The sequence below is a fragment of the Mycobacterium sp. 236(2023) genome, from assembly GCF_029623955.1.
Classification (GTDB): domain Bacteria; phylum Actinomycetota; class Actinomycetes; order Mycobacteriales; family Mycobacteriaceae; genus Mycobacterium.
The window spans coordinates 1-225,039 of record NZ_JARSBP010000005.1 but is presented as its reverse complement, the minus strand read 5'-3'; the positions used below and the strand labels follow the sequence as shown (position 1 = coordinate 225,039).

The following is a 225,039-nucleotide window of genomic DNA, read 5'->3' as shown; positions in this document are numbered from 1 at the left end:
TCGTCGTCACCGACATGGGTAGCGATGATCAGCTGACCACCCGGTCGTAGAGCCGCGGCGAAATCGCCGAGAACTCTGGGTAGGACGTTGCGCGGCAGGTTGAACAGGGACCACCAACCCAGGATTCCGCCCATTGATGCTGGGTGGAGGTCGAGGTCGGTCGCCGAACCGACCGAGAAGGTGCAGTGCGGATACAGGCGCCGCGCGTGGTCGATCATGCGCGTCGAGAGGTCAATTCCGGAGACCTCGATGCCGCGTTCGGCGAGGTAGGCCGTGACCGTTCCTGGTCCGCAGCCGACGTCGAGGACCGGGCCTATCGCTGCGACGCTGCTTGCGAATGTGTCCACTACTGCTTTGAGCCAGGGATGGGTGCGGATGTCTCCGATACCCGTGGTGGTCACCATCTCGACGTAGTTGTCAGCCACGCGGTCGTACGAGTCGCGAACCACGTCCAGGTCAGTAGGTCTAGGCCTCGGTGTCAGCCTCACTCCGGTCACGATAGGGGCGGTCGCAGACATCAGGCTGACGCTGTCGCCGCTCATGAGACGGGCAGCGTGAACCGTCCCCAGGCCAGGAATGCGAACACTCCGAGAAAAACGACGTCGCCGGCCATCGACAACCACTCGCTGCGGCGAAATCGCGTCGTGGCTGCGCCCGCCATGAACAGTGCCAGGCCGCAGGCCGCAAGCGGCGTGAGGACGGTGGCGAATCCGGTCGCAGCGGGCAGGATCAGACCAACCGCGCCAATCAGTTTGATCGTGCCGATCGCTTTGAGGTGGCCGTCACCGAAATCGTCGATCCAGTACTGGCTGGGGCCCAGCGACCGGTATGAGTTCCTCGACAGGAGCAGCAGGCTGGCGCCGCCAACGACGTAGACCGTCGAGGCGATCGCGGCGGTGATCCAGAGAGTGGTGTTCATGGCTGCCTCCGTTCGTGGTTACCTCGGCTCGTGCCGATTCGTCACCCTTGTGACGGATCCGCGTAACGAGAGGTAACTCATGGCAGCCGAAGTTGATCTGGCGGAGGCTTTCGAAGAACAGCGTTCGCGGCTGCTCGCGATCGCGCACCGCGTCCTGGGCTCGCAGTCCGATGCTGAAGACGTGGTGCAGGAAGCCTGGTTACGCCTTTCTCGTCAGGACGCAGACTTGGTCGACAACCTCGCCGGGTGGCTGACCACGGTCGTCGGCCGCATCTGTATCGATGTGCTGCGCGCACGCAACAGCCGGCCCGAGGTCTCGCTCGCTGCGCCACTGCCCGAGTTCGTGATCACCGAGGACGTCGGCACTCCGGAGGAGTCCGCACTTCTCGCCGACACGGTAGGGGTGGCGCTGCTCGTGGTGCTTGGCTCGCTACGTCCCGATGAGAGGTTGGCGTTCGTTCTGCACGATGTGTTCGCGGTGCCATTCGCCGACATCGGCCGGATCTTGGAGAGATCGACCGGCGCCGTCAAGATGCTTGCCAGCCGAGCTCGCCGGAAGGTGCAGGAAGGACCACTGCGTAGCGGAGGTCAAGCGAGCCGACAAGATCAGCGCGAGGTCGTCGACGCGTTCCTCGCCGCGTCGCGGGACGGAGACTTCGACGCGTTGCTGCGCGTGCTGGACCCCGATATCAGCTGGCAGCAGTTCACCGCCCGCGGCATCAGCGTCGGTACCGGGATCGACGGGGTAGTGGACGCGGTTCGCCGCGGTCAGGGATCCCGTGTCGTTGCGCGACGCGTTCTGGTCAACGGCGAACCCGGCATCCTCGCCTATGGCCCTTCGGGTAAGCCAATCAGCGTGATGGTTTGCACCGTCGAGAGGGGCCGCCTGATCGGCATCGTCTCCGTTGTCGACCCGGTCCGACTCAGGCAACTGAACATCCCGGAAATGCCCCGAGGGTGAGATGAAAGTCCCTCGCCGCCTTCACTTTACACCGCCACGGGGCCTGCGAATTGCGAAGAGCCCCGAATCGCCACCCGCAGCGGCGACTCGATTCTTGTAACCTTGCCTCATGCCGAGGAAGCTCACCGACGAGGAGATCGAGGCGTTCGTCGACAGCCGCCCCGGCTGGGCGATGTTGAGCAGCATTGACCGCGATGGGTTTCCGCATACCGTGCCTCTGGGATACTTCCGGCTCGGCCGCGACATCGTCATGGGCGTGCGTGATCACACACGCAAGGTCGCGAACGTCGAGGCCGACCCGAGGGTGAGCGTGATGCTCGAAGACGGATCCTCGATGGCGGACATCCGCGGGGTCATGCTCCAAGGTCGTGCCGTTGTAGTCCGCGAACCGGCTGACAGGCTTCAGCTCGCGCGGCAGGGTGCCCAGGCTCGTGGCGTGCCGGAGTCCGAATGGCCCATGGAAGCCAGACCGGGTGTCGTCTACATCCGCGTGACCCCAATCAGAACGGTGTCTTGGGATTACTCGGACTGATCGGCGGCACCATCTCGACGCGATCCACGCCGGGATGTCCGACCAGTGACGTCTGCTCGCGTGGGTCGTTTAGCTCGGCAGGCTGGGGTACCCCCGGCAGATGCATGCAATTCGCTCCGGATCAGGCAAGCCGCTCCTGCTTGTCCACGGCATCTCCAACCTGCACAACTGGGACCTCATAGTCCCGGCTCTGGTTCGCGAACGCACGGTGATCGCCGTCGACCTGCCCGGCTTCGGCGAGAGCCCACCCCTGACCGGTGAGGTCTCCGTTGCCTCCCTCACCGAGGCGGTCGAAACCTTCATCGCGGAGCAGGATCTCGGCAGCGTCGACGTGGTCGGCAGTTCGATGGGCGCTCGCATTGTGCTCGAACTGGCCCGCCGCGGGCATGCCGGTGACGTCGTCGCGCTGGATCCGGGAGGGTTCTGGTCCGACCGGCAGGTCAAGATCTTCGGTGCCACGGTGGGCCCGTCGATCGCCTTGGTCAAGCGCATTCAGCCGCTTCTGCCAGCCCTCACTAGGAGCGCCATCGGGCGCACCGCGCTGCTGCTGCAGTTCTCCGCCAAACCGTGGCGGCTCCCCGCGGATCTGGTGTTGGCGGAACTGCGCAACTTCAACACCTCTCCGAGCCTGAACGACGCAGTGCGAGCGTTGGTGCACGGGCCGAAACAGCAAGGCGCACCGGCAGGTTCGCTGAAGGGGAGGGTCACGATCGGCTGGGGCCGAAACGACCGCGTGACCCCGCCGAGCCAAGCCGGCACCGCAATGCGAGCCTTTCCCGACGCCCACCTGCATTGGTTTTCCGACTGTGGTCACTTCCCCCATTGGGACCGGCCCGACGAGACGGTGCGGCTGATCCTCGCAGCCACCGGGTAGCTCACGGTGGGTATGACGTATGCCGTAGCCATTCTCAACGTATTTGTCAGCCACGCGGTCGTAGGAGCCGTCGATGGCCCGCCCGGTGCCGCGCGCCGGCAGGCCGGGCACCGCGTCGGCCAGAACCAGAGCTCTGCCGGCGCACCCACCAGGCTCTCCCCGGAGAAGTTCTGTCAGGCAGGGGCCGCGTCATCTGACGCCAGGCCTACGGGACAGCTTCTGCGAAACATGCTGTTCGGCCGAGTGATTTCTCTCGATCCGGCGCACGCGCCGCCGTTCCCGCACGATCAGGAACGTGCCGAACAGCGCGATGAGTGCCGCGGCGACGATCGTCAGGGCAGCCCAGCCGCCGCGCATGTATCCGGCTGATGCGAGTCCGAGAGCAATGCCGACGACACTGATTGCAAGAAGTGCGATCCCGGGCAGGAGGAACGCGTCTTTGAAGGTGGCGCCGCTGTGCGGCAGCGTGGTGCGGTGGTGATCAATCGGGTCGAGGTGGGTGTCCCCCATCAGGGTCGTCCTTTCGAATCGGTGATGTACCTATGGTGTGTGGCAGGGAGCCCAGCGTTACGCCTACGATGCCGGGCGGTGGCGATGCGTCCGTCACGTCGGAAGTCACCCAAAGCCGGGGTAGTCCCCCTTCGACAGGGGGAGAATGGGTGCCATGCCGAACGGTATGTCAGATGGGGTGATGAAGCCGATCCCTCCAAAGCTGTTGGAGGACACGGGGTCCGGTTTGGATTACGGCACCAATCCGGAGAACATGCTGTCGGACATCACGCCGAACGACAGCTTCTTCGTTCGCAGTCATGCACCGACGCCGGAGATCGATTCACGGACCTGGGTGCTGCGCGTCGAAGGAGACGGTGTTCGACACTGCGTCGAGTACAGCTACCACGATCTGATGGACGCCTTCACTCTGGTATCGGTGGTGCGGACCCTCGAATGTGCGGGTAATCGGCGGGTGCTGTTCGGCGAGGAGATCGGCCGTACCTTCGACGGCACACAGTGGGGACGATCGGCGATCAGCACTGCGGAATGGACCGGGGTTCGACTGCGTGATCTGTTGGAGCCGGCACAGCTCACCGAGCAGGCCCACGACGTGATGCCGGAATCGTTGGACGCGATCCGGGCGCGTCGGCCGCTGCCGCTGGCGAAGGCGTTGGCGGACGACACCGTGGTCGCGTTTGCCATGAACGGCGAGCCGTTGCCACCGGATCACGGCTATCCAGCCCGCCTGATCGTATCCGGATGGCTTGGGGCAGCGAGTATCAAATGGCTCGGCCGCATCGAGGTTTCCACCGCTGCTCTCTTCGTTCCGTGGAACACCGAGGACTACGTATTGATCGGAGCCGGCTACCCGTCGGTGGCGCCGGCACGGGGACCGGCGATCACCGAGCCGGCGCTGTCGAGTCTGGTCGAGTTGCCGTGGCCGGCCCAGCTGACGTCGGGACCGCACCTGATTCGCGGCCGGGCTTACGCGGGTGAGGGCCGGGTGGTCGCGGTGGAGTACCGGATTGACGATGGACCCTGGCTGGAGGCGGACCTGACCTCACGCGGTGAGGCCGGGGTGTGGGCACGGTGGCAGTTGCGCTGGGACGTCGCACCCGGAGAGCACGTGCTCCGGGTGCGTGCCCGCGATGACCGCGGAAACGTTCAGCCGGATGTCACACCGCCCAACGAGCTGGGCTACAACCATCAATCGGTACTGGCGCACCCCATCCGCTGCAGTTAGGTGATACTTCACTTAATCACTAGCATCCGTCGCGGCCCGAGACCGCAAAGTAGGCAGTCATGACGCCAGGCAATCCCCGCCAGCGGGGCCTGGTGCCGGATAATCGGCGGGTGCCGTCGGAGAAGAAGCGTGACAGCCCGGTCAAGCGCAAGACCCAGGTGTGGTTGACCGCCGAGCAGAAACGCGCCTGGTATGCCTATATGCGGGTGCAGTTGCGGATGAACTACGAGATGAACCGGCAGTTGCAGGCGGACTCAGGGCTGTCGCTGTCAGATTACGACGTTTTGAACGCATTGAGCAGCAGCCGCGAAAACACTATGCGTGTAGGTGATTTGGCGGCCGAGATCGGTTGGGAGCGTAGCCGGCTGTCGCATCAATTGCGTCGGATGGAGGCCCGTGGCCTCACCGGTCGCAAGCCGAACAAAGACGACAGGCGCGCTACCGACGTGATACTCACCGAAGCCGGCTTGGCGGCGATCGTGGCAGCCGCGCCCGCACACGTCGACCTCGTACGCCGGTTGTTCTTCGACGCCCTGCCGGAGAATCTGCTCGGGCCGCTCACCGCCGCGTTCGAACACATTTACGTCAGCCTCAACCTGAACGCCTCGATACCGCCCGCTCGGAGCTGACCGGGGACGAATTGGAATAGGTGATATGTCACGTGCGTTTGGCAGATCAGATCGTCTAAACGACACAAGGAGCACACCATGGGACAACTCGACGGCAAGACGGCTTTGGTCACCGGAGGTACGGCAGGCATCGGACTGGCGACCGCCGCACGATTCGTCCGCGAAGGTGCGTTCGTTTTCATCACCGGCCGTGAGCAAGGCCGACTCGACAAGGCCGCCGCCACCATCGGGAGCCCCGATCGCGTGCAGGGCGTCCTCAGCGACGTCAGCGATCTCGACTCGCTGGACACGTTGGCCGCGCACATCAGCGCCCACGGGAACGGACTCGACGTCGTCTTCGCCAACGCCGGTGGCGGAGACTTCGCACCTCTCGCCGACGTCACGTTCGAGCACTACCGTCAGACTTTCGACCGCAACGTCGCCGGAACAACATTCACGCTGCAGAAGGTACTTCCTTTGCTCAACGACGGTGCATCGATCATCCTGTCCGGATCCACGGCAGCCACCGAAGGCGTGGCCGCCTTCGGCATGTACGCGGCATCCAAGGCTGCCATCCGTTCCCTCGGACGGACGTGGGCAACCGAGTTGCTGGACCGCACGATCAGGGTCAACACCGTCATCCCGGGCCCCATCGACACACCCGGCCTAGCTGGGCTGGCACCCGAGGCCGAACAACAGGGACTGCTGGACAGTCTGGCTGCCGGCGTGCCGATGAAACGCCTCGGCCATGTCGACGAGATCGCAAGCGCAGTATTGTTCCTGGCGTCTGACCACAGCAGCTACATGACCGGCGCGGAGCTGGCTGTTGACGGCGGACAGCTTCAGTTGTGAGTGCCCAGGCCGTGTGTCAGAGGCCCTGAATTCCTTTGAGGAGCACCACGAGTCCAATCAGCACCAGGATGGAGGCCATCACGGCGGAGGTGTATTTCTCCATCCAGTCCTTGATGCGATCGAGCAGCGGGCCCAATCGGTCGTCGAAAGCGCAGTATGCCAGCACGGGTAGGGCGACGGTGGAGGCAGACAGTGCGATGAACACCGTCGCGGCGGCTCCCGCACCCGAGCCCATGGTCAAGGTCGCCAACGTGAGACCTGCTGCCGCGCAGATGAAAAATACTTTCGGGTTGACCCCGGCGAGCAGTATGCCGATCACAAGCGCTCTTGCAGGGCTCGCTCCGATGAGGTGGCGGGTGCCCGGTATCTGATGCGGTTTGGCATGTCGGCTGACCCAGCGATAGACACCGAGGACGATCAGCGCGACGCCGATACCGATCCGCACCCACGTTGTCCAGGCTGGTGGTTCAGGTTTGTTGCCGCCCAGTAGGTTTGACGCAAGCACGAAGAGCGCGGTGAGTGAACCTAGTCCGATCGTCCAACCAGCGAGGAATGCCGGACCGGTCAGTTTCGGGCGGGCCGCGTGTAACACGAGCACGGCGGGGATAATCGTGAGCGGCGACAGAGCGATCACCATGGACAACGGGACGAGTTCTGCCAGTGCCGAGCTCCAATGGGGGCTCATGTCCCAGTCCTTGTCGTTGACAGTTCGAAGCCGATCGTCGCGATGGGCATGCTCTGTGGTTCCTTCTGCGTGTCGTCAGGTTGCCGGGCAGCAGTCGGCCCTGAGTGTCAGGGACGGGTTCGTCGAGATGCAGAGCAATAGGTCTATAGCGCTGCAGCACAGAGGAGTTCGGCTCTTTACGGAGCCGGCGTCTTAGCTACACACGCTTAAACTGGTCGAAATGCACTGAGCGCGTGGATGGCGCGGGGTAAAGCAATCACGTCGTCGTCGAATCGGCGGTGGATGTTGAGGCCCAGCGTCAGTGCTCGCAGCGCCGTTGCTGCGTCGACTGCATCAACGTCGTCTCCCACCAGAGCATGCTTTGTGATGTAGTCCGCGTACAGGTCACGGATCCGACGCTGACCGACGGCAAATGCCTCTGCGATCGGGCCCTTCTCGATGACCGTTTCCAGCGCCAGGGTGCCGAAGATCTGGAAGCGTTCGTCGATCAACATGACCGACTGGGCGTCAACGATGCGATGCCATCCCGGGTCATCGGTCGATTCGAACTTCTCCTCGATGCTGCCGTAGAGGGTGTCGAAGGCGCTATTGACCACTGCGACGATGAGGCCTTCTTTGGAACCGAAATGCCAGCTGATCGACCCCCGGCTGATACCGGAGCGTTGCGCGACCGACGCGACGGTAGTGGCCCGTGATCCGCCCTCGGCCAACAGCTCCCACGCCGCCGCCAACAGTCGTGACCGGCTTTCGGCACTCATCTCAGCTTGGCGACCCATGGCGAACACCTTAGCCCCGCAGCGGGGCGCCCCGGCTTGAGAGCCGGGGCACCCGAAGCTCAGATCAGCGGTCCGGGCAGTCCGGGGTGTCCCGGCGGCACCCCCGGTCCTGGGGCGCCACCCCGGGCCCGGGCAGCAGGCCGGGTCTTGGAGCCCCAGGATCGCCTGGATGTGCTCCGGCCGCGCCCGCACCGAGGGTCAAGGCGACCGCGGTTCCTCCGACAAAAGTTGCCAACCAACGGATTACACGATTTCTATCCATGTTCTATCTCTCTTTCTCGCGCTACCTGTGCAACTCGCTTACATTGCCGAGGCTATTCATTCTTGTGCTGAGCGTCCAGTCTTTCGGGCCCAGGCGAATGTCACAAAACCTAGTGCCGCACAGCAGGTTTGGAGATTTCGGACCCACGTCCACGGCGGCCGCCTCCATGGCTGCCGCTGAACAGCGCCGGATCTGCCGGTGGTCTCCTGATGCGGCCCCATCCGTTCTCGGTTATCGAATGCGCGTGAACGCCGGCAGCTCGTAGGTACCGTCGAGCACTGTCTGGTCGGGCAGGTAGACGCGCAGGATCGGACGGAAGGGTCCGTCGGGCGCCGGTAACCAGTTCGCTTGTGCCGTCGCATCCGTCGGCATCGAAGCTGCGACGGTGATGGTCACCGCGCCAGCGGCATCGGTCACCAGGCCGCGGGTGCGATCCCCCACCGAATAGCGGTCGATCCTGTTGTCCACCAGCGTGAAATCGGGAGTCTGGTACATCGTCAGCGACCAGAATGCGCCGTTGGGAGGCGGCGGATTCAGCGTCAGCTCGTAGGTGTGGTCACCGGTCAAAAGATTGCCGTCACCGTCCTGGTATGCGGTGAAATAGACCGCTTCATAGGCGTGCGCGCCCCAGAGTCCGGCCAGTGCCGCTGCCGTACGCAGGAGCAAGCGTTCATCCTGGTCGGCGATCTTCCACTGCGGGTCGTCGATCGTACCGATCTCGAAATGGTCGATGCTGAAGTCGAATATGTGCTGACTCGAAGTCCAGCCGGCATCTCCACGGCTGTTATGCAGTAACTGTTGTGCGCTCGCAATGCCGTCGCGGTAGCCCTGGATCAGGGCCTCGCGGCGGTCCCTTTCGAGATCTCCGACCGGTGTGGACCCGGTGAGCCCCAACGCCGCGAAGCTGGACTGAACCTCGACGTCCCTGGCCACGGGTGGAAACGCTTGTGAATAGACCCTGTAGCGCTCCCAGAACGCCAGCTCCGCACTCAAACGGGCATCGTCGACAACGGGCAGACCGTCAGCGTCGGCGTAACCTATCGGCGTGAGTCGGGTGCCGTCCTGCAGTCGGGCCACCGCGGCCAAGTCGGCCTTGCCAGTGACAGCCCAGCGACCCATGAGCGTCGCGATCTGGGTCGGACTCTGTACCAGCTTCACATCTGAATGTTCGGAACCCGTGACACTGTCCCAGTCGGGTCCCACGATCAAGTAACGGCCGGCGGCGGTACCGGTGGACCGGAAGCCCAGGTAGGCGAAGTTCTCCGTCCACGCGCTGATGAACTGCATGACGTAGTAGCGACCGTGGGTATCGGGCAGGTCGAGAAGTAACGGCCCTGCTGAAAGATCCAGCTGTGCAATCGAATACACGGTGTCGTTGTTGATGGAGACGAAGGTGTCCTCGGGGCCGGCGAGCGTGCGCGCGTGACCGAACGAGTTGTAGGGCGCGGCGGGTGTGGCGCCGATTCCGGTCGTCGCGAAACGTTGAACTTGCTCGAGACCGAACACGAGGGGAAATCCATAGAGAAAAGCGCGGTTGGCCAGTGTGGACAGGGGGTCTGGGGTCATGGCGTCGAACTCCTTCACGAGTGATTACTGGACGCTCGGCATAGAAACCGCTAGCGTGGGGCTCACTCCGCAACTGAGGATTACGGCGGAACTGACGAATTCATCATAACCTATCGAGAGGGAGTCGCAGATCGTGTCACGGTGGAAGAGGTACGCGGCTGGCACGGCGATCGCACTGGTGGCGGTCGCCGGCATCGGGGGTGTTACCGCCTATGTGAAGCGTGACTGGATCATCGACCGCGCAATTCGCAGCCAGCTGGCCGAGTCCGAACAGTACGCGTTTGGTGCCGATGACCGATCGTTACGAATCCTGCTGTGTGGAACCGGATCTCCCGAAGCCAGCGCCAGTGCACAGGCCTGCACCATGGTGTCGGCCGGCGGTAGGCTCTTTGTTTTTGACGCCGGTGAAGGTGCCACGCGGTCGCTGGTGAACTCCGGCGTGCCGGTGCATGAGATCGAACAGGTTTTCATCACCCACTACCACTCTGATCACTTCAACGGACTCGGCACGTTGGTCAACTACGGGTGGATCTGGGGTCGGTCGGAACCGCTACCGGTGACGGGCCCGGAGGGCACGATCGCGGTGATCGACGCGTTGAACTCCGTCTACGCCCTGGATAACGGCTACCGGGCGGACAACATGTCCGACCTGTCATCAAACAAGTCCGGCGGGCAGGCGGTTCCGGCGGACATTCACTTTCCTGACAATGCGAGATCCGTCCGCGTCTACGACCGGGACGGAGTGACAATCGATGCCCATCTTGTGGTCCACGATCCGGTCAAACCTGCACAGGGATATGTCATTACCTACGGCGGCAAGAAGGTTTTCATCAGCGGGGACACCACGGTGAGCCAATTGAACATGCCTGCTATGCAGGACGCGGACCTTGTTGTTCACGAGGCCTATGCGTCGCACATGGTGCGGCGGGCCATCCCGATCATGCGCGGGATGGGCAACGAGTACGACGCGATGGTCGCCGAGCGCACCATCGACTACCACGCCGATACCATCGCGTTGGCACAGCAAGCCGAAGATGCCGGAGTGGAGCACCTCGCCCTGACGCACCTGACGCCCTACCCGGACGGCTTCGTCGCCCGGCGGCTCTTCACGCAAGGAATGAGCGATCACTACAGTGGTGAGATCACCGTCGGCGAGGACGGTATGGTGCTCACCCCGTGACGAACCTGGGGAACAGACCTGCGGCCGTCGAACCGGGGTTCAGCGTCAAGTCGGCCGCCTGCAGGACGGACTCCTGTGCCAGCGCCTGTGCCAGGGCAGTGACCGCAGGCGCAGGCGTGAAGGGAAAGTCACTGCCGTACAGCAGTTGTCGGGGTGAGACGACTTTCAGCAGCGACTCCAGGGCGACGGGCACCGGGAACCCGGCCAGGTCGAAGTACATTGAGCCCAGCGCCGCCGGCACATCGACAGGTGTTCCCGTGACCACCGTCATGGCGGCAACCCGGTGGGCCACCACCGGCAGTACGGCACCCGCGTGCGGAACCACCCAGCGGATGGCGGGGTACCGGGCCAGCGTTCCGGACAGGATCAGGTCGACGACGCAGCGGGTGGTGTCGAACAGGAACTCCAGCATCGGCCGGGGGTACCCCAACGCCGTTGCCTCCCACGCCGGCGGCGATGTCGGGTGCAGCAGCACCACATCGGCGTGGGCGTCCAGTTCGGCCAGCACAGAGTCGAATTCGGGATCGGTGAGATAGCGCCCGTGGTAGTTGGTCTTCACAGCGACCGCGTCAGCTGCCAGAACTGTTCTGGCCCGGTTCAATTCAGCCAGCGCGCCATCGACGTCGGGCAGCGGCAGTACGGCAGCCAGGCCGAAGGACGCCGGCCGGGCCGCCACCACCTCTGCCCCGAAGTCGTTGACATGTGCGGCCAGATCCCGTGCCGCCCGGTCGTCACCGAAATGCACTCCCGGCGATGAGATGGCGAGCACTGCGGCTGCGACCCCGCTGGCGGCCATCACCTCAAGCGCCTGCTCCACGCTCCAGCCGGGAATCCCCGGCATGCCGTCCGGTTCACCGAAACCTGCAGACTCACAGTCGGCCCGGTACCGCTGCGTCACGTAATGCGCGTGAACGTCCAGCCAGCCGGTCACTGCACCAGATTCGCGAGGTCCGGCAGCGGCCGTGTGCAGATCTCGTGCGCTTCCTCCGCAGACAACCCCAGCATGCGCAGCACGTCTTCGGTGACCTTGTCCGCCGATTGCGCATCGTCTCGGTCCGGATTCTTGCTGATCAGCTTTCCCAGCGCCAACAGGGCACCACCGGCTACGGCCAGCGCGAGCTCTGGGTCGTCGGTGTGGAACCTGCCGGCCGCCACGGCCGCCTTGATGTCGCGTAACGCCCTCGGCGCCAGCCCCCGCTCCGATACGGACAGATCAAGACCGTTGGCCAACAGGATCGCCGTCTCCTGCGGCCGGATCCGGAAGATGCGCCCGGTCAACCGGAAGCTGCATGCGAAGGTCTCCGCGGGATCCTCGATACCCTCGGTGAGCTCGTCGAGCAATGCGCCGTGGCCGTCCATCACCTCGGACACTGCGGCTGCGAACAGGTCTTCTTTGCTGTCGAAATGGTTGTAGAAGGAGCCCATTCCGACGTCGGCCGCCTGGGTGATCTCCAGGACCGGCACATTGAGCTTGCCTGCGGCGATGAAGGATTGGGCAGCTTTGAGCAACGCAGCCCTGGTGCGTTGTTTGCGTCGCTCGAGTCGGCTGACGGTTCCTGCTGGTTCGGTCATCGGCCCTACATGCTAGTCGCGCGCATTCAGGCTGACTGCATCACCGCGCACCCACGGGTCGGGTTCGGTGAGGAACACCGAGTCGCCGTCGCCTCGCCGGTCCACCCACTCCTGCAGCGCTCGGTGGGCCGCGGCGGCGTTGATGGAGATGGCGCTGGTGGCACCTTCATGGCGCAGGCTGTCAGCGGGGCTCAGGGCGTGGTGCTCATTGAAGATCTGCTTCTGTGCTGCGACGGTGGCCCGATTGCGGCGCGAGTACAGCTGCGCAAGCTCCATCGTCTCGTCCATCAATCTGCCGGCGGGCACCACCCGGTTCAGCAGACCCATGTCGAGAGCCTCCCGGGGGGAGTACTGCCGGCCTTGCAACAGCATCTCGAGGGCGCGCGACGGACCGATCAGTTGCGCCAGCCGCTGCCCCCCGACCGTGGTGGTGAGCCCGATCAACAACTCGGGCAGCATGAAGCCGGTGTGGTCGTCGTCGGCGGCCACGCGCACGTCGAAGCAGACCGAGAGCTCAAGGCCCCCGCCGCCGCAGGGACCACCGATGGCCGCGAGGTACACCGCGGGCGAGCGCATGATGCGCAGCACCACATCGTTGAAGCGGGTGATGCTGAGCAGGCCGCTGATGGGGCTGCGTTCGACGATGTCGCGGGCTGCGGGGAGGGCGGACACGCCGGCCAGGAGGCCCGACAACACACCGTGGGGCAGGACGCGACCGGTGGACGTGGCAAGAATGTCCTCGATGTCGAAGTGCGTGATGTAGCGGTGCTCGATTCCACCGGTGAGAATCACCGCGCCGATGGAGTTGTCGGCGTCGACGGCAATCGTCAGCGCATCGAGGTCCTTCTGCATCCGTGCCGTCATGAAATTGTAGGGCGGGTCCGACACCCGGGCCACCAGCACCCGATCGGTTTGTTCGACGGTGACAGTGTCCAACTGGAGGTCAGCGGCGCGCATGGTCTACCACTCCGACTTTTGCGATTGTCCTTGCCAGGAAACACAATTCGTCTGTACTGCGCGGTCCGCTACCTGTGGTCAGCACAGCGCGGTCAGGGCGGATCACCGCCGTTGTCACCTGCCCGCGCTGTAACCAGGCGCCGAGTTCGCTGGCGGCTGTCACTTCGAGCACCGCGACGCCGTCCTCGGCCAGCAGCGCCCGCTGTCGGCCGGGCAGCGCGTCACACGTGACCACCGCGACGCGGCTACCCACCAGTTCGTCGAGCCGCGCGCCGCCGAGATCGACGTTGGGACAGAGAGATCCGGCCAGGTCCCCGCGCACGCGGGTGCGACGCGTCAGCGCCGAGCGGCGCAGGGCAGGTGTGGCTGATGGTGCGTACCTGGCCGCCAGCGGCTGCAGGCGGGGCAGTATCCGGGTGCGCAAGAAGTCACCTCGGCGACCGCCTGCGGTCATGGCCCACCCGATGGCAACGGCGAATCGGATCATGCTGCGGGCGTGCGGTTTCCGTTCGCGCTGATAGGTGTCCAGCATGGACTCCGGCAGTGCCCCGCGGCACACCCCGGCGATCTTCCACGCCAGATTCATCGCGTCGCGCAGACCGGCACCCATTCCCTGACCGATGAACGGTGGAGTCAGGTGTGCCGCATCGCCCAGGAGAAAGATGTTGCCCCGCCGCCACCGGTCAGCAACCTGGGCGCGGAAGGTGTACTCACAGGTGCGGACCAGGTTCAGCCGTTCGAGCGACGGCGCCCACGGCCGGATCAGCGGCGCGATCTCGGCCAGCGTCCGGTAGTCGTCCTCGGTCTCGTGCGGCAATAGCTCAAACTCCCACCTGTAGCGGGTCTCGGTGACCCGCATGAAGGTCCCCGCCCGCACCGAACTGCATACCTGGTGCACGCCGTCCCACTGTCCCAGCGACTCGTCGGTGTCGATGTCGATGACGAGCCAGCGCTGTTCGAATCCCATCCCGGTCATCGTGGAGCCGATGGCCCTTCGGGTCAGGCTGTTCGCACCGTCACACCCCAAGACGTAGTCGGCGTCGATGCTCTCCTGCTCGCCGGTGCGCCGATCGGTGAACTGAACATTCACTGTTCCGCCCGGCAGGGTGTCGATGGCAGTGACCTCGGCATCGGAGCGCAACAGCGCTTCCGGGTACGCGGCCAGGTTGTCACGGAGCAGGCGTTCGAGCACCGGCTGGTCGAACATGTTGGACTCGGGGTAGCCGTTGACGCCGACGACCTCACGACGAAACTCATTGAGAACCTTGAGATCCGGTTCCACGAGGCGTAGCCCCAGACCGGGGCGCGAGGTCTTGGCGAAGTCCTCACCGATGCCGAGCCTAGCCAGGATCCGGAACACTTCGTCGTCGGCGGCCACCGCGCGCGGCTGCGGATAGATGTCGGCCCAGCGCTCGAGCACCACCGAGGCCACTCCGTGCTGCGCCATCAGCGTAGCCGCGGCGATCCCCGTCGGACCGCCGCCGACGATCACCACGCGGTTCACGCGTACCTGACCTTCATTCGCTGCACGCCGAGGTCGATGGCGCCGTCATCGGTGGACACCGAGGCTTCGACCAGATCACCGTCGCGCAGGTACTTGGGGTTCTTGGCCTGGGAGGTGAAGAAGCTCTTCCATTTCAGTGCGGGCGGCAGCAGCGCGCCGATCTTCTCGACGACCTTGGGCGGCGCGCTCAGGGCGGTGCCGATCGGGGTCCCGGTGAGGATCAGATCACCGGCCGCCAGGGTCTGGAAGCGGGTCAGCGACTGCAGCGCTTGCAGCGGGCGGTAGAGCATGTCACCTTCCACCAACGCGTTCTGCCGCTGCTCGTCGTTGACCGACAGGCGCAGGCGCAGATCGCCGAACCGCCTGAGCTCCTTGGCATCCAGCAGCACCAGTTCCGGTCCCGTCGGGGTGAAGGTCGGGTACGACTTGGCTTCGTAGAACTGGGTCTGCGGCAGCTGGATGTCCCGGGCGGAGACGTCGTTGGTGACCACCAGACCGGCCACATAGTCGGAAAGGTTCAGATCGGTCACCGTGGTTCCCACCGGCATGTCGGTGGCGATCACCAGACCGATCTCCACCTCGTAGTCCATGAATTTGACGTGTTGGGGTTTGACGATGTCGTCGGTGGGCCCGCTGATCGATGCCGACGACTTCCGGAAGAACGTCAGCGGGACGGATGCCGGATCCATGTTCGAATCCACCACGTGGGACTCGAAATTGGTCATCTGCGCCACCACGCGACAAGGTGCGGTGATGGGTGAGACCAGATTGAGTTGCTCGATCGCCACAGGTGTCCCGGAGGCAGCAGCGATGATGGCGGTGCGGTCGGCCAAGATCTGGCCGGTGGTCGTGGCTTTGGTGCTGATCTCGGCGGCATGGCCGGCATCGGTCTTGACCCACCAGGAGTCCGCGGTCTTCAGAATGGAGATGGTCATGAGGTCGCTACTTTCATCAGGCCGATGAGGCGGTGGATGTCGAATTCGTTGTCGTCACGAAGTGCGCTGATCATGGAAAGCAATTGCATACGAGCGTTTTTGGGGCCGGATTCCAGGAAGTCGCTGGTGACAGGAGGCCCCCACTGCGCCAGACCTGACGCCGTGAACGGCCCCCAGCCAGGCTCGAGGGAGTTGTCGAACATGTCGCCGTCGGTGAAGTGTTCGACCAGGAATCCATCCGGATCACGCCAGTAATCGAACAACTGACTGCCCTGGATGTGCCGTCCTATTCCCCACGACCGCAGATATCCGCGGTCACGTAGGTACTCACCTCCGGCGGCCAGCGCGTCGAGATCACTGACCTGGTAGGCGGAATGGACATAGCGGTTGGCGGGACCCAGCGCCAGGGCCAGCGTGTGGTGGTCGGCGGGCACCGAACCGAGGTCACATCGGATGAAACTCATCGCCGGGCCCCGCTCACGCTGCCCCGGGAAATACAGGAAGTCGCTGACGATCATCCCGAGGTTGTCCAGGTACCAGTTGAGGGTGGCCAAGTAGCGATTGGACTGCAGGACGACATGCCCCAGCCGCTGGATCCGCGCAGGTATCCGCGGTGGCCGTACGGTGGTGTTCATGCGCTGCACAGCTGCGCCGGAATTCATCGTAACCTGTTGCTGCTCAGGAAGTTCCGGGAGCTGGTGCATGCCCGCGACCACCTGGACCGGGCAGCCGCTGGGATCCGTCAACTGAACCGCAACCCCGCCGAGCGTCTCGGGCAGTCGCCGGGTGGGCGCTCCCACGGCGTCAGCCAGTCGCAGCACATCGATCTCGTCCTGGGCGCGGAACGCCACGCCGGTGAACTTCGTCTGCCCGGCGCGCCGGATGATCACCGCGGGCGAACCGGCGCGAGTGCCGCGCAGGTGGATCTCGTCCGGGGTGCGCAGAGCGGTCTGGAACCCGAAAGCCCTGGCGAATGCCTCGGCGCGCAGGAGGTCGGGCTTCTCGAACTCCAGCCACGCGATGTCCGCGACTTTGATCAGGGGATTGCGCCCCCGTCCGGGGTGCTCGCCGTGCAGGGCGCCGCCCTCGGAATGCAGGTCGTGATGTGCGTCGACAGCAGCTGTCATGGCCACCTCCTTCATAGTTATGATGATTTCGTCAGTTACGACGGTATCATCAGATTGAGTTCGTGCCCACCCCGAACCGAAAGGACCTCTCACCTGTGAACGGCCCCGACGCCCGGAACGCAGTGCGCCGCCGACGAATTGCTGCACGCGCTGCACAACCTGTACACGTTGCGCGGCACCAAGACCCGCGACGCCCTACTGTGGGTGAAATACCTCGATCAGATGCTCGGCACCTGGGGTGATGACGCCGAGGTCCTGTTCATCCAGCACCAGTGGCCGGTGTGGGGCAACGAGCGGGTGCGCCAGTTCATCACCGACTACCGCGACGTGCTCAAGTTCATCCACGACCGTATCCTGCACCTGGCCAACCGCGGCTACACACTCGCCGAGATGGGCGAGGCGGTGACCTTGCCGCCGGTGCTGGCGAAACCGTGGGCGACCAGGGACTACTACGGCACCGTCAGCCACAACGCCCGCGCCGTGTACAACTACTACCTAGGCTTCTTCAGCGGCAACCCCGCGGAGCTGAACCCGTTGACACCCACCGCAGCCGCACCGCGCTACGTCGAGTTGATGGGCGGCGTCGACGCAGTGGTGGGTCATGCCCGCGCGGCGTTCGAAAGCGGCGAATACCGTTGGGCTGCACAGCTTCTACAACATGCGGTGTATGCGAACCCGGACTGCGCGCAGGCCCGCTGCCTACAGGCCGACGCATTCGAGCAACTCGGCTACCAATCCGAGGCCGGCACGTGGCGCAACTTCTACCTTGTCGGCGCCAAGGAGCTCCGCGAGGGCGTGCCCGACCCCTGCATGCGGGGACCCTCGCCCAGCGGGCTGTCCGGCAGCGTGCCGCTCGATGCGGTGTTCGACTACCTCGGCATCGCCATGGACTCGGATCGCGCCGCCGGAATATCACTGACGGTCAACGTCGATGTCACCGACACCGGCGAGAAACGCAGCCTGGTGCTGAATCGGCAGGTGCTCAACGCATCGGGCCGGATGGCAGAGGAGCCGGACGTCACCGTCAGCGGTGACCACGCCGCCGTCACCGGACTGTTGCTCAGTGACGACCCGGCACAGGCACTGGATACGGTGTCCGTCGCCGGCCACGTGGACGTCCTCATGTCACTGCTCGCGCTGCGAACGGCGTTCCCGTTCTTCTTCCCGGTGGTGACCCGGCCCCGCGAAACGTCGCCGCAGCGCTATCGATAGTGGAGATCATCACGGCTGGCGGGACCGCATGTTGCTCAACGGTCAGATGACGCGGTAATAGCGGCCAAACCGGAGGAGTGTGTCCTGCTCAGTCGGCCGATTAGGAAGGGAAATCGGCGCTGCGAGAGAGGGTTTCGTTGGAGCTGATGTCGGCCAGGTTCTGCTGCAGCGAATCGATTACGGCGTCGTAGCCGCCGTTGCCCAGGACCAGCCGAGAGGGAGGCGGGTCCTGGGCCATCGCCGCGATCACCGCGCGGGCGCCGCGGTGCGGATCGCCGGGCTGTACACCGTCCATCCCGACGAAGGTGGCACGGACCTGTTCCAGCATGTCGTGATAGTCGGGAATCGCCTCCGAGACCGGCTCGTCGGCGAAGCCGGCGTAGGCGTTGGTGCGGAACGCCCCCGGCTCGACCGTCAGCACGCGGATGCCCTGGTCAGCGACCTCGTCGCGCAGCGCATCGGTGACGGCCTCGATGGCGAACTTCGTGGCGCTGTAGTAGCCGAAGCCGACCGCCGAGACAAGCCCGGCCACCGACGACACGTTGACGATCCACCCGTTCCCGCGGGTGCGCATCCCGGGGAGCACCGCCCGCGTCACCGACAGCACCGCGAAGAAGTTCAGCTCGAACATTGCCCGCACCGAGGACTCGTCCATCCCTTCGATCGATCCGTACCAACCACGGCCTGCGTTGTTGACCAGAACATCGATACCGCCGAAGTGTTCCTCCGCTGTACGCACCGCCTCCAGCACCTGCGCTGCATCGGTGACATCCAGCGAAACGACCAGGACACGGTCGCCGTATTGCCGCGCCCACGTCGCCAGCTCCTGCGGCCGCCGGGATGTGAGTGTTACGCGGTCACCCACCTCCAGCGCCGCCTCGGCGAACGCCGTCCCGAAGTTGCCGGGTGTGCCGCCCGTGATGAACCAGCGCCGGCTCATGGCTCGATCACCACCCGGCCGATGACGGTGCCGTCCAGGGTGAAGCGATACTGAAGGTCGGCGACCCCGCCGGGGAAGTCGCCCTCCAGATGCTGCCCGACATCGACGCCAGCGTCGGTCGGCCTCGCGCCGGTGAACTCGGCGGTGTACGTGTACTCGCTGGCCGCAGTCGCGATCCAGGACCCGATCTCGTCATGCCCGGTGTAGTCGTGGCCCTCGTCGGTCACCACGGCATCGTTGCTCAGCGTGGCCAGCGCCTGCTCTACCTCACGGGCATCGAGCGCCTTCATGAACGTTCTAACGGTCTCTGGGAGCGCATCCCAGTCTGTGGTGATGGTCATGACCCCACGGTGGAGCTTCCCCCAGGGGGAGGGTCAAGCCGGGGCCGCACTGTTGACCTTGCCCCTGGGGGAGACTCCACTATGGCGCTGCCAATAACGCGGAGCGCAGATCAAGGAGGGTGTCATGGGAGCGCAGGTCTCGATCGGTGACTTCGCCGTGATGACCAGCTTGAGCAGGAAAGCACTACGTCACTATCACGACCTCGGCATTCTCGAACCCGCCCACATCGACCCCCACTCCGGATATCGCTTCTACGACACCAGCCAGGTCGACCATGCTCACATCATCCGCCGATTCCGCTCCCTGGGCATGTCCATTCCCGACATCAAGGCGCTCCTGAGCACCGAAGACGCCGGTGCCCGCACCGACATCATCACCACCCATCTGGAACAGATGGAGGCGCAGCTGCAACAAACGCGCGAGACGGTGGGTGCCCTGCGCGAATTGCTCTCCCCCGCAAGTACTCCCGCCGACGTTACGGTGCGCCACGAACCGGAGCTCGCCGTCTGGTCGGTCTGCGCCACCATCGACGTCTCCGAGATCGATGACTGGTTCGGCGCGTCGCTCACCACGCTGCACGATGCCGTCGCCACGGCCACAGGCACGCCCACCGCGGTGGTGCCGGGCGGCCTCTACGAGCGCGCGCTGTTTCTCGAACAGCACGGCAGCGCAACCATGTTCGTCCAAGCACCAACATCCGCGGATCCCCCGGAGGGTATCCACCCCGAGGTCTTACCCAAGACCGAATTCGCGGTGCTCACCCACTCCGGCGGCCATGATGGGATCGACCGCAGTTACGCAGCCCTGGGGATCTATGTCAACGAGCACCTGATCAGCGATCAGGGGCCCATCCGCGAACACTACATCGGTGGCACGGCAACAGATCCGGGGAGGTTCACGGCCACCGAGATCTGCTGGCCGATCTTCCACACCACTGCGCCCTCGAAATGACAGACATGCACAAGCGCTCGCCGCTTGGACCGGGAATCGTGACGGGTGCCACTCGGTTGGTCTGATCATGTCGAAGATGAGCAGCACGGAACGCGAGACCTACTTGGCCGATCTGCATGTCGGCGTGATCGCCGTCGAACGCCCTGACCGCGCACCGCTGTCGGTACCGATCTGGTATGCCTATGAGCCTGGCGGCGAGGTGCTTGTCTCCAGCTTGGCCGGGTCGCTCAAGGCGCGCCTGATCACTGCGGCCCGGCGCTTCACCATCACCGCTCAGGACGAGACGTACCCGTACCGCTACGTCAGCGCCGAGGGACCGGTGATCGCTATCGAGACGGCCGATGACGCCACGATGCGCGCGATCGCCGTTCGCTATCTCGGTGAGGAGGGGGGCAACGAGTTCACGGAGTCGTTCGCGAAGGACCATCCCGACGCCGAATCGCTCCTCTTCCGGATGCGCCCCGAGCACTGGCTCAGCGTCGACTACTCCAAGGAGTAACGGTTTCGCATCGACGTCGGCCGCGAAGCATCGCGACCACTGTTACTCGGCGGGTGCCATGTTCCAGTCTTCGAGAATGTGGATCAGGGTGCGCGATGTCTGATCGGGAGCATCCCATGTCACGAGGTGACCGGCATGGGGGATGACTTGCTCGCGAACGCGGTCGGCGGCGGCCCAGCGAGGCATCGCATCGGCGATGTTTCCGGTGCGGTCCTCGGCGCCGCGGACAAGCGCGAGCGGTACCGGGAACCGCAGCTGCGGTTGGGGTTCGATGAAGGATATTGTCGCTCGCCACACCTGGATGAACCTGCGTTTGGGCATGTGGGCGAAGATTGTCGCGGCCCGCTCGACGGCGTCCGGAGTCACCGCTGATGCTCGCGCCAGAACATTGGGAAGGCGCCCGGCAGGGATCAGCGAAAGTAAGGGGGCGGCCAACCGAAGCGACAAGCGCTCGAATTTTGTCAGTGGGCCGGTGTTCCACGTCGAATCCATGACGACCACTGCGCTAACGAGTTCAGGATGGTCGTGGGCCAAGGTCTGCGCCATGTTTCCGCCCAGTGAATGCCCCACCAGTACAGGCCGGTTGACATTGCACTCGCCCAACAGCGCGCGCATGTCGGCGAGTGCGTCCGACCCGGTGAAAAGCACGCCCTCGGCGAGCGTCGACTGTCCGTGTCCGCGAAGATCCCACGCGATGACGCGAAAACCCCGCTGTACGAGCGCGGTTGCCTGCGCTTCGAAGATCGAATGGTCGGCGCCGGCGCCGTGGATGAGTACGACGGGCGTGCCGGTGCCACCGCTGTCTGCGAATGCGATCGAGGCGTGGGGACGGGCGAGTCGCGCATTCAGTTCCGGCACATTCTGAACATAAAGGACCCGGCCGGCGTGGCGAGCCTCAGAGAGTGAAGGCCTGCGGCGGCCCCGCCAATGTGGCCTTGGCCTGCAGGCCGATCGCGTCGGCGATCTCGATCTCGCCTGCCTCCAGTCCGTCGAGCGCCAGTTCGACAAGTGCGGCCGGTTCAGTGACCGCGCCTTCGGGGAAGTCGATCCCGACCTTGCGGGCGAAGTCGTACAAGGTCTCAGTTCCAATGAGTCCGGGAACGAGGCCGACGACATGTGTTCCCTGCCTGGCTAATTCGAGGCGCACACCGTTGGTGAGTCCCCACTCGGCTGACTTGGCCGCGGCGTAGGCGGTGTTACCGTCAACCGTGAGCCACGCGGCTGCCGACAGCACGTTGACGATGGATCCGCCGCCGTTGCGCGCGAGAACCGGTGCGAATGCCCGGATGACGTTGAGCGTGCCGAAGTAGTTCGATTCCATGACGTGGCGGATGGCCTCCAGGTCGCCGGTCACCAGATTGCCGCCCGCGGTGTCGGCCGCATTGTTGATCAAAATATCGACGTCCTCGGCGATTTCAGCGGCGGCCCGGACAGACTCCGGATCCATGATGTCCAAGCGGAGCACTTCGGCCCCCGGGATGTTCACGAGCTCGGGCCGTCGCGCCGTGGCGTAGACCTTGGCCCCGCGGCGCAGGAGTTCGGTCGCGAAATGCAAGCCGATGCCGCGATTGGAACCGGTGACCAAGGCCGTGGCGCCTGCCAATTTCATGTGTCCTCCAAAGCATTCGGCATGCAGAAAAAATGACCGGGTGGTCATCTTGACTCACGCACTGTAGGCATAAGATGACCAGCCGGTCAACTTGCTAGTGTGCGAGGGTGACCTCATCCACCCGCGCCTTACGTGCCGATGCCGCGCGCAATCGCGAGGCACTCCTGGCCGCGGCCGAGGAAGTGTTCGCTGAACGCGGCGTCGAGGCCTCAGTCGCGGATATCGCGCGTCGCGCGGGGGTAGCCAAGGGCACGGTGTTCCGGCACTTCGCCTCCAAAGAGGATTTGATCGCGTCCCTTGTCTGCGAGCACCTCGTCACACTCACCGACGCCCTGCACGGGTTGGCGGATGCCCGTGATCCCGGCGCGGCCCTCCTTGAATTCCTCACCATTGCCGCCGACCAACGGCGCCAGCACGATCTGACCTACCTGCAGAAGTACAGCGCAAACGACGCAAGGGTGATCGCGATCCGCGACGCGGTGCATGCCGGAGTGGCGACATTGGTGGCCAACGCCCGTGCAGCCGGTGCGATCCGCGCCGACGTCACCGGAACAGATGTTTTCCTCCTGATGTGCGCACCGGTGCACGTGATGGACGGCCATCCCGAGCCGCCGCCCGACCTGTGGCGGCGCTACCTGGCGATCATCTTCGACGGGTTACGGCCCGAAGGGGCGAGCCCGTTACCGCTGCCCGCCCCCGAATTGCCTTGAGCGGCTAAGATTCCCGCTCGTCAGCGGCCGCCCGGGATGGCGACGGCAACAGTGGGCAGCGGCCCACACCACGAGCCCTTGGGATGATCGCTGAACGGGGGAGGACGTGGCGTGAATCCCGCGATTGTGTTGGGTCGGGGTGCCTGCATCTTTCGAAGGGCGTTGGTCCTGCCGACCGGAGGGGTCTGGCGTGACGGTGTGAGCGGCCATCGGCGGGCGGTGCACTGGCGCAGCGTCACATTCCGATCAGCGAGCGCATTCTCGGACCGTCGAATGCGATAGTGGGCTCGGCGAGCGTCGGTGAGGTCGTCACGCCCGCGCACTGCCGGCTGGTCTCGCTGTCCAGGCCGCCACGGCGAGCCAGGCGGCGATCTACCAACACAACAATGTCGAAACACCCATATTTGTGAAGAGCCTCGAACGAAAAGCACTCTCGGCGGGGCGGTGAAGGCGAACCCCACGAATAGGGCTAACGCCTAGGGCGACGGCAGCAGCTCGGTGAACTCCGCAGGCAGCTGCGACAGAAAGTCGTTGAACTCCCTGCGGTTTACCGCCTCCCGCAAGGTCGACAGCACCGCCTCGACTCCGGTCCTAGTCTCGGTCTTGTTCAGGCCGGTGCGGGCGCTGACGCTCTGAATCAGGTCGTCCAGGTCGAATCGCTTGGGACCTCTACTGTTCCATCGCACTGAGTCGACGAGCTCCTCGGGAAGCGCTCGGATCAGGTGGCGGACCTCGCCGGCGCTGACTCGCATCGCCAAGGCCTCAAGTACCGCACGGGTCAGATCGGCCGCTTCCCCTTTCGACAGCATGGCGCGCTCGGCGACGTCGCGATAAAACTCGTGAGCATCCATCAAGATCATCTCCATGTCATTCCACAGAACGGTGGTGCTCTCGGACAATGCCCGCTTCTGCGTGGCCACGCACCAACCTGTGGTGAGTAAGAGTCGTTGGGCCATCTGTTCTGGCAGATCGAAACCGCGGCAAAGCCCTCAGGACAAGCGGAGCCGGCACTTTTCGCACCGGTGTGTCCAAGACCGCGCGCTGCGTCGGCGGCAACATATCGACGCAGACGGCCAATTCGGCGAGGAGGCGACCCATGGCTCGAATACTGATCGTGCTCTCCGGCAGCGATCACTGGACCTTGTCTGACGGCACCCGCCATCCCACCGGCTTCTGGGCCGAAGAATTCATCGAACCCCACCGCACCTTTCGCGATGCAGAGGTCGACACCGACATCGCCACCCCGGGTGGCGTCCGGCCGACTGTCGATCAGATCAGCCTGGCGCCCGATCGCATCGGCGGCCAACAACGAGCCGCCGAGCTGTGTAACTATCTGGAATCCCTGGAGCACGAGCTCGCCGCCCCGACGTCGCTGGAACACGCCGCCGACAACCTCGGCGTCTACGACGCCGTCTTCATTCCGGGTGGCCACGGGCCGATGGAAGATCTACCGGACTGTCGACCGCTGCGCCGAATTTTGGTCGAACTCTTCGACACGGGGCGAGTCGTTGCTGCGGTCTGCCATGGGCCGGCCGGACTTCTGGCGGGCCGCCGCGAGGATGGCACCTGGCTGTTCGCCGGCCGACGGATGACCGCCTTTACGAATGAGGAAGAGCGCCAAGCGGGTCTGGCCGACCGTGCCAAGTGGCTACTGGAGACCCGACTGCGCGAGGAGGGAGCGGCCTTCGACAAGGGGCCGCCCTGGAAATCGCATGTAGTGGTCGACGGGCGCCTTGTCACCGGCCAGAATCCGGCGTCCTCGAAGCAGACGGCCGAACGCGCGCTTGCCGTCCTCATGGCGACCGTCTCCCCGCCGTCGTGACGTACGAAGGAGCCACAGGTGCATGTCCGTTACACAGTCATCACCGCCGACCCTGAACGGATCGACGACGCCCTCGCATACATCGCCTCTGATGGCCGGTCGCTTCTGGAGTCAGAGCCTGGCGAACGAGGCATGTCCCTGCAGGTGTCTCCTGATCTGGCCGTCGCGGTCCTCGAGTCGTTCTGGGTCTCACATGACGCCCTCCGAGCAAGCGAACGCGTGGAAAGCGTCGTGCGTGAGCAAGCGATTCGTCGTGCCGTCGGCACCGCCTCGGTCGAGCGATTTCGGATGACCAGCGTGATTCGGGTGGGGCGAGAAGAGAGCGGTGCGGGCGTGCGCCACACCGTCTATCAGACGGATCCCGACGCACTAGAAGCGGCGATAGCCGGATACGAAGACACCGTGACGCCTTGGCTGACCGAAACCGACGGATTCGTCAGTGCGGCCCTGCTTGTCGATCACCGGTCGGGACGGCAAGTGAGCCAAACCATCTGGCGCGACATCGATGCACTGGTGAAGAGCCGTAGCCCTGCCGCGGCGATCCGGGTTGATGCCGTCGCGGCGACCCAAAGCGCCGTAGTTGCACTCGACGAGTACGGATTGGTCTTTCGGTCCACTCGGACGGAATGAACCACCTTGCCCGCGCAGCAGATCGATACAACGAGAAGTGTTGTGCGCCGGGCTTCCCTGAAGTGATTCCCTAGGACCAAATCGAGTGCCAGGAATAGACCTGCCGGGCCGTCCACTGTCGACGAATCGCTGAATACCGTTGATCTCATGACTGATACCACGGAAAACCAGAACGCCACTGACACCCAAACCGCCAGCGGAAGCGAGTCCACCAACCTTCCTGCCGCGCCCGGAGGCAACCCGGACAACCGCGAAACCGTTCAGAACTTGGACGCACCCGAACTGCGCACTGCCGTGATAGAGCTGCTGACGATCATCGACGACTCCGATGACCTGGACGTTGTCGTCACCATCTCAGACGACGGCACTGTAGTCGTCGAGGCTGCCTAGCCCGACGAGCAGTGGAGAATCCGATGACACAGGAACTTCGGGGACAGCGCGTCGGCATATTGGCCGCCGACGGCGTCGAGCGGATCGAACTCGAACAGCCCCGCGGAGCGCTACACGGCGCCGGAGCCACGACCGAGATCATCTCGCTGCATCCCGGCGAGATCCAAGCCCGGCAGTTCGACATGCTGGCCGCTGGAAGCTTTCCGGTCGACCGTGTGGTGGCCGACGTGTCCGCCGATGACTACGACGCATTGTTGTTGCCGGGCGGAACCGTCAACCCGGACCAACTGCGGATGAACGCCGACGCGGTCGGCTTCGTCAAGGCGTTCGCTGCCACCGGCAAGCCGATCGCGGTGATCTGCCACGGGCCGTGGACTCTCGCAGAAGCGGATGTCCTTGCGGGAGTGCGGATCACGTCATGGCCGAGCATCCGCACCGACCTCCGGCGAGCGGGAGCCGACGTCGTCGACGAGGAGGTCGTGATCGATCGCCAATTCGTCTCCAGTCGATCACCCAATGACCTACCGGCTTTCTGCGCGGCAATGGTGACCCAGTTCGCGAAGGCACGACAGCACAGCTGATACGAAGGCTCTCAGCTCTCCGGCGGCGCGAACTGGATCAGTGTCGGCCTTCGCACTTGCGGTTCGCGTGCCGGTGCTGCTGGGGACATGATTGCCGTCCGCTGCTATTCACCGGTGATGTTGTTCTCCGACACCACCTTCTCGGGGTGATTCGGACCAGCAGCATCCCTTCGCCCCATTGATCCGGCCGTACTTCTGCGCCCGCGCTGGCCCGGCATAGCGGCGGGCATTGAGAGTGGCGGCGCGCAGCACCTCGCCCACTTGGCTGTCCGGGTCCCCGCGGTGACCAAATCCCGGTACTCGGCATCCGACATTGGTGGCACAACTATCCCCAGGGTGAAATCACGAGTCGACCGGATTGTCACGTCGACGTTTCAGCAAGAGCGTCGTTCTCACCACACGACTTCCTGTGTGCCGGTTCCGATCTGGGGTCTACGCCACAATTCCCATGCCAGTCGCACGACTCCGATCACGGTGAGAGCCAGTAGCGACACAATGGAAGAGGCAGAAGTCGCCAACGGAAACACCAGGATCGCCGCCGCGGCGGCGAGAAGCCGGTCAACTGTTAGCTGGTGATGGTCACGCCACCGGTAGGCCACCTCCCCCGCGTAGAACAGTGCCACCCCACCGGTGAGAGCGAGGGCGGGCAGCGGCGGTAGCGGCTCGTCGATGTTTTCCACCGAAACCCGTGCCCCGAGTGCGAAGAAGACGATTCCTGCGACCAACGGTAGGTGGAGATAGCTGTAGGCGTCGCGCGCCAATTGCGCACGTTCGCCGGCGGGTGTCAGCCGCAAACGCTCCTCAGCGCCTGTGGTGAGGCCGAAGTAGGTCCACCACAGGGTACCGGTGATCAGGACCCCGAGAATTACAGCGGTGAGGACGCCCGGGTGATGCAGATCTTCGATTGCGCCCGCTCCCAGCGCAATGATTGCCTCGCCCAGCGCGATGATGATGACCAATCCGTGGCGGTGGACGAAATACGAAGGTACGACGGATAGTCCGTTGATTCCGGCAATCAAGGGGCTGCCGAAGTCGGCCACCGCCGCGGCGACCCACAGCAACTCACGGTAGGGGGATGCGACAAATGCGCCGGTAACGATCAGGACCGGTCCGACGAGCAGGCCGGGCACCAGTCGGCGGATCGCCGAGGCCAATTCAGCTTCGCCTCGGGACGCAGAGGCAATGAACATCCCTGCGTTGATAAGACGGACGGCGAACAATGAGAGTGCGAAAACGAGGGCCCCGGTGGTGAACGCGATCGGCAGCGCGGTCACCGCGATGAGCATCGCCGCCATCGCGACGATCATCAGACTCGTATGGATCACGCGCGCGATTTCGAACAAGTTGGTCAACCAGGCGTAACACACCCAGGCCCACCAGAGGGCGAATAGCGCGAGCACACCCCGACCGAAGCCCTGCCAGGAGATGTCGTGGAGCATCAGGTGGGTGACCTGCGACATCGCGAAGACGAACGCGAGGTCGAAGAACAACTCCAGGTAGCCCACCGACCGGTCATCCGGCTCCTTGAATTCATCCGAATCGGGCTTGCGACCGGCCGATCCTGCGGCACCATCGCCGACCGTCATCGTCGTCCCGTCATGGTCGGTGACAAAGCAACCTCCGGGTCGAATCGGAACGTGTGCCGGCCACCGTCGTCGTGGGCACCGGGGTGTTGATCAGCCTGAACCGCGACGCGGCCCACGTCATCGTCCTCGGAGGTCCACTCCGTCACGGAAACTTTGAACTGTCGGTACGACGCTGTGGCTCCGACCAGTGGGCACAGTGTTTACCCAGGGCGGACGAGACACCTCACTGCGGCCGCAGGCTCGGGGTCGCGACGTTGTCTGGTGATGTGGCCACCACGATGCACGTAGATCGAAATATGTTGGGGTGCAACGTTATCCCTGGAGTGTCGGCACATGGTGGCCGCTTTGAGGTCAGCGGTGAAACGGAGGCAGTGAGCTGATGCGTACAACATCGACCGTAGGGCCCGCGGTGTGGGTACCGCGGCTGCTCGTCGTCACGGTGATCACCCTCCTCGCCGCATGCAGTGGCGCGACCGACTCCGGCTCGACCGATTCCGGCTCGACCGACTCCGGATCGGCCACTCCCTCCGCGACCCATCCCATGTCGACGGCGCCGGCGGTAGCGGCCGGTGCGGATCTGCCGGCATTGGTCCGGCGGGTCGAACCCTCGGTGGTCACGGTGCTCACCGAAAGCGGCGTGGGCAGCGGCATTGTCTATAGGGCCGACGGCACGATCGTCACCAACGCCCACGTAGTCGACGGCGCGCAAGACGTCACCGTAGCCCTCGCCGACGGTCGGAGGGTCTCGGGCACTGTCCGTGGTGCCGACGAGATTTCCGACGTCGCCGTCATCCAAGTCGACCGCACAGGCCTGCCGGCAGCGGCATTTCAGGAGCCGCTGCCCCACATCGGTGAGCTCGCCGTAGTAATCGGTAGTCCCTTGGGGTTCGCGGCCACCGTCACATCCGGCATCATCTCGGGATTACACCGCCAGATTCCGGGGTCGGCTTCGACGGGCGCACCGTTGGTAGATCTCATTCAGACCGATGCCGCCATCTCGCCGGGTAACTCCGGGGGTGCGGTGCTCGATGCGCAGGGAGAAGTTGTCGGTATGAGTGTGGCCTACATTCCTCCGACGGAGGGTGCGGTATCTCTCGGTTTCGCGATCCCCGCCGCGACGGTCGTCGACGTCGCCGACCAGCTGCTGACCACCGGGACCGTCCGCCACCCGTTTATCGGTATTCAGCCCGCTACCCTGACTCCTGAGATTGCGCGGACACTGGGAATCGACCGCACCGATGGTGTGGTTGCCATGCAGGTTCTGACGCCAAGTCCCGCCGCGGAGGCCGGCATTCAACCCGGCGACATCATCATTGCTTTGAACGGTCAGGAAACCGCGATGGCGGAGGACCTGATAGCGGGGCTTCGTAACACCAAACCGGGTGACCGCGTGCAGTTGTCGGTGCTTCGCGGAGGCGAGACCCAAGACATTGCAGTCACAGTTGCAGAACGCGCCCCTTCCTAGACTCATCCGACAATCTGCTGGTAGCCGAAGGATTCGACATAGAGTCAGTCCGCTGATGTTCGATGGATCAAGTCTCTGATTTCGCGTTCCCAGTCAGCGTCACGGCGACGATCAAGCTGCCGCCGCACCAGCAAGACGAGCGCCGCCGTCGTGCCGAGCACGACAAGACTGAGCGATGCTGCCACGCCGACTGCGTCGATTACGGCCGCGTGGAGAGGAGGTGGTGGCCTGCCGCGCTCGCCTTTGTCGTTTATCCAGATGTCGACCCGGTCACCCACTGCGACTGGACCTCTCACGCTGAAGGACGCGGTGTGCTCGACGCCCTCCGATCGCCAGCGAGCGTCAACGATGGTGGCGTCCAAGTAGGGGCGGGCGACTGGGTCACCACCCCGCGTGGCACCGACAATCGCACTGTGGGTCCGCCCCGTTTGTGCTTCTGCGGCGTAGGTCCGACTGCGGGCGTCATAGACAGCAGTGCCGACCGCTCCGGCGACCGGAGCGGCGAGGACAGAGATCGAAACAGCTGAAACCACCACTGTCGCTTCGATTCGGTCGCTGACGCGAACCAGGGGGTTCGCCCCGAAGGCGCGGATCGTTCGCCAACGCGTGGCGCCGAATGTGAAGTCCTGCATGTTGTCTCCGCGTGGGGCGTGAAATCGAATGAATCAGTGTTCGGACTCGGTACCTAGCAGTGCTCTGGCGACCACCGAAACCGGTTGCCGGCAGTCCTTCGACAGCTGGGCCAATAGCGAGAGCGCGGTGACGGGATCTACGGCGTAGCGCTTCATCAGGATGTGCTTTGCCTGTCCGATCAGTTCGCGATTGGTCTGGTGGCGAGCGCGTTTCGTACGTCGGCCAACCTCCAGGAGGACCTCAGCGTTCCTGGCGAACATCAGACCGATCAATTCGTCCTCGCGACCGAACGCGTAGGGCTGATCTGCATACAGATTCAGTGCCGCCCTGCCCCGGTGACGGGTGACCAGCGGGACGCACAGCACTGAGCGGATCGGTGCGGCGGCTACGGCTTCGTCACTGAAGGCCGGCCACCGCTCGTCATCAGCAAGGTCGTCGACTCGGCGGGTCTGGGTCTCCCACGCGGCATCCAAACTCGGCCCCTCTCGGAACCGTTGCTGCAACTCATCCAGTACCCGTGGTCGGATGTGGGTCGAGGCGATACTACGGATGCAATCACCTTGCCCGACACGCACGATGCTGGCGTACTGCACTGCCGAAAGCTTCATGGCTGCAGTAGTCGTCATCTCCCATGTGGAGCTCGGACTGACTTCGGTGCGAACCGTCTGGATCAGTTGTGCGATGGCGGTACGCACGCCGGCTTCGCCGTGCGACTGCTCAGCCGTGATCTCGATCGATTGCTGCATGTCGACTCCTCGCGCTGCGCTGACCAACGACCAAGAGCCTGACAATCTGAAGCCGTTGCCGGAAGCGCCTCCAGAGGCGAAATGCGGAATCCGTATTTGTCCTAGCGGCACAAACTACTTCGACGCGGTGGACACGTATCCAGTCGGTACAACAAGGCCACAGTCTGGTTCGGGCACAGGTGGATTCACGCGAAATCTCGACCTGCCAGGCCGAACCAACCCGGCGAGATTGCACCTGCCGGTCCGATTCGGTGTCGTCGACGACAGTGCCAGAGTTGAGCAAGGCCTGACCGGCCGATCTGAATCTTTGGAGCGGAGGAATCTGGTGACGCATCCGTCGGGTATTCCGGTGTTCGAACGGTTCTTTCGCTCGGCCGCCGGCATCAAGATCGACAAGAATGACGTCCGTCGCTTCCAGGAATTCATCGATGAGAAGATCGATGACATTGCTATTGCCGGGCGCAACTCCGCAAAGTGGAACGGACGCGATGTGGTTGTGGCGCAGGACCTTCCGATCACCAAGGGCATCCAGGAGCGTATGCGCGAATTCGACAAGCTGGAGGAAGCCCAGGAGATCCGCGAGCTGCTGCGCCGAGTGGTGCGTCAACCACCGGCGGACGTCACATTCGCTGAGGACACCGACCAACTGCTGCCAGAATTGTTCGGCGGGTTGAGTGTCGCGCTGGCGCGCTCATTTCGGGTGGTGGATCCGACGGTGTCGAACCCTTCCACTGAGCACTGGGATCGAGTGTTCACGATTTTCCGACTCGTCTTCTGATGTACAGCGCCCCCGAAATCGTCCCGACAGTGCACAGCATCAGGCGGCACCGTCGAGGCATTCTTGACGACTCCGCTGATGAACGAAGAGGGAGAACAACATGACTCAGTCACTGCAACGTTCCACAGGCCAGACAGATCGGTGGCGGCCGCTGCAAGAATTCGAGAACCTCTACACCGAGATGGACCGGCTGGCGCAATCGGTGCTCGGTGGACTCAAGGGTGACGGTGTTTGGGTACCCGAGGCTGACATCCTCGAGACCGAAAGCGCTTACCTGGTAGAGGTCGAGGTTCCGGGAGTATGGCACAAGGACGTCGATGTCTCGCTGAACGGCAACGAGTTGGTGGTAACCGGCGAGGTGAAAGAGCGCAAACGCGAGGGCTTGTTCCGCCGGCGCACACGGAAGGTCGGTGAGTTCGAGTTCCGCGCCACGTTGCCGGGCCCCCTTCGGGACGACGAGGTCGAGGCGTCGTTGGCGCACGGTGTGCTCAGGGTTTACGTGCCGAAGGCGGAAAGCTCCAAGGCACGCAAGATCCCGGTGAGTGAGTCGCTCGACGCCTCAACCTAGAACGCCGTGCTGATCGTCGAACTCGCCGAGGAATCGCCAAGCCCGGGTTGCGGCATGGAGGTTGAACCGGGTGTCGACCTTGCGAAGGTCGCGGCCGGTGAGCTCAGCGATGCGCGCCAGCCGGTAGCGGAGCGTGCTGCGATGAATGTGCAGCGCGGCTGCGGATTCGTCATAGTTACCCCCACATTCGAGGTAATCGCTGAGTGTCAGGACCAGTTCGGAGTTCCTGTCTTCGTCGTAGTCCAGGAGCGCACCCAGCCATTCGCGCACGAAGGCCTCAACCGCGCCGACGTCGTGGGCGGCGGCGATCAAACGATAGAAGCCCAATTCGTCGAATGCCGCGGCTCCTTCAGGGTTGGTCGAGCGCAACCGGATGTTGAGGGCGCGACGCGCCTCCATGAAGGAGCGCGGCAGGTCGTCTGGCACTTCGCAACGGGTGCCGATGCCGATGACGATGTCCGCCCTGCCGAGAGCTTCGCTGATCAGGTGGTACAACGTGCGCGGATCTGGACGGCCATCGGTGAGCATCACAAGCAGGTCGCCGTGGCGTCCCTGCAGATGGTGCAGATGCAACGCGCTGACAGCGCGACTCGTCGCGATTGCCAGCGCGCTGTCGGCGCCAGCAGCGGATTGCACCACCACCGCAAAGTGCGGGCGCCGCAGGTCATGGCTTAGTGCGTCGGCACGCGCGTAGGCCCCGTCCCGATCGGTGCCCGCCAGCAGATCGTCGACCAGGTCGCGCCGCAGGTTCAGCTCCAGCTCGGCGAGATTGCGCCTATGGGCAAGCTCCGGCGCGAGCACCCTGGCGCCGTGACGCAGCGCGACCAGGGTGTCCTCAGTCGCGGCATTGTCTGGATCCCGCAACGCCAGGACCCCAAGGACCTCGGTCCGGAGCTGGATGAGCGCGAGCACTCGGCTTCCGATGCGTGCCTGACCGTTGTGTGCCGCCAGCTCGTGGAGCAGATGGTTGCGATCGTCCTTAGTTTGTTTGGGGTAAGGCCGTGGCTCGCCAGGCCCAGCCCAGAAGCGCAGGTTGCCAAACTTGTCCTCAAGACCCACCGGCAGTGCCGTCAGTTCATACAGCGCAGTTGTGATCCCCTGCTCGCCCGATTCAGCCCCAGCAGCGGCGCTCAGTACTTCGTGCATGTTGGTTTGCCGTTGCAACCGCTCCACCGAGCTGGTGAGCTCGCGATTCGTCTCCTTCAGTCCGGTGTTCGCCATGATCAGGCGCCTGGTGTCTCCGACGTTGTCGTCCAGCGTTGCTGCGTATGCCAGAGCGGCGCCGGCCTGTTGGGCGAGGATGGTGAGCAACAGGATCTGATTGTCCGGCGGTGCCGTGACCGCGCTGAGCACCAGGCAACCCAGAACGTGGTGCCGGTGATTCAGCGGAAGCGCCCACCCCCACCGGCCGCCCTTTACGGCCACAGGCCCGACGCCGCCGGAATCACGCAGGTGCCGTTCGAATTCGGGATGTTCGAGCTGGGACGGTGGAAAGCCGACGAACCGTTCGCCCACAGACCGGTAGCTGGCTTCGACCTGACAGAAAGCGAGATTGCCGACGGCGGTCGTAACCAGTTGGAAGATCTCGCCCGCGTCGGAACTGCTGAAGTCGACGCGTGAGAGGGCGGCCAGACTTTCTGGCGAAACCTGTTGGGCGTGCCAGCTCTGTGGACTAACTGATACATGCTTCATAACGAAGTGGCTTGCCGCCCTTCGGTCCACGCGGTGGTATGCACCGTTGGCGATCCGAACCCGGTTCCGGTCCGAAAAGTGTGCGCCGCACGTGGTCAAGCCAGCTTACTCCACTTCGACGCTGGCGGGCCTGATGTTCTCTTTCGAGACAAGATATTCGTCAGCCTTTACCGCTTCGGACTCTCTAAACTGAAGGGGTGAGCATCGTGAAATCAAGCACGGCATGCGCCAGTCGTTCGGTGCTTTGAGCTTCGGGGCCGCACCGGTGGTGCAGACCAACGATGTGGACGAGGCCCGCGACCTGCTGTGCCGAGCCTACGTGCCATTGGACATCGACCCGGTCGATCGCTCTCCACTGGACCTGCAAATGAGCGCCACGGACCTTGGAGTGCTGACAGCGGGTCATGTTCACTTTGGTGGCGAGGTGAGGGTCCTCATCCCAGACGTTTACTCCTATCACGTTGACATCCCACTGTCCGGACAGGCGAAAAACGCCTGGGATGACGGCTATCAAGATGTCGCCCTCGCCTCGGTGTCTGCGGGGGTATTCAACCCCGGTGTGCCAGTGGACATCACGTGGTCACCCGGTTGCGGGCAGATCTGCCTCATGGTCTCTGACCAAGTGATACGGCGGCAATTGGAGATGATGCTCGACCAGCCGGTGTTCGCCCCTGTGCAGTTCGAGCGCCGCCTGGATCTGAGGGGTCCGTCGTCGGCCAGTTGGTTTGGGTTGGTGAACATTTTGACGCGCGAGGCCCACCGGCCAAACGGAATGCTCAGTCATCAACTGACAAGAGACAATCTGCAGCAACTCATGATCAACTGTTTGTTGCTGATGCAGCCGCACAATTACACAAAGGCGCTCCACGCGGGCGGGCGCCCTGCATCCGTGGGAGTGGTCAGACGGGCCATCGAGCTGATGCAGACGTTCCCCGAAGTCTCTTGGACCACAGCAAAACTGGCAGAGAAGGTGGGGCTCAGCGCGAGGGCACTGCAGAAGAGCTTTGCACGCGCCGGGGAGGTACCGCCCATGACATACCTGCGTCACGTGCGCCTCCACCGCGCGCACACCGAGCTTTTGAATGCCGATCCGCGGTCCGTCACGGTAACTTCGGTGGCCAGCCGGTGGGGCTTCCTACACTTCGGCCGCTTCTCTCAGCAGTACCACCAACAATTTGGGGAATCACCGTCGGTCACACTTCGCAGCGGCTGCGCGAGGCGATGACGTCGGTCGCTGAGCCCATAAGGGGGTTCTGCGTGCTGAGGAAAGATAGTGTCCCACAACGAGTCCGGGGAGATTCCCGGCGGCTTCTACTCGGCGAAACGCTGGCGCTGCCGGTTGCCGTAAGCAGCTGCTCTGACACCGCCGTCGTCTTCGAGTCCTGATCCCAACGCCCCGCCGACGGTTGCGATGGAGGCAATCAGCCACGCGAGCGAGAGGTAGTCCGCAGCCGATATCGGATGACCGATTGATTGGGCAAATACATTGGGGGTAAGGAGAATGCCGGCGGTGAACAACATCGACAAGAACAACGCAACATGAAGCAGGGCGACGCCGATGATCACCGTGATCAGCGTCGCGATGTTGTAGAGGCTCGATCGGGCGCGCTCAGCGGGTGACTTTGGGCGCTCCCAGAGTTCGTGATCAAGGATCAACCAGGCGACCATCGCGCCGATCGACAGGAGCGTGGCGGCGCTCATTCGCCAGGGTCCCATCGAATCGGCGAATTGCCAGATGGTGTCGGTCGCGAGCGCCAGCGCACCGGAGCCCAGCGCCACCACGAGTACCTTGGAGAGTCCAACGACCAACCGCCAAGGCCGATTTGCGCGCACCATACCTGCCAGCAGCCGAAATCGCCGAAGGCCTCTTGGGGCGAAGTAGCGGACTCCTGTGCACGTCTCGGTTGAGGGAAGTCGTGCCACACTTAGTGGCAGGAGTTCGGGCTGGTTGATTACGAGAGCAACGGCCAGTAAGAGCAGCGCCCGCACGCGCTTGGTGACAAATGCTGCGCCGACCCCGGCGACGGAGATGAGTCCAAAGTGATTCTCCGTGCTGATTTCGGCCACAAGTGGCAAGGTGCCGTCTCGACGGGGCAAATCGGTCATGTAGATGACGACGTCAGCGTTTCTTTTCAAGGGCGCAACGGATTCGATGACCTCGGCGAAAGACACTTGTTCATCACGCAGGTGGGGTTCGGTCAGAACGGAAGTCTCCCACCGCACAAGTGAATTCCGGCGGTCGGTGATTTCGGCCGGCAGCCAATCGGCGGTGCGCTCGGCCAGTCTCGCCGGTGCCCCGGGATCTGCGATGAGCAACACGGTACGGGTGCGGACGAGGTGGAGGGGTTCGCCTCGGGCGTCGGTGCTCGCCTCAACGTTCCTATCGCTGGGTTCTTCTCGGGCTCTGCTCATTCAGGAAAAACCTGCTCTGATCTGTCATCCTGGTGCCGGACCAGCGATGCGCGCCACGGTGTTCGTGCTGACGTGATCGTCTCGCTGTCAACGTAATTCACGATCAAGTCCAATCCTGCAATCACTCTGGCCGTACCGGCAGTGTCGTCGGGGACTTGTCTGCGTCAGGCGAGACGACCGGCACGTCAACCGAAATGCTTCCGGCGTTGGCGAAATCAAAGGTTAACGTGTAACTCATCGCGTAGCTGATCGGCTGGCTCAGTGCCACGGCTGCCGAGGAGGTGTCGACGCGTGCAGCCGTCGACAGAGCGCCCGCGGCAACGGGCGCTGCGATGGCGATGACGGTCCGGGCGCGAAAGTTCCGCAGATTCACATCCTCACCCCAGCACTGACGATACCTGCGTTCGTTTCATCTGCGAGGGGCTCCTCGCAGGTGACGTGCTGTCGACAGGTGCGGGTCCGTGCTCAAGTGCCACACCGGCGAGTAGCGTTCGAAGTTGAGCGCGTGCGCGACTGAGCCGAGACATCACGGTGCCGAGAGGTGTTTGCATGATCTCGGCGATCTCCTTGTAGCGGAAACCTTCCACGCAGGCGTAGTAGACAACCATCCGGAAGCTCTCCGGCAGCGCCATCAGTGCGTTCATGACCTGGTCGTCGGGCATTGTCGCCAGCACTTCGGCCTCTGCCGAACGCCACTCTGACGATGTGTGCCGGTAAACGCCAGCGATCTGCGAATCGGTCAGTCGGTCGCAGAGACACTCCGGCGCTTGCCGCTTCGCCCTGCGGTAGAAACTGATCCAGGTGTTGGTCATGATCCGAAACAGCCACGCCTTGAGGTTGGTTCCTCTTTGGAAGGAGTGAAATGCCCTGTAGCCCTTGAGCATCGTTTCCTGGAGCAGATCTTCGGCGTCCATGCGGTTACGGGTCATACTCAGCGCGCCGGCGTAGAGGGTATCGAGCAGCGGTATCGCGTCACGCTCGAACCGGGCCGACAACTCGGTATCGGTCTCGGGTGACCCAGTTCCCGCACCGCCGAACGATTGACATGAGCCGCGGCGACCTGCCCGTTTCGGTGACACCGGTGCCGATCCGCGTTCCTCGACGCGTCCTGTGGTGCGAAGAGGCAGAAGAGGCGCCGTACAGGCTCTTGCGTTATCCATCGCGGTATTCCCCTGCTCGTAGTGGCGGTCGCGACGCGCGCGCTCAGGGAATGAGATTGCCGGTCTGACCCAGATACTGCGACGTCCCGGTAGGCCCAAAGGACGTTTGCGAAGTGGCCCGCTGGGGTCAAGGACCACGAACTCGACGTCCGGGTAACTCCCACGTGCCCGAGCATCCGCCGCGCGCGATGGGGAAAGCCTGTGGCTGTTCCGAGATGCCCAACTTGGGACGGACCATTCGCGCTGCTGGGCCGACGCCCTGCCGGCCGGCGGAGGGCAGCATGGCGACATGAACCAGACCCTCGAAGTGCCAGTCCCGCGCGGTGCCACCGAAGACAGGACCGGCATCGCCGTCGGTTCCGGTCTCATCGACGTAGACCTTTATATCGACTTTCAGTGTCCCTTTTGCAAGCAGTTCGAGCTCGCCTCCGCCGATGCCGTCGACCGGCTGCTGGAGCGGCAGATGATCCGGTTGGTCCGGCACCCGATGAACTTCCTTGACGCCGCATCGACGACGCGCTATTCGACCCGTGCGGCCGCGGCGGCCGCAGCAGCGTCGGACGCGAGACGCTTCCACGCGTACGTCCAGGCCTTGTTCGAGCACCAGCCGCCCGAGGGCGGTCCGGGCCTGGCAGACGAGCAGCTGATCGCTCTCGGACAGACCGTCGGCATCACGGATGCCGCGTTCGCCCTGACGGTTGTGGAGGGTAGGTACCTCCCGTGGCCCAGCTTCGTGACGGAGCGTGCGATCGCCCGCGGTATCGGTGGCACACCCAGTGTCTTTGTTCAGGGCAAAGCGATTCCGGCCCGGCCGGATCTGATCGTGGCGGCCGTCGAGCTCTTGGCGGGTTGACGTCAGTCGCCCGGCGCTCAGTGTCCTTGGTTCGGATTGAGAATGCCGGGGATGACGAAGTCGCGAAGCAACGCCCGGCGGTCGGGCCTGGTCTCTTCCGGCCGCGTGGTGAGGTGTTCCATCAGCAGCATCTGCGCCACCCGCACCAGCCAGTCGGCGACGGCGTCGGGGTCGAGTCGCCGGCGCAACTCGCCTCCGGCCTTTGCCGCCTCGACATGTGGTCGCAAGACGTCGCGGATCCGGTCGCGGAACGCACCGGAGGCCGCGACGGAAACCGTCATCGTCAGGCTTTCGGGGGAGAACAGCACGCGCAGCCAACGGGATTTTTCAACGGCTCCCACCGCGTCGTCCAGCGCGTCAAGCAGTCGTTCACCAAAAGGCCCGTCCCGCAGCATGGCTCGTTCGGCGCTGTCGATGACCCCGGCCGTCTCGCGCAGTATGACGAAGGCCAGGACATCGTCGCGCGTTCCGAAGTAGCGATAGACCGTGGTGCGGTGCACCGAGGCCTCTTTGGCGATGTCGTCGACAGTGGTGCGACTGACGCCGCGGCGCTCGTAACAGACCTCGGCCGCATCGAGAAGGCGCCGGCGCGCCTCGTCGTCATCGGCCGGTGGCCGGTCACCCCAGGTGGCGGGGCGAGCGGCCTGCCCGGTCACGCGAAGTCGGCGCGGTGTCACGGTCGTCTCCGTCTCGGTGGGGGCACTCCGGGTACAACGTAGCGAACGCGTGGCTAAAGCGGGGCATCCGCCCGGACCCCAGACGACGTGAACGTCACGTGCAGCGCGGTGGGTCCACGCAGCGTGGTACCCACCTGGCTTGTGACAGTGGATGTTTCGGTGTGCAGCGGATCGAGTGCGAGATCAGGCAACCGCTCGATCAGGGCTCGGAGCGCGACGACGAGTTCGGTGTTCGCCAGCCAGTTCCCGATACAACTGTGGCGGCCCTGCCCGAACGACACGGTCGGCATCACATTGCGGGTGATGTCGAAGTCGTCGGGCCGCGGATATACGGCCGGATCTCGATTGGCGGCGTTGATGGCGAAGATCATCGGCGTCAGTGCGGGGATGTCGATCCCCCGCCAGGTCGCGGCCTCTGGGCAAGCGCGAGGCAGCATCCCGACCGCCGGCTCCCATCGCAGACCTTCCCACACCGCGGACTGCAGGTAGCGGTCCGGATCAGATCGCAGCAGGTCCAGTTGGTCGGGGTGGTTGAGCAGGGCTGACAGGGTGTTGCCCAAGGCCAGCGCGGTCGTGTCGGCACCGAGCGGGAACAGCATCCGCAGAAACGTAAGTATCTCCGCATCGGCGAGATGTTCACCGGTCTCGGTGGTTTCCGAGACCAGCATGGAGATCATGTCGTCGCCAGGTTCCCTGCGCCGCGCGGCCAGCAGCGGGGCGACGTAGGCGGTGAACTCGGCGGCACACGTGACCGCGGCCTGCGGGTCGAAGGGATACCGGATCATTGCCTGTGCCCAGCGATGGATCGTGGTTTCGTCGTCAACCGGGAAGCCAAGCAGTCGGCTGATGATCAGTAGTGGATAGCGATTTGTGAACTCGGCGGCCAGATCGGCGGTGCCACGTGCGACGAACTGGTCGATCAACTCGTCGATGACCGGTACGAACACCGGCTCCACGTAGTCCTGAACGCGCATGCGCCGCAGCGGCGCTGACACCACGGCGCGGCTGACGCGATGCTCGCTACCGGACATGCTCAGCACGGTCTTGCCGAACACCGGTTCTGTGGTCATCGCGTACACCGGTGCGGCCGGGAATGTCGTTTCGTCGCGGAAGGCGGCTCGAACCAACTCGTCGGTCAACAACAAAACCGCTCTGAACCCCGCAAACGGAACGATTGCATATGGCTTGCGCTGACGGAGTCGGGCGAGTGCGGCGTGCAGGTCGGGCTGATCGTCGAATGCGAAGTCGGTTCCCTCCACGTCGAGGGATCCCAAGGTCTGCATACCGACTCACCCTAGAGCTTGTGCAACACTCAACGCAATATGTCGTACGTAGCACAATGGTCGCGCGGGCGTGATGCCCTTCCTCCGCGGCTGTCCTGAGGAGGCGAGATGGCTATCAGAAGATCCGCTGCGACGACGGCGCGGCCGTGGTGAAGCGTCCCCCGCACGCCGACGCCTACAGCGTCCGGTTGGCCACCGTGGCGCGGTTCGCCGTCACGCGAAAATGGATCGTTATCGCCACCTGGGTGGGCCTGGCTGTGGTCCTCGCGATCTTGTTCCCGCAATTGGAGACCGTGGTCAAACAGCAATCTTTGGACCCGATTCCACGCGACGTACCGTCGTTTCAGACGCTGGACCGGATGGGCAAGGCGTTCGGCGAGGAGGGGTCGACGACGACGGTGGTCGTCGCGATGGGTAACCCGGAAGGGCTGACCCCACCAGTGCGGGAGCGCTACGACGCAATGGTTTCCGCGTTGCGCGCCGACTCGCAGAACGTGCCGCTGGTCCAGGATCTGCTCGCCAATTCGGTGACTGCGGGCCAGGCGATGAGCGCCGATGGAAAGGCCTGGTATCTGCCGGTCGGCATTGCCGGGACGCTGGGTGGCCCGCGGGCCGCCGAATCCGTCGAATCGATTCGCGGCATCGCCACCGCTGCGTTCGCCGGCACCTCGACCGTCGCTCATGTCACTGGTCCGGCCGCCACAATGAGCGATCAGATCGGCGCGGCGGAAAGGGATCTGCTGTTCATCTCGCTGGCGACGGCCGGTCTGATCGCGGCGATCCTGCTGCTGGTCTACCGCTCGGTGTTCACCGCGCTGCTGCCGTTGCTCGTCATCGGCGTGAGCCTGGCGGTCGGGCGAGGAGTCCTGTCGGCGCTGGGCGAACTGGGCATGCCGGTCTCGCAGTTCACCATCGCGTTCATGACTGTCATCCTGTTGGGTGCCGGCACCGACTATTCGGTGTTCCTGATCAGCCGGTACCACGAGCAACGACGGCAGGGCGTGGCCGTGGATCAGGCAGTGATCAACGCGACGGCGACGATCGGTCGTGTCATCCTGGCCTCGGCGGCGACCGTCGCTCTGGCGTTTCTCGCCATGGCGTTCGCGACGTTGACCATCTTCGCCACCTCGGGGCCCGCATGTGCGGTGGCGGTACTGGTCGGGTGCCTGGCCACGGTGACGCTGCTGCCGCCGGTACTGGTGCTGGCCGCCAAACGAGGCATCGGTGAACCCCGCAAGGACCGGACACGCGCCTACTGGAATCGGATCGCGGTGACGGTGGTCCGTAAGCCGATGCCGCTGCTGGTGACGAGTCTCGTGCTGCTCCTGGCCTTCGGGGGTGTGGCGCTCACGTTGCGGATGAGCTACGACGACCGCGAAGGGCAACCGTCCACCACTGCCAGCAACGAGGGTTATCGCCTGTTGGACAGTCACTTTGCCAAGGACACCATCATCTCTGAGTTCCTCGTCGTCGAGTCACCGATGGACCTGCGTACCGGTAGAGGGCTCGCCGATCTCGAGGAAATGGCATCCCGGGTCTCGCAGATACCTGGGGTCGACCGCATCATCGGTGTCACCAGGCCGACCGGGAAGCGGCTGGATCAGGCGCAGCTGTCGTGGCAGAACGGGCAGATCGGCGACAAGCTTGAGGACGCCGTGTCCGAAGGCGAGGCCCGCAAGGGTGATTTGGCGAGGCTGGCCGACGGCGCCGATCAACTGGCTGACGGTCTTACTCAACTTGACAACAGCGTGCGATCCGCACTGGCACCCCTGAGCGGTCTGCTCGATCAGGCAGGGCAGGCCGGCCAGGCGATCCAGCGCTACCAGCCGGCGCTGCAGCAACTGAATGCCATGGGGCCCAACGTCGATCGTATGGTCGGGGGCGGCCCGCAGATTCGCCCGCTCGCAGAACGCGCGGCGAGCGCGATCGCCGTCATCGACCCGCTGGCGGCCGCACTCGGCGCCTCGCCCCTCTGTGCGACGACGCCGGAGTGCGGCGCGTTGCGCGACCATGTTCAAACCCTCGTGGCGCTGCGCCACGAGGGTTTCTTCGACCAAATCGCCGGTCTGGGCGACGAGGTGACGGCGCAGACCGCGGATTCCTCGGTGTCGGCGACAATCAGTCAATTGCAGGGCGCTGTCGACACCCTCGACCGGAGCATGGCCGTTCTCGGTGGTTCAGGCGACCTGCCCGCGCAGATTGCCCGCCTCCAGGGCGGCATAGAACAGCTCGCCTCCGGCGCGCGCGCGGTTTCTGCCGGTGTGCAGACTCTGGTCGACAGCAACATCGAGATGTTGGGTGGGATGAGCCAAATCGCTGCGCAACTGCAGGATTCCGCGCGCGCCACCGTGGGATCGGACGCGGCGACGGGCTTCTATCTGCCGGCCGGCGCGCTGCATGATCGGCAGTTCGCAGAGGTTGCCCGACAGTTCATCTCACCAGACGGTCGGACCGCGCGGTTCGTCGTCGAGTCCGGCTTCGACCCCTACACGTCCGAGGCGATGACTCTCGGACAGCACATCACCGAGGTCGCCGCGGCGGCGTTACCCAACACGTCGCTGGCCGACGCCAGGGTATCCATGGCGGGGTTCCCGGCGATCAACTCCGACATCCAACGACTGATGGCGCAAGACTTTCTGCAACTGGCTGTCGCCACCCTGATCATCGTGGCCCTGATCTTGGTCGCGCTCCTGCGCGCGGTGCTGGCACCGCTCTATCTCCTGGCCACCGTCGTGCTCAACTACGCGGCCGCACTTGGCTTGGGCGTCTTGGTGTTCCAGTATGGACTGGGCCACGACATCGCGTGGCCCGTCCCACTGATGTCGTTCATCATCCTCGTGGCCGTGGGTGCCGATTACAACATGCTGCTCATCTCGCGCCTTCGCGAGGAATCGGCCAACAACGTCCGCGTAGGCGTGATGCGCACCGTCGCCAGCACTGGCTCGGTCATCACATCGGCCGGATTCATCTTCGCCGCAAGCATGTTCGGGCTGATGGTGGGATCTATCGGAATCATGGTCCAGATGGGCTTCATCATCGGCTGCGGCCTGCTGCTCGACACGCTCGTCGTGCGGACACTGACGGTGCCCGCCATCGCGACGTTGCTGGGCGAGGCGAGTTGGTGGCCGAAACAACGCGTGTAGATCGAGGGTTCCGGCGCCAGCGACCGAGCGAAAAGTTCTTCGCAGCAATGTCATCCGCATTGTCGGCGGTTAGAGCGCGGCCTGGTGGAGTATCTCCACCAGGCCGCGCGGCTCAACAGGGAGGTTGCGACGCTCAGTGGGGTACCTTGGCTGCCAGGACATCGGCCGGGAGGATCTCCGGCGGCTGTTCCAAGAGCAGTTCTGCGTTCTCCAGCAGAGATGAGGCGATCGCCCCGTCCAGATGTGCCTGACGTTCGCCGTTCGACGGAAACGCGTCGACGATCCAGAAGGTGGTTGCGTCGGTGCGTAGCGCGAACCAGACGACGGTGCCCTGCTCCTGGTTGGCCAGTCTGAGGGCGTCGGTCAAGAAGATGCGGACGCCGTCCGCCTTATCCGGTTTGGCCACCAGTCTGACAACGAGAGCCACGGTCAGTGAGGGATCGGCTGTACTCATCATTTTCTCCTGTGGGTGCGGTGGGCAGATTTGGCCTCTGAGCCATCAATAGACTTGCGCTGCAGGGGTTCAACACGATGGGCTACGGCTTGAGCACGACCTTCGTCCAACCCTCGTCGCGGGCGTCGAAGTGCTCGTAGGCGCTCGGAGCTTCAGACAACGGCAGCTCGTGGGAGACTATCCACGATGGCTTGGCTCTGCCTTCGTGGATCAGGTCACGCAGTTCACGGTTGTAACGCTTGACGTTGGCCTGCCCAGTTCCCATCCGTTGGCCTTTGAGCCAGAACGTGCCCATCTCGAAAGTGATCCTGCCCTTCTTTCGGTCTTCGTCCGGGGCGCCAGGATCCTGTGGCAGATACAGACCCACCACGCCGATCCCACCGGTGAACTTCACTGCTCGCACCAGATCGTTGAGCACCATCGCCGGATCCTCATGACCTCGGGGGTCATGCGCCTGATAACCGACGCATTCGCAACCGCAATCGGCGCCGGCGCCGTTGGTCTGCTCCAGGATCTGCTCGACGGCAGGTTCCTTCGAATCGTCGATCGCGATGACCCCGATCTGTTCGGCCAGCTTGAGCCGGTCGGGTTGACGATCGACGATCATCACTTTGGCCGCACCCTTGATCATCGCTGAATGGGCAGCCATCAAACCGACCGGGCCTGCACCGAAGACCACAACCGCATCGCCGGGTTGAAGTCCGGCGAGCTCGGTGCAGTGCCAGCCAGTTGGAAAGATGTCCGACAGCATGACGTAGTCGGTTTCCTTTTCCTGCGCGTCCTCGGGCAGCTTCAAACAGTTCGAATCGCCGAACGGTACCCGCAGGTACTCGGCTTGCCCACCGTTGTAGGGACCCATCCCGGCGAAACCGTAGGCCGCCCCGACCATGCCGGGGTCGGGATTATTGGTCAGGCAGTAGGCCGTCAGGCCTTTCTCGCAATTGCGGCAGAAGCCGCAGCTGATGTTGAAGGGCAGACAGACCCGGTCACCGACCTTTACCGATACCACCGCGCTGCCGACCTCGACGACCTCGCCGAGGTTCTCGTGGCCGAGGACCCTACCGGTGTCCATCGCGGTCCGACCCTCATACATGTGAATATCGGACCCACAGATGTTCGTGGTGGTGATCCGGACGAGTACGTCGGTGGGCTCTTCGATGATCGGCTCCGCGACATCCTCGACGCAAACCTGCATAGGGCCCTCGTAGACAACAGCTTTCATGACCAATCCTCATAGCAAAGTCAGGGCTGCCGCGGGCGGGCCGGCGCCGAATTGTCGGCCAACTGCGCAGGCCGTCGCACAACATCCGATCGCCAGACTCCACCAGCGCGGTGCCGCCGTCTTCGTGGCGCCAGGGCGAATTCGCCACTCCTCTTTAGCCCCTGTGGGGCGGCTAACGCGTGCCTCGCCTGGGAGGCACTGCTCGTCAATAGAAAAAGTGGTTTTGCCGCAGGGATTTCAAGCGTCCTCTTTGGCGCCGTCCCGGGGAGCTTGTAACCGCAATCAGCCGTGTACCGGATGAGGATTGGACCCAGAAGATCCATCTGCTTCGCGCAGTTGTACGCCAGTGGGTCGAGGTGTGCCGGGTACTTCGCATGCAGAATTCAGGCAGTTCGGCGAAGCGGTGGCTTCCCGACATTCGAAAGGCGGCGCAATGATGAACTCGGCTCGGCTTGTACAGCTGCCCTCCGGTGAGAAGATTGCTGCCCTTGGTCAGGGCACCTGGCATTTCGCCGAAGCCCCTGGCCGGCGGGCTGAGGAAATCGCTTCGATCCGGCTCGGCATCGACTTGGGAATGACCGTGATCGACACGGCCGAGATGTACGGCAACGGCGCAGCGGAAGCCTTGGTCGGCGAGGCGATCGCGGGCCGGCGCGGCGAGGTATTCCTTGTCGACAAGGTGCTCCCGGACCACGCAACTCGAGCAGGTACGTTCCGTGCCTGCGAGGCAAGCCTGAGCAGGCTGGGCGTCGACCACATCGATCTCTATCTTCTGCACTGGCGGGGTCCTATCCCGCTGGTCGAGACCATCGCAGGCTTTGCTGATCTGAAGCGGCACGGGATGATTCGCCATTGGGGTGTAAGTAATCTCGATATTGACGACATGATCGAACTGTCGGGTATCGCCGGTGGTGATGAGGTTCAGATAGATCAAATCCTCTACAACCTGACCCGCCGAGGCCCGGAATACGCCCTGCTACCGTGGCTGTCCCAACGTGGGATACCGGCGATGGCCTATTCGCCGATCGAGCAGGGCCGGCTGCTCGAAAACCCAGCGCTGCAGCCGATTGCGCACCGGCACGACGCCACTCCTGCCCAGATCGCGCTGGCGTGGGTGCTTCAACACGACGGCGCCGCTGCTATCCCACGCGCCGGAACGATATCGCACGTCCGGCAGAACGCCGCCGCGCAACACATCGAGCTGACACGCAGCGATCTGGTTGAGCTTGATCGAGCGTTCCCGCCGCCCACCCGTCCGAGCCCGCTCGAAGTCCTGTGAACGAATCCGGCGTCGGCAGAGTGAAAGTCGTCGGCACCGGCAGAGTGTGAGCAGTCTTCGTCGCATCCGACCTGCGAACGCAAATTGGACAACGGAGGGACGCTCTGCGGATATCTCAGGCTCTTGCGGTCGGTTTGACTGACTTTCCGATTATGGCCGGAGGAGGCGACGTGAGCCAGAAAGTTCAAGCTGGGCGAACCCAATCGATCGCCATCGACGTCCAACAATTGACCGCGGGCGACACGGTCGTGCACCTGGCCGGCGATGTGATCGGTGACGCTGCCACTGTGTTGCGGCAGACCCTTGCCGACGAACTGTCGCGGGCGCCAAAACGATTGATAGTGAACCTGTCAGAGGTCAGCCGTATCGACGCCCGGGGCGTCGATGCGCTCGCTTGCGCCGCCGCGATCGCAGGCGAGGCGGACCACGACTTCTGTCTGATTGATGGGCAAGCGGGGCGAGTCCACGCTGCTCTCGCCGCGAGACAACTGACCGATCTGTTCGAGATCTTCTCCTCGGTCGGTGAGGCATTACAGACCGCGGGGTGATCGAACTCTCTCAATCGCGTTGAGTGACAACCCCACTCACAACATCGCCGAAGGCATTCGACCGAGTGCCGTCGCCGCGTCTAGTGCCCCTTCTCTTCAGGCAGCGGAGCCCCGGTGACGCGAACAATCCGGGTCGCCAGATGCAGGTTCAGTCGGTCTTCGACATCCTGCAGGTCGCGCCCCAAGATATCGCGAATGCGGCCAAGTCGATAACGCAAGGTGCTTCGGTGGATGGTGAGTGACTTTGCGGTCGCGTCGTAGTTCCCGCCGCAGTCGAGATACTGCGTGAGCGTGACGACCAAGTCGGCCCTCTTCTCGCGGTCGTAGTTCAGAAGTGGACCCAACCACTCCATCACGAATGCGCGAACCTCTGGGCTGTCGCCTGTGTGATCGAGGATGCGGTACAGGCCCAGATCGCCGAAGCGGCGGCCACCGTACGGTGACATCGATCCCGTCTGTACTTGAAGTGCGCGTTGGGCTTCGGCGAATGACCGCGGCAGATCGGAGGGAGCAGTGACCGTCGAACCGATCCCGATTGCACCCTGCTCGGAACCAACCTGGGCTGCAATCGCACGATAGAGCTCGGCCGGGTCGGGTGTGCCGTCTGTGAGTAAGACCGTCATTGTCGGTTTTCGCGCCGCGAGGGAGTGCATGCCTGCCTTTACTGCAAACCGTTGCGCAGCCGCGACGATCACGTCGCCGGGAATCCCATCCCGCCACTGCAGAACTGCGACCGTGTGCGGCACGCGAAGATTGTGATCGAGTGCCTCCGCGCGCATATATGCACTGGAGTCATCCGTTCCGGCCAGCAAGTCTTCGATGAGGTCACGGCGGAGTCGCAGTTCCGTCTCGGCCAGTACGCGTAGATGGGCGAATTCGAGTGCCAATGCCGTCGCGGCATGTTCTAGGGCGACGATGTCGAGACGATCGGCGTGGTTGGTCGGATCGTGGAGGGATACCGCACCAAGGATGTTCGCGTTCTGCCGGACGATCCAGAAGATCCGATGTCCTTCACGCTGGGGTGTGCCAGACGCGCCTGTGCGCCGGAACAACTCTTCGCGGTAGTTGCCTCCCCTGGGCACGTGCGTGTCTGGTTCCACTGCGCCAGACCATGCCCGCGTGTTGCCGAAGACGTCCTCCACCACGACATCCAACGTCGTCAATTCCTTTAGCGAGTCAGCGATTCCCTGAACGCCCGCGCCCGAACCGGAAACGGCGGTCAGGGTGGCGTGGATCCGGTCTTGTCGTCTGAGTTCGGAAATGGTGTCGGAAAGCTGGATGATGGCGCGCTGGCGTTCCTCGATGAGCGCGCGCTGAGTGCCCAGCAGATCAGCACTCGTCATCGCTGCAGCCGTTTGTTGGGCCAAGGCCCTGAGCAGGAAGAGGTCGTAGTCGGAAGGGGCGACTTCAGCGCGGATCACCAGTGCCCCCTTGCTGCCTTCGACCGCCTGGAGTGCAATCGCACGTCGCCATTGACCGTCGTGCAGGTCAATCGTCGAATCGGCCCCCGACGCGGCAATGACGAGAGCGTCAATGTCGCTCTCCAGTTTCCTGTCCGGGTCACGGCCGTCGACCAATGTCCCGTTCAACATCCGGTACGTCGCGTCGGTGTGAAACGCGCCCAGTGACGGCACCGCGTTGGCCGCCAATTCAAGTATCGACACAGCGTCTCGACCGTCGAACATCAACGCCGACAGGACAAGAACGCCGTAAAGGTTCGACAATTGATCGCGAGCGTCCGCAGATGAATGCAGCGCGGGCGTCACGGATGAGGCGATTTCGGGGGGCACGTCCGCCACTGTCAATTTCCGCCTCCCACGGTTGCATTGAACCAGCGCTAGAGCATCACACAAACCAGACCTGTCATCTTCGTCCTGTCAGGACAGTTCTGGGACGGGGGTTTTACAACGACAGCATGGTTGGCCAAATTGCGAGAACGTTCGTCGAGGCGGAAAAATGACAGCTCGCGGGCACACTTGCCACATCGAAATGCGTTGGCTGGTCGGCTCGCAAACCTACTCGTCACCGAGTCACCCGTTCGCCCAATGTGATCCCGCAGGACGAGGTTGCCTCCTGTGGGATGACCGTGGACGCGCAGCCCTGCCCGCAGCTGTACTGGTGTGCAGCGATTTCTGACCCTGCGGGGCCGCAAAGTCAAGCTTCCGGCTGTCGGCTGTCGACGCGGGCAAAGTTCGTCACGCGGTGACGGTTCATTTCGTCCGAGAAGTATCTAGACTGATCTTGATCGACCAATTTGAGCAGATCCGGGGGGTGGAGCTGTGTCCGATGCCCTCGATCTGGGTGTCCCGGGTATCGCCGCGGCGCTGGGCGATCACATCTGCGGCCTCTACTCCACCCTGCTCCAGCGGGACCAAATCCTTCTTCCCTTCCTGGAGGCAGGTCTTGCCGCCGGCGACAAGTGCATCTGTGTCGTCGACGGGAGCGACCCCAAGGAAGTCCTCGCGGCACTCGACTCCCGCGTCCCCGCCGCGAAAATGGCTGCGGACAAACAACTCGACGTCATCCGCGCCCGGGACATGTATCTGCGGTCCGGCGGCTTTTCCGCCGACGAGGTGATCAGCACGTGGAAGGCCGCGATGTCCGACGTCATGTACGACGGCCGCTTCGACGCGGTACGGGCGGTGGAGGCGTGGTCACGCCGTGATGTCGTGCCCGACATGGACGAACTCATGGTGCTCGAAAACGAGATGAATCGATTCCTGCCGTTGTTCCCTCAGGTCGTCGTATGCCTGTACGACATCGATCGCTTCGGCGGCGGGATCGTCGTCAATCTGCTGAAGACGCATCCACGGATGCTGATCGGCGGGATGCTCGTCGAAAACCCCTACTGCATATCACCCGACGAATTCCTTCACCGAGCGGAGCGCGGAAGTTCTGAGACCGCGGATGCCGAAATCACCGAGGCGGCAAAATGGTACTTCGACGAGACGACTGGCTCGAACTAGCCCGCAAGGTCAACTGGACACCCCGCTATGTCGACGAACGGGACATGTTTCCGGAAGAACTCAGCGGGCGTCCCTGGTTGTCGCATGATGCGTGGCGCGACTGGAACGAGGTGTACCGCACCACCTACCGCGAATACGTCGCAAACCAGCGTGAGAAAGACGCCGTAGTGCTCGGTGTGCGGTCGGCATTGGACAAGCCACACCTGTTCGACGGCCTCGATCCCGGTTGGGTGCAACTGGTCAAGTTCCACAACGGTGCGGTGGCGCTCGTAGAGTATGCCGGCGCGGTCGCGGAGTTGCGGATGGCGCGGTTCGGCCGAGACAGTGCCTGGCGGATGATGTCGAGTCTGGGTGCGCTCGACGAGATCCGGCACACCCAGATTCCGTTGCTGATCGGCCACGACATGCTGGCCTTCGACGGCAACTTCGACTGGACGCACAAGGCCTTCCATACGAACGAGTGGGTGATTCTCGCGGCCCGGCACCTGTTCGACGACATGTTTCTCGCCGCCGACGCCATCGACAGCGCGATCCAACTCAACTTCGTGTTCGAGACGGGCTTCAGCAACCTGCAGTTCATGGCAATGGCGGCGATGGCCGACCGTGCCCACCATCACCTGTTCGAGAAGACGCTGGCGAGCATTCAGACCGATGAGGCCCGCCACGCCCAGATCGGCCACCCGGTGATGCGGACGTTGCTCCAGAACGGTTCCCGGGAGCGGGCACAGTACCTCGTCGACAAGATGTGGTGGCGCTGCTGGCGGCTGTTCCTTGCGCTGACGGGAACAGCGATGGAGTACCTGACCCCGGTAGCTGCGCGGACCCGATCGTTCAAAGAGTTCATGAATGAGTGGGTAACGGAACAGTTCATGAAGAACCTCGCCGAGTTTGACCTCGAAAAGCCTTGGTTCTGGGATCTTTTCGTCGAAGAGCTCGACTACGCACACCATAGCTTCCAACTGGGGCTGTATACCTATCGCACTACCCTGTGGTTCGACGTCGCCATGCCTGACGACGCCGAGCGTGAGTGGTTGACCGCAAAGTACCCGCAATGGGAGGCCACCTACGGACCGCTGTGGGACCGGCTCGCGCACCGCTGGGAGACAGACGGCGAGAGCAACACGCTGTCCTACGGGCTACCAGCTCTGTGCAACCTTTGTCAGCTGCCTGCGCTGTTCATCAGACCCGGGCGGAACACCGCGTGCACCCTGGAGATGGGCGGCAGGCGGTACCTGTTCTGCTCCGAACCGTGCCGCTGGATCTTTCAGCAGGAAAGCTCACGGTTCGCGGACCACAAGAGCGTGGTCGATCGCATCGTCGTGGGGGAGGCGCCGGGCAAGCTCACGGAACTGCACAAGTGGATGGGACTCGAGGCACCCGTCGAGACCGGCAAGGACCTTCGGCGCGGACTCGATCCGTGGCGCCTCGATCCGATCCCGACGGCGTAGGAGGCGGGGATGCGCATCTATCTCTTCGGTTACGCCAGCGACGACTTCTTGGCACGAGTCATCGTGACACCGGACGGGCGCACCATCGCGCAGCTGGCTGATCAATTGGTTGCCTGGGGACTGGAGCCCGAGCGGGGCGGGTCGCTGTGCGTGCGCAACGAGATCGGCGTTCTGCTCGATCCCGATTCGACGATCGCCGCGGCAGGATTGGGCAATGGCGACATCTTCACCGTCGAGCGGCGGTGACGGCGCGATGGGGGACTGGCTGGAAGTCGGCAACCTCGAATCCCTTTGGGAGGGCGAGATGTGTGTGGTGAGCGTGGGTGCCGTCGACGTCTTGCTGTGCAACATTGGCGGCCAGGTGCACGCTTATCAGGACCGGTGCCCTCACCTGGCCAACCCGTTGTCGGACGGTGAACTTCGCGACAACATCCTCACCTGTGCTGCCCACGAGTGGGTGTTCGACGCACGGACAGGGAACGGAGTCAACCCCGAAGTCGCATGCTTACACCGCTTTTCGGTGCGTACGGACGGGGATCGCATCCTGGTACACCTCGGGCAAGCCCGATGAGTGGGACTGAGAGCGTGGGCCCAGTCCTGCAGGCCACGCCCTTCGCACGCGCGGTCGTGTCGGCCATCCGGGACGAGAACGACGAGGTGACCGTCCAAGACGAGGGCGCTTACCTGCGCGTGCTGGCCCCTCGAATCTGCCGACTTTCGCGAGCGGGTCTCGAGGCCGCGACGGGGGTGACCGTCCGCTTCCCCGGCGAGTTGGAGGTGGTGATGTCGTCGTTCACCGGCGTCATGCAGCTGACCGAGGACGACGTGGTGTGGCGGCTAGCTGCTGAGCAGTCGTGACACCACCGGAACGGCCGCCGGGGCGTAAAACCTACACACGACTTGCGACGGGCCGACGCATCCCCAGCGATTACGAGCTGATGAGCACGGATCTTCATTACAACTACCCGCGGCGCTTCGAACTCCCGCCCGGAAATTCCGTTGTCGACTGGTACTACCGCCATCGCGAAGGCTCCGCCCTTCAATCGCACGACTGGGATCAGTTCGCCGACCCGCGCCGCACCACCTACAAGATCTACACCGAAGTGCAGGACGGACGCGAAGACGTGATCGACGGCCTGCTCCGGGAGGTCGACGAGACGGGTTACGACGCGCAGCTCGACGAAGAGTGGGTCGGGTTCCTCGACCGCTGGTATTGCCCGCTGCGCTTCCCCGTGCACGGGCTGCAGATGCTGGCCGCCTACGTCGCACAGATGGCGCCGTCGTCCAGGATCACCAACTGCGCGGCTTTCCAGATGGGCGACGAGATGCGTCGGGTCCAGCGGATCGCCTACCGCACTGTGCAATTGGCTGGCCGACCACTCGACGACGAGGCCAAAGCGCGACAGCGGGCGACGTGGGAGGAAGCCGCGGCGTTCCAACCGCTGCGTGAACTCATCGAACGAGCGATGGTTGCTTATGACTGGGCCGAGTCTTTCATCGTGACCAACGTGCTCATCAAGCCCCGGATCGACCGGCTCGTCAACCAGGTCATCGCGGGCAAGCTCGCGAACGCGAACGGCGACCCGATCCTGGCGAGCATCCACTTCTCGCTCGACGAGGATGCTCGCTGGCACCGTGAGTGGACCGCGACGCTGTTGCGACACATCGTCGACGACAACGTCGCCAATCCCGAAGTGGTGTCAGGCTGGATCGAGAAGTGGAGTCCGCTGGCGTCCAACGCGCTTGAGGCGTTCGCCGGCGTGACCGCGGAGGCGCCGGTGCCCTCCGACCCAAGTGCGATTGCGCGCCGCATTACCGACGAAGCAACGACCGAGCTGAGCGCAGCGCTACAGCGTTGACCAAGGACCGCGATCACTGTAGAGCGGTGAGTATGCCTTTCATGGTGTCGACCTGCTGCTGCTGGGTGCCGGCGATCGCGCGTGCCATCGCGACTGCCGGAGAAAACTGACCCTCCTCGATTTCGGCCTGTGCCAAGCTGATTGCGCCGTCGTGGTGGGCAATCATCTGCGTCAGGAACAGCCTGCTGGCGTCGGCGCCTTGGGCCTCGCTCAACACTCCCAGTTCTCGCTCGGTCAACTGGCCCACCATGCCCCCATCTTCAGGCGGGTGGATGACGTCCCATTGGTAGAGCCAGTTCTGCATCTGCTCGAGCTCCGGAACCCGCGTCGCCTTGATCGCGATGGCCAAGTCGGTCACGCGAGGGTCGACGCCCTGTTTGCCCAGGAGGATGTCACTCATCTCGATCTCCTGCTGGTGATAGGGAATCATGCGGCGTACGAACCAGACATCGGCATTGTTGTGCGCCTCGATGCCTGCCGCCGCGGTGGTGGCGGTGGTCGACGTCGTCTGCTCCGCGGGGTTCTCGCGACCGGTGTCGGCACTGGCGCAGGCCACCAGACCGACCAACATCGCCACGGCGCCGATCAAGGTGAGTCGTTTCCACCGCTCCATCACGGCGTCATCGCTTGCGCAGGGGGACAATCACCCCGGCGCAGGATCAGGAACTGATCTGCCAGCCACACCAAGGCCGGACCGTTCGGATTCACGCCGGGGAGCAGGTCGAGCATGGTGTAGGCATCACCCACGCACTGCGCCAGAAAGTTTCGTTCCTTCTGTTCCAGGCCAGCCTGAGTCGTCATGGCGGGATTCCTTTCGTCGAGTCGGTCGTGAGCGGCGAGACCAACCCCATCGCTCCCATCGCTACCTTGGCGTACGAACCCGGCGCGGTCGTCGGCCCGTCGGCACGAGGACGCAGGGTCGGAATCGTCCTTAGGAGACAGGTGGCGTGCCGTCGCCACCTCGACGCGCGAATGTCCGACCCGTGATGGCCCGCCCTTTGCCGCGCGTGTTCTCACGCACGCGAAGACAACTGCAACACGAAATTCGAAGTGCCCCATGGCGTCACGCAGCTGGCTCCAGCGGGCCTACCGCCGCTGGGGTTTTCTGCTCCACGGGGCCGGTGCGGTGGGTGTCCCTCATTCCGACGATGGATCGATGAGACCCCGCACCTTGAGTGTCGGATTGTTGGCACCTCCCTGGGTGGCCGTGCCGCCGCCGGCCTATGGCGGCACGGAATCGGTGGTGAGCGAACTGGCGCGCGGACTGGTCGCCGAGGGACACGACGTCGTGCTCTACGCCACCGGCGACAGCACCGCACCCGTTCCGGTCCTCTACGCGCTGGAAACAGGCGCGTGGGATCGCGTCGGCGAGGGTGTCGTGGAACTGCCGCACGTCATGCGGGGTTACGAGGCGCTCGCCGGCTGTGACATCGTGCACGACCACACCCTGCTCGGGCCGGCCTGGGCCCTGGCGTGTGGGCACAAACGTGTTGTCACCACGTGTCACGGACCCTTCGACGGCGAACTGAGGGCCATCTACGGCCGCTACGGCAAGCAGATGCCGGTGATTGCGATCTCGCGGAATCAGGCCGCGAGCGCACCTGAAATCGCTGTCGACCGGGTGATCCATCACGGCATCGACCCCGACCGGTACCCGGTGGGCCGCGGTGACGGCGGCTATCTCTTGTTCCTGGGCCGGATGACGCCGGACAAGGGGGTTCGCGAAGCCGTGGCGATAGCGCGAGCGGCCGGTCAGCACCTGGTCATCGCTGCCAAGGCCCGCGAGGTGGCCGAACAGCGCTACTACGCCGAAGAGATCGAGCCGCTGCTCGATGACAGGGTGCACTATGTCGGCGAGGTGGCCGGCGAGATAAAGCTCGCATTACTGGGTGGCGCGTCGGCGCTGCTCAATCCCATTCAGTGGGCCGAGCCTTTCGGGCTCGTCATGATCGAGGCACTGGCCTGTGGAACGCCTGTGGTCGGCTGCCCCAACGGTGCCGCCCCGGAGATAGTCGACGATGGCCGGACCGGTTTCCTGTGCACAGAGTTCGCTGCGCTCGTCGAGGCCATTCACCATATTCCCGAGCTGAACCGCGCGGCCTGTCGGGCTGCGGTGTTCGATCGGTTCTCCACCTCGCGAATGGTGGCCGATCACATCTCTGCTTACCGAGACTTGTTGGCGCAGTGACATTTATCGACAGTGAGGAGTCTGCGGCGGGTGCCTGGGCATCCGGCGTCGGCCCACCCGTGACGACAGAAGCCGGCGTGGCCACTCTGCTTGAGGGGGCGACTTTCTGCATCTCGGCGGCGGGTGGCGATGTGCACCGTGACCGGCCCCACGGCCTGTTCGTCGCAGACACCCGGATCCTCTCGTGTTGGCGGCTGTCCGTGGACGGGCACTCCGTGGAAACGCTGTCCACTGTGGAGGACCCTGGTGAACCCTTCCGTGCAACCTTCATCGGTCGGTCGTCGCCCCGGGACTGCCTTGCCGACAGCACAATGCTGGTGTTACGCACGCGCGTCGTCGGCGATGGCATGCGTGAAGACTTCGTGCTGTGCAATCTCGGTCCGGAGCCGGTCGGGGTCATCGCGACCGTCGCCGTCGATGCGGACTTCGCTGACCTGTTCGCGGTGAAAGAGGGACGAGTGCGTCCTGTGCACGGACTCGCGGTCGAAATCGGTTCGACGTCTTTGACATTCATCCTCGCCGGTCCGGAGGACACTCGCAGCGTTGTCATCTCCGCCACGGGCGACCCGATCGTCACCGCCGGAAGATTCACCTTCCGTACCGTAATTCCCGCGCGGTCGCAGTGGTCGACATGCTTCGCCATCGAAGCGTCCGTCGGCGGCAGACGGTTCCAGCCCCGACACAACTGTGGGGAACCGATCGAGACAAGCGCACCCGCGCGCCGGTTACACGCGTGGCGTGTGTCGAATCCGCGAATCACCACCGCCGACAACGCATTAAAGAGGTCGGTCGAGATCGGCGCACGTGACCTCGGAGCCCTCCAGATCGAAGATCCGCGCCATCCTGACTGCCCGGTGGTAGCCGCTGGAGCACCATGGTTCATGGCGCTGTTCGGACGCGATTCGCTGTTGAGCGGATGGATGACACTCACCCTGGATCCTCGTCTGGCGCTGTGCACATTGCGTACCCTTGCCCGGCTCCAGGGTGTCCGCGTCGATCCGCTGACAGAGGAAGAACCTGGCCGAATATTGCATGAAGTCCGGTTCGGCCGAGAAGTAGCGTTGGCGCTGGGTGGCGGCACCACCTACTACGGCACAGCCGACGCCACCCCATTGTTTGTCATGCTCCTCGGTGAACTCGACCGGTGGGGCGGCCTACCCGACACTGACCGGGCTACTCTTGTCGCCGCCGCGGACCGGGCCTTGAAGTGGATCGGCGAATACGGCGACGCTGACGGGGACGGATTCGTCGAATACCGTCGGCACACCGATCGTGGGTTGTTCAACCAGGGCTGGAAAGACTCCTTCGACGGCATCACCCACGCCGACGGCCGAGTGGCGGTGCCGCCGATCGCGCTCTGCGAGGTACAGGCATACGTCTATGGCGCGTACCAAGCGCGTGCGGGGCTTGCCGAGTCCGACGGCGATGCCGCCACCGTCGAAAAGTGGCGCAGCAAGGCCGCGCGACTCAAGGAGGCGTTCAACCGCGCGTTCTGGATGCCCGAACAGCAAGCGTTCGCCTTGGCGCTCGATGGCGCCAAGCGGCAGGTCGATGCCGTCGCCTCCAATATGGGGCACTGCCTGTGGACGGGAATCGTCGATGCAGACAAGGCGGCGCCCGTGGCGGCGCACCTATGCGGGCCGACGCTGTGCTCAGGATTCGGGGTCCGCACATTGGCCTCCGATATGACCGCCTACAACCCGATGAGCTACCACAACGGCTCGGTGTGGCCCCACGACACGGCGATCGCTGTGGCCGGCCTGGCCCGTTACGGATTCATCACAGAGGCGCAACGGATTTCGATCGCGTTGATCGAGGCATCCGAACATTTCGGAGGACGACTACCCGAGTTGTTCTGCGGGTTTGACCGAGCGGAGTTTCCCATCCCCGTGCCCTATCCCACCTCATGTTCACCGCAGGCCTGGGCCGCCGCGGCGTCGCGACTGGTTCTTCGTAGTTTGCTTCAGCTGCACCCCGACGTTCCGCACAGGCAGGTGCGACTTTCCCCGGTACTGCCCGACCGATGGCTGCCGCTTCGAGTGGATAACCTGCCATTGGCCGCGACGCGGGTCGGGATCACCGTGGACGAGGATGGCGAGGTTGACGTTTCCGGTCTACCCGCCGAACTTCGGTTGGTGGCGAAGGAACTCTAGGCGTCATCTCGTCGAGACGTGCGAAATCAGGTCATTGTCACCCGCCAAACCGACTCGCGACGGGCCACTGTCCGACGCCGATCGGACGCGCAATCGATTCCACAACAGCGCCTTTGAGAATGACGCGCCCTGCGGATGGCCCCGCCGCGAGAACCGCTCGACAGCAGGAAATCGGCCTACCACATCGCGTCTGCGACCGGGTGTCTGCTCGCGGCGGGTACATGCCGATGCCGACGCCGGGAACGGGGATACGCCCACTCGTGCTGACAGGACCAATCGGGATGGACATTTCCGACTTGTCGGGAGCACGCGCTCACCGAATTTGCTTGCCAGTCTTGTTGTTCGGAGGTTCTGGTAGCCAGCACCGACAGCTGTCGGCTGCCTGAGCTTCCGGCCCAACAACCCTCGGCACCAGGAGTAACCATGGCTTTGATGCGATTCGATCCGTTCCGCGAACTGGACAGGTTGGCTGAGCAGGCGCTGGCCGGCGCGCGCACCGCGCACACGCTGCCCATGGAGGCCTTTCGACGCGGCGACCAATTCGTCGTCGCCCTCGATGTGCCGGGCATACACAGCGATGACATCGATGTCACCGTGGAGCGCAACGTCATCGAGATCACCGCGCGGCGCCGCCCGCTGCGCCAGGAGGGCGATGAACTGATCGTCGACGAGCGGCCTCAGGGCGAGTTCCGTCGCCAATTGTTCTTGGGCGACAACCTCGATGCGAACAAGCTCAGTGCGGCATGCGATAGCGGCGTGCTGACGTTGACCGTCCCGGTGTCAGAGGAGAGCAAGCCCCGCAAGGTGGCGATCGGCACGGCCGACGAAGGCCAGCACGCCATACACACGCAATCCGCACCGCAAACCGTGGATGCGTAGGAGTAGTGATGGTTGAACATTCGACAGTCGCGAATTCGGCGGTGCGGCGCAACGAACCCGCTCGCCAGGTGATCGCCACCTTCGACAACTACGCCGACGCCGAGCGAGCGGTCGATTACCTGTCCGACCAACGGTTCGAGGTGAACCGGTTGGCGATCGTGGGCCGCGATCTGGAGTACGTCGAACAGATCCTGGGCCGCCTGAACTACGGCGGTGCCGCGCTGCGCGGTGCCGGATCCGGCGCCGTCGTGGGCGCGCTGTTCGGTTGGATCTTCGGGCTGTTCAGCTGGATTGAGCCGATCATCTCCGCCCTGATGCTGGCCGGCTACGGCCTGCTCTTCGGTGCTGTCTTCGGTGCCTTGATGGGCCTGCTGATCCACGCGCTGCAAGGCGGTCGCCGCGACTTCCGCTCCGTCAGCGCGCAAGTGCCCCGCCACTACGACCTCGTCGCCGACGTCGAAGTGGCAGACCGCGCACTCCAACTGCTCACCAGCAACAACCGAAAGGCATAGACCATGGCGACAGCGGTAGGCATCGACCTGGGCACCACCAACTCGGTAATCGCCGCCTGGCAGGGCGGGGAACCGATCGTGATCCCCAACGCCGAAGGAGCGCGCACGACGCCGTCGGTGGTGGCTTTCACCGAAAGCGGCGAGCGGTTGGTCGGGCAGTTGGCCAGACGCCAGTCGATCATGAATCCCAAAGGGACCATCTATTCGGCGAAGCGCTTCATCGGGCGCCGCTTCGACGAAATCTCCGAAGAAGCGAAGGCGGTCAGCTTCGATGTTGTCGAGGGCGACGGCGGCGCCGCGCGCTTCGACGTGCGCGGCAAGAAGTACTCGCCTGAGGAGATCAGCGCGCTGGTGTTACGCAAACTCGTCGACGATGCCGGCAAGTTCCTCGGTGAGCGGGTCACGGAAGCGGTGATCACGGTCCCGGCGTATTTCAACGACGCTCAGCGCAACGCCACCAAGGACGCGGGCCGAATCGCCGGGTTGGAGGTGCTGCGGATCATCAACGAGCCCACTGCCGCTGCTCTGGCCTACGGACTGGACAAGAAGGGGCACGAGACGGTGCTCGTCTTCGACCTCGGCGGCGGCACGTTCGACGTGAGTCTGCTCGACGTAGGCGACGGGGTGGTCGAAGTGCGTGCCACGTCTGGTGATTCGCACCTGGGTGGTGACGACTTCGATCGCCGGCTCGTCGACTATCTCGCCGACGAGTTCCAGCGCGCAGAGAACATCGATCTGCGCAAGGATGCGCAGGCGCTGCAGCGGCTTTTCGAAGCGGCTGAGAAGGCGAAGGTCGAACTGTCGTCGGTCGCGCAGACGCAGGTCAATCTGCCGTTCATCACCGCTGACGCCGCCGGACCGAAGCATTTGACCACCACGATCATGCGATCGAAGTTCGAGGACCTGACCGCGGACCTGGTGGAGCGGACGATGGGTCCAGTCAAGCAGGCGATGAGCGACGCCAAGATGAGCGCCAACGACATCGATGAGGTCATCCTCGTGGGCGGTTCCACTCGGATCCCCGCAGTCCAAGCCCTGGTGCGTCGACTCACCGGCGGCAAGGACCCCAACATGAGCGTGAATCCCGACGAGGTGGTCGCGCTCGGGGCCGCCATCCAGGCCGGTGTGCTCAAGGGGGAGGTCTCCGACGTCCTGCTGCTCGATGTGACACCTTTGTCGCTCGGTGTGGAGACCGCCGGCGGGCTGATGACCAAGATCGTCGAGCGGAATACCACCATCCCTGTACGGCGAAGTGAGGTGTTCACCACTGCGGCCGACAACCAACCGGCCGTGGACATCGTTGTGCTGCAGGGCGAACGGGAACTTGCACGGGACAACCGGGTGCTCGGTCGATTCAAGCTGGAGAACATCAGACCGGCGCCCAGAGGTGAGCCGCAGATCGAAGTCATCTTCGATATCGACGCCAACGGAATCCTGCACGTCACCGCACGGGACAAGGACACTGGCGCCGAGCAGAGCATCACCATCAGCGAGCAGTCGAACCTCGACAAGAGCGAGGTCGAGCGAATGCTCGCCGACGCCGAGGCGAACCGGCGCGAGGACGAGCAACTGCGCGAGGCGGTCGAGGCGCGTAACACGCTCGACTCGACGGCATACCAGGTGGAGCGGCGGCTCGCGGAATTGGGGGACTCGGCGGCGCCGCATGATCGGGCACGCGCCGAGTTGTTGATCGCCGACGCGCGCCAAGCCGTCGCCGAAGACACACCGTTGGACCGCGTGCAGTCCCTGACATCTGAGCTGCAGCAGGTGCTCTACGGCCTGCAGCCGGTGGCGTCCGGAGGCGGTAACAGCAACGGGACCGGGCAAACCTCCAGCAATGGCCACGGCGCGCCCGTCGGTGACGACGACGTGGTCGACGCCGAGTTCGACCGGGGCTGAGCCGCAATGGGCAGCCCCGCAGAAGAGTCCGAGACCGAGGACCGGATGACCCAGAACACGTCTGAAGCTGTTGCTACCCAAACTGATTCGGATGAAGAGCTGGCGAAGCTCGAGGATCGTTGGCGGCGCTCCGTGGCCGATCTGGACAATTTGCGCAAGCGGTACGCGCGCGAGCTGGCCCACGAACGAGCCACGGAAAGGTCCAGAGTGGCCGGGGCGTGGCTGCCGATCGTGGACAACCTGGAGCGGGCGCTCGGACATGCCGACGAACAGTCGGACGCGGTCGTCGCGGGCGTGCGAAACATCCTCGAGCAAGCGCTGCAGGTCCTCGAGCAGCTCGGCTATCCGCGAGATGCGGAGGCAGGGATGCCCTTCGACCCGGAGCGCCACGAGGTGGTCGGTGTGGTGGAGCAACCGGACAGCGCGCCCGGGACGGTCGTGGAAGTTCTGCGACCGGGCTACGGCGAAGGTTCGAGGCAGCTTCGGCCGGCGGCCGTGGTGGTCTCCCGACGCGGGGAGTGATCTCCAGTGGCCCGCGACTACTACGAGGTGCTCGGCGTGTCGCGGGACGCCTCCGCCGATCAGATCCAGCAGGCGTTTCGCACACTGGCCCGCAAGCACCACCCCGACGTCAACAAGGATCCCGGCGCGGAGGACCGATTCAAGGAGATCAACGAGGCCTACCACGTACTGGCAGACCCCGAGACCCGCAAGCGCTACGACCGATTCGGTGAGGACTTCCGCCAGGTCCCCGAGGATTGGGAGGACGGGGTGGGCGCCGGTGTGGGCGGTTTCCGTGGAGGGCGACCTTCCGGCGCACGGGTGCGCTACGGCCAGGGCGCCGGCGGCGGCATCAACATCGAAGACCTCTTCGGCGACATATTCGGTGGTAGTGGTGGTTTCGGGCCGATTCCGGGCGCTGATCAGGAAGCGGTGTTGGAGCTGACCGTCGAGGAGGCGTACCGGGGCGGTAAACGGCAACTCTCGTTGGATGGTCGCAACTACACGGTGAACATTCCCGCGGGCGTTCTCGACGGCCAACGGATCCGGCTGGCGGGAGAGGGCGGCCGAGGCAGCGGCAATGGACCGGCCGGAGATCTGTACCTGGTGGTGCGCATCAAGCCGCATCCCCGGTTTCGGCTCGACGGACGCGACATCACCGTCGATCTGCCGGTGTCGCCGTGGGAAGCGGTATTGGGCACCACCGTCGCCATCAGCACTCCGGGCGGCGAAGCGAAAGTGAAAGTGCCGCAGGGCTCCTCGACCGGTCGACGATTGCGGCTGCGCGGCGAAGGTATGCCCAACCCGCGCGGTGGCGCAGGCGACCTCTACGCCGAGATCAAGGTGATGGTGCCGGCCAAACCCACTGAACGGGAACGTGAGCTCTTCAAGCAACTGGCCGCCGAATCCACCTTTGACCCCAGGAGGTCACGATGACCGCTCCGCGCTACGTGCTGGCGCGACGACCGGGCATGCAGCTCGACGCCTTCGCGCAACGGTGCGGACTACACCCCGACATGGTGCGCCGTCTGGTGGCGCTGGGTCTGGTCGCGTGCCAACCGGATGCCCGCGGGCAGCTGCGGTTCTCGCCGTCCGCGTTGGCCACCGTCGGGCGCATCCAGCGCCTGCGAACCGGCCTGGGTCTGAACTACGCAGCGATCGGGCTGGTGCTCGATCTGCTCGACCGCATCGACGAACTGGAATCGTCATCTCGCCGAAGGAGGACATCGCTGTGGACATCAACAAGCTGACGCAGAAGTCGCAGGAGGCGTTGGCCGAAGCGCAGGCCATCGCGACCCGGATGGGCCATACCGAGGTCGACGGTGAACACCTGTTGATGGCTCTGATCGACCAGCCGGAGGGCCTCGTACCGCGTCTGCTCGATCACACGGGTGCCGACACCGCGGCACTGCGCGCCGACCTGGAACGCGAGTTGGATCGGCGCCCGAAAGTCGGCGGCCCTGGTGCCACACCAGGCCAGGTCTCCATCACCAGGCGCCTGGCGAACCTGCTCGAGGCCGCCGAGCGGGAGGCCAAGCGGCTCAAGGACGAGTACGTGTCGGTGGAGCACCTTGTCATGGCACTCGCCGAAGAGGGTTCAGCTAGTGGCGCTGGACGAGTACTGTCCTCGCACAACGTAACTCGGGATACCTTCCTGGCTGCGCTGACCAAGGTGCGGGGTAACCAGCGGGTCACCTCCGCGACCCCGGAGGGGTCCTACGAAGCGCTGCAGAAGTATGGTCGCGACCTGGTCGCCGAAGCCCGCGCCGGCAAGCTGGACCCGGTTATCGGACGTGACGCAGAAATCCGCAGGGTGACCCAGATCCTCAGCCGCAAGACCAAGAACAACCCGGTGCTCATCGGCGACCCCGGCGTCGGCAAGACCGCGATAGTCGAGGGGCTTGCCCAGCGCATCGTCCGGGGCGACGTCCCAGAAGGTTTGCGCGACAAGACAATATTCTCTCTCGACATGGGCTCGTTGGTGGCAGGGGCAAAATACCGAGGTGAATTCGAGGAGCGGTTGCAGGCTGTGCTGTCCGAGGTGAAGGCGGCCGAAGGTCATATCCTGCTGTTCGTCGACGAGTTGCACACGGTCGTCGGCGCCGGGGCGACGGAGGGGTCGCTGGATGCGGGCAACATGCTCAAGCCGATGCTCGCCCGCGGGGAGCTGCACATGATCGGTGCCACCACCCTCGACGAATACCGCAAACACATCGAGAAGGACGCCGCGCTGGAGCGCCGTTTCCAGACCGTGCTTGTCGACGAACCCGACGTCGAGGACACCGTGTCGATTCTGCGCGGCCTGCGTGAGCGCCTCGAGGTGTTCCACGGGGTGAAGATCCAGGATGCCGCGCTGGTGGCCGCGGCGAGTTTGTCGCACCGCTACATCACCGACCGCTTTCTGCCCGACAAGGCGATCGACCTGGTTGACGAGGCGTGCGCGCGGCTACGCACCGAAATCGACTCGATGCCGGCAGAGTTGGATGAGATCACCCGTCGCGTCACACGGCTGGAAATCGAGGAGGCGGCACTCGCGAAGGAGACGGACGCGGCCAGCAAGTCCCGTCTGGAGGAACTGCGCAGAGAACTGGCCGATCTGCGAGCGGAGGCTGACGCCAAGCACGCGCAGTGGGATGCGGAGCGGCAGGCAATCAAGCGGGTGCAGGAACTGCGGGGCCAACTCGAGCAGCTGCGGCACGAGGCCGAAGAAGCCGAACGCAACTATGACCTCAACCGGGCGGCCGAGTTGCGCTACGGCCAGATCACCGAACTGGAACGCAAACTGGCTGCGGCCGAGGAACAGCTGAAGTCCAAACAGGGCGAGACACGTTTGTTGCGTGAGGTCGTGACCGAGGACGAGATCGCCGAGATCGTGGCCGCGTGGACCGGCATACCTGTGGCGCGATTGCAGGAGGGTGAGCGGGAGAAGCTACTGCGGCTCGACGAGATACTGCACGAGCGGGTGATCGGTCAGGATGAGGCGGTCCAGCTGGTCGCCGATGCGGTGATCCGGGCCCGCTCCGGAATCCGGGATCCGCGCCGCCCGATCGGCTCGTTCATCTTCCTAGGACCCACCGGGGTCGGTAAGACCGAACTCGCCAAGACGCTGGCTGCCGCGTTGTTCGACAGCGAGGACAACACGGTCCGGCTCGACATGAGCGAGTACCAGGAGCGGCACACGGTGAGCCGATTGGTCGGTGCGCCACCGGGATACGTGGGCTACGAAGAGGGCGGCCAGCTCACCGAAGCCGTGCGTCGTAAGCCCTACTCGGTGGTGCTGCTCGACGAGATCGAAAAGGCCCACACCGACGTGTTCAATACTCTGTTGCAGGTGCTCGACGACGGCCGGCTCACCGATTCACAGGGACGCCAAGTCGACTTCCGCAACACGGTCGTCATCATGACCTCGAACATCGGCTCTCCTCATCTTCTCGACGGTGTCACCGCGGACGGGGAGATCAAACCCGACGCCCGTGACCGGGTGATGGCCGAGCTGCGAGGACACTTCCGGCCCGAGTTCCTCAACCGCGTCGACGACATCGTGCTGTTCACCCCCCTGTCGATGACCCAGCTCGAGAGGATCGTCGAACTACAGCTGGCTGAGCTCCGGGATCGGTTGGCGGAACGGCAAATCGAGCTTGATATCACCCCAGACGCTCGCCGGATGATCGCCGAGCACGGATACGATCCGGTGTATGGGGCGCGGCCGCTGCGCCGCTATATCGCCCACGAGGTCGAGACGAAGATCGGCCGGGCGCTGCTCCGCGGTGACATCGCCGCCGGTGGCACGATTCGCGTCACCGTGGACGGCGGCGAACTCGCCGTGAGTTATTCGGAACCGGCCGTCGCGGCCTGACACAGGAGACGTCATGGAATCAGAAATCGTGACATGTCCGCACTGCGGAAAACGCAATCGGGTACCCGCGGCGGCCGAGGGGTTGCCCCGGTGCGCCAACTGCCACCAATGGCTGCCCTGGATCGCCGCTGCCGGTGACGCGGACTTCGACGATGCTGTCGAAAAGTCCTCTGTTCCAGTACTTGTCGATTTGTGGGCGAGCTGGTGTGGACCGTGCCGCATGGTGAGTCCGGCGCTGGAGCAGCTCGCCGGGGAGCGCGCCGGTCGACTCAAACTGGTCAAGGTCGACGTGGACAAGGCGCCGGCGATTTCGCAACGGTTCACTGTCCAGTCGGTGCCGACACTCCTGCTCTTGGAACACGGGCAAGTGCTTGCCCGTCAGTCGGGCGCGGCCCCCGTTGCGGCCCTGCGTAATTGGCTGGACCAAGTGTTGTCAGCTGATAGCAAGAAGGAGGCACGGCCATGACATCGGTTGGTGTAGATCCAGACGTCGTAGCGATTCGCCCGGTGCGCCCACGCACAAAGGGCTGCGAGGAGTGTCTTCGGCTGGGCACGCCGTGGGTGCATCTGCGGTTGTGCCTGACGTGCGGGCAGGTCGGCTGCTGCGACTCATCACCGATGCGACATGCCAGGGCGCACGCGCACACGCATGCCCACCCGATCGTGCGGTCCATGGAACCGGGGGAGACGTGGAGATGGTGCTATGTCCATGAAAATTTTGTCTGAGGCCGGCACCGACCAGCCCGCATCGACTCCGCTGGCGGAAACTCCCGACCTGCACGGCGCGTATCCGTGCCTGTCCGACGATCAAATTGCCGTCCTCGAGGCGGGAGGTGCCCGGCGCACCGTCGACACCGGGGACACACTGGTCCGCGAGGGTGAGCGCTCCGACTACTTCTTCGTGATTCTGTCAGGCAAGGTAGCGGTCATTGCGACCGACGAGGCCGGCGATCGGCACGTGATCCGAGTGCATGGCCCCGGGCGGTTCCTCGGAGAGTTGGGCGATCTCGAAGGTCAAGCCGCGTTCTACACCGCCGAAGTGGTGGAACCTGGCGAAGTGCTCGCGATACCGAACGAGCGAGTGCGGGCACTGGTCGCTCACGATCCGGTCCTCAGTGACCTCATCCTGCGTGCGTACCTGTTGCGCCGCTCGCTGCTGATCCAGGATGGATCAGGATTTCGGATCATCGGTTCCTCTTATGACCCCGATACCGTGCGACTGTGCGAGTTCGCTGCACGAAACCGGTTACCGCACAGGTGGATCGACCTCGAACGCGACAAGCAGGCCGAGCGACTGATGCAGCGATTCGGCATATCACCGCAGGATGCCCCGGTGGTGATCTGGGGCGGTGATGTGCTGCGTAATCCGAGCACAGCCGAACTGGCCCGCCGCGTCGGGCTGCCGGTTGCCGACACGGCACCCACCGAGTGCGACGTCGTCGTGGTGGGGGCCGGGCCGGCCGGACTGGGTGCGGCCGTGTATGGCTCGTCGGACGGTCTTATCACGGCGGCACTGGAGCGGATCGCCACCGGTGGGCAGGCCGGAACGTCATCGAGAATCGAGAATTATCTCGGATTCCCTGGCGGAATCTCGGGTGCCGACCTGGCCGAACGGGCGATGCTGCAAGCCGGCAAGTTCGGCGCACGGATCACGGTCGCCGCCGAGGTCACCCAGCTGGAATCCGACAGCGGGCACCACATGCTCCACCTCGCGGACCACTCGACGGTGATCGCCCGGGCCGTTGTGCTTGCCACGGGAGCGCGTTATCGCAGGCTCGCTGTGCCGGGAATCGAAGAGTTCGAGGGTAAATGCGTGTACTACGCCGCCACCTATCACGAGGCGTTGATGTGCGGTACAGGGCCGGTCGTGATTGTCGGCGGGGGTAACTCCGCGGGACAGGCGGCGGTCTTCCTCGCCGAGCGGGTTTCTCGGGTGTATCTGGTGATTCGTGGCGACGACTTGAACAAGGACATGTCCCGATATCTCGTCGACCGGGTGAGCCAGCATCCCCGCGTTAAGGTGCGGCTGTGCACCGAGGTTCGGGAGGTGCACGGAGATCACTCACTCACCGAGGTGGTTGTCGAAGACAACCGGACGGGCGAGCGGCAGTCGCTCCCGGCCCGTGCCCTGTTCGTCTTCATCGGTGCCGTTCCCAACACCGCGTGGCTCGCCGGTGCGATCAAGCTCGACGACCACGGCTTCGCGGCGACCGGTGCGGCTGCCCTGTATACGGATATCGATAGCAAGAACGGGCAAAGGTCGCGCCGGCCGATGATGCTGGAGACCAGTCGACCGGGCGTGTTTGCGGCGGGAGATGTGCGCAGCGGCTCGGTCAAGCGAGTGGCTTCGGCGGTCGGAGAAGGGTCTATGGCCATCCGACAGATCCACGAGTACTTCGGGACGTAGGCCGCAGATTCTCACTGGCAACGACAATCGCCAAGCCGGTCAGGAGCGGTCGCATGCGGCACGAACAGGGAGCAATCATGAAAAGCGCCAGGGATATATCGCCCACCGACGACAAGCCCGAGGCCGATGTGGCAGAACAGCAGATCCCCGTCGATCCGAGCGCCGACGAGTCAGAGCTCGATGTGGCGTACATCGCCGGCCGCATCGACGCGGAGGCCAACCCGTCCGACGTGATCGAACAGGCCATCGCCGTCTCGCTCTCCGAGGATGACGACCCACTGCAATGAGTTGGTTGTCTCGCGAGGCTCCGCAACACCACCGTGTCGAAGATTGCGGTCTCGCGTGCGGTCACACCGGTGGACCCTTCTGGACGATGTCATGAGTGTTCTGCGGCATGTGGCCGTCGTGGACGCGATTGCTGACCCATGTCGAACTCGGGCGCGCACGGACATCGCGGGCACTCGAGAGTGAGATGGTAGCCCGTGCGCGGCGTGACCCCGGGCGCGTCAAATCGATTGTGCGCAATTTGACCGCGTGCGATACGATGCCGGCATGGTCGGCCCCCGCCTTGACGAGCAACTGTGCTTCGCTCTCTACTCGGCGTCGCGGGCGGTCACCGCCGCGTATCGGCCGCTGCTGGACGAGGTGGGCCTGACGTACCCGCAATACCTTGTGCTGCTGGTGCTTTGGGAGGACGAACCCTGCACGGTCGGGCATCTCGGAGAGCGGCTGCATCTGGACTCGGGCACGCTGTCTCCCCTGCTCAAACGCCTCGAATCAGCCGGCCTCGTCCAACGGCGGCGAAGCGCGACGGACGAGCGGCGAGTCGACATCACCCTCACCCCCGAGGGCCGGGCACTCGAGGACCGGGCGGCGTGCATTCCCGATCGACTCCTCGGGTCGAACGAGTCGGCCGCAATCGAGCTCGCGGCCTTGCGCGACGCCCTGCATCTGATCACCGCGGAATTGCACGCCCGCAGCGCCACGTAACGCTTCACATCCACTGCGACGAGAGGTCCACCCATGTCCGAATTGCCTCCGCCACCACCGACCACCCGTGCCCGTACTGTGGGCAGATTGGTGTTGGCCGGTGCGATGATCTTCGCCGGCTTCAGCCATTTGTTCTGGGCGCGTGAGGAATTCCAGGCGCAGGTACCTCAGTGGGTGCCGATGGACGCCGACGGGGTCGTCATGGCTTCAGGTGGCGTCGAGATCACTCTCGGTGTGGGTCTGGCACTCCTGAACCGGGATCGCGTCCTCGTGGGCAGGCTGTTGGCGGCATTCTTCATCCTGATCTTTCCGGGCAATATCGCCCAGTACCTGAATCATGCCGACGGATTCGGGCTCGACAGCGACACCAAGCGCCTCGTCAGGCTGTTCTTCCAGCCGGTGCTCATCGCCTTGGCACTGTGGGCGACGGGAATTCCGCGCTCGAAGCGGTGAGTGCGTGAGGTCAGCCGTCCGGGTTGTCGCGCAGAGATTCCGCGACACTCTTCAACGCCGCCGTGGCGTCGGACAGTGACCGCACGGTCGAGACTGCCTGTGGCGCAAGCCGGGTCAGCGGCCACAGTGCGGCGCCGGTGACGAGGGTGAGTACGCCTCTGGCCACCGACGCCGGCACACTCGGCGGGTCCATCAGATCGTTTTCGGCGAAGGGACCGGCGTCGGCTGATGTCTGGGTCGGGGTGAACTTGCGCAGCGACCGACCGATGCCTCGCAACGAGTCGACAGCGGCGAGAAGGGAACCGCAGCTTTCGATTTCGGCTCGCAGGATGTCGACGGAAACGCCGAGGTGCTCGGCCAGCAGATCATCTCTGGCGTAGGCGATCTCCCTGGCCACCATCGCGTGGTCCGTCGCGCCGGGCGCCGCTTCCATCGCGATATCGCATTCGCTGTCGAATCCCAGCGACCGGTTGTTGAGATTCGACGAGCCGATTCGCAGGAGCCGGTCGTCGACGACCATCACCTTCGAGTGGATGTAGACCGGAACGCCGCCGGCGGCCACCGGCCAGTACACACCCAGGCGGCCGTGGACGTCGGCGTCCCACAGCAATCGAAGAAGGCGCTGCCTGGCGCTGTCCATCGACTGCTGCTCCAGCCTGCTCTCCGAACTTCGAGGCAGGACGATGATGACCTCTGGACCGTCCGGTTCCTGGAGTCGCTCGGCGAGCGCCAAGGCCAGGGCGCGGGCAGCCAGATACTGGTTCTCCAGATAGATGATCTTCTCGGCGGCGGCGACAGCGGCCATGTTGAGTGCCTCGATCTCCCGCACCTCCTCGCGTTGCGGGAGTGCAGGCAGCGTCCTTGCTATGCCGATCTCTATGTCACGCAACGGTTCCCGGACACCACGCGGCCATATCCTGCGCCGCTGCGTGATCGGCTCGAGCGCTTCGCCGGTGGCGGCGTGCCAGCGGTAGCGGGCCTGTTCGGCGAGCGCGCGCGCCGCATCACCGTCACAGACGGTCGCTACCTCATGCCGCGGGCCGTAGGGCTGCCCTGCACCCTTCCTGCGCGGGTCGTCGCCGAGGTGCTCCCGGGTATCCCACCGGCCCAGCGTGAGGTCGATGCCGCCGCAGAATGCCACCGCGTCATCGACAACCACGATCTTCTGATGGTGGACTGCGCCGGGTGGATGTGCGCCGTCGACCGCGAAGTGCATACGCGGAGAGGTGATGACATTCAGGAGACCTACCGGCGCAATACCGAACCAGAAGCCGTCAAAAGCCGCCAGCAGCCGCAGATTCGACTTCAGCAGATACACCTGCAGGTCGGGCCGCCGCCATACCAGCCAATGAAGAAACGGCCCGAGGTGATTGGGCCCCGGCAGTGAGTCCCCGTCGGCTTCGAACGCCGTCCGGTAGTCGAAATCCCAGCCGATCAACATGATCCGATGCTTCGCGCGCAGCATCGCCGACTTCACGTCCGCGAGGTAGTCGGCTCCGTCGACGATGCGACTGAAGCGATCCGCCCGCGCAGTTCGCCAGCAGGTGTCGCCGGGCCGCAGAATTCTTTCGTCAGAGGTGGTGCGCATGGTGTGTCCTCACGCCGTCCGTGCATCTGTGAGTTCAGTCGCGCGCCGGCGCCGCAACCGAACGTTGTCTCACCGTGTTGTGCCTCACAGGGCGTCGATCGCGCTGACTGTGAGTTCGAACGGGCCCTGCTGTTTGTCGAGAATGTAGACCGACACCTGGCTGATGCGCGATGGATCCAGGGTCTGTGGTGCTTCGGGCGCCGGATCGAGGCGCATGCCCACCGGTTCGAACTCCGCGACGGGCAGGTCGTAGACGTGGCCGACGGCCGCCTCGGTGCGGAAACGCTGAATGTAGGACCAGGGCTGGCCTTCGTTGCCGACCTTCAACAGGTAGGTCTTACCGTCACCGACGGCGTGGACACGAATCGACGTCGAGCCCGTCGCCCGTAGTCCGATATCAGGGTCCTGGGGACTGCGCGCCGAGGCGAACCCGCCGTTGTTCTGCAACGAGACATCACCGGAGAAGACGAGGCCGCCGTCTCCGACTGCGACGCTCGACGTGGACAAACCGCCCATGACGGGGTCGTTGACGGTGGTCCAACCGGCGACCGCGGTCGGGTTGCCGAGGTCGACGAGCTCATGCGCATCGGGAGACGATGCGGCAGTGCCGCACGATGCGCTCACGAGTGTCACGCATGCGAGCGTGGCGAGGGGTCGAGGCCTGATCCTCAGCGACATCAGCATTGACTCCGACCGGTATCCATCTCGCGGCTGCGCATCGGCATCCCGTCGATCAGCGCATAGATCGCCTGGAGGTCCGGTACGTCGCTGACGCGTCGCTTCTCGCCGCCGTCCTTGCCGATCAACAGCACGGTGAAGGCGTCGTCGTCGATCGCGAACTGGTCCCTCAGCCGTTGCGACTGCGCTGCGTCGATGACCTGACCGTCGAGCGCGCTGCTGCCTTCGGTCACCACGAGACCGACCACCATGTCTCTGCTGGCGAATTCACATCGACTCGCCTCGATTCGACGGACCGTTTCGACGAGCTGCGGATCACGTTCTGTGGGCGCGAACACCAGCAGGGGGCGACGTTCCCACCGATAGTCGCCGAGCTCGGCGGCGGATGCCGCACCTGAGCCGAACCATGCTCCGACCAGCAGTACGACGATGATGAGCGCCAGCCCGCGAACGCTGTGTTGCGCTTCCATGGCTCTCATCCTCACCGACGCACCATCGATTGTCGACATCCGGTCGACGAACTCCATTCCCCTTCGGGCGACCGGTCAATCCCGAAGCCCCAGCAGCTTGTCGGGGTTGTCTCGGACCATCGCGTGGATCTCCTGGGCGGTGAACTCCAGGTCGAGCAGCGAGCTGATCAGGATGCGCATCCCTTCCCGAGGGGTCGGGCCGGACCGGATGCCGTAGTCGGTGCCGAGGATGAAGTGTTCGATGCCGATCTGTCGAATCTGGCGCGCCCACGGCATGATTCCCGTGAACTCTGGCGCGTTGGCGATGCCGGCGATCTCGTCGGCGAGTTCGGGCTCGGCGTAGTAGTTGGTGCGGGGGAGACCTCGATGGAACATCCAGTCCGAGACGGCACCTTCCAGCCAAACACCTTTGACCGCCAGCTCCTTCTGCTGTTCGACCGTCATCCGACCCCGGCAGGGATGGGCGACCACAATGTTGCGGATGCCCGCGGCCTGTGCCAACTCGACGAGCCGGAACGCCTCCTCGACTGACAGATGCCCGGTGTTGAGGTGTACGTCCGGTTGCTCGGCGATCAGGTCGAGGATCTCCAGAAGTTCGGTGGGAGGTGGATCCTCGAGGGGTATGCGAATCGCGCGGGGAAGTTCTTCGGCGGCGAACTTCGGATACTGGTCCTTGAACGGAACGGGCACCCCGTCGACGTAGCTGCCCTCGTGTGAAGCCATGAAATATGTACAGTGCGCGCCGAAGTGGACGAATTTGGCACCGTCGCCGTAGTGCAGCGCGGTCTTCACGGCGCGGGGATTCAGTCCGCCCATGGCAGTGGTCATGATGAGGCCGCCGAAGATCTCGATGCCGGGGACCTGACTCTTGACCAACATCGACGTCCCACTGCTGAGCCCCAACGTGTGGTCGTAGAACACCAGCGAGCGCATGCCCGCGTCGCGCGCCTGCTCGGCGATCGCGAAGGGGTTGAGCCGGCCAGGGCACGACTTGAGCCACGGTCCGCTGTGGACGTGCACATCGCTAGTGCCCTCGACGAGCAGATCGGGCAGATCCATCGACCGATCGAGCCGGCTTTCGCTGTAAGGCTTTTCGTTGTAGGGCATTGTCACAGAGTCACTTTCCGCTTGATGAAAACCACGACGGTGAGGGCGGCGACGAGCTCCACCGCCGCGATGATGTACAGCCCGGTGGTGTAGGTGCCGGTAGCTGTCTTGATGTATCCGAGCAGCTGCGGAGCGAAGAAGCCCGCGAGGTTGGCGATCGAGTTGATCAGTGCGATTCCACCCGCCAGCGCTGTTCCGGTGATGAATCGTGATGGCAGCGACCAGAACACCGGGATGGATCCCATGGTGCCGGCCGCGGACATGGCCAGCGCGACGACGACGCCGACGGAGCTGCCGAGCTGCAATGCGACTGCGGCCAAGGTCAGTCCGGTGGCGCCGATGGTGACGGCGACCGCTATGCAGCGATGAACGTGTCCATCGCGGTCGGCGAGCCAACCGTTGAACAGCATGCCGAACCAGCCGAACGCGAACACCCCCGACATGATCCAGCCGATGGTCGTGACGTCGAGATTCGTGGTCGCTTTGACCAGGCTGGGGCCGAAGAACGAGATGGCGTTGTTGCCCCACAGGATGCAGAACAACGTGAGCGTGAGCAGCCACATGGTCGGATTCCGTAGTGCGGCCGTGAAGCTGTGCTGCCGCGGTCCTGCCTGCTGCTCGTCGGCTTCTAGTTCGTAGCGAATGTGCTCCTTCTCAGTATCACTGAGCCACTTGGCATTACCGGGGCGATCCGTCATGAACACCAGAGTCAGAGCGCCCAGGATGATGGCGGGTACGCCTTCGATGAGGAACAGCCACTGCCATCCGGAGGCATTCATCGCACCGTGTGTCGACGTCATGATGTAGCCTGCCAACGGCCCGCCGATGAGCTGGGCGATGGGGGACGCCGACATCAGGACGGCGATTGCTTTCGCCCTGCGGTGCGTCGGGAGCCAGAACGTCACGTACAGGATCAGGCCCGGATGCAGCCCGGCCTCGAACGCCCCTTGCAAGAATCGCAGCACGTAGAAGTGCCACGGCTCGGTGACGAACGCCATCAGCAGGGTCACCAGCCCCCAACCGAGGCCGATGCGCGTCAGGGTTTTCGGGGCACCGATCCTTTGCAGCAGCAGATTGCTCGGGACCTCGAAGAGGAAGTATCCGAGGAAGAAGATGCCTGCGCCCGCGCCGTAAACAGCTTCACTCCAGGACAACTCGTCCATCATGGTCAGTTTCGCGAAGCTGACGTTGGTGCGATCGAGCCACGCGACGATGTAGATCAGTAGGGCGAAGGGCAGGATCCGGAACATCACCCGCCGAAATGTCTTGTCCCGTTCCTCAGGAGTGGACTGTGTGTCGGTCAAAGTCGAACTGCTATCGGTCATCCGAGTGCCTTCTCATCCTGGTGTTGAAGGTGGCGCGGCCGGGTGACCTGCTCTGCCCACCGTGCGGCTGCGTTGACTGGGTCGACGATGACGCCAGGAAATAACTGCTCCAGGTTGTCGGAGGCGCTGCTGAGCGGACCTCCGCCGATGATCACTTTCTCCGCCCCCCGGGAGCACGCCCGCTGTACCGCATCGGCGAGTTCGAGAAGGGACTCGTCGGGTTGTGCGGCGAGGCGCAGAGGCCCGGTGTCCGTGACCTCGACACCGGTGAACACGTCCGCCAGTGCGTGACTGTCGACCATCTGAACGAGCTGCTGGACGAGATCGCCTGTTGTCGTGGCGATCCCGAAACGCGTGGCACTGCGGCTCGCGTCTCGCACAGCCGCCTCTCCGATACCGATGACGGGAATGTCGAGCCGTCCCCGGAGGTGTTCGACGCCGGGATCGCCGAAAGCGCCGACGACGACGGCGTCGAGACGATGCCGATCGACCGCGTCGCCGACGACCTCGCAGACATGTCGGGCGGCGTCCGTCAGCGCTTGGGGCGTCGTGATCATCTCCGGACCCTGTTTCGCCGTCACCCCCAGCACGGCGGGGATGTCGACGCCCGACGCAAAGACCGTCATCCAGCGACTGAGGCGATCCACCAACACGTCTGTCGTCGAAGGGTTCGAGTTGGGATTGGCGATCAGCACAGATCGCCGGCCAGCCCCAGGTGGTATACCAAGTGTCACGCTGACCGAGGCTAGGCCTGACGGTGCCGGGGTAGGTTTCGCATATGTAAACCCTTTTGAAGCCTCTGAAAAGCTCAAGCGGAGGCGGCATGTACGACAGCAAGTTTTCATCGTTGGTATACCAATTGGCGTCTCTTCGCACTGTGCACGATTCGAGGCAGATGGAACAATCCTTGGCGTGAGCACGAGTCAGGCGCGGTCCCTGTGGGCGTACGACGAGATCAAGAAGATGATCATCGACGGTGATCTGCGGCCGGGCGATGAGCTTCGCGAGCGTGATCTCGCCGAGAAGCTCGGCGTGTCAAGGGTTCCGGTGCGTGAAGCACTGCCGATGCTGGAACGAGCCGGACTGGCGCAGCTTTCGCCGAGGCGAACCGCCCGGGTCACCCAGATCAGTGAGTCCGACGTGACTGACCACTTTCAGGTGCGGACTGCCCTGGAACCACTCGCCGCACGGCTCGCTGCCGAGCGAGTGGTTCGCGGCGCCGATCCCGCGGCATTGGCGCGTGCCTTGGCGGCTGCACACGGCGCCTTGACGTCGGACGACGACAAGGGTTTCCACGAGAGCAGCTCGCTGCTGCATGTCGAGATCGAAAGGCTGGCGGCGAATCCGCTCTTGGATGAGGTCATGGGTGTTCTGCGCGAGCGCAGGGCGCGACTCAACTCCCTCGACCCCGGCGGACATGCGCAGGAACGCCACCAGGAACACATCGTTGTGGTGGACGCGATTGCACACGGCAATGTGCGCCTCGCCGAGGTGTCGTCATTGACCCATGTTGAACTCGGGCACGCGCGAACGTCGCGCGCGTTGCGGGAGCGCGGCAGCCGCCCCGTTTCCGATGCAAACGAAATGAGACGCTGCTAACACTGACGTGCTTCTGACTGGCCGAGCGGGAACTCCTCACCTAACGGTGTTCACAACGGAAGGATTCCAACATGGCAGACAGCGGACCCATCGCAGCGTTCAAGGCACTGGTCGACGGCAGCATCGGCCTCACCAAGCAGGTCATCGGCATTCTGATCGGCAGCGACCGCCTTCAGGAAGAGGGCAAGGCCCAGCAAGACAAGGCCGACGCCGAGAAGGAGGTCGCCAAGAAGGAGGCCGAGGCCGAGGCTGCTCGCGCCGAGGCCAAGACGCAGGAAGCTCGCGAGAAGGCGGCGTCGAAGTCATAAAGCGTTCGACGTGGACGCTCGCTCCACCCTGGGGTGGGGCGAGCGTCTTCCTAAATGGCCTGGCCGAAACGCCGCCGTCGACAACGAGTTCCACACCGTTCACATAGCTCGAATCGTCCGACGCGAGGAATAGCGCGGACGAGGCTTTCTCCGCGGGGCGGCCCATTTTCCGCCGCGGGATCAGGACCTCGAATTGCGCTTTCGCCGCCTCGTCGAACGACTGTTCCTGGATCGGCGTCGCCGCTCGCGAGGCAGGTGCCACCGAACCCGAGAAGCTCGGTGACCTCAACGCAGAAGCTTTCGCCACCGCCGCCGCGATCGCAGAAGTCCTCGCCGACGCGGCAATTCCGCACGAAAGGTGACGGGCGCCCCTTACGATCCAGTTATTGCGAACGCAAGTTTTGGGGGGGAATGTGAAGAACGCGATCGTCGCCGCCATGGCGGCAGCCTGCGTCGGCGGCGCGGTAGGGCTTGCCGCGCCGGCATCGGCTGACGGCCCGATCTTCAAGGGGACATTCCTGTTGACGACCCAAGACGGCTCCACCAATACGTGGGTGGTCACCCCGTGCGGGGCCGGCTGCGCTCGCGTCGTCAGTGACACCCGCTTGGACGCCGACGCGCACCTCGCCGACGGGCAGTGGCACTTCACCTACACGCACCCGACGGGATGGGACTGCGAAGACGGCACCGATGCACCCGCGACGCGGCGGGTCGCGGTCGATGCGGCCACGCTGCAGGGAACGGTGGCTCAAGGTCCGGACAATGTGTGCGGCGAGACCGACGTTGTCGACGACCCCTTCACGTTCACCCTCAACCAGATCGGCTAGACCTTCGCGTCGACGCGGAATCCGATCGCCGTCAATTGCGCTCGCATCAAACTCTTCTGGTACGTCGACGAAAGCCGCTTGGGGAACAACTCCGCGTGCACGCTCATCCCGTCGATGACCGAGATCAGCAACTCGGCGATGTCGGCGTCGGTCAGATCGCTGTCGAGCCCGCCCGCTGCTCGGACGTCGGTGATCAAGCCGCGGAGCATCCCGAGGAGTTCGCTGGCCGCCTCCCGCTGAAACTCTCGCAGCACCGGATTGGAGAGTGCCCGCGGCCAGAAGGTGATCTCCATCAGCGTCTCGACGCGTCGTTCGTCGTCAAGGGGAAGGTTCTGCATCAGCATCGCCCACAGCCGGCCGAACGCATCTTTGCCGCGCATGCTGTCCGAGACCCGATCCATGAACTCGCGGTGCGTCTTGACCAGGATCGACTGCAGGATGTCGTCCTTGTCCTGAAAGTAGTGGCTCAGGACGCCGTTGGAGTAACCCGATTCGTGTGCGATTGCCCGCGTCGTGGTGCTCTCGAGGCCCACGGTGTCGATGACCCGGATCGCGGCGCTCAGGATCTCCTCGCGGCGTTCGTCGTGGTCGACGATCTTCGGCATGGCATCCCCTCGGGTATGTGCGGCTGCACACCGAGTCTATTGAGCCGCGGACAGGCCGAGGCTCAGTGGCCGTACGACAGCCGCTCCGACTGCTGCGCGACGGCCTTGAGATCATCGTCGCTGAGCAGAGCCGGGGTGCCGAGAGTGCATGCCGCGAGATACACATCGCACAACCACTCGATCAAGCACGCGTGTTCGGCCGCCTCCGCAATGGACCCGGCGCTGCTCACCGCGCCGTGGTTGCGCATCAGGACGGTGCCGAAGCCTTCGGCGACGGCGCTGCCAACGGCCTCGGCCAGCTCCTCGGAGCCGAACAACCGGTACGGAACGGTCGGAATGCGACCACCCAACCGCAGAAGGTTGTAGTGCACCAACGGCATCTGATCACAGACCAGACCCACGGCCACCGAACTTCGCCCATGGGTGTGGACGACCGCGCGCGCAGCGGACCGCTCGTAGATGCCGAGGTGCAGTCCTGTTTCGGAAGACGGCCGGAACCCGTCCAGCACGTCACCATCGCGGGTGACGACCGTGATGTCCTCCGGTTCAGCCGACTCGAAACGCAGACCGGACCGGGTGATCAGTACGTGGTCGTCGACTCGTGCACTGATGTTTCCCGCACCTGCCAAAGCCACACCCTGACTGGCCAATTCGCGGCAGCGTGCCGCCATTTCGCCGCGCAGCTCGGAGTGCTCCATCAGACCGTGCCCCGGGGGTAACGGGCACGCAGCGCCGCGAAGGCCCCGTCGAGCCCGGTGAGTGCCATGTCCAGATCATCGGCGCTCATCGCCGACGATACGAACCAGTTGTGCTTCGGGTGGACGTACACGCCGCGGGCCTGAGCCTCGGCGCTGAACGCGACCGCCAGTTCATAGTCGGTGTCGTTGTCGAACAACAGGTTCGGCATCTGGGCCGGGCCGGTGTACCGGATGTCGAAACCCCACTTCGCCGCGCTGTCGACGACACCCGCGCGCAGCTGAAGTCCGAGTGCACGCATCCGCGCGACGGCATCGCGACGGACGAGTTCGTCGAGGGTGGCCAGGCACGCGGCCATCGCCACGGCGCCCATCCAGAACGACCCCGTGACGAAGATGCTTCCTGCCGCGTCGCGGTAGCGGTCGGACCCGGTGACGGCGGCCAGGGGATAGCCATTGGCGATCGCCTTGCTCCACGGCGTCAGGTCGGGGTGTACGCCGAGCGGTTCCCAGCTGTGACCGTGGTGCAGACGGAAACCGGCGCGCACGTCGTCGAGGATCAACGCCGCACCGATCTCGTCGCAATACGCCCGGACACCGCGCGCGAAGCTCGGGTCGACGAGTTCTTGATCGAACCCGGCGTCATGCCGAAACGGGCTGACGATGATCGCGGCAACATCACCGGCATGCTCGCCGACCGCTTCGCGGATCGAGGTGACGTCGTTGTACTGGTACTGAAGAAGATTCGCGCGGTCTGCCGCCGTGACGCCCGCAGGAAACGGCGTGCACCAGGGCGCTGCGCCGTGATATGCGCCCTCGGCGACGAGAATCATCGATCGTCCGGTGGCGGCACGGGCGATCGTGCAGCACATGGTGGTGGCGTCGGTGCCGTTCTTGGCGAACATCACCCAGTCGGCGTTGCTTACGGTCCGAACCATCGCCTCGGCGAGTTCGACCATCACGGGGCCGGGGCCATTCAGGCAATCTCCCTGCCGCTGTTGCCGTTCCGCCGCCTCTTCGACGGCTGGATCGGCGTGACCGAGTATGACGGGACCCCAGCTGCACATCAGGTCCACATACTCGTTGCCGTCAACATCCCAGAGGCGTGCACCGCGGGAGCGTGCAATGTACTGCGGAATCGCCGGCAGCGCGCCCATGTTGAGATGGCCGTACATGCCGTTGGGTACGACGGCGTGGGCCCGCCGCCGCAGTTCGGTGTCGATGAGTCGTTGGCGCCGATCAGTGTTGGCGCCGAGTTCGGTGGTCACGGTGTTCTCCTCTCGAGACGTGGCCGTCGATGGTGCGGCCGATACGGCTGGCTGCAACGGGGTGTGAAACGGCGATCGCCGCCAAGACGTCGGCGAGATCGCCGATTCCGGCGTCGGAACCGAGCCCTGAGGCCACCAATGCCCCACTGGCACAACCGATGAGTGCCGCGTCTTCCGGAGTACAGCCACTCAGCAGCCCGGCGATCATCCCCGCGTTGAACGAGTCGCCACACCCCGTGGTGTCGACGACTGTCGTGGGAAGTGCAGGCACCCGTGCGGGTTCGACGTCGGGGCGAACCAGCAGGGCGCCCTGATCACCGACGGTCACGGCGACAGCTCCGACCCCGCGGGCGAGGAGCGCCTTGGCCGCGTCGACGAGATCGTCAAAGCCCGTCAGTCCGCGAAGCTGTTGGTCATTGGGCATGAACCAGGCGGTGAGCGGCAGCAGTGGGGCGAGCAGTTCGAGAGTCGCCGGCGTAGCCGGATGGAGTAGATCGACGAAGATCGGCTTGCCCGCGGCATGAACAGCCTCCAGAAGTGCGATGCCGTCGGAATCCAGAAGGTGCGGAGTGGTTTCCGGCCCCCCGAACAGAATCGCGTCGGCGGCGAGAAGGGCGTCGACGTCGACGTCATCGGCCATCAGGGTCGGCGTGGCGCCGGGAACGTGCAGTGCGGGCCGTTCGCCGTTGGGGCGGATCGGCAAGATGGTCGACGACGTCACCGCGTCCCGGCGGGTCACCAGCCCAGCGGTGTTGACGCCGCGGGCCGCCAGTTGGGTGTGGAGCAATTGGCCGAGCATGTCGTCGCCGATCGCGGCGAACGACGAGACCGAACAACCGAGTTTGGCAAGGTCGACGGCAGCCCCGCCTCCGGTACCGGCGACGGTGATGCGAATTTCGTCCAGGCGAACGCTGCCCTGGCCGGCCGGAATCGCTGATACCGGCCGGCCGAGGATGTCGACGATGTGCGGTCCGAGGACCGCGACGGCGCCCAGCGTTGTCACACCTTCGCCTGGTCTGTTGGTACCGGATCGAAATCGACGGCGGCGTCGCCGCGCATCCGGTGGACGACGAACCCGACGACGAACGCCAGCGGAATGAGCCACGGCAGCAGGTTCGGGACGGTGTCCTCGGTTCCGGTCAGCACGGAGTAGTTGGCGATGATCAAAGCCGTAGCCGTCAGCAACCCGACAGCGCCAATCGCAGGTGCTACCAACGTCTTCCAGAGACGTTTGTCTTTACGCCTGCGGAAGAACACCACCACGGTCACGGCGACCGCGCCTTGCATCGCGACGATGCCGACAGTGAACAACCCGCCGAGGCTGGTGTAGATGCCCAGGTACGGGTCCGCGCCGACGACGATGAAGACCACCACCAGTACGGCGGTCAAGATGGACAGCGCTTCGCTCGCCCGGGCGGGCCCTTGATAGCGAGAATGAAGGCCGCCGAGGAACTTCGGCATCGTGCCTTGCGAACCCATGGTCTGGAGGTAACGCGTCGTCGCGTTGTGCAGAGCCACCAGCGATGCCAGCACGCTGGTCAGGAAGAAGATCTGCATCAGCGCGGTCAGGACGCTGCCGCCCTGCTCGCCGGAGAGCACGAACAGCAGGTCGCCCTGTGCTTCGTTGGCCCTCGGCACGATCTGGTCGACGCCGACCGACCCGACGATGAGCCAGATCGTGAAGAAGTAGAACACCGAGATGACGCCGACACAGAGATAGATGGCCCTGGGCACGGTCTTGCCCGGGTTGCGTGCCTCATTGGCGTAGATGACCGCCGATTCGATGCCGATGAACGACGTGAACGCGATCATCAGCGCCGGACCGATGCTGCCCGAGAACACGTGCTCGGGGGTGAAAACGTCCAGGGGGAGAGCCGAGAGCCCGCTGTGCGCAAGGATCAGGATGTCGAGGACGATCAGCATCGCGAACTCGGCGACGATCATGACCAGCAGGACAGTGGCGCTCAAATCCGCAGCGTGCCTGCCGAGGGTGCCCACGATGACGAGGGCGACCACGGAGTACAGCCACCAGGGCAGGTCCAGGCCGTACCCTTCCGCGATGACATCGGCGAAATAGCCTGCCGCCGCGGTGATTCCGATGGTGCCAGACCCGTACGCGATCGTGGTGGCGTAGGCCGCGCCCAGGCCCGCGGCGGGACCGAATCCGGCTGCGACGTAGCGGGCAAAACCACCGCCGCCCGGTACTGCCCGATTGATGGCTACGTAGCCGGCCGCGAAACAGCCGAGGACCAGTCCGGCCACCACGAAGATGATGGGAAGCCCCGCACCATTGCCGAGTGTGAAACCGATCGGGGTGTTACCGATCACCGATCCGAGCGGGGCGGCACACGCGATGACAAGGAGTGCGACCCGGCCGGTTCCGAGGTTCGCCTTGAATTGCGTTGAACCCGAGGGGGATTGCGGTGACACAGTCCCGATGGCTGCGTCTGGTGTAGATGAGGACATACGGTCTTCTCCCAGGAGATTTCGCAGGATTCGTGCCGGATCGCGCAAGGTCCGTGCACATCGAATCGGCGATGAACATCGAGGAGCGCGCCCTCTGCACTAAAGTAGGCGGGCGTCCGAAATAAAACAATCCCTGGAGAGATTTTTAACGTGGTGGAAATCCACGCAGGCCGCGCGAAGAAGATCAGCCGCTCGCCCACGCCCACCCGGGGGTGACGCAGCCACGCTGCACGGAGTGGTGACTCAAGGGCCCGGACAGTGTGTGCCCAGAGACCTACTGCTCGATGGACCTTTCACCTTCACCCTGAACCAGCTAACGGGTCTTTCCGCAAGTGTCCAACGCGAACGCCCCGGCGCCCGCAAACACCAGGAACAGGAACGCGAAGCAGTACATGACCGCGAGTTCACCGCCGTTGGTCATCGGGATGACACCGGTCGGCAGGTGTTGTGTGAAGAACGCGAAAGCCATGGTGCCCGAGGCGAAGAACGCGGCGATCCGGGTGAACAACCCGATGGTGATCAGCACCGCGGTCACGAGTTCGATGATGCCGGCGTAGAAGAACGGCCACACGCCCGCAGGCGCCGCGGGTCCGGCGGGCCAGCCGAAGAGGTGCGCGGTGGCGTGGCAGAGGAACAGCAGGCCGAAGATCACCCGGAATACGCCGAGCGCGGCGGGCGAGTAGGGGCGCAAACGGGTGTCGAGTTTCTGCAGGGTGGCCATGGGTCAGTTCTCCTTCGGTGTGGTGGGGTGGGCGATGCCGCCCGACGGGACGAGCTCGCCCGCCGTGCGAACACCGGACCAGGACTCGAGTTCGCTTGCAAGATCGAGACGTTCGACGATCGCTGCGTCGGTGTAGGCGCCCCATTCGGATCGCGGCAGCATCCACATGACTTCGAACTGGTTGCCGTCGGGGTCCACGCCGTAGACACTTTTGGTCGCGCCGTGGCTGGACTCGCCGCTGTAGGCGCCCGCGCCGATCAGCACGTCACGGAACTCCGCGAGTTCGTCAACGGTGTCGAGCTGCCACGCCAGGTGATACAGCCCGACCGAACGCGGCGCGCGTGCCGCGGCGCCGGGGATGCCGAACAACCCCAGGTCGTGGTGGTTGCCCGATCGTGGCAACCGCAGGAACGCCCCGTTCACCGCCGCCTCGTACGACACCAGCTCCAAGCCGAACACGTCGCGATAGAAGCGCACGGACCGGTCGAGGTCGGCGACGAAGAACACAGCGTGGTTCAGGCGGACAGGGGAGGCGGACATCGGAGGCTCTCGGTCGGCAATAGTTGTAGCTACAACCATGAAAGCTAGCAGAGCTTTAGTTGTAGCTACAACTTGTGTGTAACACTGGTGGCATGCCGGACAGGGGGTTGGATTCCACCGAGCGTGCCGCGTGGGTCCGGCTGGCGTCGGTTCTCGAACTGCTACCGGGAGTGCTTGATACGCAATTGCGCCGCGACGCCGACCTCATGCACTTCGAGTACTTCGTCCTGGCGATGTTGTCCGAGGCTCCGAAGCGCACGCTGCGGATGAGCGCACTGGCGGCGCAGACGAGTGCGACGCCGCCGCGGCTGTCACATGTGGTCAAGCGCCTAGAGGACCGGGGCCTGGTCATCCGCTTTCCGTGCCCGGAGGACGCCCGCGCGACGAATGCGCGATTGACGACGGCTGGCTGGCGGAAGGTGCGCGAGGCGGCGCCGGGCCACTCGGCCGCGGTGCGGGACAACGTGATCGATGCGCTCACGCCGAAGCGGGTGGGCCAACTCTGCGAGATCGCGGAGGCCATTCTGGGCCGCCTCGACCCGGACGGCGCGATGGCGGCGACCTACCGCCGCTACGACACCTGACGTGATCAGTCGGTCGGCCGGCCGGTGGCCTGGTCGTTGTTCTTCTGCTCGCCCCAGCCGCTGACACGATCGACGTCGATCAGCGCGCTGACGCGCGCGCGGTCCCGGTTGCCGTACGGCTTCCCGGTGTAATGGCGCGACAGCGCGTCGATGTCGGCGAGACCCTCGTCGTCATACATCTCGGTCACCCGCCCGATGACCGTCACATGGGTGTACCAGTCGTCGTCGAGGACCGTCAGCGACACCCGCGGATCGTTTCTGATGTGCGCCAGCCGAACTCGACCCTCATCCATGTTGACGAGCAGTTGATCGCCCCGAAGTAGGTACCACGTCGCTGCCGACACCGGTTGCCCGTCCGACCGGACGGTGCAGATCACCGCGGGGTTGGCCTTGGCGAGCATCTCCTTGGCTGAATCAGACAGCGGTGACGGTGACATCGGTGAACTCCTCCAGAACCTAGATCTTGCCGCCCGGGAAGATCGTCTTGACGAACTGAGTGATGTTGTCGCGGGCGCCGGCCTCGCTGGTCGGATCCAAGGAGCCGATCGCCATCACGTAGCGGCGGTCGGGGCCGATCACACCGGTCGACACGTGGAGTTGGTTGCCACCGTTCCAGCAGCAGAACCAGCCCTGCTTGACCGCGACCGGCTCGGCGTAGAGCCCGTCGGGGATGCCGAACCGCTGGGGGTATCCGTCCAGGCCGGTCGGGGTGGAGCGAGCGAGGTCACCGAGGATGATGTTGGCCTGCTCAGGCGGCAGCCCACCGGTGCCGTCCAGCAGCATGTCGTAGTAGCGCACGAGATCGCTTGCGGTGCTTGTGGTTACGTCCCAGTGGCCGTTCCATGGAGCCGTCGTGCCGCCCAGGCCGTATCGGGCCTTGATCCGAGCGATGATGTCACTCTGGCCGCTGCGATCCCAAAATGTCTGGGCCGCACCGTCATCCGAGGAGCGCAACATCCTGTCGAGCGCTGCACGATCGTCGGGGGACAGCTCGGTCTTGCCCTCCGACTCCTGCAGCAGCAGGTCGTCGGCGATGAACAACTTCACCACCGACGCGATCGGAAAGGACGAGTTGGCACCGCTGGAGACGGTCTGGCCGGTGGTGCGGTCGAGCACGACGGTGTCGATCTCGGCGCCGGACGCGGCGGCGTCGGCGCTGGCCTGCTGAACGCGGCCTTCGAGCCCGGCGAGAGGTGCGGCGGGTGGCGCCGCCGGGGGCGGGGCCTGCGGGGCCAGCACGGGCGCGGCCGGCATGTCCCCGGCGGCCGGCGGCGTCCCCCAGACCTGCGCCTCACATCCGCCGGTGACCAGCGCGATGGAGACGATCGCGGCCGCCGTCATCGCTGTTTTCGGCACATGCCGACGCATACATTCCTCCACAACGTTCCTGCACCAGAGCCCGCTCAACGAGCGCTCACCGGTTACCCCAGCCTAGACGGACTTACTCCCACGGACCCGGCCCGACGACCTCACCTACGAGTAGACATCGTCGGTGTCAGTTCGTAGCCTTTGCGAGGACATCGACAGTCGGGGCCAGAAGCGGTCCTCAATCGAAGGATCGTGACAATCCGCGTGACCGGGCCGCGCCAGTTCCTTGCGCGGATGGTGTGCGCCCTGGCGACCGTGATTCTGGTGCTTGCCGTGTCGATCGGCGGTGTCTGGGCCGATCCCGCAGAAGACGCGTTGGCCAAGCTCAACGAGCTCTCCCAGCAGGCATTGCAGAGCCGCGAGGCCGTCACCACCGCCCAGCGCGATGCCGACGCCAGGATGGCCGAGCAGGCCGCCGCCGACGACAGGCACCGCGCCGACATGGCGGCCCTGGATGCCGCGAATGCTCAGCTGGGGCCCTACCAAGCCGCCATCAACCGGATCGCGGCGATGAACTACATGACTGGTCGTGACGGCCAGTTCGCGGCGGTGTTGACCGCTCCTTCACCCCAGCATCTGATCGACCAGCTGACGATGCAGCGAACCGTCGGCCGCGGGCTCGCTGATCAGATGGCGGCCTATCTGGCCGCCCGTGACCACGCGGTCGCCGCCGCACGCGCGTCGGAGCAATCGGCTGCCGACGCCAAGGCCGCTGCAGAGTCTGCGGCGGCGATCCGCGCCGAACTGCAAGCCAAGTTGGGCGAGCTGCTGCGTCAGATCGCCGCCGCGGAAGCGCAGTACGCGGCATTGACACCGCAGCAGCAGGCCGTCGTCGACAACGCTGTTCCGCCGCCTCCGCCGGCAGCCGCTCCGCCTGCGCCGCCTGCGGACCCGGCAATCATCGCAATGCCGCCCGTCGTGCCCCCCGGCGACGTGGCGCCTCCACCGCCGCCGCCCATGGCAGCGGCCATCGCGCAGGTGCCGGAGGCGTTGCCCATGGGCGTCGCCGTCGAGACCGGGCTGCAGCCCAACACGATCCTGGCCGCCCGGGCTGTCAGCCAGCAGTTCCCTCAGATCCGCGACATCGACGGGGTTCGGCCCGACTCGAAGCCCTGGCACCCGCGCGGCCTGGCGATCGACATCATGATTCCCAATCCGGACAGCCCGGAGGGCATCGCGCTCGGCGACCAGATCCTGGCCTTTGCCATGGCCAATGCGGGACGTTTCGGGCTACAGGACGTGATCTGGCGCGGCACGTATTACACACCGGCCGGCCCGCAGGCATCCGGCTACGGCCATTACGACCACGTGCACATCACCACCACACCGCGCGGCTGATCACTGCGCCAGCGTGGACGCGTAGTACGTGACCCCGTTCATCGTCTGCCGATCGTCGTCGGTCTCCGGAATCGCTTCCAACCCGTGACCATCGAGCAGGCGGGCCATCGGCGTCGCAACCGACGTCCAGCCCCGGCCGTCCAGATACACGCCGACGTCGGCGCGTTCACCCTCGAACGCGATCACACCGAAGTCGGGTTCGAAGCCGTGCTCCCGCCATTTCACCGTTGCCGCGCGCATGAACTCGCGCGCCGCGTCCGGGTCCATGTCACCGGTGTTCGGGACGGCCTCGGTGGCAAGTCGACTGCCGGGTGCGCTGAGCGTCGTCACGGTGTCGAGAAGCTGATCTTGAGCCGCGGGAGGCAGGTATCCCAACAGACCCTCGGCGATCCACGCCGTCGGACGGTGCTTGTCGAACCCGGCCGCGACCAGTGCCGCCGGCCAGTCCTCACGGAGGTCGATCGCGACAGGACGCACGTCGGCGTGGGGTGCGGCTGAAAGACCGGCGAGCGTCGTGGTCTTGAACTCGAGGACGGCGGGTTGATCGATTTCGAACACCGTCGTTCCCACGGGCCAGTCCAATCGATAGCCGCGAGTGTCGAGGCCCGAGGCGAGGATGACCACCTGCCGGATGCCTGCCGCTGCGGCTTCTGTCAAAAACTCGTCGAAATAACGAGTCCGCGCCGCCATCGACGCCGGCATCTGCGCCAGGCCCCAGGGGCTGCCCTCGACATCGACATCCGATGCGGACAGATCTCCGGTAGCCCAGCGGGTCAGGAAGGAAATGCCGACAGCGCGGACCAACGGCTCGGCATAACGATCGTCGATGTCACCGTTCGCGGTGGCGACGGCGCGCGCCGCGGCCGCCATGGTGGCCGTCGTGCCGACGCTGGTTGCCGGATCCCACGATCCCCCGGTAGACGTCATACCGCCCGCGCACTCCATTCGGCGGTCCGTTCGGGCGATGCCTCGGCGAGCGCTGTGCGCGTGTTCTCGACGTCGAAGTCCTTGCCGTACACCGGCGTTCCGGGCTGCTGTCGCCACGACTCGGAGATCGGACCGGCGTCGACCGGGTCGAATCCGAGCGCGTCGACGACACCGTGTACCAGGTCCCGGCCGGGCCCGTCCTCGCCTGCGACAGGGAGCGCGATGCGGTTCGGCGCACCGCTGGGTGTCCCGCGTTCGAGCAGGTGCTTCCAGAAGATGCCGTTGAAGACCTTGTACACCGGAGCGCCGATCTGCTCGGCGACCCATGCGCTCTCGACCTGGCCGTCCTCGATACCGGCGATCTCGCCGTCGCGTTGCTGCGGATAGTAGTTGTTGGTCTCGATCACCGGAGCGCCTGGCTTGCGCGCCTCGACGATGCCGTCTGCGAGGTCGGGCACGTTCTTCTGCGGGATGCTGACGATGACCAGGTCGGCGTCGGTGGCGGCGTCCTTGGCCCAGACGGCCGTCGCACCGGTCTCACGGGCCAGATCTGCCAGCGTCTCGGGAGATCGCGAGTTCGAGACGTTGACGTCGTGTCCGAGTTCGCGCAGCCGCCGAGCCAACGTGCCGCCGATATTGCCTGCGCCGATGATGCCGATCCTCATACCGTGGGACAACCGTCGTATGCGCGCGACGTATTCCTCGCCCGCCGGAACCGGGGACAATCTGACCATGAGTTCCGATCTGCACTTCTACTTCGATCCGGTCTGCCCCTTCGCATGGATGACGAGCAAGTGGGTGCGCATCGTCTCTGCGCAGCGCGACTACCAGGTCGACTGGCGCTTCATCTCGTTGCGAATCCTCAACGAGCACATCGACTATGCCGCACACTTCCCACCGGAGTACGAAGCGATGCACACCGCCGGTCTGAAGCTGTTGCGCGTGGCGGCGAAGGTTCGCGCCGAACACGGCCGCGACAGGATCGGGCCGCTCTATGAAGCGCTGGGGACCAGCATCTTCGAAAATGCCGCCGACGAGAGCCCGCTCGACGTTGTCGAGCCGATCCTGGCTCGGCTTGGTCTGCCGCCCGAACTGATCGGGGCGCTGGACGACACCGGCCTCGATGATCAGATCCGCGCCGAGACCGAGGAGGCACTCGGGTTGACGGGACGCGACGTCGGCACCCCGATCCTGCATTTCCAGCCGCCGGGAGGGGTGGCCTTCTTCGGTCCCGTGATCAGCAGGCTGCCCAGCGAGGAGGATGCCGGCGTGTTGTGGGACCACGTCGTCGGCCTGGCGTCGTTTCCCGGCTTCGCCGAGATGAAGCGCAGTCTGCGCGAGCGCCCGCAGCTGCCGAGCTTTGGTGTGGAGCCCGAAGTCGTTGGTATACAGGAGGATTGGCACGGCGGTAGTCGCCGAACCACGTGATGAACGTCAGGGATGGAAATTCCACTGGCCGCAGTCCTGGGCCAGTACGTCGTTGACGTCGACGCGGATGCCGCCGACCACCGGTCCCGGATTCGATGCGGTGTCGATGATGCGCTGGTACAGAACGGCGGCGGGGTAGATCTGGCCGTTGGACCAGGACCGGGTCTGCCACGCCCAGACGTGCCCTGCCGAACGTGACTGCCCGATCACTCCGTCTGCCGCCGCCCACATGCAGGGTCGGATGCCTGCGTAGATCCCGGTGCGCTGTACGCCGATCACCGAGTTGATCCCGCGAAACCACGGCAGTGCAAGCCTGTTCCACGCTTCGCGGTCGATGTCGTCGTCGACGCTGAAGAAGACCGGTGCGCTCCGGCCTCCGCCGGCGGCTGTATGCAATTGCCATGCCGTGGTCGCGTCGGCGACGCCACCGGCGTAGCCGCGGGTGAAGTCCGATGGCGCGGTACCGCCGGGCTTGCCGTACTGGAAGTTACTGACGATCACCAGACCCGCCGCGGTCAGCTGCTTCGCGTACGGGAGGGTGATCGGTTTGGCGCCGAAGTTCGAGCCGGGCCGCGACGTCGAGACGTAGTTGATCACTCCGGCGTGACCGGCGGCACGGATGTCCTGCGCCGAGATCTGGCGCATGGCGTAGTCGATCAGCGTGGGGTTGGCGGCCGTGGCCGTCGGCGTGCGGACACCGGTTGCCGCGGTGAGGCCGGCCAGCGCCGAGGCTGCGGCGGCGCAGCGCAATGCGTCACGCCGGGAGATTGGCACGCAGCGATGTTACCCATGTGACGGTAGTGATCACCGTGATTGAGCGCGGGCGTTTCGTGTTTGATGCCGCCCCGTTATGAGCACAATGGTCGAGGTGGACCCCTACATCCGCGTCTACGCATCTCGTGTGCACAACTTGAGATCCGTCGACGTCGCCGCCCCGCGGGACTCGTTCGTGGCGTTCACCGGCGTATCTGGATCCGGCAAGTCGTCACTGGCGTTCGGCACCGTCTACGCCGAGGCTCAGCGACGCTACTTCGAGTCGGTCGCGCCGTACGCCCGCCGGTTGCTGCTGCCCCAGGACGCGCCGAAGGTCGACGACATCACCGGGTTGCCACCGGCAGTCGCTTTGCAGCAGCGCCGCGGCTCTGCGACGTCGCGGTCGACGGTCGGTACCGTCACCACGCTGTCGAATCTGCTGCGCATGTTGTTCTCCCGCGCCGGTACCTATCCGCCCGGTGCCACCGAGCGCCTGGATTCCGATGCGTTCTCGCCGAACACCACGATCGGTGCGTGCCCGGCCTGCCACGGTCTGGGCCGCATCCATGAGGTCACCGAGGAGACGCTGGTGCCCGACCCGTCGCTCACCATCCGCGAAGGTGCGGTGGCGGCCTGGCCCGGGGCCTGGCAGGGGCAGAATCTGCGCGACATCCTCATCACGCTCGGCTACGACATCGATAAGCCGTGGCGCAAACTACCCAAGCGGCAACGGGATTGGATCTTGTTCACCGAGGATCAGCCCACCGTCGAGATCGATCCGAGCCAGCATCCGGTCACCGCGGAGTACTACTACAACGGCACCTTCTCCAGCGCCGAACGCCACGTTCGTCACACGCTGGCCAACTCGCAGAGCGCGGCGATGCGGCGACGGGTACTCCAATTCGTGCACAGCACGGATTGCCCGGTCTGCGGCGGGTCCGGTCTGCGACCCGAAGCGCTGGCCGTCACCTTCGCCGGCCGCACCATCGCCGAGCTGGCGGCGCTGCCAGTGACAGCACTGGCCGACGTCCTGACACCGGCGGCGATCAGGACAGAGTTCGCCGCGGCCTATGAATCGACCGAGTCCGGTGAATTCACCGAAGTGGCGACGATGATCGCCGCCGATCTGGTGGCCCGGATATCGGTGCTGGTCGATCTTGGGCTCGGCTACCTCAGCCTGGACCGCCGCACACCGACGGTGTCGCCCGGCGAACTGCAGCGCCTCCGGCTGGCGACCCAGCTGCGGGCGGGGCTGTTCGGCGTCCTCTACGTGCTCGACGAGCCGTCGGCGGGTCTGCATCCGGCCGATGCGGAGCCGCTACTCGAGGTGTTGGACCGGCTTCGGCGCGCCGGGAATTCGCTGTTCGTGGTCGAGCACGACATGGACGTGGTGCGACGCGCCGACTGGATCGTCGATGTCGGTCCCGGCGCCGGCGAGCTGGGCGGTGACGTGTTGTATAGCGGCCCGGTGGCAGGCCTCGCCGACGTCGAGCCCTCGGTAACCCGGCGATACCTGTTCGCCGACGGGCCACCCGCCGAACGATCCGCTCGTACACCTTCGGGCGTGATGCGCTTGCGCGGCATCACTTTTCACAATTTGCGTGACGTCGACGTCGATGTTCCTCTGGGCGCGTTCGTTGCCGTCACCGGGGTGTCAGGATCGGGCAAGTCGACGCTGGTCTGCAAGGTGCTCGGCGACGTGATGGCCAGACAGCTCGGGAGATCCGCCGAACCCGCCGACGACGGCACTGACGGTGATGCCGAACTCCTCGATATCGACATCGATTCCAGTGTGGGGGTGACCGTCGACGGCGCCGAAACGATCGACCGTCTCGTCACCGTGGACCAGCGACCGATCGGACGCACTCCGCGGTCGAATCTCGCGACCTACACCGGACTTTTCGACGCCGTCCGCAAGGCGTTCGCCGGCACTTCCGAAGCGCGTCGACGGGGCTGGAGCGCGGGTCGCTTCTCGTTCAACGTCGCCGAGGGGCGCTGCGCCACCTGTCAGGGCGAGGGTTTCGTGGCGGTCGAGCTGCTGTTCCTGCCCGGCACGTACGCGAAATGTCCGGCATGCGGCGGAGCCCGCTACTCCGACGAGACCCTCGAGATCACCTACGAGGGGAAGACCATTGCCGACGTGCTGGCCCAGACCGTCGATGAGGCGGCCGAGTTCCTGAGCGATCTGCCCGGTGCGGCAAGAAGTTTGATGACGCTGCGGGAGGTCGGGCTCGGGTATCTGCGGCTGGGGCAACCGGCGACCGAATTGTCCGGCGGTGAGGCGCAGCGCATCAAACTGGCCACCGAGCTGCAGCGGGCCAAACGTGGCCACACCCTCTATGTCCTCGACGAGCCCACCACGGGATTGCACCCGGCCGACGTCGAGCTGCTGGAACGTCAGCTGCACCGCCTCGTCGACGCTGGTAACACCGTTGTCGTGGCTGAACATGACATGTCGGTGGTGGCGCAGGCCGATCACGTCATCGACCTTGGACCCGGTGGCGGGGATGACGGCGGTGCGGTCGTGGTGGCCGGCACGCCGGCGGTGGTCGCCGCCGACACGGCGAGCCGGACGGCGCCGTACCTCGCCGCGCAGTTGAGCGCGACTTAGCTACCGTACAGATGAAGGGCCCGTGCGGATTCGGTCGCGACCTGGCCGCTCAGCGCGACGATCGGTGGCCCGCCGCGCTGGTGGATCACGTTCGCGAGGACGATCACGTACGTGTCCGAGCCCGGATCCATCCACAACGTGGCGCCGGTGAACCCGGTGTGGCCGAAGCTTCCGACCGGGAAGATGGCGCCGCGCGGTCCGGAGTGCGGAGTGTCGATGTCCCAGCCGAAGCCGCGCACATTCTGCCCGGGCACCGGTGGGCCGGGCTGCTGCGGAGTCGTCATCACCTGCGCGCTCGCCTGCGTCAATGGAAAGGTGCTCGGGCGGTTGGCGAGCTGGTCGAGAAGGGCCTGTGCGAAGCGGCCCATGTCGTGGACGGTCGTGAACACCCCGGCGCTGCCGGCCACCCCACCCATGCGGCGCGCCGTCGGGTCGTGCACGGTGCCGCGCAGCGGGTGACCGTAGTCCGGGTTGAGGCCCGGAGTGTCCTCGTCGAGGGCCGTGGGTGCGATGCGCTCGAGCAGACCCGTGCTCCACGTCCCCGGCGGGCAGATGCGCACCGCCGGTCCATCGGGATCCAGAACTATCGCGGTGCCCCGGACCTTATGTGGGCCACATGCTTTGGACGCGGGAAGATAGTAGGTATCCGACATTCCCAGCGGCGCGAACACGTTCTCGCGGACGTAGACGTCTTCGGACTCACCGGTGATCTTCTCCAGCAGCGCGCCGAGGATGATGAAGTTGATGTCGGAGTAGTGGAAGCGTTCTCCGGGACCGAACACCACCCACGCGGCGAGCGCCCGCCGGACGCCGTCAGCTTTGTCGGCCTTGTCCAGCCCCCACGGGCCGTCCAAGCTCAGATCTCCGGCTATGCCCGAGGTGTGGGTGAGCAACATCCGCAGCGTCACCTGCGCACGGCGTGGATCGTCGGCCGGGTTGAAGTCCGGCAGGTACGTCTGCACCGGTGCGTCGATCTGCACCTGGCCCTGCTCGTAGAGCTGCATGATCGCTGTCGCGGTCGCAAGGCTTTTCGTCAATGATGCGACGTCGAAGAGGGTGTCTTCCGTCATCGGCTCCGCGGGGGAGGGAGCGCCGTCGAGCCCCGGTTCGCCGACGAGCTTGCGCACACCGAAGGCCTGGCGGAAAACGATGTCGCCCCCATGCCCGACCTGGACCACCGCTCCCGGCAGGCGGTGCGCAGCGACCGCGTCGTCGATGAGCCGTGACACCGCGGAGAAGTCACCGGCCGGAGTCACCGCGGGAACGGGCGGCGAGACGGTCGTGGATGCGACCGTCGGGACGGTCACTGATGGGGTACCGGTGGCTGGTGGCGGTGGCGCGGCGTTGCCACACGCCGAGGCAAGAGTGCACACGACCATCCCGGCGGCGTAAAGCCGGGCAAGGCGCAGATTCGGCGTCGGCGTGCGGTTCACCGAAACCATGGAAGCATGATCGGATGTCCGAAACGAAGATCACCGTCATCTACGACAATCCCGTGAACCCTGACGACTTCGAATCCAGTTACTCGGAGCAACAACTGGAAGCCGCCAAGGCGATTCCGGGCCACATCAGGGTCGAGGCGTCGAAGGTGTGGCCGAAGGAAGACGGCAGCCCTACGCCCGCCTACCGAATGATCGATCTGTATTACCCCGACTACGCCAGCGCAAGTAGCGCTGTGACGACGCCAGAGGCACAGGCGTTCTTCCAAGCAATGGCGCGGGTGGCCACAGGCGGTGTCCGGGTCTTGTTCTCCGATATCGAGGTGCCGCAGCGGTGATCAGTTCTACCGTTGATCGATGACGAGAATCGGATCACTCAGTGTCGTTGCAGGGGCATTGGCCGTCGTCGCCATCGGTGGCGCCGGGCCCGCTCAGGCCGACGATCCCGACTGGGGATTCGGTGGGCCCCAGGTGAATTACGGCTATGACTTCTACTACCCGCGCAACGGCAACCCGTGGATGGACCAGATGGTCCCGTCGGTGAAGGTGCCGCGGGTCGATACGTCCGTCCGCAACTGATCACCCGGCCGGCGTCACATCCGACCCGGACCCCTTGATCGACGCCTTCGCCCGCTTCTCCGCGCGGACTGCCCGGGTGCCTCGGACGAACCCGGTGGCAGAGACCGCCGCCGCCATCAGTGCACTCTCACCATTGACGAACGGATGGAAGCCGACCCCGGCACCGCCGCGACCCTTGACCGGGATGTCCGCGACCTCGGTGACCTTCCAGCCCTTCTCCGAGATCGACAGGATGGCCTCACCGTTCTGACACGAAATGGGCAGTGCCGCAATCACTTCGTCCCCTTCGCCGGCCAGTTTGACGCCCGCCACGCCATTGCCCGCTGCGCCCTGCGGATTCACCGCGGACGGATCGATGCGCAAGACCCTGCCGCGGCGCGTGACCAGGGCGAGGTGGTAGCCGTCGGGCAGCACGCCGGAGCGCAGTAGTCCGGTGATGTCCGGGGCCACCGGGATGTCGCGGATCTTGAACGGCAGCCCGCCGCCACTGGTGAACTTGATGCGCCCGTCGGCCCATGCCGCCCAGCCCAGCCCCGAGGTGAGCAACTCGCCGTGGCTGTCGGAGAACACCCCGCGGTCGTCTAGCCGCCACGACGCGTTGACCTTCTTCTCGCGCGGCCCGTCCTCGTCGGAACCGGACGTGACCGGTGTCGCCTCGAGATCGAGGACCGTGCGACGATCGAATTCGGGCCCTTTGAACAGCTTTGCCGTCTCGACCAGTTCCTCGTCGATGACCTTGCGGCGCGCGTCGGGATTGGACACCAGCTCGGTGAGCTCCGCGAACTCCGCGTCGAGCTTGTCCGCTTCGGCCTGCAGTTCGATCACGTCGAGCTTGGTCAACCGGCGAAGCTGCAGTGCCAGAACGTAATTGGCCTGCTCTTCGTCGATGCCGAACCGCTCCTGCAGCCCGCGTCGCGCATCGTCGACGGTGTCGGAGTTCCGGATCACCGCGACCGCGGCGTCGATGTCCAGGTGAATCGTCATCAGGCCCGCCACCAGGTGGCGGCGCGCCGTGACCTTGTCCAGCCGGTACTCGCTGCGGTGCAGCACCACCGAGTCGCGCAGATGCAGGAACGCGCCGATCAACTCGCGCACGTTCCACCAGCGCGGCACCCGGTCCTCGTCGAGAGCGACGAGGCTGGCGGCGAACGTCGACTCCAGCGGTGTCAGAGCCAGCAGTTGGTCGCGGATCTGGTCGGCACTGTGCCCCCGCTTGGCGGTGACCACGATGCGCAGCCCGTTGCGGCGGTCGGTCAGATCCGACATGTCCGCCACGCCCGACATCTCGCCGGACTCGACCAGCGCGCGGATCCTGTCCTGCACAGTGTTACTGGCGACACCGGGCGGCAACTCGGTGATGACGCAGTTCTTCCCGTCGACGGAGATCGTGCCGCGCACCGTCAGCTGGCCGCGTCCCGTCGTGATGTACTCGCGCAGCCCGGCGGAACCGACCACGGTGGCCCCGCATCCCCAGTCGGGTCCGGGGATGAGCTTCACCAGCCTGTCGTCGGTCATGTTCGGCGTCTTCAGCAGCGCGCGGCAGGCCGCCATAACCTCGCGCGGATTGTGCGCGGGAACCTTGGTGGCCCAGCCTTCGGCAATACCCACAGCGCCGTTGCACAGCAACACCGGCCACTGTGCGGGCAGCATCGTCGGCTCGGTCCACTCGCCGTCGAACGTCTGCACCATCGGCACGGCATGATCGTTGAGTTCGGCGGTCAGCGCCGCGCCCGGCGCCGACAACCGCATCTCCGTGTACCGGTCGGCGGCGGGGATGTCACCTTGGATACGCGGGAAAGCGCCTTGTCCATCAATGACTTTCACGCGCTGGAACTCGGCGGCCATCAGCGCGGCCGCACCGTACATCGACGCGCCGCCATGCGGATGCAGGTTGCCCGTCACGGCAGAGCAGATCTTGGAGGACTTCTGCGGCTTGTTCCCGGGCTGAAGGCCGGACTCGTGCATCTGGTAGAGCAGGCGCCGCTGGCCCGGCTTGAGCCCGTCGAACGCCGACGGGATGGCACGGTCGCTGACGCTGTAGAGCGCGAACGTCAGCTGGTAGTGGTTCCAGTAGTCGTCGGCGCTCTGGTCGAGCACCAGATCCGGGTTCTGCTCGGGAACGTCCAAGGTCAAGGTCACGAAGAGCTCCTAGGTGAGGTCGAGCGCGGAGGTGTCGACACGGGCGGCGATGTCCGCCATCCACGTGCGCCTGCCCTCTGGCGGCCCGCCGAACAAGATGTGGTGCAACTTGGCTTCGCCGTCGTCGGGGTGGACCCGAATCACGGTGCGCCGCGCAGGATCCAGCACGGTGTTCCAGAAGTCGTCGGCATCCATCTCGCCGAGACCCTTGTTGCGCTGGACCTCGACCTTGCGCTTCGAGGTGGACTTCAACTGGGCCACCGCGGCGTCGCGCTCGGACTCGTCCTGACAGTAGATCCGTTCCGTGCCGTCCTTGACGACGAACAGCGGCGGCAACGTCACGTAGACCATCCCCGCCTGCACCAGCGGTCGGTAGAAGTCCAGGAACATCGAGATCAGGCTGGAGTTGATGTTGCCGCCATCGGGGTCGGCGTCGGAGGCGAACAGGATCCTGTCGTAGCGGCACAGTTCGGGGTCGCAGTTGTCCCGTACCCCGCATCCCAGAATCCGCTCGATCGAGTCGAATTCGTCCTTGACGCGCGCCTTGCTGATGGTGAACCCGTAGACGTTCGGCGGCTTGCCTTTCAGCGGGAACGCCGCCTGGAAGGTGGCATCGCGCGCCGCCTTGATGGTGCCCAGCGCCGAATCACCCTCGCACAGAAACAGTTCCGCGCCTGAGCCGCGGCCGGACTCCCGGCTGGGCAGCAGTTTCGGCGGCAGCGACAGGTTCGTGCCCAGCCCCTTGGCCTTCGATGCCGCCCGGGATCTGGCCTTGGCGCCCTCGGCGCTACGACGTGCCCGGGCAGACTCCAGCGCCAGCTTCGTCCACAGAGACACCGCGTCCCCGTTGGCGGGGTTGGCCGCCCAGATCGTCACGCTGCGCGCGACGTCCGGCGCCATCGCCACGTTCAGCGACCGCGACGACACCGCCGTCTTGGCTTGCGAATCCCAGGAAACGTCCGGAGCGCGGGTATCGACGGCCAGTGCCGTCACCGCGGCGAAGTCCTGCGGCTCCGGGCCGTCCTCACCCTTGGCCAGTCCGAGGTCACGGATGCGGGAGGCGCGGTCGGCCAGCGCCTCGGACATGCCTTTGACGGCCGCCGTCAGATGGGAGCCGCCACCCGGGGTGCGCACGGTGTTGCAGAATGCGGCCACGGTGGCCGGTTCGGCGGGGCCGGCGGTCAGTGACCAGCGGAACGGCGTCGGCCCGCGACCGGTGGTGTACTCGCCGCGGCCCTCGACGACAGCCCGCACGCCGGGCACCGGCGTGTCGGCGGCGGTGCACATCAGATCGAGCAGTGCCTCGGTGCCCCACGGGCCGTCGAACGGCTCGAGCAGGGCAGGAGGGACCTCGTCGCCGGGCCAGCCCTCGTCGACGACGATGAGGTGCACCCCGGGTGACATCCGCGCCGCGGCGTGCGCCCGCAGCAGCACCTCGCCGATGTCCACGCTGTTGTCCGGCACCACCGAGGGATCGAACAGGATCCGTACCGTCGTGCCCTGCAGCTTGGGTTTGCGGTTGCCCGCACCCTTGAGCTTCTGCGCGTCGGCCCGGGTGAACGTAGCCTGCGGGTCGAACTCGTCGCCCTCGAACGATCCCGGGTAGCCGGCGCCGAAACTCTGCAGGTAGGTTTTGCCGGCCCGGTGCACGGTCACGTCGGTGCGGGCGGAGATGAAAACAGCAGCGGCGGCGCCGATTCCGTTGAGTCCCGCTCCGGTGCTGGCGGCGTCGGAGTGCGCGGAGAACTTTCCGCCGGCGCGGGCGGTGCCGAGCGTCTTGACGATGCCGTTCTTCCCGGTGGCGGGATCGGTGTCGACGGGCAGTCCGCGACCGTCGTCGGCGACGCTTACCGACCCGTCCGCGTGGAGGGTGATCGTGACGGTGGATCCGCCGTGGGCCGGCACGGCGACCTCTTCGATCGCGTTGTCGACAATCTCACGAAGCGCGGTGTTGAGGACGTCGAGACCCAGGTTGACCGCCGGCCGCAGGCGCGTGTGCTGGACATCATCGAGCTCGGTGATGTCGGCGGCGGTGTAACTCACTGCTGGTCCTTGTCTTCAGTGTCGGGAGGGGTGCCGGAGGAATCGTAGACGCTTGCGCCGACAACGTCGCGCAACCTGGGAGTGGCAGGGAGAGTGCGCTGTGAAGGAAGATCCTGCTGTTCAGGCCTGCGCAATCAGCTGTGAACGCGCGCCTCGACCGTGATTCAGTGGTGATCGGCACTATACCGCGACCGCCCCTGCCGGAACCGGATCGCCACGTGGCTGATCAGCAATATCACGGCCGCGTTGAGACAATGCCACAGGAAATGGGTGCCGATCGGAAATCGGCCGCACAGCGGACTGTCCAGAGCGCGCAGCGTCACGAGACAACGAAAAGTGCTGCTGCACAGAGCAGTACATATCTGAAGCGACGCATCACGTCAGCGCCGTGAGTGCACGGTTTCTGACGGAAATTGCCTGAAATCTGTCAGAAACCGTGCATTCGCGTTGCTATTGACGCCGGTGCTAATCTGCAATCGTTTGCATCCTGCGGTCACCGTCGAGCGATAGGAGCGTGGCGCATGACGTCACCGAACTGGGCGCCGATCACCGAAGCCGTACCGGGCTCGTCGCGGCCAGTCAGCTATCACCTGGCGCCGACCTGGGACGGGTTATACACGCCTTATGCCCTGCGGCTGCCATCCGGCGACGGATCTGGCTTCCCGTTCGTGTTCCTCGCCTACGGCAACGGCGGCGGAGGTCTCGACTGGCTGCGCGGGCGAGTCAGGACGCACGGCTACATCATGGAACGCCTTCTCGACGCCGGATACGCCTGCGCATGGGGCCGATACCGGACCGAAGTCGAGCTCGGCTTCCATCAGGGCGGCCGCCTCGTCGTCGACCGCAGGCAGGGGATGGACCTGATGAGCCGCGCCCCCCTGGAGTTCGAGGACGAGATCGCGATCCTCGAAGATGTCGCCAAGCATCCGCAGATCGACGCCGAGCGGCTCGGCCACGTCGGAGTCAGCCATGCCGGGGAGATGCTGTTCAAGATCGCGTCGCAGTACGACAGCCCGCTCAAGGCCGGGGTGGCCTGCGAGCCGGCCAACCACGAGTTCCTCGACCTCACCCCGGACGACTCGGCGTTCACCAATCCGGACACGCAGCTGCGCAACATCGAAGAGATGCAGATGCGCGACCCGGCGTTCGTCCGCTCGCGGATCAACGAGCCGCTGGCCCGGGAACGGATCGCGCCGATCGCGCTCCCGATGCTTGTGATGGGCCGCGACGACGACCACCTGCAGGGAATTTTCCGGCTGAGCTATGACCTGCTCGCGAGCAGCGGCAAAAACGCCAGGTGGGTCTCCTGGGACCACCCGCTGCACGGCTACATCTTCCCGGTCGTCGGCGCCGACGGCCGGGTCGAGGTCGACGAGGTGCAGGAGCGCGCCATCGACGGCATCATCGCCTTCCTCGACGAGCACCTCGCCTGACCCCGGATGGTCGAAGCGGTCGCGCTGTTCTTCGCCGGTGTATGGGCCGGCGCGATCAACGTGATCGTCGGTTCGGGCACGCTGGTGACCTTCCCGACCCTGCTGTTGTTCGGCTATCCACCGCTGACGGCCAACGTCTCCAACAACCTCGGGATGGTCGCCGGAGGAATCTCGGGGATCTTCGGCTACCGCCGCGAATTGCGCCCGAACCGGGCGATCCTGCTGCGTCTCGCACCTGCCTCGATCGCGGGCGCAATCGTCGGTGCCGTCCTGCTTCTCGTCCTTCCCGACGAGTCGTTCAAGGCGATCGTCCCCGTGCTCATCGGCATCGGATTGCTGATGGTCGTCATCGGGCCCGCCGTGCAGCGGCGCACCGCCGCCGCACAGCAGGAAGTCGCCGAACACAACGGCCCCAGGGGCTCTCGGGGTCTGCTCACGACCGTCGCCCTCCCCGTCGGGATCTTCGTCCTCGGCATCTACGGCGGGTATTTCGGTGCGGCACAGGGCATCCTGCTCGTCGGTTTGATGGGCATGATTCTCAGCGACGGCATTCAGCGGCTGACGGCGATCAAGAACGTCCTCGCGACGATGGTGAATGCCGTTGCCGCGGTGGTGTTCATGATCGTCGCGACCCAATACATCGACTGGTCGGTCGTGGCGCTGATCTCGGCGGGCACCTTCGTCGGCGGATACCTCGGGGCGCGCTTCGGGCGCAGGCTCTCGCCGCCGGTGCTGCGGGGCTGCATCGTCGTGATCGGCTCGCTCGCACTGCTCAAGATCCTGGTGTTCGACTGACCCTTGACCCCGTGTCCGCGCGGGCACATACTGACGGCAATCGATTGCATAACGGGTGTGACTGTCTCAAGGGAGCGACATGAGCTCAACGAACAACCCTCGCGTCTCCTACGTACCGTTCGAGCAGATGGACGAGCGTATGAAGGAAGAGATGGAGCGTTGCGCCAAACACGGGACGCCGCGGCCGGAGAGTTCCGCCGTACGCGCCCACTCCCCGGCGGCCTTCTGGGCCTTCGCCGACAGCTGGAAGGCGCAATTCCACAGCGGAGTCGTCGAGCACCCGCTGAAAGACCTCTGCCGCGTCTATATCTCGCGCACGGTCAAATGCGAGTTCTGCGGAAACCAGCGCTCGGAGAAAGCCACCTCGGCGGGGCTGCAGGAGCAGCAGTACGACCAGCTCCTGAACTTCGAATCCTCCGACCTCTACGACGACCGCCAGAAGGCCGCCCTCGCCTACGCCGAGGCCATCGCCTGGGGCAGCCAGGATCTCGACGCGCTGTGGGAGCGCCTGTACGCGCACTTCTCGGAGGAAGAGGTCGTCGAGCTGGGCTGCTGCATCGCGCTGACCTTCGGTCAGCAGAGCTGGATCCGGCTACTCGGCATCGACCACCACCAGTACATGGCCGGCACGGCCGCATCGATGGCTCCCGGCTTCACGACGGCCGACGAGCTAACCGCCAGCAAGGCCGATCCCGAGTACTGGGCAGCCAAGAGCCGCGCCTGACATGCAGTACGAGCTGACCGTCAACGGCGAGGACCACCGCGTCGACGTTCCGGTCGGTACCTCTCTCCTCGAAGTGCTGCGCAACGACATCGGCGACAAGTCGCCGAAGTTCGGCTGCGGGCTCGGTCAGTGCGGCGCGTGCTTCGTGCTGATCGACGGACATCCGACGCCCGCGTGCGACACCCCGGTCGAATACGTGCGCGGCGACGTACAGACTCTCGCCGGGCTCGGAAGCCCCGAGGCCCCGCACCCGGTGCAGGCCGCGTTCCTCGAGCTGCAGGCCGGCCAGTGCGCGTACTGCGTCGGCGGGATGATCGTCAGCGCCACCGCACTGCTGCGGGACAACCCCACGCCGACCCGCGACGAGGTGACGGCCGCGCTGGAACGCAATCTGTGCCGCTGCGGCACCCACCTGCGTTTCGTCGACGCCGTCCTGGCGGCCGCAGGAGCGCAGACATGACGGCCCCGGTGCCGCCGTCGCTGGCCGACAATCCGTGGATCTCGACGTGGCTGACCATCAACGACGACGGCACGGTCGCGTTGCGCGTCGGCAAAGTCGAGATCGGACAAGGGATTCTGACCGCCCTGACGCAGATCGCCGCCCACGAACTCGACGTACCGCCGGAGGCGGTCACCGCCCTGGCGACCAACACCGCGATGTCTCCGGACGAGGGACTCACGGCGGGCAGCCTGTCGATCGCGTTCTCCGGCTCCGCGGTCCGCCGGGTGTGCGCCGAGGCCCGCGAGCTGTTTCGCCGTGCGGCGGCGCACAAGTCGGGCCTCGACATCGAGCAGGTCCGGTTGGTCTCCGGAATTTTCACCACGGGCGACGGTGCCCGCATCGGGTCGTACGCGGATCTGGCGGGTGCCGTCGATCTCCATGTCCGCGTGGGTGATTCCGATCTGGTGGTCGAGGTGGCACCGCCGACGTCGAAGGATCTGGCCCGGGTGGATCTCCCCGACAAAGTGCTGGGACACGCACGCTTCATCCACGATCTCGACTTTCCGGGCATGCTGCACGCACGGGTCGTACACCCGCCGCGCATCGGTGCGCATCTCGAACACAGTGAGCTCGAAGCGATTTCGGCGATGGCAGGTGTGCAGAAGGTGGTGCGCGACGGTGATTTCGTGGCCGTGGTCGCACACCGCGAAGGGCAGGCCACCCGCGCAGCCGAGGCGCTGGCCGCAGGAGCCGTCTGGTCGGCCGGCGTCGAACTGCCCGACCCGGACGAATTGCCGGCCTGGCTGCGCACCACGGAGGCGGAGACACGCCAGATCCGCAGCGAAGGAGCGCATCACGACGACGGGGCCGTCGTGGTCAGGGGTTCCTTCTCGAGGCCCTTCCTCGCACACGCGTCGATCGGACCCAGCTGTGCCGTCGCCTATTTCGGCAACGGCCGGCTCGACGTGTGGAGCCACAGCCAAGGCGTGTTCTCGCTGGCCCGTGCGATGGCCGACGCGCTCGAACTGGACCCCGCCGCGGTGGTGATCCAGCACGTGGAAGGCCCCGGGAGCTACGGCCACAACGCCGCCGACGACGTCGCGATGGACGCAGCGCTGCTCGCGATGCGGATACCGGGGCGACACATCCGGGTCCAATGGAGCCGCGGAGACGAATTCGCCTGGGAGCCTTTCGGTCCTGCGATGTCCAGCGACGTCACGGCAAGTGTCGACGGCAGTGGGACCATCACCGACTGGTCCTATGAACTCTGGACCAACGGTCACACGGGCCGGCCCGGCTACGCGCCCCGACGCAGCATGCTGGCCGACGCCCATCGCGCCGGCTTGGCGACGCTGCCCCCCGCGGGCGATCCGCCTGCAGAGCGCGGTCACGGGTCGGCACGCAACGCCGAGCCCTACTACGACATCGCCCGGATGGACGTGACGGTCCACCGCCTGCTGACGATGCCGATCCGGACGTCCTCCCTGAGGTCCCTCGGTAGTCAGCTCAACACGTTCGCGATGGAGTCCGTGATCGACGAGCTGGCGCTGGCGACGGGTCGCGATCCGCTGCACCTGCGGCTGGCGAACCTGTCCGATCCGCGTGCCCGGGACGTGCTGGAGACCGTGGCCAATGCGGCGGGCTGGGGCACTCCGGTACCGGAGGGCCATGGCCGCGGTCTTGCGTTCTGCCGCTACAAGAATCGCGGCTCGTACTGTGCTGTGGTCGCCGACGTGGAGGCCTCGGACCGGTTGCGCGTCAGAAGGCTGACGATCGCGGTCGACGTCGGCAGGGTGGTCAACGCCGACGGGGTACGCAATCAGATCGAGGGCGGCGCGATCCAGGCCACCAGCTGGACGCTGATGGAGCAGGTTCGGTTCGGCGCGCATTCGATCACCAGCACCGACTGGGAGACCTACCCGATCCTCCGGTTCAGCGAGGTGCCCGCGGTCGACGTCCACGTCGTGGATCGCCCCGACGAGCCGCCGCTGGGCGCGGGGGAGGCGACCCAGGGTCCGGTGACCGCGGCGATCGGCAACGCGCTGGCCGACGCGCTCGGTGTCCGCGTCTACGCGCTGCCGTTCACCACAGAGAACATCGTCGCGGCCATCAACGAGACGCCTTGAGCCGCTCGGCCATCCAGTCCGCCGTGCGGTAGCGATGCGCGGCAAGCACATTGGCGCAGCCGTGGTTGCCGTCAGCCAGCAGGAGGAAGTCGCTGCCCTCGACTTCGTGGTGCAGCCGCTCGGCCTGCTGCCATGGGATGAGACGGTCCTTCTTGCCCGCGATGATCAGTGTCGGGCAGCGTAGGCTCGACGTCCGCCCGTCCATCGAGAGCGTGAGCGCCAGCGCGCGGCCCTGCTCCTCGTTCTCCGAGCGGGACCGGACGGTGAACGTCTCGCGGGTCAGGGCCGGCATCATGTCCCAGTTCTCGCCGAAACAGTAAGGCCCGCAGAGGCTTACGCATGCCTTGATGCGGTCGTCACCGCTGGCGAAGCGCGGCGCGTAGTAGCCGCCGAGGCTGACACCCCAGACGCCGATGCGGTCGGCGTCGATGTCGTCGCGGGCCACCAGGATGTCGACGAACGCCCGGCCCGGCACTTCCCAGTCTGCCCGGATGGGCAGGTCGTACTCGGCCTCGCCCTGCCCGGGCCCGTCCACGCTGAAGGTGGCCAGCCCGCGTTCGAGGAACAGGTTCTCGGTGGCGCGCAATTCCTCCTTGGTGGAATCCAGGCCGGGCACCAGGATGACTGCCGGATGGGGGCCCGGTCCTGTCGGCTTGCGCAGGATTCCGTAGATCTTCGCGCCCTCGAACGGCATCTGGATCCGCTCGCCGGGCGGATCGAGGTAGGGCAGTGCGGAATCGAGGCACCGCACCGCCGCTTCGTGTGCCGCGCGCATCTGGTCCAGATCACGGACGTAGACGAACTTCGCGAAGTGATAGACGACGGCGGCGGTGCTCAGGTGTGCGGCGGCCGAGCGGAGTCGGCCCTCGTCGAGCGCCTCGTTTCCGAGGTCCTCGTGCACCTGTGCCGCGTCCGACCACGCGGAGCACCAGTGGTCCCAGGATTCGAGGCTCGCCATGACCCGATCGAAATCCGCGGGGGGAACGCCGTTCGCGGTGAAGCGGGGTCCCCAGTGTGAGCGCGCGGAGGCGACGTATTCGTCCATGTTCCTGATCCTCGATTTCACCATTGCAATCGATTGCGGCCTCTCTTACGGTAGCAAGAAGGAAGTCCCGGCGGAAGGACGAAAGTGGCTCGCTCCACAGGAAATGCCAGTGACGTGGTCGTGGTCGGTGGCGGGCACAACGCCCTCGTGTGCGCGGCCTACCTCGCCGAGGCCGGGTTGTCCGTCACCGTCCTCGAAGGACGGGATATCCTCGGCGGCAACACCGTATCCGAAGAGCTCACCCTTCCCGGCTGGCAGCACGACTCCTGCTCGACGGCGCACGTCGTCCTCCAGTCCAATCCGTTGATCAGAGACGACGAACTCGGCCTCATCGCGAAGTACGGACTCGAATACATCGTCACCGACCCGGCGGTCGTGTTCCCCCTCGCCGACGGTGACCTGCTGACCGTGCACCCGGACCTGCACAGGACCGCCGCCGAGTTCGCCAGGTACTCGCAGGCAGACGCCGACGCGCTCGTCGCGATGATCCACGACTGGAACGCCGGGCAGCGCGTCGCACACGCACATCTGTCGGCCGGGCTCCCGCTCCCCGATACGCCGTCGTCGCGAAGCTACGAAGCGCTGCGGCAACGCAGCGCCTGGGACGTCATCGACTCGACGTTCGAGCATCCGGTTCCGCGACAGGTGATGTCCTGGATGGCGTTCGCCACGATTCAGCCGCCCGAGCGGCCCGGAACGGGTGCGCTGCCTGCCGCGATCATGGCCGGTCGGCTGGCCTTCGGCTGGACCACCCCCGTCGGCGGGTCCGGCGCACTGCCGAATTCCTTAGCCGCGCACATCACCGACCACGGGGGCACCATCGAGACGTCGGCGTGGGTGCGCTCCTATGTCGTGGAGGACGGCCGCTGCGTCGGCGTGCGGACCGACGACGGGCGTGAGTTCCGCGCCGAGCGAGCCGTCGTCGCGGGGAGCCATCTGAGCGAGCTCAGCGCCATGCTGGAGGCGCCGTCACACGTCGCCGACGAGGCAGCGCGCCTCTGGCAGCCCGGAATCCCGTTGTTTGCTGTGCATTTCGCGCTGCGCGCCGATGCCCGGTACCGGTCCGCACAGGGATCTCTCACGGCCGCGGCCGGGGCGCTGGGCTCACCGGAGGGGTTGCTCCGCCAGGTCGCCGGCCTCTCCGAGGGGCGCCTGGAAACCGACGACCCGTGGCTGCTGATCATGTCGTCGACGGTGGTGGATCCGCAACGCGCGCCCGGCGGGACATTCAAGTTCCTCACCGTGGCGCCGCAGCTGCGCGACGGCAAGCCGTGGTCGGACGCCCAGGCAGCGGACTACGCCAAGGTGCTCCTGAACATCGCACGCCGGCACATCGACGGGATCGACGACGCCGACATCCTGGCCATCAGGCCCGAGTCGCCCACCTCCCTTGCCGCCCACAACTTTTCGAACATCGGCGGATCCTGCCACGGAGGGGAGTTCGCACTCGACGACGGGACGGTCATCCCCGGTTGGATGGACTACCGGACCGACATCGCGGGCCTGTACCTGACCGGATCGACGTCTCACCCGGGTGGTTCGGTGTCAGGGCGGCCCGGGCGCAACACCGCGCGGACGGTGCTGGCCGACCTGGGTGTGACCACGACGATGACGAGCCCTTAGCTGTCAGCGCAGCCTGACGATATGCAAGCCGTGGTTCTTGTCGGAGAAGTAGATGTTGCCGCGGGCGTCGACCAGGACGTCCTCGGATTGGGTGACCAACGTCTTCGGCAGCAGCCCGCGGCGTTCGGTGGGATCGTCGGGGAGATACCAGGCGACTTCGCGCGGCAGGTACTCGTCGCTGATGTCATAGATGCGTAGCCCCGCGTTGAACCACGTCATGAACATCAGGTTGTCGTCGGCGAGCAGTTCCGCCCCCTGTGGGTGGTGCTGGTTGTGCGGGCCGAAGCGCCCACCGCGCGTGCTGAAGTTCGGATACGCCGCGTCCGGGGCGGGTTCGGGTATCGGCAGCAGCGAGATGACGCGTGGGTGCAACTCGTCGCTGACGTCGACGATGCCGGCGAAGTTATAGGCCTCCTGCTGGCGTTCGGCAATCGCTTCGGTGTTGACCAGCAACAGGTTTCGTTGCGGGAGTGGGACGACGCTGTGCATGGCGATCATGCTCGAGAACGCGGCGCCGATGTCGAGGCGCGAGACCAACGTCGGATTCGTGATGTCAGAGATGTCGAGGATGACGATGCCGGCGGCCCCGTAGCTCAGGTATGCACGGTCACCGAGGACATACGGCGGGCCGTGCAGCGAGATCCGCCGCGACGGGGTCTCCCCTGCGGCTCCGGTTAGATTGCCGCCTCCGGCGGCGGTGTACTGCTGTGGATGGAACCACATCGCCACCTCCTCGGGATGCTCCCGATCGGAGACGTCGAGGATGACATAGATGTTGCCGTCGAACCCGCGGCGGCTCGCCGTCACATGGACGTAGCGTCCACCCGTGTAGTGGTTGCGATGCACACCGTGTGCCCCGGTTCGCCACTGGCTCAACAGCTTCGGCGAGACAGGGTCACGCACGTCGAAGAAACGGATGCCTTCGTCGGAAGTGTCCGCCGGATCCCCACCCCACGCTACCGGGCGCCGTTCCAATCCCTGGACCATCAACCCCTCGGCGACCTGGACCTGCCAGGTAGCCGCTTCATCGGGACCCTCGATGGCACCGACAAGGCGCGGGTCCGCCGGGTCGGTGACGTCGAAGACGGACAGCCGCGGCTCCCAGAAGTGGGTCGCATAGAGATACCAGCGGTTTTCGACCACCTGCATCGCCAGCTTGAAGACCGGTTTGCCGCCGACATCGTGGTATCCGACGAATTCCACGCCGGCCGAGGTGAATCCGGGTGCGGTCACAAAGCAGCTTCCCGCATCAGGTCGGCCAGCTCAGGCAGCGGTTCGAGACAGAAGACACCGCCGGTGCCGCGGTCGGTCACCCAGATGAGGTTGTGCTCGTCGACGAAGAGATCGTTGGCCTGCGGCACCGGCGAGCCGGCAGGCGCCTCGCTCACCCAGTGCGCGATCTCCCGGGGATCCTCCGGATCCGTCAGGTCGTACACCCGCAGACCCGCACTGAAGTACGTCGCGAACACCACCCGGTTGCTGCGGTAGGACGCCTCCCGGTTCTCGTGGAAGTTGTGCGGCCCGAACCGTTGCGGGAGTTCGTCGAACGACGTCGCGGGTGCGGGCAGCGCGCGCAGGTACTTCGGCGCTGCAGGATCGGCGATGTCGATCAGATGGATCCGCCGTTCCTCGCCGTGGGGGCCGTCGTGCTGCTGCTCGTCGGTGACCACGAGCAGTCCGCGGTCGTGCAGCGGCATACACGTGTGCGTCGCGCCGCCCTTCCACGCCAGCCGCGACACCTCTCGGGGCTTGATCGGGTCGGTGGTGTCGAGCACGACCAGGTTGGCGTCGTCGTAACCCAGGTACGTGTAATCGCCCTCGGTCAGGCCGTGGTGGGCCGCGACCCGGTGCCCGGCCGGCCAGTCGACGGACTCGCCGCCCGCGGTCCACTGGCCCGGCCACCACCAGCGCGCGGCGAGCTCGGGCTTCTCGGGGTCCGCCAGGTCGATGGTCATCCAGATGCGGTCGGTGAAACCATCGGGAACCCCGGACATGTGGGCGTAGCGACCGCCCTCCCAGACGATGCGGTGTACGCCCTTGCCGCCCGATTCCCAGAACGAGATCTGCTCGGGCTCGAAAGGATTGTCCACACGGTAGATCGCGACGCCGGCCGAGTGCGGCCCGAGGGGCTTCTTGGGGCGGTATGGGAACCGCTCGTGGTTGACCAGTAACAGACCGTCGGCGATCTGGACCTTGTGGGTGTGGGTGTTGGCGGGCGCGTCCCACTGCGCGACAAGCTGGGGCTGGTCCGGAGCGGACACGTCGAGGATCGACGTGCCCGCTCCGCTTGTCCCAGCGTGCCCGACATACAGGGCGTTCCCGTGACGCATCACCTGCATGCCGTCGCCGCGTCCGGCCAGATCGTGCTGGCCGATGAGCCGAACCCCCTGCGCAGAAGCGGTTTCTGTCGTCACTGGTCCATTTCCGAGGGGCTGGGCCGCAGGGGGAGACCCAGGTTCTTCTGTGCACGCCACAGCGGAATCAGATCCACGTACTCGCGCCAGTTGGTGCCCGGCGGGACGACGTCGAGCTCGATCTGTTCGTCGATGAACTGATTCATGTCGGTTACATCGAAGCCGCCGTCGGCGGTGTGATAATCGGGCGCCTGCTCGGCGGCGTACGCGTCGCGGTACTCCTGCGGGAGTTCGAATCCCTTGGAGGCCATGAGGTCCAGCACGGCGTCCTTGTTGGCGACGTCGGTGATGAACTGGCGGGCCTTGAGCGTGGCCACCAGGAAGGCTGCCGCTGTCTCGGGGCTCTCGGTCAGGATCTTGTTGGCCGACCAGCCGTTCTGCGGGACCTGTCCCAGCTCCTCGAAGAGGAACTTGCCACCCTCGGCCTCAAGCAGCGCCCGGTGCCGCAACTGAAGGCTCGCGCCGTCGACCGTACCCGCGATGACCGACTGCAGGCGCTCGTTGGACTGACCGCCGGTGCTGACCAAGGTGACGTCGGTATCGGGATTGATTCCGTTGTCGGTGAGCAGCTTTCGGATCAGGAAGTCGTTGCGGCTGCCGAACTGGCCGCCGGTGATGGTCTTGCCCTTCAGATCCTCGGCCGTCTCGATGCCCTCACTCACGCCGAGGATGTTGGCCTCGCCGCCGAGATAGACGGACAGATAGCGCACGCCGGACTTGGACTTCGCGGCGGCCGCGATCGTGGTGTCGGTGTCGTAGAGGGCGAAGTCGACGGATCCGCCGATGAGTGCCGGCAGGGGGTCTTCGACGGTGACGATCTCGACCTCGTCGATCCCGACCTCTTTGAAGTAACCCTTGTCCTGAGCCACGAGCACGTCGTGGTGGAAGAGGTAGTAGGGGTTGTCGACGGCCACGACGATCTTCTTCTTCACCTTCGACGCGTCGATATCGCCGTTGATCTCGGCTTCGCTGGTGGGCAGCGCCGCGGTCGAACTCGCTCCGCCGCTTGAGGAATCGTTGCTTCCGCAGCCGCTGAGCATGGTCGCGAACGCCACGCCGGCCCCGAAAAGTGATAACAATCGTTTGCTTCTTCTCATGCACTTCTCCTTGTCGTTTACATCGTTGTAGTGACGAGCGAGGTTGTGGGACTGGTGACTACGCGACTGCGAAGTTCCGCCAGGGCGCTGCCCGGCGCTCGACCCAGCGGGTCCCCTGGACGAGACCGACCGACATGATCGCCAGGATCAGCAGGGTGCCGTACATCATCGGCGCATCGAACTGGTCGCCCGCGCGGTCGAGCAGGAATCCGAGGCCCTTGCCGCCGCCGCCAAGCAGCTCGCCGATGAGCATGCCGACCAGGCCGCGCGCGATGCCCTGGTTGATGCCGCTGATGACGAACGGCAGGGTGAACGGCAGGATCACCTTGCCGTAGAGCTGAAACTGGTTGGCGCCGAAGATCCGGCCCGCCCGAACGAGTGACGGGTCGACGGTCTTCACGCCTTCCATGCAGTTGACCATCATCGGGAACACCGCCGAGAGCACGATGATGGTGAGCTGCATCGAGTTTCCGAAGCCCAGGATGAGGATCAGCAGTGGGATGAGCGCGACGCGGGGCAGCGCCGTCATGGCCCACACGTACGGGCTCAGGATCAGGTCGACGATCCGGACGCCACCCATCAACAGGCCGAGCGGGATCCCGATCGCGCCGGCGATCAGCAGGCCGGCGGTGAAGTTCCGGACGCTGTGGACCAGCTGCGGCCAGATCACGCCATCGGCGAAGCCGTGGTAGATCGCTGCGAACATGTCGGTGGCCTTGGGGAAGAACAGCGGGTTGATGACTTCCGAAAGCGCGAGCAACTGCCAGGCCGTGAAGAACAGCGTCAGGTTGATCACCGTGATGATCGGGCTGCGGAACCTCGACCACCAACTCCGCGTGATCGTCTCGGTGACGGCCGACGATCTGGCGGTCGTAGGCGATGGCAGTGGGCCCGAGCTCATTGATCTCCTCCGGTCTTCGCACCCAGTGCCTCGGCCTGGAGCTCGCTCCAGATGTATTCGCGCAGTTGGCCGAAACGGTCGCTGCGCTTGACTCCTTCGTCGAAGCGGGACCGCGGAAGGTCGACGTCGATGATCTCCTTGACGCGTCCCGGCCTGTTCGACACCATCACGACGCGGTCGGCGAGGGTGAGTGCCTCGTCGATGGAGTGGGTGATGAACACGACCGTCTGGCCTGTCTCGGCGATGATCTTCTCGAACTCGGCCTGCATGGCCTCGCGGGTCATCGCGTCGACGGCGCCGAACGGCTCGTCCATCAGCAGGATCTCCGGATCGGACACCAAAGCCCTTGCGATTCCCACTCTTTGGCGCATCCCGCCGGAAAGCTCGTAGGGGTAGGACTTTTCGAAGCCGGTGAGGCTGACCAGCTCCAGTGCCCGGCCGATGCGTTCGGCCATGGCGTCCTTGGAGGGGCGCGGGTGCCGGTTCTCCAGCGCGAACTTGACGTTGCTGTACACGGTGCGCCACGGGAGCACCGCGTAGTCCTGGAACACCATCGTCCGGTCTGGCCCGGGCCCGGTGACGATCTTGCCGTCCACGCGGATCGTGCCTTCCAACGGCTTCATGAAGCCGGCGATCATGTTGATCAGCGTGGTCTTGCCGCAGCCGGAGGGGCCGACAATGGCAAGGAACTCGCCGCGGTAAACCTCGAGTTCCACATCCCGCAGGGCAATGAGGCGAGTTTTCTGGCGCTTGTTCTCGTAGCCGGCAGATACGCCCCGGACTTCGATCAAGGGGGACGGGTAGTTGGCAGTTTGCGGACGCGAATCGCGGGTGGCCGAGGGAGTTGCCTGGCTCATGTGCTGTGCCCAACCTTTATCTCAGGACGGCGATGTAATGCAATCGTTTGCTTATCCTGCGATGTGACGTGGGTCATGTCAATGGCGTGTTTGGGCCGGGATCCGTGTCCTGTCGGAATCGGCGGTTTCTTTGCACGTAGCCTCTGAGGACTCCATCATGGGACGACAGCCGCATGGGATTGCGGGAGAAGGGATTGCACCAGTGCAGAGGGCCACGCTCCGCGAGGTTGCGGTGATGGCGGGCGTCCATCCGGCGACCGCATCGCGCGCCTTGAACGAGCAAACCGAAAGCCTGGTCAATGCCGAGACCGCGGCCCGCATCAAGCGCGTTGCCGCCGAGATGGGCTACTCACCCAACCCGATTGCCCGCAGCCTCAAGACTTCTCGGTCCGCGAGCATCGGGCTGGTGATCCCGGACCTGACCAACCCGCTGTTCCCGCCGATTGTGCGGGGGGTCGAGGACGTTCTGCGGTCCGTCGGCTACAGCGCGTGGATCGTGAACACCGACAATCGTCCCGACGTCGAGAAAGCCGCGGTCGATTCGTTCCGCCAGCGCAACGTCGAGGGTTTCGTATTCGCCACCGCCCACCTGAAGCATCCTCTGCTCGACGACCTGGCGGCGATCTCGACGCCGATGGTGCTGGTCAACCGCCGCAATGCCAGCGCCGACATCCCTTCTGTCACGTCCGACGACGCCGCGGGCGTCGCGATGGCCATGCAGCATCTCGTCGAGTTGGGCCACACCAAGATCGTGCATCTGGCGGGTCCCCAGGACCTGTCGACCGGCGTCAACCGGCGGCGGGCCTTCATCTCCAATCTCGAAGACCTGCATCTGCCCGCCGAGAAGGGGCGGACGGTCATCTGCGAGGCGTGGAGCGAGGAGGCCGGGGCGAAAGCGATGCGCACCCTGCTGGATTCCGGTCTCGAGTTCACCGCGGTCCTGGCGGGCAACGACCTGCTCGCCCTGGGTGTGTACGACGCCCTGTCCGAGCGCGGTATGCGCTGCCCAGACGACATGAGCGTTGTGGGGTTCAACGACATGCCGTTCATGGACAAGGTGTCGCCTCCGATGACGAGCGTGCGGATCCCGCAGTACGACATCGGCGCCGAGGCCGCCCGGCTGCTGCTCGAAGTGCTCAACGATCCCGCTCGCCATCCGCGCTCACTGTTGCTGCCTCTGACGCTGTCGGTGAGGTCCTCGACGGGCCCGGTCCCGCAAGCCCGCGGCTGAGCTTTCGGCACCGGCCCCTTACAAACGATTGCACCTTGCGGATACGCGCCTGCGCGGGGCAATATTGCAACCGATTGCAGTACGAGGGAGGGCGAATGAGTGACAACGGGGCGATGAGGGTCGGCTGGATCGGCGCCGGACGTATGGGTTACGCGCTCATCGAACGTCTCCTGGCGGCCGGCGTCGACGTATCCGTCTACAACCGCACCCGGTCGAAAGCCGAGCCCTTGGCCGAGAAGGGTGCGAAGATCGTCGACACCCCCGCCGAACTCGCCGATCGCGACGTCGTGTTCGTCATGGTCTCGGCGTCGAAGGACCTGGAGACCGTGGCGATCGGTGAGGACGGTCTTCTCACCGCGACCACGTCGCCGTCGATCATCATCGACTCCTCGACCGTGTCGGCTGCGGTCTCCGAGAAGATCCGCGGGCTCGCCGCCGAGAAGGGGACCACGCTGCTGGCCGCACCTGTCAGCGGTAACCCCAAGGTCGTCCGCTCCGGCAAGCTGACGCTGGCCGTCTCGGGGCCGCGCGAGGCGTATGACCGCACCGAGCATCTTCTGTGCGCGCTGGGTCAGGGTGTCACCTATGTGGGTGAGGGTGAGGTCGCTCGTCTCGTGAAGATCTGCCACAACGTGTTTCTCGGCGTGGTCGTGCAGTCCCTCGCCGAGATCACCGTGCTCGCCGAACAGGGCGGGACCAGCAGGCAGGCCTTCCTCGAATTCTTGAACAACTCGGTCATGGGATCGGTGTTCACCAAGTACAAGTCACCGGCCTTCGTGAATCTCGACTTCACGCCGACCTTCACGAACATCCTGCTGCGCAAGGACTTTGACCTCGGCCTGGAGGCGGCCCGCGAGTACGGCGTGCCGATGCCCGTCGCGGCGCTGGCCGCCGAACTGGTGTCGTCGGCGATCGGCGCGGGACATACGACCGAGGATTTCGCCACGCTGCTGCTGGAGCAGGCCCGCCGCTCGGGAGTCGAGCTGGTGGCCGAGGACGTCGATGTCGACGACGGGCTGAGCGTCACCGCCGAGAAGTGACCGCCAGGATGCCCGCGCCGGTCAACAGCACGGCATAAAGACAGATGTACAGGTTCACCTGAACGACTTCGAGCGAATGGTCGTGGGGGAACAGGTAAAAGCCGATCCGTGGGTCGCGTAGCCGTGGATACCAGTGCGGCCAGGACCCCAGTAGGACGAACAGCGCCGCGGGTGCCGCCCACCACCCCCACGAGGTCAGCGCCCGGTTGACGAGCCAGACGAGCAGGGGCACCACCCAGACCCAGTGGTGCGTCCACGAGAACGGTGACACCACGGCGGCTGTCAGGCCGACGATCGTCACCGACAGCAGTCGCTCGTCCGCGCGATACAGGCGCAACGCGATCCAAAAGCTGACAGCCGCAACAAGAATCGCCACTGTCAACCACAGCCACGTCGGTGGATAGTGTCCGGCGAAGCGGGCCATGGCACCGCGCAGCGACTGGTTCGACGGGTGCTGCAGGTGCTCCCCGACCCGTTCCGATCGGACGAATGTGCCGCTCCAGTAGGTGCACGAATCCTGCGGCAGCAGAACCCATCCCAACGCGATAGTCGACGCAAGGGCGGCGACGGCGACGACGGCCGTCCGCCACTTCCTCAACACGAGGAAGTAGAGGATGAAGTATGCGGGCGTGAGTTTGATTCCCGCCGCGATCCCGGTGCCGATGCCTGCTAGGCGACAGCGGCCTGCGCCCAGGGTGTCGGACAGGACGAGAAGCAGCAGGACCAAATTGATCTGGCCGAAGAACAATGTCGTCCGCACCGGTTCGACGAACACACAACCCAGCGCCATCAGCAGCGAGACGCCGAGCAGCCGACGGTCCACGCGGTATCCGAGCAGGCGCCAGCTCTGGACGATGATCGCCATCAGGACCGCGACGTTGGCCGCCAGGAAGTAGTGCCGATCGGCCACCGTGGGCAGCAGCTCAAGCGGGACGAACAGCAACGCGGAGAACGGCGTGTAGGTGTAGAACAGCTCCTTGTCGACCGGCAGGTCGTACAGCGGCAGCCCGGACAGCACATGCCAGGCGCCCTTGCGGTACACGTCGAGGTCCACGCCCCCGTCGAACAGGCCCCAGTTATCCGTCGGATCGATCGTGGTCAGCGTCAGCGTCACCGACAGCGCCGCCCACAGGCCGAGAATCACGAAGACGGGCCGGCGCACCGTCAGCCGCGTCATGGCGTCGGTGGTGGTGACTAGCGGAAACGGACGTGCAGTGTGGCCAGGCCGAAGATCTTCTTGCCGGCCGACTTGGCGCCGACCAAGACGATTCCCGACCGGGTCTCCGGGTCGAGGGATTTGATCTTGCCGCTGTACTCGATGTCGGCGCCCTCTTTGGCGGGGACGATCGCCGGCTGCGACAGCCGGATCGCGTACCGGGTGACCGAGCCGGGGTCGCCCGACCAGGTCGACGCGAAGCCTGCGCCGAGGCCCATCGTCAGCATGCCGTGGGCGATCACGTCGGGCAGCCCGGCCAGTTTGGCGATGTCCTCATCCCAGTGGATCGGATTCGCGTCTCCGGCCACTCCGGCGTAGTTCACCAGGTCGCCGCGCGACAGCCGCGTGTGGTGGACGGCCAACTCGTCGCCGACCTTCACGTCGTCGAAAGACGGTGTGCCCGGAGTGCGGGTCAGTCCGCCTGAGGAGATGCGGATCTCACCGTCGGGGCGCACCTTCTTCTCGTACTCGGCGTCGGATCCACCGATGTCGAGGATGTTCATGTCGTGCATCATCGCGTTCTGCACCGCCGTCTTGACGCCGGCATCGATGTCGTCGGCGGTGACGCCGACGACCGTCGTGTGCAGCGTGTGCACCCGTTCGCCGTCGGTGTCGGTGAAGGTGTTCGTCACGGTGATGAAGTCCCGGCCAGCGGTCCGGCGCACCGAGGTCAACTCGACGTCGATGACCAATTCGTCGCCCGCGACGATCGGCCGGTGCTGCTCGAAGACCTCCTCGGTCTGCAGGTACGTGTCGTAGCCGACGACGATCTTCTCGAACATCTCGCGGTTGCACTGCATACCGGGGGTCGAGGTGAACGTCAGCGGCGCGATGACGTCGGAGTAACCCAGTTCAGCGGCCGCGGCGACATCCCAGTGCGCGGGGTGATAGTCCTGCACTGCACGGGCGTACTCGCGGAGCTTCTCGCGGCCCACGACGTAGGTGCCGTCCATCCGGTACCAGTGGCCGACGCGCGCCTCGAGCGGTGACGCTTCTGCAGGTGCAGTCATGAGACAGCACACTAACGCGCCGACGACAGGGCACGACAATCCCGGACGCCGGGGTCAGCGAGTTCGCACGCTCAGTTCGTTGCCGCGGATCGGATCGAACGGCAGAGGGATCGACCGGTAACCGTTGTCCGGGTTGCGGACGTGGGCGAGGTATTCACCCGATGCGTCGACGGCATTCTCTGCGATCACGACGGCGCCGGCGCTCAAGTGCGGTTCGACGAGCCGAAGCACAGGCAGGTACAGGCTGAAAGCCCCGTCGAGCAGGACGAGGTCGACAGTCCCCTCGATGCCGTCCCGCAGTGTGTCGAGAGCGTCGCCGACACGGATGTCGACGATGTCGGCCAATCCTGCCGCGGCCACGTTCCGTTGCGCGCGCTGGGCCTTGGTCCCTTCCAGTTCGGTGCTGATCAGCCGCCCGCCGCCGCCGTCGCGGATCGCGGCGGCCAGGTGAATGGTCGAGACACCGAAGGAGGTGCCGAACTCGACGGCGACCTTCGCCCGGCACGCACGCGTGCATACATAGAGGAAACGGCCGAATTCTGCCGAGATGTTCAGGTAGTTCTCGGCGTACTCGCGGTACACCCGCTTGTAGTCGCGCGCTTCCTCGGCGAGCAGTTTGGCGATCTCGTCGGCGGTTCCGTCGAGAGCTTCGGCCCAGTGCGCTTGCAGCGGCGCGTCGGCGGCCTCCGCCTCGGCGAACAGTCGGTCCAGCACGTCGGAGACGGGGGGTGAGGTCAAGGTGTCCATACAAGTAAGGTTTGCCTAACAAATCCGGCTGTACTACCGATAAAGTGACCGCCGATGCCGGAATCCCGCCAGCTTGCCGTCCCCCCGACCTTTCCTGCCGGCGCCCCGCACGGCGCCGGCCGGCTCACGAGCGGATTCCATGTCGGCGCGCACCGCCACACCGAGGGGCAGCTCGTCTACCCGGCCTCGGGAGCCCTGGCGACGACGACCGCGAGCGGAACCTGGGTCGCGCCGGCGAATCGGATCACATGGACGCCGCCCGGGTTCGCCCACTCGCACCGGTTCTACGGGACGACGGATGTCCGGATCGTGGTGATCCCGGTGCAGCTCTGCGGCGAGCTCGCCGGCCAGCCGGGCGTCTTCGAGGTGAATTTGCTTCTGCGCGAAGCGATTCTCGCTCTTACTGACCGCAAGGAGGCCCGCGCCGGGGCCTATGAGCGGCTGCGTGCGGTCGTGATCGACGAGCTTGTCGAGGCTGCGGAACCCTCACTGCACCTTCCCGACGCGCGCGACGACCGCCTGCGTGCCGTCACCGAGATGCTCCACGCCGACCCGGCGAGCAATGCGACCCTGGTCGAACTCGGGCGGGCCGTCGGTGCCGGCGAGCGAACCTTGAGCCGGCTGTTCGAGGCCGAGTTCGGCATGAACTTCCGCAGCTGGCGCACGATCCTGCGCATTCACCACGCCGTGGTCCACCTGACGAACGGACTGTCGGTCACCGATACGGCGATCGCGTGCGGGTGGTCGAATCCCACGAGCTTCATCGAGGCGTTCACCGCGGTCGTCGGGCAGACGCCCGGCCGCTACAAAGCCGCGCTTCGTAACGCTTTGGACCATCCAGCGGGGTTTGCTGCCGAATAACGGCCAGCCAACTAAGCTGATGTACGCAGTCGGCCTGCAACGCTATTCGAGCAGTTCGAATAAACGGCGAGTGGATTTCGCGTAGGAGACTTGGCGGGTGGAAGTCGGTGTGCTTGCTCCGGAGGGGGCGCAAGAGGGGACGACAATCCTGGTGCCGGCGGACGACGCTGCCCTGAACCAACCCGTCGAAGACGTGAAGCAGATGGTTCTCGTCGTCGATGACGACGCCCGGCTGCGCGAACTGCTGTGCACGGTATTGACGCCCTTGAACTGCGATATTGCCCAGGCCGGTTCCGGCGAAGAAGCGCTGACCGCGTTGCTGCAACGCAAGGTGGCCGTCATCGTCCTCGACATCAACATGCCCGGCATGGACGGTTTCGAGACCGCCCAACTGATCCGCGATGTCGAGGAATTGGCGTCGACACCCATCATTTTCCTGACGGGGCAAGCCGAGGCCGGCGACCTGGACCGCGGCTACGACTTGGGTGCGGTCGATTTTTTGGTCAAGCCGGTTTCGCGGCAGGTCTTCTACGCGAAAGTCAAAGCGCTCCTTGAACTCGATCAGTCATTTGCCCGGCTGCGAAGCGAGGCAGCGAAGCTTCACGAACAGCAGCTACACGCAGCGCGCGCCGCCGAGATCAGGCATAGGGACGAGCTGATCGTCACGCGGCGGCGGGAGAAGCTGGGCAACATCTTCACGGCGGCGAGCATCGATCTGGCCTCCCTGGAGACGACGATCGTCGCTGAGCTCAGCCAGATGTTCGATGCCGTATGTCTGCTGCGGCTGCCGACCCCCGATCACGGGTTCCACGACACGCTGTCCCATGACGACGGGGGACGGGCGAGCGAGATGCTGAAGGCCGCCGTGGCCGACGCGGGCGAAGCACCGGATCTGGCAGCGAACTCGAACATTCTGGTTCAGCGTTTGACAGCCAGGGGCGGATACGTCGGCACCGTCTGCGTGGGGAGGGCCGGCGGGCCCCTATTCACCGAGGCGGACGTCACGCTGTTCCGCGGGGCATCGGTGGGGGCCGCGCTGGCGATCTCGAATGCCAGCCTCTACCGGGTTCAGGCCGAGTACGCCGCCGTCATGCAGGCCACCGGGGACGCGATCCTCGCCGTCGAGGCCGCAGGCACCATCCGCAGCTACAACAAGGCCGCGACCGCGCTGTTCAACGGCGACGACACGTCCCTGCTGGGACGTTCCATCCTGGACCTCGCCGCCGCGGATGACCGGCACCGGCTCGAGGAGCAACTGGACGCCACGCTGGCCATCCGGCAGGAAATCACGATCGAGATGGCGTTCCGCGCGCACGACGGCCGTGATGTCGAAGTCACGATCACGTTGTCGCCGATCGGTGACTCGGCCGATCCGCTGGTGGCTGTCGTGGTCCACGATCTGACCGAGATCAAACTCGCCCAGACCGAGATCCGCCGACTTGCCAGCCACGACCCGCTGACCGATCTGGCGAACCGGCGGCAACTCAACGAGCGGCTCGCCCACCTCGCACACCGCCGCGACGAAGGCTCGAACCTGGTCGCGTTGGTCTACATGGACGTCAACCATTTCAAGACCGTGAACGACACCTACGGTCACGACACCGGAGACGAACTGCTTCTGGAAGTGGCGACGCGGCTGCGATCCGCGGTCGGCGACGACACCCTGGTGTGCCGCATCGGCGGCGACGAGTTCGTGATCGTCTTCGAGGATGTGCCGTCGACCGCAGCGGCGGTGGTCGCCGGCGACAGGATCCTGGAGATGGTCCAGTCCCAGTACGTGTACTGCAAGAACGCGACACTGCGGCCCTCGCTGAGCATGGGCATCGCCTGCCTGGGCGACAGTGCGCACACCCCCGAGGAACTGCTGATCCACGCCGACATCGCCATGTTCGAAGCCAAGAAGACCCGGTCGGGCGTCTGTGTCCTCTACACCGACGCGATCGGGTCGAAACAGGAGAGCAAGGCCTATCTGCGCGGCGAGATCACCGAGGCCATCGTGCGCTCGGACTTCCGCATGGTCTACCAACCGATTGTGAACTCGGCCACCGGAGCATTGTTCGGATTGGAGGCCCTGATTCGCTGGCGGGTCGCGGGCGAGGAGATCCCGGCGAGCCAGATCATCACGCTGGCCGAGGACGCCGGACAGGCCGGTCCACTGGGTCGGTGGACGGTGACCCGATCCTTCCAGGACTACGCCGCTCTCGGACGCGACGACCTGAAACTGCACGTGAACGTGTCCCCGGATCAGGTGGTCGACGCGACCTTCCTCGAGCATCTGATCCACATGCAGCGGAAGAACGGCATCGCCCCGGAAAGGGTCTGCCTCGAACTGACCGAACGCGCGTTCAACTTCGACCCCTCGCCCGCCCACGTGGCGTTGCGCGGTGCCCGCGACTACGGATTCAGTTTGGCCATCGACGATTTCGGGGTCGAGCACGCCAGCATGACCAACCTCATGCACGTCCCCGTGGACTGGTTGAAGATCGACCGCTCGTTCATCGCCGAAGTGCCTGAGAACGAGCGAGTCCAGAGACTGGTTCGCAGCCAGATCGCCGTCGCGGCGTGCATGCAGGTCGACCTTGTCGCCGAAGGGGTCGAGACGCAGGAGCAGGCCGACTGGCTACGCAAGGCGGGATGCGTTCTGCAACAAGGCTTCCTCTACTCCCGCCCGATGGAGACATCGGATCTGGCGGCTTACCTGAATGGACGAGAGAGTTAGGGTGATATGACGCTCCGGACCCGGCTGGTCATTCTCTGCGGTGCAGCGATCCTGGCGATCATCATGGCGAACACGCTGTACACGATCCAGATCAACCGGATCTCAGCACTTTACGAAGAGCGCGCACAGGCGCGGGAAGCTCAGATCGCGGCGATCGACACCGGGCGAGACCTGCAGACACTGCTTGCGACATACAGCCAGTTCCTCTTCGCCGACGGCGGGCAACGGGATCGGCTCGCCGACGAACTGCTCAACCTCGACAGCACCATCGACACCGATCTACGGACCTCGGCAGACCAGGTCGCCAACGGCAACATCCGCCTGCAGTATCAGCAGGCTCTGACGATGTGGTCGACGTTCCGCGAGCAGTACCGTTCCGCGCAGGAAAGCGTCGACACCGACGCAGAAGCCCTCGCCGCCGCAGCGGATCTGGACGGGCAGGTGGCGCAGCTGGAGAACCAGCTCGGACTGATCGAGCAGGAAACCGTCCGCGCGGTGGATGACGCCAATACCCGGGCAGCGCGAGCGATCCAGTTCACCAAGAACACCCTCTGGCTGTTCTCCAGTGCGATCGTCCTCGTTCTCGGGGTACTGCTCTGGTTCACGAGCCGCAACATCGTTCGCACCGTAACCCGGGCGGCCGAAATCAACGAGAAAGCACGCCTGTCCAAAGAGATTCAGGCGAACCTGATGACGGAGGTGCAGAGCGTCGACGACCTGCGCGCCGCGTGCAACATCATCGTGTCCCGCACAGCCGAAGCAGTCGGCGCCAAACACGGTGCGCTGTACCTGCAGCAGGCCGACGACCCCGGCCAGTACGCGCTCACCGCGTCGTACGCGTTCCACCGCCGCAAGGGCCTGCCCACTGCATACGCTGTCGGCGACGGGCTCGTCGGTCAGTGTGCGCTCGAGGGCAATCGAATCGAGGTGACAGGCGCCCCGAGTGACTACGTCGAGATCGTGTCCGGGCTGGGGAAGACCGCGCCCGTGTCGCTGATGCTCGTCCCAATCAAGTTCGAGAGCGACGTGCTCGGTGTGCTCGAATTGGCTGCATTGCAACTGTTCTCGGAGGAGGACATCGAGCTACTCGAAAGCATCGCGCTCGGAGTCGGTGTCGCGATCAGCGCGATCGAGTCGGCGACCCAGACCCGCGAGTTGCTCAAGATCTCGCAGGCCCAGACCGAAGAGTTGCAGGCGCAGGAAGAAGAGCTCCGTGCGGCCAACGAGGCGCTGACTCAGCGCGAAGAGATGCTGTCGTCGCAGAACGCCGAGCTCGAGGAGACGACAGAGGAGCTGCGCACCCAGCAGGAGGAGTTGCGTGCCACCTCGGAGCGGCTGGAGAACCAGTCCCGGGCGCTCGAGGGCAAGAACGAGGAGTTGCAACGCCTCAGCGATTCTCTCGAAGTGAAGGCCGAGGAACTCGCGGTGTCGTCGCGGTACAAGTCGGAGTTCCTCGCGAACATGTCGCACGAGCTGCGCACCCCGCTCAACAGCATCCTGATCCTCGCGGGTCTGTTGACGGACTCGGAGGAGGGACTCAACGACAAGCAACACGAGTTCGCCGAGACCATCCAGCAGTCGGGCAAGGACCTGCTGAACCTGATCGACGAGGTGCTCGACCTCGCGAAGGTCGAATCGGGCTCGCTGTACATCGAGAAGGAGATGATCGACGTCGCCGAACTCGTCACTTTCCTCGGCCGGACGTTCAACCCGATCGCCGGAGACAAGGGCGTCGTATTCCGCGCTGTCGCTGACGATTCCGCGCCACCGCGGCTGGAAAGCGACTTCACCAGGGTCAAGCAGATCGCCAAGAATCTGGTGGCCAACGCCATCAAGTTCACCGACGTCGGTTCGGTCACCGTGAGGTTCTTCGGAGCGTCCGACACCTCGGGCAATCCCGGCAGCACCTTCCTGGCGATGGAAGTGACCGACACCGGAATCGGTATCGACGAGAAGGACCACAACCTGATCTTCGAGTCGTTCCAGCAGGCGGGAAAGGGGTCTGCGCGACAGTACGGCGGCACCGGCCTCGGTCTGGCGATCAGCCGGGAGCTGGCGCGTCATCTCGGCGGCGACATCACGTTGCGCAGCACCCTCGGACAGGGTTCGACCTTCACGTGCTATCTGCCCGTCGGAGCCGACCAGGCAATCGCCAGCCAGCAGCCCGCGGCGCCCGCTGCGCGACCGGAGCCTGCGAAACCTGTTGTGCTGGAACCGGTCACGCCAGCAGCCGTTGATACGGACGGCGAGGCGCGCTTCGAGGCCGTCGACACGTCGAGTGTCGAGTGGCCGACGGGCAACAAGCCTGTCCTGCTGATCGTCGAGGACGATGCCACGTTCGCGAGCATGCTCGCCACGCTGGCCACCGAGGCCGGGTTCGACTCAGTGATCACGGCGAGCGGTCGCATGGCCCTGGCGCTGGCGAAGGAACGCAGGCCGGCGGCCATCACACTGGACATCGGCCTTCCCGACATGGCCGGGTGGGTGGTCCTCGACGTCCTCAAGCACGATCTCGCCACCCGTCACATTCCGGTGAATGTCGTCTCGGGAGCCGACGACGACGGACGCGGCCGGCGGATGGGCGCGATCCAGACGTTGAACAAGCCGGCCGAGATCGGCGAGTTGCGTTCGATGTTCAGCTCCATCGCCGACTTCCTGAAGCCGGGACCGCGCCAGGTCCTGGTCGCCGAGGACGACGCCAACCAGCGCCAGGTCGTCAAGCACATGATCGAAAGCGACGACATCGAGATCACCACGGTGGCCACCGGTGAACAGGTGCTGGCGGAGCTGTCGGGCCCGACGTCCTACGACTGCCTGGTCCTGGACCTCGGACTGCCGGACATCGACGGAATCGATCTGATCGAGCAGATCAAGGACCAGTTGAAGCAGAAGAGTCTGCCCGTGATCGTGCACACCGGCCGCGAGCTGACGGTGTCCGAGACGGAGCGCCTCGAGGTGCTGGCGTCGGCGATCGTGCTGAAGAACGCCAAGTCGCCGGAGCGGCTACTCGACGAGACGGCCTTGTTCCTGCACCGCGTGGCGACGGAGATGCCGGACTCGGCGCGCGAAATCCTCTCCAACCCACGGCGAATGGACGAATCGCTGGAGGGCAACACGGTCCTGCTCGTCGACGACGACGTCCGCAACGTGTTCTCGTTGGGCAGTGCGTTGAAGCGCTACGGCATCACCGTGGTACCGGCTCGCAACGGCCAGCAGGGACTCGACGAACTCGCCGCGCATCCCGAGGTGGGTCTGGTGTTGATGGACATCATGATGCCGGTGATGGACGGATACGAGGCGATGCGCCGGATCCGCGCCGAACCGCAATGGCGCAACCTCCCGATCGTCGCTCTGACCGCGAAGGCGATGAAGGGCGATCGGCAGAAGTGCTTGGACGCAGGCGCTTCCGACTACGTCACCAAACCGGTCGACATGGACCAACTCACCTCGGTGCTCAGAGTGTGGCTCGCGGGCCGGCCCCGCGGACAGCGGACACCGTGACGGCTCGATCGCGGGAGTTGACCCTGATCGAAGCGGATGCGTTCTTCTACACCGTGTTCGAGCATCTGGGCTACGACTTTCGCCATTACAGCGACGCGTCACGCAACAGGAGGCTGATGGCGTTCGTCGACCGCCATTCCTTCGGGTCCATCTCGGAGGCCCAGGGCCAGGTGCTGCGAGATCCGACCCTGCTCGCGGGGTTCCTGTCCACAATGACCGTGAACGTCACCGAAATGTTCAGGGATCCTTCGGTATTCGCGAAGATCCGCACCGAGTTGGTGCCGCGGCTGGCGACTTATCCGCGCATCCGGATCTGGATCGCGGGCTGCGCGACCGGCGAAGAGGCGTACTCCGTTGCGATCCTTCTCGACGAGGCCGGGTTGCTGGACCGCACCACGATCTATGCCACCGACATCGACAGCGATTCGCTGCGAGTCGCGACGTCGGCGATCTACCCGGCCGACAACATGGTCAGCGCCACGCGCAACTACCAGGCCAGCGGCGGGGAGCGGCCGTTCTCGGATTGGTATGTCGCCAAATACGATCGGTGCATCCTGAGCCCGGAACTCCGGTCGCGAATCGAGTTCTTCTCCCACAACCTGGCCACCGACAGCACTTTCGGCGAGTTCAACCTGATCATGTGCCGCAACGTCTTCATCTATTTCGAGGAGACCCTGCAACAGCGCGTCGAGCACATTTTCCAGGAAAGCCTGGCGCCCTTCGGGAACGTCGTCATCGGACCGCGGGAGCGGCTCACACCGGACGGCAAAACGCTCTTCTCCCAGGTGGATCGTCGGCTGGGTATCTACGTCAAAGGCCGTCACTAGCGTGGTCCGCCCCGAAGTCGTCGTGATCGGGGGCAGCGCCGGCGGAATGCGCGCGGTGCGGGGCATCCTGGACGCGCTCGGCGGAATCCGGACCTCGGTGATGTGCGTGGTGCTGCACCGCTCGCCCGAGCGGTCACCTTTGGTGGAAGTGCTCCAGACCTACACCGCGCTGCCCGTTCACGAACCCGACGACAGTCCGTGGGGCTGCCCGCCCGGAACGATCACCGTGGCGCCTGCCGGCTACCACATGCTGATCGGCAGGCAACGGACCTTGACCGCCGAACCGCACTCACCGGTCACCCCGTACGAGGCTGCTCCGGGCGTGCGCGCGCATCTGACCCTCGACCCTCCCGTCGCCTACTCGCGCCCCTCGATCGATGTCGCGTTCACCAGCGCCGCCGATTTCGCCGGCTCAGCCATCGCCGTTCTGCTGTCGTGTGCGAACGAAGACGGCGCCGCCGGCTGCGAGGCGATCAAGTCGGCAGGGGGACGCGTGGTGCTTCAGGATCCGTCGTCGTGCGAGGCGGATATCGCGGTCCGGGCAGCGATGCGCAAAGTGGAGCCGGACTACGTCGCCGATCCCACCGGCATCGGGCGATGGCTTTCGCACGAGCTCCGTTAGGTCGCAGCGACTGGCATTCGATCCGAAGCCGCACTAAGTTCCGGTACGTGTTCTCCTCAGCCGTTGGTGCCGCCGTGCGCTGGATCGCCCCCGTCCTGACGGTCGCAGCCGTCGCAGTCACCGGTGTCGCGGTCGGGCCGACCGACACCCAGTCCGCACCGCAGGTGCGTCTGACGGCTGACGCGAACCCGCTGGTCGGCCTGCCGTTCTATGTGAACCCCCAGTCGAAGGGCATGCGTGCGCTGGCGGGTAACCCTGACCCGCTGCTGGCCGCCGTCGTGAACACCCCGACGGCCTACTGGATGGACCACCTGTCCACCCCCGCCGTGGACACGAAGTACATCCAGACCGCGCAGGCCGCGGGCACCATGCCGATCCTGGCGCTCTACGGCATCCCCAACCGGGACTGCGGGAGCTACGCCGCGGGCGGATTCGGGTCCGGCGACTCCTACCGCGCCTGGATCGACGGCGTCGCGGCCGCGATCGGCGGCGGTCCCGCCGCGGTCATCCTCGAACCCGACGCCCTCGCGATGGCCGACTGCCTGTCGGCGGATCAGCAGCAGGAGCGGTTCGCCCTCATCGGCTACGCCGTCGACACTTTGACCCGCAACCCCCGAACCGCCGTCTATGTGGACGCCGGGCACTCGCGCTGGGTTCCGGCCGACGTGATGGCGGCCCGGCTGAACCAGGTCGGGGTCGCCAAGGCCCGTGGCTTCAGCCTGAACACTGCGAACTTCTTCACCACGGACGAGTCGGTCGGATACGGCTCGGTGATCTCGGGGATGACGGGTGGCAAACCGTTCGTCATCGACACGTCGCGCAACGGCGCCGGACCCGTCGAGGGCGATGACCTGTACTGGTGCAACCCCAGCGGACGCGCACTCGGCGCCCGCCCGACCACGGCCACCGGCAACCCGCAGGTCGACGCGTTCCTGTGGGTGAAGCGTCCCGGCGAATCGGACGGTTCCTGCCGTGGCGCGCCCAGCGCCGGCACGTTCGTCAGCCAGTACGCGATCGATCTGGCCCGCAACGCCGGCTGGTAACCCCGACCATGTTGTTCCTGTTCGGCTACGGCACCAAACAGAAGCATGTCGGGCCGGGCGAGGTGAGGGCGTGCGGACGCTGCCACAACACGTCCCAGTGGGCCCGGATACGGGAGTTCAAACAGTTCACCGTGTTCTTCATCCCTGTCGCGCGCTGGAAGCGGCGGCAACTCGAGGTCTGCGGGATCTGCGGAGCCGCGCTCGCCTACCGGTAGTCCGGTAGCGACTCGGGCGGGCTCGCGATCCTGGACAGCCGGCCGCCGGTGACCGAGGCGACCGTCCGCGCCACCCGGCTCGCGGCCATCGCCGCTGCGGCATGGAATACGCGAATGCCGGTGCGCGTCCTCGGGTTCGCGAGTCGCAGCGCGCCGGCGCGTACCTGGGGTGCCGAGTCGGTGAACGGCTTCATCGCGCGTTCGTACCTGCCGAGCGCCGCGACGACGTCGCCATCGCCGGCGAGCTCGCCCGCCAGAATGTAGGCGCCGATGAGTGCAAGGCTGGTGCCCGCGCCCCCGAAGGTCGCGTTACAGAAGGCGGCATCGCCGAGCAGCGCGATCCGGCCCTTGCTCCACGAGGGGGTGTGTACCTGCCCGGCCACCGAGAAATACATCGGCGCGCCGTCGTCGAGCGCGGCGAGCACGCGGGGCGCCGCGCCGCCGACGTCGGCGAAGGTGCGCCGCAGGATTGTCAGCTGCCCGGCCCGGTCGAGGTCCTCGAAGCCGCGGACATCGGAGATGAACGTCAGGATGGCCCGGGTGGTGCCGAGGTTGTCCGGCCGCAGATGGACGGCGCGGGATTCGGTGGCGTGCTGCCAGTTCCACCATTGGTCATCGTCCTCGCTGCGCGGGATGGTCGCGTAGGCGAAGTGCATGCCGAGATCGTTGACCTCGGCGGGCGTGACGAATCTCCGCGACCGCGAATGCAGGCCTTCGGCGATCACCAGAAGGTCGGCGTCGACGGACGAGCCGTCCTGCAGCGCCACCCGCACGTGGTCTTCGTGGTCGGCGACATCGGCGATCTGCGTGCCGAACCGGTAGTCGGTGTCGGGGGTGTGTTCGATGAGGATGCGGGACAGCTCGCCGCGCAGGATCTCCAGTTCCGCGGTGGGGCCATCTGACTGGCCTTGTGACGCAACGGGAAACGAGGCAGCAGGGGAGCCATCCGCCGTGACGAATCGGGTACCGATCTCGCCGGTGTTCGCCGCGCGGATCTCATCGCCGAGTCCCATCCGAGCGACGACGTCGCGGGCAGCACCGCGGATGTCGACGTTCTGGCCCTCGTCGCGGCGCTGGGGGAATCGTTCGATGACGGTGGTGCTCCACCCGCGTGCGGTGAGCTGATAGGCCAGCGCCGGACCGGCGATACCGGCGCCCGAGATGACAGCGTGACGGGGCATGCGCTCCTGTGCCCCAGGTGGGCCGTCGCGAAACGGAGTCGGTATGACATGTCCATGACATCCTGACCGTCATGCCCACCCTGATCGACATTTCAGTGCCGCTGCGCGGCGGCATCGCCTCTGATCCACCGGGGTATCGCCCCGAGATCGAGTACTTCACCCACCGCGACACCGTCGGGGACGTGCTCGCGTTCTTCCCCGGAGCCACCGAGAGCGACCTGCCCGACGGGGAGGGCTGGGCGATCGAACGGGTGACGATGACCACCCACAGTGGCACTCATCTCGACGCGCCGTACCACTTCGCCTCGACGATGAACCGGGCCAACGAGGAGAACGGCGAACGTGCGATCACCATTGACGAGGTTCCGCTCGAATGGTGTTTCCAGCCCGGCGTGAAACTGGACTTCCGCCACCTCGACGACGGCTATGTCGTCACCCCCGACGACATCGACGCCGAGTTGCAGCGCATCGGTCACACGCTGTCGCCGCTGGAGATCGTCGTCGTCAACACCAGCGCCGGAACCCGGTACGGCCACGACGATTACGTGCAGAGCGGGTGCGGGATCGGGCGGGACGCCACCCTGCACATGCTCGAACAGGGCGTGCGGCTCACCGGGACCGACGCCTGGAGTTGGGACGCGCCGTTCACGTTCACCGCGCAGCGCTACGCCGAGGACCACGACGCGTCGATCATCTGGGAGGGGCACAAGGCCGGGCGCGACATCGGTTACTGCCACATCGAGAAGCTGCACAACCTGGAACAGTTGCCCGCGAAGGGATTTCGGGTGAGCTGTTTTCCTGTCAAGGTTCACGCCGCGTCGGCGGGGTGGACCAGGGCCGTGGCCATCATCGATTGACTCGCTGCCACGGTTTCTTGTCGGACCCCGGCGGCATGATGGGGTTATTCGGCCGTCGAGCATTGCGTCTTTTCAACCGAGTCCCCCTCGGGGGCTGCGGTTGGAAGCCATGTTCGATGAGCTCTCGGAGTTGGCGGGGCAGCGTAACGCGATCGACGGTCGGATCGTGGAGATCGCGGCGGAGATGGATCGGGAAGGATTGTGGGCTACGACCGGGTGCAGGTCGATGGCCGAGTTGATCGCCTGGAAGATCGGGGTGCCGCCCCATAACGCGAAATCGGTGATGACGGTTGCGGGCCGTGCCGAGGAACTGCCGCGATGTGCCGCTGCTCTTTGGGAGGGTCGACTGTCGCTGGATCAGGTGGAGGTGATCGCCGACAGGTCCGGTCCGGGGTCAGACACGCACTATATGCATGTCGCGGAGAACATGACGGTGGCGCAGTTGCGGACCGCGGTGGCCGCAGAACCCAAACCGGTTGCGGAGCCCAAGCCGGACCCTGGGCCTTCGGTGTCCAGGACTATCAGGGGTGAGTACACGACGTTCCGGTTTCGAGTGCACAACCTGGAGGCGGCAAAGGTCGATGCGGCGCTGGCGTCGCATAAGGATGGGTTGATCGCGGACTGGAAACGCGACCGCGACGAAGCCGATCACAACGAAGCCGCTCAAAACGAAGCCGACGCGGGCGGTCAGGTGCCGCCTTTTCCGACCGCCAAGGACGCGTTCATGAGTCTGGTCGAGACAGGTTGGGACGCTGACGTGGCGCGTCGCCCGCATGGTCAGCACACCACCGTGATCGTGCACCTGGATGTCGGAAAGTCCATCGCCAGCCTGCATCTGGGGCCGGCGCTCTCCGAGGGCGACCGTCAGTACGCCCTCTGTGACGCCACCTGTGAGGTGTGGTTCGAACGTGCCGGTCAGCCGATCGGGTCGGGCCGGGTCACCCGCACGATCAGCCGCCGGTTGCGTCGCGCTCTGGAGCGTCGTGATCACGGCGCGTGTGTGGTGCCCGGGTGCGGAGCTACCCGGGGTTTGCACGCCCATCACGTGATCCACTGGGAGAACGGTGGGGAGACCGAACTCGACAACCTGGTTTTGGTCTGCCCGTTTCATCATCGTGCGCATCACCGCGGCGACATCACGATCACCGGTCCGGCTCACCGTCTCAGCGTCACCGACTCCGAGGGCAACATCATGAAAAGTGGCTCGCTGGCGCGACCACCCATCACCGCGCCACCGAACGTCGCGCCGTATCGGGGCCCGACCGGTGAACGCGCCCAATGGAAGTGGTACCACCCCTACGAACCACCACCACCGACACCGAACTAAGTGCGAAGGTAGGCAAGAACCGCGAGCACGCGGCGATGTTGCTCGTCGTCGGGCGGCAGCATCAGTTTGGCGAAGATGTTGCCGATGTGCTTCTCGACGGTGCCGTCGCTGACTGACAGGCTGCGAGCGATGTTCGGGTTAGAGCGGCCCTCGGCCATCAACGCAAGGACCTCAAGCTCACGAGTTGTCATGGCCCGCAAGGGATCGTCGCGGCGGCGGCGCACCAGCAACTGCGCGACCACGTCGCGGTCGAGCACTGTGCCACCCGTCGCGACCCGGTCGATCGCGTCGAGGAATTCGGTGATCGCCGTGACCCGGTCCTTGAGCAGATAACCGATCCCGCCGGTGCCGTCGGCCAGCAGATCGTCGGCGTAGGAGACCTCGACGTATTGCGACAGCACCAGCACCGGCGTGTGCGGTACCCGTCTGCGGGCCTCGACGGCGGCACGCAGCCCTTCGTCGGTGTGCGACGGCGGCATCCGGACGTCGACGACGGAAACATCCGGTCGGTGCGCCTCGACGGCAGCCACCAGCGACGGACCGTCGCCCACTGCGGCGACGACCTCGTGGCCGTTCTCGGTGAGAAGCCGAACGAGGCCTTCCCGCAACAGGATCGAGTCATCGGCCACCACTATCTTCAAGGGCAAGATCTTCAGCACGGCACCGTCACCCCGATCGTCGTCGGCCCCCCGACGGGGCTGGTGACTGTCAGTGTGCCCCCGACGGCGCGCACCCTGTCATCGAGTCCGGACAACCCATGGCCCTTGGCGAGGTGTGCTCCGCCGTTGCCGTCGTCGGTGATCTCGACGCCGACCTTCTCGGGGCCGTGCGCGACGGTGATCCAGCAGTACGCGGCGCCACTGTGTTTGGCCACATTGGTCAGCGCCTCGGCGACGGCGAAGTACACGGCCGTCTCGACGGCGGGATCCAGACGCCCGGCCGGCATACCGAGTTCCGGGTCGACAGCCAACTCGACCGGCACGGTGCATCGAACGGCCAGCGCCGCCAGCGCACTCGGCAGGCCGCGATCGGTGAGCACCGGGGGCGCGATGCCGCGTGACAGCACCCGCAGCTCGTCCAACGTCTCCTGGGTCTGCACGAGCGCTTCGTCCAGCGTTGCGCGCATCGCGTCGGGATCGGTGTCCAGGTGTCTGCGGGCGCGGCTCAGATCCATCGCCAGCCGCACCAACCGCTGCTGGGGGCCGTCGTGGATATCGCGTTCCAGCCGGCGCAACGCCGTCGCCTCGGCTGAGGCGGCCGCCGCCTTCTGTTCGGTGAGCACGGTGATCGTCTGCCGCATCTCGGCGACTCCAGTCAGCAGGAACCGGCTGAAGTAGCTGGAGACCAGCGCGCAACCCCGCACCACGAAGGGCAGGGTGACAAGGCACAGCACGCCGACGGCCGTCTGGAAGCCGATCCGCGCGACCGCGCTGTCACCGAGCCCGATCAGCTGGGCCAGCGACTGGTTGTCGGGGCCGCGCGGGATGCTCCAATCCCAGAAGACGGTGAGGGTGCCCGCGATCCCGGAGGCCCACCACGAGACGACGATGCAGAACGTCGTCACCGCGATCGGGAAGTGCAAGAGTCCGTGGACGAGGTCCAGCCAGAACTGGGCCTCGGTCAGCGGCATGACCATGCGTTTCCACAGTCCGGCATCCGGCGGCGGCACGCGATAGGTAGGCCGGGTTCGGGGCAGACGCAGTACAGCGGGAAATCGCAAGCGTTCGATGTCGGCGAAGGCGCGCCCGATGAACAGCGTCGCGGTGAGGATCGGCAGGCCGATCACGACGACCAGCATCCCGACTCCCGCCGAGAATCCGGTCACCAGGACGCAGAAGCTGACCAGGGCGAGCGGGAACCCCAGCAGGCAGTAACCGGTGTCGATTCGGAGCTGACGGAGACTCACCACGGACTCGACGCTAGGCATGTGTCGGCGTCACTCCCATCCGGTCCGCCAGCGTTCTCAGGGTAGGGCTGTCCCCACCCCCACCGCGCGATCCTGTGAAACATTCCGGAAACACAATCGCCGCGTAGCCGAAACGCGAGACCGACATCCTCGTCCGGGACCGTCGAAGGAGCCGGACAGTGAACGAGATCGACCCCGCCGCGACCGCGTGGCTGTTGACCAGTACCGCCCTCGTGCTCTTGATGACGCCGGGGCTCGCAATCTTCTACGGCGGCATGGTGCGTACCACCGGCGTGCTCAACATGATCATGATGAGCTTCATCGCCATCCCGCTGGTGACCGTGTCCTGGCTGCTGGTCGGCTACAGCGTGGCGTTCAGCGATGGCGGGGCCGGCGGGTTCCTCGGCGGCCTCTCGCACATGGGTATGAGCGGCATTGCTCCTGACACGGTGCACGGGCAGGTCCCGGAACTGTTGTTCGCGACGTTCCAGCTAACCTTCGCGATCATCACCGCGGCACTGATCAGCGGCGCGATCGCCGACAGGGCCAAGTTCGCCGCGTGGGCGGTGTTCGTCCCGGTGTGGGCGGTCCTCGTGTACGCCGTCGTGGCGCACTGGGTGTGGGCGCCGACGGGATGGCTCTTCGAACTCGGCGTGCTGGACTACGCGGGCGGTCTCGTCGTCGAGATCGTCTCGGGCGCGTCGGCTTTGGCGCTGGCTCTGGTACTGGGGCCGCGCATCGGCTTCAAGAAGGAAGCGATGCGCCCGCACAACCTGCCGTTCGTGCTTCTCGGCGTCGGGCTGCTGTGGTTCGGCTGGTTCGGGTTCAACGCCGGATCGGCGTTGGCCGCCAACGGAACCGCCGCGGCGATCTTCCTCAACACGTTGGTGGCCGGCTGCCTGGGCATGCTCGGCTGGCTGACGGTCGAGCAGATCCGCGACGGTAGGCCGACCACGTTCGGTGCCGCCTCCGGCGTCGTCGCCGGCCTCGTCGCGATCACACCGTCCTGCGGGACGGTCGACACCCTCGGGGCCGTCGTCGTCGGTGTGGTGGCAGGCGTGGTCTGCTCGTTCGCGATCGGTCTGAAATTCCGCTTCGGTTATGACGATTCGCTCGACGTGGTCGGCGTGCATTTCGTCGGCGGCGTGGTCGGCATGATCCTGATCGGCTTCCTCGCGACCGACGTGATGACGGGCGGGCCGGAGGGCCTGTTCTACGGCGGCGGCGTGGCGCAGCTCGGCAAGCAGGCGCTGGCGGTCGTCGTGGTGGCCGCCTACGCGTTCGCGGTGTCCTTCATCCTCGGCAAGCTGATCGACCGCCTCATCGGCTTCCGCATCAGCGCCGAGGAGGAGACTTCCGGCGTCGACTTCTCGCAGCACGCCGAAACCGCGTACGCCGAAGGCGTCCACGGCCACGGGGCGGCGCCCCGGCGCCCCGGTTCGCCGCCGCAGTAGACCGACCGTCAGGTGAGTTTGCGGTAGCGGAGCAGGAACAGGGCAGCGACGGCCGCGGCGGCCAGACCGACGACCGTCCACAGAACCAGCGAGAAGAGCACTGTCGCCGAGGACAGGCCGTAGGTGGACAGCACCGAAGCCGAGTAGATCAGCCAGAAGACGCGGTAGGCCGACCACAGCGCGGTGATCCCGGCGGAGATGCCGAAGATGAGGCTGCGGGTGCGGTCGACGCGGTTGGTCTGGTCCTGGATGCGGGTGAGAAACATGTTTGTTGTCATGACCCGAGTACACCGGCGGCCGTCGGCTACCGATCCCAAGTTGAAATCCGGGCAATTCGCTGACAATGCAGGAAGTCAGGTTTGGGGCTGGCCGGCTTTGGACAATCCCGTGCCCGTTGCGGTGTGACGGTTGTCACTCTCTCGCCAGATGGAGGCCCGGTGGAGTCGACTATTCGCAGTTTGAAGCGGTGGAGTGTGGCGCCGGCGAAAGAGGTCGACACCGCGACCACCCCGGCGGTCAACGTGCTGCGAGGATTGGTGGCCCGTGCGACCACGCCGTTGCTGCCAGACGACTATCTGAAGATGTTGAATCCGCTGTGGTCCGCCCGGGAACTGCGTGGGCAGGTCGTCGATGTCACACGCGAGACCGAAGACTCGGCGACCGTGACCATCAAGCCGGGGTGGGGTTTCTCCGGTGATTACCGGCCGGGCCAGTACGTCGGAATCGGCCTGCGGATCGACGGGCACTGGCATTGGCGCTCCTATTCGCTGACATCGATTCCGCTCCGCGACAAGAAGCTGATCTCGATCACCGTGAAGGCGACACCGGAAGGGTTCCTGTCCACCCATCTGGTGAACGGTGTGGAGCCCGGCACCATCGTGCGCCTCGCGTCACCCAAGGGCGACTTCGCGCTTCCCGACCCGCCGCCGGCGAAGTTGCTCCTGATCAGTGCGGGCAGTGGGATCACGCCCATCATGGCGATGCTGCGGGCGCTTCATGCGCGCGATCAGCATCCGGACATCGTGCACATCCACTCGGCGCCGTCGGCCGATTCCGTGATCTTCCATGACGAACTCAGATCGCTCGATACCGAAGTAGACAGCTATCGGCTGCATCTGCAGTTCACCGAGCAGATGGGCCACGTCGACTTCGACGCGTTGCACGAGATCGTCGAGGACTGGACGGACCGACCCACCTGGGCGTGCGGCCCGCCGACGATGCTCGACTCTCTCGACACGACGTTCAGTGCCGCCGGAGTCGAGGACAACCTGCACACGGAAAGGTTTGTCATCGCCCGCACCGACAAGGGCGGCGAAGGTGGCACCGTCACTTTCGCGATCTCAGACAAGAGTGCCGAGGTCGACGGGGCTACCTCGCTGCTTGAGGCCGGTGAAAAAGCCGGTATCCAAATGCCTTTCGGCTGCCGGATGGGTATCTGTCAGTCCTGCGTGCTCCCCTTGGAGTCGGGTCACGTCCGCGACATCCGCTCCGGGGACGAACACGGCGAAGGGGACCGAATACAGACTTGCGTCTCCACGGCGTCCGGCGACTGCACCCTCAAGATCTGACAGGAGCGACATGGCAATCACTGATCTCAAGGAGTACGCGCACCTCAGCGCCGAGGACGTCGAAGCGCTGGGGCGCGAGCTCGACGCGATCCGCGACGACATCGAGGAGTCCCGCGGTGAACGCGACGCCCGCTATATCCGCCGCGCCATCCAGCTGCAGCGCGCACTCGTCGTCGGCAGCCGCGTCGTCCTGATGGCGAGCCGCAACAAGTACGCGTGGCTGGCCGGGACGGCCATGCTGGGCGCGGGCAAGATCATCGAGAACATGGAGTTGGGCCACAACATCATTCACGGCCAGTGGGACTGGATGAACGATCCGGAGATCCACTCCACCGAATGGGAGTGGGACACCACCTCACCGGCAGAGCACTGGAAGAAATCGCACAACTACATCCATCACAAGTTCACCAACATCGTCGGGATGGACGACGACGTCGGCTACGGCATCATGCGGGTGACCAGGGACGAGAAGTGGGCGCCGTGGATGATCGGCAATCCTGTCTACAACCTGCTGCTCGGCACCCTCTTCGAGTGGGGGGTCGCCGCTCACGGGCTCGAGCTGTCCCAGGTGCGCAAACACGAGAAGTCGTGGGCCGAGGTGCGCAAGGACCTGCGCATCATCGGAAAGAAGGTCGGTAAGCAGGTCGGCAAGGACTACATCATCTTTCCGGCCCTGGCAGGCCCGGGCTGGAAACGTACGATGCAGGCCAACGCGGTCGCGAACCTGATCCGCAACTACTGGTCCTACGCGGTGATCTTCTGCGGACATTTCCCCGATGGCGCGGAGAAGTTCACCCGAGAAGAGTTCGAGAATGAAACGCAGGCCGAGTGGTATCTGCGACAGATGCTGGGGTCAGCCAACTTTCGCGCCGGCAAGATGATGGCGTTCATGAGCGGAAACCTCTGCTACCAGATCGAGCACCACATGTTCCCCGACCTGCCCAGCAACCGCTACGCGGAGATCTCGGTGCGGGTGAAAGAATTGTGCGAGAAGTACGACCTGCCGTACACCACCGGTTCGCTGCCTCGGCAGTACTGGCAGTCGTTCTGGACCATCGCGAAACTCGCCTTGCCGGACAAGTATCTGAAGGGAACGCCCGACAACGCCCCGGAAACCAACTCCGAGAAGAAGTTCCGGTCACTGCGTGGCAGTCTCGCGCCGGACCCGGTGACGGGGAAGCGGCGGGGACTCCGGACGGCGATGCGTGAGGTGCATTTCACCGCCGCAGCGGGGTAGCTGCCTCGAAGGCAGCCGCCTTGCCCGCCGACTGCCACTGTAGCCAGTTCTCCCAGCGTCTGAGATTGGTCTGCTGCCAGCTCCGGTCTACTCCAGGCGAAAGTCGGCGCGCGACCTCGAGCACTGCGATCAGCGGAGTTCGTAAGAGCAGCAACAGAATTCCGGGAAGCGCGGACGGTAGCCGGTACCGGCGACGGTTCCACGGCAGCATGTAGAGACCGAGGTAGCCCGCCTGGACGCGATAGTGGTACTCGGCGCGAAGACGCTGGAATCCACTCAAACCGGGGGCCGGTTCGAACGCGGGGGCGAACGACTCGACGAGTTCGGCGCCGCTGTTCGCGCTGTCGTAGCTGCGTGCGCTGTCAGCCATGAGCAGGATGCGCCACGCGTCGGCGACCGTTTCCGGGAAGTAGCCCTCGCACCGGACACCGACCAGGTGGCCGCAATAGCGGTTGAAGTGCAGCACCGCCCGCATCTCCCGGGGTGACGTCAGATGCCCGAGCGGAAACAGCCCGAACGCCGGTGCGACGCTGCCGCCGAGAAGGGTCAGCAGCATCGCCGATTGGCTGATCGGCAGGCCCCAGCGCTGCGCATCCCATTCGGGATGCTGTTGCACACGTGCACGGACGCTCACATGCATGATCCGCACGTGCAGAGAGATGTTGCGCGCCAACGATCCTGGCGCCAGGACCGCGCCGGGCCGGCACACCTCGATCCACCATCGCGATGTTTCCAGGTACCGGTGCAGCGCCCGCTGTCCGGCATAGCCACCGGACAGCGACAGCGGGACGGCCAGCCAACCCTCGGTGTAGGTGTCGTTGGTGCCCGCGTTGCCGAGCGCGCCGAGCGCGTAGGCCCATCGCCGCCACACCGCAGCACCTTCCTCGACGAGTTCTGGGTCGACCCAGTCGGGCAGCTGCTCGAACTCCGCGAACAGCGCGCGCATCGATTCTGGTGCGTCGGGCACGTTGTCGATGCCGACGCGCTGCGCCTGCTCGACGAGGTCGCGGGCCTTTCGTGCGCCGAGTTCACCGTGATAGGTCTGCGCCACGAACCGTTCTGCGACGGGATCACCCTCGTCGAGACCGTCGATGAATGCCCGGGCCACCGCGTCCGAGGGGAACGGGTCGACGCCGGTGAGGCGTCGCGCGACGAACCGCAACCGGGCCCGGCGTGGCGGCATGTCCGGGTAGCGGAATGCGGTCGGTGCCATGGCTCAGTGTCACATTTGGGCGCGCGTCACATTCGGGCGCTCGTCACATCGCGTAGCGGCTGACATTCTCCGGATGGATGACGACGCGAACCCATTCCTGGGTGATCATCTCGGCGAGGTCCTGGGCACGCGCCGGGTCGTCGACGTCCCAGTAGCGTTCGGCGAGCCGTGTCAAGAGGTCGTGTGCCCCGTCCGTTTCGATCGTGGTGCTTCCGGCGACCGACACCCACCGCTCGCGTTCGCCGACGGGCGCGGCGACGACGATGGACGCCCGCGGGTCCCGGCCCAGCCGCCGCATCTTCACGGTGTCGGGGCCGGTGAACAACTGGATGGTGGCGTCGTCGGTCACCTCGAACCACACCGGCCGCGGCTGCGGCGGGGTCGGCCCCGCGGCGGCGGCGAAGAACCCGTACAGCGGGCGTCTCAGAAACTCCAGGTCGTCGGCCGTCAGTTCGGTACTCATCACTCCATTGAACAGACCGTTACGTGTCGGCGTCCCCGTCCTCCTCCGTGGGGAGTGCCTCGGCGCCAGGGGTCGCGGGGGTGGTCAGCACTTCTTCGGTCTCGTCGCCAGGCTGCGGGGTTGTCATGCGTCCCTCTTACCCGGGTTGGGGGCAGGGTAATCCCGCTGCCCGCTGAAGCGCGGCGCACAGTGGATCGAGATCGTCACCGTCGAGAAGTGCCCCGGTGGCAACGACTCTGGACTGGATCCCGGCCGTGACGGTTATATGGCTACCATCGGCACGAACGCCGATCGGTCGTGCACGGGACCGGCTGGGTTCCCGGCCAATCGATACGACCATGTCGACGCCACCGTATTGGGCGACCGCCGAGCGTTCCGAACCCGTCAGCACGATGACGGCACCTAGCTTCGCCAGGCCGTCACCGACCGCAAGGGTGAGCCACGCCTGGTCGTGATGTCCGCCGGGGCCGTCGAGAACGGCCACCATACCGGTAAGAGGTGGAAAGGATTTGGTGGACAGCAGTTTTGCCTGCTCGAGTTCCCAGTACTCGATGTCGAACAACTCGCGTTCAGTCAGGGACCGGAAGCCTCCGAGGCTCTCGCTGTCCATGATGACTGCCATGGTGTGCCGGTAGATGTCGCGGACCCGGCGGACTTCCGCTTGGGTGCGTCCAACGGAGAGTAGACCCCAGCGGGAATCGAGAACGATGCGCGGCGCGAGATCCAAGGGGCGCAACGTGCCGTCCGTCAGCCGGGCGAACCGCTCGCGGTAGCGGTCGGCGTAGGCTCGGACATCGGTGCCGACGAGGGGAAATGGTTTGATATGGATGACGTGTTCCATTGTGGCGGTGCCGTGCTCGGTCGCGCGGCGTAGGTAGTCCTGAGACAGGAACTCCTCCACCAGGTTGTCGCTGTCCCTGCGGACGAGTACTGCGAAACCGGCTGTTTCGCACAGAGCCTGGCGAAAGCCGGAGTATTCGTCGAGGTCGGCGTCCGTCAAGGGTGCGAGCCGGATGCCGGCAGGCTTTCGCGGCTGGCTGAGTCGTGCCTGCCGGATGCGGGAATGTGCGCGCTCGATCAGCGCGAGGTGGTCGGCGTAGGCGCGTTCGGCGTCATCGTCGAAGGTGAACAGGCCGTGGTTGCGCAGTACGAGGCCGCGCAGCTGTGCGGCGGGCGGAGTGCCTTTCAAGGTTTTGGCGACTACCTTGGCCAGATCGAAACCGGGACGGACGTAGGGCAGGATCGCGACGGACTCGCCGAAGACGTCACTCAGTTCTGCGTCGGTGAGCGGCGAATCCGTCAGGGTGACAACGGCATCGGCGTGGCTGTGCAGCACGAACCGGTGGGGCAGTAACGCGTGCGGGATCGCCTCGATCGAGGCCGTCGCGCTGTCGGGGTCGATGCTGGCCGCACGGAACGCGGCGGCCATGTCGCGGTCGTCGAGCGTGTCCCGCGCGACCAACTCCAGTAGCGCGTCACGGCGCACCGGAGCGAAGCCCCGCGGACCTATTGTGGCGAGGTCGTGCCCCGAGCTCTTGACGTGCACGATCTCGGTCGGCGATCCGTCGACGTCGACGACCTGTTTGACCGACGTGTTACCGCCGCCGTGCAAGACGATCGCAGGATCGCTCCCGAGCAGGTTCGAGGCGAGGACACAAAGCCCGATGAGGTCCGTGGGGCTGACTCGGTCGAACCCGGTCATCGAATGATGTCGGTTCCCACGGCTGCGGTGAGATCGCGCCGGGAGATCGGGACGAGATCCCCGAAGTGCGACAGCGCAATTCGAGAGGCTGCCACGCCGAACCCGAGTCGTGTCGCCACATCCTCGTCGGTCAGCATGCCGTACAGGTAGCCGGCAATGAAGGCGTCGCCCGCACCTGGACGGTCGCGCACAGGCATCGCAACGACCGGGGCACCGCGGACGGCGCCGTCGGCGAACGCGAAGCAGCCGTCCGGTCCTGCGGTACTGACGACGGCGGGAACGCCGAGGGCGTTGTGAAGCAGCTCCGCGATACCGGCCGGTTCGCCGTGCAGGCCGAACACCGTGCCCGCATCGCGGTGGGAACAGAACAGCACATCGACGGCGGGCAGGATCGATTCGGCGAACGCGCGGGCTGACTCGGGAGACCACAGCTTGGCGCGGTAGTTCACGTCATAGGCGGTGCGTGCGCCGGCGCTCCTGGCGCCGGTGAGTGCATCGCGTACCAGCGAGGCGGTCTGCGCCGTGAGGGCAGCGGTGATTCCGGTACTGAAGAACAGCCGGGTGTCGATGGCGCGAGTCCAGTCGAAGTCGGTGGGTCGAGCCTCCCGGAACGGGGTGTTCGAGCGGTCGAAGTAGACCTCGGCGGGAACGGGCGCATCCGCGGGTTCGTAGAAGTACAGCGGCACCCGCGCATTCTCTGGCCGCACCACGTTGTCGACATTGACTCCGGCCGTCCGGAACTCGCTGATCGCGCGATCGCCGACGGGACCGGCAGCCGTCATCGAGACGAGTTGGGTGCGCAGGCCGAGCAGGCTCACCGTCCCCGCAACATTGGCTTCCGAGCATGCTGAGGAGACCCGCAGGGAGTCGACGTTCTGCAGGCGCTTGCCCTGCGGCACGGTCAGCCGGAGCTGAAGCTCGCCCATCGTCGTCAGGTCGAAAGCGGGGGAACTCACCGAATTGACTCTGATTCGCGGTTGACCGCAGCGCGGTACTCCGCTGCTGCAGACCGCGGATTCGCGGCGTCGGCAATGCCTCTGCCGACGATGACGATGTCGGCCGCCGTGTGGGTGAGTCGCTCGGCCTCCGCTACGGTGATCCCTCCCGTGACCGTCACCGTGAAACCGAGGCCGGCGAGTTCGTCGACCCGGTCGATCTGCTCGGCGGTCCAAGTGGATTGGGCCGCATCACGACTGCGGTGCACGATGACATGCTGCACCCCCTCGTCCAGCCACATCGGGATCTTGCGCAGATCCGGTTCCTCGCCGAGTTCGATCTGCACTTCACCCCCGTACTCGCGGGCGCACCGGCACACCTCTTTGACGGTGGCGGCCGACGCCGACGCCACCATCGACACCCAGGTCGATCCGGCGTCGAACGCCAGCCTGGCGATCGCGCCGCCCGCTTCGGCGATCCGGACGTCCGCGAGGATCGGGAGGTTCGGTGCCAGAGCCCTGGCCATGCCGACGGTCGACAGTCCCTCGCGCAGGATCAGCAGGGTGCCGACCTCGACGATGTCGACGAGGTCGGCCACCTGGTGCAGCGCGCCCAGTGACGATGTGAGGTCGCCGTCGAGGGCCAGCTGAATTCGCGTCATCGAGCTACGACTTGTCGAACGTGAAGAATTCGCGCCCGTTGTTGATGTAGATGTCCTCGATGATCTGCTCGTCGAAGCCCTGCTTGCGCAGGCGCGGGCCGAACACCGTCATGTCGTAGTCGACGCCGGACACGGCGCCGTAGGCCTTCTGGTAGGACTTCTTCCCGGAGTCGGTGCCCATCAGGATCTGCTTGCCGTACCCCTTGTCGGTGAGCTCGCGGACCAGCATCTCCCGCGACGAGTCGGGCAGGTACTTCAGCCGGTACGTGCCGTCGAACATCAGGTAGCAGCCCTTTTCGGTGATCTCCGAGAGCGCATAGATGTCGGGGTTGCGCTGCACGTGACCGATGGCGATCTTGGCGGGGTTCACGCCGTAGCCGATGAGCAGGTCGGCCTGCTCCACTGCGCAGGTGCCGTGCTGGGTGTGCGTGTTGATCGGGCATCCGGTCTGCACCGAGGCGGCCGCGGCGGCCTCGATGATCTTGTGCTCCAGCTTGCTGATGACGCCGTAGCCGGTGGCGACCTTGATCGAGCCTGCCTTGCCGGACGAGCGCTTGACGATCGGGCCGGAGTAGTCGTGTTCGTCGATGCCCACCTCGATGTCGGCGATCAGCAGCTCGGTGATCTGGTCGACGCTGTAGCGGCTCAGCCAGTGGGTCGCCTCGTCGGCATAGAGGTGACTCTTCTGGAATCCCGTGGTGACGATGATGTGGAGATCGGCTACCCGCGACGAGATTTCGAGCAGATGGGTGATGCTGCGACCACAGTCGATCGGGCACAGGTCGACGATGGTGCCGCCCATGCCCAGGAAGGCCTTGCTGCCGACGACATACGTGGTCGCCTCCTCCACGGCTTTGTCGGTGTCGTCGAGGCGCATGTCCTCGCCGTCGTGCAGGATCTCGCCACCGCCCATCCGGATCAGGTGCTCGTGGGCGTTGACGGTGCCCAGCTGTGAGGGGTTGATGTCTCCGTCGATGGTGCGCGCGAAAGGCACGGTCGTCCTCTTTCTCCTGGGATCACAGCCCGTCGATGGGCATGTTTTCGAGGGTAATGAGGGGATCAGCGACGCGGCAGTGGCGCTGAGAATATGTGCACGCACAGGCCTCTCACGGGACTGACATGCGCGGTAACCGGCGCACCCGCGCCGTGACACGTGCACATTTGTTCACGTGCCATGTCGGATCCGCGACCACCGTGCGGCAGTCAGCACGCTCGCCAGCGCCGCGATTAGCGCGAGTACGGCGGTGATCTGGATGCCGCCCATCGCGAATGCCAGAGGTCCGAGAGCGGCGCCGAGGGTCCCTCCGATGAAGACCACCATCATGAACGCGGCATTGGCCTTGGCCCGTGCCGTGGGCGCCAGCGTCATCGCGCGGTCCTGGTTGACGGCGTGAATCAGCTGATTTGCAAGAGTCACTGCGAACATCGCGGCGACGAGCAGCGGAACCGATGCCGGCCGGCAGACCACCATGCCGACTCCGACGACCATGACGGCGAAGCCGACCCGGCGCGGACGGCCGCCCAGCGCGCGGGCGAACGGGCCGGTGGTGAGGAACGGGGCCGCCACACCGGCGGCGAGTCCGACGACGCCGAACCAGTTGGCCTTGGCGATCGACCACCCGATCGCCGGGTCGGTCAGATGCACGGCGACGACGGTCCACATGGCGGTGAACGCAACGAACGTGAAGAACTGCACCGCGGTGATCCACCGGAGTTCCGCACAACTGCGCAGCAGTGTGAACGTGGCGCGCACTGGTTTTCGGTCGGTGCCGGGCGGGCGGGCCCCCGGCGGAGGGACCCCGCGCAGCAACACGGGGATGGAGATCGCGGTAAGCGCCGCGAACACCGCGAGGACGGCCCGCCAGCCGGCGATCTCGGCCAACGCGCCCGCCATCAGGCGTCCGCCGAATATACCCGCCAACATGGCCCCGGTGACGATCGCAACGTGGTGCGTCGAGCGTGCGGGAGCCGCCTGTCGGTGGCTGACGGCCAGCAGGCTCTGGCCCACGGTCGCGGTGACGCCGATGACCAGGAAAGCCAGCAGAACCGGCACGGCGTGAGGCAGGGTTGCCGCGACGGTGAACGCGCAGGCGAGAATCGCCAACTGGAGCACCGACCGTTGCCGCATGCGCCGATCGTCGGCGCGTGTCACCAGCAGCAGAAGACCAGTGGCGTAACCGAATTGGACCACGGCGACCAAGACGCCTGCAGCGGCGGTACCGAAACCGATGTCCGGTGCGATGACCGGCAACAGCGCCTGGATGACGTAGAGAGAACCGACCGAGATGCCGGCCAGTACGGACACCGCGATCATGGGGCGCCGTTCAGCGTGTCGCGGCGCCGAGCACGGTCGAGGCCGTCTCGAAATCCAGCACCAGGTCGTGGATCAGCCCGGTTTCGAGCGCAGCCAAGATGGCCCGCGTCTTCTCGGTTCCTGCGGTCACGGCGATCACCCGGGGAATCGTCGCGAGCTCACGCAGCTCCAAACCGATGATGCGGCGGTTGATCTCGTTGTTGAGGATCTCTCCGCGAGGTCCGAGAAACTGCCCGAGCACATGGGCGACGGCCCCCGCGGCGGCGAGTTGGCGCCGGGTCTCCTGTTCGGTCCAGCCGTACAGGATGTCGCCGGTGGCGTTGCGTTGATGGAAGCGCCCGATCCCGAGCAGTGCGACGTCGACGTTGCGGGCTCTGTCGAGCGCGGCCGCGATGACATAGTCCTCGCGGAATGACCTGGCGGAGGCGAAGTTCCGGGCGACCAGCGGCGCGGGCAACGTGGCGAAGTCCGCCTCGAACGCGGTGGCGAAGCGACGGCACAGTTCAGGCCCGTCGGTCATCGCGTTGTGGGCGGCGACGGTGCCGACGAGTTGGACGAACGTCAGATCGGAAGCCAGTCCCGCGGCGCGCTGCGGTAGCACGTCGGCGACCGCGGCCACGGTGGAACCGGTCGAGATGCCGACCTGCTGGCCGTCTCTGAGCTCTCGGGCCAACAGTTCGGCGGCGAGGCGGCCGACGTCGGGGACCGCATTGGCGGGTGACATGTTCTCTCCGACGTGAAACCGCACCTTCGGAAAGTGCGCAGCCAGTTCGGTTTCCAGCCTGATGACGTGTTCGAGGGGGTGACCGATCTGGAATCGGACGATGCCGCGCAGCTTGGCCTCGTCGAGGAGTCGCGACACCGTCGCCCGCGAGTAGCCGACTTTGGTGGCGATCTCGTCCTGGCGCAGACCGTCCTGGTAGTACATCTCCGCGACGCCGACCAGTAGCCGGATGCGCTCCCGGTCCAGATCGCCGCGCATGCTCACGCCCGCGCGCCCAGGAACCGCTCGGCGTTTGCCGTGAGCTGCGCGGGGTCGAATCCCGCCGCGGCGGCGGCCTTCACGGCGTCGACGTTGCCCATGTCGAAGGGGTAGTCCGAGCCGATGACGATGCGATCGGGGGAGAAGTGCGCAGTCAGCTCGCGGGCCAGCTGCTCGTCGTGGGTCAGCGTGTCGAAGTAGACCTGGCGTACCGCAACACTGGGCGTGACTGTCGAGTGTGCGCTGACGTCCCGACGCTCCCGCCACCCGTGATCCCATCGACCCAGCAGTGCCCGGGCGCTGCCGCCCCCGTGCAGGAAACAGATGCGCAGGCCCGGCGCTTCCTCGAGCAGTCCGCCGAGCAGCAGCGAGGCCACGCCGATGGCGGTCTCGGTCGGGTTGCCGATCAAGTTGGCCAGGTAATGCCTGCCCAGCTCGGGCCGGTTGATCTGGCTGGGGTGGATCAGCACGCTGAGGTCGCGCTCGGCAGCGGCGAGTGCGTGGTCGCGAAGTGGGCCTTCGTCGAAGGATCCGTCGCCGAGAAGGGGTGGCATGGCGATACCGAAAAGTCCAGGGCGAGAGAGAATTCGATCCATCTCGGCGCGGGCTGCGACGATGTCATTGAGAGGAACGAGCCCGAGGCCGACGAGGCGACCGGCGCTGGCTTCGCAGACCTCGGCGAGCGCGTCGTTGTACGTCGTGGCGTAGTCGGCGGCCGCATCGCCGCGTGCATCGGTGGCGAACGTGAAGGGTGGGCCGGACAGCACCCGCCTCGCGATGCCCGCCCGGTCCATGTCGGCCAGCAGGTCACCCACGTCGGAGATCGACGGTGAGGTCAGCGGCAGGCACAAATCATTGACATGGACGGATCGATCACCGGGGCGCAGTTGCAGTACACCGTCGGCGAGCGGAATCGTGAAGGCCGCCTCCGGTACGAAATGCGCGTGCACATCGATCGGACCTGTCATGACAGGTGACGCTAGCGTGGTGGAAGGCGCGGGTCAATCATCGCTGCGGATCCCGACGTAGAACCGGCTCTGATCACTGCGGTGCAGTGCCTGATACCACTCGAATCGGGTGCCGTCCTGCGCCCACGTGATCGACTCGATCCGCAACAGCGGTGTGCTGCGCTTGGTTTCGAGCAGCGCGGTCTCCTTGGCGCTGGGCATCCGCGCTTCCAGCCAGCGGTCGGCACCTGCAGGAACCAGCCCGTATCGCCTGCGCAGCACCTCGTAGAGCGAGACGTTTTCCAGCTTCGCGGACTCCAGCCCCGGCACCAGATGTGCGGGCAGGGATGTGCGGACAAGTAGCCAGGGGACACCAGACACCACGCGGAGCCGGTTGAGCCGCACGACCGGGGCTCCCGTCTCGATGTTCAGCGCCATCGCCTCGTCCGGCGTCGCGGCGTCCAGCTCCTGCTCGAGGACCTTCGTGGCGACCCTCTGACCGGAAGCGAGCAGGTCGGCAGCCGAACCGGTGATCGTCCCGACGAACTTGAGGTCCAGCCGGTTGGGCGAAACGAACGCCCCTTTGCCCTTGATCTTGTAGATCTGGTTCGAGCGGACGAGCTCGCCGAGCGCCTCGCGCACGACGGTCCGTGAGACGCCGTACATCTCGCTGAGGTCGGATTCCGAAGGCAGTGCCTGGTCGGGTAGGTACCTGCCGTCGGTGATCTGCTGCCGGATGGTCCGGGTCAGCTGCTCCCACAGTGGTTCTGGCGCGCTCCGGTCCAGTGCGGCGATGCCGTGAGATGTCATCGCGCCGTCCTCCTCGTTCCGTCGTCGGACCATAGCACTGACACGGCGGCCAACCCGAGAAGTTCGCCCGGTTCGGGCAGTCGGGTATTGACGTGTGACGTAGGTCATGTTTATCGTCACCTGTCATTACAAGTCAGTACGGACTGCAGAGTTTGATGGGAGCGACTTACCGGTGGCGGATCTAGACGACCTTCGTGACGGCGACAACTACGGAGCGGGCATCCCCGCGGTCGGCGACGGCGCGACTCTCAAGGGAATGTCCGGTCACGACTGGGGAATTCGCTCACGCCTCGGACGCATCTTCCGGCCGGACACGCAACGCACCGTGATGCTGGCCTTCGACCACGGGTACTTCCAGGGCCCCACCTCCGGGCTTGAGCGGCTCGACCTGTCGATCCGCCCACTGGTGCCGCTGGCCGACGCGATCATGCTGACCCGCGGCGCGCTGCGCGCCACCATTCCGGCGGACTGTTCGGCGGGCGTGGTACTGCGGGCCAGCGGCGGGCCGTCGATCCTGAGGCCGCTGTCCGACGAACGCGTCGCGATGGGCATGGACGACGCCGTGCGCCTCGATGCCGCCGCGGTCGCGGTTCAGGTCTTCGTCGGCAGCGAGCACGAGACGCAGTCGATCGCCAACATGACGGCCTTGGTCGACGCCGGGCAGAGCGCGGGTGTTCCCGTCCTGGCCGTCACCGCAGTCGGCCGGGATATGGTGCGCGACGCACGGTACTTCCGGCTCGCGACGAGGATCCCCGCCGAACTGGGCGCGCATTTCGTCAAGACCTATTACGTCGACGAGGACTTCGAAACGGTCACCTCGGCGTGCCCGGTGCCGATCATCGTCGCAGGCGGCAAGAAGGTCCCCGAAGGGGAGGCGCTGACCATGGCGTACCGCGCGGTGAGTGAAGGTGCGGCCGGAGTCGACATGGGGCGCAACATCTTCCAGAGCGCTGCCCCCGCAGCGATGCTCACCGCCGTGCGCGCCGTCGTCCATGGAGGAGCCACCGACGCCGAGGCACTCGCGATGTTCCGAGACATGGCGGCTGACGCCGGCGACATGGCGGCCGACGGCCGGCGCGCTCATGCCTGAATCGCCCACCGCGGCGCTGCTGACAAACCGCGACGACCTCGATCCCGGCGGCTACGACGTCGTCGTGATCGGCGGTGGAGTGAACGGTCTGGCGGTGGCTCGTGAGGCGGCGATGAGCGGACTGTCGGTCCTGCTTCTCGAGCGGGACGACATCGGCGGCCAGACGTCGAGCATCTCGACCCGGCTCATCCACGGCGGGTTGAAGTATCTGGAACGCCTGGACATGTCGCTGGTGTTCGAGTCGATTCGGGAGCAGCGCAGGCTTCTTCGCGATGCACCGCACCTGGTGCACAGCTATCCGATGCTGATCCCGTTCTACCGGAATAACACTCGGCCCGGATGGCTGCTGTCCTGCGGGCTCGCGGTGTACAAGCTTCTGACCGGTGGCAAGCTCCGCACGCGACTCGTCGGACCGCGCCGGCTCGCCCGCGAGTGGCCTTCGATCGACAAGAACGGCCTGCGGCGGGGCGCGATATTCGACGACGCGCAGGTGCCGTGGACGGAACGCCTGTGCGTCGAGTTGGCGGTGTCGGCCCAGGCGCACGGTGGCCACATCCTCACCCGGGCCGACGTCCACGAGGTCATCGTGGAGGGCAGGGTCGCGACCGCCGTGCGCTTCAGCGGTCCCCGTGGGTCCCGCACCGCGCGGGCCCGCGTCGTCGTCAACGCCGCGGGTCCGTGGGTCGACGACGTCCTGGCGACCACCGGAGTGGTGTCGCCGCGGCCGACCGCGGAGCCGCTGGTGGGACCGACGAAGGGCTCACACCTCGTCGTGGATCCGTTCCCGGGAGCACCGGCGACGTGTGTGTTCTTCGAGGCCAGAGCCGACGGCCGCCCGGTGTTCGTGCTGCCGTGGGCGGGGCGATACATGGTGGGCAGCACCGATCTTCCGTACACCGGAAGCCTCGACCTCATCACGGCCGACGACGGCGAGATCGACTATCTGCTGGACGAGACGAACCAACTGATCCCCGAGGCCCGACTGGACCGGGCATCGGTGCTGTGGAGTTATTCGGGTGTGCGCCCACTGCCGTACGTCAGCGGCATGACCGACCCGGCGACGGTGACTCGCGGACACCTGGTGGTACCGCAGAGCAAGGGGATCGCCAACGTCGTCACCGTCATCGGCGGCAAGTTCACGACGCATCGTGCGCTCGGCGAGGACGTCGTCGCGAGTGTCTTCGCTTCCCTCGGGCGGACACCGGTGCCGTCCCCCACCCACGACGCGCCGTTCCCGGGCGCCCCGGTGCGCGCCGGCTACGCAAGCGTCGCGGAGATGACGTCGGCACTGCAGGCCGAGTGGGGAGGCAGGCTCGGCGAGAACGTCGTACAGCGCCTGGCCGCGCTGTACGGCTCGCGGGCCCACCAGGTGGCCGCGCTCGTCGAGACAGATCCTCATCTGGCACAAACTGTCGACCCCGACTCCGGTGCCATCGCCGCCGAAGTCGCGTTCGCCGTGACCTGCGAAGGCGCAGTTTCGTTGGAGGACATCCTGTTACGCCGCATCCTCGTCGGACTCAACGGGGATGTCGGGATCTCCGCGGCCCCGGCCGTCGCCGACGTCACGGCCCTCTATCTCGGGTGGGACGAGGACACCAAGGCCGACGAGATCAACGCCTACCTCGCGGCCACCAAGCGATTTCAGCCGCGAGCGTCCGAATGGCGGGACGACTAATGACGGATTCAGGAAGAACCAGACACCGCAACAGGAAACACCGCAAGCTGGCGCAGGCGCGGCAGCATCTCAAGGAGGAGAACAAGTAATGACGAAAACCATTACCGCCAGGGGGTTGCGCCGCGCCACCGCACTGGCCGTCGTCGGTCTGCTCGCCGCCGCGTGCACTCCTGGCACCCAGGACGCGGAGGGTAAGGACGCCAACGGCGTGGTGCGGATGTCTCTGGCGCCCGACGCCATCTGGGAGTGGCTCGAGGACGAGGGCATCAAGGCCGAGATGGAAGAGGCCTCCGGAATCAAGATCCTCACCTCCGCCACGTGGGATGAGTTCGGGATCTACGCCGGCGGTCACGCGGACGTCGTGTCCACCGGCACCTGGGAGGTGCCGAACCTGGACGAGGCGACGAAGGTGCCCAGCACGGTGTTCGGCAAGTACAACGAGGAGCGGGCGTTCCTCGCCGTCCCCACGGGTAGCCCGGATCAGACGCTCTGTGACCTCAAGGGTAAGAAGTTCGTGTCGTTCAGCACCGCCGCGGTGACGTTGATGTGGAGCATGTACGCCTCGGAGTGGTGCGACGGCGCGACCATCAACGCCGACAGCGACGACTACGACCTCGTGGTCACCGACATCCAGAACGTCGGAAGCCTGGTGGCCCGCAAGGACGCTGCCGGTGGCACCGTGACCGCGGACTTCGCGATGGCCCAATTGCGTGAAGGCTCGATCCAGCCGCTGTACGACAGCAAGTCGGTGGCCGAGATCTTCGCCGACGACTTCGGCGACGGGCACATCGGCCCGTGGTCGAACGTGTTCGTCGCACCGACTGCGTGGCTCGATAAGAACCCTGACGAGGCCGCCTTCCTGCTCGCGGTGTGGGAGCGCGGGCTGCAGGAGTGGAAGGAACACAAGGCGGAGATCATCGCCCGCTACCCCGAGCACTTCGGCGTGACCCAGGAAGGCGATGTCGAGTTCCTGATCGACTACTTCGAGAACGTCAACGACTGGTACGCCGACTCGGTGTACATCGACGACACCTGGATCGAGGGCGAAAAGAAGGTGTTCGACCTGATGAAGAAGCACAACCTCATGGAGCAGGACGCCGAGGTCAACTTCAAGGTGATCAACGCCGCCAACCCGGCGGAGAACCAGTAGGTGAACCTATGACGACAACGATCACCAGTGACGCACGAGCGGGTGGAGCGGCGCTGACGCGTAGCGCTCGGCAGATTGGGTTCGTCGTTGCGGGCTGGCTCGTCATCGCAGCGGTCTGGGAGCTTGCCGCCCGTTTCTTGACGGGCGGCATCTTCCCGGGACCCGTGGCGGTCGCCGAGGAGATGATCGATCTTCTCGCCGCAGGCAACGTCTTCCCGCACTTCGCCTCCACGCTCTGGAAGATCGCGGTGGGATTCGGCATCGGGGTGTCGGTCGGTGCGCCGATCGGATACCTGATGGGGCGCTATGAGTATTGGAAGGCGTTCTTCCGGGACGGCGTCACCATCTCCGGATCCATTCCGACGGTGTCCTACGCGGTGATGAGCCTGATCCTGTTCGGCCTCACTCCGCTGGGTCCGATCCTGGTGGTGGCGATCGTCTCCACGCCCTACATCGCGGTCAACGTCGCGGAGGGCACCGAGAACGTCGACGCCAGTCTGCGCCGGATGAGTCGGGCATACGGCCGTTCCGAAGCCGACATCCGCAGGCACGTCGACTTCCCGTCGATCGCGCCCTACCTGTTCGCAGGCGTCCGGGTGTCTTTCGCCGTCGCGTGGAAGGTGGCTGCCCTGACCGAAGTGTTCGGCGGCAGTGGCGGAGTCGGCTACCAGATCAAACACGAATACCAGAGTTTCTCGATCGCCGGCCTGCTGGCGTGGATGTTTTTCTTCGTCATCTTCATGCTCGCGCTTGAGCGCCTGCTCGCCTACATCGAGGGCCGGGTGCTCCGGTGGCGGCCGCAGGAACGGACAGGAGTACTGGCATGACGATCGACCAACACGCGATGCCCGCGCTGACCACCGCGCCCGCGCGCAACCGCTCTCCGCTCACCACGCCATTGGCAGCACGCATCACGTTCTACCTTGCGTTCCTGACTTTCTGGACGCTGCTCAGCATGATCGCCGACCGGGTGCCCTCACCACTGGCTGTGGTGGAGATGCTGTGGCAGGAGACCGTCGACGGCGAGGTGGTGTCGAACTTCCTGCTCACCAACTCGCGTTTTCTCGTCGGTGTGGCGATCGCCGTCGTGCTCGGCATCCTCATTGGTCTCGTGGTGGGGTCCTCGTCGCTGACGCGCGCCCTGTTCAGTGACATCGTGCTGGTGGGCCTGTCCATTCCGGCGATCATCTGGGCGTTCCTGTCCACCATGTGGTTCGGGTTCAGCTGGGAGGCGCCGGTCACCACATCAGCATTGGCGACAACGCCCTACATCGCCGTGAACGTTGCCAAGGGTCTGCAAGGGGTGTCCCGGGATCTGCGCGACATGTCGGCGGTGTACGGAGTCGGATTGCGTCGCCGCGTGCGCGAGCTGCTGCTCCCCGCGGTCGCGGGCTACGTTGTCGCAGGGCTGCGGATCGGACTGATCATCGGCTGGAACGCCGTGCTCTTGTCCGAATGGTTTGGCGGCGCCGACGGTGTCGGCTTCCGTGCGAGGTACTGGTACGACGGGATGAACTATGCCGGCTTCACCGCGTGGGTGATCTTGTTCGTGCTGTACGTGGTGATCGTTGATCGCCTGATCCTGATGCGCATCTCGCGTCGCCTGTTCGCATGGCGCGACGTCAATGCCACAAACCTGAAACCCGTCAAGAAGCCGGCAGAAAGCTGAGAGCCCCATGACCACACTCGCCATCGACCGACTCGTCAAGGCCTTCCCGTCCAAGGAGGGCGTCAACACCGTCCTCGACCATCTGTCAATGCGTATGTCGGGCAACGAGTTCGTGTCCCTGGTCGGCCCTTCAGGGTGCGGCAAGAGTACGCTGTTGAACATCGTGGCAGGGGTCGAACCGCCCACCGACGGCAGCGTGTCGCTGCTCGCCGACGACGGCAGGCCGGCACGGCTGGGCTACGTGTTCCAGGAGCCACGACTGCTGCCGTGGCGGACCATCATGCAGAACATGCTCTACGTCGTCGACGACCGGTCCAAATCGTCGAAGGACCGGGCGATGCACTATCTGCAGATGGTCGGGCTGGAGAAGACGGCAGACCTTTTCCCCCACCAGCTTTCGGGCGGCATGCAGCAGCGCGCGGGCATCGCGAGAGCCTTCAGCGTCGAACCGGACTTCCTCATCATGGACGAGCCGTTCTCCCACCTCGACGCCATCACCGCACGCGGACTGCGTGAGGAGCTTTCCACGCTGTGGATGGCCGACAAACGGATGATCCTGTTCGTCACCCACGACGTCATGGAGGCCGTGCAGCTGTCGGACCGTATCATCATGCTGGAGCCCGGTGGACGTATCAGGGCCGACATTCCGATCCAGGTGGAACGACCACGGCGGCAATCGGATCCGCACTTCGCGATGGTGCAAGCCGACGTGCTGCAGAAGCTCGAGGAGATGTCGGCGCGCACCTAGGCCCGGAGTCCGGCGATCAGCAGATCGAGGGTATGGCTGAAAGTGGTGTCGGGGTCGGGTGTTTGGCCGATGCCGATCTGCTCGATGGTCACCGCGCCGTGGATGGTGCTCCACACCGCCTGGGCACTCTCTGTGATTGCACCCTCCTCAGCGGAGCCCATCACGTCGGCTACGAGAGCGACGAGGACGTCGAAGACGGCGCGTCCCCGTACCGCCGGCGCGCTGGTCTGGTCGCTCAGCGGGCTACCGGCGGTGAAGATCAGCATGTAGCGGGCGGGGTGCTCCAGCGCGAACTGCCGATAGGCCAGGCACGCGGCGCGGAATCTCGGGACCGCGTCGAGTTCCACAGGGACGTCGATGAGATCGGCCAATTCGTCGAGGCCCCGCATCGCCAAAGCCGCCAGCAGCCCGTCTTTGTTGTCGAATCGGTTGTAGACGCTCATCGGCGCGACGGCGGCTTCGGCGGCGACAGCCCGAACGGTGACGCCGCCTGCTCCTTCCCGATCCAGCACGGTCTCGGCCGCGTTCAGCAACGCGGCCGAGACCTGTTCGCTGGGTGTCCGGCGGCGGACGGGAGCCTTCGTCACGCCAGGGCAGCCACGTCTCGGTGGGCCATCCACGCCAACGTCGTATCGGCGACATCGCGCCAGCCGTGGTCGATGGTCAGCGAGTGGCCGCGGCCCTCGAACTCATGAAAGTCGGTGACAGCAGCGGACTTCCGGTACAGCTTGTGGGCGGCCTTGGCGCTCACGAGGGGCACGGTGTGGTCGGCGGTTCCTCCGGTGATCAGCAGGGGGCCGCGGGTGTCGTTGGCGGTGTCGACCTTGGCCGGTGAGTTCGGGGCGAAATTGGCCGTCGCCGCCTGGAACAGCGGGCGTCCGGGTGAGGGGATGGACCACTTGTCCCACAGCTCTGAGGACTCCTCGGCTGTCAGCGCGTTGCCGAATCCGTACCGCCACTGCTCCTCGGTCAGGCCCTTGGCCTTGGTCCGATTGGCGGGATTGCCGAGCACCGGGAACGCCGACCGCAACTGCGCCAGCGGCAGCGGCCTGACGCCCTTGATCGGCGCTGGGTCGATCGCGACGGCGGCAGCAGCCTTGTTCTCGCTCAACAGCTTCTGGGCGATGAGCCCACCGAACGAGTGGCCGATCACGACCGGAGGCGTGTCGAACTCTTCGAGGATCTTGGCGAAGTATTCGGTCAACTCGGCGATGCCGACGCCGGCCTGAGCCGCGGCGTCGTCACGCGTCTGGAGCGCCGACGAATACTCGCCGGGCCATGCCGGTGCGACGGCGTGGTGCCCCGCAGCGGCGAAATGCTCAAGCCACGGCTGCCATGCGGTGTGTGAAACCCAGAGTCCGTGGATGAATACGACGTTCGTCATTGTCGTGTCCCCTTCTTATAGAACGATGTTACATAAGCTTGTGCGGCGTACAACCGGAATCCAAGGGGTTTCATTCCCGAGGCTGACGCCGTAGCGGAATTTAAGTTGCATCGAACTTCGCAGCACGTGCCCGGGATTGGGGTAACGCCCTCGTTAAGGCCGATTACCAGCAGATAAGAATCATGGGAAAGGCCGCTTCGCGGTTGACAGAGGTTCAGCTCAGCAGTACACATTATTGTGTGTCTGAAGTCACTGCCGGTGATGACGCAGTGCTGGATGTCGGCATCCAGGACCGCGTATCACTGCCCAAGACCGGCCTCTTCGGTCTCCAGCACCTGCTCGCCCTGACCGGGATCTGGATTTTCCCGGTTCTGATCGGCGCCACGCTGGAACTGAGCCAGGAGGACGTCAGCCACATCGTGCAGGCCTGCTTCCTGCTGACCGGCCTCGTCACGATCCTGCAGTCGAGTCGCATCGTGCAGCTGCCCATCGTTCAGGGCCCCACCGCGGCGTTCTTCGTCGCGATCCTTGCAGCGGCCGCCAGCTATGACCTCGGCACCGCCTTCGGCTCCATGATGGTGGCGGGGCTGATCTTCATGGCGCTGACGATTCCGATCGGAAAGCTCGGCGTGTTCGGGCACATCCGGAAGTTCGCGGCGGACCCGATTGTCTTCGGGACGTTGTTCGTCATCATCGGGGCGCAGCTGGCGAGCATCGGTCTGCCCGGCTGGTTCGGGACACCCGGCACGGACTCGTACGGATGGTCCAGCTTCTGGATCGGCCTTGCGGTGGTGGTCGTGATCCTGGCGTGCATGATCTTCGGCGGCAACACCCTCTTCAAGCGTGCCGCGATCGTCATCGGCATCGCCGTCGGCTCGATCCTCGCACTGGTGACCGGAATCTGGTCGCCACCGGACGTGACCGAGGCGTCCATCGTCGGGGTGCCGACGCTGCTGCCCTTCGGGTTCGGGGTGGCGTGGCCGGTGGTGGTGCTGATGCTGCTCGCGTTCTTCCAAGCCGGCGCCGAGGCGATGGGCATGTACACCCTGGTCGCGGGATGGGGCGACGAGAAGCTGACGGTGAACCGCATCAACCGCGGCCTCTTCACGGAGTTCCTGGGGTCGACGGTCGGTGCGGCCTTCGGGGGGATCGGGACGACGTCCTACCCGGAAAACGTTGGCATCATCCGCATCACACGAATCGGCAGCAGATTCGTCACGATGGCGGCGGGCATCTTCGCGTTCGCATTGGCGTTCCTGCCACAGGTCAGCATGTTCATCGCGGGTCTGTCCGGGGCGGTGCTGTCGGCCGCGTCGACGATCCTTTTCGGCATCATCGCCATCAGCGGCATCCAGATGCTGCAGAAAGTCCGGTGGGACGACCTGAACATCGCGGTGGCGGCCACTTCATTCATTGTTTCGCTTGGTGCCCAATGGATTCCAGATGACATCCTCGCCGCTCTGCCGCCGCAGATCTCCGGACTGATCGATACCCCCATGATGCTCGGCATCATCCTGCTGCTCGGACTGCATGTCCTCGTCAACTACGGGTTCCGCCCGATGGTGGAGCGTCGCGATGCCGCGACGACCGCGCAGGTGTCGACGTCATGATCAGCCACCTCGTTCATGGCACCGAGCACGACCTCGATCCCTCAGGCGATTTCGCGGCGTGGCTCGACCCGCGCCGAACCGCGATCGTTTCCATCGACATGCACGAGGGTCACCTGTCGGAGGATCCCCACTGCCCATGCCCGGCGCCCCGGGGCCGGGAGATCATCGCGCCCATCGACGCCTTCCACCGCGCGGCACGGGACCGCGGTGTGCCGGTCATCCACGTGCGTTCGGAGTTACGACTGTCGGGGATCGACGACGTCCGCGGCGCGAGCAGCAGTGCATGGCGGGTCACCTTCCCGCGCTTGGTGGGGCCGATTCCGGGCGCCGAACAGCATGCGCTGCACGGAAGTCGATGGACCGAGTTTGTCACCGAGGTCGTTCCCGGCGACGAGATCGTCACCGGCAAGAAGCGGCTGTCGGCGTTCTATCCCACCGACCTCGACTTCCTGCTGCGCCAGATGGGCGTCACCGCGGTGGTGCTGGACGGCATCATGGCCGACTGCTGCGTACTCAACTCCGCGTTCGACGCGTCCAACCTCGGCTACCGGGTGACCGTCCTCCAAGACCTGGTCCGCGGTACCGATGAGGGGCTGGAGGCGGCCGCATTGTCGATGGTCTCGCTGCACCTGGGACTGGTCACAACCTCGAAGGTGCTGGTTCAGGCCTGGGGCTAGGCATATCGTGCGGCCCAATCCGCCATTGCTGCTTCGGTTGTCACGTGGTCGAGGGCCAGCGCCGCGGCGCCGTGCAGCGGTGCGTCGTCACCGAGCAGACCGTCACGCACCGGCGGGGCGGCTTCCTTGCGGAACGTCATCAGGCCGCCGCGGTACGCGTCGTCGAAGACCTCGGGTGCGGCCGCCCGTAGCGGTGGGGCGAGTCCGCCGAGCGTGACGATCTCGGGGTCGTGCAGGTTCACGAGTCCGGCGATGCCACGCCCGAGATCCGCAGCGACGGCGTCGAAGGCCTTCGCGCTGCCAGGCGGGCGCTCATGCAGAAGGTCGCGTGCATACGCGACGGGATCCGCGGGCGCCGGGTCGCCGAGATGCCGGGCGAGGGCACGCCCGTCGATGGCCAGATCCCAGCAGCCACGCGCACCGCAGGGGCATTCCAGGTTCGGGTCGCCGAAAGGGATGTGCCCGTACTCGCCTGCCGCACCGTGGGCTCCGGTGACGGGCTCACCGTTGACGACGAGCGTCCCGCCGAGGCCGACCATGACGATGAGGTGCAGCACGGTGCCCGCGTCGCGTGCCGACCCCGACCGTGCCTCCGCGAGGCCGGCGAGGGTCGCGTCGTTGCCCAACACGAGCGGCAGGCCCGCGGAGGCGGGCAGCCGGCCGGTCAACGCAGTCAGATCGACATCGCGCCATCCTCTGGTGGTGAACTGCACGAGCCGCGAGTCGCTCAAAGTTCCTGCCGCAGAGACGGATACCGCGCGGACCCGCCCGTCCAGGTCACGGTGGGCGGTCGCGATCTCCTTGGCGATGTCGTCGACGACGCGGGCGTGGCCGGCGCGTCCGTGCTTGCCCTGTGCCACGAGGCGCGGAACGCCGTCGAGACCCGCCTGCGCCAGGCTCCAATCACCCGGCCGCAGATCGACGGCCAGGACCAGCGGACCCTCGGGGTGAGGGCACAGCACGGTGGTCGGTCTGCCGCGACCCTGTGCGGGTGCCGGTGTCTCTTCGAGAAGACGCGCGCGCCGCAGCCTCGCCACCAGGTCCGCGGCACCTCCGCTGCTCATCCTGAGCCGTTGCGCAGCGGCGGCGCGGGTGATGCCGGGTTCCGCGCGTGCCAGTCCGATCAGTTTGGCCGCGCCGTACCACCGCACCTGTGACGCGGATCCGGGCTCCTCGGGCATGGCACCAATATTCCAGTTGATTTAACTCGCGCTCTGAGTATATTCCTCCGGGTGACTCTCCGCCCCGCATTGCCTGCACTGCTGTCGCTCGCGGTGGCGTCGTGTCTGGCCGTCACCACCGAAGTGCTACCCGTCGGCCTGCTGACCGGAATCGGAGCCGGATTTGGCGTCGAGGCGTCGACGACGGGTCTGCTCGTGACGCTCTACGCGGTCATGGTCGCCACGCTCGCAGTGCCGCTCACGCTGCTCACCAGCCGGTACCCGCGCAAGCCGCTGCTGCTGCTCACGCTTGCCGGTTACGCCGTGTCGAACGCGATGGTCGCCGCCGCTCCGGTGTTCGCCGTCGTCGCCGCCGGGCGCGTCATCGGCGGAATCACGCACGCATTGTTCTTCTCGTTGTGCATCGGCTACGTCCCGCGACTGGTGTCGGGCGCCTACGTCGGGCGTGCCCTGGCCATCGCGACCGGCGGTGCGTCCGCTGGATTCGTTCTCGGAGTGCCGCTTTCGACGTCGCTCGGTACCGCTGTCGGCTGGCGGGTGTCGTTCGCCGTGCTGGCGGCGGCGTCGGTGGCGGTGTTGGTTCTCGTCGCCGTGCTCCTACCGAGCGTGCCCGGCGATCACCTGGACGGGTCCGGTTCAGGGAGCCGTGCGGGGCTGGCGGCGGTGGCCGCGTCGAACACGCTCACCTATCTGGGACAGTTCACGCTCTACACGTTCATCAGCCTGACGTTCCTGTCGGCCGGGCTCGACCCTGTGCTCGTCGGGCCGCTGCTTCTGGTCTGCGGTGCGTGCGGATTCATCGGATTGTTCTGCACGGCAAGGACGCTCGACCACAACCCGCGACTCACCGCGGTCGTGGTCCTGTCCGTCGCGATGTCAGGCCTGCTGATCCTGGCGTTGACCTCGCCGTCGCTCGGCTGGGTCGTCTTCGCCGCCGCTGTGTGGAACGGGGCGTTCGGCGGGGTCCCGTCGGTCTACCAGGCCTGCGCCGTCCGCACGCGGGCGGTATCGCCGGAACTGGCCGGTGCCTGGATCAACGCCACGGCGAATCTCGGTATCGCCGGCGGAGCCGCCATCGGAGCCGGGTTGCTCACCGTCGCCGACCTCGGTGTGCTGCCGTGGTTCGCGGTGGGCCTCATCGCCGCCGGGCTCACGGTCGCAGTCTGCGCGCGGCGCGCCTTTCCGTCGATTCCCTAAGCGCGAAGGAATGGCCAATGCAACACGGAGGTAACAGATTCCGGTTACATTGACGCGGCGGTGAGGGGGCGTCGCGGGGCACCAGAAGGGCAGAAACAGACACGTGGCCGACGAATCGGGACATCACCCTGGACCAACGACCAAGACCGTTGCGTTCGCCCTCTACGACAAGGTGACGCTTCAGGACGTGGCGGCGCCGCTGGAGATCTTCGCACGCGCCAACGACTTCGGCGCCCGCTACACGGTCCTGCTGGCCTCGCCGACCGGTGAAGCGGTCGGTACGACGGCCTACGCGAAATTGGACGTCGACCTCTCGCTCGACGAGGTCCCGGCCGCCATCGACACGCTCCTCGTTCCCGGCGGCGTCCCCGCGAATTTCAGCTTCACCCCGGGTGTCCACGACATCCCCGAAGAGCCGACGCCGGACTCGGTCCCCGATGCGATGCGGATGGTCCGGGTGCTGGCGCCGCGTGCCCGCCGGATCGCCTCGGTGTGCACAGGGTCGTTCGTACTCGCAGCCCTCGGGCTGCTGGACGGGCGGCGCGCAACCACGCACTGGGCGCACTGCCAGACGCTGGCCCGCCAGTTCCCGAAGGTGGAGGTGGATCCCGACTCGCTGTTCGTCCAGGACGGCCCGTTCATTACCGGCGCGGGGATCACAGCGGGAATCGATCTGGCGCTGGCCATGGTCGAGAGCGACTTCGGGCCCGCCGTCGCCAGGCGGGTGGCGCGGTGGATGGTCGTGTTCCTCCAGCGTCCCGGAGGGCAGGCGCAGTTCAGCGTGTGGGCGCAATCCGCGCTTCCGGTGACGGGCGGTCTGCGGGACATCGTCGATTCGGTCGTTGCCGACCCCGGCGCCGATCACTCGATCGCTGCCATGGCCGCCCGCGCCGCGGTCAGCGAGCGCCATCTGGTGCGGGTGTTCCGCGAGCAGGTCGGGACGACACCGGCGAGGTTCGTCGAGCAGGCCCGGCTGGAAGCCGCCAAAGTGCTTCTCGCGACCGGCGATCAGAGTCAGGACGCGGTGGCACGCCGCACCGGCTTCGGGACACCCGACACGCTGCGCAGGACGTTCCGTCGCAATCTGGGCATCTCACCCGGCATGTACCGAAACCGGTTCCGCACGACGGGTATCGACCAGTAGCCGGGAGAGATGATCCCGCACGCTGGCCCCGTAATGAAGCCCGCTGCGCCGGGCCGCGGCGCGAAATGACTCGCCCGACAGCACCAGGGTCATAGCGTTCTCGAGACGGATCTCGTGGACGTACTGACGCAGCGTCATGCCGACCTGCGCCTTGAAGAGTCGCGTCAGGTGCCGCGAACTCACCCCGAGTTGCGCTGCCACCGTGTCGAGTTCGTAGTGGCCCGCGGGATCGACGTTGACCGTCGCCAGCAATCGGTCGATCTCGGGATGCTTGGGGCGAGGAGTGCGCGCCGCCACCGAGATCTGTGGATGGCCCTCCATCCTCCTGCCGAGAATGACCATGTCCTTCGAGATCTCCTGTGCGGCAGCGGCACCGTGGTCGTCGCCGACCAGCGCGAGCGCCAGATCGATACCTGCCGCGACACCGGCGGACGTCCACACGTCGCTGTCGTGCGTGTACACCGAATCGCGTTCGACGAAGGCCGACGGATGACGTGCCGCGAAGGTGTCCAGATGTCGCCAGTGCGTCGTCGCCCGCCTGCCGTCGAGCAGACCCGCGGCACCCAGCGCGAACGAGCCCGCGCATACCGAGGCGACCCGACGGGCCCGTCCCGCGTGAGCACGGATCGTCCGCAGTAGGTGCCACGGCACGCCTTTGGCGACCAGATCCTCGCTGCCGGGGACGAGGAGGGTGTCGATGTCGGTGGTCAGCGCGGACGCCGGAGTGGTCGCGACGGTGAGTCCCGACGCGCACCGGATCGTCATCGTGTCGGTGGTCGAGTAGAGCCCGAAGGTGTAACCGAACCCCAGAGCCCGGGCGACGTCGAACACTTCCAGCGGACCCGTGACGTCCAGCCCGCGGACACCGTCGAAGACCAGCACGGCGATGTGCGGATGGCGGTGGACGGCGGTACTCATTGCGTCAGCGTGGCCGCGACCGTATTCCTGTGCGCGCCGATGTCCGGAATTGCAGTCGACGTGTCCGGGACGGCAGGCACGTGTCCTGTTTTGGCGCATTCCTGTCGCGATGGGAGCCCAGCCGCAAAGCGCGGGTTACCTCCTGGAAACACAACGCGGCCAACGTAGTTCACGAGATGAGGAGGACTGTATGGACTCACGGTCTGCGCTGACACTGAGCATCGGTGTGCTCGGTGGGGTGGCGGTGGCCTTCACGGCCACGGTGATCACCGTTCCCATCTGGGTGGTGTTCCTGGCTTGGGCGTCGTTCTTCTTCGTCGGCGGCGGCCCCGCGGGATGGCTCAAGTCGGTGTGCTCGAACCTGGTCGGTGTCGCCATCGCCTGCGCCAGCCTGTACGCAGCGCACGTGCTGGGCGGCAGCCTGACCGCCACCGCGATCGCGGTCGGCGTCGGCAGCGCAGTCATGGTTCAGGCGTCCTGGGTCGGGTTCCTGTCCACGACGCCCGCCGTCGTCGTCGGGTTCGCCTCGACGGTGTCGACGGTGGCCGGGACGGGCCAGTTGGTCACCGCGACAAGCATTTCGCATCCGGGATTGGTGGCGGCGTGCGCGTGTGTCCTCGGCGCGACGTTCGGCATCGCCTCGGAGTACCTGGCCAATCTGATGACGCGCGCGGCGCCCGCCGGCCGTCCCGACACGGAAGGCGCACCAGCATGAAGCTCCAGCACTATCTCGGCGGGCTCGAAGGGCTCCCCGAACCGCTGAACCTCGAGAAGCGCGTCTTCGTCGAGGACTGGGAGAAGCGGATCTTCGGCATCCACGTGGCCATGATGGGGTTGAGCAACCATCTGGGCTCGGCGCTGCCGGAGTACCCGATCGACGACGTGCCGACCGAGTTCCGCGACGAATGGACCTGGGCCTCGCTGCGCACCGGCGCCGAAGGGATGAATCCGTTTGATTACTTCAAGTTTCGCTATTACGAGAAGTGGCTCGGCGGGATCAGCGGATTCTTCGTCGAGAAGGGCTACGTGTCGGAGGATGAGATCAGCGCCATCCTCGGCGAGCCCGATCCACCGGCGAAGGAGCCGGGAGACTCGGCGATCGACGATCAGGTGATCGACTATCTGCGGCGCGGGGACAGTCCCCGCCGTGACGTCGCGCATCCGAAGTTCGCGGTCGGTGACAAGGTCGAGATCGCCGACGTTCCCGCCGCGGACCACACGCGCCTGCCGGGGTATCTGCGCGCGAAGGTCGGGACGGTGCAACGCATCTTCGAAGGCGATTACGGCTACTTCGTCGCCACCGGAGACGGTATCGGCGATCCGATGCCGATCTACATCGTCGAGTTCACGCCCGAAGAACTGTGGGGCCCGCGTGCCGAACCCGGTGCCAACACGCTCTACGCCGAATTGTTCGAGGCCTATCTGCAACCCGTCGAGGAGGACAAGTGACCGACCAGTTTGCCTACCCGTCCGATCGGGAGCAGCTCAGTGCTGACCGGGTCGCCGCGCTGGAGCGGCTCCTGATCGAAAAGGGCGTCATCACAGGCCAAACGGTGGACAAGGTACTCGCCTACTTCGAGTCGGAGATGACGCCGATCAACGGCAAGAAGATCGTCGTGAAGGCGTGGACTGATCCCGAGTTCGCTGCGCGCATCGTCGTCGACACGCCCGCCGCCATCGCCGAACTCGAACTGCCCGAGGGCATGGCGGGCGCCGAGGGTGAGCACCTGCAGGCGGTCGCCAACGCCCCCGGGGTGCACAACCTGGTGATCTGCACCCTGTGCTCGTGCTTCCCGTGGCCGGTGCTGGGATTGCCGCCCTACTGGTACAAGGATCCGGTGTTCCGGGCCCGTGCCGCGCGTGAACCCCGCACGGTGCTCGCCGAGGTCGGCGTGGACCTGCCCGGGGAGACCGAGATCAAGGTCTGGGATTCCAGCGGACACTCACGGTGGTTCGTGATCCCCGAAAGGCCATCTGGCACAGAGGGCTTCACCGATGAACAGCTCATGGATCTGGTGACCACCGAATCGATGATGGGTGTGGCGCTCGCGGGGCAGGCATCGTGAAACTCCACAACACCTGCACCACCGATCAGGCTGCACCGTCCTTCGACCACGAATGGCAGCGCCGGGCATTCGGCCTCGCGCTGGCCCTCTCGGAGTTCGGGCACTACCCGTGGAGCGAGTTCCAGCAGAGCCTCATCGACACCATCGGCGCGTGGGAGTCGGCCCCGGAAACGGCCAGGGGCGAATGGGAGTACTACGACCACTGGGTCGCTGCGCTCGAACACGTCGTCGACCACCGCCAGATCCTCACCGCTCCACTGGTGACCGACGACGGCGACCATGCGGTCCACGACGACCACGAAGACCACCACTGAAACCTCCGAAGAGAACGGAATAACCATGCATATCGAGCCAGGTCTGGTCGACGGGGCGAAGATCGTGCTGAGCTATGCCACCGCCGGCGGGACCGGCGCCTACGCGCTCAGCGTGGTGTGGAAACACGTCAAGGAGCGCGGCGCGGCGTCGCTGCTCCTGGGAACCGGGATCACAACGGCGCTCGTCTTCGCCTTCTTCGAGGTGCTTCCGCATTTCCCGGTGGGAGTGTCGGAAGTGCACTTGATTCTGGGGTCGACGTTGTTCCTGCTGTTCGGCGCCGCCCCGGCGGCCGTCGGGCTGGCGCTCGGCCTGCTGATCCAGGGGATGCTGGTCGCCCCCTTCGATCTGCCGCAGTACGGCATGAACGTGACCACTCTGCTCGTACCGTTGTTTGCTTTGCAGTACGTCGCGGGCAGGACGATCGCGCCACAGACCCGTTACGTGGACCTGAAATACCGTCAGGCAGTGACGCTTTCGGCGACCTATCAGGCCGGCATCGTGTCCTGGGTGACGTTCTGGGCACTGTACGGCCAGGGATTCTCGCTGGAGACGGTGATTAGCGTGGCGACTTTTGGTGCGGCTTACATGCTGGTCATCGTGCTGGAGCCGGTGGCCGACCTGGCGGTGCTCGCTGCGGCGAAGGCGGCGCGGCGGTTCCGGGACGGCGCCTGGCTGGAGCCGCGACTGTTCAGTCCCGCCTAGGTCCTATCGCGAGGCAGAGGTGCGCGGACGCGCACAGCTGACCGGCGCAGGCGTCGACACCGGCGTCTGCGCCGGTGTGGTCTTGCGCTGATCCCGACGCGCGTCGCGCTGGATCCGGCGGCCGAGTACGCGGTCGTCGCGCTTGGTCAGCGAGCGGCTCCGATGCACCAGCATGTCGAGTTGCTGCCAGCTGAGGCCGTCGAGGTCGCCGTCGGCGTCATGGGTGGCGATCACCACGGAGCCGCGCAGCAGCGGAACTGACTTCGCCGTGAAACCTGTTGTTGCCAAGAGCAGTTCGGTGGCAGCAAGGTTGACGCGACGCTGGCAGCCGTGCGTCGTGGGGCTGAACCAGAAGTCGAATTGCCGGTCTGTGCTGGTCAGGCAGTACAGACCTTGGTCCTGCATCAGCTTCTCGATGTCCGCCTTGGTGTAGGCGCGGGTCTCATATACGGCGCCGCGGGCGCTCAAGTAAAGAACTGTGTTCATCCTGGTATCCCATTCGTCTCTTTCTTCATTTATGTGGACCGCGCGGGCGCGCCGCCGCGCTGTGATAAGAGTTACCCATGTGACTGTTGGGACAAACGTTGATATCGAATGTGCAACGAAACGGGTTCACCAACGGCGCCGGAGACGGTCGCGATAGGAACGACCGTCGGGGTCGTAGACGGCGCGGTACACCGGTTCGGCCCACAGACGCGTGAGCCGGCTGAGTTGTTCCGGACGGTGCGGGCGCAGGCGCCCCGGGGGCCGCGGACCGACCTGGCCGCCGTCGTACCAGTCCTGCAGAGCCTGCGCTGACGCGGTGACGGTGGCGACGACGTCCGCGGGGTCGACAAGGTCGTCGTCCTGGCTGCCGTCGGCCGCCCGGTCGAGGTGCTCACGGAGCAGTCGCAGCCGCAGATCCCGGGCGAACTCCCCGGTGTCGTCCAGCACCGCGCACGACAGTTCGCTGTCGTGCGTCCAGGACCGGCGGTTGAAGTTGTCACTGCCCACCGAGGCCCAGACATCGTCGATGACGCACACCTTGGCGTGTACGTACACCGGTGTGCCGACGTGGTTTTCGATGTCGAACACATGGACGCGCTCGGGATCGGCCTCGCGACACGTGTCGATGGCCTGTTTGCGTCCGATCTGGTTGGGTGGCAACGCGAAACGACCGTCGACGTCGGGGTGGCGCGGAACCACCGCGATGAGGTGCAGGCCGGGGTTGGCGTCCAGCGCCTCGGCGAACAGGTGCGACACCTGTCTGGACCACAGGTACTGGTCCTCCAGATAGATGAGGGCTCGCGCGCGCCGGACCGCCTTCGTGTAACCCCGCGCGATGCTGAACTCGCCGTGCGGGGCGAAGTCGAACTCGAAGTGGGCGTCGGGATAGGTGCGCAGCACCTGCACCGAGTGGGGGCCGCAGGCCGGGGGGTCGGGCGGCTGCTCCGGCAACTCGCCGGCACTCAGATCGGCGCGCCGCAGCTTGTCCACGATCCATGCGATGGGGGAGAGCATGTCGAGCGGCGCCGGGTCCGTCCAGCGTTCCCGGAAGGTGGTGTCCAGCGCGCCGACCGCCGGTCCGTGGATGCGCAGCTGCACGTCGTGCCAGGGCGGTCGGTCCCCGTACGCCGGCGCCATCTGGACCGCCTGGGCATCGCCGCGGTGCTCGCCGTCGTCGCGTCGCGAATGGCAGAGGTCGATCCCGCCGGCGAACGCGGCGTCGAGTTCGGGGGCGCCCGGATGGCGCAGCACCACCAGTTTCTGGTGATGGGAGCCGCCGAAACGCACCCGCTGATCGAGGAGCGCCTCGCCGCCTGCGGCCTCGATGTCTTCGCCGAGGTGCTGGTTCTCCTCCTCGCTGTAGGAGAACCAATCCAGGTGGGAACGCCACACCAGACCCTTGACGATGACGCCGCGGCGCGCCGCGTCGGAGAAGAGCTCGGCGACCGTCGGACCCCCGTCGCGCATCCGCTGATCGGGATCGCCACGCCAGTCGGTGAAGAACAAGTGATCGCCGGGACCAAGCCGGGCGACCTCGGTGGCCAGATGATCGAAATAGGTCGCTCCGTGGATCAGCGGCTCGACCCGGTTCCCCACGCTCCAGTCGGGTATCGACGTCGCGGTGTTGCCGCGTTCTCCCGCCGCGAGGAACCACTCCGTCGATTCGGCCACCCAGTCGCATTACCCGATCCGGCCGGAGACCATGTCGAGAATGGTGCGGCGGCTCCGTCCCAGGGGTACGTGACCGACAAGGGTCGCCACGCGAAGGGAGAAACCGATGGCGAAGTACCTGTTCCTCAAGCACTACCGCGGCGCACCGGCGTCCGTGAACGACGTGCCGATGGATCAGTGGGCGCCGGGCGAGTTCGAGGCCCACGTGCAGTACATGAACGATTTCGCGGACCGGCTCAGGGAGAGCGGCGAGTTCGTCGACAGCCAGGCGCTCGCGCCAGAGGGGGCATGGGTGCGTTCCGACGGCGAGGGCAAACCCCCAATCACCGACGGACCGTTCGCGGAGACGAAAGACCTGATCGCAGGCTGGATGATCATCGATGTGGACTCCTATGAGCGCGCCGTCGAATTGGCCGGTGAACTGTCGGCAGCGCCCGGCGCAGGCGGCAGACCCATCCACGAATGGCTCGAAATGCGCCCGCTGATGAGCCACGCGCCGACGATCACCGAGTAGGTGTCGGCAGGCGCTATGGACGAGTGCGAGCTCAGGAGCCTGATCCCCGGCGTCCTGGCCGCGCTCGTCCGCCGAGGCGCGGACTTCTCCACCGCCGAGGACGCGGTCCAGGAAGCGCTGATCCGGGCCGTCGACGTGTGGCCGGACAATCCGCCCGACGACCGGAAGGGCTGGTTGGTTACGGCGGCATGGCACCGATTCGTCGACATCGCACGATCGGACACCGCTCGCCGCCGCCGCGAGGCGCAAGCGTTCGACGAGCCCGCGCCCGATCCCGCGGAGTCGGTTGACGACACCTTGGCTCTCTACTTCCTGTGCGCGCACCCGAGCCTGAGTCCCGCGTCGGCCGTCGCCCTGACCTTGCGCGCCGTCGGTGGTCTCACCACCCGCCAGATCGCACAGGCCTACCTGGTGCCCGAATCGACGATGGCGCAGCGCATCAGCCGGGCCAAACGCACCGTCAGCGACGTCCGCCTCGATCAGCCCGGCGAGCTCCGCACCGTGCTCAAGGTGCTGTACCTGGTCTTCAACGAGGGGTACTCGGGCGATATCGACCTTGCGGCGGAAGCGATCCGGCTCGCCAGGCAACTCGCCGCCGCCACCACCGACGAGGAAGCGGCGGGGCTGCTCGCCCTGTTCCTGCTGCACCACGCCCGGCGGCCGTCGAGGACGCGGCCCGACGGGGCGCTGGTCCCGCTGGCAGAACAGGACCGAAGCCTGTGGAGCCGGGCCCTCATGGCCGAGGGCGTCGCGATTCTGCAGGCGGCGCTGGCGCGGGACCGGCTCGGCGAGTATCAGGCGCAGGCGGCCATCGCGGCACTGCACGGTGATGCGCAGACGGCCGCCGAGACCGATTGGGTGCAGATCGTCGAGTGGTACGACGAGCTGGTTCGGCTGACCGACAGCCCGATTGTCCGCCTCAACCGGGCCGTCGCAGTGGGTGAGGCCGACGGCCCACGAGCGGGTCTGGCCGCGCTGTCCGAGCTGGATCCGTCCCTCCCACGCCACACCGCATCATCGGCCTACCTCCACGAACGCGCCGGTCACACGGCTGCCGCGGCCCGGCTCTACGCCGAAGCCGCTCAGCAGGCGACCAATCTGGCAGAACGCAACCACCTCATGTCCAAGGCGGCGGCACTACGCGGGCACTGACTACGGACTTTCCGTGATTCGCCTGCCCCCTCACCGGTGCGAACGTCGTATCAGGACGACGAACAACAAGCGCTGGAGGGCACGGACCATGTCGGACGTTTTCGAGAAGCTGATGAAGGCGATGACGGTGATTCAGAGCGTCACGCCGCCGCACATCCCCGAAGGGGCCGACGCCATGACGTCGGTCATCGAGTGGGGTCCCGGTGACCCGGGAGCTCCGCCGCACCGCCACCCCAGCGGGCCGTGTTTCGGCTACGTGCTGGAGGGAGAGATGCTGTTCGAACTCGAAGGAGAAGCACCGCGCGTCATCAAGGCCGGCGAGGCCTTCTGGGAGCCGGGCGGCGACGTCATCCACTACTCCGACGGCAACAACCGCGACGACATCCCGCTCCGCTTCCTCGTCACGATGCTGTGCAAGCCCGGCGAGCAGATGTTCGTCCTCGTCGACGACGACGAACTCGCTGCCCGCGCAGACCGCCGCGTTCCCAGGGCCGAGTCATGAAGATGGTCATCGCCGGGGCGACCGGGACCGTCGGGCGCCACGTGCTCGCAGAGGCGCAGCGGCGCGGACATCAGGTCGTCGCCCTGTCGCGTTCCTCCGGTCAGGACGTCTCCACCGGGCGCGGCCTGGCCGAGGCCATGTCCGACGCCCAGGTCGTCATCGACGTGACGAGCCAGATGACGATGAACACGGGCAAAGCTGTCGCGTTCTTCACCACCGCGACCCGCAATCTTCAGACCGCCGAGAAGCAGGCCGGCGTTGCCCACCATGTGGCGCTGTCGATCGTCGGTATCGACGACATCGACACCGGTTACTACGCGGGCAAGCTGGCGCAGGAGCGGGTGGTCACCGACGGCGAGGTGCCGTGGACCATCGCGCGGGCTGCGCAGTTCCACGAGTTCGTCGGGCAGGCCACCCAGCAGGGGACGATCGGTCCGGTGACCGTGGTTCCCGCCATGCTGATGCGCCCGGTGGCCGCGCGGGAGGTCGCCGAACGATTGCTCGACCTCGCCGAGGCCGGACCCGCGGGACGGGTGACCGACCTCGTCGGACCCCGCGACGAGACGCTCATCGGACTGGTCCGTCGCCTCTATGCCCATGACAGCGTGCGGCGCCGCCCCATCGGGGTGTCGCTTCCCGGAAAGTATTGGCGGGCAGTGCGTTCCGGTGCTCTCCGCGGTTCCGCGGAGAGCCTGCACGGTCGGCTTACCTACGACGAATGGCTCGACAGCGACTACCGCACAGAGGAAGCGAAATGAAGATCACCGTGCTCGGTGCGACCGGTCAGATCGGCTCGCAGGCCATCCCGTTACTGACCGCCGCGGGCCACGACGTGAACAGCGCATCACGCGCGACAGGAGTCGACGCCGCTATCGGCACCGGGCTCGCCGAGGCACTCGCGGACGCCGACGTCGTCGTCGATGTGCTGAATTCGCCGACGATGGACGACGATGCTGCGCTGGCGTACTTCACCGCCACGTCGGCCAACGTCACGTGCGCCGCGAAGGCAGCGGGCGTCGGGCACTATGTGCTGCTTTCCATCGTCGGCATCGACACCGTGCGGGGCGGTGGGTACCTACGCGGAAAACTGCTGCAGGAGAAAACGATCGCAGCATCGGGGATACCCTTCACCATCCTGCGGGCCACCCAGTTCCACGAACTCGTCGAGGTGATCGTGGGATCGATGATCGTCGATTCTGAAGTGCACGCCCCGGACGCGCTGATTCAGCCGATCGCGTCGGCAGAGGTCGCGGCGGCTGTCGCCGAGGTGGCTGTCGGTGACCCCGTCAACGGTGTGCTCGATCTGGGCGGCCCGGAGCCGATGACGTTCGCCGAGATGGCGCGGCAGGTTCTGAGCAAGCAGGGCAACGATATTCCCGTGCTCGTGGACCCGTCGGCGACGTACTTCGGCACGCCGGTCGAGAAGTCCAGCCTGATCGCCGGCGGGGACGCCGACCGCGGACACACCACCCTCGGCGACTGGTTGGGCGCACGATGACCGGTGATCTTCTCGACGACGTCGTCAACCGCAGGCGTTCGGTACGCATGTTCCTGCCGGATCGCCCCGTTCCCGATGACGCGCTGCGTGAGGCGCTGACCCTTGCGATGCGCGCGCCCTCGAACTCGAACGTGCAACCGTGGCGAGTCTTCCTGGCCTCCGGGGCACGCCGTGACAAGCTCGCCGCCGCCCTGTCTGCGGAGGTACGCGTCAATCCGCCGGTGTCACTGGGACTTCCGGACTCGTTCGCCGAACTCCGGCGTGAACTCGGTGCGCTGGTGTACGGGTCGATGGGCATTGCGCGCGACGACGCCGAAGGCCGATGGAACGCCCAGCTCCGCAACTTCGAGTTCTTTCACGCGCCCGTCGCGGGCATCGTCGCCATGCACCGCGACCTCGGGTTGGCCGATGCGGTCGGAGTCGGCATGTTCCTGCAGACCCTGCTCCTCGCGCTCACCGAGCGGGGGATCGACAGCTGCGTCCAGGTGTCGACGGCCCTCTATCCGGACATCGTCCGCGAGCAGTTGGGCATCCCCGACGACCACACGATTCTGTGTGGACTGTGTATCGGCTATGCGGATCCCGACTTTCCCGCGAACCGACTCGCGATACCCCGCAACGACATCTCGGAGAACGTCGTCTTCGTCAACGACTGACACTAGGGGCTTCCCGCCGCGAGCTTCGACCGAAGCTCCCGGCGCGACCGAATACCCAGCTTGGGGAACACCTTTCGCAGGTGATACTCGACAGTGTGGGCGCTGAGGAACAACTGGCCGGCGATCTCCTGGTTGGTCAGACCCTGGCTCACCAGCTGGGCGATCTGGAGTTCCTGAGGGCTCAGCTGCTCCCCAGGCCGGGCGGGCTGTTTGCGCGTCTTGGCTCCCGCGGCGATGAGCTCCTTGCGCGCCCGCTCGGCGAATGCCCTGGAGCCCATCCGGAGTAACGCCTCGTGCGCATACTTCAGATGCTCACGGGAACGGGCGGCGGCACGGTTTCTGCGCAGCCATTCCCCGTACAGCAGGCGGGTGCGCGCGTGCTGTATAGCCTGGCTTGTCTGCTCGAAATGCGTGATCGCTGCGAGGAAGAAGTCCTCGGCGCCCTCGCCGTCCGCGACGAGTGCCCGCGCCCTGGCCAACGAGCCGAGGGCACGATGCGTGCCGCTGGCCAGCGTGCGCTCCTCCAGGCGGTCCAACGCCTCGGCGGCGGTCGCTTCGTCGCCGGCGCGCGCGGCAGCCTCCACGAGTTCGAGGAGGAGCTCGCTGATGAAGCCGAGGTCCTCGTACTCGGCGGCAAGGCGGCCGGCGTCCCGGGCAGCGGGGTACCGTGCCGCGCCGTTGTTGAGGATCGTCGCGGCGTAGTGGGCGAGCCCGGCGATTCGGCCCTCGCCGCGCCGTGCGCCGTCCTTGAGAGCGGACGCGATCAAGCGGGTCGCCTCGACCTCCTCGCCGCACCAAGCGGTCAGCACCATCCTGTGGTACTTCAGCGGCGTGTACCCGGTCGCGATCGAGATGTCGTTGGCCTCAGCGACATACGCCTTCGCCGAGGCGAGCTCGCCCTTCTCCATCTGTGCCCCCGCGCGCGACAGAAGCGCGGCAGGGAGCAATGTCAGGGCACCCCTGTCCGTCGCGATGCGGGTGGCGCTCTGCGAGATGACCTCCCAACCGTCGTCGTCCCACGCTTCGTGGACCAGTGACTCGTGGACGATCGGAAACGCGAGCCAGAACCACTCATGGCCGTGTCCGGCGGCGGTGTCGCGGCCGGCCCGTTTGAGGGAATCGAGGGCGGCCCGCATCGCAGGCATCGCTGCGGCCGGCCCGAGTGCCAATCGGTCCGCCACTGCGTGGGTGACTTCGTCGAGCGGGCGGGTCGGCGGCTTACCCGCGAAGGCCGCGCGCGCGGCGACCGCGATCTCGGCGGCGCGAGAACCTGCCCGCCTGCCGACATACATCGCGGCGCTCATGGCCTCCAGGTACGACTCGGTCGCCATACCGTGATCGATCCGCTCCAATTGCGCTGCGATAGCCGCGAATTCGTCGACGGAGTCGATCAACGCGTCCGCATCACCATTGGCTCGTGCGCCCGCGAATGCCAGCCGTGTCTTCAGCTGGGCCAGCCGCGCTTTCTCCAGGTCGGTCAGCGGCGCCAGCTCGGCCGCGGCCAGCAGATCGTGGGCAATGTCGAAGGACGCCACCTCGCGATGTGCTTCGGCGGCGGCCAGGGCGCGCGTCCCCCGCGTCGCCGGATCAGGAGTCAGTTCGACGGCGCGGGTCAGGAAGGCCGCCGCCGCTGCCGTGCCGCCGCGCAGGCGGGCCCGGCGGGCCGAGGCTTCCAGCTCGTGTGCCGCCGGCTCGTCGACCCCCTCGACGGCCAGCGCCCGGTGCCAGGCCTTGCGGTCCGGGTCGGTCACGGGGTCGGTGCTGTCGGCCAGCGCCGCATGGGCGGCCCGGCGCTCGGCGAGTGGGGCCGTTCGGTACGCGGAGCTACGAGCCAGGGGATGGTGGAACTGAACACGCGTGTCGACGCTGACGAGCCCGGCGTCGACGGCGGGGGTCAACGCGTTCGGCGGAATGCCCATCCGCTCCATGGCGGCGCGCAGCAGCGCCGGATCTCCGAGAGGCTCGGAGGCGGCCAGCAACAACGCCCGCCGGGTGTCCGAGGGCAGGGACTCCAACGTGGCCCGGTAGTGGTCGTCGATGTCGGCGGCGACCGGGCGGTGGTCCGGCCGCTGGTAGCCGCCGGCGAGCTCGATGGCACTCAGTCCGCGCGGAATCGCGAGCAGCGCCAACGGATTTCCGCGTGACTCCGCGACTATTCGGTCACGAACCGTGGGGTCGAGTCGCCCGGGGAACGCAGACTCCAGCAGCTCGCGGGCGTAGTCCGGCGCGAGGCCACTCACCGCGATCGCGGGTAACCCGGCGATGCCCTCGATCGGCGTCCGCATCGCGAACACCAGTCCGACGCGCTCGGCGACCAACCTGCGCGCGACGAAGAGCAGCGTTTGTGCCGAGACGCTGTCGAACCACTGAAGGTCGTCGACGATGCACAGCACGGGCTGGTCCTGTGATGCCGCGGCGAGCAGTCCGAGGACAGCGAGGCCGACGAGGAACCGATCGGGTGCCGGTGTCATGTCGTCGAGTCCGAACGCACTCCCGATCGCAGCCTGCTGTGGGCGCGGCAGTGAATGTCGATATTCCAGGATCGGCGCGCACAACTGCTGCAGGCCGGCGTAGGCGAGTTCCATGTCGGACTCGATGCCGGTCGCGCGCAGGACGAGGCAGTCCGACGCCGACTCCGTGAGATGGTCCAGCAGTGCCGTCTTGCCGATACCCGCCTCGCCGAGGAGGACCGTCACTTCGCCGGACCCCGAACGGATTCCCGTCAGGACACCCTGCAGAATCTGGCATTCGGCGGCTCGACCTGGCAGTGCGTTCATCGAGAAAAGTGTGTCACGACCTGTGATGGCATGGCCTGCCAGTCAGAGTGCGACGAGTAGGGCGGTGACAATCGCCAGTGCGAAAAGTGCTGTGCCGTATCCGAGTACCAGGACTTCGAGCCGAGGTGGTGCGACGGCGTCGACTGTCTGACGGACCCGCCGTGATCGCCGGAAGCCGAGCCACAGGACGACGAGAGCGAAGAAGCCGGCGACGGCTGCCAACGCGATGCGGCCGGCTTCGAGAGGTCCGTGGGGCCGCAGCAGAATGAGGGCTCCGCCGACGATGATCCCGAATGCGCTTCGCTCCCAGGACAACAGCGTCCGCTCCACCTGCAGGCCAGGTTTCATCCGGGCGGCCAGACGAAGAGGATCACCAGCACCGCGATCGTGATCACGAAGATCATCACACCCAGCGCGGCCGGGATACGCGTCGGCGGTAGATCGTCGCCGCACCGCATGGCCCTCTGCACGCGCTGCCAACGCCTGACGGCGAGCGCGGCCAGGATGCCGCCGCCGGCGGTGAGGACGACGCTCAGGACGTGTCGGACACCGGGGATCCCGAAAGCGGGCACGAACTGGATGATCGCCACACCGCCCGCGATCAACGCCAGCGACGTCCGGATCCACGCAAGGAATGTGCGCTCGTTGGCGAGGGTGAATCGGTAGTCCGGTTCCTGTCCCTCGTCGCTCACGGGACAACCGTAGGCGCGAGACGTCCGCGCGGGTATGGATCGGAGAGGAATAGCATTGGCCCATGGAGTTCGGGATTTCGACGTTCGTCAACGACGACACCATCGACACGGTGTCGCTGGCCCGCGCCGTCGAGGAACGCGGATTCACCGCCCTCGCCGTCGCCGAGCACACGCACATCCCGGCCAGTCGGGAGTCGGCCTACCCGCTCGGCGGCGAGTTGCCGCCGATCTACTACCGCACACTCGACCCGTTCGTCACGCTGGCCGCCGCCGCGGCGGTGACGTCGAAGATCCAGCTGATCACCGGCATCGCACTACTGATCCAGCGCGACCCGATCATCACGGCCAAAGAGGCGGCCAGCATCGACGTGCTGTCGAGCGGCCGCTTCGTGTTCGGGGTCGGTGCCGGATGGAACATCGAGGAACTGCGCCACCACGGCACCGATCCCAAGACGCGTGGCGCGCTGCTCGACGAGCGCATCGACGCGATCAAGGTGCTGTGGACCGAGGAGCCGGCGGAGTTCCACGGCCGCTACGTCGACTTCGATTCGTCGTACCTGAGGCCGAAGCCCGTCCAGAAGCCGCACCCGCCGATCCTCATCGGCGGCGATTCGGACGCCACCGTGAAGCGGATCATCCGGCACGGGGCGGGCTGGATCTCCAACCCGCTCCCGGCCGAACGACTGCGCATGCGCGTCGGCCAGATCCGCGACGGTGGCGGCCGGGACGTCCCGCTGTCGATGTTCGGAGCCCCCGCCGATGCCGACTACTGGCAGGCCGCCGAGGACATCGGATTCAACCAACTGAACCTGTTGCTGCCGACGAAACCGCTTGACGCATCACTGCGTATCCTCGACGAGCACGCCGAGAAGGTCGCGAAGTACCGCGGTTAGGTTCCCATCGCGGCGGCGCGTTCGGCGTCGGTGAAGCCGGCGGGCTTGCCCGCTCGGGCCGCGCCGATCCACGAACTGGCTGCCGCGCTGACCGCGACGGTGCTCATGTAGAGGCCGTCGTTGTAGGTGATGGCATCGTCGGCGGCGACACCCATCCGGGCGCCCACCTCAACGGCATCGATGTTGGACCCGAGGAAGATGAACTTCCAATTCCATTGGTCGCGTTGCTGATTGATCAGATCACGCACCGACTCCCAGCTCCATTCGGTGCTGGAGTTCTCCATGCCGTCGGTCATGGTCATGCAGATGACCTGGCCCGGACGGTCCTCCTCGGGTAACGCGGAGAGACGCTCACCGACCTCGGTGATGAACCGGCCGGCACTGTCGAGCAGTGCCGTCATGCCGCGCGGGGCGAGGACGAATTCCGGCACGCCACCGATGTCGGTCGACGGGTAGAGCAGTTCGTATTCCGTGTCGAACTGGGCGAGCGTCACGTCGCATCGACCGGCTAGCTGGCGCTGCTCGTTGATGAGCTCACGCCAGCCGTCTTCGGTCGGGATTCGTCACAGAGGCCTCCAGGGCAGCGTCGAATGGCTTACCCGGCTTGGTCGACGTGGAGGCATATTCCTCGATGGGAGACTGCTCGTTTCGCCACCGGCATCAACGTGCGTGGACGCCCGTGATGATCAGTGCGCACCGCCCCGTCGCGGGGTGTGGCGCTGACCACATTCTACGCTCGGCGGCGTCAGCGCTCCGAGTCTTCGTAGCGCTGCGCGACAGCCACCAACTCGTCACGAATCGTGGAGTGGGGCATCGTCGCAATCCGTGCGTAGAGACGGCGCCGATCACGATTGATCTGACGGGTGGCACGGTACTGCGCGAACATTGTCGGACTCCTGTTTCTTGGTAGGGGTCCGGCGCGAATCGGGGATCGCCCATCGGCCGGACTCTGTCCATGGTCCGTGTTACATCCACGTAAATCAAACCGCTGAGCTGTGATTTTGCGGACAGAGACCCCGGTCACACCCGCCTAGATGCGGGCCAGAAGCTCGGCCTTCTTCGCCGCGAACTCCTCATCGGAGAGGATGCCTCGCTCGTGCAGACCCGCCAGCGACTCGATGGCCGCGATGACGGAGGAGGGATCGCTTGACGACGGGGGAGCGGGCGCCGGCGGGGCGGCCGCAGGAGATGCCGGCGAGGGCGCGGCCTGCTGGGCTCCGATCTCACGAAGACTCGACACGTCGAAGGTGCCGAGCTGGCTGGTGAAGGTGACGGTGCCCGCCCCGCCGACCCCCGCGCCGGCCTGTTGCTGTTGCACGCCACCGATCCGGTGCTCGCCGGTGTCGAAAACCCTTGTCGCGCCGCGCTGGTGGATTGCAAGCCGGTGAGTGGCCGGGAAGACCGCGTAGCGGGTGTCGTTCTGGCCGCCCGTCGAACTGGGGGTGCCGAGGTCGGCGGGCCACCAGTTGCGGGTCGGCGCGAACACCGTCGCGGTGCCCAGCAGCTGCGCCAGCTCGTTGCACAACGCGTCCACCCGCGCTTTGAGGGAGTGGTCGAACATGTCGCCGACCATCGTCATGCCGCCCCGCATCCACTGCCCTGAGCCGCCCAGCTCGGGGATGGAGAACTGGGCCATGGTGCCTCCGCCGTTCTGCACGGAGACCGCCATCGACAGCACGGCGTCGCGGGAAAGGCCATGGCGCCGGGCGATGTCGGCGATGGCGTGCTCGCCTTCGGGAGTTACCGCAGCAGTCATGCCCCCGTTGTACCCGGCCGCGCGGATCAGAACACCGTCGAAATCGATTGCGCGACCTTCGACTGCAATCTAGGCTCCCACCAGGGGATTGGCAGCACGGGTTGGGGGACTCATGGCTGTTGAAGAAGAAACGTGCGATGTCTGCATCGTCGGCGCGGGCCTTGCGGGAATGAACGCGTTGTTCGTCGTATCCAAATACCTGACGCCCGGGCAGCGGGTGATCCTTGTCGATCGGCGTGCGCGCGTCGGAGGAATGTGGGTCGACACGTATCCGTATGTGCGACTGCACCAGCCGCACGGCATGTTCACAGCGGGTGACATCGAGTGGACCCTGAACGCCAAGCCGTCACACCTGGCCTCCAAGGGCGAGGTCCTCCATCATTTCCAGCACTGTCTCGACGTCATCAAGCGGGACACACGGGTGGACGAGTTCTTCGGGTGGGGCCTGGAATCCGACGAGGAGGCCGACGGTGGTGTCCGCGTCACGTGCCGGTCCGCCGAGGGCCGCACGATGGTGATCGAGACCGGCAAGCTGATCAAGGCTTACGGGTTCCGGGTCGAGCCGAATGATCCGCTGACACTGGGTAGCCCGCATGTGCGCTCGGTGTCTCCCGACAGTTGCGACATGCGCAGTCCGCAGATCAGGGACAGCGGCAAACCGGTGTGGATCATCGGCGGCGGCAAGACGGCGATGGACACGGCCCACACGCTGATCACCGCCGATCCGGGCCGAGAGGTCAACTTGGTGACCGGTCCAGGGACGTTCTTCAACAACAGGGACCAGTTCTTCCCGACAGGCTTCCGGCGGTGGGTCGGTGGCACGACGGTCGGCAAACTGGGCAGCCAGATCGCGCAGCGCTACGACGGGACGAACGAAGAGGAAGTCTGGGACTGGCATCGGTCCACCTACGGCGTGTGGGCGACCGAGCCGACGGGCAGCTTCGTGCTGGGGGTCCTCTCCTCGGCCGAGAAGAACGCGATCTCTGCCGGGCTGAGTGCGGCAGTCAACGACTACCTGGTCGACGTCGTGGACGAGGGCGACAGCACCGAACTCGTTCTCCGGGGCGGCGGGCGCCATCCGGTCGAGCGCGGCAGTTGGATCGTCAACTGCACCGGCTACGTCACTCAACGTGAGGATCCGTACGAACCCTACGTATCGGCCGGCGGCAACGTGTTGTCGATCTCGCCGCGCTCAGCCACGTTGCATCTGACGTCATACATGGCTTATTTCGGCACGCATCTCTTACTCACCGACACCCTGCGCACCCTCCCGCTTTACGAGATCGATCTGTTTGCGCTCCAACGCAAGTCGAAGAAGGCGTTCCCCTACGCAACGTTCACGCTGGTGCAGCACAACATGAGCCTGCTTGCAGACAGCCTGCCCAACAAGGTGTTCCGTGAGTGCGGCCTCGACTTCAACCGGTGGTATCCGTTCCCGCGCCAGCTCGCGACCAATGTCAAGTTCCTGCGAACCCACCGAGCCGAACGGGAGCGCCACCGACGCACCCTCGACACCCTCCGCGAGCGCTTCGGTGTGCGTTGCGGACCGCTGGTCTGACAGATCGGGAGGACGACAGTGCGCGAATACCGCAGGGGTGCTTTCACATTCGATGTCCTCGACGAGGGATCGTCCGACGGCACACCGGTCGTACTTCTGCACGGCTTCCCGCAGTTCAACACCAGCTGGACCCCTGTCATGACGCACCTGACCGGCGCCGGGTACCGCTGCCTGGCGCCGAATCAGCGCGGCTACTCGGCCGGCGCCCGCCCGCGGCGCAGGCGCGACTACAGGGGTGACCAACTCGTGGCCGACATCGTGGCGCTGATCGACGCCGTCGGCGCCGATACCGTGCACCTGGTGGGCCACGACTGGGGAGCGGCGGCGGCCTGGGCCACAGCGTCCCTGGCACCCAACCGTATTCGGTCACTGACCGCGATCTCGGTTCCGCACCCCGCGGCGTTCTTTGCAGCGTTGACCACCAGCCGTCAATTCCTGGCGTCGTGGTACATGTACTTCTTCCAGCTTCCGCGCATTCCGGAGTGGTTCCTGACCCGCAAGGAGGGAGAGGGGGCGAAGTGGCTGCTGGAGAAGTACTTCGGGCAGTCACCGGAGGCGGCAGCGCGTGACGTCGCTGCGATCCGGGACACCGCTGCGCTGACCACGGCCCTGAACTGGTATCGCGCAGTCCCTTTCAACCCGCCGAACCTCACGCGGACACGGACAACGGTGCCGACGATGTTCGTCTGGAGCGACGGCGACGCAGCGCTGCTGGAGAAGGGCGCCCGCCTGACTGCTCAGCATGTGGCGGGGCCGTACCGGTTCGAAGTCCTCGAGGGCGCGTCACATTGGCTGCCCGACGAATGCCCGGACAAACTGGCAGGCCTGCTCCTCGACTGGTTCGCCGCGCACCCCTGATCCTCAGTCGAGGCGGCCGGCATCCACAAGCCGCAACACCGGTGTGCCCTCGTCGTCGGACGCTTCCAGATCGACCTCGACGTCGAAGCCCCAGTCGTGGTCGCCCGCGGGGTCGTCGAGAATCTGCCGGATCCGCCACACGCTGGGCTGCCTGTCGATGATGAGCAGCGCGGGCCCCCTTGCGTCGGCACCGGTTCCGACGTCGTCGTGCTCGTCGAAGTACTCGTCGCCGATCTCCCGCCAGCGGTCGGCACTCAGCCCCGACCGGCCGTCCAGCGCCGCCAGCTCGTCCCACCGTTCCCGGGCGAACAACTCGACCCGCCGGAACAGCGCGTTGCGCACCATCGCGGTGAAGGCTCGCTCGTTGCCGGTCAGCGGGCGAGGGCGGGCGGGCACCGCCACCGGAACGTCGTGCGGCTGGTCAGGGCTCGTCAGTTGCTCCCACTCGTCGAGCAAACTCGAATCGACTTGCCGCACAAGCTCTCCGAGCCATTCAACGATGTCGGTCAGCTCCTCGGTCCGCGCCGCGGCGGGCACGCCGGAGCGCAACGCCTTGAACGCGTCCGACAGGTACCGCAGCACGGCGCCCTCGGAGCGGGTCAGCCCGTAGACGCTGACGTACTCCTGGAACGTCATGGCCCGCTCCCACATCTCCCGCGCCACCGACTTGGGGGACAGCGTGGCGTCGGCGGCCCACGGGTTGCTCTGCAGATAGACGTCGAACGCGTGGCCCAGCAGTTCGACCAGCGGCTTGGGATAGGTGACCTCGTCGAGCAGTTCGATCCGCTCGTCGTACTCGATGCCGTCGGCTTTCATCTGCGCGACGGCCTCGCCCCTGGCCTTGTTCAGCTGGGCGGCCAGGATCTGCCGCGGATCCTCAAGCGTCGCCTCGATGACCGAAAGGATGTCCAGGGCATACGTTGCGGGGTCTTCAGTGGTTTTGTCGAGGAGGTCGACCGCGGCGAGCGCGAATGTCGACAGCGGCTGGTTCAGCGCGAAGTCGCGCGGCAGGTCGACGGTCAGCCGGTAGCGCCTACCGTCGGGCTCGGGCTCGGCAAGCCGTTCCACGACGCCGGCCTGCAACAGCGACCGGGCGATGCCGACCGCCTCGCGGATCAACCGGAGCTGACGCTTGCGGGGTTCGTGGTTGTCGGTGAGGAGCCGCCGCATCGCGGCGAACGGGTCTCCGGGGCGGTCCACGACGTCGAGGATCATCGCGGTGGTCACCTTCATGTTGCTGCTCAACGCCTCGGGCACAGCATCGACCAGGCGGGTCATCGTCGACTCGCTCCACGGGACCATGCCCTCGGGAACCTTGCGGCGCACCAGCTTCCGGCGCTTTTTCGGATCGTCGGCGACCTTGGCGAACTGCTTGATGTTCTCGACCTCGTGGTCGGGCGCCTGGACCACGACGGTGCCCGCGGTGTCGAACCCGGCCCGGCCCGCCCGGCCCGCGATCTGATGGAACTCGCGGGCGTTGAGGAGCCGGGTGCGGGTGCCGTCGTACTTCGACAGCGCCGAGAACACCACGGTGCGGATCGGCACGTTGATGCCCACGCCGAGGGTGTCGGTGCCGCAGATGATCTTCAGCAGACCGGCCTGCGCCAGCTGCTCAACCAGCCTCCGGTACTTGGGCAGCATTCCGGCGTGGTGCACGCCGATGCCGTGCCGCACCAGACGCGACAGCGTGGAACCGAACGCCGAGGAGAAGCGGAACGCGCCGATGTGATCGGCGATCGCCGCCTTCTCCTCTTTGGAGCTGACGTTCACGCTCATCAGTGCCTGCGCCCGCTCCAGCGCCGACGCCTGCGTGAAGTGCACGACGTAGATCGGTGACTGCTTGGTGTCGACGAGTTCCTGGATTGTCTCGTGCATCGGCGTCGTCGCGTACGAGAAGTAGAGCGGCACCGGCCGTTCGGCGTTGGCGACCAATGCCGTCGGCTTGCCCGTGCGCCGGGTCAGGTCCTCGCGCAGGAACGTGACGTCCCCGAGCGTCGCCGACATCAGCAGGAACTGCGCCTGCGGGAGTTCCAGCAGCGGCACCTGCCACGCCCACCCGCGGTCGGGGTCGCCATAGAAATGGAACTCGTCCATCACGCACAGGCCGATGTCGGCCTGCGCACCTTCCCGTAGCGCGATGTTGGCCAGGATCTCGGCGGTGCACGCGATGATCGGGGCGTCCGCGTTGACGGCGGCGTCCCCGGTGAGCATGCCGACGTTGGCCGCGCCGAACACGTCGCACAGCGCGAAGAATTTCTCGCTGACAAGCGCTTTGATCGGTGCGGTGTAGAAGCTGACCTCACCCGCCGCCAACCGGGCATAGATCGCGCCCGTCGCGACGAGCGACTTACCCGACCCGGTCGGCGTGGCCAGGATGACGTTCGAGCCGCTGACGAGTTCGATCAGCGCCTCCTCCTGCGCCGGGTAGAGCGTGGTGCCCTTGGTCTCTGCCCACGCGGCAAAGGTGGCGAACAACTCGTCGGCGTCGGCGCCCGCGGGCGGGTCGAGGAGAGCAGGAGCGGTCATCGACCAACAGCCTGCCAGGTTTGCCGAACGCGTCCGCAGTCAATAGCCCTTCCATGGCGGGGTTGGGCGATGCCCTCGACTGGGTCAAACATCAGGTGAGTTCGCGCGTGCCGAAGGCCGATCTCGATCAACGCGATGCCGACTACATCCGCGAGCAACTCCCAGGACTGTGGCTGCTCGCGTCGCTGTACTTCCGGGCCGACGTCCGAGGGCTGGACCGGATCCCCGCCAACGGGCCCGTGCTTCTGGTCGGCAACCACAGCGGCGGCAACCTTCCGCCGGACACCTTCGTCTTCACGCTGGCGTTCTGCTCGTATTTCGGGGTGGAGCGGCCGTTCTACCAACTGGCCCACAACCTGGTGGTGTCGATGCCGGGTCTGGGCTCGCTGCGCAAGTTCGGCACCGTCGCGGCCAACCACGACAACGCGGTGCTGGCGCTGAAATCGGGTGCTGCGCTGCTGGTCTATCCGGGTGGGGACTACGAGGTGTTCCGGCCTTCCTGGGAGCGCCACGACGTCGACTTCGACGGTCGCAAGGGCTACGTGAAGCTGGCGCGCGAGGCCGGTGTCCCGATCGTGCCGATCGCCAGCGTCGGAGGCCAGGAGGCCGCGCTGTTCCTCGACCGCGGGCAATGGCTGGCCAGGCTGCTGCGAGTCGACAAGATTGCGCGGCTCAAGAGCGTGCCTATCCTGCTGGCGCCGCCGTGGGGGCTGGCGGTCAGCGACATGGTGCCGCGCCTGCCCCTGCCCACCAAGATCGTGATCGAGGTGCAGGATCCGATCGACGCCGGCGAGATCGCGAGTGCCGACGACGACACCGTCAACGACATGGTGCTGACCAGACTGCAGACGGCCGTTGATCGGCTTGCCACGGAGCGTCGCTTCCCGGTGATCGGGTAGGAGGACAGATGCGGCTTGCGCGCAGCGTCATCGTCGACGTCGATCCGCACATCGTGTGGAAGCACGTCAGCGACCCCGGCTGTTATCCGGAGTTCATGGCCAGCCTCGAACGCTGGGAGGTCGTCACAGACGGGCCGGTCGGGGTGGGTTCCCGTTACACCGTGCACTGGAAGGTCGGGTCGGTTCCGATCGGTGGGGTCATCGAGGTCTCGGAGTTCGACGACGCCCGCGACCTTGCCTGGATCGGCATCACCGGTGTGACGCTGCGCGGCCGGTTCCGGCTACGGGAGACCGACGACGGCCGCACCAAGGTGACGTTCCGGTTGTCGTACGAGGCGCCGGGCGGGGTGCTGGGTCTGCTCGCCGACTGGGTCGCCGCGCGGCAGGTCGGGCGCATCATGGATCAGACCGTCAAACAGCTGAAAGACCTTGCTGAAGGCTGATATTCGCGGTGACCGCCCCTTAAGGACGAGGGGGTGGGAAGTACATCTCCTGGCGCACCGTGCACACGAGCTCCCCTGTGCGATTGAACATGGTGCCGCTGGCGAGTGCGAGCGTGTCGGCGCTACTCGGTGAGGATTGTTCGTAGAGAAGCCAGTCGGACAGATCGGCCGGCGCGTGGAACCAGACCGAGTGGTCACGCTGCGCCGAGTTGGCGATGCCGCCTCGGGCTGCGTACGCGGGTTCGGTCAGCGTGACGGCCGACAGGTAGGCGACCAGAGACGCCGTCAACACCGGGTCGGCGGGCACGTCGCCGGCGGGCCGCCACCAGATCCGCGACCGGGCCGGCGGTTCGTTGTCGGTGTCGACGATGCGGCGTTCGAACCAGCGCAGGCTCGCCCACATGCCCTTGGTGGATTCGACCGTATCCGCGAAGTGCGGGGCGACCCAGGGCAGCGATTCCGGTTGCGTCACGTCCGGGCACGGTGGTTGGTAGGTGACGCCCTGGTCACCCTGGGCCGCCGTCTTGAAAGACGAGAGAGCCTCCAACAGGATCTCGTCGCCCTGCCGTGCCGTCACCCGACGCGCAGAGAACGTCCGTCCCTCTTGGAGTTTCGCGACGTCGAAGATCACCGGCTCGCGAGAGTCGCCGGGCCGCAAGAAGTACGTGTGCACGCTGTGCGGCGTGCGGCCGGGTGCGGTGAGGCTGGCGGCCAGCAGCGCCTGGGCGGAGATGTGACCGCCCAGGATGTGGTTGGCCGGCGCGGGCAGCTGCGCACCCGAAAACGACGTCTCGCCGACAGGCTCGAGCTGCATGGTGGCGAGCACATCGCCCAGCGAAGAGGACACGCGGTCATCTTGGCCGATCACGCGCTCCGCAGCGTCAGCAGGGTGATCTCACTGGGCGCGAACACCCGGAACGGCGGACCCCAGAAGCCGGTGCCGCGGCTGGTGTACAGCTGGGTCCGCTCGCTGTGTCTGCTGAGTCCCTGCACCACAGGCTGGTCGAGCCGGACCAGGAAGTTGAACGGCCAGATCTGTCCGCCGTGCGTGTGCCCCGAGATCTGCAGGTCAACACCGGCACGCACCGCCTTCGGGATCTGCTTGGGCTGATGTGCCAGCAGCAACACCGGCAGCGCCGGGTCGGTGCCGGCGAGTGCGGCGTCGAGGTCCTCACCGTGGCCGCGAACACCGGAACCCTTGGCGGTAGCGTCGTCCACGCCGGCGATGACGAGCCGGTCACCACCGCGTTCTACGACAGTGTGGCGGTTGTGCAGGACGTCCCAGCCGATGCGCTCCATGTAGTCCAGCCAGCCTTCGGCTTCGCTGAAGTACTCGTGGTTGCCGGTCACGTACACACGGACTTCCCGGGCACGCACCAAGGCCAGTGGCGCCGCCTGTTCCTCGCGCACGTCGACCGTGCCGTCGGCGATGTCGCCGACGTGGCAGACGATGTCGGCATCCAGCTTGTTGACCTCATCGATCACTCCGGCGGACCAGCGCGCCCGGTTGATCGGCCCGTAATGCGTGTCGGTGATCATCGCGATCCGCAGCCCGTCGAGCCCGCGGCCGAGGCGGTCGATCGTCACGTCGACATTCCTCACCCGGGGCACCCGCATCGCCTCGAAGTGCCCCCACGCCAGCAAGACGACGGCGACGGTCGCGACCGCAGCTGCGACGATCCGCGAACGCGCCGGATCGTCCACCCCGGAAGCCAGAAGCACCAGCCCGAGTAACTGGCCGGCCACGGACCAGACGAACAGCACCCACGCCGCCCCGAGCAGTACGTCCCCGGCGACGGCAGCCCCGTCACGACGTCGGCCGTGGCCCGCCAGCATGGTGGTCGGCAGCGCGACGAGCCCGGCAGCGAAGAGCGCCGAACCGATCACCGTGACCACCACCGGCCAGGACGGCGCCGCCACGAGGGTCCACCACGGCACACCGAACAACAGCGCGATGATGGTCAGCACGATCACCAGGCGTCGCCAGGGCCGCCTGCGCCGGGGAGCTGCGGCCTCTTCAACGACCTCGGCCGGATTTTCTGTCATTCATCGAAAGTACCGACGGGCGGTACCGCCCCGGCCCGGCCGCAGTGTTGAATGACCGAGGGAGGTTTACAGATGACTGCAGTTTCGTTAATCACCGGCGGCGCAGGCGGCATGGGGTTCGCCACGGCCAAGGTCGTCGGGCAGGACCACGCCGTCGTCCTGTTCGACAACCGGCAGGACCGCCTCGACGCCGCGGCCGCCGCACTCGACGAACTCGGGATCGCGGCCACCGCCGTCCACGGCGACGTCACCGACCGGCAGGCGGTCAAGCAGCTTTTCGAGACCGCCGCGGGCGTCGGGACGCTCGCCTCGGTCATCCATACCGCCGGGGTCAGCCCCAGCATGGGTGACGCCGAGTACGTCATGCGGACGAACGCGCTGGGCACCGTGAACGTCGACGAGGAGTTCTTCGCCGTCGCCGGTGAAGGCGCCGCGATCGTCAACGTGGCGTCGATGGCGGCGCACATGCTGCCGGCCGAGCTGATCCCGACGGCCAAATTCCCCCTCGCGCTCGACGACAGCGACCAATTCATGACCGACCTGCTCGCGGCGTGCGACATCGCAGGCGAGGACGGCCGCTCCGGCATCGCCTACGCGCTGAGCAAGAGCTTCGTCCGGTGGTACAGCGTGGCGCAGGCCGAACGGTTCAACGGGCGCGGACTGCGGATCCTGTCGGTGTCGCCGGGTTCGTTCGACACCGAGATGGGCCGGCTGGAGGCAGAGGCGGGCGCCGGCGCAATGGTGGCCGATTTCGCGGTGCCGCGTTGGGGCAATCCCGACGAGATGGCGGCGCTGATGGCGTTCTGCGCCAGTGACAAGGCCGGCTATCTCACAGGCACCGACATCCTCAACGACGGCGGAGTCATCGCCTCGATGACCGAGCGCGCTCGGGTGGCCGCCGCGCAGGGCTGAGCAGAATAGGCACGGTGCCGCTGTTCTTCATCGCCGGAGCGATCTCGCAGTACCTCGGCGCGGCCATCGGCGTCTTCCTGTTCGAAACGACGGAACCGGCCACCGTCGCATGGCTGCGAGCCGTCGGAGCCGCGGTGGTGCTGCTCGCGTGGCGCAGACCGTGGCGCACCCGGTGGACGGTCCGCAGCATCGCTGCCGCGGCCGCATTCGGGGTCGTCACGCTGGCGATGAACGTGGCGTTCTACGAGGCGATCGCACGCATCCCGTTGGGTACCGCGGTGGCGATCGAGTTCGCCGGACCCGTCGTCGTCGCGACCGTCGGTTCGCGACGCGCCCGCGACTACCTCGGAGTTCTCCTGGTGGCCGCGGGGGTACTGCTGCTCGCGGGCGTCAGCGCCGACGTCGATTGGGTCGGAGTGGCTTTCGCGTTGACCGCAGCGGCGATGTGGGCCGGATACATTCTGCTGGGCAAGCGCGTCGCCGACGCCGGAGCCGGTATCGACGCCCTCGCGGTGGGCATGGCGCTCGCGACGGTGATCTTGGCGCCGCCTCTCGTTGGTCTCCAATTTGCCACGGATGCAGGGGTTTTCGCGGATTGGCGCACGTGGCTGCTCGGCGTGGGGGTCGGCGTGCTGTCCAGCGCGATCCCGTACGCCCTGGACCAGCGGGTGCTCACCCGGATCGGCAGGGAACGGTTCGCGCTTCTGCTGGCGCTGTTGCCGGCCACCGCGGCCGTCGTCGGCGCCGTGGTCCTGGCGCAGCGGCCTACGGTCGGCGAGATCGCGGGCATCGCCCTGGTGATGCTTGCGCTGGTGATCACGGCGCGACCTGCACCGACACGCGGCCGATAGGATGACCCCGTGCGCAGCCACGGGTGGGGTGGCAACACCCCCGACTCCGACGAGGAAGCGATCGACCGCATCTTGAATGCGGCCGACAAGATCATCGCCGACCGCGGTTCGGCGATGCGCATCGCCGACGTCGCGCGCGAACTGGCCGTGACACGCCAGACCGTGTACCGCTACTTCCCCAGCACCGAGGCGCTACTGCTCGCGTGCGCGATGCGCTCTGCCGACGGTTTCCTCGACCAACTCGCCGCACACCTGCAGGGTTACCGCGAACCGGCGACGGCCATGGTCGAAGGTGTGGCCTTCACCATCGAGTCGTTGGCCGCCGACGACACCATCGAGTTCCTGTTCCGGCAGCGTGAACGCGGCCGGGACGCGCCGTCGATCACCTCGGACACGGCACGCGCGTTCGGCCGCTCCCTGCTGCACCGCCTCAACGTCGACTGGGAGGCCTACGGTTACGACGAAGCAGCGCTGGACCAGCTCTCCGAGTTCGGGCTCCGCTGCATCCACTCGCTGCTGCTGGACCCGGGGAGCCCGCCGCGCAGGGGCGGCGACCTGCGTGACTTCCTCGCCGGCTGGCTCGGACCCGCGGCGGCGTCGACCCGCCGCCGCCTCGCCTGATGACGTGCTGTCACCCCGGCGATGCCGAGAGCGCCTTCACCGTCGACGCGTCGCGCATCACGTTCGGACGCGGCTGCCTCGCCGAAGTCGGCGATCGGGCGAAGGCGCTCGGAATCTCCAGGGCCGCATTGTTTTCCGACGTTGTCGTCGCCGCACTGCCCGTGTTCGACACGGTGCGGCGCGCGCTGATGGACGCCGGGATCGACGTCGTCGCCTACACCGACGTCCGAGTCGAACCGACGGATGAATCCTTCAAACAGGCAGCGGCTTTCGCGACCGAGACGCAACCGGACGGCTACATCTCGATCGGCGGCGGCTCGGTCATCGACACCGCGAAGGCCGCCAATCTCTACGCCAGCCAACCCGCCGACTTCTTGGAGTACGTCAATGCCCCGGTGGGCGCGGGCACAGCGGTGCCCGGCCCGCTGAAGCCGCACATCGCCTGCCCGACGACGTCGGGAACGGGCAGCGAGGTCACGGGGATTGCGATCTTCGACCTGTTGTCGATGTCGGCGAAGACCGGCATCGCGTCGCCTGCGCTGCGCCCGACCGAGGCGCTGGTCGACCCCGACTGCACCGACACCTTGCCGGCCGGCGTGGTGGCGTGCAGTGGACTCGACGTGCTCTCGCATGCGCTGGAGTCCTACACCGCGCGACCGTATCTGCGTCGCGCCGCCCCAGCTCGGCCGTCGCTGCGGCCGATGAGCCAGGGCGCGAACCCGTGGAGCGATCTGGGATGTGGTGAGGCGCTGCGGCTACTCGGCAAGTTTCTGGTCCGCGCTGTCGGGGATGCGTCCGACCGGGAAGCCCGCGAGCAGGTGATGTGGGCAGCGACGCTGGCGGGAATCGCGTTCGGCAACGCCGGGGTCCACCTTCCGCACGCGATGGCATATGCGGTGGCCGGTCTGGTGCGCGATTTCCGCCCCGAGGGCTATCCGGACGCCGAACCGATTGTGCCGCATGGAATGTCGGTGATCCTCAACGCGCCCGCCGTATTTCGGCTCACCGCGGCCACCGATCCCGACCGCCACCTGGAGGCGGCAGGACAACTCGGCGCCGACACCCGCGGTGCCGCACCGGAGGATGCGGGAACCGTGCTCGCCGATCACCTGGTGAGGGTCATGCGCGCAGTCGGGATGCCGAACGGCCTCGGTGGTGTCGGATACACCGGCGCCGACAGTGGTGCCTTGGCCGACGGTGCGTGGCCGCAGCAGCGGCTGCTCGGCAACGCACCGATCGATGTGGACAAGGCCTTGCTGGACAACATCTTCACGCAGTCCATGAGGTACTGGTGACGGCGGATTACAAGTACTTCCTGCCGATCACCACGAGGTGGATGGACAACGACGTGTACGGCCACGTCAACAATGTCACGTACTACAGCTACTTCGACACCGTGGCCAATCACTTCCTGATCCGCGAAGGCGGACTCGACATCCACACCTCGCCGGTCATCGCCCTGGTCGTGGAGTCGAAGTGCTCGTATCGGGCGCCGGTCGCCTACCCCGACGACCTGCGGGCGGGCCTTCGGGTGGACAAGCTCACCAATCGCTCGGTGACCTACGGTGTGGCGATCTTCGCCGGCACCGCAGAAGAACCCGTCGCCCAGGGATATTTCGTGCACGTGTTCGTCGACCGCGAAACGCGCGCCGCCGTTCCGATCCCGGACCCGGTACGGCGCGCGCTGCGGACTCTGGCCGAGCCCGAAGGCGCCGCGTGAGCGCACGCAGGCTCAATCCTGTGCAGCGCCGCGCCTGGCTCAGCTACATGCGGGTCTATCACCGCCTCGAATACGAGATGAACAGCCATCTCCAACGCGACTGCGACATGTCCCTGGCCGACTTCACCGTGATGAATGCCTTGACGCTGGCCCCGGATTCGCGAGCCCATCTCAACGTCCTGGCCACCACCATCGGCTGGGAACGCAGCCGCCTGTCCCATCATGTGCAGCGGATGAGCCGCCGGGGTCTCGTCTCCCGGGAGTCCTAGCCGTCCGACGCGCGCGCCACCGACGTCGCGCTGACGGCGGCGGGCCGGCAGGCGTTCGAGTCGGCAGCACCTACACACGCCGAATGGGTCAGGTCGTTGTTCTTCGCCGACCTCGACAGAGAACGTCAGACTCAACTCGCCGACATCCTCGACACCGTGTACGAGTCGATCCTGCGTGCCGGCACGCTCCCGCGGCCGGACCTCGACGAGGATCGCTGACTCAGACCTGTTCCACGCCACCGTCGACGAACAGCTCGGTCCCCGTCACGTAAGAGCTCAGGTCGGACGCGAGATACACGACAGCAGAGGCGATTTCGTCCGGATGGCCGAGGCGTCCCAACGGAACCCCCGACTGTAGCTGGTCCAGGAGCTCCTGCTGGCCGCCCTCGGGGGCCAGTTCCTTGAGACCGGGGGTCTCGATGGCGCCGGGAGCGACGGTGTTGACCCGGATGCCGCGGTCGGCCAACTCGGCCGCCCAGGTCCTGCCGAGGGACCGGATGGCGGCCTTGGAGGCCGCGTACGCGCCGAACGACGGAGTTCCCTGGTGCGCGGCGACCGAGCCCGCCAGCACGACCGATGCGCCGCGGTTCAGGACGGGCAGCACCTTCTGCACGGTGTAGACGGTTCCGAAGACGTTGGTGCCGAACGTCGCCGCGAGGTGATCGGCGGTGATGTCGGGTAGTGCGGCGAACTCTCCGCCGCCGGCGTTGGCGAACAGGGTGTCGAGGCCGGCGCCGTGGTCCCGGATGGCGTCGACGACGGCGTCGAGGTCCTCGGGCTGGGATACGTCGCCGCGCACACCGGTGGCCCGATCGCCGATGGAGGCGACGGCGGCATCGAGGGAGCTCTGGTTGCGGCCGGTGATGAAGACGTGGGCACCTTCGGAGGCCAGGCGTTGTGCCGTGGCCAGGCCGATACCGGATGTTCCGCCGGTGACGAGAGCCGTCTTGTCGTTGAGTAGACCCATGATCGTTGCTCCTGGAGACTGTCGTTGGTGGTCGTGATTTCCTATCCGCCACAACTTGCGTGATATGTCACCTATTCCAGGGAGCGTGGAAATTGTGCCTGACCAGATTGAAACCCTGATGCTCGCCAACCTGCTCGACGTGTTCAACGAGCGGGATGCGGCGAAGCGGAACGCGGCGGTCGCACGGACCTATGCCGCCGAGGTCAACTGGATCGACGCGGAGGGTGTCGCCACGGGTACCGACGCGCTGGAAGCCAAATGCATGCAGCTGCAGGCGAACTTGGGAGAAGTTCAGTTCCGTGCCGCAGGCCCGGTCCATGCGCTGCCAGGGTTCGGCTACCTCGCCTGGGAACTGGTCGATCCGGGTTCGGGGGCGACGGTGATGACCGGATTCGACACCGCACTCATCGCCGATGGCACGATCACCGATCTGTGGACGGTGCTGATCCCCCCGGCGTAGCCGCTCCACCGGGTCAGAGCGGGAAGACCTGACCGTCCCGCGCGATCGTCGTCCGCCCGGTGAAGTTCTTCCCGATGGCCTCGAACCACTGGGAGTCGGGCAGGTCCGGCGGATCGTAATGACTGACGATGAGGTGGCCGGGTGCCACGGCGGCGGCGACCTCGCCGACCTGGACGGCAGAGGTGTGCGAGTTCGGGAGATAGTTGGGTGGAAACCGGTTGCCGTAGAACGCGGTGTCGAGGCTGAACATCGCCTCGTGCACCAGGACATCGGTGCCCCTGGCGAGGGTGACGATATTGTCGGACTTCACGGTGTCGCCCGAAAAGGTCACTGACACACCGGATTTTTTCAGGTCGAAGCGGAACGCGAACGAGGGGTACACGTCGTAGTGGGGTACCAGGATCGCCGCGACGTCGACGTTGTCGTCCGAGACGACGTGGAACGGCTCCATTTTCGGTGACCGGTTCCGGAAGTCCGACCCAGGCGGGACAGCGATCTCGTTGACCCGGATCAGGTCCTCGACGTTGTTGGTGCCGTTGTCACGGATGAAGATGTTGCTGGTGTAGGCAAACGCCTGGATCAGGGCGTCGGTGGTGGCGGCCAGACCGGGCGCGGGGTTGCCCGGATCGACGACCGCTGGATTCGGGTTGCCGACCTCGCTGGGCGGCAGACCCCCGGCCGGGCCCGGCCCGAACACCTCAACCGCCGTCGCACCGGGGCGCATCGAGGCTCCGCCGGAGAGGAAGAAGCTGTAGTAGTCGACGATGTGGTCGGCGTGCAGGTGCGTGATGAACATCTTCTTCACGTCGCCGAAGCGCAGACCGGCGTTGGCGAACGCGTTCAGGGATCCGAGTCCGCAGTCGATCACGTAGACGTCGGACCCGATCTTGAGCGCCGAGGAGATCCCCACGCGGTGCGGGACCGGCGGGGGACCGGCTTGGACCCCGAGGGTGATCAGAGCCGTGTCGGGCAGCGCCTCAGGTGGGGTCTGCGTCGGCTGCGCCGAGCTCGTCCCCGTCGCCGCGCCCAGCAGTCCGGCGCCGAGAATCACGGACCCGGTCAGGGCCGCCCTCCGGGAGATCGCGCTCAGATCATGACCGTCCCCGCACCCGCAGCCGCCCCGCATGTAGCGAACAATAACGCTGCGTGGGCGCGCAGCTCTGGAGAATCACACCGTAAGGTGGCGCTGGTGAACACCCGGCAGTTCTGGCAGGACGCCGATCGGCATCTGGTGCGCTACGGCGCGGCGTTCGTTCCACGAATCATCGAGCGGGCCAACGGAAGCTACGTCTACGACAGCGACGGCACCGCGATCCTGGACTTCACGTCCGGTCAGATGAGCGCGGTCCTCGGCCACGGGCATCCCGACATCGTGGCGACCGTGTCGGCGGCGGTGGCTTCGCTGGACCACCTCTACAGCGGGATGCTCAGCAGGCCCGTCGTCGATCTCGCCACGGCGCTGGCCGCGACGCTCCCCGCGTCGCTGAGCCGAACGCTGCTGCTGACCACCGGGGCCGAATCCAACGAGGCCGCCATCAAGATGGCCAAGCTCTACACCGGCAGGTACGAGATCGTCTCTTTCGACCGGTCGTGGCACGGGATGACCACCGGCGCGGCGTCGGTGACCTTCAGCGCCGGCCGGCGCGGATACGGTCCGGCGATGCCAGGCAGCCTGACGTTGCCCACCCCGAACGCCTACCGCTCACCGTTCCGGCACGCCGACGGAACCCACGACTGGGAGTCCGAGCTCGCGTACGGCTTCGCGATGATCGACGCCCAATCCTCGGGCAGCCTCGCCGCATGTCTGGTCGAGCCGATCCTGTCGTCGGGCGGGATCATCGAACTGCCCGAGGGTTATCTGCGCCGGCTCAAGGAGCTGTGCGCCGAACGCGGGATGCTGCTCATCGTCGACGAGGCGCAGACCGGCATCGGCCGCACAGGCATGATGTACGCCTTCGAGCGCGACGGCGTCGCCCCCGACCTGCTGACGCTGTCCAAGACCCTCGGCGCGGGACTTCCGGTCGCGGCCGTCGTCACCAGCGACGAGATCGAGGCGGCCTGCCACGACAGAGGGTTCCTCTTCTTCACGACCCACGTGTCGGATCCGTTGGCCGCCGCGGTCGCGTGCACCGTGCTCGACGTCGTCGCGAGGGACGGGTTGGTCGCGCGAGCCGCGACGCTCGGTGCTCAGCTACGCGAGCGCCTCGGTGACATGCAACACCGCTACGACCAGGTCGGCGATGTCCGGGGCCGTGGCCTGCTCCAGGGGCTCGAGCTCGACTCCGACAAGTCGACCAAGGCGGCGGCCGATGCTCTGGGCGGCGAGGTGACCGCCGCCTGCCTGGACAGGGGTCTGCACATGAACATCGTGCAGTTGCCGGGCATGGGCGGGATCTTCCGGATCGCGCCGCCGCTCACGGTGTCCGAGACCGAGCTGCACGCCGGGCTCGACATTCTCGACGAGTCGCTGAAGTCGGTGCTGGGCCGCTGAGCACGATGAAGGACCGACGCCTTCTGGTCCCCGGCGACACCTGCTGGCGGGTCGAGCGGACCGACAACTTCGCCGTCATCGTCAACGGTGCGGCACAACCCTGGCCGACCCTAATCAGCTGCGAGCCTTCCTGTGGTACCTGCTGCGGCTGCGGCCCGACCTCGAGATCCCGTTGCGTTGCTGAACTGGCTCAGCAGCGACCGGTTGTGGTTGGCCATGGACGGAGTCCACCCGACCGGCGCGGTCCATCATCAGAAGCCGCCCGGTTTGGAACCCGTCCTGCGGCAGATCGACGTGGGCATTGCGCAAGGTGCGCGAGGTCGAGGCGCTGAACCTCGCGGCGATCGCCGCTGCGAGGCACACCATCTATCTGGAGAACCAGTATCTGGCGTCGCGGAAGCTGGCCACGGCGCTCGCCGAACGGCTGCAGGAACCCGACGGGCCGGAGATCGTGATCGTGCTGCCGCGGCGCTCCGAGAGCCGGCTGGAGCGCGAGTCGATGGATACTGCCCGCCGCAACCTGTTCCAAATGCTTTGGGACACAGACGATCACGGGCGTCTGGGAGTGTTCTGGCCGGTGGCGGCCAGCGGCACCCCGGTCTACGTGCACTCGAAGGTCATGGTGATCGACGATCGGCTCCTGCGCATCGGTTCGTCGAACCTCAACAACCGGTCGATGGGTTTCGACAGCGAGTGTGACATGACGATCGAAGATGAGCCCGGTGTCACCATTGCCGTCCGCGACGAATTGGTCAGCGAGCATCTCGGTGTCACGCCGGACGACTTCGCCGAGGCCTCGGAGGCACACGGCACCTTTCTGGCGGCGGTGAATGCGTTGCGCGGCGAGGGGCGCAGCCTGGTGGCATTCACCGCAGCGGATGTCGAGGTCGAGGCAGGTCCGCTGGCAGAGAACGAGCTGATGGATCCCGACCACGTGCCGACCTCGATCAGCCGGACAGTTCAGCGATTCCTCGGGAAACTCACCGAGTGATTTCGTCGGCGGGCTTGACACGACTCGCCGCTGTACATTTAGCGAAATCCGCTCTGGGCGTTGGATTATGGGCTAGTTTGGTCGTGCGCAGCGACTGTAACGGGGGGCCTTGCAGCGTCGATACACGGGCGACCGTGAACTTGTCTGGGTCTCTTTGCGGAGCTCTGTTCCGCGCAGCGTCGTGGCTGATGGGATGACCGATCTTTAGACCGAAGGATTGAACTTTGTCACCCAACCCCCTCGTCGATCGCCGCACGGTGCTCAAGCTGCCGGCGGTTCTCGCGGCAGGTGCAGCCCTGACCACCGTTCCGCGGGCGTCGGCCGAGCTGAGCCGGTGGTCGCCGGATCGTGCCCACCGCTGGCAGCGCGCACAGGGCTGGTTGGTCGGCGCGAATTTCATCCCGGCCAACGCCATCAACCAGCTCGAGATGTTTCAGCCGGGCACCTTCGATCCGAGACGTATCGATACCGAACTCCGGGTGGCAAAACACCTCGGGCTCAACACCGTTCGGGTTTTCCTCCACGATCTGCTGTGGGTCCAGGACAGGGCCGGATTCCAGCGGCGGCTGGCACGGTTCGTCGATATCGCGGCGCACCACGGCATCAAACCGCTGTTCGTCCTGTTCGACTCCTGCTGGGATCCGCACCCCCGGTTGGGCAAGCAGCGCGATCCGGTCCCCGGCGTGCACAACTCCGGCTGGGTGCAGAGTCCGGGCGCCGACCACCTCGGCGACCCCGGATATCGCCGCGTCATGAGGGACTACGTCTTCGGCGTCATCAGCCAGTTCCGCAATGACAGGCGGGTCCTGGGCTGGGATCTGTGGAACGAGCCCGACAACCCGGCCGACGCCTACAAGGCGGTCGAACGTCGTGACAAGATCGAACGCGTGGGTGAGCTGCTGCCCCAGGTGTTCCAATGGGCCAGGGCCGTCGATCCCATCCAGCCTCTGACCAGCGGGGTGTGGGACGGCGTGTGGGGAGATCCGGCGCGCCGCAACGACATCAACCGCATGCAGCTCGACCTCTCCGACGTGATCAGCTTCCACAGCTACGCCGACCCCAAGGGTTTCAACGATCGGTTGGGTGAGCTCTTCCAGTTCGGCAGGCCGATGATGTGCACCGAATACATGGCCCGGACCCTGGGCAGCACCGTCGAGACGATCCTGCCGATCATGAAGCACCACAACATCGGAGCCTTCACGTGGGGCTTCGTCGCGGGCAAGTCGCAGACCTATCTGCCCTGGGATTCGTGGCAGAAGCCGGTCACCGAACCGCAACTGTGGTTCCACGACCTGCTGAACACTGATCTGAGTCCGTACCGGCCCAGCGAGGTCAACACCATCCGGGACCTGACGGGCAGGTTTCGCCCGAGCTAGACGAGCTTCGATGGTCGGCACACCACGGTGACGACCAGACTCAGCACCGCGGCGACCCCGAACGCGGCGTAGACGCTGACAAGATCGGCGGTGCCACCCAGCACGCCGGCCGCGATCGGCCGGGAGCCGAGAAATCCGACCAACCAGAGCGCCATGATGCGGCCACGCAGTTCCGCGGGGGCACGTTCCTGTACGACGGTCGACAGCCCGGTCATTGCGCAGCCGAAACCCAGGCCCGCCAACGCGAAACCGGTGAACGCCACCCATTGCTGCGAGCCGACGGCCAGGACCACGCTGCCGACGGTCAAGGCCGCCATGCCGATCGACGACACGTACGCCGAGGCGATGCGTCCGCGCAGCAGGGCCAGCGCGCCCATGCCGACCGCTGCTCCCATACCGAAAACCGCGGACAGGGTCCCGACGAGGCCGGCGCCCCCGCCGAGTGCGTCGGCCACCGACGGCGCCAGCGTGATGGAGGGGTCCGACACGATGCCGACGGTGGTGACGGCCAGCAGTGCCAGCAGCAGGGGCCGGTTCTGCATGACGTATCTGACGGCGACCCGAACGCGGAAGTCGGTGCCGGGGGGACTCGGCGCCGGTGTCGGGAAACGGACGGCGACGAGGAACAGGGCGAACACGAAATGCAGGACCGCGCTGATGGCGAACGCCGTCGCCGCGCCGACGTGGACGGACAGATAGGCGCCGGTGGCCGGTCCGATGATGCGGCCGACGGTCATCGGAATGCTGTTGAGCGCCATGGCCGTCGCGAGCTCGCCGTCGCGGATGATGGTCGGCACGATCGACTGCATCGCGGGACCGCCGACGACGAAGCCGAATCCGACGAGCGTGGTGCCCAACAGGATGGGGATCGCGACGCTCATGCCGTCGAGACCGGGCTGCACGAACATCCACGCCGCGATCGAACCCGAGCCGATGACGCAGAAGACCCTGCCGAGAAGGATCTGTCGCGCCGGGTTGCCTGTGTCGGCCCATTTGCCGCTGGTCGGCGCGAGGATCAGCTGCGGTGCGAACTGGACGACACCCACCAGACCCACCATGAGCGCCGAGCGGGTCGCGTCGTACATGACGATCGCCGCGACGATGCCGTGCGTCCACACCGCAACGACGGCGAACATCTTGCCCCAGAACAGCGCACCGAAAACCCGGTCGAACATCAATCCGAACGCACTGCGGGCGGGCAGTTGGGCAGCCGTCGCCGTCCTGGCCTCGGTTGTCATCGGGTCGCCGCGCTCTCGAAACGTTCGGTGAGGCGGTCGAGCAGTGCGACGAGGGTGTCGACATCGGACTCAGGCCAGTCGGCGACGGTTCCCGCCACGAGATCGCGGCGCCGATCGGTGACGGCGGCAAGCTCCTTGCGCCCGACGTCGGTCAGCACGAGCGCGCACCGCCGCTGATCGTCATGCGCCGACGTCTTGGTGAGCAGCCCCGTGGCGACCACGGCGGCGACGATGCGGCTGGCTGTCGAATGCTCGACAGCCATGAACTCGGCGACGTCGCGAACCGAGGCGCCGCCGGAGTGCCGACAGTGCTCGACGGCCCGCAACACGCGGAATGTCGAGTTGTTCCATTGCGGCCGCTGCCGTGCGACGTGAATACGGGTCAGCAGGTCATCGAGCTGGTCGTAGCGGGTCGGCGGCACCAAATATGCATAGCACATACATGTATGCCGCCCGAAAATCGTTTCGGGTCAGGTGTGGGCGGGTGTATTGGCGAATTGATCGGTGATGGCCTGGCAGAAGGCATCGAGGTCCTCGGGTGAACGACTCGTGATCAGGTTGCCGTCGATGCACACCTGCTGGTCCACGACCGTGGCGCCGGCATTACGCAGATCGGTGCGCAGGCTCGGATACGACGTCAGAGTCCGGCCTTCGACGACATCGGCCTCGACCAGCGCCCACGGTCCGTGACAGATCGCCGCGACCGGCTTACCGGAATGCACGAAGTCGCGGACGAAGGCCACGGCGGCTTCGTCGAGACGCACCTTGTCCGCGTTGACCGTGCCGCCCGGCAACACCAGCGCGTCGTACTCGTCCACCCGGGCGTCGCCGACGACGCGGTCTACGGAAAAGGAACCTGCCGGCTCCAAATCATGGTTGCGCGCGTCGATTTCGCCATCCTTCACCGATAGCAGATCGACCTGGCCGCCGGCATCGTGGACCGCGGCGCGGGGCCGCTCGAGTTCGATCTTCTCGACGCCGTCGGCGGCGAGGAATGCGATCTTGCGGCCGTTGAGTTCGTTGGGCATGAAGGGGCTCCTCTCGCTTCTCTACAGCAGCGTTACCCGCTGAGTCGGCCCCGAATCAGACGAGTCCTCTACCGTCTAACCCATGACTGCTCAGTCCGAGAACGACCGCCTCGTCAACGTCGCACCCGGCGACCTCATCTCGCTGAATGTGCCCGACGCCGGTGACGAGCCGCGCCAATACAAGGTTGTGCACACCGATTCGCGCCGCGACGATGCGGGCACGACGATGATCGTCACGCTGGAGGGCGACGACGGCGAGACCTGCGACGTCGAGTTACCCGGCGACACTGTCGTGGTCCGCACGCTGGAGTCCAAGTGGGAGTCGCCGCAGAGCCCGACGCCGCACGATGGCGGCGTATGAGGTCAACGAGCCGGCTAACCGATGACCGAGCCGTCATATTTGCCGTCGTTTGACCAGCGAACTGCGGGGTACTGCAGGCCGATGGGAATCAGTCGAATCGTTGGTGCGGCCGGTGCCGCTGTTCTCGGAGCGTGCGCTGCAGTCGTCGGTGTCGGTGTGCCGACCGCCTGGGCGCAGGAGCCCTGTCCCGACGTGGAGGTGATCTTCGCGCGCGGCACCAGCGAGGCGCCCGGAGTGGGCGGAGTGGGACAGTCGTTCGTCGACGCGGTCCGAGCCCAGGCCGGCCCACGCTCGGTCGGGGTTTACGCCGTGAACTATCCCGCGGCGAACAACTTCGCCGATCGTGAGCTCTTCGCCGCGACGGTGATCGACGGCGTTCGCGACGCGGGCAATCGCGTGAAGACCATGTCCGACATCTGCCCCGACACGCGCCTGATTCTCGGGGGCTACTCCCAGGGCGCGGTCGTGTCGGGGTTCGCGACCTCGGACACCGTGCCAAGCTCGGTGCCTGCTGCGGTCGCACCAACCCCGCTGCCACCTGAGGTGGCCGAACACGTTGCGGCGGTCGTCCTCTTCGGCACACCCTCCGGAGCCTTCCTGTCGCGGTATGGTGCGCCGGCGATCACCATCGGCCCCCTGTACGCGGACAAGACGACCGAGCTGTGCGCCCCGGGCGACGGCATCTGTGACGGTGCCCCCGACGGCCAGCCTGGAGTGGCTCACGCCCTCTATCCGATCAACGGGATGACCAACGAGGGTGCAGCTTTTGCCGTCGGGCGCCTGTAGCTCCTAGGCTCCCGACGGGACGGGGTAGCGGTCGTTGACGTCGGCGTTGGTGTCTTTGCGTGCACAGTGTGCACAGCAGAAGATGCCCTCGTCGGTCTCGATGCCGTGCCCGAGGATCCGGCAGCCGCAATGTCCGCATTGCGGCGCCAATTGCATGGCTGCGCACTCCACGCTGTCGAAGGTCGCACTCCGGCCGTCGTGCCATGTGACGGTGAAAGCTTTGTCGTAGTGATTGCCACAGGTGTCGCAGATGCTCATGTGCGGCCGGATTCCCGTCCGCCCCATGGGCAAACGTTTGGAGGGCAAACGTTTGGAGGGCACGGTAGCGGGCATCAAGGAGGCGTGACGAGCGCATACACCGACTTTGACGCCCCCGAAATCCCCGTTGAGGTCTATCCTCCGCAGGAGGATTCGCAACTGCTGATCGACGCCCTCAAACAAGCCGATGTGGCCCCCGGGGCGAGAATTGCCGACCTCTGTACCGGTAGCGGCGTCGTGGCCATCGCGGCAGCCACCGCCGGGGCCAAAGAGGTCACGGCGTTCGACATCTGTCCCAAGGCGGTGCAGCGGACGCGCCAGGATGCGCTCGCGGTGGGCGCGGAGGTACAGGTGCATCGCGGGTCATGGGCTCGCGCAATCGAATTCGGACCCTTCGACGTCGTGCTCGCCAACCCGCCCTATGTGCCGGTGGGACCCGAGGACGACAGCGCTGCGATCTCGGCTGCGGCTGGTCCGTCGCGCGCGTGGAACGCCGGACCTGACGGCCGGTTGGTGCTCGATCCGATGTGTGCGGCCGCGCCGCTTCTGCTGGACGAGGGCGGCACGATGCTCGTCGTCCAGTCGGAATGCTCAAATGTTCAACGCACCCTGCGAGCGCTGAAGGCTCACGGAATGTCTGCGGAAGTGGTTGCGCAGCAGCTGATTCCATTCGGTCCCGTGATGTCGGCTCGCGCCTCCTGGCTGATGCGCGCCGGGCTGCTGTCGCGGGGAAGCCGCTTCGAGCGCATCGTCGTGATCCGGGCCGACGCTCCGTGACGAATCAACCGCCACGACTGGTCCGCGTGGTTCCAGGCGGGCCAGTCATGGTGGAAGGTCCTGTTCGGGTGGAACTCCCGGACGGAAGCACGGTGGAGTCCGATCGATTCATGGTCGCGATCTGCGCGTGCCGCCGATCCAAGATGTATCCGCTGTGCGACACGAGTCACCGCCGCAAAGAGCGGGCCGCCGACTCAGCCCAGGGGGCGTCGCAATGATGTTCGCCCGCCGTGCCAGCACGCCATGAGGTGATCGGCCAGCCGGTTCTCGACAAGGTCGAATGCCCGGATCCCGAACACCACATCGGCGTCGAGGTCGGGTTCCTGCGCCACCAGATCGCCGACCACATCGGTGCGTACCACCTGCTCGTGCACGGCATCGGCTTCCACATGCTCGGCGTAGAACGTGTGGCATTCCTGCGGTGCGCCAAGACGTTCCAGCGCCTGCACCATGCGGCGTGATCCGGGTGGAGAGGTGACCTCGGTGGCGGCGAAATGCCCGACAGCCGAACCGCGTAAACGCCGGTGCAGGCCGAACAACGACATCAGATTGACCACCGCGAGGGACTCCGCAGGGACATCGTTGAGATAGCCGAGATACGTGGTGTCCAGCCCCGCCGCCTCCATCAGATCGGCGAACAACTGCTGATGCAGCCGGGCACCCTTGCCGGCGCCGAACTCGTCGTATTCGACCGCGACGAACGACGCCTTCGCCTGTCCGGTGAGCCGCGGGATCGCCCACGCGTGCGGATCGCCCTCCTTGAGGTGATACAGCGAGCGGTGCGCGAAGTACTCACGCATCTGCTCCCAGCTGCCCTCATCGCGCAGATAGTAGGAGGGCCCGTTTCCGTTGACCGGTTCCACGCACAGTTTGTCGAGCTCTTCGAGCGCACTGACACCCGGCTCTACGGGGCCGACCGCGGCGCGAATGTCGTTGAGGAAAAGGTCTTCCAGTCGTCCGCGCAGATCGATGAGCCCCGCGTTCCACTCCCAGCCCGAATCCACGCCGGCGAAGCCGCGGTAATGCAGCTCGTAGCAGACGTAGAGCGCCAGCTGCAGGTCGATGCCCGCAGGATCGGCGTCGGCCAGCGACGTCTCCACCCGCGCCAGATAGCGAAGGGGGGCGCGCTCGGCGAGCATCTCGATGACCGACATGGAGATGGGACCGCGGGGGTCCGGCAGGGTTGGTTGAACCAGCATGGGCATCACAGCGCCCTACGTACCCGCCGCCGAGCGCTCCAAACCGGGGTGCGCAGCGTAAACGAAAGTTGGTCCGGTGTACCCATTCCGGCCCGCGACCTACACACAATTGACGCCTTTTTCACAACGCGTGTCGAGCGCGATCGACCGGCGCATCGCCGGGTAGACGAACCGTGAGCGCAGAAATGCGCTGACCGAAGAACGCCAAGTCTCCAACAAGGGGTGAAACGAGAACCATGGCTTCAACCAAGACAGTCGAGACCGCCGAGGTTACCGCCACGAAGGCGACCCTCATCGCTCAGCTACGCACCGTGCTTGACCTGACCCACACCGAGATCCAGGTCGCCGAGACGCGCGTCGCGCAGGCCCGCACCGATGCGGTGCAGCGTGAGCTCACGCAGAACGCGGAGAACGCCAAGATCCGTGCCGAAGCGATCGAGAAGGCAATCCGCGACCTAGGGGGCTTCCCCGACATCCTCGGACCCTTCCTCGGCCGGGCAGCGGCGGCGGTCAAGGCGCTGACCGAGCAGGCAGAGCCGTTCGACGAGGCGCTTCTCGGCGACCTCGCACTCGAAGGCCAGCTGCTCGACCGTTCGCGCTACGTCAAGGCACTTGCGGTGTCGGCCAAGGAGTCCGACGTCGAGGAACTCGCGACCCGGCTCATCACCGCACACACCGCGACGGTGGAGTGGCTGACGACGGTGTTGGCCGAGGATGCCCTCGGGGGCCCGGCCGCGCTGAGGCGCACACCGCTGCAGGCCGCCGCCGGCCTTGCCGTGAAGCTGGCGAACCTGCCGTTCACGTGGTCGACCCGTGGTGCGGAGCGCATCGCCGAGGCGCTGCGCTCGGTTCGCCCGAACGTCGACGAGTTGATCGAGCGTGGCTCGCGGACCGGCGAGGTCGCAACGAAGGTGCTGACGGGTGCGCGTGATTCGGCCCTGCAGACCGCCGAGCGCATCTCGCGTGACCAGGGTGCAGAGAACGCTGCCGAGGTCATCCATGCGGCGCGTGGCGCGACGGGCATCCTGACCGCCGAAGAGCTTCCGATCGCCGACTATGACGATTTGAACGTCAACGACGCTGCGAGCGCGGTGAAGGAGCTGGAGGAGCCCTCCGACATCCGGGCGATCATCGCGTATGAAGAGGCGCACAAGGACCGCCAGCGCGTGGTCTCGGCGGCGCAGACGCGGATCGCCGCAATTGCTCAGGAAGTGGTCGGTATCAACAACTGACCCGCACGTTCTGAGGCCGGCACGGGACACCGTGCCGGCCTCGGCGCGTTGGCGCAGATGCTCTCGTTAGCCTCGAACGGTGACGATCAGCTACGACGACGCCCTCCGTGACCAGATCCGCGAACGGTTGGCCGGTCATCGACGCCGCACCGTGGACGATCCGTCCAAGCGGCGCGCCGCCGTGGCCGTGGTGCTCGTCGACTCTCTCGTCGGAGAGGATCGGGTGGATCCGGCTCCGGTGGACGACTGGATCGCCGGACGACCGATGCCGGAGGATCTGGACGGCCGGATGGTCAACGTTTCAGGCGGAGCCGCGTTCTTCCTGTGTCGCAGGGCTTCTCGGCTTTCGTCTCACTCGGCCCAGTGGGCACTGCCGGGCGGGCGGCTCGATCCTGGGGAGAACGCGGTCGATGCCGCGCTGCGCGAGCTCGACGAAGAAGTCGGCGTCCGACTTCCCGAAACGTCCGTGCTCGGGCTGCTCGACGACTACCCGACGCGTTCGGGGTACGTCATCACACCGGTGGTGATCTGGGGTGCCGGACGTCTCAACCCCCGGCCCTCGCCTGACGAGGTGGTCGCCGTGTACCGCGTCGGGTTGCATCAGTTGCTGCGCGAAGATTCACCCCGGTTCATCGACATCCCCGAGAGTTCGCGCCCCGTCGTGCAGATTCCGCTCGGCAACGACCTGATCCACGCGCCGACCGGCGCGGTGCTGTTGCAACTGAGGTGGTTGGGCCTGGAGGGTCGCGGCGACCCGGTCGACGGGCTGGAACAGCCGGTATTCGCGTGGAAATGAGTTAGCTACTCGCATCATTCCGTTTTCGCCGGGAGCTGTTGGGGTAGACGGCAGTCGTGACTGCGATCCATCACAGCGGAAAGCACCGGCGCTCCAGCCGGCGCGGCCATCTCGGGTGTCGTCTCGCCACTGCGTCGATGTTCGGTGCGGCGGCCGCTGCGGGATGGTTGCTGACAGCCCAGATCGCCGAGCCTCAACCGGCACTCCAGCCGACACCGCCGCAGAGCGCCGCAGGTCCAGCGGTCCCCGAACACATCCAGCGTGCCGGGCAAGTGATCGCCAGCTCGTCGAACTCGTTCACGACCAGCACCCCCGACGGCCAGACCACCACGTTCCGCATCACCCCCGACACGGCGCAGATCGCGTTGCCCGCGGTGCAGAAGCATGTCGTCGTTGTGGGCATCGTTCATGAAGGCATCCCGGTGGCCACAGCGATCGCCGATCAGGGCGCCGTCGGCCCGAACGGCCCGCCGATGGATTACGAGTTGCCCACCTAAGATCTCAACCGAACGCGGGCGATGCGCGCCAGTCGTCCAACGCTGACGCCAACCCGTCCGCGAGCAGCGGTAGCTGAGGTACCAACGTGAGGCACCCGACGAACTGAAGCCGCCGTGCGCAATCCATGACCCGTAGGACCTCCGGATCCGTGGCGCGCAGCCCCAGATTATTCGCGGCCCGCTCATACTCCCGGACAGCGTCGGGTCCCAGCATCGCGACGTCCCATTCGACGGGTCCCACACAGATGTCCTCGAAATCGGAGAACCGGATTCCCGATCTGGTGCGGATCACGTTGTGCGACGGCCCATCTCCTTGAACCGGCTGCACCGATGCGGCCGGAAAGGCCACCGCGAACACCTCGGGACCCGACAACACCGACTGCAGACGCTCGAATTCCCGACGCGCGCGGTCTATTTCGTCAGACGACAGCACGTCCACGCTGCCGAGCTCGGCCATCATGTCGGGCAGACCATCGTTGAACGGCGCGAGGAACGGAAGCTCGCCGGGATATTCGGTGAGCGCGGCGTGCAATTGTGCGCTGTAGGACATGTCGACGCCCCGATACGGCTGGTGGTCCTCGGCGACATCGGCCAACTCCCAGAACGTCATCGGGAAGTCGTCCCTGCGAACGGGAGACCGGGGCACCAGCGGTGACGGCGGAACCACCGGCACACCCTGCTCGTCGAGCCAGGCGACGACGTCGAGTTCGCGTTGCTGCCGCGCCGCTTGCCGCTCCGGCGCCACGCTGGCGGTCAGCACCACCGGGATCCGCGCTACCACCGGCGCGGGCTCGAGGTGGACGACGACGGAGAAGACGTCGTGCAGCACAGTGCCGCGGTCGACGTGGAGGCCGAGTTCGCGGGCCGCGTCGACAGCGGCTCGAACCGCCCCGCGCGTCCGGTCTTCCAACTCGTCGGGAGTCACACGGCCATGTTAGATGGCTTCGAACGGCTCGCCCTCCAGCGCGATCGAAGGACGTCCGTCCGGTCCGGCCGGGATGTCGCCGACCAAGGTGACGCGGTAGAGCCTGCGGTCGTCATCCGTCGTCAGATCGGAGGGGGCCAGGTGCACAGTGGAACGGTTGTCCCAGAACGCGATGCTGCCGGGCTCCCATTTGAAGCGCACCGTGTGTTCGGGCCGGGCCAGTTCGTCGTAGAAGAGGCCGAGCAGGCGCCTGCTCTCGTGTGGCGACACCCCGACGATGTGCGTCGTGAAGCCCGGGTTCACATACAGCGCTTTCTCACCCGTCTCGGGGTGTACCCGAACCACCGGGTGCTCGGTTACCAGCGGCCTGCCCTTGACGCGGCGCTGGTAATCCGATGTCGCACTGGTACCTTCCGGCGGCGAGAAGCGGTGCACCGCACGGAGTTTGTCCGCCAGCCGCTGCAGCGGAGCCGACAATCCCTGATATGCCGCCACGGTGTTCGACCACTGGGTGTCACCGCCGAAGGCCGGGATCACCTCGGCGCGAAGAATCGATGCGAACGGCGGGTTGACGGCGGCGGTGACGTCGGCATGCCAGTTCACCTTGTCGAAGCCGCGGCTGCTGCCGTACCTGGACTTGAATCGGTCACGGAAGATCGGGTAGATCGTCGGATAGTTCGGGTCGGCGATTGCGTCGAACAGCGGGTGGGCCGGCGTGGGCGCGCCGAAGGCCGATGCGAAACGCAGGTGGTCGTCGTGACCGATGAACTGGCCGCGGAAGAACACCACCTTCCATGTGAGCAACGCCGCGCGGATCTCCGCGATCTGCTCATCGGACAGCGGGGCCGTGAGATCCACGCCGCGGATCTCGGCGCCCGTCCACCCCGACTGCGGGTGAACCGTAATGGCTTGTGCTACCTGGGTCATTGGGTCGTCCTCTCCGGGCTATGCATCGATGGGTTTGGGTGTCACACCGTCGAGTTCGTTCTGTGCGACGACGATGGCGTTGTAGCGCCCTTCGACATACGGCGCGATGTCGACATGGGTCTTGGTGGTGCCGGTGTCGTACAGACCATCGGCGACGGTCTGGAACAGTTCGGTGGATTCGGCATCGATCGGGTAGTAGGACGCGATGCCGTCCTCCTCGTAGAGCTTGCGGCCCTGCTCCGCGGTGATGCCCTGCTGTTTGACGTAGTACTCCTGGATCCACTCGTCGGCATGGGTGTCTTTCCAGTTGTTCGCCGCGGTAGCCCGGCCGACGTAGTCGCCGATCGCTGCGTTCTTGGCGGGGTCGTCGAGGATGTCTTTGCGGACGATCAGCGTCTGGATGCCGGTGTTGATACCTGTGCCGTCACCGAGGATCGGTGGCTCGCCCAGTTGGTAGTACTGGTTGCCGAGCACGATCGCGGCATCGACGGCGCCGGCGGCGAACGTCGGAACCACCTCGGCGCCTGCGAGTTCGACCGGCTGGACATCGGTCTTGAGGTCGAGGCCTTGTTGTTTGAGGAGCGCGGCCGTGACCATGTGCCGTCCCGATCCCGGCGGATAGGCGACGCGCCGGCCCCGGAGGTCCTCGATGCGTTCGACACCGCTGCCCGGACGCGCCACCAGGTAGTAGCCGCCGCTGGTCCCCGGATTGGCTTGCAGACCGATCGTCACCAGGTCGGTGACCCCGCTGTCGACCGCGATCGGGACCGGCGCCTCGCCGATGGAACCGACGTCGGCGGCACCGGAGCGCAGCGCCTCGATGACCGCCGCACCGCCGCTGAAGTCCGCGAACTCGACGGCGTACGGTGCATCCTTGCCTGCGTCGGCCAGACCCCAGGGCAGCGACTGCGTGGCGTTCTGCTCGGCGATGACAAGTTTTGTGCCCGCGGGCACCTCGACGGTGCCGGCGACCTCCACCGAGTCGATGGCGGTGTCGGTACTGTCCTCGGAGAGCCCACAGCCGGCCGCCAGCAGGGGGATGAGCAGCAGTGCGGCGATTCTCGGGTGTCTCATGGGTCCACTCCCAGTTCGGTCAACAGTCGTCTACGCAAGGCGGTGAATTCGGGGGAGTCGCGGGCTCGTGGTTTGGGCACGCTGACCTCGGCATCCAGCGAGATCGCGCCGTCGGTGAGCACGATCACCCTGTCTGCCAACAGAATTGCCTCGTCCACGTCGTGGGTCACGAGCAGCACCGCCGGGGTGTGTTTGCGGCACAGATCGAGGAGCAGGCCGTGCATCTTGATCCGGGTGAGCGCGTCGAGAGCGCCGAACGGCTCGTCCAGAAGCAGTAATTGGGGCTCGCGAACCAGGGCCCGTGCCAGCGCAACCCGCTGCGCCTCACCGCCGGACAGCGTGCGCGGCCACGCCTCCTCCTTGCCGGACAAGCGCACCTCGGCGAGCGCTGCCCGCGCCAGGTCTCTGACCACGCGTGTCCGGGGCAGGCCGACGGTCACGTTGGTCAGGACGCGCTGCCACGGCAGCAGGCGGGGATCCTGGAACACGATCGACCGACGTTGCGGTACCCGGACGTCGCCGTCGAAGTCCGCGTCCAGCGCGCCGAGTGCGCGCAGAAAGGTGCTCTTGCCGGACCCGCTTCGCCCGAGCATCGCGACGAACTCGCCCGCTCGGATCTCGAGGTCCAGGCTTTCGAGAACCACGTTGGCTCCGAACGCTTTACGGACGTCGCGCGCGTGGACGACAGGGCTGTCGAAGGTCACAGAGGGCACATCAGTCGCCGTCATAGGCTCGTCTCCAGGTCAGCAGGCGGGCCTCGAGGAAGCGGACGATGAGCACGGACAGCAGCCCGAGGATCGCGTAGATCGCGATGAGCACGAACACGACGTCGATCTGGAAGTACTCGCGGGCGTCGGTCATCATCCGCCCCAGACCGCGTTTGGCGTTGATGGTCTCGGCGAAGATCAGCGACAGCCACGACGCGGTGAGTGCGAGACGAAGTCCGACCAGGAAGCCGGGCAGCGATCCGGGCAGGATGACGCGATAGATGAGTTCGGTCCGGCCGGCCCCGAACGAACGTGCGGCCTCGACCAATCCGGCGTCCACGCTGCGGATGGCGCTGAAGGTGTTGATGTAGATCGCCACGGCCACGGCCAGCGTGATGAGGAGGATCTTGGGCACCTCGCTGATGCCGAACCAGACGATGAGCAGCGGTACCAGAGCGAAGTTCGGAACTGCGCGCAGCACTTCCATATTCGCGTCGACGAAGTTCTCACCGATCCGCGACAGCCCCGACAGCAGAGCAAGACTCAGCCCGAGCGCGATTCCGAAGACCACGCCGTAACCGACCCGAAGCAGGCTGGCCACCAGATGATCTTGCAGGACCCCGTCGGCGGCCAGTCGGATTGCAGCCTGCAGCACCGCGAGCGGCTGCGGCACCGTGCGCGCATCGAAAAACCCTGTGCTGGAGAGGAGCTGCCACAGCACCACCAACAGGACCGGGCCTGTCAGGCGTTGCAGCCAGCGGGGGATCCGGTTCTTACGTTGCCTGCGCGCGATCGCGGCGCGCGGATCGACCAGGGTAGTCACGGCCGCAGGGGGAGCCTTCGACCGGTTGAGCAGTGGGACGGTCGCCACTATGCCGCTCCGAAGAAGTCACCAGAGATCGATTCGGAGGCGCGGCCGTCGGTGCCGACCGGGATGTCGCCGACAAGCGTGATGCGGTGCAGCACGCGGTCTCCCTCGACATGCTCAAAATCCCTTGGTGCCAGATGCAATGCGGCGCGGTTGTCCCAGAAGGCGACGCTGCCGGGCTCCCAGGCGAAGCGGACGGTGTACTCGGGCCGGGCGAGCTCGGTGAACAACAGATCCAGCACGTGGCGGCTCTCGCGCGGTGAAAGGTCGACGATCTCCCGCGTGAATGACGGGTTGACGTACAGCACGCGCTCGCGCGTCTCCGGATGGACCCTGACCACCGGGTGGATGGAGGCCAGCGGGTTGGTGCGAACCAGATCGCCGATCTTCTCGGAGCTTCGCTCGGCGGAAACCGTTGTCCCGAATCGGTGTTCGGCCCGCAGCTCGTCGATGAACTCGCGCAGCAGCGGCGAGAGACCCGCATATGCGGCGGCGACATTGGTGAACTGGGTGTCACCGCCGTACGGCGGGACGCTCTCGGCGCGCAGGATCGAGTGGGAAGGCGGATTGATCAACGGCGTGACATCGGCGTGCCAGCCGGGGCCGTTCGGACTCTGCTTCTTGCGGTACCGGGTGCCGTATCGGTGGTCGTAGGCGGCCGGGGAGACGGTGTGGATCTGCGGGAATCCCGCGGGCGCGGAATCGCCCTCGTAGGGGTGTCCGGGTGTGACCTCGCCGAACTGGGCGCCGAAGGCGATCTGGCCTGCGTGGTCGAGCACCTGGTCGCGGAAGAACACGACCTTCCACTTGTGCAGTGCAGTCCGGATTGCGGCCTTGTCGCCGTCGCTGAGCGGGGCCGAGAGATCGATGCCTGTGACGAGCGCGCCCGTCCAGCCGGACAGCGGAGTCACTTCCAAAGCGGTTTCGGTTACGGCGGTCATGCTGCGACACTAACCGGGTTGCTTTGGGGTACAGCCAGTTTGAATCCGTATGAAGGGAATGCGCTCAGCGGTCGGTCGGATGGGTGAGCCCGAGATGATCACGCAGGGTGGTCCCGCTGTACTCGGTGCGGAACACACCGCGCTCCTGAAGCAGCGGCACGACCTTGTCGACGAACGGATCGAGACCGCCGGGTGTCACGTGCGGGACTAGGATGAAACCGTCACTCGCGTCGGCCTGCACCAGCTCGTTGATGGACTCGGCGACAGTGGCCGGCGAGCCGATGAAGTTCTGCCTGCCGGTCACCTCGACGATGAGCTCGCGGGAGTTCAGATTCTCCGCTGCGGCTTTCGCGCGCCACTCGTGGGCGGTCGCGACCGGATCCCGGTACATGCGCACACTGGCCCGGCCCCTGGCGATGGTGTTCTCACCGACGATCGGATCGACGGTCGGCAGCGGCCCGTCGGGATCGTGGTCCGAAAGGTCCCGATTCCACAGTTGCTCAAGGAACTTGATCGCTGTCGCCGGCGATACCTGCGCCAGACGCACCTGTTGGGCAAGCTCGGCGGCTTCGGCATCGGTGTCCCCGAGGACGAAGGTGGCGGCCGGCAGGATCAACAGGTCGTCGCGGTGCCGGCCGAACCCGGGCAGACGGCCCTTCACGTCGGCGTAGAACTCCTGGCCGGCTTCGAGTGTGCCGTGCCGGGAGAAGATCGCATCGGCGGCCGCCGCCGCGAAGTCGCGGCCGCGGTCGGAGTCGCCGGCCTGGAAGATGACGGGTCTGCCCTGCGGGCTACGGGGCACGTTGAAGCGCCCGCTGATGTCGAAATGCTGGTCTTTGTAGGCGAACTCACCGGCGTGCTCGGGCCATGAATCGAAGAGCGTGTTCGCCGCGGAGAGGAAACTCTCCGCTCGGGTGTAGCGGTCGCTTTCAAGCAGGAACCCGCCGCGGCGGAAGTTCTCCCCGGTGAACGCATCCCATGACGTCACCACGTTCCACGCGGCGCGGCCGGACGAGAGGTGATCGAGTGACGCGAATTGCCTTGCCACCTCGTAGGGTTCGTTAAATGTCGAGTTGATCGTGCCGGTCAAACCCAGGTGCTCGGTGACGGCGGCCAGCGCCGCGAGGACGGTGAAGGTGTCCGGCCGTCCGACAACGTCGAGATCGTAGATCTGTCCGTTCTGTTCCCGCAGCCGCAACCCCTCGGCGAGGAACATGAAGTCGAACTTGCCGCGCTCGGCAGTCTGGGCGAAGTGCACGAAGGATGCGAAATCGATATGACTTCCCGACTCCGGGTCGCTCCAGACCGTCGTGTTGTTGACGCCGGGGAAGTGCGCGGCGAGGTGAATCTGCTTGACGGGCTTGCTCATCGGCGATCCTCAGGCTTCAGCATAACGGTTGGCCGGACGAGCGAGACCGAGCAGCTCACGCAGCGCCGTGGCGGCGCTAGTACTCGACAGCCGGCGGCGCCGTAGTTCCGGCGTCAGGCCGGACGTGATCTGGACGAGGTCGTGCGGCAGGGTCGCGGGCAGCAGGCGGACGCCCGCGACCCCGGACTCCGACCACTCCTGCAGCAGTTCGGCCAACTGGACTGGAGTTCCGTCGAAAATCCTTGCTTCACCGGTGTACTCGGCGCCGTGGAGGTCGTCGAGCCGGCGGCGACGGGAGGCCGCATGTCCTGCAGCGTCGTCGAGGAACACGACGAGGTCGACGAACGTCGTCGCCGACCCGATCTGACCGGTGCCGTGCGTGGGCACGAACGCGATGTCGGCGCTGCCGCCGATGAACGCGCGGCTGTCCTGGCCGTCGTCGCTCGCCGCGACGAGAGGCTGGCCCTGGGGCGGTCTCGGTGTGATCGAGGGCCCCTTGACCGAGAACCACTTGCCCTCGAAATCGATGTAGTGCAACTTGTTCCGGTCGATGAACCGGCCGGTGGCGGCGTCGCGGATCTCGGCGTCGTCCTCCCAGCTGTCCCACAACCGGCGCAGCACCTCGACGTAGTCGGTGGCTTCCTCGTACAGCTCCGCCAGTGACGTCGGTGTGGCCCTCCTGCCGAAGTGGCGCGCTGCGGCCTCGTCGGCGCTCACCTGCACGTGCACCCCGGCGCGCCCGGAACTGACATAGTCGAGCGTGGCGATCGCCTTCGACAGGTGGAACGGTTCGGTGTGGGTGGCGATCACCGTGGGCAGCAGGCCGACCCGGGAGGTGTGCGGGGCGACGCGTGCGGCAGTGAGCACCGCGTCGAGCCGCCCCTGCGGCCCGTCGGGTTGCAAGGTCAGGCCGTCGTCGAAGGTCACGAGGTCCACGTGGCCGCGGTCGGCGGCGCCGACAAGGTCCACCCAGTACGACGGCGTCAGCAGATCCGCGGGCCTGGCTTCGGTGTCCCGCCAGGACGCGGGATGCCAGCCCGTCGGGTTGAGTGCGACGGCAAGATGCAGCGGCGTTCGGCCTGTCATTGCTCTCACTTCCAGCGTCAACGACGTCTTCAGCCACGAGCATTCCCCGCCGGCGATACTCGACCAAGAGTTGCGCTCAGCATCAATCGAACATGAGGTGGGCCGGTCAGCCGTCGTAGTTGACGCGCACCAGCTCGCCGTTGCGGTGATCCTCGTCGGCGCTGTCGAACGCCCTACCGCGGCGGTCGGCTTCGACACTGCCGCTGAACAGGCCGGAATCTGCCTGCGGGCGGCCGATGTGGGCGATGTCGTTTTGCGGGCTGGGGCCCGAATCGGTCTGGTGCTCGATCCGCTGGCGAGGCAGCGCACCGGGATTCTTCTGTTGCAGCCAGGCGACCATCCCCTCGCGGACATCGCAGCGCAGGTCGAACAACTGTCCGGCGTTGGAGGCACTCACCAGCATTCGCACCCGCACCCGTCCCTCGACAGCGTCGGTCACCTGCAGGACACCGACTCGCCCGTCCCACAACGGGTTTGCGTGCAACAGCCGGTCCAGCTCCGCGCGCATGCCGTCGAACGGAACGGTGAAATCGACGTCGACCTCGGCGGTGCCGAGCAGTTCGGTCGCGTTGCGGGTCCAGTTCTGGAACGGCGTGGATGTGAAGTACGTACACGGCAGTACCAGCCGGCGCTCATCCCACAAATGCACCACCACATAGGTCAGCGTGATCTCTTCGATGCGGCCCCACTCCTCTTCGAGGACGACCACGTCGCCGACGCGGATGGCGTCGGAGAAGGCGATCTGGATGCCGGCGAACACGGAGCCCAGCGACGTCTGCGCGGCCAGGCCCGCGACGACGGTCAGCACACCGGCCGACGCGAACATCGTCTTGCCGATGTCGCTGAACGACGGGAACGTCATCATCGCGGCCGCACCGCCCAGCACTACAACGATCGCGACGACGATGCGCCGCAGCGTGAGGACCTGGGTCTTGATCTTGCGGCGATGCCGGTCGGCGTCCGTGAGGCCCTCGTCGCCGCCGGCGAATTTGGAGATCACCTGTCGCTCGGCGACCCGCACGAGGCTGGCCACCATCCACGTCAGTGTGCCGATGAGCGCGATGACGAGGGCATGGTCGACCCAACTGCGCCAGCTCGCGCCGACATCGACGGTGCGGCGGACGGCAGCCGACGCGGCGATCACGACCAGAGTGGCGCGCAGCGGCCGTCGGGTCAGCTGGGCGATGTGATGCAGCAGCGTGCTGCGACGACCCAACCGTTGCAACACCCACGACACGGCCAGGCCGATGGCGTAGGCGAGGGCGATCACACCGGCGATCCATGCGGCGTCACCGGCGAAATGTGTTGCGGACTGCAGCTCGATGGTGTCTTCCATGACAGATGAAGACTCTCCTGGGAGTAGATGTCAGGGGCTTGTGCGCGACAACGCGCCGACGCGACAACTCTGTGCACGCGTGATGAAGCGTTCCCGGCCCGTCGCGGCTCCCAAACCGCCTCACGCGCCGATCCGCGAAATGGGATTCAGCTCACACGCGGCGTTTGGCCACCTGCTCTTTGATCTTCTCCGGAAGTGCGTCGGCAACCGCAAGAGCGGGCATCAGGTCCGATTCGCCCATCAGGGCCCGAAACACCGTCCCGATCGTCACATCGTGCTCGGGGCGGGCGATCACCTCGATGCTGTCGCCCGCGCGCGTCGTCCCCGGTTCGATCACGCGGAAGTAGGCGCCCGGGTCGCCTGCGGCGGTGAACGTCTTGATCCAGCCCGGAATACCGAGCCAGGACACGAACGTCTGGCACGGTGTCCGCGGGCTGGTCACCTCCAGGACGAGGCCGTCGGTGCCGACCTTCCAGCGCTCGCCGATCAGCAGACCGGTCACGTCCACGCCCGACGTCGTCAGATTCTCGCCGAACGCGCCGTTGGTCAGTTCCCGTCCCAGCTCTGCTTCCCAGCGGTCCAGGTCCTCTCGGGCATAGGCGTAGACCGCCTGGTCGTCACCGCCGTGATGCTTGCTGTCGCAGATCGCGTCGCCGACGACACCGCTGCCCAACCCGCCCTTACGCGGACCCGGCGCGCGCACCGAGAGCGGCTCGGCGCTGGGCCGTTTGTCGATACCGGACCGGCGCCGCCCCAGATCGATGGGGGCTGCCGCCATGTTCACCGTCAACACCGAAGCCATACCGAAAGCTACCTTCCCGCTAACCGGTAGTCGCGATTGGATGACAGCAATAGCGACATCACGCGACCCGAAGAGCAAAGATCACATCATGAAGACCGATGGGGCGCACCTGGTGGTCGAGGCGCTGAAACTCAACGGCGTCTCGACGATCTACGGGCTGGTCGGCATCCCGATCACCGATCTGGTGCGGTTGGTACAGGCCGAGGGCATCCGGTTCCTCGGGTTCCGGCACGAGAGTGCTGCCGGGCACGCCGCGTCGGCCGCCGGATTCCTCACCGGGAAGCCGGGGATCTGCATGACCGTGTCGGGGCCGGGCTTCCTGAACGGGTTGGTGGCGCTGGCCAACTCGACGGCCAACTGTTTCCCGATGATCCAGATCGCGGGCTCCAGCGACCGGGCCATCGTGGACCTCAGCCGCGGCGACTACGAGGAACTGGATCAGTTCGCCATCGCCAAGACGCTCGCGAAAGCGGCCTATCGCGTGGATCGCGCTGCCGACATCGGGCTTGCCGTCGCCCGCGCGATCCGCACTGCGACCTCGGGGCGGCCCGGAGGGGTCTATCTGGACATCCCCGCCGCTGTGCTCAGCGAGGTCGTCGACACCGAAACCGGTACTGCGGCGCTGCGACAGGTCATCGACCCCGCGCCGCGGCAGTATCCGTCGGACGCGGCGGTCGAACGAGCCGTCAACTTGCTCGCCGGTGCACAGCGCCCGCTGATCGTGCTCGGCAAGGGCGCCGCCTACGCCAGGGCCGACGACGAGATCCGGCGGTTCATCGAATCCACAGGGCTGCCGTTCCTGCCGATGTCGATGGCGAAAGGGCTGCTGCCGGACGACCATCCGCAGTCCGTCGCGGCAGCCCGCTCCCTGGCGATGCGGCAGGCCGACGTCGTCATGCTGGTCGGTGCCCGGCTGAACTGGCTTCTCGGCCACGGCGAGGCGCCGCAGTGGAACGCCGACGCGCGTTTCATCCAGGTGGAGATCGACCCGACGGAACTCGACAGCAACCAGACGATTGCTGCCCCACTGCTCGGCGACATCGCGTCGGTGGTGGAGGTTCTCAACCGCGCCGCGGCGCGCGTGTGCACGCCCCACCCCTGGCGCGAGGCGCTGACCACGAAAGTCGTTGAGAACAAGCAGAAGATGGCAAAGCGACTGGCGTCCGAAACCCACGCGGATACCGATCCGATGGGCTATTACCCCGCACTGCGCGCAGTCCGCGACGTGCTCGCAGAACATCCGGACGTGTACCTGGTCAACGAAGGCGCCAACACGCTCGATTACACACGCAACGTCGTGGACATGCACCGGCCGCGGCACCGCCTCGACTGCGGCACATGGGGGGTGATGGGAATCGGGCTGGGCTATGCCGTCGCGGCCGCCGTCGAGAGCGGCGCGCCGGTCGTGGCGATCGAAGGCGACAGCGCGTTCGGGTTCTCCGGCATGGAGATGGAGACCATCTGCCGGTATCAGCTGCCCGTCACGGTGGTGGTCTTCAACAACGGCGGCATCTACCGCGGCGACGACACGAACCCGGTGTCCTCCGACCCCGCTCCGACGCGGCTGCTGCACTGCACCCGGTATGACCGGCTCGCTGAATCCTTCGGGGCCACCGGTCATCTCGTCACCACACCGGCCGAGCTGGAATCGGCGCTGAGGACGGCGATCGCGTCAGGCAGGCCTGCTCTGATCGATTGTGTCATCGATCCGGCCGACGGAACCGAGAGCGGCCACCTGACCAATCTGAACCCGGCGGTGGGAAGGAACTGACATGACGAATTGGCTGTTGGGAGGCGCCCCGGATGCGGTGGCGCTGATTGCCGGTACCGATCGGCGCGCCATCACCTACTCCGAACTCGGCGAGGCGGCCGACACTGTCGCGAAATCTCTGGCGGCACAAGGACTCCGCGCGGGCGACGTCGTCGCGGTTCTCGCCGGTAACGGTGTTGATTTCGTCGTCGCCCTGCTGGGTGCGGTGGGCGCCGGCCTGACTGTGGCGCCACTGGATCCGTCGCTACCGCAGGCCGGCATCGATCAGCGGCTCGACATGCTGGGCGCCCGCCTCGTGCTGACCGGGCAGGCTGTCACGGCGACCGACCTGCGTCCGGGGCGGTCGCCCGTCGGTCTCATCGCCGACGACGTCCTGATCATGTTCACCTCGGGAACCACGGGCACCCCCAAGATGGTGCCGTGGACGCGCCAGGCGCTGCGCACATCCGTCGCGACAATCGCTCGCACGTACCAGCTTTCGTCCGCCGACGCGACGGTGGCGGTGATGCCGCTGTTCCACGGGCACGGCCTGGTCGCCACCTTGCTGACGAGCCTGGCGGTGGGTGCGACGGTGCTGCTGCCCGCCGCGGGGCGGTTCAGTGCCACGACGTTCTGGGATGACATGGCCGCAGCCGGCGCCACCTGGTACACGGCAGTGCCCACCATTCACCAGATCGTGCTCGCCAGAACAGAATCCGAGATCGTGCCCGCAGGGCTCAGGTTCGTTCGCAGCTGCAGCGCGCCGCTGTCACGCGACGTCGCCGCCAGGATGGAGGACGTGCTCGGGGTGCCGGTCCTTACCGCGTACGGCATGACGGAGGCGACCCATCACATCACCGGCTGCACACCGGCCGACGACGTGACGATCCGCCGCGGCACCGTCGGGACCCCCGTGGGGACGACCGCGAAGACCGTCGACGGGGAGGTGTGGCTCTCGGGTCCCGAGATCGCCCGGGGATACCTCGGCGATCCCGCCCTCAGCGCCGGGGCATTCACCGAAGGGTGGCTGCGCACCGGCGATCTCGGCGTCATCGACGATCAGGGAAACCTGTCGATCACCGGGCGCATCAAGAACATCATCAACCGGGGCGGCGAGAAGATCTCCCCCGAACGTGTCGAACAAGTGCTCGCCGGCTGCCCCGGCGTCGCACAGGCGGCGGTCTTTCCCGTACCCGACGACGTGTACGGGGAGACCGTCGGGGCCGCGGTCGTCGCGACGCCGGGCAGCTCGCTGACAGCAGAGCGTCTCGTCGCCGACTGCCGAGACCGGCTCGCGAAGTTCGAAGTGCCCGAACAGATCAGGATCGTCGACGAGTTGCCACTGACCGCCAAAGGCGACGTCAACCGGGCAGCGTTGATCAGTCGAGAAGCGACCAGTTGTCGTCCTGGTCACCGGGTGCGGCAGTGACCTGGACGGTGCGCTCCTCACCCTGCGGATCGGCGGCGGTGCAGTCCAGCGTCTGACCGACCTCGACGGCTTTCAAACCCTCGCCGCAGTCGACGGTGACGTCGAATCCCGCCAGGGCGGTACCGCAGGAGATCAGAGGTGGGGGGCGCGCGTCTAGAGACCTGCCGGGTCGTCCGGGACGTCGACCGCGTACTGCTTGAGCACGTCGAGCGGCACCGAGTCCAACGTTCGCTCGTGCGTGGACGCGAGCACCACCGGGCATGCCTGCCCATCCTCGTGCGCGCGCAACCAGTTCAGCGCCGTGACACACCACCGGTCGCCGGGCACCAACCCGGGAAATCGGTACGCGGGCATCGGTGTTGACAGATCGTTGCCGATCGAGCGCTGATGAGCCAGGAAGTCCATCGTCACGACGGCGCAGATGGTGTGCCTGCCCAGGTCCTCGTCACCGGTGCTGCAGCAGCCGTCGCGGTAGAAGCCGGTCAAAGGTTCGGTGCCGCAAGGGTCCAACGGCCCGCCTAGAACATTTCGATCCGCCATCGGCTCAGTATCGCGTAGCGTCGCCCGGCATGGGAGCGACGGTGCGATACGCGGCTCTGCTGCGTGGGATCAATGTCGGCGGCCGCAACAAGATCTCGATGGCCGACCTGCGGGCCGTACTCGAGGATGCCGGGTATGCGAAGGTCAGCACCTATATCCAGTCGGGCAACGTCGCGTTCGAGTTCGGCGGCGCGGCCACGACGCTGGAGACCGACATCGAGGCGCTGCTGACCCAGCATCTGCAGAGCCCCCCGGTGGTCGTCGTGCGCTCGCACCGTCAGATGCGAGCCGTCGTAGACAAGGCGCCTGCGGAGTTCGTCGCGCGCACCGAGGACCATCACCGCGACGTGGTGTTCCTGAAATCCCCCTTGACCGCGCAGAAGGCGATGGGTGTCGTGCAGATTCGCGACGGCGTCGACGACGCATGGCCCGGCCCCGGGGTCGTGTACTTCACGAGGCTCTCCGCGGAACGCACCAAGAGCAGGATGGGCCGGATCGTCGGCACGCCCGAGTACAAACTGATGACGATCCGGAACTGGGCGACGACGTCGAAGATGCTGACGATCCTCGACGAGATGCGTTGATTCAAATACTGAGCCTGCGGTAGCGCTGCAGTCGCCGGACTCCCTGCGCGGGCGCGGCTCCGGGCATCGAGGCGATGGCGGTGCGCATCCGGTCTCGGACATCGTCGGCGTCGAGATTCATCCCGATCGCGACCAGACTGTTGGCCGTCGCGTGCGGCGGGGCTACGGCGATGTGCACCGACGGACCGACGACATTGACCGTGTAGGTCCGCGTGCTCGCCCGGTAGCGCACCGCGACGGTCCCCTTCATGCGGTACACCCCGGCCGGAGGTTTCTCCAGAAGGTCGACGACCGCCGACGGATCCACGCAGCCGTCACCGAACACGGTCACCGAATCCGCGTGCGCGTGGTCGTGATCGTGGGCGTGGGCGTCCGGTGCCGGCTCGTCGACCATCAACTCCCGAAACGTCATCTGGCCGGCCTCCTCGGCGGTGGCCGCGATGTCGTAGAGCAGCGTCGGGTCGATCCGTCCCGCCGTGGCGCCCACGACGTACGCGTCGGGATTCAGGGAACGGACCCTGCTTTCGATGCGCTGCAACGCCTCGTCGCGGTCGGCGATCTGATCCATTTTGTTGACCACCACCAGCGTGGCCGCGCCGTAGCGGGCCGGCGGGGTGGCATCCCGGTCGACGGTGTCGAAATGGGTGGCGGCGTCGATGACGTCCACCACGCCGCCGGGCCGGACCCCGTCGACACCGCTGAACCGGATGATGCGCGAGACGGCGACCGGATCGGCGAGCCCGCTGGCCTCGACGATGATGGCGTCGAGCCTCAGCTTCGGGTCGGCGAGCCGGGCCAGCGCGATGTCGAGGCCGCCCTCGTCGGGCAGGCAACAAATGCATCCGCCCGCGATCGACGCCGGTTCGTCGATCTGACCCGTAACCAGTCCTGCGTCGACGTTGAGTTCGCCAAAGTCGTTGATCACGACGCCGATCCGCGCATTCGGGCTGCGCAGCACATGGTTGAGGAGTGTCGTCTTTCCCGCGCCGAGGTAGCCGGTGAGGGCGATCACGGGAATGGGCTGCACAGCAGGGCACGCTACAGGTACGCCCCGAGCGAGCGTGTGGGTAGCATGACCGTTTGCGCCGCACTCGCGGGCGCGAGGGGGATGCTTGGGTGCACGGTGGGGTTGAGCTGACAGTCGAGGCGGATCCTGAGGCTGCCGCCGAACTCCCCGTGCTCAAGGCACTGCTGCGCATCTCCGAAGCCGTCTTGAAAGCCGATTACTTCGACGAGGTGTTGGAGGTCATCGCCGAGCAGGCGCGGACGGCCCTTGGGGCGGCATCGCTGTCGATCACGCGGTGGGAGGCGGACCGCATGGCGCTCCGCACGCTGATCGTCGTCGGAGACCTGGCGCCGCACGAAGAGCGGTGGCCCGTGGACAACTACTACGACGCGGCCCCTGACTCCAACATCTATTCGCTGCTCAGCCAAGGGATCGCGTATGCGAACGCGCTCGACGATCCGGACTGCCCGCCGGAGACGGCCGAGGCGCTCAAGTACGTGGGCAAGGAATCCGAACTCGCCGTCCCGGTGATGGTCGGCGATTCGATGTGGGGCCTGATCTGGGCCACCGGATCGAACGGCCGCCGCTTCGACCACGGCGACAAACAGCTGATCCAGGCCATCGCCGCGCACGCCGCCGTGGCGATAGGCCGGTCCGAATTGTTCACGACAGTGTGGCGTTTCGCGTTCGAGGACCCGTTGACGGGTATCGCCAACCGGCGCGCCGTCGACCAGCATCTCGCCGAAATCGACTGGGAGAAAGCGTATCCGGTTGCGCTGCTGTGTGACCTCGACGGGTTCAAGAGGATCAACGACCGCGACGGGCACCCCGCGGGTGATCAGCTTCTCCGCGAGGTCGCGCGCGAACTCGCCTGTCTGGCCGACGGCATCACCGGTGCGGTCGCCGCGCGCCTCGGTGGTGACGAGTTCTGCGTGCTCTTACCGGATGCAACCCTCGCCTCGGCTCAGGTTTTCGCCATGGATGCGACCAAGGCAATCCGCGATCGCGTGACCACCGAGGTCAGCGTGTCCTAGGGCGCCGCGGCGGCTGGGCCCGAAATACGCAACGGGAGCAGGCTTCTGGCCGCCGCCGATTCGGCGCTGCTGGAGGCGAAACGACAAGGTCCTGCCCGGTACAGCACCGCGACATCGACGTCGGTGGTCGTCGGCGGGATCGGCAGTCGTGACCGCAATGCGGCCGACGCCAGGAACGCCGGACGGATGGCAGGCGTCATCGTCCGGTTGCTCGACGAGCGCAGCGACCTGCCGGTGATCGGCGCTCTGGAGATTCTCGCCCTGCAGATGCAGCAGCTGTTCGGCACCACGGCATGGTCGATATCGCAGTGCACCCAGGATCACGACGCGCTACGCAAGGTCGCAGGCGTGGACACCGTGCTCCGTAAGGGTTCGGGTCTGTCGGTCATGACCGATCTCGGGCCCGACTCCTACGATCTCGCCGACTATCCAGCCACTGCAACGGCTCTCGCGGACGGCTCATCGTTCGTCGCCGCCGTCGGGCTGGACGGATCAGATCCGGCGGAGACCGCGTTGCTGGCCAAGCTCGGATACCGGGCTGTTCTCGGCGTCGGCGTTCATGCCGGTGAAGATTGCTTCCTGATGGAGTTCTACTCCCACGACGGCTATCAGCATCTCATCGAAATAGCCTCGCTGACACGGGTTCTCGCGAACTACTGTGTCTCGCGAATCATCGGAACCCAGCCGCCCCACCGTCCAGCATGATCGTCTGGGCGGTGACGAATGCCGCCTCGTCGCTGAGCAGGAACGCCACCGCGGGGCCGATGTCCGTGGTGACGTCGCCCAACCGTCCCATCGGCACGCCACGGACGGTGCGTTCGTAGGTTTTGGGATCCCATTCACGCCAGGTCCTGATGCTCTCGGTCTCGGCGTACGGACAGACGACGTTCACCCGGATGCCGATCCGGCCCCATTCCAGCGCAGCGACTTTCGACATACCGCGGATTGCCTCCTTGGCCGCGGCGTAGGCCCCGAACTTCGGCAGGCCGACCGTCCCCGACCCCGAGCCGAGATTGACGATGCTGCCGCCGCCGTTGTCGACGAACACCGGGTAGATCGCCTGCATCAGCTCGAACGTCGCTCGTGGACCGACGTCGAAGACGAGGTCGTAATCGTCGCGGGTGATGTCCTGGAACGGTTTCGGTTCGTTTGTGGCGATCGCGTTGTTGACCAGACCGTGCACGCTGCCGTACGTGGCGATGGCCGTGTCGACGATCCTGCGCGCGCAATCGCGTTCGCGGAGATCAATCACAAGTGCGGTGACGGCGCGGCCCGATGCACGCAACGTCTCGGTGGTCTCGGTCAGAGTGGCTTCGTCGCGGTCCACCAGCAGGACCGACGCCCCGCGCTCGGTCAACGCCGAGGCGATCCCCTTGCCTACTCCGCGCGCCGCGCCCGTGACGATGACGACGCGTCCGTCCAGCAGCGTCGCCGGAACCTGTGAGCTCATGGCGATGACGGTAGCCGCAGAGCACCAAGAGGTCGGACCCGACCGGGTCCGACCTCTTCAGGCGCTTGTAGTTGTCAGCCGACAGGGATGGTGGCGCAACCGACGTTCGGGATACAGCCCGAGACGCCGTCGGGTCCGGCCGTACCGCCGACACCACCGGGGTTTGTGCTGCCGCTGGCGCCACCGGGTCCGGCCGTGCCGGCCGGGCCGCCGGGGATGGAGCCCGTAGCACCCTCGGGTCCGGCTGCGCCGGCCACACCGCCCGGGTTGGTGCTGCCGCTGGCGCCGCCGGGACCGGCCGTGCCGGCCGGGCCGCCCGGCACACCGCCGGTCGCGCCGCCGGGTCCGGCGTTGCCGATGGTGGCGCAGGGGGTGCCGTCAGCGTTGAAGCACGGAGGCGGCGCAGGCTGCGCGAGGGTCAGGGGCGCGGCTGCGATTGCAGTCGCCGCGGCGCCCGCGAAGACCATGGGTCCGAAGATTCCGAGAAGAGATGTCTTGTGTCGCATAACAGAACAGTTGCCTGCGGATGCGAAGTTAAAACCATGTGGAATATGAAGGTTTTCTAAATGTCCGGTGCGGCATGCTGATGATGTGGGACTGGTCATACGGCTCGCGGAACTGTTGCTCATCCTGGCGCCGCTCATCGGTGTGGGCTACGCGACGTTTCGGGCGATCGTCGGCGCACGCGGCAACCGGTCGGACCACGGCACACCCCATCGTGGCGTGATCGACCGTGCGGTCAAGGAGCACGACCGCACGGATACCCGGTGGCTCGAGTACGAAATCGACGTGGCCAAGATTCTCGAGTGTCCACTGATGACGGACATGCGGGAACCGCTCACCCAGCGCTTCCACGCGGCGAAGGTGCGTGCCGATCTTCTGCGGCCGACCGATGCCGTCGACCTCGTCGACGACCGCGACGCGATCAGCGGGTACCTCGATGCCGTGCAGGAGTACGTCACCACCTTCGACGTCGCCGAGGCGGAAGCGATCCGCCGCGGCCGCTCCGGATTCACCGCACGGGAGCAGGAACGACTCGGCCGGGCGCAACGGCTGCTGCGCGTGGCAGCCGACACCGCAGCGACGCAGCAGGAACGCGCCGGCGCCTACCAGCTCGCGCGGCGTGAACTCGAAGGGCTGCTGGTGCTGCCCGAACGCGCCCTCGCTGCGCTGCAGCGAGGGGTCAGTGGCGAGCTCGGCTAGCTCTGGGGCAGCGCTGCGTCGGCGACGTCGAGCGCACGGTCCAGGATCGCCAGGCCCGCGCGCGCCTGCTCCGCGGTGACAGTGCACGGCGGCACGACATGGATGCGGTTGTAGTTGGCGAAGGGCAGCAGGCCCAGCTTCTTGCATTCGCCGATGACCGAATTCATTGCCGCGCTGGAGCTTCCGTACGGAGCGAGCGGCTCGCGAGTGGCCTGGTCGGCCACGAGCTCGACTGCCCAGAAGACGCCTGCGCCACGCACCTCACCGACGCAGCGGTGCTTGCCGGCGATCTCGCGCAGCCCAGGACCGATCACGTCTTCGCCAATGCGTGCCGCGTTCTCGACGATGCCCTCGTCGCTCATCGCGTTGATCGTGGCCACTGCCGCGGCGGTCGCGAGCGGGTGGCCCGAGTACGTCAGACCGCCCGGATACGCACGGTGGGCGAAGGTTTCGGCGATCGCCGGGTTGATGGCCACTCCGCCGAGCGGGACGTAGCCGGAGTTGACGCCCTTGGCGAAGGTCAGCAGATCGGGGACGACGTCGAAGTGGTTGATGGAGAACCACTTTCCGCTACGGCCGAAGCCCGCCATCACCTCGTCGGCGATGTAGATGATGCCGTATTCGTCGCACAGGGCGCGCACGCCGGCGATGTATCCCGGCGGCGGCACCATGATGCCTGCGGTGCCGGGGATCGACTCGAGAATGATGGCCGCGATCGTGCCGGGGCCCTCCATGCGGATGATGTCGTGCAGATGCTGCAGCGCACGCTCGGACTCTTCGGCCTCGGTGGTGGCATGGAACTGCGACCGGTACAGGAACGGGCCGAAGAAGTGGACGATGCCCGAGGTGCCGAGGTCGTTGGGCCAGCGGCGCGGGTCGCCGGTGAGGTTGATCGCGGTCTCGGTCCCGCCGTGGTACGAGCGGTAGCGGGACAGCACCTTGTGGCGCCCGGTGTGCAGTCGCGCCATCCGGACCGCGTGCTCGACGGCGTCGGCGCCACCGTTGGTGAAGAAGACCTTGTTCAGTTCGCCCGGGGTGCGTTCGGCGATCAAGCGCGCCGCCTCCGAGCGGGCGTCGTTGGCGTGCTGAGGCGCGACGGTGCACAGCTTGGCGGCCTGGTCGGCAATGGCGGCAACGACTTTGGGGTGCTGATGGCCGATGTTGGTGTTGACCAACATCGACGAAAAGTCGAGCAGCTTGTTGCCGTCGCCGTCCCAGACGTAGCAGCCCTCGGAAGCGACAATCGTCATCGGGGAGATCTCGGCCTGAGCGGACCACGAATGGAAGACGTGGGCACGGTCGAGTTCGTAGGTCCTGGCAGCTTCAGCGCGCGCCGCGTCCACAGTCAGGCCGTTGGGGAGCAGCGTTTCTTCGAGCGTCTCGTTCAGCACACGTAAACGGTAGTTCCCCGACGTCAGAAGCGAAAACTGCCGGTCTCCGCCACTTGTCGGCCGCGTATGGCAGAGTCGAACACATGTTCGATGGACTGGATGATCGGTCGGTGATCGCGCTGGTGGGGGATGCCCACCGTCAGGTCGCGGTCGCGATGGCTCACTCCCTGGCCGGGATCTTCGAGCTGCTGGAGCGCCGTACCGCAGAGGAGTTGGACATCGACGCCGACGTGCGCTCGATGATCAACGGGTTCAACCGCACGGCGGTGGAGGTCGGCGCGGAGTTGAACATGACCTCGGCCAGGGCGCGGGTCTTGGTGCGTCAGGCCGACACGTTGCACACCCGTCTGCCCGCGGTGGGGGCGCTGCTGGCCGCCGGGGAGGTGGACTGGGACACCGTGGAGTTGGTGTGCACCCGCACGAGCTTGTCAAGATTTCTGTGTATGTGGCGGGTTTACAGGTAGGGGTTGATGCGGTCGGGGTAGTTGAGGGCGAGGGCTCCGAGTGCTTGTTTCCAGCCGTTGGTGCGGGCTCCTTCGA

At 65.8% G+C, this 225,039-nt stretch carries 236 protein-coding genes and 2 pseudogenes (1 of these 238 only partly in view); 124 read left to right on the top strand and 114 right to left on the bottom strand.

The window, feature by feature from the left end; genetic code table 11:
• Both P9A17_RS21895 and P9A17_RS21890 read right to left on the bottom strand, forming a co-directional pair.
• Positions 1-449 carry the 5' portion of a class I SAM-dependent methyltransferase gene (locus P9A17_RS21895; RefSeq protein ID WP_278040840.1) on the bottom strand. 178 nt of this gene lie to the left of the window's left edge, so 449 of the gene's 627 nt are visible here — the first part of the coding sequence; it begins with the start codon at positions 447-449; the stop codon falls past the left edge of the window.
• A gap of 89 nt (positions 450-538) precedes the next feature.
• Entirely contained in the window at positions 539-919 is a 381-nt protein-coding gene (locus P9A17_RS21890) for a DoxX family protein (RefSeq protein ID WP_278040839.1), read from the bottom strand.
• Between the two features lie 79 nt (positions 920-998).
• On the opposite strand from P9A17_RS21890, the gene P9A17_RS21885 reads away from it, so the two are divergent.
• The 3 genes from P9A17_RS21885 to P9A17_RS21875 all read left to right on the top strand — a co-directional run bounded on the left by P9A17_RS21885 (position 999) and on the right by P9A17_RS21875 (position 3,286).
• Complete coding sequence (locus P9A17_RS21885) at positions 999-1,880, top strand: sigma-70 family RNA polymerase sigma factor (protein ID WP_278040838.1); 882 nt, start codon at positions 999-1,001, stop codon at positions 1,878-1,880.
• A 109-nt stretch (positions 1,881-1,989) separates the two neighbouring features.
• Complete coding sequence (locus P9A17_RS21880) at positions 1,990-2,412, top strand: pyridoxamine 5'-phosphate oxidase family protein (protein ID WP_278040837.1); 423 nt, start codon at positions 1,990-1,992, stop codon at positions 2,410-2,412.
• Between the two features lie 100 nt (positions 2,413-2,512).
• Positions 2,513-3,286, top strand: a complete 774-nt coding sequence (locus tag P9A17_RS21875; RefSeq protein ID WP_278040836.1) for an alpha/beta fold hydrolase — start codon at positions 2,513-2,515, stop codon at positions 3,284-3,286.
• A gap of 189 nt (positions 3,287-3,475) precedes the next feature.
• On the opposite strand, the gene P9A17_RS21870 is transcribed toward P9A17_RS21875, so the two are convergent.
• Entirely contained in the window at positions 3,476-3,796 is a 321-nt protein-coding gene (locus tag P9A17_RS21870; protein ID WP_278040835.1) for a UsfY protein, read from the bottom strand.
• Between the two features lie 154 nt (positions 3,797-3,950).
• Here P9A17_RS21870 and P9A17_RS21865 point away from each other — a divergent pair, with 154 nt between their 5' ends.
• The 3 genes from P9A17_RS21865 (at position 3,951) to P9A17_RS21855 (ending at position 6,481) form a co-directional block, all read left to right on the top strand.
• Positions 3,951-5,021, top strand: coding sequence for a sulfite oxidase (locus P9A17_RS21865; RefSeq protein WP_278040834.1), 1,071 nt, complete (start codon positions 3,951-3,953; stop codon positions 5,019-5,021).
• A gap of 59 nt (positions 5,022-5,080) precedes the next feature.
• Positions 5,081-5,650: a MarR family winged helix-turn-helix transcriptional regulator gene (locus tag P9A17_RS21860; protein WP_278040833.1), complete on the top strand. Its 570-nt coding sequence runs from the start codon at positions 5,081-5,083 to the stop codon at positions 5,648-5,650.
• A gap of 78 nt (positions 5,651-5,728) precedes the next feature.
• Positions 5,729-6,481 carry an SDR family oxidoreductase gene (locus P9A17_RS21855; protein ID WP_278040832.1) on the top strand — a complete coding sequence of 251 codons (753 nt, stop codon included), beginning with the start codon at positions 5,729-5,731 and terminating at the stop codon, positions 6,479-6,481.
• A 16-nt stretch (positions 6,482-6,497) separates the two neighbouring features.
• On the opposite strand, the gene P9A17_RS21850 is transcribed toward P9A17_RS21855, so the two are convergent.
• The 3 genes from P9A17_RS21850 to P9A17_RS21840 all read right to left on the bottom strand — a co-directional run bounded on the left by P9A17_RS21850 (position 6,498) and on the right by P9A17_RS21840 (position 9,770).
• Entirely contained in the window at positions 6,498-7,166 is a 669-nt protein-coding gene (locus tag P9A17_RS21850) for a GAP family protein (protein ID WP_278040831.1), read from the bottom strand.
• A gap of 206 nt (positions 7,167-7,372) precedes the next feature.
• The gene (locus P9A17_RS21845) at positions 7,373-7,942 is read right to left on the bottom strand and encodes a TetR/AcrR family transcriptional regulator (protein ID WP_278040830.1); all 570 of its coding nucleotides are present in this window, start codon (positions 7,940-7,942) and stop codon (positions 7,373-7,375) included.
• A 493-nt stretch (positions 7,943-8,435) separates the two neighbouring features.
• Positions 8,436-9,770 carry a DUF1254 domain-containing protein gene (locus P9A17_RS21840; protein ID WP_278040829.1) on the bottom strand — a complete coding sequence of 445 codons (1,335 nt, stop codon included), beginning with the start codon at positions 9,768-9,770 and terminating at the stop codon, positions 8,436-8,438.
• Positions 9,771-9,948: 178 nt separating this feature from the next.
• On the opposite strand from P9A17_RS21840, the gene P9A17_RS21835 reads away from it, so the two are divergent.
• Positions 9,949-10,950, top strand: coding sequence for an MBL fold metallo-hydrolase (locus P9A17_RS21835; RefSeq protein ID WP_278040828.1), 1,002 nt, complete (start codon positions 9,949-9,951; stop codon positions 10,948-10,950).
• Here the strand turns inward: P9A17_RS21835 and P9A17_RS21830 are convergent.
• The 6 genes from P9A17_RS21830 to P9A17_RS21805 are packed head-to-tail and all read right to left on the bottom strand — an operon-like array spanning position 10,940 to position 17,045.
• Positions 10,940-11,881, bottom strand: coding sequence for an amidohydrolase family protein (locus P9A17_RS21830; protein WP_278040827.1), 942 nt, complete (start codon positions 11,879-11,881; stop codon positions 10,940-10,942). The genes P9A17_RS21835 and P9A17_RS21830 overlap by 11 nt on opposite strands.
• Complete coding sequence (locus tag P9A17_RS21825; RefSeq protein WP_278040826.1) at positions 11,878-12,522, bottom strand: TetR/AcrR family transcriptional regulator; 645 nt, start codon at positions 12,520-12,522, stop codon at positions 11,878-11,880. Before P9A17_RS21825 ends, P9A17_RS21830 begins: the two co-directional genes overlap by 4 nt.
• Positions 12,523-12,534: 12 nt before the next feature.
• Positions 12,535-13,479 carry an enoyl-CoA hydratase/isomerase family protein gene (locus tag P9A17_RS21820; protein WP_278040825.1) on the bottom strand — a complete coding sequence of 315 codons (945 nt, stop codon included), beginning with the start codon at positions 13,477-13,479 and terminating at the stop codon, positions 12,535-12,537.
• The gene (locus P9A17_RS21815; protein WP_278040824.1) at positions 13,466-14,983 is read right to left on the bottom strand and encodes a bifunctional 3-(3-hydroxy-phenyl)propionate/3-hydroxycinnamic acid hydroxylase; all 1,518 of its coding nucleotides are present in this window, start codon (positions 14,981-14,983) and stop codon (positions 13,466-13,468) included. Before P9A17_RS21815 ends, P9A17_RS21820 begins: the two co-directional genes overlap by 14 nt.
• Entirely contained in the window at positions 14,980-15,918 is a 939-nt protein-coding gene (locus P9A17_RS21810; protein ID WP_278040823.1) for a fumarylacetoacetate hydrolase family protein, read from the bottom strand. Before P9A17_RS21810 ends, P9A17_RS21815 begins: the two co-directional genes overlap by 4 nt.
• Positions 15,915-17,045 (bottom strand): VOC family protein, encoded by a 1,131-nt coding sequence (locus P9A17_RS21805; RefSeq protein WP_278040822.1) that lies wholly within the window; start codon positions 17,043-17,045, stop codon positions 15,915-15,917. Before P9A17_RS21805 ends, P9A17_RS21810 begins: the two co-directional genes overlap by 4 nt.
• A gap of 168 nt (positions 17,046-17,213) precedes the next feature.
• Here P9A17_RS21805 and P9A17_RS21800 point away from each other — a divergent pair, with 168 nt between their 5' ends.
• Positions 17,214-18,257, top strand: a complete 1,044-nt coding sequence (locus P9A17_RS21800; RefSeq protein ID WP_278040821.1) for an alkyl sulfatase dimerization domain-containing protein — start codon at positions 17,214-17,216, stop codon at positions 18,255-18,257.
• Positions 18,258-18,357: 100 nt separating this feature from the next.
• On the opposite strand, the gene P9A17_RS21795 is transcribed toward P9A17_RS21800, so the two are convergent.
• Together P9A17_RS21795 and P9A17_RS21790 are read right to left on the bottom strand one after the other, a co-directional pair.
• Positions 18,358-19,197 carry an SDR family NAD(P)-dependent oxidoreductase gene (locus P9A17_RS21795; protein WP_278040820.1) on the bottom strand — a complete coding sequence of 280 codons (840 nt, stop codon included), beginning with the start codon at positions 19,195-19,197 and terminating at the stop codon, positions 18,358-18,360.
• Entirely contained in the window at positions 19,194-19,538 is a 345-nt protein-coding gene (locus P9A17_RS21790) for a nuclear transport factor 2 family protein (protein ID WP_278040819.1), read from the bottom strand. Before P9A17_RS21790 ends, P9A17_RS21795 begins: the two co-directional genes overlap by 4 nt.
• Positions 19,539-19,662: 124 nt before the next feature.
• On the opposite strand from P9A17_RS21790, the gene P9A17_RS21785 reads away from it, so the two are divergent.
• Together P9A17_RS21785 and P9A17_RS21780 are read left to right on the top strand one after the other, a co-directional pair.
• Positions 19,663-20,490 carry a MerR family transcriptional regulator gene (locus P9A17_RS21785; RefSeq protein WP_278040818.1) on the top strand — a complete coding sequence of 276 codons (828 nt, stop codon included), beginning with the start codon at positions 19,663-19,665 and terminating at the stop codon, positions 20,488-20,490.
• A gap of 67 nt (positions 20,491-20,557) precedes the next feature.
• Entirely contained in the window at positions 20,558-20,989 is a 432-nt protein-coding gene (locus P9A17_RS21780; protein WP_278040817.1) for a pyridoxamine 5'-phosphate oxidase family protein, read from the top strand.
• A gap of 42 nt (positions 20,990-21,031) precedes the next feature.
• On the opposite strand, the gene P9A17_RS21775 is transcribed toward P9A17_RS21780, so the two are convergent.
• Together P9A17_RS21775 and P9A17_RS21770 are read right to left on the bottom strand one after the other, a co-directional pair.
• Complete coding sequence (locus tag P9A17_RS21775; protein ID WP_278040816.1) at positions 21,032-21,847, bottom strand: alpha/beta hydrolase; 816 nt, start codon at positions 21,845-21,847, stop codon at positions 21,032-21,034.
• Positions 21,848-21,884: 37 nt separating this feature from the next.
• Complete coding sequence (locus P9A17_RS21770; protein WP_278040815.1) at positions 21,885-22,598, bottom strand: SDR family NAD(P)-dependent oxidoreductase; 714 nt, start codon at positions 22,596-22,598, stop codon at positions 21,885-21,887.
• 107 nt (positions 22,599-22,705) lie between these two features.
• Here P9A17_RS21770 and P9A17_RS21765 point away from each other — a divergent pair, with 107 nt between their 5' ends.
• Positions 22,706-23,308: a TetR/AcrR family transcriptional regulator gene (locus P9A17_RS21765; protein ID WP_278040814.1), complete on the top strand. Its 603-nt coding sequence runs from the start codon at positions 22,706-22,708 to the stop codon at positions 23,306-23,308.
• A gap of 476 nt (positions 23,309-23,784) precedes the next feature.
• On the opposite strand, the gene P9A17_RS21760 is transcribed toward P9A17_RS21765, so the two are convergent.
• The gene (locus P9A17_RS21760) at positions 23,785-24,228 is read right to left on the bottom strand and encodes a DUF2267 domain-containing protein (protein ID WP_278040813.1); all 444 of its coding nucleotides are present in this window, start codon (positions 24,226-24,228) and stop codon (positions 23,785-23,787) included.
• Between the two features lie 176 nt (positions 24,229-24,404).
• Between P9A17_RS21760 and P9A17_RS21755 the strand changes: the two genes are divergently transcribed.
• The 4 genes from P9A17_RS21755 to P9A17_RS21740 all read left to right on the top strand — a co-directional run bounded on the left by P9A17_RS21755 (position 24,405) and on the right by P9A17_RS21740 (position 26,731).
• Positions 24,405-25,130 carry a type 1 glutamine amidotransferase domain-containing protein gene (locus P9A17_RS21755; RefSeq protein WP_278040812.1) on the top strand — a complete coding sequence of 242 codons (726 nt, stop codon included), beginning with the start codon at positions 24,405-24,407 and terminating at the stop codon, positions 25,128-25,130.
• A gap of 219 nt (positions 25,131-25,349) precedes the next feature.
• Positions 25,350-25,760 (top strand): hypothetical protein, encoded by a 411-nt coding sequence (locus P9A17_RS21750; RefSeq protein WP_278040811.1) that lies wholly within the window; start codon positions 25,350-25,352, stop codon positions 25,758-25,760.
• Between the two features lie 147 nt (positions 25,761-25,907).
• Complete coding sequence (locus P9A17_RS21745; protein ID WP_278040810.1) at positions 25,908-26,150, top strand: hypothetical protein; 243 nt, start codon at positions 25,908-25,910, stop codon at positions 26,148-26,150.
• A gap of 23 nt (positions 26,151-26,173) precedes the next feature.
• Positions 26,174-26,731, top strand: a complete 558-nt coding sequence (locus tag P9A17_RS21740) for a type 1 glutamine amidotransferase domain-containing protein (protein WP_278040809.1) — start codon at positions 26,174-26,176, stop codon at positions 26,729-26,731.
• A gap of 392 nt (positions 26,732-27,123) precedes the next feature.
• Here P9A17_RS21740 and P9A17_RS21735 read toward each other — a convergent pair whose 3' ends face one another.
• Positions 27,124-28,317 carry a low temperature requirement protein A gene (locus P9A17_RS21735; protein ID WP_278040808.1) on the bottom strand — a complete coding sequence of 398 codons (1,194 nt, stop codon included), beginning with the start codon at positions 28,315-28,317 and terminating at the stop codon, positions 27,124-27,126.
• A gap of 379 nt (positions 28,318-28,696) precedes the next feature.
• Between P9A17_RS21735 and P9A17_RS21730 the strand changes: the two genes are divergently transcribed.
• A complete protein-coding gene (locus P9A17_RS21730; protein ID WP_278040807.1) occupies positions 28,697-29,782 on the top strand; it encodes a trypsin-like peptidase domain-containing protein in 1,086 nt (361 codons plus the stop codon).
• A 44-nt stretch (positions 29,783-29,826) separates the two neighbouring features.
• On the opposite strand, the gene P9A17_RS21725 is transcribed toward P9A17_RS21730, so the two are convergent.
• Entirely contained in the window at positions 29,827-30,414 is a 588-nt protein-coding gene (locus P9A17_RS21725; RefSeq protein ID WP_278040806.1) for a hypothetical protein, read from the bottom strand.
• A gap of 33 nt (positions 30,415-30,447) precedes the next feature.
• The gene (locus P9A17_RS21720) at positions 30,448-31,161 is read right to left on the bottom strand and encodes a GAF and ANTAR domain-containing protein (protein WP_278040805.1); all 714 of its coding nucleotides are present in this window, start codon (positions 31,159-31,161) and stop codon (positions 30,448-30,450) included.
• Here P9A17_RS21720 and P9A17_RS21715 point away from each other — a divergent pair.
• Together P9A17_RS21715 and P9A17_RS21710 are read left to right on the top strand one after the other, a co-directional pair.
• Entirely contained in the window at positions 31,139-31,939 is an 801-nt protein-coding gene (locus tag P9A17_RS21715) for a DUF1931 family protein (RefSeq protein ID WP_278040804.1), read from the top strand. The genes P9A17_RS21720 and P9A17_RS21715 overlap by 23 nt on opposite strands.
• 100 nt (positions 31,940-32,039) lie before the next feature.
• On the top strand, positions 32,040-32,507 hold the full coding sequence (locus P9A17_RS21710; protein ID WP_278040803.1) for an Hsp20/alpha crystallin family protein: 468 nt from the start codon (positions 32,040-32,042) through the stop codon (positions 32,505-32,507).
• On the opposite strand, the gene P9A17_RS21705 is transcribed toward P9A17_RS21710, so the two are convergent.
• A complete protein-coding gene (locus P9A17_RS21705; RefSeq protein ID WP_278040802.1) occupies positions 32,499-34,229 on the bottom strand; it encodes a helix-turn-helix domain-containing protein in 1,731 nt (576 codons plus the stop codon). The genes P9A17_RS21710 and P9A17_RS21705 overlap by 9 nt on opposite strands.
• Positions 34,230-34,422: 193 nt before the next feature.
• Between P9A17_RS21705 and P9A17_RS21700 the strand changes: the two genes are divergently transcribed.
• Entirely contained in the window at positions 34,423-35,424 is a 1,002-nt protein-coding gene (locus tag P9A17_RS21700; RefSeq protein ID WP_278040801.1) for an AraC family transcriptional regulator, read from the top strand.
• An 86-nt stretch (positions 35,425-35,510) separates the two neighbouring features.
• Here P9A17_RS21700 and P9A17_RS21695 read toward each other — a convergent pair whose 3' ends face one another.
• The 3 genes from P9A17_RS21695 to P9A17_RS21685 all read right to left on the bottom strand — a co-directional run bounded on the left by P9A17_RS21695 (position 35,511) and on the right by P9A17_RS21685 (position 37,606).
• Positions 35,511-36,518, bottom strand: a complete 1,008-nt coding sequence (locus P9A17_RS21695; protein WP_278040800.1) for a hypothetical protein — start codon at positions 36,516-36,518, stop codon at positions 35,511-35,513.
• 214 nt (positions 36,519-36,732) lie between these two features.
• Entirely contained in the window at positions 36,733-36,984 is a 252-nt protein-coding gene (locus P9A17_RS21690; RefSeq protein WP_278040799.1) for a hypothetical protein, read from the bottom strand.
• Positions 36,985-36,988: 4 nt separating this feature from the next.
• Positions 36,989-37,606, bottom strand: coding sequence for a sigma-70 family RNA polymerase sigma factor (locus tag P9A17_RS21685; protein WP_278040798.1), 618 nt, complete (start codon positions 37,604-37,606; stop codon positions 36,989-36,991).
• A 454-nt stretch (positions 37,607-38,060) separates the two neighbouring features.
• On the opposite strand from P9A17_RS21685, the gene P9A17_RS21680 reads away from it, so the two are divergent.
• Positions 38,061-38,624 carry a thioredoxin domain-containing protein gene (locus P9A17_RS21680; RefSeq protein ID WP_278040797.1) on the top strand — a complete coding sequence of 188 codons (564 nt, stop codon included), beginning with the start codon at positions 38,061-38,063 and terminating at the stop codon, positions 38,622-38,624.
• Between the two features lie 17 nt (positions 38,625-38,641).
• Here the strand turns inward: P9A17_RS21680 and P9A17_RS21675 are convergent, their stop codons facing one another.
• Positions 38,642-39,301: a TetR/AcrR family transcriptional regulator gene (locus P9A17_RS21675; RefSeq protein WP_278040796.1), complete on the bottom strand. Its 660-nt coding sequence runs from the start codon at positions 39,299-39,301 to the stop codon at positions 38,642-38,644.
• A gap of 53 nt (positions 39,302-39,354) precedes the next feature.
• A complete protein-coding gene (locus P9A17_RS21670; RefSeq protein WP_278040795.1) occupies positions 39,355-40,584 on the bottom strand; it encodes a cytochrome P450 in 1,230 nt (409 codons plus the stop codon).
• A gap of 146 nt (positions 40,585-40,730) precedes the next feature.
• Between P9A17_RS21670 and P9A17_RS21665 the strand changes: the two genes are divergently transcribed.
• Positions 40,731-43,727 (top strand): MMPL family transporter, encoded by a 2,997-nt coding sequence (locus P9A17_RS21665; RefSeq protein ID WP_278040794.1) that lies wholly within the window; start codon positions 40,731-40,733, stop codon positions 43,725-43,727.
• 133 nt (positions 43,728-43,860) lie between these two features.
• On the opposite strand, the gene P9A17_RS21660 is transcribed toward P9A17_RS21665, so the two are convergent.
• On the bottom strand, positions 43,861-44,181 hold the full coding sequence (locus tag P9A17_RS21660) for an antibiotic biosynthesis monooxygenase (protein WP_278040793.1): 321 nt from the start codon (positions 44,179-44,181) through the stop codon (positions 43,861-43,863).
• Positions 44,182-44,263: 82 nt separating this feature from the next.
• Entirely contained in the window at positions 44,264-45,403 is a 1,140-nt protein-coding gene (locus P9A17_RS21655) for a glutathione-independent formaldehyde dehydrogenase (RefSeq protein ID WP_278040792.1), read from the bottom strand.
• Positions 45,404-45,836: 433 nt separating this feature from the next.
• Between P9A17_RS21655 and P9A17_RS21650 the strand changes: the two genes are divergently transcribed.
• Both P9A17_RS21650 and P9A17_RS21645 read left to right on the top strand, forming a co-directional pair.
• Positions 45,837-46,682, top strand: a complete 846-nt coding sequence (locus P9A17_RS21650; RefSeq protein ID WP_278040791.1) for an aldo/keto reductase — start codon at positions 45,837-45,839, stop codon at positions 46,680-46,682.
• A gap of 152 nt (positions 46,683-46,834) precedes the next feature.
• Positions 46,835-47,230, top strand: coding sequence for an STAS domain-containing protein (locus tag P9A17_RS21645; protein WP_278040790.1), 396 nt, complete (start codon positions 46,835-46,837; stop codon positions 47,228-47,230).
• Positions 47,231-47,310: 80 nt separating this feature from the next.
• Here P9A17_RS21645 and P9A17_RS21640 read toward each other — a convergent pair whose 3' ends face one another.
• Positions 47,311-49,020, bottom strand: coding sequence for a helix-turn-helix domain-containing protein (locus P9A17_RS21640; RefSeq protein ID WP_278040789.1), 1,710 nt, complete (start codon positions 49,018-49,020; stop codon positions 47,311-47,313).
• A gap of 489 nt (positions 49,021-49,509) precedes the next feature.
• Here P9A17_RS21640 and P9A17_RS21635 point away from each other — a divergent pair, with 489 nt between their 5' ends.
• The 6 genes from P9A17_RS21635 (at position 49,510) to P9A17_RS21610 (ending at position 53,503) form a co-directional block, all read left to right on the top strand.
• On the top strand, positions 49,510-50,196 hold the full coding sequence (locus tag P9A17_RS21635) for an MEDS domain-containing protein (protein WP_278040788.1): 687 nt from the start codon (positions 49,510-49,512) through the stop codon (positions 50,194-50,196).
• Positions 50,163-51,644 (top strand): toluene monooxygenase, encoded by a 1,482-nt coding sequence (locus tag P9A17_RS21630; protein WP_278040787.1) that lies wholly within the window; start codon positions 50,163-50,165, stop codon positions 51,642-51,644. Before P9A17_RS21635 ends, P9A17_RS21630 begins: the two co-directional genes overlap by 34 nt.
• A gap of 9 nt (positions 51,645-51,653) precedes the next feature.
• Positions 51,654-51,890, top strand: coding sequence for a hypothetical protein (locus P9A17_RS21625; protein ID WP_278040786.1), 237 nt, complete (start codon positions 51,654-51,656; stop codon positions 51,888-51,890).
• The gene (locus tag P9A17_RS21620) at positions 51,859-52,215 is read left to right on the top strand and encodes a Rieske 2Fe-2S domain-containing protein (RefSeq protein WP_278040785.1); all 357 of its coding nucleotides are present in this window, start codon (positions 51,859-51,861) and stop codon (positions 52,213-52,215) included. The genes P9A17_RS21625 and P9A17_RS21620 overlap by 32 nt, the downstream gene beginning before the upstream one ends.
• The gene (locus tag P9A17_RS21615; protein WP_278040784.1) at positions 52,212-52,502 is read left to right on the top strand and encodes an MmoB/DmpM family protein; all 291 of its coding nucleotides are present in this window, start codon (positions 52,212-52,214) and stop codon (positions 52,500-52,502) included. Before P9A17_RS21620 ends, P9A17_RS21615 begins: the two co-directional genes overlap by 4 nt.
• An 80-nt stretch (positions 52,503-52,582) precedes the next feature.
• Complete coding sequence (locus tag P9A17_RS21610; RefSeq protein ID WP_278040783.1) at positions 52,583-53,503, top strand: toluene hydroxylase; 921 nt, start codon at positions 52,583-52,585, stop codon at positions 53,501-53,503.
• Positions 53,504-53,516: 13 nt separating this feature from the next.
• Here the strand turns inward: P9A17_RS21610 and P9A17_RS21605 are convergent, their stop codons facing one another.
• Both P9A17_RS21605 and P9A17_RS21600 read right to left on the bottom strand, forming a co-directional pair.
• On the bottom strand, positions 53,517-54,116 hold the full coding sequence (locus tag P9A17_RS21605; RefSeq protein WP_278041053.1) for a DUF305 domain-containing protein: 600 nt from the start codon (positions 54,114-54,116) through the stop codon (positions 53,517-53,519).
• Complete coding sequence (locus P9A17_RS21600) at positions 54,116-54,304, bottom strand: hypothetical protein (RefSeq protein ID WP_278040782.1); 189 nt, start codon at positions 54,302-54,304, stop codon at positions 54,116-54,118. The genes P9A17_RS21605 and P9A17_RS21600 overlap by 1 nt, the downstream gene beginning before the upstream one ends.
• 355 nt (positions 54,305-54,659) lie before the next feature.
• Between P9A17_RS21600 and P9A17_RS21595 the strand changes: the two genes are divergently transcribed.
• The 15 genes from P9A17_RS21595 to P9A17_RS21525 all read left to right on the top strand — a co-directional run bounded on the left by P9A17_RS21595 (position 54,660) and on the right by P9A17_RS21525 (position 69,341).
• Positions 54,660-55,691 (top strand): glycosyltransferase family 4 protein, encoded by a 1,032-nt coding sequence (locus P9A17_RS21595; protein WP_278040781.1) that lies wholly within the window; start codon positions 54,660-54,662, stop codon positions 55,689-55,691.
• A gap of 77 nt (positions 55,692-55,768) precedes the next feature.
• On the top strand, positions 55,769-57,844 hold the full coding sequence (locus tag P9A17_RS21590) for a glycogen debranching N-terminal domain-containing protein (RefSeq protein WP_278040780.1): 2,076 nt from the start codon (positions 55,769-55,771) through the stop codon (positions 57,842-57,844).
• A gap of 423 nt (positions 57,845-58,267) precedes the next feature.
• Positions 58,268-58,723 carry an Hsp20/alpha crystallin family protein gene (locus P9A17_RS21585; RefSeq protein WP_278040779.1) on the top strand — a complete coding sequence of 152 codons (456 nt, stop codon included), beginning with the start codon at positions 58,268-58,270 and terminating at the stop codon, positions 58,721-58,723.
• Between the two features lie 8 nt (positions 58,724-58,731).
• Positions 58,732-59,235 (top strand): general stress protein, encoded by a 504-nt coding sequence (locus tag P9A17_RS21580; RefSeq protein ID WP_278040778.1) that lies wholly within the window; start codon positions 58,732-58,734, stop codon positions 59,233-59,235.
• 3 nt (positions 59,236-59,238) lie between these two features.
• Positions 59,239-61,134, top strand: a complete 1,896-nt coding sequence (gene dnaK, locus P9A17_RS21575; RefSeq protein WP_278040777.1) for a molecular chaperone DnaK — start codon at positions 59,239-59,241, stop codon at positions 61,132-61,134.
• 45 nt (positions 61,135-61,179) lie between these two features.
• Positions 61,180-61,656, top strand: coding sequence for a nucleotide exchange factor GrpE (locus tag P9A17_RS21570; RefSeq protein ID WP_278040776.1), 477 nt, complete (start codon positions 61,180-61,182; stop codon positions 61,654-61,656).
• Positions 61,657-61,662: 6 nt separating this feature from the next.
• Positions 61,663-62,571, top strand: coding sequence for a DnaJ C-terminal domain-containing protein (locus P9A17_RS21565; RefSeq protein WP_278040775.1), 909 nt, complete (start codon positions 61,663-61,665; stop codon positions 62,569-62,571).
• Positions 62,568-62,885, top strand: a complete 318-nt coding sequence (locus tag P9A17_RS21560; protein ID WP_278040774.1) for a chaperone modulator CbpM — start codon at positions 62,568-62,570, stop codon at positions 62,883-62,885. The genes P9A17_RS21565 and P9A17_RS21560 overlap by 4 nt, the downstream gene beginning before the upstream one ends.
• A complete protein-coding gene (clpB, locus tag P9A17_RS21555; protein ID WP_278040773.1) occupies positions 62,867-65,491 on the top strand; it encodes an ATP-dependent chaperone ClpB in 2,625 nt (874 codons plus the stop codon). The genes P9A17_RS21560 and clpB overlap by 19 nt, the downstream gene beginning before the upstream one ends.
• Positions 65,492-65,504: 13 nt before the next feature.
• A complete protein-coding gene (gene trxA, locus P9A17_RS21550) occupies positions 65,505-65,957 on the top strand; it encodes a thioredoxin (protein WP_278040772.1) in 453 nt (150 codons plus the stop codon).
• On the top strand, positions 65,954-66,217 hold the full coding sequence (locus tag P9A17_RS21545) for a UBP-type zinc finger domain-containing protein (RefSeq protein WP_278040771.1): 264 nt from the start codon (positions 65,954-65,956) through the stop codon (positions 66,215-66,217). Before trxA ends, P9A17_RS21545 begins: the two co-directional genes overlap by 4 nt.
• Positions 66,201-67,898, top strand: a complete 1,698-nt coding sequence (locus P9A17_RS21540) for a cyclic nucleotide-binding domain-containing thioredoxin-disulfide reductase (RefSeq protein ID WP_278040770.1) — start codon at positions 66,201-66,203, stop codon at positions 67,896-67,898. The genes P9A17_RS21545 and P9A17_RS21540 overlap by 17 nt, the downstream gene beginning before the upstream one ends.
• Before the next feature lie 77 nt (positions 67,899-67,975).
• Positions 67,976-68,185 carry a hypothetical protein gene (locus P9A17_RS21535; protein WP_278040769.1) on the top strand — a complete coding sequence of 70 codons (210 nt, stop codon included), beginning with the start codon at positions 67,976-67,978 and terminating at the stop codon, positions 68,183-68,185.
• Between the two features lie 265 nt (positions 68,186-68,450).
• A complete protein-coding gene (locus P9A17_RS21530; protein WP_278040768.1) occupies positions 68,451-68,888 on the top strand; it encodes a MarR family transcriptional regulator in 438 nt (145 codons plus the stop codon).
• A gap of 33 nt (positions 68,889-68,921) precedes the next feature.
• Entirely contained in the window at positions 68,922-69,341 is a 420-nt protein-coding gene (locus P9A17_RS21525; protein WP_278040767.1) for a hypothetical protein, read from the top strand.
• Positions 69,342-69,351: 10 nt separating this feature from the next.
• On the opposite strand, the gene P9A17_RS21520 is transcribed toward P9A17_RS21525, so the two are convergent.
• From P9A17_RS21520 to P9A17_RS21495, 6 genes are all read right to left on the bottom strand, one after another.
• Positions 69,352-70,929 carry a phospholipase D-like domain-containing protein gene (locus P9A17_RS21520; protein WP_278040766.1) on the bottom strand — a complete coding sequence of 526 codons (1,578 nt, stop codon included), beginning with the start codon at positions 70,927-70,929 and terminating at the stop codon, positions 69,352-69,354.
• A gap of 84 nt (positions 70,930-71,013) precedes the next feature.
• Complete coding sequence (locus P9A17_RS21515; RefSeq protein ID WP_278040765.1) at positions 71,014-71,562, bottom strand: CIA30 family protein; 549 nt, start codon at positions 71,560-71,562, stop codon at positions 71,014-71,016.
• Positions 71,563-71,606: 44 nt separating this feature from the next.
• On the bottom strand, positions 71,607-72,077 hold the full coding sequence (locus P9A17_RS21510) for a DUF4174 domain-containing protein (protein ID WP_278040763.1): 471 nt from the start codon (positions 72,075-72,077) through the stop codon (positions 71,607-71,609).
• A gap of 75 nt (positions 72,078-72,152) precedes the next feature.
• On the bottom strand, positions 72,153-73,184 hold the full coding sequence (locus tag P9A17_RS21505) for a DUF6282 family protein (protein WP_278040762.1): 1,032 nt from the start codon (positions 73,182-73,184) through the stop codon (positions 72,153-72,155).
• Positions 73,185-73,186: 2 nt separating this feature from the next.
• Positions 73,187-74,509, bottom strand: coding sequence for an MFS transporter (locus P9A17_RS21500; protein WP_278040761.1), 1,323 nt, complete (start codon positions 74,507-74,509; stop codon positions 73,187-73,189).
• On the bottom strand, positions 74,506-75,354 hold the full coding sequence (locus P9A17_RS21495; RefSeq protein WP_278040760.1) for an aspartate/glutamate racemase family protein: 849 nt from the start codon (positions 75,352-75,354) through the stop codon (positions 74,506-74,508). Before P9A17_RS21495 ends, P9A17_RS21500 begins: the two co-directional genes overlap by 4 nt.
• 67 nt (positions 75,355-75,421) lie before the next feature.
• On the opposite strand from P9A17_RS21495, the gene P9A17_RS21490 reads away from it, so the two are divergent.
• Together P9A17_RS21490 and P9A17_RS21485 are read left to right on the top strand one after the other, a co-directional pair.
• A complete protein-coding gene (locus P9A17_RS21490; RefSeq protein ID WP_278040759.1) occupies positions 75,422-76,108 on the top strand; it encodes a GntR family transcriptional regulator in 687 nt (228 codons plus the stop codon).
• Positions 76,109-76,179: 71 nt separating this feature from the next.
• The gene (locus P9A17_RS21485) at positions 76,180-76,416 is read left to right on the top strand and encodes a CsbD family protein (protein ID WP_278040758.1); all 237 of its coding nucleotides are present in this window, start codon (positions 76,180-76,182) and stop codon (positions 76,414-76,416) included.
• Positions 76,417-76,492: 76 nt separating this feature from the next.
• Here the strand turns inward: P9A17_RS21485 and P9A17_RS21480 are convergent.
• Positions 76,493-76,855: pseudogene (locus tag P9A17_RS21480) on the bottom strand (SDR family oxidoreductase); the annotation flags it as partial.
• On the opposite strand from P9A17_RS21480, the gene P9A17_RS21475 reads away from it, so the two are divergent.
• A complete protein-coding gene (locus P9A17_RS21475; protein ID WP_278040757.1) occupies positions 76,830-77,243 on the top strand; it encodes a hypothetical protein in 414 nt (137 codons plus the stop codon). The pseudogene P9A17_RS21480 and the gene P9A17_RS21475 sit on opposite strands and share 26 nt — an antisense overlap.
• Here the strand turns inward: P9A17_RS21475 and P9A17_RS21470 are convergent.
• The 7 genes from P9A17_RS21470 to P9A17_RS21440 form a co-directional block, all read right to left on the bottom strand.
• The gene (locus P9A17_RS21470; protein ID WP_278040756.1) at positions 77,240-77,848 is read right to left on the bottom strand and encodes a TetR/AcrR family transcriptional regulator; all 609 of its coding nucleotides are present in this window, start codon (positions 77,846-77,848) and stop codon (positions 77,240-77,242) included. The genes P9A17_RS21475 and P9A17_RS21470 overlap by 4 nt on opposite strands.
• 62 nt (positions 77,849-77,910) lie before the next feature.
• Positions 77,911-78,546, bottom strand: a complete 636-nt coding sequence (locus P9A17_RS21465; RefSeq protein ID WP_278040755.1) for a class II aldolase/adducin family protein — start codon at positions 78,544-78,546, stop codon at positions 77,911-77,913.
• Positions 78,546-79,811 (bottom strand): aminotransferase class III-fold pyridoxal phosphate-dependent enzyme, encoded by a 1,266-nt coding sequence (locus P9A17_RS21460; protein ID WP_278040754.1) that lies wholly within the window; start codon positions 79,809-79,811, stop codon positions 78,546-78,548. Before P9A17_RS21460 ends, P9A17_RS21465 begins: the two co-directional genes overlap by 1 nt.
• Positions 79,783-80,814, bottom strand: a complete 1,032-nt coding sequence (locus P9A17_RS21455; RefSeq protein ID WP_278040753.1) for a PfkB family carbohydrate kinase — start codon at positions 80,812-80,814, stop codon at positions 79,783-79,785. The genes P9A17_RS21460 and P9A17_RS21455 overlap by 29 nt, the downstream gene beginning before the upstream one ends.
• Positions 80,811-82,241, bottom strand: coding sequence for an APC family permease (locus P9A17_RS21450; protein WP_278040752.1), 1,431 nt, complete (start codon positions 82,239-82,241; stop codon positions 80,811-80,813). The genes P9A17_RS21455 and P9A17_RS21450 overlap by 4 nt, the downstream gene beginning before the upstream one ends.
• A gap of 349 nt (positions 82,242-82,590) precedes the next feature.
• On the bottom strand, positions 82,591-82,998 hold the full coding sequence (locus tag P9A17_RS21445; RefSeq protein ID WP_278040751.1) for a DoxX family protein: 408 nt from the start codon (positions 82,996-82,998) through the stop codon (positions 82,591-82,593).
• A 3-nt stretch (positions 82,999-83,001) separates the two neighbouring features.
• Positions 83,002-83,538, bottom strand: a complete 537-nt coding sequence (locus tag P9A17_RS21440; protein ID WP_278040750.1) for a VOC family protein — start codon at positions 83,536-83,538, stop codon at positions 83,002-83,004.
• A gap of 92 nt (positions 83,539-83,630) precedes the next feature.
• On the opposite strand from P9A17_RS21440, the gene P9A17_RS21435 reads away from it, so the two are divergent.
• Positions 83,631-84,122 carry a MarR family transcriptional regulator gene (locus P9A17_RS21435; protein WP_278040749.1) on the top strand — a complete coding sequence of 164 codons (492 nt, stop codon included), beginning with the start codon at positions 83,631-83,633 and terminating at the stop codon, positions 84,120-84,122.
• A 5-nt stretch (positions 84,123-84,127) separates the two neighbouring features.
• Here the strand turns inward: P9A17_RS21435 and P9A17_RS21430 are convergent, their stop codons facing one another.
• Positions 84,128-84,559, bottom strand: a complete 432-nt coding sequence (locus tag P9A17_RS21430; RefSeq protein ID WP_278040748.1) for a PPOX class F420-dependent oxidoreductase — start codon at positions 84,557-84,559, stop codon at positions 84,128-84,130.
• A 19-nt stretch (positions 84,560-84,578) separates the two neighbouring features.
• Positions 84,579-85,490 carry a serine hydrolase gene (locus tag P9A17_RS21425; protein WP_278040747.1) on the bottom strand — a complete coding sequence of 304 codons (912 nt, stop codon included), beginning with the start codon at positions 85,488-85,490 and terminating at the stop codon, positions 84,579-84,581.
• A 234-nt stretch (positions 85,491-85,724) separates the two neighbouring features.
• On the opposite strand from P9A17_RS21425, the gene P9A17_RS21420 reads away from it, so the two are divergent.
• Positions 85,725-86,828 (top strand): glycoside hydrolase, encoded by a 1,104-nt coding sequence (locus P9A17_RS21420; protein ID WP_278041052.1) that lies wholly within the window; start codon positions 85,725-85,727, stop codon positions 86,826-86,828.
• Here the strand turns inward: P9A17_RS21420 and P9A17_RS21415 are convergent, their stop codons facing one another.
• Together P9A17_RS21415 and P9A17_RS21410 are read right to left on the bottom strand one after the other, a co-directional pair.
• The gene (locus P9A17_RS21415; RefSeq protein ID WP_278040746.1) at positions 86,829-87,755 is read right to left on the bottom strand and encodes an SAM-dependent methyltransferase; all 927 of its coding nucleotides are present in this window, start codon (positions 87,753-87,755) and stop codon (positions 86,829-86,831) included. It lies immediately after the preceding gene.
• On the bottom strand, positions 87,752-88,420 hold the full coding sequence (locus P9A17_RS21410; RefSeq protein WP_278041051.1) for an NAD(P)-binding domain-containing protein: 669 nt from the start codon (positions 88,418-88,420) through the stop codon (positions 87,752-87,754). Before P9A17_RS21410 ends, P9A17_RS21415 begins: the two co-directional genes overlap by 4 nt.
• Before the next feature lie 67 nt (positions 88,421-88,487).
• Here P9A17_RS21410 and P9A17_RS21405 point away from each other — a divergent pair, with 67 nt between their 5' ends.
• Positions 88,488-89,183, top strand: coding sequence for a hypothetical protein (locus tag P9A17_RS21405; protein ID WP_278040745.1), 696 nt, complete (start codon positions 88,488-88,490; stop codon positions 89,181-89,183).
• Between the two features lie 6 nt (positions 89,184-89,189).
• Here P9A17_RS21405 and P9A17_RS21400 read toward each other — a convergent pair whose 3' ends face one another.
• The gene (locus P9A17_RS21400; protein WP_278040744.1) at positions 89,190-89,957 is read right to left on the bottom strand and encodes a DUF1906 domain-containing protein; all 768 of its coding nucleotides are present in this window, start codon (positions 89,955-89,957) and stop codon (positions 89,190-89,192) included.
• 76 nt (positions 89,958-90,033) lie between these two features.
• Between P9A17_RS21400 and P9A17_RS21395 the strand changes: the two genes are divergently transcribed.
• Positions 90,034-92,547 (top strand): excinuclease ABC subunit UvrA, encoded by a 2,514-nt coding sequence (locus tag P9A17_RS21395; protein ID WP_278040743.1) that lies wholly within the window; start codon positions 90,034-90,036, stop codon positions 92,545-92,547.
• On the opposite strand, the gene P9A17_RS21390 is transcribed toward P9A17_RS21395, so the two are convergent.
• Positions 92,544-93,989, bottom strand: a complete 1,446-nt coding sequence (locus tag P9A17_RS21390; RefSeq protein ID WP_278040742.1) for a serine hydrolase domain-containing protein — start codon at positions 93,987-93,989, stop codon at positions 92,544-92,546. The genes P9A17_RS21395 and P9A17_RS21390 overlap by 4 nt on opposite strands.
• 14 nt (positions 93,990-94,003) lie before the next feature.
• On the opposite strand from P9A17_RS21390, the gene P9A17_RS21385 reads away from it, so the two are divergent.
• Complete coding sequence (locus P9A17_RS21385) at positions 94,004-94,324, top strand: EthD family reductase (protein ID WP_278040741.1); 321 nt, start codon at positions 94,004-94,006, stop codon at positions 94,322-94,324.
• A gap of 19 nt (positions 94,325-94,343) precedes the next feature.
• A complete protein-coding gene (locus tag P9A17_RS21380) occupies positions 94,344-94,565 on the top strand; it encodes a hypothetical protein (protein WP_278040740.1) in 222 nt (73 codons plus the stop codon).
• Here P9A17_RS21380 and P9A17_RS21375 read toward each other — a convergent pair whose 3' ends face one another.
• Together P9A17_RS21375 and P9A17_RS21370 are read right to left on the bottom strand one after the other, a co-directional pair.
• Entirely contained in the window at positions 94,566-96,704 is a 2,139-nt protein-coding gene (locus P9A17_RS21375; protein ID WP_278040739.1) for a DNA gyrase subunit A, read from the bottom strand.
• Between the two features lie 9 nt (positions 96,705-96,713).
• Entirely contained in the window at positions 96,714-98,747 is a 2,034-nt protein-coding gene (locus P9A17_RS21370; RefSeq protein ID WP_278040738.1) for a toprim domain-containing protein, read from the bottom strand.
• 521 nt (positions 98,748-99,268) lie between these two features.
• Between P9A17_RS21370 and P9A17_RS21365 the strand changes: the two genes are divergently transcribed.
• The 5 genes from P9A17_RS21365 (at position 99,269) to P9A17_RS21345 (ending at position 104,267) form a co-directional block, all read left to right on the top strand.
• The gene (locus P9A17_RS21365; protein ID WP_278040737.1) at positions 99,269-100,180 is read left to right on the top strand and encodes a hypothetical protein; all 912 of its coding nucleotides are present in this window, start codon (positions 99,269-99,271) and stop codon (positions 100,178-100,180) included.
• 6 nt (positions 100,181-100,186) lie between these two features.
• Positions 100,187-100,975: a sulfite exporter TauE/SafE family protein gene (locus tag P9A17_RS21360; RefSeq protein ID WP_278040736.1), complete on the top strand. Its 789-nt coding sequence runs from the start codon at positions 100,187-100,189 to the stop codon at positions 100,973-100,975.
• A gap of 79 nt (positions 100,976-101,054) precedes the next feature.
• On the top strand, positions 101,055-101,699 hold the full coding sequence (locus P9A17_RS21355) for a hypothetical protein (protein WP_278040735.1): 645 nt from the start codon (positions 101,055-101,057) through the stop codon (positions 101,697-101,699).
• 1 nt (position 101,700) lies between these two features.
• Positions 101,701-102,159: a (2Fe-2S)-binding protein gene (locus P9A17_RS21350; RefSeq protein ID WP_278040734.1), complete on the top strand. Its 459-nt coding sequence runs from the start codon at positions 101,701-101,703 to the stop codon at positions 102,157-102,159.
• Positions 102,156-104,267, top strand: a complete 2,112-nt coding sequence (locus tag P9A17_RS21345) for a molybdopterin cofactor-binding domain-containing protein (RefSeq protein ID WP_278040733.1) — start codon at positions 102,156-102,158, stop codon at positions 104,265-104,267. The genes P9A17_RS21350 and P9A17_RS21345 overlap by 4 nt, the downstream gene beginning before the upstream one ends.
• Here P9A17_RS21345 and P9A17_RS21340 read toward each other — a convergent pair.
• Positions 104,251-105,312, bottom strand: coding sequence for an alpha/beta fold hydrolase (locus P9A17_RS21340; protein WP_278040732.1), 1,062 nt, complete (start codon positions 105,310-105,312; stop codon positions 104,251-104,253). The two genes, P9A17_RS21345 and P9A17_RS21340, sit on opposite strands and share 17 nt — an antisense overlap.
• Positions 105,313-105,396: 84 nt before the next feature.
• Here P9A17_RS21340 and P9A17_RS21335 point away from each other — a divergent pair, with 84 nt between their 5' ends.
• Positions 105,397-106,935, top strand: a complete 1,539-nt coding sequence (locus P9A17_RS21335) for an NAD(P)/FAD-dependent oxidoreductase (protein ID WP_278040731.1) — start codon at positions 105,397-105,399, stop codon at positions 106,933-106,935.
• Between the two features lie 3 nt (positions 106,936-106,938).
• Here P9A17_RS21335 and P9A17_RS21330 read toward each other — a convergent pair whose 3' ends face one another.
• Genes P9A17_RS21330 through P9A17_RS21310 form a run of 5 tightly spaced genes read right to left on the bottom strand, consistent with a single transcriptional unit; the run spans position 106,939 to position 112,204 of the window.
• On the bottom strand, positions 106,939-108,168 hold the full coding sequence (locus P9A17_RS21330; RefSeq protein WP_278040730.1) for a hypothetical protein: 1,230 nt from the start codon (positions 108,166-108,168) through the stop codon (positions 106,939-106,941).
• Entirely contained in the window at positions 108,165-109,349 is a 1,185-nt protein-coding gene (locus tag P9A17_RS21325; RefSeq protein ID WP_278040728.1) for a hypothetical protein, read from the bottom strand. Before P9A17_RS21325 ends, P9A17_RS21330 begins: the two co-directional genes overlap by 4 nt.
• On the bottom strand, positions 109,346-110,446 hold the full coding sequence (locus P9A17_RS21320) for an ABC transporter substrate-binding protein (RefSeq protein WP_278040727.1): 1,101 nt from the start codon (positions 110,444-110,446) through the stop codon (positions 109,346-109,348). Before P9A17_RS21320 ends, P9A17_RS21325 begins: the two co-directional genes overlap by 4 nt.
• A 58-nt stretch (positions 110,447-110,504) precedes the next feature.
• Positions 110,505-111,347, bottom strand: a complete 843-nt coding sequence (locus tag P9A17_RS21315; RefSeq protein WP_278040726.1) for an ABC transporter permease subunit — start codon at positions 111,345-111,347, stop codon at positions 110,505-110,507.
• Complete coding sequence (locus P9A17_RS21310) at positions 111,344-112,204, bottom strand: ABC transporter ATP-binding protein (protein WP_278040725.1); 861 nt, start codon at positions 112,202-112,204, stop codon at positions 111,344-111,346. Before P9A17_RS21310 ends, P9A17_RS21315 begins: the two co-directional genes overlap by 4 nt.
• A gap of 202 nt (positions 112,205-112,406) precedes the next feature.
• Here P9A17_RS21310 and P9A17_RS21305 point away from each other — a divergent pair, with 202 nt between their 5' ends.
• Positions 112,407-113,435 (top strand): LacI family DNA-binding transcriptional regulator, encoded by a 1,029-nt coding sequence (locus P9A17_RS21305; RefSeq protein WP_278040724.1) that lies wholly within the window; start codon positions 112,407-112,409, stop codon positions 113,433-113,435.
• A 95-nt stretch (positions 113,436-113,530) separates the two neighbouring features.
• A complete protein-coding gene (locus P9A17_RS21300; protein WP_278040723.1) occupies positions 113,531-114,475 on the top strand; it encodes an NAD(P)-dependent oxidoreductase in 945 nt (314 codons plus the stop codon).
• Here P9A17_RS21300 and P9A17_RS21295 read toward each other — a convergent pair.
• From P9A17_RS21295 to P9A17_RS21285, 3 genes are read right to left on the bottom strand one after another with little or no spacing between them, the layout of a single operon-like run.
• Positions 114,459-115,652: a glycosyltransferase 87 family protein gene (locus P9A17_RS21295; RefSeq protein ID WP_278040722.1), complete on the bottom strand. Its 1,194-nt coding sequence runs from the start codon at positions 115,650-115,652 to the stop codon at positions 114,459-114,461. The two genes, P9A17_RS21300 and P9A17_RS21295, sit on opposite strands and share 17 nt — an antisense overlap.
• A 17-nt stretch (positions 115,653-115,669) precedes the next feature.
• Positions 115,670-116,701 (bottom strand): fused (3R)-hydroxyacyl-ACP dehydratase subunits HadA/HadB, encoded by a 1,032-nt coding sequence (locus tag P9A17_RS21290; protein WP_278040721.1) that lies wholly within the window; start codon positions 116,699-116,701, stop codon positions 115,670-115,672.
• 54 nt (positions 116,702-116,755) lie between these two features.
• On the bottom strand, positions 116,756-117,448 hold the full coding sequence (locus tag P9A17_RS21285; RefSeq protein WP_278040720.1) for a class I SAM-dependent methyltransferase: 693 nt from the start codon (positions 117,446-117,448) through the stop codon (positions 116,756-116,758).
• A gap of 54 nt (positions 117,449-117,502) precedes the next feature.
• On the opposite strand from P9A17_RS21285, the gene P9A17_RS21280 reads away from it, so the two are divergent.
• The 7 genes from P9A17_RS21280 (at position 117,503) to P9A17_RS21250 (ending at position 127,236) form a co-directional block, all read left to right on the top strand.
• The gene (locus P9A17_RS21280) at positions 117,503-118,309 is read left to right on the top strand and encodes a helix-turn-helix transcriptional regulator (RefSeq protein WP_278040719.1); all 807 of its coding nucleotides are present in this window, start codon (positions 117,503-117,505) and stop codon (positions 118,307-118,309) included.
• Between the two features lie 97 nt (positions 118,310-118,406).
• Positions 118,407-121,028: an EAL domain-containing protein gene (locus P9A17_RS21275; protein WP_278040718.1), complete on the top strand. Its 2,622-nt coding sequence runs from the start codon at positions 118,407-118,409 to the stop codon at positions 121,026-121,028.
• A 6-nt stretch (positions 121,029-121,034) separates the two neighbouring features.
• On the top strand, positions 121,035-124,529 hold the full coding sequence (locus P9A17_RS21270; protein WP_278040717.1) for a response regulator: 3,495 nt from the start codon (positions 121,035-121,037) through the stop codon (positions 124,527-124,529).
• Positions 124,526-125,356, top strand: a complete 831-nt coding sequence (locus tag P9A17_RS21265) for a protein-glutamate O-methyltransferase CheR (protein WP_278040716.1) — start codon at positions 124,526-124,528, stop codon at positions 125,354-125,356. The genes P9A17_RS21270 and P9A17_RS21265 overlap by 4 nt, the downstream gene beginning before the upstream one ends.
• Position 125,357: 1 nt before the next feature.
• Positions 125,358-125,978 (top strand): chemotaxis protein CheB, encoded by a 621-nt coding sequence (locus tag P9A17_RS21260; protein ID WP_278040715.1) that lies wholly within the window; start codon positions 125,358-125,360, stop codon positions 125,976-125,978.
• Between the two features lie 47 nt (positions 125,979-126,025).
• The gene (locus tag P9A17_RS21255) at positions 126,026-127,021 is read left to right on the top strand and encodes a glycoside hydrolase family 6 protein (RefSeq protein ID WP_278040714.1); all 996 of its coding nucleotides are present in this window, start codon (positions 126,026-126,028) and stop codon (positions 127,019-127,021) included.
• An 8-nt stretch (positions 127,022-127,029) separates the two neighbouring features.
• On the top strand, positions 127,030-127,236 hold the full coding sequence (locus P9A17_RS21250) for a zinc-ribbon domain-containing protein (protein ID WP_278040713.1): 207 nt from the start codon (positions 127,030-127,032) through the stop codon (positions 127,234-127,236).
• Here the strand turns inward: P9A17_RS21250 and P9A17_RS21245 are convergent.
• Positions 127,227-128,417, bottom strand: coding sequence for an FAD-dependent monooxygenase (locus P9A17_RS21245; RefSeq protein WP_278040712.1), 1,191 nt, complete (start codon positions 128,415-128,417; stop codon positions 127,227-127,229). The two genes, P9A17_RS21250 and P9A17_RS21245, sit on opposite strands and share 10 nt — an antisense overlap.
• A gap of 71 nt (positions 128,418-128,488) precedes the next feature.
• Between P9A17_RS21245 and P9A17_RS21240 the strand changes: the two genes are divergently transcribed.
• Positions 128,489-129,274 carry a cyclase family protein gene (locus P9A17_RS21240; protein ID WP_278040711.1) on the top strand — a complete coding sequence of 262 codons (786 nt, stop codon included), beginning with the start codon at positions 128,489-128,491 and terminating at the stop codon, positions 129,272-129,274.
• Between the two features lie 109 nt (positions 129,275-129,383).
• The gene (locus P9A17_RS21235; RefSeq protein ID WP_278040710.1) at positions 129,384-130,601 is read left to right on the top strand and encodes an HNH endonuclease signature motif containing protein; all 1,218 of its coding nucleotides are present in this window, start codon (positions 129,384-129,386) and stop codon (positions 130,599-130,601) included.
• Here the strand turns inward: P9A17_RS21235 and P9A17_RS21230 are convergent.
• Both P9A17_RS21230 and P9A17_RS21225 read right to left on the bottom strand, forming a co-directional pair.
• Positions 130,598-131,242, bottom strand: coding sequence for a response regulator transcription factor (locus P9A17_RS21230; RefSeq protein WP_278040709.1), 645 nt, complete (start codon positions 131,240-131,242; stop codon positions 130,598-130,600). The genes P9A17_RS21235 and P9A17_RS21230 overlap by 4 nt on opposite strands.
• Before the next feature lie 11 nt (positions 131,243-131,253).
• Positions 131,254-132,510 carry a sensor histidine kinase gene (locus tag P9A17_RS21225; protein ID WP_278040708.1) on the bottom strand — a complete coding sequence of 419 codons (1,257 nt, stop codon included), beginning with the start codon at positions 132,508-132,510 and terminating at the stop codon, positions 131,254-131,256.
• A 176-nt stretch (positions 132,511-132,686) separates the two neighbouring features.
• On the opposite strand from P9A17_RS21225, the gene P9A17_RS21220 reads away from it, so the two are divergent.
• A complete protein-coding gene (locus P9A17_RS21220) occupies positions 132,687-133,961 on the top strand; it encodes an ammonium transporter (RefSeq protein WP_278040707.1) in 1,275 nt (424 codons plus the stop codon).
• A gap of 8 nt (positions 133,962-133,969) precedes the next feature.
• Here P9A17_RS21220 and P9A17_RS21215 read toward each other — a convergent pair whose 3' ends face one another.
• Complete coding sequence (locus P9A17_RS21215) at positions 133,970-134,239, bottom strand: hypothetical protein (protein ID WP_278040706.1); 270 nt, start codon at positions 134,237-134,239, stop codon at positions 133,970-133,972.
• A 159-nt stretch (positions 134,240-134,398) separates the two neighbouring features.
• Here P9A17_RS21215 and P9A17_RS21210 point away from each other — a divergent pair, with 159 nt between their 5' ends.
• Positions 134,399-135,529, top strand: coding sequence for a ferredoxin reductase (locus tag P9A17_RS21210; RefSeq protein WP_278040705.1), 1,131 nt, complete (start codon positions 134,399-134,401; stop codon positions 135,527-135,529).
• Positions 135,530-135,539: 10 nt separating this feature from the next.
• The gene (locus P9A17_RS21205; RefSeq protein WP_278040704.1) at positions 135,540-136,766 is read left to right on the top strand and encodes an acyl-CoA desaturase; all 1,227 of its coding nucleotides are present in this window, start codon (positions 135,540-135,542) and stop codon (positions 136,764-136,766) included.
• Here P9A17_RS21205 and P9A17_RS21200 read toward each other — a convergent pair.
• The 10 genes from P9A17_RS21200 to P9A17_RS21155 all read right to left on the bottom strand — a co-directional run bounded on the left by P9A17_RS21200 (position 136,747) and on the right by P9A17_RS21155 (position 146,794).
• Positions 136,747-137,979, bottom strand: coding sequence for an oxygenase MpaB family protein (locus P9A17_RS21200; protein ID WP_278040703.1), 1,233 nt, complete (start codon positions 137,977-137,979; stop codon positions 136,747-136,749). The genes P9A17_RS21205 and P9A17_RS21200 overlap by 20 nt on opposite strands.
• 43 nt (positions 137,980-138,022) lie before the next feature.
• Positions 138,023-138,442: a pyridoxamine 5'-phosphate oxidase family protein gene (locus P9A17_RS21195; RefSeq protein ID WP_278040702.1), complete on the bottom strand. Its 420-nt coding sequence runs from the start codon at positions 138,440-138,442 to the stop codon at positions 138,023-138,025.
• 136 nt (positions 138,443-138,578) lie between these two features.
• Positions 138,579-140,144 (bottom strand): class II aldolase/adducin family protein, encoded by a 1,566-nt coding sequence (locus tag P9A17_RS21190; RefSeq protein ID WP_278040701.1) that lies wholly within the window; start codon positions 140,142-140,144, stop codon positions 138,579-138,581.
• Positions 140,141-141,100 (bottom strand): sugar kinase, encoded by a 960-nt coding sequence (locus P9A17_RS21185; protein ID WP_278040700.1) that lies wholly within the window; start codon positions 141,098-141,100, stop codon positions 140,141-140,143. Before P9A17_RS21185 ends, P9A17_RS21190 begins: the two co-directional genes overlap by 4 nt.
• Positions 141,097-141,741 (bottom strand): orotidine 5'-phosphate decarboxylase / HUMPS family protein, encoded by a 645-nt coding sequence (locus P9A17_RS21180; protein ID WP_278040699.1) that lies wholly within the window; start codon positions 141,739-141,741, stop codon positions 141,097-141,099. Before P9A17_RS21180 ends, P9A17_RS21185 begins: the two co-directional genes overlap by 4 nt.
• 4 nt (positions 141,742-141,745) lie before the next feature.
• Positions 141,746-142,735, bottom strand: a complete 990-nt coding sequence (locus P9A17_RS21175; protein ID WP_278040698.1) for a hypothetical protein — start codon at positions 142,733-142,735, stop codon at positions 141,746-141,748.
• Positions 142,736-142,906: 171 nt separating this feature from the next.
• Positions 142,907-144,055 carry an MFS transporter gene (locus tag P9A17_RS21170; RefSeq protein WP_278040697.1) on the bottom strand — a complete coding sequence of 383 codons (1,149 nt, stop codon included), beginning with the start codon at positions 144,053-144,055 and terminating at the stop codon, positions 142,907-142,909.
• 10 nt (positions 144,056-144,065) lie between these two features.
• A complete protein-coding gene (locus P9A17_RS21165; protein WP_278041050.1) occupies positions 144,066-145,037 on the bottom strand; it encodes a sugar-binding domain-containing protein in 972 nt (323 codons plus the stop codon).
• 2 nt (positions 145,038-145,039) lie between these two features.
• On the bottom strand, positions 145,040-146,005 hold the full coding sequence (locus P9A17_RS21160; protein WP_278040696.1) for an amidohydrolase family protein: 966 nt from the start codon (positions 146,003-146,005) through the stop codon (positions 145,040-145,042).
• A 33-nt stretch (positions 146,006-146,038) separates the two neighbouring features.
• Positions 146,039-146,794, bottom strand: coding sequence for a GntR family transcriptional regulator (locus tag P9A17_RS21155; protein ID WP_278040695.1), 756 nt, complete (start codon positions 146,792-146,794; stop codon positions 146,039-146,041).
• Between the two features lie 172 nt (positions 146,795-146,966).
• Between P9A17_RS21155 and lsrF the strand changes: the two genes are divergently transcribed.
• The 6 genes from lsrF to P9A17_RS21125 all read left to right on the top strand — a co-directional run bounded on the left by lsrF (position 146,967) and on the right by P9A17_RS21125 (position 153,126).
• The gene (lsrF, locus tag P9A17_RS21150; protein ID WP_278040694.1) at positions 146,967-147,884 is read left to right on the top strand and encodes a 3-hydroxy-5-phosphonooxypentane-2,4-dione thiolase; all 918 of its coding nucleotides are present in this window, start codon (positions 146,967-146,969) and stop codon (positions 147,882-147,884) included.
• Positions 147,877-149,559 (top strand): glycerol-3-phosphate dehydrogenase/oxidase, encoded by a 1,683-nt coding sequence (locus tag P9A17_RS21145; RefSeq protein WP_278040693.1) that lies wholly within the window; start codon positions 147,877-147,879, stop codon positions 149,557-149,559. The genes lsrF and P9A17_RS21145 overlap by 8 nt, the downstream gene beginning before the upstream one ends.
• Before the next feature lie 88 nt (positions 149,560-149,647).
• Positions 149,648-150,709, top strand: coding sequence for an ABC transporter substrate-binding protein (locus tag P9A17_RS21140; protein ID WP_278040692.1), 1,062 nt, complete (start codon positions 149,648-149,650; stop codon positions 150,707-150,709).
• Between the two features lie 8 nt (positions 150,710-150,717).
• Entirely contained in the window at positions 150,718-151,536 is an 819-nt protein-coding gene (locus P9A17_RS21135) for an ABC transporter permease (protein WP_278040691.1), read from the top strand.
• Complete coding sequence (locus P9A17_RS21130) at positions 151,533-152,378, top strand: ABC transporter permease subunit (RefSeq protein WP_278040690.1); 846 nt, start codon at positions 151,533-151,535, stop codon at positions 152,376-152,378. Before P9A17_RS21135 ends, P9A17_RS21130 begins: the two co-directional genes overlap by 4 nt.
• A gap of 7 nt (positions 152,379-152,385) precedes the next feature.
• Positions 152,386-153,126 (top strand): ABC transporter ATP-binding protein, encoded by a 741-nt coding sequence (locus tag P9A17_RS21125; protein WP_278040689.1) that lies wholly within the window; start codon positions 152,386-152,388, stop codon positions 153,124-153,126.
• On the opposite strand, the gene P9A17_RS21120 is transcribed toward P9A17_RS21125, so the two are convergent.
• Together P9A17_RS21120 and P9A17_RS21115 are read right to left on the bottom strand one after the other, a co-directional pair.
• Complete coding sequence (locus P9A17_RS21120; RefSeq protein WP_278040688.1) at positions 153,123-153,713, bottom strand: TetR-like C-terminal domain-containing protein; 591 nt, start codon at positions 153,711-153,713, stop codon at positions 153,123-153,125. The two genes, P9A17_RS21125 and P9A17_RS21120, sit on opposite strands and share 4 nt — an antisense overlap.
• Complete coding sequence (locus tag P9A17_RS21115) at positions 153,710-154,510, bottom strand: alpha/beta hydrolase (protein ID WP_278040687.1); 801 nt, start codon at positions 154,508-154,510, stop codon at positions 153,710-153,712. Before P9A17_RS21115 ends, P9A17_RS21120 begins: the two co-directional genes overlap by 4 nt.
• A gap of 239 nt (positions 154,511-154,749) precedes the next feature.
• Here P9A17_RS21115 and P9A17_RS21110 point away from each other — a divergent pair, with 239 nt between their 5' ends.
• Together P9A17_RS21110 and P9A17_RS21105 are read left to right on the top strand one after the other, a co-directional pair.
• Entirely contained in the window at positions 154,750-156,120 is a 1,371-nt protein-coding gene (locus P9A17_RS21110; protein WP_278040686.1) for a solute carrier family 23 protein, read from the top strand.
• Positions 156,117-156,797, top strand: a complete 681-nt coding sequence (locus P9A17_RS21105) for an isochorismatase family cysteine hydrolase (RefSeq protein WP_278040685.1) — start codon at positions 156,117-156,119, stop codon at positions 156,795-156,797. Before P9A17_RS21110 ends, P9A17_RS21105 begins: the two co-directional genes overlap by 4 nt.
• Here P9A17_RS21105 and P9A17_RS21100 read toward each other — a convergent pair.
• Positions 156,794-157,978: an ROK family transcriptional regulator gene (locus P9A17_RS21100; RefSeq protein ID WP_278040684.1), complete on the bottom strand. Its 1,185-nt coding sequence runs from the start codon at positions 157,976-157,978 to the stop codon at positions 156,794-156,796. The genes P9A17_RS21105 and P9A17_RS21100 overlap by 4 nt on opposite strands.
• Before the next feature lie 51 nt (positions 157,979-158,029).
• Here P9A17_RS21100 and P9A17_RS21095 point away from each other — a divergent pair, with 51 nt between their 5' ends.
• Together P9A17_RS21095 and P9A17_RS21090 are read left to right on the top strand one after the other, a co-directional pair.
• Positions 158,030-159,175 (top strand): MFS transporter, encoded by a 1,146-nt coding sequence (locus P9A17_RS21095; protein ID WP_278040683.1) that lies wholly within the window; start codon positions 158,030-158,032, stop codon positions 159,173-159,175.
• A 103-nt stretch (positions 159,176-159,278) separates the two neighbouring features.
• The gene (locus P9A17_RS21090; protein WP_278040682.1) at positions 159,279-160,319 is read left to right on the top strand and encodes a helix-turn-helix domain-containing protein; all 1,041 of its coding nucleotides are present in this window, start codon (positions 159,279-159,281) and stop codon (positions 160,317-160,319) included.
• Here P9A17_RS21090 and P9A17_RS21085 read toward each other — a convergent pair.
• Entirely contained in the window at positions 160,269-161,237 is a 969-nt protein-coding gene (locus P9A17_RS21085) for an AraC family transcriptional regulator (RefSeq protein ID WP_278040681.1), read from the bottom strand. The two genes, P9A17_RS21090 and P9A17_RS21085, sit on opposite strands and share 51 nt — an antisense overlap.
• Positions 161,238-161,427: 190 nt before the next feature.
• On the opposite strand from P9A17_RS21085, the gene P9A17_RS21080 reads away from it, so the two are divergent.
• The 5 genes from P9A17_RS21080 to P9A17_RS21060 are packed head-to-tail and all read left to right on the top strand — an operon-like array spanning position 161,428 to position 164,320.
• Positions 161,428-161,952 (top strand): DUF1097 domain-containing protein, encoded by a 525-nt coding sequence (locus tag P9A17_RS21080; RefSeq protein WP_278040680.1) that lies wholly within the window; start codon positions 161,428-161,430, stop codon positions 161,950-161,952.
• Positions 161,949-162,686 (top strand): nitrile hydratase subunit beta, encoded by a 738-nt coding sequence (gene nthB / locus P9A17_RS21075; protein ID WP_278040679.1) that lies wholly within the window; start codon positions 161,949-161,951, stop codon positions 162,684-162,686. Before P9A17_RS21080 ends, nthB begins: the two co-directional genes overlap by 4 nt.
• Entirely contained in the window at positions 162,683-163,303 is a 621-nt protein-coding gene (gene nthA / locus P9A17_RS21070) for a nitrile hydratase subunit alpha (RefSeq protein ID WP_278040678.1), read from the top strand. The genes nthB and nthA overlap by 4 nt, the downstream gene beginning before the upstream one ends.
• Complete coding sequence (locus P9A17_RS21065) at positions 163,300-163,617, top strand: nitrile hydratase accessory protein (protein WP_278040677.1); 318 nt, start codon at positions 163,300-163,302, stop codon at positions 163,615-163,617. The genes nthA and P9A17_RS21065 overlap by 4 nt, the downstream gene beginning before the upstream one ends.
• Before the next feature lie 25 nt (positions 163,618-163,642).
• Positions 163,643-164,320 (top strand): energy-coupling factor ABC transporter permease, encoded by a 678-nt coding sequence (locus P9A17_RS21060; RefSeq protein WP_278040676.1) that lies wholly within the window; start codon positions 163,643-163,645, stop codon positions 164,318-164,320.
• Positions 164,321-164,323: 3 nt separating this feature from the next.
• On the opposite strand, the gene P9A17_RS21055 is transcribed toward P9A17_RS21060, so the two are convergent.
• A complete protein-coding gene (locus P9A17_RS21055) occupies positions 164,324-164,806 on the bottom strand; it encodes a hypothetical protein (RefSeq protein WP_278040675.1) in 483 nt (160 codons plus the stop codon).
• Positions 164,807-164,932: 126 nt separating this feature from the next.
• Positions 164,933-166,477, bottom strand: coding sequence for a phospholipase D-like domain-containing protein (locus P9A17_RS21050; protein ID WP_278040674.1), 1,545 nt, complete (start codon positions 166,475-166,477; stop codon positions 164,933-164,935).
• 106 nt (positions 166,478-166,583) lie between these two features.
• Between P9A17_RS21050 and P9A17_RS21045 the strand changes: the two genes are divergently transcribed.
• The 6 genes from P9A17_RS21045 to P9A17_RS21020 all read left to right on the top strand — a co-directional run bounded on the left by P9A17_RS21045 (position 166,584) and on the right by P9A17_RS21020 (position 170,799).
• The gene (locus P9A17_RS21045) at positions 166,584-166,991 is read left to right on the top strand and encodes a YciI family protein (RefSeq protein WP_278040673.1); all 408 of its coding nucleotides are present in this window, start codon (positions 166,584-166,586) and stop codon (positions 166,989-166,991) included.
• Positions 166,992-167,006: 15 nt separating this feature from the next.
• Positions 167,007-168,143 (top strand): DUF6596 domain-containing protein, encoded by a 1,137-nt coding sequence (locus P9A17_RS21040; protein ID WP_278040672.1) that lies wholly within the window; start codon positions 167,007-167,009, stop codon positions 168,141-168,143.
• Positions 168,144-168,231: 88 nt separating this feature from the next.
• Positions 168,232-168,645, top strand: coding sequence for a cupin domain-containing protein (locus P9A17_RS21035; protein WP_278040671.1), 414 nt, complete (start codon positions 168,232-168,234; stop codon positions 168,643-168,645).
• The gene (locus P9A17_RS21030; RefSeq protein ID WP_278040670.1) at positions 168,642-169,403 is read left to right on the top strand and encodes an SDR family oxidoreductase; all 762 of its coding nucleotides are present in this window, start codon (positions 168,642-168,644) and stop codon (positions 169,401-169,403) included. Before P9A17_RS21035 ends, P9A17_RS21030 begins: the two co-directional genes overlap by 4 nt.
• Positions 169,400-170,143 (top strand): NAD(P)H-binding protein, encoded by a 744-nt coding sequence (locus P9A17_RS21025; protein ID WP_278040669.1) that lies wholly within the window; start codon positions 169,400-169,402, stop codon positions 170,141-170,143. The genes P9A17_RS21030 and P9A17_RS21025 overlap by 4 nt, the downstream gene beginning before the upstream one ends.
• Positions 170,140-170,799, top strand: a complete 660-nt coding sequence (locus P9A17_RS21020) for a nitroreductase (protein WP_278040668.1) — start codon at positions 170,140-170,142, stop codon at positions 170,797-170,799. The genes P9A17_RS21025 and P9A17_RS21020 overlap by 4 nt, the downstream gene beginning before the upstream one ends.
• A gap of 2 nt (positions 170,800-170,801) precedes the next feature.
• Here the strand turns inward: P9A17_RS21020 and P9A17_RS21015 are convergent, their stop codons facing one another.
• Genes P9A17_RS21015 through P9A17_RS21005 form a run of 3 tightly spaced genes read right to left on the bottom strand, consistent with a single transcriptional unit; the run spans position 170,802 to position 174,268 of the window.
• The gene (locus P9A17_RS21015; protein WP_278040667.1) at positions 170,802-173,576 is read right to left on the bottom strand and encodes a LuxR family transcriptional regulator; all 2,775 of its coding nucleotides are present in this window, start codon (positions 173,574-173,576) and stop codon (positions 170,802-170,804) included.
• Between the two features lie 42 nt (positions 173,577-173,618).
• Positions 173,619-173,924, bottom strand: a complete 306-nt coding sequence (locus P9A17_RS21010; protein ID WP_278040666.1) for a DUF202 domain-containing protein — start codon at positions 173,922-173,924, stop codon at positions 173,619-173,621.
• A complete protein-coding gene (locus tag P9A17_RS21005; protein ID WP_278040665.1) occupies positions 173,921-174,268 on the bottom strand; it encodes a DUF202 domain-containing protein in 348 nt (115 codons plus the stop codon). The genes P9A17_RS21010 and P9A17_RS21005 overlap by 4 nt, the downstream gene beginning before the upstream one ends.
• Before the next feature lie 62 nt (positions 174,269-174,330).
• Here P9A17_RS21005 and P9A17_RS21000 point away from each other — a divergent pair, with 62 nt between their 5' ends.
• The gene (locus P9A17_RS21000) at positions 174,331-175,161 is read left to right on the top strand and encodes an LLM class F420-dependent oxidoreductase (RefSeq protein WP_278040664.1); all 831 of its coding nucleotides are present in this window, start codon (positions 174,331-174,333) and stop codon (positions 175,159-175,161) included.
• Here the strand turns inward: P9A17_RS21000 and P9A17_RS20995 are convergent.
• From P9A17_RS20995 to P9A17_RS20985, 3 genes are all read right to left on the bottom strand, one after another.
• Positions 175,158-175,655, bottom strand: a complete 498-nt coding sequence (locus tag P9A17_RS20995; RefSeq protein WP_278040663.1) for a VWA domain-containing protein — start codon at positions 175,653-175,655, stop codon at positions 175,158-175,160. The genes P9A17_RS21000 and P9A17_RS20995 overlap by 4 nt on opposite strands.
• Positions 175,656-175,906: 251 nt before the next feature.
• Positions 175,907-176,047: a hypothetical protein gene (locus tag P9A17_RS20990; RefSeq protein ID WP_278040662.1), complete on the bottom strand. Its 141-nt coding sequence runs from the start codon at positions 176,045-176,047 to the stop codon at positions 175,907-175,909.
• Between the two features lie 144 nt (positions 176,048-176,191).
• Positions 176,192-176,917: an SHOCT domain-containing protein gene (locus P9A17_RS20985; protein WP_278040661.1), complete on the bottom strand. Its 726-nt coding sequence runs from the start codon at positions 176,915-176,917 to the stop codon at positions 176,192-176,194.
• Between the two features lie 112 nt (positions 176,918-177,029).
• Here P9A17_RS20985 and P9A17_RS20980 point away from each other — a divergent pair, with 112 nt between their 5' ends.
• On the top strand, positions 177,030-178,475 hold the full coding sequence (locus P9A17_RS20980) for an FAD-dependent oxidoreductase (protein WP_278040660.1): 1,446 nt from the start codon (positions 177,030-177,032) through the stop codon (positions 178,473-178,475).
• Between the two features lie 18 nt (positions 178,476-178,493).
• Positions 178,494-179,333 (top strand): alpha/beta fold hydrolase, encoded by an 840-nt coding sequence (locus P9A17_RS20975; RefSeq protein WP_278040659.1) that lies wholly within the window; start codon positions 178,494-178,496, stop codon positions 179,331-179,333.
• A gap of 3 nt (positions 179,334-179,336) precedes the next feature.
• Here P9A17_RS20975 and P9A17_RS20970 read toward each other — a convergent pair whose 3' ends face one another.
• Complete coding sequence (locus P9A17_RS20970) at positions 179,337-181,859, bottom strand: DEAD/DEAH box helicase (protein ID WP_278040658.1); 2,523 nt, start codon at positions 181,857-181,859, stop codon at positions 179,337-179,339.
• A 53-nt stretch (positions 181,860-181,912) separates the two neighbouring features.
• Between P9A17_RS20970 and P9A17_RS20965 the strand changes: the two genes are divergently transcribed.
• Together P9A17_RS20965 and P9A17_RS20960 are read left to right on the top strand one after the other, a co-directional pair.
• Positions 181,913-182,758 (top strand): lysophospholipid acyltransferase family protein, encoded by an 846-nt coding sequence (locus P9A17_RS20965; protein WP_278040657.1) that lies wholly within the window; start codon positions 181,913-181,915, stop codon positions 182,756-182,758.
• Positions 182,759-182,766: 8 nt separating this feature from the next.
• Positions 182,767-183,201, top strand: a complete 435-nt coding sequence (locus P9A17_RS20960; protein ID WP_278040656.1) for an SRPBCC family protein — start codon at positions 182,767-182,769, stop codon at positions 183,199-183,201.
• Positions 183,202-183,220: 19 nt separating this feature from the next.
• Here P9A17_RS20960 and P9A17_RS20955 read toward each other — a convergent pair whose 3' ends face one another.
• The gene (locus P9A17_RS20955; RefSeq protein ID WP_278040655.1) at positions 183,221-184,048 is read right to left on the bottom strand and encodes an acyl-CoA thioesterase domain-containing protein; all 828 of its coding nucleotides are present in this window, start codon (positions 184,046-184,048) and stop codon (positions 183,221-183,223) included.
• 17 nt (positions 184,049-184,065) lie between these two features.
• On the bottom strand, positions 184,066-185,247 hold the full coding sequence (locus tag P9A17_RS20950) for a metallophosphoesterase (protein ID WP_278040654.1): 1,182 nt from the start codon (positions 185,245-185,247) through the stop codon (positions 184,066-184,068).
• 72 nt (positions 185,248-185,319) lie between these two features.
• Between P9A17_RS20950 and P9A17_RS20945 the strand changes: the two genes are divergently transcribed.
• From P9A17_RS20945 to P9A17_RS20915, 7 genes are all read left to right on the top strand, one after another.
• Positions 185,320-186,159 (top strand): SDR family oxidoreductase, encoded by an 840-nt coding sequence (locus tag P9A17_RS20945; protein ID WP_278040653.1) that lies wholly within the window; start codon positions 185,320-185,322, stop codon positions 186,157-186,159.
• Positions 186,160-186,173: 14 nt separating this feature from the next.
• Positions 186,174-187,010, top strand: coding sequence for an EamA family transporter (locus tag P9A17_RS20940; protein ID WP_278040652.1), 837 nt, complete (start codon positions 186,174-186,176; stop codon positions 187,008-187,010).
• Between the two features lie 9 nt (positions 187,011-187,019).
• Positions 187,020-187,631, top strand: a complete 612-nt coding sequence (locus tag P9A17_RS20935; protein WP_278040651.1) for a TetR/AcrR family transcriptional regulator — start codon at positions 187,020-187,022, stop codon at positions 187,629-187,631.
• On the top strand, positions 187,631-188,926 hold the full coding sequence (locus P9A17_RS20930; RefSeq protein ID WP_278040650.1) for a hydroxyacid-oxoacid transhydrogenase: 1,296 nt from the start codon (positions 187,631-187,633) through the stop codon (positions 188,924-188,926). Before P9A17_RS20935 ends, P9A17_RS20930 begins: the two co-directional genes overlap by 1 nt.
• A complete protein-coding gene (locus tag P9A17_RS20925; protein WP_347403851.1) occupies positions 188,923-189,351 on the top strand; it encodes a thioesterase family protein in 429 nt (142 codons plus the stop codon). Before P9A17_RS20930 ends, P9A17_RS20925 begins: the two co-directional genes overlap by 4 nt.
• On the top strand, positions 189,348-189,620 hold the full coding sequence (locus P9A17_RS20920; protein WP_278040649.1) for a helix-turn-helix domain-containing protein: 273 nt from the start codon (positions 189,348-189,350) through the stop codon (positions 189,618-189,620). Before P9A17_RS20925 ends, P9A17_RS20920 begins: the two co-directional genes overlap by 4 nt.
• A gap of 96 nt (positions 189,621-189,716) precedes the next feature.
• A complete protein-coding gene (locus tag P9A17_RS20915) occupies positions 189,717-189,839 on the top strand; it encodes a hypothetical protein (RefSeq protein ID WP_278040648.1) in 123 nt (40 codons plus the stop codon).
• Between the two features lies 1 nt (position 189,840).
• Here the strand turns inward: P9A17_RS20915 and P9A17_RS20910 are convergent, their stop codons facing one another.
• Complete coding sequence (locus P9A17_RS20910; RefSeq protein ID WP_278040647.1) at positions 189,841-190,587, bottom strand: glucose 1-dehydrogenase; 747 nt, start codon at positions 190,585-190,587, stop codon at positions 189,841-189,843.
• A gap of 94 nt (positions 190,588-190,681) precedes the next feature.
• On the opposite strand from P9A17_RS20910, the gene P9A17_RS20905 reads away from it, so the two are divergent.
• Positions 190,682-191,047, top strand: coding sequence for a nuclear transport factor 2 family protein (locus P9A17_RS20905; protein ID WP_278040646.1), 366 nt, complete (start codon positions 190,682-190,684; stop codon positions 191,045-191,047).
• Positions 191,048-191,060: 13 nt separating this feature from the next.
• Here the strand turns inward: P9A17_RS20905 and P9A17_RS20900 are convergent, their stop codons facing one another.
• A complete protein-coding gene (locus P9A17_RS20900) occupies positions 191,061-192,173 on the bottom strand; it encodes an MBL fold metallo-hydrolase (protein WP_278040645.1) in 1,113 nt (370 codons plus the stop codon).
• Between the two features lie 63 nt (positions 192,174-192,236).
• Here P9A17_RS20900 and P9A17_RS20895 point away from each other — a divergent pair, with 63 nt between their 5' ends.
• The 3 genes and pseudogenes from P9A17_RS20895 to P9A17_RS20885 all read left to right on the top strand — a co-directional run bounded on the left by P9A17_RS20895 (position 192,237) and on the right by P9A17_RS20885 (position 195,905).
• A complete protein-coding gene (locus P9A17_RS20895) occupies positions 192,237-193,538 on the top strand; it encodes an aspartate aminotransferase family protein (protein ID WP_278040644.1) in 1,302 nt (433 codons plus the stop codon).
• Between the two features lie 5 nt (positions 193,539-193,543).
• Positions 193,544-194,529 (top strand): annotated as a pseudogene (locus P9A17_RS20890) (phospholipase D-like domain-containing protein).
• Between the two features lie 224 nt (positions 194,530-194,753).
• Positions 194,754-195,905 (top strand): 1,4-beta-xylanase, encoded by a 1,152-nt coding sequence (locus tag P9A17_RS20885; RefSeq protein WP_278040643.1) that lies wholly within the window; start codon positions 194,754-194,756, stop codon positions 195,903-195,905.
• Here P9A17_RS20885 and P9A17_RS20880 read toward each other — a convergent pair.
• The 3 genes from P9A17_RS20880 to P9A17_RS20870 are packed head-to-tail and all read right to left on the bottom strand — an operon-like array spanning position 195,902 to position 198,171.
• Positions 195,902-197,143 carry an MFS transporter gene (locus P9A17_RS20880; RefSeq protein ID WP_278040642.1) on the bottom strand — a complete coding sequence of 414 codons (1,242 nt, stop codon included), beginning with the start codon at positions 197,141-197,143 and terminating at the stop codon, positions 195,902-195,904. The genes P9A17_RS20885 and P9A17_RS20880 overlap by 4 nt on opposite strands.
• Complete coding sequence (locus tag P9A17_RS20875) at positions 197,140-197,583, bottom strand: MarR family winged helix-turn-helix transcriptional regulator (protein ID WP_278040641.1); 444 nt, start codon at positions 197,581-197,583, stop codon at positions 197,140-197,142. Before P9A17_RS20875 ends, P9A17_RS20880 begins: the two co-directional genes overlap by 4 nt.
• A gap of 30 nt (positions 197,584-197,613) precedes the next feature.
• A complete protein-coding gene (locus P9A17_RS20870) occupies positions 197,614-198,171 on the bottom strand; it encodes a type 1 glutamine amidotransferase domain-containing protein (protein ID WP_278040640.1) in 558 nt (185 codons plus the stop codon).
• An 82-nt stretch (positions 198,172-198,253) separates the two neighbouring features.
• On the opposite strand from P9A17_RS20870, the gene P9A17_RS20865 reads away from it, so the two are divergent.
• Together P9A17_RS20865 and P9A17_RS20860 are read left to right on the top strand one after the other, a co-directional pair.
• Positions 198,254-198,532 carry a hypothetical protein gene (locus P9A17_RS20865; RefSeq protein ID WP_278040639.1) on the top strand — a complete coding sequence of 93 codons (279 nt, stop codon included), beginning with the start codon at positions 198,254-198,256 and terminating at the stop codon, positions 198,530-198,532.
• A gap of 81 nt (positions 198,533-198,613) precedes the next feature.
• Positions 198,614-199,318 (top strand): cutinase family protein, encoded by a 705-nt coding sequence (locus P9A17_RS20860; RefSeq protein WP_278040638.1) that lies wholly within the window; start codon positions 198,614-198,616, stop codon positions 199,316-199,318.
• A gap of 3 nt (positions 199,319-199,321) precedes the next feature.
• On the opposite strand, the gene P9A17_RS20855 is transcribed toward P9A17_RS20860, so the two are convergent.
• A complete protein-coding gene (locus tag P9A17_RS20855; protein ID WP_278041048.1) occupies positions 199,322-199,576 on the bottom strand; it encodes a hypothetical protein in 255 nt (84 codons plus the stop codon).
• A gap of 84 nt (positions 199,577-199,660) precedes the next feature.
• Between P9A17_RS20855 and P9A17_RS20850 the strand changes: the two genes are divergently transcribed.
• Together P9A17_RS20850 and P9A17_RS20845 are read left to right on the top strand one after the other, a co-directional pair.
• Positions 199,661-200,353: a HemK2/MTQ2 family protein methyltransferase gene (locus P9A17_RS20850; RefSeq protein ID WP_278040637.1), complete on the top strand. Its 693-nt coding sequence runs from the start codon at positions 199,661-199,663 to the stop codon at positions 200,351-200,353.
• Entirely contained in the window at positions 200,350-200,571 is a 222-nt protein-coding gene (locus P9A17_RS20845) for a CDGSH iron-sulfur domain-containing protein (RefSeq protein WP_278040636.1), read from the top strand. The genes P9A17_RS20850 and P9A17_RS20845 overlap by 4 nt, the downstream gene beginning before the upstream one ends.
• Here the strand turns inward: P9A17_RS20845 and P9A17_RS20840 are convergent.
• The gene (locus tag P9A17_RS20840) at positions 200,548-201,558 is read right to left on the bottom strand and encodes an iron-containing redox enzyme family protein (RefSeq protein ID WP_278040635.1); all 1,011 of its coding nucleotides are present in this window, start codon (positions 201,556-201,558) and stop codon (positions 200,548-200,550) included. The genes P9A17_RS20845 and P9A17_RS20840 overlap by 24 nt on opposite strands.
• 230 nt (positions 201,559-201,788) lie before the next feature.
• Between P9A17_RS20840 and P9A17_RS20835 the strand changes: the two genes are divergently transcribed.
• The 3 genes from P9A17_RS20835 (at position 201,789) to P9A17_RS20825 (ending at position 204,077) form a co-directional block, all read left to right on the top strand.
• Complete coding sequence (locus P9A17_RS20835; protein ID WP_278040634.1) at positions 201,789-202,784, top strand: ferritin-like domain-containing protein; 996 nt, start codon at positions 201,789-201,791, stop codon at positions 202,782-202,784.
• A 79-nt stretch (positions 202,785-202,863) separates the two neighbouring features.
• Positions 202,864-203,580 (top strand): CoA pyrophosphatase, encoded by a 717-nt coding sequence (locus P9A17_RS20830; protein WP_278040633.1) that lies wholly within the window; start codon positions 202,864-202,866, stop codon positions 203,578-203,580.
• A gap of 56 nt (positions 203,581-203,636) precedes the next feature.
• Positions 203,637-204,077 (top strand): hypothetical protein, encoded by a 441-nt coding sequence (locus P9A17_RS20825; RefSeq protein ID WP_278040632.1) that lies wholly within the window; start codon positions 203,637-203,639, stop codon positions 204,075-204,077.
• Positions 204,078-204,081: 4 nt separating this feature from the next.
• Here P9A17_RS20825 and P9A17_RS20820 read toward each other — a convergent pair whose 3' ends face one another.
• The 10 genes from P9A17_RS20820 to P9A17_RS20775 all read right to left on the bottom strand — a co-directional run bounded on the left by P9A17_RS20820 (position 204,082) and on the right by P9A17_RS20775 (position 214,112).
• Positions 204,082-205,002 (bottom strand): phosphotransferase, encoded by a 921-nt coding sequence (locus P9A17_RS20820; protein ID WP_278040631.1) that lies wholly within the window; start codon positions 205,000-205,002, stop codon positions 204,082-204,084.
• Positions 205,003-205,011: 9 nt separating this feature from the next.
• Positions 205,012-205,929 carry a TauD/TfdA family dioxygenase gene (locus P9A17_RS20815; RefSeq protein ID WP_278040630.1) on the bottom strand — a complete coding sequence of 306 codons (918 nt, stop codon included), beginning with the start codon at positions 205,927-205,929 and terminating at the stop codon, positions 205,012-205,014.
• A gap of 18 nt (positions 205,930-205,947) precedes the next feature.
• On the bottom strand, positions 205,948-207,003 hold the full coding sequence (locus tag P9A17_RS20810; protein WP_278040629.1) for a PhnD/SsuA/transferrin family substrate-binding protein: 1,056 nt from the start codon (positions 207,001-207,003) through the stop codon (positions 205,948-205,950).
• Positions 207,000-207,731: an ABC transporter ATP-binding protein gene (locus P9A17_RS20805; RefSeq protein ID WP_278040628.1), complete on the bottom strand. Its 732-nt coding sequence runs from the start codon at positions 207,729-207,731 to the stop codon at positions 207,000-207,002. Before P9A17_RS20805 ends, P9A17_RS20810 begins: the two co-directional genes overlap by 4 nt.
• Positions 207,718-208,533 carry an ABC transporter permease gene (locus P9A17_RS20800; RefSeq protein ID WP_278040627.1) on the bottom strand — a complete coding sequence of 272 codons (816 nt, stop codon included), beginning with the start codon at positions 208,531-208,533 and terminating at the stop codon, positions 207,718-207,720. Before P9A17_RS20800 ends, P9A17_RS20805 begins: the two co-directional genes overlap by 14 nt.
• 47 nt (positions 208,534-208,580) lie before the next feature.
• Entirely contained in the window at positions 208,581-209,519 is a 939-nt protein-coding gene (locus P9A17_RS20795; protein WP_278040626.1) for a TauD/TfdA family dioxygenase, read from the bottom strand.
• Positions 209,520-209,583: 64 nt separating this feature from the next.
• Entirely contained in the window at positions 209,584-210,888 is a 1,305-nt protein-coding gene (locus P9A17_RS20790; RefSeq protein WP_278040625.1) for an NtaA/DmoA family FMN-dependent monooxygenase, read from the bottom strand.
• A 9-nt stretch (positions 210,889-210,897) separates the two neighbouring features.
• Positions 210,898-211,974, bottom strand: a complete 1,077-nt coding sequence (locus P9A17_RS20785; protein ID WP_278040624.1) for an LLM class flavin-dependent oxidoreductase — start codon at positions 211,972-211,974, stop codon at positions 210,898-210,900.
• Between the two features lie 106 nt (positions 211,975-212,080).
• The gene (locus P9A17_RS20780) at positions 212,081-213,310 is read right to left on the bottom strand and encodes a mechanosensitive ion channel domain-containing protein (RefSeq protein ID WP_278040623.1); all 1,230 of its coding nucleotides are present in this window, start codon (positions 213,308-213,310) and stop codon (positions 212,081-212,083) included.
• 151 nt (positions 213,311-213,461) lie between these two features.
• Complete coding sequence (locus tag P9A17_RS20775; protein WP_278040622.1) at positions 213,462-214,112, bottom strand: MOSC domain-containing protein; 651 nt, start codon at positions 214,110-214,112, stop codon at positions 213,462-213,464.
• Positions 214,113-214,152: 40 nt separating this feature from the next.
• On the opposite strand from P9A17_RS20775, the gene oxc reads away from it, so the two are divergent.
• Positions 214,153-215,883, top strand: coding sequence for an oxalyl-CoA decarboxylase (gene oxc / locus P9A17_RS20770; protein ID WP_278040621.1), 1,731 nt, complete (start codon positions 214,153-214,155; stop codon positions 215,881-215,883).
• A gap of 1 nt (position 215,884) precedes the next feature.
• Complete coding sequence (locus P9A17_RS20765) at positions 215,885-217,291, top strand: AMP-binding protein (protein WP_278040620.1); 1,407 nt, start codon at positions 215,885-215,887, stop codon at positions 217,289-217,291.
• A 153-nt stretch (positions 217,292-217,444) separates the two neighbouring features.
• On the opposite strand, the gene P9A17_RS20760 is transcribed toward P9A17_RS20765, so the two are convergent.
• On the bottom strand, positions 217,445-217,831 hold the full coding sequence (locus tag P9A17_RS20760; RefSeq protein WP_278040619.1) for a DUF2237 domain-containing protein: 387 nt from the start codon (positions 217,829-217,831) through the stop codon (positions 217,445-217,447).
• A 29-nt stretch (positions 217,832-217,860) separates the two neighbouring features.
• Between P9A17_RS20760 and P9A17_RS20755 the strand changes: the two genes are divergently transcribed.
• Complete coding sequence (locus tag P9A17_RS20755; protein ID WP_278040618.1) at positions 217,861-218,415, top strand: DUF1697 domain-containing protein; 555 nt, start codon at positions 217,861-217,863, stop codon at positions 218,413-218,415.
• 1 nt (position 218,416) lies between these two features.
• Here P9A17_RS20755 and P9A17_RS20750 read toward each other — a convergent pair whose 3' ends face one another.
• The gene (locus tag P9A17_RS20750; RefSeq protein ID WP_278040617.1) at positions 218,417-219,442 is read right to left on the bottom strand and encodes a CobW family GTP-binding protein; all 1,026 of its coding nucleotides are present in this window, start codon (positions 219,440-219,442) and stop codon (positions 218,417-218,419) included.
• A gap of 89 nt (positions 219,443-219,531) precedes the next feature.
• On the opposite strand from P9A17_RS20750, the gene P9A17_RS20745 reads away from it, so the two are divergent.
• Entirely contained in the window at positions 219,532-220,455 is a 924-nt protein-coding gene (locus P9A17_RS20745; RefSeq protein ID WP_278040616.1) for a diguanylate cyclase, read from the top strand.
• On the opposite strand, the gene P9A17_RS20740 is transcribed toward P9A17_RS20745, so the two are convergent.
• Positions 220,452-220,655: a hypothetical protein gene (locus tag P9A17_RS20740; protein WP_278040615.1), complete on the bottom strand. Its 204-nt coding sequence runs from the start codon at positions 220,653-220,655 to the stop codon at positions 220,452-220,454. The genes P9A17_RS20745 and P9A17_RS20740 overlap by 4 nt on opposite strands.
• Here P9A17_RS20740 and P9A17_RS20735 point away from each other — a divergent pair.
• Positions 220,642-221,160, top strand: a complete 519-nt coding sequence (locus tag P9A17_RS20735) for a hypothetical protein (RefSeq protein WP_278040614.1) — start codon at positions 220,642-220,644, stop codon at positions 221,158-221,160. The two genes, P9A17_RS20740 and P9A17_RS20735, sit on opposite strands and share 14 nt — an antisense overlap.
• On the opposite strand, the gene P9A17_RS20730 is transcribed toward P9A17_RS20735, so the two are convergent.
• Together P9A17_RS20730 and P9A17_RS20725 are read right to left on the bottom strand one after the other, a co-directional pair.
• Positions 221,126-221,905: an SDR family NAD(P)-dependent oxidoreductase gene (locus P9A17_RS20730; RefSeq protein ID WP_278040613.1), complete on the bottom strand. Its 780-nt coding sequence runs from the start codon at positions 221,903-221,905 to the stop codon at positions 221,126-221,128. The genes P9A17_RS20735 and P9A17_RS20730 overlap by 35 nt on opposite strands.
• Positions 221,906-221,979: 74 nt before the next feature.
• On the bottom strand, positions 221,980-222,411 hold the full coding sequence (locus P9A17_RS20725) for a hypothetical protein (RefSeq protein WP_278040612.1): 432 nt from the start codon (positions 222,409-222,411) through the stop codon (positions 221,980-221,982).
• 85 nt (positions 222,412-222,496) lie between these two features.
• Here P9A17_RS20725 and P9A17_RS20720 point away from each other — a divergent pair, with 85 nt between their 5' ends.
• Positions 222,497-223,108 carry a hypothetical protein gene (locus tag P9A17_RS20720; RefSeq protein ID WP_278040611.1) on the top strand — a complete coding sequence of 204 codons (612 nt, stop codon included), beginning with the start codon at positions 222,497-222,499 and terminating at the stop codon, positions 223,106-223,108.
• Here P9A17_RS20720 and P9A17_RS20715 read toward each other — a convergent pair.
• Entirely contained in the window at positions 223,105-224,499 is a 1,395-nt protein-coding gene (locus P9A17_RS20715) for an aspartate aminotransferase family protein (protein WP_278040610.1), read from the bottom strand. The two genes, P9A17_RS20720 and P9A17_RS20715, sit on opposite strands and share 4 nt — an antisense overlap.
• A gap of 83 nt (positions 224,500-224,582) precedes the next feature.
• Between P9A17_RS20715 and P9A17_RS20710 the strand changes: the two genes are divergently transcribed.
• On the top strand, positions 224,583-224,963 hold the full coding sequence (locus tag P9A17_RS20710; RefSeq protein ID WP_278040609.1) for a DUF222 domain-containing protein: 381 nt from the start codon (positions 224,583-224,585) through the stop codon (positions 224,961-224,963).
• The last annotated feature ends 76 nt before the right edge of the window (positions 224,964-225,039 follow it).

Bases quoted from the DNA above. Each gene is read 5' to 3' on its own strand.
- P9A17_RS21785 (WP_278040818.1), top strand. From the start codon at position 19,663: ATGGGAGCGCAGGTCTCGATCGGTGACTTCGCCGTGATGACCAGCTTG.
- P9A17_RS21880 (WP_278040837.1), top strand. From the start codon at position 1,990: ATGCCGAGGAAGCTCACCGACGAGGAGATCGAGGCGTTCGTCGACAGC.
- P9A17_RS20835 (WP_278040634.1), top strand. From the start codon at position 201,789: ATGGCTTCAACCAAGACAGTCGAGACCGCCGAGGTTACCGCCACGAAG.
- P9A17_RS21020 (WP_278040668.1), top strand. From the start codon at position 170,140: ATGACCGGTGATCTTCTCGACGACGTCGTCAACCGCAGGCGTTCGGTA.
- P9A17_RS21300 (WP_278040723.1), top strand. From the start codon at position 113,531: ATGAGTGACAACGGGGCGATGAGGGTCGGCTGGATCGGCGCCGGACGT.
- P9A17_RS21500 (WP_278040761.1), bottom strand. From the start codon at position 74,509: ATGACCGATAGCAGTTCGACTTTGACCGACACACAGTCCACTCCTGAG.
- P9A17_RS21605 (WP_278041053.1), bottom strand. From the start codon at position 54,116: ATGGAGCGGTGGAAACGACTCACCTTGATCGGCGCCGTGGCGATGTTG.
- P9A17_RS21310 (WP_278040725.1), bottom strand. From the start codon at position 112,204: ATGAGCCAGGCAACTCCCTCGGCCACCCGCGATTCGCGTCCGCAAACT.
- P9A17_RS20930 (WP_278040650.1), top strand. From the start codon at position 187,631: ATGACGTGCTGTCACCCCGGCGATGCCGAGAGCGCCTTCACCGTCGAC.
- P9A17_RS20870 (WP_278040640.1), bottom strand. From the start codon at position 198,171: ATGCCCAACGAACTCAACGGCCGCAAGATCGCATTCCTCGCCGCCGAC.
- P9A17_RS21195 (WP_278040702.1), bottom strand. From the start codon at position 138,442: ATGAGTACCGAACTGACGGCCGACGACCTGGAGTTTCTGAGACGCCCG.
- P9A17_RS21440 (WP_278040750.1), bottom strand. From the start codon at position 83,538: ATGTCCGCCTCCCCTGTCCGCCTGAACCACGCTGTGTTCTTCGTCGCC.
- P9A17_RS20775 (WP_278040622.1), bottom strand. From the start codon at position 214,112: ATGGCTTCGGTGTTGACGGTGAACATGGCGGCAGCCCCCATCGATCTG.
- P9A17_RS21650 (WP_278040791.1), top strand. From the start codon at position 45,837: ATGATGAACTCGGCTCGGCTTGTACAGCTGCCCTCCGGTGAGAAGATT.
- P9A17_RS21740 (WP_278040809.1), top strand. From the start codon at position 26,174: ATGACACAGGAACTTCGGGGACAGCGCGTCGGCATATTGGCCGCCGAC.
- P9A17_RS21315 (WP_278040726.1), bottom strand. From the start codon at position 111,347: ATGAGCTCGGGCCCACTGCCATCGCCTACGACCGCCAGATCGTCGGCC.
- P9A17_RS21825 (WP_278040826.1), bottom strand. From the start codon at position 12,522: ATGACCGAACCAGCAGGAACCGTCAGCCGACTCGAGCGACGCAAACAA.
- P9A17_RS21115 (WP_278040687.1), bottom strand. From the start codon at position 154,510: ATGACGAACGTCGTATTCATCCACGGACTCTGGGTTTCACACACCGCA.
- P9A17_RS21570 (WP_278040776.1), top strand. From the start codon at position 61,180: ATGACCCAGAACACGTCTGAAGCTGTTGCTACCCAAACTGATTCGGAT.
- P9A17_RS21680 (WP_278040797.1), top strand. From the start codon at position 38,061: ATGAACCAGACCCTCGAAGTGCCAGTCCCGCGCGGTGCCACCGAAGAC.
- P9A17_RS21720 (WP_278040805.1), bottom strand. From the start codon at position 31,161: ATGCAGCAATCGATCGAGATCACGGCTGAGCAGTCGCACGGCGAAGCC.
- P9A17_RS21385 (WP_278040741.1), top strand. From the start codon at position 94,004: ATGTCCGAAACGAAGATCACCGTCATCTACGACAATCCCGTGAACCCT.
- P9A17_RS21520 (WP_278040766.1), bottom strand. From the start codon at position 70,929: ATGCGCACCACCTCTGACGAAAGAATTCTGCGGCCCGGCGACACCTGC.
- P9A17_RS21795 (WP_278040820.1), bottom strand. From the start codon at position 19,197: ATGAGCCGGCGCTGGTTCATCACGGGCGGCACACCCGGCAACTTCGGG.
- P9A17_RS21865 (WP_278040834.1), top strand. From the start codon at position 3,951: ATGCCGAACGGTATGTCAGATGGGGTGATGAAGCCGATCCCTCCAAAG.
- P9A17_RS21180 (WP_278040699.1), bottom strand. From the start codon at position 141,741: ATGACGCGAATTCAGCTGGCCCTCGACGGCGACCTCACATCGTCACTG.
- P9A17_RS20760 (WP_278040619.1), bottom strand. From the start codon at position 217,831: ATGGCGGATCGAAATGTTCTAGGCGGGCCGTTGGACCCTTGCGGCACC.
- P9A17_RS21425 (WP_278040747.1), bottom strand. From the start codon at position 85,490: ATGCGTCGGCATGTGCCGAAAACAGCGATGACGGCGGCCGCGATCGTC.
- P9A17_RS21875 (WP_278040836.1), top strand. From the start codon at position 2,513: ATGCATGCAATTCGCTCCGGATCAGGCAAGCCGCTCCTGCTTGTCCAC.
- P9A17_RS21235 (WP_278040710.1), top strand. From the start codon at position 129,384: ATGTTCGATGAGCTCTCGGAGTTGGCGGGGCAGCGTAACGCGATCGAC.
- trxA (WP_278040772.1), top strand. From the start codon at position 65,505: ATGGAATCAGAAATCGTGACATGTCCGCACTGCGGAAAACGCAATCGG.
- P9A17_RS21890 (WP_278040839.1), bottom strand. From the start codon at position 919: ATGAACACCACTCTCTGGATCACCGCCGCGATCGCCTCGACGGTCTAC.
- P9A17_RS20790 (WP_278040625.1), bottom strand. From the start codon at position 210,888: ATGAGCAAGCCCGTCAAGCAGATTCACCTCGCCGCGCACTTCCCCGGC.
- P9A17_RS21270 (WP_278040717.1), top strand. From the start codon at position 121,035: ATGACGCTCCGGACCCGGCTGGTCATTCTCTGCGGTGCAGCGATCCTG.
- P9A17_RS21320 (WP_278040727.1), bottom strand. From the start codon at position 110,446: ATGAGAAGAAGCAAACGATTGTTATCACTTTTCGGGGCCGGCGTGGCG.
- P9A17_RS20970 (WP_278040658.1), bottom strand. From the start codon at position 181,859: ATGACCGCTCCTGCTCTCCTCGACCCGCCCGCGGGCGCCGACGCCGAC.
- P9A17_RS20960 (WP_278040656.1), top strand. From the start codon at position 182,767: ATGCGGCTTGCGCGCAGCGTCATCGTCGACGTCGATCCGCACATCGTG.
- P9A17_RS20740 (WP_278040615.1), bottom strand. From the start codon at position 220,655: ATGACGCCTGCCATCCGTCCGGCGTTCCTGGCGTCGGCCGCATTGCGG.
- P9A17_RS21380 (WP_278040740.1), top strand. From the start codon at position 94,344: ATGACGAGAATCGGATCACTCAGTGTCGTTGCAGGGGCATTGGCCGTC.
- P9A17_RS21820 (WP_278040825.1), bottom strand. From the start codon at position 13,479: ATGCGCGCCGCTGACCTCCAGTTGGACACTGTCACCGTCGAACAAACC.
- dnaK (WP_278040777.1), top strand. From the start codon at position 59,239: ATGGCGACAGCGGTAGGCATCGACCTGGGCACCACCAACTCGGTAATC.
- P9A17_RS21545 (WP_278040771.1), top strand. From the start codon at position 65,954: ATGACATCGGTTGGTGTAGATCCAGACGTCGTAGCGATTCGCCCGGTG.
- P9A17_RS21140 (WP_278040692.1), top strand. From the start codon at position 149,648: ATGACGAAAACCATTACCGCCAGGGGGTTGCGCCGCGCCACCGCACTG.
- P9A17_RS21810 (WP_278040823.1), bottom strand. From the start codon at position 15,918: ATGACCATCTCCATTCTGAAGACCGCGGACTCCTGGTGGGTCAAGACC.
- P9A17_RS21145 (WP_278040693.1), top strand. From the start codon at position 147,877: ATGCCTGAATCGCCCACCGCGGCGCTGCTGACAAACCGCGACGACCTC.
- P9A17_RS21790 (WP_278040819.1), bottom strand. From the start codon at position 19,538: ATGACCATCACCACAGACTGGGATGCGCTCCCAGAGACCGTTAGAACG.
- P9A17_RS21735 (WP_278040808.1), bottom strand. From the start codon at position 28,317: ATGACGGTCGGCGATGGTGCCGCAGGATCGGCCGGTCGCAAGCCCGAT.
- nthB (WP_278040679.1), top strand. From the start codon at position 161,949: ATGAAGCTCCAGCACTATCTCGGCGGGCTCGAAGGGCTCCCCGAACCG.
- P9A17_RS20965 (WP_278040657.1), top strand. From the start codon at position 181,913: ATGGCGGGGTTGGGCGATGCCCTCGACTGGGTCAAACATCAGGTGAGT.
- P9A17_RS21410 (WP_278041051.1), bottom strand. From the start codon at position 88,420: ATGAGGATCGGCATCATCGGCGCAGGCAATATCGGCGGCACGTTGGCT.
- P9A17_RS21855 (WP_278040832.1), top strand. From the start codon at position 5,729: ATGGGACAACTCGACGGCAAGACGGCTTTGGTCACCGGAGGTACGGCA.
- P9A17_RS21755 (WP_278040812.1), top strand. From the start codon at position 24,405: ATGGCTCGAATACTGATCGTGCTCTCCGGCAGCGATCACTGGACCTTG.
- P9A17_RS21205 (WP_278040704.1), top strand. From the start codon at position 135,540: ATGGCAATCACTGATCTCAAGGAGTACGCGCACCTCAGCGCCGAGGAC.
- P9A17_RS20765 (WP_278040620.1), top strand. From the start codon at position 215,885: ATGACGAATTGGCTGTTGGGAGGCGCCCCGGATGCGGTGGCGCTGATT.
- P9A17_RS21845 (WP_278040830.1), bottom strand. From the start codon at position 7,942: ATGGGTCGCCAAGCTGAGATGAGTGCCGAAAGCCGGTCACGACTGTTG.
- P9A17_RS20805 (WP_278040628.1), bottom strand. From the start codon at position 207,731: ATGACGGCGACTGATGTGCCCTCTGTGACCTTCGACAGCCCTGTCGTC.
- P9A17_RS21610 (WP_278040783.1), top strand. From the start codon at position 52,583: ATGAGCACGGATCTTCATTACAACTACCCGCGGCGCTTCGAACTCCCG.
- P9A17_RS20875 (WP_278040641.1), bottom strand. From the start codon at position 197,583: ATGTGCTATGCATATTTGGTGCCGCCGACCCGCTACGACCAGCTCGAT.
- P9A17_RS21035 (WP_278040671.1), top strand. From the start codon at position 168,232: ATGTCGGACGTTTTCGAGAAGCTGATGAAGGCGATGACGGTGATTCAG.
- P9A17_RS21850 (WP_278040831.1), bottom strand. From the start codon at position 7,166: ATGAGCCCCCATTGGAGCTCGGCACTGGCAGAACTCGTCCCGTTGTCC.
- P9A17_RS21645 (WP_278040790.1), top strand. From the start codon at position 46,835: ATGGCCGGAGGAGGCGACGTGAGCCAGAAAGTTCAAGCTGGGCGAACC.
- P9A17_RS20725 (WP_278040612.1), bottom strand. From the start codon at position 222,411: ATGCGACACAAGACATCTCTTCTCGGAATCTTCGGACCCATGGTCTTC.
- P9A17_RS20860 (WP_278040638.1), top strand. From the start codon at position 198,614: ATGGGAATCAGTCGAATCGTTGGTGCGGCCGGTGCCGCTGTTCTCGGA.
- P9A17_RS20815 (WP_278040630.1), bottom strand. From the start codon at position 205,929: ATGACCCAGGTAGCACAAGCCATTACGGTTCACCCGCAGTCGGGGTGG.
- P9A17_RS21485 (WP_278040758.1), top strand. From the start codon at position 76,180: ATGGCAGACAGCGGACCCATCGCAGCGTTCAAGGCACTGGTCGACGGC.
- P9A17_RS21160 (WP_278040696.1), bottom strand. From the start codon at position 146,005: ATGACAGGTCCGATCGATGTGCACGCGCATTTCGTACCGGAGGCGGCC.
- P9A17_RS21055 (WP_278040675.1), bottom strand. From the start codon at position 164,806: ATGAACACAGTTCTTTACTTGAGCGCCCGCGGCGCCGTATATGAGACC.
- P9A17_RS21010 (WP_278040666.1), bottom strand. From the start codon at position 173,924: ATGAAACCTGGCCTGCAGGTGGAGCGGACGCTGTTGTCCTGGGAGCGA.
- P9A17_RS21045 (WP_278040673.1), top strand. From the start codon at position 166,584: ATGGCGAAGTACCTGTTCCTCAAGCACTACCGCGGCGCACCGGCGTCC.
- P9A17_RS21365 (WP_278040737.1), top strand. From the start codon at position 99,269: ATGACGTCACCGAACTGGGCGCCGATCACCGAAGCCGTACCGGGCTCG.
- P9A17_RS21200 (WP_278040703.1), bottom strand. From the start codon at position 137,979: ATGGCACCGACCGCATTCCGCTACCCGGACATGCCGCCACGCCGGGCC.
- P9A17_RS21390 (WP_278040742.1), bottom strand. From the start codon at position 93,989: ATGGTTTCGGTGAACCGCACGCCGACGCCGAATCTGCGCCTTGCCCGG.
- P9A17_RS21355 (WP_278040735.1), top strand. From the start codon at position 101,055: ATGAGCTCAACGAACAACCCTCGCGTCTCCTACGTACCGTTCGAGCAG.
- P9A17_RS21165 (WP_278041050.1), bottom strand. From the start codon at position 145,037: ATGCGCGGCGATCTGGACCGGGAGCGCATCCGGCTACTGGTCGGCGTC.
- P9A17_RS21060 (WP_278040676.1), top strand. From the start codon at position 163,643: ATGCATATCGAGCCAGGTCTGGTCGACGGGGCGAAGATCGTGCTGAGC.
- P9A17_RS21560 (WP_278040774.1), top strand. From the start codon at position 62,568: ATGACCGCTCCGCGCTACGTGCTGGCGCGACGACCGGGCATGCAGCTC.
- P9A17_RS21625 (WP_278040786.1), top strand. From the start codon at position 51,654: ATGCGCATCTATCTCTTCGGTTACGCCAGCGACGACTTCTTGGCACGA.
- P9A17_RS20950 (WP_278040654.1), bottom strand. From the start codon at position 185,247: ATGACAGAAAATCCGGCCGAGGTCGTTGAAGAGGCCGCAGCTCCCCGG.
- P9A17_RS20985 (WP_278040661.1), bottom strand. From the start codon at position 176,917: ATGACTGCTGCGGTAACTCCCGAAGGCGAGCACGCCATCGCCGACATC.
- P9A17_RS21290 (WP_278040721.1), bottom strand. From the start codon at position 116,701: ATGACTGCACCTGCAGAAGCGTCACCGCTCGAGGCGCGCGTCGGCCAC.
- P9A17_RS21340 (WP_278040732.1), bottom strand. From the start codon at position 105,312: ATGGACGAATACGTCGCCTCCGCGCGCTCACACTGGGGACCCCGCTTC.
- P9A17_RS20990 (WP_278040662.1), bottom strand. From the start codon at position 176,047: ATGTTCGCGCAGTACCGTGCCACCCGTCAGATCAATCGTGATCGGCGC.
- P9A17_RS21745 (WP_278040810.1), top strand. From the start codon at position 25,908: ATGACTGATACCACGGAAAACCAGAACGCCACTGACACCCAAACCGCC.
- P9A17_RS21085 (WP_278040681.1), bottom strand. From the start codon at position 161,237: ATGAGTACCGCCGTCCACCGCCATCCGCACATCGCCGTGCTGGTCTTC.
- P9A17_RS21805 (WP_278040822.1), bottom strand. From the start codon at position 17,045: ATGACAGCTGCTGTCGACGCACATCACGACCTGCATTCCGAGGGCGGC.
- P9A17_RS21540 (WP_278040770.1), top strand. From the start codon at position 66,201: ATGAAAATTTTGTCTGAGGCCGGCACCGACCAGCCCGCATCGACTCCG.
- P9A17_RS21240 (WP_278040711.1), top strand. From the start codon at position 128,489: ATGCCCACCCTGATCGACATTTCAGTGCCGCTGCGCGGCGGCATCGCC.
- P9A17_RS20865 (WP_278040639.1), top strand. From the start codon at position 198,254: ATGACTGCTCAGTCCGAGAACGACCGCCTCGTCAACGTCGCACCCGGC.
- P9A17_RS21470 (WP_278040756.1), bottom strand. From the start codon at position 77,848: ATGCCGAAGATCGTCGACCACGACGAACGCCGCGAGGAGATCCTGAGC.
- P9A17_RS21655 (WP_278040792.1), bottom strand. From the start codon at position 45,403: ATGAAAGCTGTTGTCTACGAGGGCCCTATGCAGGTTTGCGTCGAGGAT.
- oxc (WP_278040621.1), top strand. From the start codon at position 214,153: ATGACAGCAATAGCGACATCACGCGACCCGAAGAGCAAAGATCACATC.
- P9A17_RS20910 (WP_278040647.1), bottom strand. From the start codon at position 190,587: ATGGGTCTACTCAACGACAAGACGGCTCTCGTCACCGGCGGAACATCC.
- P9A17_RS21040 (WP_278040672.1), top strand. From the start codon at position 167,007: ATGGACGAGTGCGAGCTCAGGAGCCTGATCCCCGGCGTCCTGGCCGCG.
- P9A17_RS21495 (WP_278040760.1), bottom strand. From the start codon at position 75,354: ATGAAAACTTGCTGTCGTACATGCCGCCTCCGCTTGAGCTTTTCAGAG.
- P9A17_RS21105 (WP_278040685.1), top strand. From the start codon at position 156,117: ATGATCAGCCACCTCGTTCATGGCACCGAGCACGACCTCGATCCCTCA.
- P9A17_RS21345 (WP_278040733.1), top strand. From the start codon at position 102,156: ATGACGGCCCCGGTGCCGCCGTCGCTGGCCGACAATCCGTGGATCTCG.
- P9A17_RS21630 (WP_278040787.1), top strand. From the start codon at position 50,163: ATGGTACTTCGACGAGACGACTGGCTCGAACTAGCCCGCAAGGTCAAC.
- P9A17_RS21445 (WP_278040751.1), bottom strand. From the start codon at position 82,998: ATGGCCACCCTGCAGAAACTCGACACCCGTTTGCGCCCCTACTCGCCC.
- P9A17_RS21415 (WP_278040746.1), bottom strand. From the start codon at position 87,755: ATGACGTCTACCGGGGGATCGTGGGATCCGGCAACCAGCGTCGGCACG.
- P9A17_RS21250 (WP_278040713.1), top strand. From the start codon at position 127,030: ATGTTGTTCCTGTTCGGCTACGGCACCAAACAGAAGCATGTCGGGCCG.
- P9A17_RS21405 (WP_278040745.1), top strand. From the start codon at position 88,488: ATGAGTTCCGATCTGCACTTCTACTTCGATCCGGTCTGCCCCTTCGCA.
- P9A17_RS21660 (WP_278040793.1), bottom strand. From the start codon at position 44,181: ATGAGTACAGCCGATCCCTCACTGACCGTGGCTCTCGTTGTCAGACTG.
- P9A17_RS21430 (WP_278040748.1), bottom strand. From the start codon at position 84,559: ATGTCACCGTCACCGCTGTCTGATTCAGCCAAGGAGATGCTCGCCAAG.
- P9A17_RS21170 (WP_278040697.1), bottom strand. From the start codon at position 144,055: ATGATCGCGGTGTCCGTACTGGCCGGCATCTCGGTCGGTTCTCTCTAC.
- P9A17_RS21770 (WP_278040815.1), bottom strand. From the start codon at position 22,598: ATGAAATTGGCAGGCGCCACGGCCTTGGTCACCGGTTCCAATCGCGGC.
- P9A17_RS21615 (WP_278040784.1), top strand. From the start codon at position 52,212: ATGAGTGGGACTGAGAGCGTGGGCCCAGTCCTGCAGGCCACGCCCTTC.
- P9A17_RS20735 (WP_278040614.1), top strand. From the start codon at position 220,642: ATGGCAGGCGTCATCGTCCGGTTGCTCGACGAGCGCAGCGACCTGCCG.
- P9A17_RS21580 (WP_278040778.1), top strand. From the start codon at position 58,732: ATGGTTGAACATTCGACAGTCGCGAATTCGGCGGTGCGGCGCAACGAA.
- P9A17_RS21130 (WP_278040690.1), top strand. From the start codon at position 151,533: ATGACGATCGACCAACACGCGATGCCCGCGCTGACCACCGCGCCCGCG.
- P9A17_RS20980 (WP_278040660.1), top strand. From the start codon at position 177,030: ATGGCTGTTGAAGAAGAAACGTGCGATGTCTGCATCGTCGGCGCGGGC.
- P9A17_RS21510 (WP_278040763.1), bottom strand. From the start codon at position 72,077: ATGGAAGCGCAACACAGCGTTCGCGGGCTGGCGCTCATCATCGTCGTA.
- P9A17_RS21595 (WP_278040781.1), top strand. From the start codon at position 54,660: ATGAGACCCCGCACCTTGAGTGTCGGATTGTTGGCACCTCCCTGGGTG.
- P9A17_RS21535 (WP_278040769.1), top strand. From the start codon at position 67,976: ATGAAAAGCGCCAGGGATATATCGCCCACCGACGACAAGCCCGAGGCC.
- P9A17_RS21505 (WP_278040762.1), bottom strand. From the start codon at position 73,184: ATGCCCTACAACGAAAAGCCTTACAGCGAAAGCCGGCTCGATCGGTCG.
- P9A17_RS21600 (WP_278040782.1), bottom strand. From the start codon at position 54,304: ATGACGACTCAGGCTGGCCTGGAACAGAAGGAACGAAACTTTCTGGCG.
- P9A17_RS21670 (WP_278040795.1), bottom strand. From the start codon at position 40,584: ATGCAGACCTTGGGATCCCTCGACGTGGAGGGAACCGACTTCGCATTC.
- P9A17_RS20755 (WP_278040618.1), top strand. From the start codon at position 217,861: ATGGGAGCGACGGTGCGATACGCGGCTCTGCTGCGTGGGATCAATGTC.
- P9A17_RS20795 (WP_278040626.1), bottom strand. From the start codon at position 209,519: ATGACCGCCGTAACCGAAACCGCTTTGGAAGTGACTCCGCTGTCCGGC.
- P9A17_RS20810 (WP_278040629.1), bottom strand. From the start codon at position 207,003: ATGAGACACCCGAGAATCGCCGCACTGCTGCTCATCCCCCTGCTGGCG.
- P9A17_RS21015 (WP_278040667.1), bottom strand. From the start codon at position 173,576: ATGAACGCACTGCCAGGTCGAGCCGCCGAATGCCAGATTCTGCAGGGT.
- P9A17_RS21080 (WP_278040680.1), top strand. From the start codon at position 161,428: ATGGACTCACGGTCTGCGCTGACACTGAGCATCGGTGTGCTCGGTGGG.
- P9A17_RS21215 (WP_278040706.1), bottom strand. From the start codon at position 134,239: ATGACAACAAACATGTTTCTCACCCGCATCCAGGACCAGACCAACCGC.
- P9A17_RS21525 (WP_278040767.1), top strand. From the start codon at position 68,922: ATGTCCGAATTGCCTCCGCCACCACCGACCACCCGTGCCCGTACTGTG.
- P9A17_RS21360 (WP_278040736.1), top strand. From the start codon at position 100,187: ATGGTCGAAGCGGTCGCGCTGTTCTTCGCCGGTGTATGGGCCGGCGCG.
- P9A17_RS21350 (WP_278040734.1), top strand. From the start codon at position 101,701: ATGCAGTACGAGCTGACCGTCAACGGCGAGGACCACCGCGTCGACGTT.
- P9A17_RS21135 (WP_278040691.1), top strand. From the start codon at position 150,718: ATGACGACAACGATCACCAGTGACGCACGAGCGGGTGGAGCGGCGCTG.
- P9A17_RS20900 (WP_278040645.1), bottom strand. From the start codon at position 192,173: ATGCGGGGCGGCTGCGGGTGCGGGGACGGTCATGATCTGAGCGCGATC.
- P9A17_RS21725 (WP_278040806.1), bottom strand. From the start codon at position 30,414: ATGCAGGACTTCACATTCGGCGCCACGCGTTGGCGAACGATCCGCGCC.
- P9A17_RS21125 (WP_278040689.1), top strand. From the start codon at position 152,386: ATGACCACACTCGCCATCGACCGACTCGTCAAGGCCTTCCCGTCCAAG.
- P9A17_RS21155 (WP_278040695.1), bottom strand. From the start codon at position 146,794: ATGACATCTCACGGCATCGCCGCACTGGACCGGAGCGCGCCAGAACCA.
- P9A17_RS21395 (WP_278040743.1), top strand. From the start codon at position 90,034: ATGAGCACAATGGTCGAGGTGGACCCCTACATCCGCGTCTACGCATCT.
- P9A17_RS20785 (WP_278040624.1), bottom strand. From the start codon at position 211,974: ATGACAGGCCGAACGCCGCTGCATCTTGCCGTCGCACTCAACCCGACG.
- P9A17_RS21840 (WP_278040829.1), bottom strand. From the start codon at position 9,770: ATGACCCCAGACCCCCTGTCCACACTGGCCAACCGCGCTTTTCTCTAT.
- P9A17_RS21280 (WP_278040719.1), top strand. From the start codon at position 117,503: ATGCCGGAATCCCGCCAGCTTGCCGTCCCCCCGACCTTTCCTGCCGGC.
- P9A17_RS20710 (WP_278040609.1), top strand. From the start codon at position 224,583: ATGTTCGATGGACTGGATGATCGGTCGGTGATCGCGCTGGTGGGGGAT.
- P9A17_RS21285 (WP_278040720.1), bottom strand. From the start codon at position 117,448: ATGGACACCTTGACCTCACCCCCCGTCTCCGACGTGCTGGACCGACTG.
- P9A17_RS21620 (WP_278040785.1), top strand. From the start codon at position 51,859: ATGGCGACATCTTCACCGTCGAGCGGCGGTGACGGCGCGATGGGGGAC.
- P9A17_RS21100 (WP_278040684.1), bottom strand. From the start codon at position 157,978: ATGCCCGAGGAGCCCGGATCCGCGTCACAGGTGCGGTGGTACGGCGCG.
- P9A17_RS21700 (WP_278040801.1), top strand. From the start codon at position 34,423: ATGCGCCAGTCGTTCGGTGCTTTGAGCTTCGGGGCCGCACCGGTGGTG.
- P9A17_RS21780 (WP_278040817.1), top strand. From the start codon at position 20,558: ATGTCGAAGATGAGCAGCACGGAACGCGAGACCTACTTGGCCGATCTG.
- P9A17_RS20880 (WP_278040642.1), bottom strand. From the start codon at position 197,143: ATGACAACCGAGGCCAGGACGGCGACGGCTGCCCAACTGCCCGCCCGC.
- P9A17_RS21435 (WP_278040749.1), top strand. From the start codon at position 83,631: ATGCCGGACAGGGGGTTGGATTCCACCGAGCGTGCCGCGTGGGTCCGG.
- P9A17_RS20855 (WP_278041048.1), bottom strand. From the start codon at position 199,576: ATGAGCATCTGCGACACCTGTGGCAATCACTACGACAAAGCTTTCACC.
- P9A17_RS21030 (WP_278040670.1), top strand. From the start codon at position 168,642: ATGAAGATGGTCATCGCCGGGGCGACCGGGACCGTCGGGCGCCACGTG.
- P9A17_RS21860 (WP_278040833.1), top strand. From the start codon at position 5,081: ATGACGCCAGGCAATCCCCGCCAGCGGGGCCTGGTGCCGGATAATCGG.
- P9A17_RS21870 (WP_278040835.1), bottom strand. From the start codon at position 3,796: ATGGGGGACACCCACCTCGACCCGATTGATCACCACCGCACCACGCTG.
- P9A17_RS21245 (WP_278040712.1), bottom strand. From the start codon at position 128,417: ATGCCCCGTCACGCTGTCATCTCGGGCGCCGGTATCGCCGGTCCGGCG.
- P9A17_RS21530 (WP_278040768.1), top strand. From the start codon at position 68,451: ATGGTCGGCCCCCGCCTTGACGAGCAACTGTGCTTCGCTCTCTACTCG.
- P9A17_RS21025 (WP_278040669.1), top strand. From the start codon at position 169,400: ATGAAGATCACCGTGCTCGGTGCGACCGGTCAGATCGGCTCGCAGGCC.
- P9A17_RS21885 (WP_278040838.1), top strand. From the start codon at position 999: ATGGCAGCCGAAGTTGATCTGGCGGAGGCTTTCGAAGAACAGCGTTCG.
- P9A17_RS20780 (WP_278040623.1), bottom strand. From the start codon at position 213,310: ATGGAAGACACCATCGAGCTGCAGTCCGCAACACATTTCGCCGGTGAC.
- P9A17_RS20945 (WP_278040653.1), top strand. From the start codon at position 185,320: ATGACTGCAGTTTCGTTAATCACCGGCGGCGCAGGCGGCATGGGGTTC.
- P9A17_RS21420 (WP_278041052.1), top strand. From the start codon at position 85,725: ATGGTGTGCGCCCTGGCGACCGTGATTCTGGTGCTTGCCGTGTCGATC.
- P9A17_RS20840 (WP_278040635.1), bottom strand. From the start codon at position 201,558: ATGCCCATGCTGGTTCAACCAACCCTGCCGGACCCCCGCGGTCCCATC.
- P9A17_RS21730 (WP_278040807.1), top strand. From the start codon at position 28,697: ATGCGTACAACATCGACCGTAGGGCCCGCGGTGTGGGTACCGCGGCTG.
- P9A17_RS21000 (WP_278040664.1), top strand. From the start codon at position 174,331: ATGGAGTTCGGGATTTCGACGTTCGTCAACGACGACACCATCGACACG.
- P9A17_RS21465 (WP_278040755.1), bottom strand. From the start codon at position 78,546: ATGGAGCACTCCGAGCTGCGCGGCGAAATGGCGGCACGCTGCCGCGAA.
- P9A17_RS21190 (WP_278040701.1), bottom strand. From the start codon at position 140,144: ATGACCGGGTTCGACCGAGTCAGCCCCACGGACCTCATCGGGCTTTGT.
- P9A17_RS21710 (WP_278040803.1), top strand. From the start codon at position 32,040: ATGACTCAGTCACTGCAACGTTCCACAGGCCAGACAGATCGGTGGCGG.
- P9A17_RS20730 (WP_278040613.1), bottom strand. From the start codon at position 221,905: ATGAGCTCACAGGTTCCGGCGACGCTGCTGGACGGACGCGTCGTCATC.
- P9A17_RS21585 (WP_278040779.1), top strand. From the start codon at position 58,268: ATGGCTTTGATGCGATTCGATCCGTTCCGCGAACTGGACAGGTTGGCT.
- P9A17_RS21295 (WP_278040722.1), bottom strand. From the start codon at position 115,652: ATGACGCGGCTGACGGTGCGCCGGCCCGTCTTCGTGATTCTCGGCCTG.